The organism is Buttiauxella cochleicola (assembly GCF_021282405.1).
Taxonomy (GTDB): domain Bacteria; phylum Pseudomonadota; class Gammaproteobacteria; order Enterobacterales; family Enterobacteriaceae; genus Buttiauxella; species Buttiauxella massiliensis.
This window is the reverse complement of sequence record NZ_JAJSOU010000009.1, coordinates 1-204,796: the sequence shown is the minus strand read 5'-3', so window position 1 is coordinate 204,796 and position 204,796 is coordinate 1. Positions and strand designations below refer to the sequence as shown.

At 50.4% G+C, this 204,796-nt stretch carries 171 protein-coding genes, 1 tRNA gene, 1 rRNA gene, 1 pseudogene and 1 riboswitch; of the genes and pseudogenes, 79 read left to right on the top strand and 95 right to left on the bottom strand.

Annotated elements, in window-relative coordinates:
- Positions 1 to 140 precede the first annotated feature (140 nt).
- Both LVQ79_RS14170 and LVQ79_RS14165 read left to right on the top strand, forming a co-directional pair.
- Positions 141 to 326, top strand: a pseudogene (locus LVQ79_RS14170) (serine hydrolase); the annotation flags it as partial.
- 100 nt (positions 327 to 426) lie between these two features.
- On the top strand, positions 427 to 960 hold the full coding sequence (locus tag LVQ79_RS14165) for a lipocalin family protein (protein WP_232865458.1): 534 nt from the start codon (positions 427 to 429) through the stop codon (positions 958 to 960).
- On the opposite strand, the gene sugE is transcribed toward LVQ79_RS14165, so the two are convergent.
- Positions 957 to 1,274, bottom strand: a complete 318-nt coding sequence (gene sugE / locus LVQ79_RS14160) for a quaternary ammonium compound efflux SMR transporter SugE (RefSeq protein WP_134186238.1) — start codon at positions 1,272 to 1,274, stop codon at positions 957 to 959. The genes LVQ79_RS14165 and sugE overlap by 4 nt on opposite strands.
- A gap of 302 nt (positions 1,275 to 1,576) precedes the next feature.
- Here sugE and LVQ79_RS14155 point away from each other — a divergent pair, with 302 nt between their 5' ends.
- Positions 1,577 to 2,161, top strand: coding sequence for a response regulator transcription factor (locus LVQ79_RS14155; protein WP_232865457.1), 585 nt, complete (start codon positions 1,577 to 1,579; stop codon positions 2,159 to 2,161).
- 47 nt (positions 2,162 to 2,208) lie between these two features.
- Here the strand turns inward: LVQ79_RS14155 and ecnB are convergent, their stop codons facing one another.
- From ecnB to efp, 3 genes are all read right to left on the bottom strand, one after another.
- A complete protein-coding gene (ecnB, locus tag LVQ79_RS14150; protein WP_034461127.1) occupies positions 2,209 to 2,355 on the bottom strand; it encodes a lipoprotein toxin entericidin B in 147 nt (48 codons plus the stop codon).
- Positions 2,356 to 2,457: 102 nt separating this feature from the next.
- Positions 2,458 to 2,592, bottom strand: coding sequence for an entericidin A/B family lipoprotein (locus tag LVQ79_RS14145; RefSeq protein WP_064515608.1), 135 nt, complete (start codon positions 2,590 to 2,592; stop codon positions 2,458 to 2,460).
- Positions 2,593 to 2,651: 59 nt separating this feature from the next.
- Complete coding sequence (gene efp / locus LVQ79_RS14140) at positions 2,652 to 3,218, bottom strand: elongation factor P (RefSeq protein ID WP_064515606.1); 567 nt, start codon at positions 3,216 to 3,218, stop codon at positions 2,652 to 2,654.
- 40 nt (positions 3,219 to 3,258) lie between these two features.
- Here efp and epmB point away from each other — a divergent pair, with 40 nt between their 5' ends.
- Positions 3,259 to 4,287 carry an EF-P beta-lysylation protein EpmB gene (gene epmB, locus LVQ79_RS14135; protein ID WP_232865456.1) on the top strand — a complete coding sequence of 343 codons (1,029 nt, stop codon included), beginning with the start codon at positions 3,259 to 3,261 and terminating at the stop codon, positions 4,285 to 4,287.
- Between the two features lie 65 nt (positions 4,288 to 4,352).
- On the opposite strand, the gene LVQ79_RS14130 is transcribed toward epmB, so the two are convergent.
- The 4 genes from LVQ79_RS14130 to LVQ79_RS14115 form a co-directional block, all read right to left on the bottom strand.
- Positions 4,353 to 4,706, bottom strand: coding sequence for a DUF4156 domain-containing protein (locus LVQ79_RS14130; RefSeq protein ID WP_151994124.1), 354 nt, complete (start codon positions 4,704 to 4,706; stop codon positions 4,353 to 4,355).
- A gap of 158 nt (positions 4,707 to 4,864) precedes the next feature.
- A complete protein-coding gene (gene groL / locus LVQ79_RS14125) occupies positions 4,865 to 6,508 on the bottom strand; it encodes a chaperonin GroEL (protein WP_151994125.1) in 1,644 nt (547 codons plus the stop codon).
- 48 nt (positions 6,509 to 6,556) lie between these two features.
- The gene (locus tag LVQ79_RS14120) at positions 6,557 to 6,850 is read right to left on the bottom strand and encodes a co-chaperone GroES (protein ID WP_034461121.1); all 294 of its coding nucleotides are present in this window, start codon (positions 6,848 to 6,850) and stop codon (positions 6,557 to 6,559) included.
- Between the two features lie 137 nt (positions 6,851 to 6,987).
- Positions 6,988 to 7,473 carry an FxsA family protein gene (locus LVQ79_RS14115; RefSeq protein WP_064515596.1) on the bottom strand — a complete coding sequence of 162 codons (486 nt, stop codon included), beginning with the start codon at positions 7,471 to 7,473 and terminating at the stop codon, positions 6,988 to 6,990.
- Between the two features lie 372 nt (positions 7,474 to 7,845).
- Between LVQ79_RS14115 and aspA the strand changes: the two genes are divergently transcribed.
- From aspA to LVQ79_RS14085, 6 genes are all read left to right on the top strand, one after another.
- Positions 7,846 to 9,282: an aspartate ammonia-lyase gene (gene aspA, locus LVQ79_RS14110; protein ID WP_232865455.1), complete on the top strand. Its 1,437-nt coding sequence runs from the start codon at positions 7,846 to 7,848 to the stop codon at positions 9,280 to 9,282.
- A gap of 112 nt (positions 9,283 to 9,394) precedes the next feature.
- Positions 9,395 to 10,696: an anaerobic C4-dicarboxylate transporter gene (locus tag LVQ79_RS14105; RefSeq protein WP_232865454.1), complete on the top strand. Its 1,302-nt coding sequence runs from the start codon at positions 9,395 to 9,397 to the stop codon at positions 10,694 to 10,696.
- Positions 10,697 to 10,794: 98 nt separating this feature from the next.
- Positions 10,795 to 11,118, top strand: coding sequence for a divalent cation tolerance protein CutA (gene cutA / locus LVQ79_RS14100; RefSeq protein ID WP_034461116.1), 324 nt, complete (start codon positions 10,795 to 10,797; stop codon positions 11,116 to 11,118).
- Positions 11,094 to 12,806, top strand: coding sequence for a protein-disulfide reductase DsbD (locus LVQ79_RS14095; RefSeq protein WP_232865453.1), 1,713 nt, complete (start codon positions 11,094 to 11,096; stop codon positions 12,804 to 12,806). Before cutA ends, LVQ79_RS14095 begins: the two co-directional genes overlap by 25 nt.
- Before the next feature lie 87 nt (positions 12,807 to 12,893).
- Entirely contained in the window at positions 12,894 to 13,469 is a 576-nt protein-coding gene (locus tag LVQ79_RS14090; protein WP_151994130.1) for a transcriptional regulator, read from the top strand.
- 114 nt (positions 13,470 to 13,583) lie between these two features.
- Positions 13,584 to 13,659: transfer RNA gene (locus LVQ79_RS14085), tRNA-Phe, on the top strand.
- Between the two features lie 119 nt (positions 13,660 to 13,778).
- Here the strand turns inward: LVQ79_RS14085 and LVQ79_RS14080 are convergent.
- From LVQ79_RS14080 to LVQ79_RS14050, 7 genes are all read right to left on the bottom strand, one after another.
- On the bottom strand, positions 13,779 to 16,523 hold the full coding sequence (locus tag LVQ79_RS14080; protein ID WP_232865452.1) for an autotransporter domain-containing protein: 2,745 nt from the start codon (positions 16,521 to 16,523) through the stop codon (positions 13,779 to 13,781).
- Positions 16,524 to 16,831: 308 nt separating this feature from the next.
- Positions 16,832 to 17,290 carry a GNAT family N-acetyltransferase gene (locus LVQ79_RS14075; protein ID WP_232865451.1) on the bottom strand — a complete coding sequence of 153 codons (459 nt, stop codon included), beginning with the start codon at positions 17,288 to 17,290 and terminating at the stop codon, positions 16,832 to 16,834.
- 96 nt (positions 17,291 to 17,386) lie between these two features.
- The gene (locus LVQ79_RS14070; protein ID WP_232865450.1) at positions 17,387 to 18,508 is read right to left on the bottom strand and encodes a DUF4056 domain-containing protein; all 1,122 of its coding nucleotides are present in this window, start codon (positions 18,506 to 18,508) and stop codon (positions 17,387 to 17,389) included.
- Positions 18,508 to 19,641, bottom strand: coding sequence for a BamA/TamA family outer membrane protein (locus LVQ79_RS14065; protein WP_232865449.1), 1,134 nt, complete (start codon positions 19,639 to 19,641; stop codon positions 18,508 to 18,510). Before LVQ79_RS14065 ends, LVQ79_RS14070 begins: the two co-directional genes overlap by 1 nt.
- Positions 19,641 to 20,615, bottom strand: a complete 975-nt coding sequence (locus LVQ79_RS14060; protein ID WP_232865448.1) for a putative outer membrane beta-barrel protein — start codon at positions 20,613 to 20,615, stop codon at positions 19,641 to 19,643. Before LVQ79_RS14060 ends, LVQ79_RS14065 begins: the two co-directional genes overlap by 1 nt.
- Before the next feature lie 47 nt (positions 20,616 to 20,662).
- Positions 20,663 to 21,814, bottom strand: a complete 1,152-nt coding sequence (locus LVQ79_RS14055; protein WP_232865447.1) for a BamA/TamA family outer membrane protein — start codon at positions 21,812 to 21,814, stop codon at positions 20,663 to 20,665.
- On the bottom strand, positions 21,811 to 23,424 hold the full coding sequence (locus LVQ79_RS14050) for a mechanosensitive ion channel family protein (protein ID WP_232865446.1): 1,614 nt from the start codon (positions 23,422 to 23,424) through the stop codon (positions 21,811 to 21,813). The genes LVQ79_RS14055 and LVQ79_RS14050 overlap by 4 nt, the downstream gene beginning before the upstream one ends.
- Before the next feature lie 224 nt (positions 23,425 to 23,648).
- Between LVQ79_RS14050 and LVQ79_RS14045 the strand changes: the two genes are divergently transcribed.
- The 10 genes from LVQ79_RS14045 (at position 23,649) to LVQ79_RS14000 (ending at position 34,896) form a co-directional block, all read left to right on the top strand.
- Complete coding sequence (locus LVQ79_RS14045) at positions 23,649 to 24,743, top strand: GGDEF domain-containing protein (protein WP_232865445.1); 1,095 nt, start codon at positions 23,649 to 23,651, stop codon at positions 24,741 to 24,743.
- Between the two features lie 369 nt (positions 24,744 to 25,112).
- Positions 25,113 to 26,702, top strand: coding sequence for an arylsulfatase (locus tag LVQ79_RS14040; RefSeq protein ID WP_232865444.1), 1,590 nt, complete (start codon positions 25,113 to 25,115; stop codon positions 26,700 to 26,702).
- A 47-nt stretch (positions 26,703 to 26,749) separates the two neighbouring features.
- Entirely contained in the window at positions 26,750 to 28,045 is a 1,296-nt protein-coding gene (locus LVQ79_RS14035; protein WP_232865443.1) for an anaerobic sulfatase maturase, read from the top strand.
- Positions 28,042 to 29,040, top strand: a complete 999-nt coding sequence (locus tag LVQ79_RS14030; protein WP_232865442.1) for an AAA family ATPase — start codon at positions 28,042 to 28,044, stop codon at positions 29,038 to 29,040. Before LVQ79_RS14035 ends, LVQ79_RS14030 begins: the two co-directional genes overlap by 4 nt.
- Positions 29,040 to 29,945 (top strand): DUF58 domain-containing protein, encoded by a 906-nt coding sequence (locus LVQ79_RS14025; RefSeq protein ID WP_232865441.1) that lies wholly within the window; start codon positions 29,040 to 29,042, stop codon positions 29,943 to 29,945. Before LVQ79_RS14030 ends, LVQ79_RS14025 begins: the two co-directional genes overlap by 1 nt.
- On the top strand, positions 29,946 to 30,386 hold the full coding sequence (locus LVQ79_RS14020) for a DUF4381 domain-containing protein (protein WP_232865440.1): 441 nt from the start codon (positions 29,946 to 29,948) through the stop codon (positions 30,384 to 30,386).
- Positions 30,379 to 31,356: a vWA domain-containing protein gene (locus LVQ79_RS14015; protein WP_232865439.1), complete on the top strand. Its 978-nt coding sequence runs from the start codon at positions 30,379 to 30,381 to the stop codon at positions 31,354 to 31,356. The genes LVQ79_RS14020 and LVQ79_RS14015 overlap by 8 nt, the downstream gene beginning before the upstream one ends.
- Positions 31,353 to 32,876 (top strand): vWA domain-containing protein, encoded by a 1,524-nt coding sequence (locus tag LVQ79_RS14010; protein ID WP_232865438.1) that lies wholly within the window; start codon positions 31,353 to 31,355, stop codon positions 32,874 to 32,876. The genes LVQ79_RS14015 and LVQ79_RS14010 overlap by 4 nt, the downstream gene beginning before the upstream one ends.
- Positions 32,873 to 33,889: an oxygen tolerance domain protein gene (locus tag LVQ79_RS14005; protein WP_232865437.1), complete on the top strand. Its 1,017-nt coding sequence runs from the start codon at positions 32,873 to 32,875 to the stop codon at positions 33,887 to 33,889. Before LVQ79_RS14010 ends, LVQ79_RS14005 begins: the two co-directional genes overlap by 4 nt.
- Entirely contained in the window at positions 33,886 to 34,896 is a 1,011-nt protein-coding gene (locus tag LVQ79_RS14000) for an HAD family hydrolase (RefSeq protein ID WP_232865436.1), read from the top strand. The genes LVQ79_RS14005 and LVQ79_RS14000 overlap by 4 nt, the downstream gene beginning before the upstream one ends.
- A 50-nt stretch (positions 34,897 to 34,946) precedes the next feature.
- On the opposite strand, the gene LVQ79_RS13995 is transcribed toward LVQ79_RS14000, so the two are convergent.
- The 6 genes from LVQ79_RS13995 to LVQ79_RS13970 all read right to left on the bottom strand — a co-directional run bounded on the left by LVQ79_RS13995 (position 34,947) and on the right by LVQ79_RS13970 (position 40,543).
- On the bottom strand, positions 34,947 to 35,468 hold the full coding sequence (locus LVQ79_RS13995) for a GNAT family N-acetyltransferase (RefSeq protein ID WP_232865435.1): 522 nt from the start codon (positions 35,466 to 35,468) through the stop codon (positions 34,947 to 34,949).
- A gap of 3 nt (positions 35,469 to 35,471) precedes the next feature.
- Entirely contained in the window at positions 35,472 to 35,741 is a 270-nt protein-coding gene (locus tag LVQ79_RS13990) for a type II toxin-antitoxin system TacA family antitoxin (protein ID WP_151994147.1), read from the bottom strand.
- Positions 35,742 to 35,925: 184 nt separating this feature from the next.
- A complete protein-coding gene (gene cspE / locus LVQ79_RS13985; protein ID WP_034461105.1) occupies positions 35,926 to 36,138 on the bottom strand; it encodes a transcription antiterminator/RNA stability regulator CspE in 213 nt (70 codons plus the stop codon).
- Positions 36,139 to 36,446: 308 nt separating this feature from the next.
- Positions 36,447 to 37,283: a shikimate dehydrogenase family protein gene (locus tag LVQ79_RS13980; RefSeq protein ID WP_232865434.1), complete on the bottom strand. Its 837-nt coding sequence runs from the start codon at positions 37,281 to 37,283 to the stop codon at positions 36,447 to 36,449.
- A gap of 2 nt (positions 37,284 to 37,285) precedes the next feature.
- Positions 37,286 to 38,602, bottom strand: coding sequence for an MFS transporter (locus LVQ79_RS13975; RefSeq protein WP_151994149.1), 1,317 nt, complete (start codon positions 38,600 to 38,602; stop codon positions 37,286 to 37,288).
- Positions 38,603 to 38,677: 75 nt separating this feature from the next.
- Positions 38,678 to 40,543 (bottom strand): bifunctional sugar phosphate isomerase/epimerase/4-hydroxyphenylpyruvate dioxygenase family protein, encoded by a 1,866-nt coding sequence (locus LVQ79_RS13970; RefSeq protein ID WP_232865433.1) that lies wholly within the window; start codon positions 40,541 to 40,543, stop codon positions 38,678 to 38,680.
- 193 nt (positions 40,544 to 40,736) lie between these two features.
- Between LVQ79_RS13970 and yghU the strand changes: the two genes are divergently transcribed.
- On the top strand, positions 40,737 to 41,603 hold the full coding sequence (gene yghU / locus LVQ79_RS13965; protein ID WP_232865432.1) for a glutathione-dependent disulfide-bond oxidoreductase: 867 nt from the start codon (positions 40,737 to 40,739) through the stop codon (positions 41,601 to 41,603).
- A 148-nt stretch (positions 41,604 to 41,751) separates the two neighbouring features.
- On the top strand, positions 41,752 to 42,144 hold the full coding sequence (locus tag LVQ79_RS13960) for a KPN_03583 family lipoprotein (RefSeq protein WP_232865431.1): 393 nt from the start codon (positions 41,752 to 41,754) through the stop codon (positions 42,142 to 42,144).
- Positions 42,145 to 42,246: 102 nt separating this feature from the next.
- On the opposite strand, the gene LVQ79_RS13955 is transcribed toward LVQ79_RS13960, so the two are convergent.
- A complete protein-coding gene (locus LVQ79_RS13955) occupies positions 42,247 to 42,648 on the bottom strand; it encodes a Spy/CpxP family protein refolding chaperone (protein WP_232865430.1) in 402 nt (133 codons plus the stop codon).
- Positions 42,649 to 42,972: 324 nt separating this feature from the next.
- On the opposite strand from LVQ79_RS13955, the gene LVQ79_RS13950 reads away from it, so the two are divergent.
- A complete protein-coding gene (locus LVQ79_RS13950) occupies positions 42,973 to 43,356 on the top strand; it encodes a hypothetical protein (RefSeq protein ID WP_232865429.1) in 384 nt (127 codons plus the stop codon).
- Positions 43,357 to 43,696: 340 nt separating this feature from the next.
- Here the strand turns inward: LVQ79_RS13950 and LVQ79_RS13945 are convergent, their stop codons facing one another.
- Both LVQ79_RS13945 and LVQ79_RS13940 read right to left on the bottom strand, forming a co-directional pair.
- A complete protein-coding gene (locus LVQ79_RS13945) occupies positions 43,697 to 44,239 on the bottom strand; it encodes a YfaZ family outer membrane protein (RefSeq protein WP_232865428.1) in 543 nt (180 codons plus the stop codon).
- Between the two features lie 178 nt (positions 44,240 to 44,417).
- Entirely contained in the window at positions 44,418 to 45,047 is a 630-nt protein-coding gene (locus LVQ79_RS13940; RefSeq protein ID WP_232865427.1) for a helix-turn-helix domain-containing protein, read from the bottom strand.
- A 323-nt stretch (positions 45,048 to 45,370) separates the two neighbouring features.
- Between LVQ79_RS13940 and LVQ79_RS13935 the strand changes: the two genes are divergently transcribed.
- From LVQ79_RS13935 to LVQ79_RS13920, 4 genes are all read left to right on the top strand, one after another.
- Positions 45,371 to 45,700, top strand: coding sequence for a DUF3302 domain-containing protein (locus LVQ79_RS13935; protein WP_232865426.1), 330 nt, complete (start codon positions 45,371 to 45,373; stop codon positions 45,698 to 45,700).
- A gap of 16 nt (positions 45,701 to 45,716) precedes the next feature.
- On the top strand, positions 45,717 to 46,856 hold the full coding sequence (locus LVQ79_RS13930; protein ID WP_232865425.1) for an HlyD family secretion protein: 1,140 nt from the start codon (positions 45,717 to 45,719) through the stop codon (positions 46,854 to 46,856).
- A 26-nt stretch (positions 46,857 to 46,882) separates the two neighbouring features.
- Positions 46,883 to 47,794, top strand: a complete 912-nt coding sequence (locus LVQ79_RS13925; RefSeq protein ID WP_232865424.1) for a DMT family transporter — start codon at positions 46,883 to 46,885, stop codon at positions 47,792 to 47,794.
- Positions 47,795 to 47,872: 78 nt separating this feature from the next.
- The gene (locus tag LVQ79_RS13920; RefSeq protein ID WP_232865423.1) at positions 47,873 to 48,838 is read left to right on the top strand and encodes a GGDEF domain-containing protein; all 966 of its coding nucleotides are present in this window, start codon (positions 47,873 to 47,875) and stop codon (positions 48,836 to 48,838) included.
- On the opposite strand, the gene yghX is transcribed toward LVQ79_RS13920, so the two are convergent.
- From yghX to LVQ79_RS13890, 6 genes are all read right to left on the bottom strand, one after another.
- Complete coding sequence (yghX, locus tag LVQ79_RS13915; protein WP_232865422.1) at positions 48,835 to 49,722, bottom strand: YghX family hydrolase; 888 nt, start codon at positions 49,720 to 49,722, stop codon at positions 48,835 to 48,837. The genes LVQ79_RS13920 and yghX overlap by 4 nt on opposite strands.
- 65 nt (positions 49,723 to 49,787) lie before the next feature.
- Positions 49,788 to 50,675, bottom strand: a complete 888-nt coding sequence (locus LVQ79_RS13910; RefSeq protein WP_232865463.1) for a DMT family transporter — start codon at positions 50,673 to 50,675, stop codon at positions 49,788 to 49,790.
- A 162-nt stretch (positions 50,676 to 50,837) separates the two neighbouring features.
- The gene (gene gadC / locus LVQ79_RS13905; RefSeq protein ID WP_232865421.1) at positions 50,838 to 52,358 is read right to left on the bottom strand and encodes a glutamate/gamma-aminobutyrate antiporter; all 1,521 of its coding nucleotides are present in this window, start codon (positions 52,356 to 52,358) and stop codon (positions 50,838 to 50,840) included.
- Positions 52,359 to 52,422: 64 nt separating this feature from the next.
- Positions 52,423 to 53,814 carry a glutamate decarboxylase gene (gene gad, locus LVQ79_RS13900; protein ID WP_370639854.1) on the bottom strand — a complete coding sequence of 464 codons (1,392 nt, stop codon included), beginning with the start codon at positions 53,812 to 53,814 and terminating at the stop codon, positions 52,423 to 52,425.
- A gap of 45 nt (positions 53,815 to 53,859) precedes the next feature.
- Positions 53,860 to 54,162 carry an acid-activated periplasmic chaperone HdeB gene (gene hdeB / locus LVQ79_RS13895; protein ID WP_064515517.1) on the bottom strand — a complete coding sequence of 101 codons (303 nt, stop codon included), beginning with the start codon at positions 54,160 to 54,162 and terminating at the stop codon, positions 53,860 to 53,862.
- A 15-nt stretch (positions 54,163 to 54,177) separates the two neighbouring features.
- The gene (locus LVQ79_RS13890) at positions 54,178 to 54,780 is read right to left on the bottom strand and encodes an HdeD family acid-resistance protein (protein ID WP_232865419.1); all 603 of its coding nucleotides are present in this window, start codon (positions 54,778 to 54,780) and stop codon (positions 54,178 to 54,180) included.
- Between the two features lie 231 nt (positions 54,781 to 55,011).
- Between LVQ79_RS13890 and LVQ79_RS13885 the strand changes: the two genes are divergently transcribed.
- Positions 55,012 to 55,644 carry a YfdX family protein gene (locus LVQ79_RS13885; RefSeq protein WP_370639852.1) on the top strand — a complete coding sequence of 211 codons (633 nt, stop codon included), beginning with the start codon at positions 55,012 to 55,014 and terminating at the stop codon, positions 55,642 to 55,644.
- 63 nt (positions 55,645 to 55,707) lie between these two features.
- Here LVQ79_RS13885 and LVQ79_RS13880 read toward each other — a convergent pair whose 3' ends face one another.
- From LVQ79_RS13880 to LVQ79_RS13850, 7 genes are all read right to left on the bottom strand, one after another.
- Positions 55,708 to 58,917 carry an ATP-binding protein gene (locus LVQ79_RS13880; protein ID WP_370639853.1) on the bottom strand — a complete coding sequence of 1,070 codons (3,210 nt, stop codon included), beginning with the start codon at positions 58,915 to 58,917 and terminating at the stop codon, positions 55,708 to 55,710.
- A 37-nt stretch (positions 58,918 to 58,954) separates the two neighbouring features.
- A complete protein-coding gene (gene evgA / locus LVQ79_RS13875) occupies positions 58,955 to 59,569 on the bottom strand; it encodes an acid-sensing system DNA-binding response regulator EvgA (RefSeq protein WP_232865416.1) in 615 nt (204 codons plus the stop codon).
- A 535-nt stretch (positions 59,570 to 60,104) separates the two neighbouring features.
- Positions 60,105 to 61,430, bottom strand: a complete 1,326-nt coding sequence (locus LVQ79_RS13870; RefSeq protein WP_064515507.1) for a PTS sugar transporter subunit IIC — start codon at positions 61,428 to 61,430, stop codon at positions 60,105 to 60,107.
- Complete coding sequence (locus tag LVQ79_RS13865; RefSeq protein ID WP_232865415.1) at positions 61,430 to 62,821, bottom strand: glycoside hydrolase family 1 protein; 1,392 nt, start codon at positions 62,819 to 62,821, stop codon at positions 61,430 to 61,432. Before LVQ79_RS13865 ends, LVQ79_RS13870 begins: the two co-directional genes overlap by 1 nt.
- A 9-nt stretch (positions 62,822 to 62,830) precedes the next feature.
- Positions 62,831 to 63,145, bottom strand: coding sequence for a PTS sugar transporter subunit IIB (locus LVQ79_RS13860; RefSeq protein ID WP_232865414.1), 315 nt, complete (start codon positions 63,143 to 63,145; stop codon positions 62,831 to 62,833).
- 332 nt (positions 63,146 to 63,477) lie between these two features.
- The gene (locus tag LVQ79_RS13855; RefSeq protein ID WP_232865413.1) at positions 63,478 to 64,371 is read right to left on the bottom strand and encodes a diguanylate cyclase regulator RdcB family protein; all 894 of its coding nucleotides are present in this window, start codon (positions 64,369 to 64,371) and stop codon (positions 63,478 to 63,480) included.
- Entirely contained in the window at positions 64,368 to 66,734 is a 2,367-nt protein-coding gene (locus LVQ79_RS13850; RefSeq protein ID WP_232865412.1) for a dynamin family protein, read from the bottom strand. Before LVQ79_RS13850 ends, LVQ79_RS13855 begins: the two co-directional genes overlap by 4 nt.
- Before the next feature lie 383 nt (positions 66,735 to 67,117).
- On the opposite strand from LVQ79_RS13850, the gene LVQ79_RS13845 reads away from it, so the two are divergent.
- Positions 67,118 to 67,453: a zinc ribbon domain-containing protein YjdM gene (locus tag LVQ79_RS13845; protein WP_034457014.1), complete on the top strand. Its 336-nt coding sequence runs from the start codon at positions 67,118 to 67,120 to the stop codon at positions 67,451 to 67,453.
- Positions 67,454 to 67,735: 282 nt separating this feature from the next.
- A complete protein-coding gene (yjdN, locus tag LVQ79_RS13840) occupies positions 67,736 to 68,173 on the top strand; it encodes a VOC family metalloprotein YjdN (protein WP_151994171.1) in 438 nt (145 codons plus the stop codon).
- 54 nt (positions 68,174 to 68,227) lie between these two features.
- Here the strand turns inward: yjdN and LVQ79_RS13835 are convergent, their stop codons facing one another.
- Positions 68,228 to 69,442, bottom strand: coding sequence for a phospholipase effector Tle1 domain-containing protein (locus LVQ79_RS13835; RefSeq protein ID WP_232865411.1), 1,215 nt, complete (start codon positions 69,440 to 69,442; stop codon positions 68,228 to 68,230).
- 191 nt (positions 69,443 to 69,633) lie between these two features.
- Here LVQ79_RS13835 and phnC point away from each other — a divergent pair, with 191 nt between their 5' ends.
- Genes phnC through phnP form a run of 14 tightly spaced genes read left to right on the top strand, consistent with a single transcriptional unit; the run spans position 69,634 to position 80,365 of the window.
- Positions 69,634 to 70,416 (top strand): phosphonate ABC transporter ATP-binding protein, encoded by a 783-nt coding sequence (gene phnC / locus LVQ79_RS13830; RefSeq protein ID WP_232865462.1) that lies wholly within the window; start codon positions 69,634 to 69,636, stop codon positions 70,414 to 70,416.
- A 34-nt stretch (positions 70,417 to 70,450) separates the two neighbouring features.
- Positions 70,451 to 71,467, top strand: coding sequence for a phosphonate ABC transporter substrate-binding protein (phnD, locus tag LVQ79_RS13825; RefSeq protein WP_151994173.1), 1,017 nt, complete (start codon positions 70,451 to 70,453; stop codon positions 71,465 to 71,467).
- Positions 71,468 to 71,526: 59 nt separating this feature from the next.
- A complete protein-coding gene (gene phnE, locus LVQ79_RS13820) occupies positions 71,527 to 72,309 on the top strand; it encodes a phosphonate ABC transporter, permease protein PhnE (RefSeq protein ID WP_232865410.1) in 783 nt (260 codons plus the stop codon).
- Positions 72,310 to 72,325: 16 nt separating this feature from the next.
- Positions 72,326 to 73,051 carry a phosphonate metabolism transcriptional regulator PhnF gene (gene phnF / locus LVQ79_RS13815; protein ID WP_232865409.1) on the top strand — a complete coding sequence of 242 codons (726 nt, stop codon included), beginning with the start codon at positions 72,326 to 72,328 and terminating at the stop codon, positions 73,049 to 73,051.
- The gene (phnG, locus tag LVQ79_RS13810) at positions 73,052 to 73,513 is read left to right on the top strand and encodes a phosphonate C-P lyase system protein PhnG (RefSeq protein ID WP_232865408.1); all 462 of its coding nucleotides are present in this window, start codon (positions 73,052 to 73,054) and stop codon (positions 73,511 to 73,513) included.
- Complete coding sequence (gene phnH / locus LVQ79_RS13805) at positions 73,510 to 74,094, top strand: phosphonate C-P lyase system protein PhnH (protein ID WP_232865407.1); 585 nt, start codon at positions 73,510 to 73,512, stop codon at positions 74,092 to 74,094. The genes phnG and phnH overlap by 4 nt, the downstream gene beginning before the upstream one ends.
- Positions 74,094 to 75,158 (top strand): carbon-phosphorus lyase complex subunit, encoded by a 1,065-nt coding sequence (locus LVQ79_RS13800; RefSeq protein WP_232865406.1) that lies wholly within the window; start codon positions 74,094 to 74,096, stop codon positions 75,156 to 75,158. The genes phnH and LVQ79_RS13800 overlap by 1 nt, the downstream gene beginning before the upstream one ends.
- The gene (locus LVQ79_RS13795; protein WP_232865405.1) at positions 75,151 to 75,999 is read left to right on the top strand and encodes an alpha-D-ribose 1-methylphosphonate 5-phosphate C-P-lyase PhnJ; all 849 of its coding nucleotides are present in this window, start codon (positions 75,151 to 75,153) and stop codon (positions 75,997 to 75,999) included. Before LVQ79_RS13800 ends, LVQ79_RS13795 begins: the two co-directional genes overlap by 8 nt.
- Positions 75,996 to 76,754, top strand: coding sequence for a phosphonate C-P lyase system protein PhnK (gene phnK, locus LVQ79_RS13790; protein ID WP_120064682.1), 759 nt, complete (start codon positions 75,996 to 75,998; stop codon positions 76,752 to 76,754). Before LVQ79_RS13795 ends, phnK begins: the two co-directional genes overlap by 4 nt.
- A 9-nt stretch (positions 76,755 to 76,763) precedes the next feature.
- Positions 76,764 to 77,465: a phosphonate C-P lyase system protein PhnL gene (phnL, locus tag LVQ79_RS13785; protein ID WP_232865404.1), complete on the top strand. Its 702-nt coding sequence runs from the start codon at positions 76,764 to 76,766 to the stop codon at positions 77,463 to 77,465.
- Positions 77,455 to 78,591: an alpha-D-ribose 1-methylphosphonate 5-triphosphate diphosphatase gene (gene phnM, locus LVQ79_RS13780; RefSeq protein ID WP_232865403.1), complete on the top strand. Its 1,137-nt coding sequence runs from the start codon at positions 77,455 to 77,457 to the stop codon at positions 78,589 to 78,591. Before phnL ends, phnM begins: the two co-directional genes overlap by 11 nt.
- Complete coding sequence (gene phnN, locus LVQ79_RS13775) at positions 78,591 to 79,178, top strand: ribose 1,5-bisphosphokinase (RefSeq protein WP_370639851.1); 588 nt, start codon at positions 78,591 to 78,593, stop codon at positions 79,176 to 79,178. Before phnM ends, phnN begins: the two co-directional genes overlap by 1 nt.
- Positions 79,171 to 79,629 carry an aminoalkylphosphonate N-acetyltransferase gene (phnO, locus tag LVQ79_RS13770; protein WP_232865402.1) on the top strand — a complete coding sequence of 153 codons (459 nt, stop codon included), beginning with the start codon at positions 79,171 to 79,173 and terminating at the stop codon, positions 79,627 to 79,629. Before phnN ends, phnO begins: the two co-directional genes overlap by 8 nt.
- The gene (gene phnP, locus LVQ79_RS13765; RefSeq protein WP_232865401.1) at positions 79,607 to 80,365 is read left to right on the top strand and encodes a phosphonate metabolism protein PhnP; all 759 of its coding nucleotides are present in this window, start codon (positions 79,607 to 79,609) and stop codon (positions 80,363 to 80,365) included. Before phnO ends, phnP begins: the two co-directional genes overlap by 23 nt.
- Here the strand turns inward: phnP and LVQ79_RS13760 are convergent.
- Complete coding sequence (locus tag LVQ79_RS13760) at positions 80,349 to 80,960, bottom strand: hypothetical protein (RefSeq protein WP_232865400.1); 612 nt, start codon at positions 80,958 to 80,960, stop codon at positions 80,349 to 80,351. The genes phnP and LVQ79_RS13760 overlap by 17 nt on opposite strands.
- A 236-nt stretch (positions 80,961 to 81,196) precedes the next feature.
- Positions 81,197 to 81,538: a DDRRRQL repeat protein YjdP gene (gene yjdP, locus LVQ79_RS13755; protein WP_151994187.1), complete on the bottom strand. Its 342-nt coding sequence runs from the start codon at positions 81,536 to 81,538 to the stop codon at positions 81,197 to 81,199.
- A 424-nt stretch (positions 81,539 to 81,962) separates the two neighbouring features.
- Here yjdP and LVQ79_RS13750 point away from each other — a divergent pair, with 424 nt between their 5' ends.
- From LVQ79_RS13750 to LVQ79_RS13725, 6 genes are all read left to right on the top strand, one after another.
- Positions 81,963 to 83,741, top strand: a complete 1,779-nt coding sequence (locus LVQ79_RS13750; protein ID WP_232865399.1) for a sodium:solute symporter family protein — start codon at positions 81,963 to 81,965, stop codon at positions 83,739 to 83,741.
- 477 nt (positions 83,742 to 84,218) lie between these two features.
- Positions 84,219 to 96,950 carry a cadherin-like domain-containing protein gene (locus tag LVQ79_RS13745; protein ID WP_232865398.1) on the top strand — a complete coding sequence of 4,244 codons (12,732 nt, stop codon included), beginning with the start codon at positions 84,219 to 84,221 and terminating at the stop codon, positions 96,948 to 96,950.
- A 36-nt stretch (positions 96,951 to 96,986) separates the two neighbouring features.
- Complete coding sequence (locus LVQ79_RS13740) at positions 96,987 to 98,894, top strand: TolC family protein (protein WP_232865397.1); 1,908 nt, start codon at positions 96,987 to 96,989, stop codon at positions 98,892 to 98,894.
- An 8-nt stretch (positions 98,895 to 98,902) separates the two neighbouring features.
- Complete coding sequence (locus LVQ79_RS13735) at positions 98,903 to 99,730, top strand: efflux RND transporter periplasmic adaptor subunit (protein WP_232865396.1); 828 nt, start codon at positions 98,903 to 98,905, stop codon at positions 99,728 to 99,730.
- Positions 99,730 to 101,079 carry an efflux RND transporter periplasmic adaptor subunit gene (locus tag LVQ79_RS13730; protein ID WP_232865460.1) on the top strand — a complete coding sequence of 450 codons (1,350 nt, stop codon included), beginning with the start codon at positions 99,730 to 99,732 and terminating at the stop codon, positions 101,077 to 101,079. The genes LVQ79_RS13735 and LVQ79_RS13730 overlap by 1 nt, the downstream gene beginning before the upstream one ends.
- Positions 101,073 to 103,184: a site-2 protease family protein gene (locus LVQ79_RS13725; protein ID WP_232865395.1), complete on the top strand. Its 2,112-nt coding sequence runs from the start codon at positions 101,073 to 101,075 to the stop codon at positions 103,182 to 103,184. The genes LVQ79_RS13730 and LVQ79_RS13725 overlap by 7 nt, the downstream gene beginning before the upstream one ends.
- 235 nt (positions 103,185 to 103,419) lie before the next feature.
- Here LVQ79_RS13725 and LVQ79_RS13720 read toward each other — a convergent pair whose 3' ends face one another.
- On the bottom strand, positions 103,420 to 105,984 hold the full coding sequence (locus LVQ79_RS13720; protein ID WP_232865394.1) for an ATP-binding protein: 2,565 nt from the start codon (positions 105,982 to 105,984) through the stop codon (positions 103,420 to 103,422).
- A gap of 151 nt (positions 105,985 to 106,135) precedes the next feature.
- Between LVQ79_RS13720 and LVQ79_RS13715 the strand changes: the two genes are divergently transcribed.
- The 10 genes from LVQ79_RS13715 to LVQ79_RS13670 all read left to right on the top strand — a co-directional run bounded on the left by LVQ79_RS13715 (position 106,136) and on the right by LVQ79_RS13670 (position 115,758).
- Positions 106,136 to 107,662 (top strand): sugar ABC transporter ATP-binding protein, encoded by a 1,527-nt coding sequence (locus LVQ79_RS13715; RefSeq protein ID WP_232865393.1) that lies wholly within the window; start codon positions 106,136 to 106,138, stop codon positions 107,660 to 107,662.
- The gene (locus LVQ79_RS13710; protein ID WP_370639850.1) at positions 107,652 to 108,674 is read left to right on the top strand and encodes an ABC transporter permease subunit; all 1,023 of its coding nucleotides are present in this window, start codon (positions 107,652 to 107,654) and stop codon (positions 108,672 to 108,674) included. The genes LVQ79_RS13715 and LVQ79_RS13710 overlap by 11 nt, the downstream gene beginning before the upstream one ends.
- Positions 108,675 to 108,707: 33 nt before the next feature.
- Entirely contained in the window at positions 108,708 to 109,640 is a 933-nt protein-coding gene (locus LVQ79_RS13705; RefSeq protein WP_232865392.1) for an ABC transporter substrate-binding protein, read from the top strand.
- Between the two features lie 188 nt (positions 109,641 to 109,828).
- Positions 109,829 to 110,512 carry a D-lyxose/D-mannose isomerase gene (locus LVQ79_RS13700; protein ID WP_232865391.1) on the top strand — a complete coding sequence of 228 codons (684 nt, stop codon included), beginning with the start codon at positions 109,829 to 109,831 and terminating at the stop codon, positions 110,510 to 110,512.
- A gap of 37 nt (positions 110,513 to 110,549) precedes the next feature.
- A complete protein-coding gene (locus LVQ79_RS13695) occupies positions 110,550 to 111,410 on the top strand; it encodes a ketose 1,6-bisphosphate aldolase (RefSeq protein WP_232865390.1) in 861 nt (286 codons plus the stop codon).
- 155 nt (positions 111,411 to 111,565) lie between these two features.
- Positions 111,566 to 112,576, top strand: a complete 1,011-nt coding sequence (locus LVQ79_RS13690; protein ID WP_232865389.1) for a carbohydrate kinase family protein — start codon at positions 111,566 to 111,568, stop codon at positions 112,574 to 112,576.
- A gap of 150 nt (positions 112,577 to 112,726) precedes the next feature.
- Positions 112,727 to 113,455, top strand: coding sequence for a fimbrial biogenesis chaperone (locus tag LVQ79_RS13685; RefSeq protein WP_232865388.1), 729 nt, complete (start codon positions 112,727 to 112,729; stop codon positions 113,453 to 113,455).
- A gap of 38 nt (positions 113,456 to 113,493) precedes the next feature.
- Positions 113,494 to 114,495: a fimbrial protein gene (locus LVQ79_RS13680; protein WP_232865387.1), complete on the top strand. Its 1,002-nt coding sequence runs from the start codon at positions 113,494 to 113,496 to the stop codon at positions 114,493 to 114,495.
- Positions 114,488 to 114,649, top strand: coding sequence for a fimbrial biogenesis chaperone (locus LVQ79_RS13675; RefSeq protein ID WP_232865386.1), 162 nt, complete (start codon positions 114,488 to 114,490; stop codon positions 114,647 to 114,649). The genes LVQ79_RS13680 and LVQ79_RS13675 overlap by 8 nt, the downstream gene beginning before the upstream one ends.
- A 290-nt stretch (positions 114,650 to 114,939) precedes the next feature.
- Entirely contained in the window at positions 114,940 to 115,758 is an 819-nt protein-coding gene (locus LVQ79_RS13670) for a fimbrial protein (protein WP_232865385.1), read from the top strand.
- Between the two features lie 934 nt (positions 115,759 to 116,692).
- Here LVQ79_RS13670 and LVQ79_RS13665 read toward each other — a convergent pair.
- Entirely contained in the window at positions 116,693 to 117,427 is a 735-nt protein-coding gene (locus LVQ79_RS13665; RefSeq protein WP_232865384.1) for a response regulator transcription factor, read from the bottom strand.
- A gap of 270 nt (positions 117,428 to 117,697) precedes the next feature.
- Here LVQ79_RS13665 and fdhF point away from each other — a divergent pair, with 270 nt between their 5' ends.
- The 4 genes from fdhF (at position 117,698) to actP (ending at position 124,149) form a co-directional block, all read left to right on the top strand.
- Positions 117,698 to 119,845: a formate dehydrogenase subunit alpha gene (fdhF, locus tag LVQ79_RS13660; protein WP_232865383.1), complete on the top strand. Its 2,148-nt coding sequence runs from the start codon at positions 117,698 to 117,700 to the stop codon at positions 119,843 to 119,845.
- A 208-nt stretch (positions 119,846 to 120,053) separates the two neighbouring features.
- Positions 120,054 to 122,012: an acetate--CoA ligase gene (gene acs / locus LVQ79_RS13655; RefSeq protein WP_232865382.1), complete on the top strand. Its 1,959-nt coding sequence runs from the start codon at positions 120,054 to 120,056 to the stop codon at positions 122,010 to 122,012.
- Between the two features lie 167 nt (positions 122,013 to 122,179).
- Positions 122,180 to 122,494: a DUF485 domain-containing protein gene (locus LVQ79_RS13650; RefSeq protein WP_232865381.1), complete on the top strand. Its 315-nt coding sequence runs from the start codon at positions 122,180 to 122,182 to the stop codon at positions 122,492 to 122,494.
- A complete protein-coding gene (gene actP / locus LVQ79_RS13645) occupies positions 122,491 to 124,149 on the top strand; it encodes a cation/acetate symporter ActP (protein ID WP_232865380.1) in 1,659 nt (552 codons plus the stop codon). Before LVQ79_RS13650 ends, actP begins: the two co-directional genes overlap by 4 nt.
- Positions 124,150 to 124,382: 233 nt before the next feature.
- Here the strand turns inward: actP and LVQ79_RS13640 are convergent, their stop codons facing one another.
- The gene (locus LVQ79_RS13640; RefSeq protein ID WP_232865379.1) at positions 124,383 to 125,939 is read right to left on the bottom strand and encodes a hypothetical protein; all 1,557 of its coding nucleotides are present in this window, start codon (positions 125,937 to 125,939) and stop codon (positions 124,383 to 124,385) included.
- Positions 125,940 to 125,999: 60 nt separating this feature from the next.
- On the opposite strand from LVQ79_RS13640, the gene LVQ79_RS13635 reads away from it, so the two are divergent.
- Positions 126,000 to 127,295, top strand: coding sequence for a Gfo/Idh/MocA family protein (locus LVQ79_RS13635; RefSeq protein WP_232865378.1), 1,296 nt, complete (start codon positions 126,000 to 126,002; stop codon positions 127,293 to 127,295).
- Between the two features lie 30 nt (positions 127,296 to 127,325).
- Here LVQ79_RS13635 and LVQ79_RS13630 read toward each other — a convergent pair whose 3' ends face one another.
- On the bottom strand, positions 127,326 to 128,015 hold the full coding sequence (locus tag LVQ79_RS13630; protein ID WP_232865377.1) for an LrgB family protein: 690 nt from the start codon (positions 128,013 to 128,015) through the stop codon (positions 127,326 to 127,328).
- Positions 128,008 to 128,433, bottom strand: coding sequence for a CidA/LrgA family protein (locus LVQ79_RS13625; RefSeq protein ID WP_232865376.1), 426 nt, complete (start codon positions 128,431 to 128,433; stop codon positions 128,008 to 128,010). Before LVQ79_RS13625 ends, LVQ79_RS13630 begins: the two co-directional genes overlap by 8 nt.
- A 103-nt stretch (positions 128,434 to 128,536) precedes the next feature.
- Here LVQ79_RS13625 and LVQ79_RS13620 point away from each other — a divergent pair, with 103 nt between their 5' ends.
- Positions 128,537 to 129,427, top strand: a complete 891-nt coding sequence (locus tag LVQ79_RS13620; protein ID WP_232865375.1) for a LysR family transcriptional regulator — start codon at positions 128,537 to 128,539, stop codon at positions 129,425 to 129,427.
- Between the two features lie 48 nt (positions 129,428 to 129,475).
- Here LVQ79_RS13620 and LVQ79_RS13615 read toward each other — a convergent pair whose 3' ends face one another.
- From LVQ79_RS13615 to soxR, 4 genes are all read right to left on the bottom strand, one after another.
- Entirely contained in the window at positions 129,476 to 131,122 is a 1,647-nt protein-coding gene (locus tag LVQ79_RS13615; protein WP_232865374.1) for a Na+/H+ antiporter, read from the bottom strand.
- Between the two features lie 394 nt (positions 131,123 to 131,516).
- Positions 131,517 to 132,866 carry an NCS2 family permease gene (locus LVQ79_RS13610; protein ID WP_232865373.1) on the bottom strand — a complete coding sequence of 450 codons (1,350 nt, stop codon included), beginning with the start codon at positions 132,864 to 132,866 and terminating at the stop codon, positions 131,517 to 131,519.
- A 367-nt stretch (positions 132,867 to 133,233) separates the two neighbouring features.
- Positions 133,234 to 133,896 (bottom strand): glutathione S-transferase family protein, encoded by a 663-nt coding sequence (locus LVQ79_RS13605; RefSeq protein WP_232865372.1) that lies wholly within the window; start codon positions 133,894 to 133,896, stop codon positions 133,234 to 133,236.
- 284 nt (positions 133,897 to 134,180) lie between these two features.
- Entirely contained in the window at positions 134,181 to 134,639 is a 459-nt protein-coding gene (soxR, locus tag LVQ79_RS13600; RefSeq protein ID WP_120066667.1) for a redox-sensitive transcriptional activator SoxR, read from the bottom strand.
- 86 nt (positions 134,640 to 134,725) lie between these two features.
- On the opposite strand from soxR, the gene soxS reads away from it, so the two are divergent.
- Positions 134,726 to 135,049 (top strand): superoxide response transcriptional regulator SoxS, encoded by a 324-nt coding sequence (gene soxS, locus LVQ79_RS13595; RefSeq protein WP_232865371.1) that lies wholly within the window; start codon positions 134,726 to 134,728, stop codon positions 135,047 to 135,049.
- Between the two features lie 236 nt (positions 135,050 to 135,285).
- Complete coding sequence (locus LVQ79_RS13590) at positions 135,286 to 135,567, top strand: YjcB family protein (protein ID WP_232865370.1); 282 nt, start codon at positions 135,286 to 135,288, stop codon at positions 135,565 to 135,567.
- A gap of 56 nt (positions 135,568 to 135,623) precedes the next feature.
- On the opposite strand, the gene LVQ79_RS13585 is transcribed toward LVQ79_RS13590, so the two are convergent.
- The 11 genes from LVQ79_RS13585 to ssb1 form a co-directional block, all read right to left on the bottom strand.
- The gene (locus LVQ79_RS13585; RefSeq protein WP_232865369.1) at positions 135,624 to 136,649 is read right to left on the bottom strand and encodes a LacI family DNA-binding transcriptional regulator; all 1,026 of its coding nucleotides are present in this window, start codon (positions 136,647 to 136,649) and stop codon (positions 135,624 to 135,626) included.
- 12 nt (positions 136,650 to 136,661) lie between these two features.
- Complete coding sequence (locus LVQ79_RS13580; RefSeq protein ID WP_232865368.1) at positions 136,662 to 138,179, bottom strand: tripartite tricarboxylate transporter permease; 1,518 nt, start codon at positions 138,177 to 138,179, stop codon at positions 136,662 to 136,664.
- A 9-nt stretch (positions 138,180 to 138,188) separates the two neighbouring features.
- Positions 138,189 to 138,650: a tripartite tricarboxylate transporter TctB family protein gene (locus LVQ79_RS13575; protein ID WP_232865367.1), complete on the bottom strand. Its 462-nt coding sequence runs from the start codon at positions 138,648 to 138,650 to the stop codon at positions 138,189 to 138,191.
- A 51-nt stretch (positions 138,651 to 138,701) separates the two neighbouring features.
- On the bottom strand, positions 138,702 to 139,673 hold the full coding sequence (locus tag LVQ79_RS13570; RefSeq protein ID WP_232865366.1) for a tripartite tricarboxylate transporter substrate binding protein: 972 nt from the start codon (positions 139,671 to 139,673) through the stop codon (positions 138,702 to 138,704).
- Between the two features lie 17 nt (positions 139,674 to 139,690).
- A complete protein-coding gene (locus LVQ79_RS13565) occupies positions 139,691 to 140,740 on the bottom strand; it encodes a sialidase family protein (protein ID WP_232865365.1) in 1,050 nt (349 codons plus the stop codon).
- An 11-nt stretch (positions 140,741 to 140,751) separates the two neighbouring features.
- Positions 140,752 to 141,678, bottom strand: coding sequence for a dihydrodipicolinate synthase family protein (locus LVQ79_RS13560; protein ID WP_232865364.1), 927 nt, complete (start codon positions 141,676 to 141,678; stop codon positions 140,752 to 140,754).
- Positions 141,679 to 141,690: 12 nt separating this feature from the next.
- Positions 141,691 to 143,337, bottom strand: a complete 1,647-nt coding sequence (locus tag LVQ79_RS13555) for a signal transduction protein (protein ID WP_232865363.1) — start codon at positions 143,335 to 143,337, stop codon at positions 141,691 to 141,693.
- 21 nt (positions 143,338 to 143,358) lie between these two features.
- Positions 143,359 to 144,954, bottom strand: coding sequence for an FGGY-family carbohydrate kinase (locus LVQ79_RS13550; RefSeq protein ID WP_232865362.1), 1,596 nt, complete (start codon positions 144,952 to 144,954; stop codon positions 143,359 to 143,361).
- 264 nt (positions 144,955 to 145,218) lie between these two features.
- On the bottom strand, positions 145,219 to 145,995 hold the full coding sequence (locus tag LVQ79_RS13545; protein WP_232865361.1) for an ABC transporter substrate-binding protein: 777 nt from the start codon (positions 145,993 to 145,995) through the stop codon (positions 145,219 to 145,221).
- 14 nt (positions 145,996 to 146,009) lie between these two features.
- Positions 146,010 to 147,188 (bottom strand): M20 aminoacylase family protein, encoded by a 1,179-nt coding sequence (locus LVQ79_RS13540; RefSeq protein ID WP_232865360.1) that lies wholly within the window; start codon positions 147,186 to 147,188, stop codon positions 146,010 to 146,012.
- 193 nt (positions 147,189 to 147,381) lie between these two features.
- A complete protein-coding gene (gene ssb1, locus LVQ79_RS13535) occupies positions 147,382 to 147,921 on the bottom strand; it encodes a single-stranded DNA-binding protein SSB1 (protein WP_232865359.1) in 540 nt (179 codons plus the stop codon).
- Between the two features lie 228 nt (positions 147,922 to 148,149).
- Here ssb1 and uvrA point away from each other — a divergent pair, with 228 nt between their 5' ends.
- Complete coding sequence (gene uvrA / locus LVQ79_RS13530) at positions 148,150 to 150,975, top strand: excinuclease ABC subunit UvrA (protein WP_232865358.1); 2,826 nt, start codon at positions 148,150 to 148,152, stop codon at positions 150,973 to 150,975.
- A gap of 5 nt (positions 150,976 to 150,980) precedes the next feature.
- Here uvrA and LVQ79_RS13525 read toward each other — a convergent pair whose 3' ends face one another.
- From LVQ79_RS13525 to dnaB, 5 genes are all read right to left on the bottom strand, one after another.
- Positions 150,981 to 151,334 (bottom strand): MmcQ/YjbR family DNA-binding protein, encoded by a 354-nt coding sequence (locus tag LVQ79_RS13525; protein WP_232865357.1) that lies wholly within the window; start codon positions 151,332 to 151,334, stop codon positions 150,981 to 150,983.
- A 352-nt stretch (positions 151,335 to 151,686) separates the two neighbouring features.
- Positions 151,687 to 152,400, bottom strand: coding sequence for an acid phosphatase AphA (gene aphA, locus LVQ79_RS13520; RefSeq protein ID WP_232865356.1), 714 nt, complete (start codon positions 152,398 to 152,400; stop codon positions 151,687 to 151,689).
- 170 nt (positions 152,401 to 152,570) lie between these two features.
- The gene (gene tyrB, locus LVQ79_RS13515) at positions 152,571 to 153,764 is read right to left on the bottom strand and encodes an aromatic amino acid transaminase (RefSeq protein ID WP_232865355.1); all 1,194 of its coding nucleotides are present in this window, start codon (positions 153,762 to 153,764) and stop codon (positions 152,571 to 152,573) included.
- A gap of 580 nt (positions 153,765 to 154,344) precedes the next feature.
- Positions 154,345 to 155,424 carry an alanine racemase gene (gene alr, locus LVQ79_RS13510; RefSeq protein WP_232865354.1) on the bottom strand — a complete coding sequence of 360 codons (1,080 nt, stop codon included), beginning with the start codon at positions 155,422 to 155,424 and terminating at the stop codon, positions 154,345 to 154,347.
- A 164-nt stretch (positions 155,425 to 155,588) separates the two neighbouring features.
- A complete protein-coding gene (gene dnaB, locus LVQ79_RS13505) occupies positions 155,589 to 156,995 on the bottom strand; it encodes a replicative DNA helicase (RefSeq protein ID WP_034492420.1) in 1,407 nt (468 codons plus the stop codon).
- A 78-nt stretch (positions 156,996 to 157,073) separates the two neighbouring features.
- Between dnaB and LVQ79_RS13500 the strand changes: the two genes are divergently transcribed.
- Positions 157,074 to 158,057: a quinone oxidoreductase gene (locus LVQ79_RS13500; RefSeq protein WP_232865353.1), complete on the top strand. Its 984-nt coding sequence runs from the start codon at positions 157,074 to 157,076 to the stop codon at positions 158,055 to 158,057.
- 213 nt (positions 158,058 to 158,270) lie between these two features.
- On the opposite strand, the gene dusA is transcribed toward LVQ79_RS13500, so the two are convergent.
- The 3 genes from dusA to LVQ79_RS13485 all read right to left on the bottom strand — a co-directional run bounded on the left by dusA (position 158,271) and on the right by LVQ79_RS13485 (position 161,346).
- Entirely contained in the window at positions 158,271 to 159,269 is a 999-nt protein-coding gene (gene dusA / locus LVQ79_RS13495; RefSeq protein WP_232865352.1) for a tRNA dihydrouridine(20/20a) synthase DusA, read from the bottom strand.
- A gap of 94 nt (positions 159,270 to 159,363) precedes the next feature.
- Entirely contained in the window at positions 159,364 to 160,671 is a 1,308-nt protein-coding gene (locus LVQ79_RS13490) for a conjugal transfer protein TraF (protein ID WP_232865351.1), read from the bottom strand.
- A gap of 171 nt (positions 160,672 to 160,842) precedes the next feature.
- A complete protein-coding gene (locus LVQ79_RS13485) occupies positions 160,843 to 161,346 on the bottom strand; it encodes a cupin domain-containing protein (RefSeq protein ID WP_232865350.1) in 504 nt (167 codons plus the stop codon).
- 105 nt (positions 161,347 to 161,451) lie between these two features.
- Here LVQ79_RS13485 and zur point away from each other — a divergent pair, with 105 nt between their 5' ends.
- Positions 161,452 to 161,967 carry a zinc uptake transcriptional repressor Zur gene (gene zur / locus LVQ79_RS13480; RefSeq protein WP_151994223.1) on the top strand — a complete coding sequence of 172 codons (516 nt, stop codon included), beginning with the start codon at positions 161,452 to 161,454 and terminating at the stop codon, positions 161,965 to 161,967.
- Between the two features lie 87 nt (positions 161,968 to 162,054).
- Here zur and LVQ79_RS13475 read toward each other — a convergent pair whose 3' ends face one another.
- The 4 genes from LVQ79_RS13475 to LVQ79_RS13460 form a co-directional block, all read right to left on the bottom strand.
- Positions 162,055 to 162,264: a CsbD family protein gene (locus tag LVQ79_RS13475; RefSeq protein WP_034492637.1), complete on the bottom strand. Its 210-nt coding sequence runs from the start codon at positions 162,262 to 162,264 to the stop codon at positions 162,055 to 162,057.
- Between the two features lie 157 nt (positions 162,265 to 162,421).
- A complete protein-coding gene (gene dinF, locus LVQ79_RS13470) occupies positions 162,422 to 163,753 on the bottom strand; it encodes an MATE family efflux transporter DinF (protein WP_232865349.1) in 1,332 nt (443 codons plus the stop codon).
- Positions 163,754 to 163,827: 74 nt separating this feature from the next.
- Positions 163,828 to 164,436: a transcriptional repressor LexA gene (gene lexA / locus LVQ79_RS13465; RefSeq protein ID WP_064515371.1), complete on the bottom strand. Its 609-nt coding sequence runs from the start codon at positions 164,434 to 164,436 to the stop codon at positions 163,828 to 163,830.
- 108 nt (positions 164,437 to 164,544) lie between these two features.
- Positions 164,545 to 164,913, bottom strand: coding sequence for a diacylglycerol kinase (locus LVQ79_RS13460; RefSeq protein ID WP_064515369.1), 369 nt, complete (start codon positions 164,911 to 164,913; stop codon positions 164,545 to 164,547).
- A gap of 126 nt (positions 164,914 to 165,039) precedes the next feature.
- Here LVQ79_RS13460 and plsB point away from each other — a divergent pair, with 126 nt between their 5' ends.
- Entirely contained in the window at positions 165,040 to 167,469 is a 2,430-nt protein-coding gene (gene plsB, locus LVQ79_RS13455) for a glycerol-3-phosphate 1-O-acyltransferase PlsB (protein ID WP_232865348.1), read from the top strand.
- A 172-nt stretch (positions 167,470 to 167,641) separates the two neighbouring features.
- Here the strand turns inward: plsB and ubiA are convergent, their stop codons facing one another.
- The 5 genes from ubiA to malK form a co-directional block, all read right to left on the bottom strand.
- Positions 167,642 to 168,514 carry a 4-hydroxybenzoate octaprenyltransferase gene (ubiA, locus tag LVQ79_RS13450; protein WP_064515365.1) on the bottom strand — a complete coding sequence of 291 codons (873 nt, stop codon included), beginning with the start codon at positions 168,512 to 168,514 and terminating at the stop codon, positions 167,642 to 167,644.
- On the bottom strand, positions 168,514 to 169,023 hold the full coding sequence (ubiC, locus tag LVQ79_RS13445) for a chorismate lyase (RefSeq protein WP_232865347.1): 510 nt from the start codon (positions 169,021 to 169,023) through the stop codon (positions 168,514 to 168,516). The genes ubiA and ubiC overlap by 1 nt, the downstream gene beginning before the upstream one ends.
- A gap of 299 nt (positions 169,024 to 169,322) precedes the next feature.
- Positions 169,323 to 170,276, bottom strand: coding sequence for a maltose operon protein MalM (malM, locus tag LVQ79_RS13440; RefSeq protein WP_232865346.1), 954 nt, complete (start codon positions 170,274 to 170,276; stop codon positions 169,323 to 169,325).
- A gap of 147 nt (positions 170,277 to 170,423) precedes the next feature.
- A complete protein-coding gene (locus LVQ79_RS13435; RefSeq protein WP_232865345.1) occupies positions 170,424 to 171,740 on the bottom strand; it encodes a maltoporin in 1,317 nt (438 codons plus the stop codon).
- A gap of 45 nt (positions 171,741 to 171,785) precedes the next feature.
- Positions 171,786 to 172,895: a maltose/maltodextrin ABC transporter ATP-binding protein MalK gene (gene malK, locus LVQ79_RS13430; protein ID WP_064515357.1), complete on the bottom strand. Its 1,110-nt coding sequence runs from the start codon at positions 172,893 to 172,895 to the stop codon at positions 171,786 to 171,788.
- Positions 172,896 to 173,288: 393 nt separating this feature from the next.
- Between malK and malE the strand changes: the two genes are divergently transcribed.
- The 3 genes from malE (at position 173,289) to malG (ending at position 177,118) form a co-directional block, all read left to right on the top strand.
- Entirely contained in the window at positions 173,289 to 174,479 is a 1,191-nt protein-coding gene (gene malE, locus LVQ79_RS13425; protein WP_232865344.1) for a maltose/maltodextrin ABC transporter substrate-binding protein MalE, read from the top strand.
- 191 nt (positions 174,480 to 174,670) lie between these two features.
- Positions 174,671 to 176,215 carry a maltose ABC transporter permease MalF gene (gene malF, locus LVQ79_RS13420; RefSeq protein WP_232865343.1) on the top strand — a complete coding sequence of 515 codons (1,545 nt, stop codon included), beginning with the start codon at positions 174,671 to 174,673 and terminating at the stop codon, positions 176,213 to 176,215.
- Between the two features lie 12 nt (positions 176,216 to 176,227).
- Positions 176,228 to 177,118: a maltose ABC transporter permease MalG gene (malG, locus tag LVQ79_RS13415; RefSeq protein ID WP_134186071.1), complete on the top strand. Its 891-nt coding sequence runs from the start codon at positions 176,228 to 176,230 to the stop codon at positions 177,116 to 177,118.
- Positions 177,119 to 177,212: 94 nt separating this feature from the next.
- Here malG and psiE read toward each other — a convergent pair whose 3' ends face one another.
- The 8 genes from psiE to pgi all read right to left on the bottom strand — a co-directional run bounded on the left by psiE (position 177,213) and on the right by pgi (position 185,590).
- Complete coding sequence (psiE, locus tag LVQ79_RS13410) at positions 177,213 to 177,620, bottom strand: phosphate-starvation-inducible protein PsiE (RefSeq protein ID WP_134186069.1); 408 nt, start codon at positions 177,618 to 177,620, stop codon at positions 177,213 to 177,215.
- Positions 177,621 to 177,858: 238 nt separating this feature from the next.
- On the bottom strand, positions 177,859 to 179,955 hold the full coding sequence (locus LVQ79_RS13405) for a YjbH domain-containing protein (protein ID WP_232865342.1): 2,097 nt from the start codon (positions 179,953 to 179,955) through the stop codon (positions 177,859 to 177,861).
- Positions 179,955 to 180,677 carry a capsule biosynthesis GfcC D2 domain-containing protein gene (locus tag LVQ79_RS13400; RefSeq protein ID WP_232865341.1) on the bottom strand — a complete coding sequence of 241 codons (723 nt, stop codon included), beginning with the start codon at positions 180,675 to 180,677 and terminating at the stop codon, positions 179,955 to 179,957. The genes LVQ79_RS13405 and LVQ79_RS13400 overlap by 1 nt, the downstream gene beginning before the upstream one ends.
- Positions 180,674 to 181,312, bottom strand: coding sequence for a YjbF family lipoprotein (locus tag LVQ79_RS13395; protein WP_232865340.1), 639 nt, complete (start codon positions 181,310 to 181,312; stop codon positions 180,674 to 180,676). The genes LVQ79_RS13400 and LVQ79_RS13395 overlap by 4 nt, the downstream gene beginning before the upstream one ends.
- 62 nt (positions 181,313 to 181,374) lie before the next feature.
- Complete coding sequence (gene yjbE, locus LVQ79_RS13390; protein ID WP_064515341.1) at positions 181,375 to 181,620, bottom strand: exopolysaccharide production protein YjbE; 246 nt, start codon at positions 181,618 to 181,620, stop codon at positions 181,375 to 181,377.
- A 495-nt stretch (positions 181,621 to 182,115) separates the two neighbouring features.
- Positions 182,116 to 182,595: an Hcp family type VI secretion system effector gene (locus LVQ79_RS13385; RefSeq protein ID WP_232865339.1), complete on the bottom strand. Its 480-nt coding sequence runs from the start codon at positions 182,593 to 182,595 to the stop codon at positions 182,116 to 182,118.
- Positions 182,596 to 182,999: 404 nt separating this feature from the next.
- Positions 183,000 to 183,713: a hypothetical protein gene (locus LVQ79_RS13380; RefSeq protein WP_232865338.1), complete on the bottom strand. Its 714-nt coding sequence runs from the start codon at positions 183,711 to 183,713 to the stop codon at positions 183,000 to 183,002.
- A gap of 227 nt (positions 183,714 to 183,940) precedes the next feature.
- Positions 183,941 to 185,590, bottom strand: a complete 1,650-nt coding sequence (gene pgi / locus LVQ79_RS13375) for a glucose-6-phosphate isomerase (RefSeq protein ID WP_232865337.1) — start codon at positions 185,588 to 185,590, stop codon at positions 183,941 to 183,943.
- Positions 185,591 to 185,801: 211 nt separating this feature from the next.
- On the opposite strand from pgi, the gene LVQ79_RS13370 reads away from it, so the two are divergent.
- Positions 185,802 to 187,607: a cation:proton antiporter gene (locus tag LVQ79_RS13370; protein ID WP_232865336.1), complete on the top strand. Its 1,806-nt coding sequence runs from the start codon at positions 185,802 to 185,804 to the stop codon at positions 187,605 to 187,607.
- A gap of 51 nt (positions 187,608 to 187,658) precedes the next feature.
- Positions 187,659 to 187,875, top strand: a riboswitch (Lysine riboswitch).
- 119 nt (positions 187,876 to 187,994) lie between these two features.
- Complete coding sequence (gene lysC / locus LVQ79_RS13365) at positions 187,995 to 189,350, top strand: lysine-sensitive aspartokinase 3 (RefSeq protein WP_232865335.1); 1,356 nt, start codon at positions 187,995 to 187,997, stop codon at positions 189,348 to 189,350.
- Positions 189,351 to 189,395: 45 nt separating this feature from the next.
- Here lysC and LVQ79_RS13360 read toward each other — a convergent pair whose 3' ends face one another.
- Positions 189,396 to 189,734, bottom strand: coding sequence for a helix-turn-helix domain-containing protein (locus LVQ79_RS13360; protein ID WP_232865334.1), 339 nt, complete (start codon positions 189,732 to 189,734; stop codon positions 189,396 to 189,398).
- Positions 189,731 to 190,090: a type II toxin-antitoxin system RelE/ParE family toxin gene (locus LVQ79_RS13355; protein WP_232865333.1), complete on the bottom strand. Its 360-nt coding sequence runs from the start codon at positions 190,088 to 190,090 to the stop codon at positions 189,731 to 189,733. The genes LVQ79_RS13360 and LVQ79_RS13355 overlap by 4 nt, the downstream gene beginning before the upstream one ends.
- 235 nt (positions 190,091 to 190,325) lie before the next feature.
- On the opposite strand from LVQ79_RS13355, the gene LVQ79_RS13350 reads away from it, so the two are divergent.
- Positions 190,326 to 190,598, top strand: a complete 273-nt coding sequence (locus tag LVQ79_RS13350; RefSeq protein ID WP_064515331.1) for a YjbD family protein — start codon at positions 190,326 to 190,328, stop codon at positions 190,596 to 190,598.
- Between the two features lies 1 nt (position 190,599).
- Here LVQ79_RS13350 and rluF read toward each other — a convergent pair whose 3' ends face one another.
- The 3 genes from rluF to metH all read right to left on the bottom strand — a co-directional run bounded on the left by rluF (position 190,600) and on the right by metH (position 197,171).
- The gene (gene rluF / locus LVQ79_RS13345; RefSeq protein ID WP_064515328.1) at positions 190,600 to 191,478 is read right to left on the bottom strand and encodes a 23S rRNA pseudouridine(2604) synthase RluF; all 879 of its coding nucleotides are present in this window, start codon (positions 191,476 to 191,478) and stop codon (positions 190,600 to 190,602) included.
- Between the two features lie 144 nt (positions 191,479 to 191,622).
- A complete protein-coding gene (locus tag LVQ79_RS13340; RefSeq protein WP_151994241.1) occupies positions 191,623 to 193,251 on the bottom strand; it encodes a Na/Pi cotransporter family protein in 1,629 nt (542 codons plus the stop codon).
- 236 nt (positions 193,252 to 193,487) lie between these two features.
- A complete protein-coding gene (metH, locus tag LVQ79_RS13335; protein WP_232865332.1) occupies positions 193,488 to 197,171 on the bottom strand; it encodes a methionine synthase in 3,684 nt (1,227 codons plus the stop codon).
- A 184-nt stretch (positions 197,172 to 197,355) separates the two neighbouring features.
- Here metH and iclR point away from each other — a divergent pair, with 184 nt between their 5' ends.
- Positions 197,356 to 198,189 carry a glyoxylate bypass operon transcriptional repressor IclR gene (iclR, locus tag LVQ79_RS13330; protein ID WP_151994243.1) on the top strand — a complete coding sequence of 278 codons (834 nt, stop codon included), beginning with the start codon at positions 197,356 to 197,358 and terminating at the stop codon, positions 198,187 to 198,189.
- On the opposite strand, the gene aceK is transcribed toward iclR, so the two are convergent.
- From aceK to rrf, 5 genes are all read right to left on the bottom strand, one after another.
- Positions 198,186 to 199,928: a bifunctional isocitrate dehydrogenase kinase/phosphatase gene (gene aceK / locus LVQ79_RS13325; protein WP_232865331.1), complete on the bottom strand. Its 1,743-nt coding sequence runs from the start codon at positions 199,926 to 199,928 to the stop codon at positions 198,186 to 198,188. The genes iclR and aceK overlap by 4 nt on opposite strands.
- A 59-nt stretch (positions 199,929 to 199,987) precedes the next feature.
- The gene (gene aceA, locus LVQ79_RS13320) at positions 199,988 to 201,298 is read right to left on the bottom strand and encodes an isocitrate lyase (protein ID WP_232865330.1); all 1,311 of its coding nucleotides are present in this window, start codon (positions 201,296 to 201,298) and stop codon (positions 199,988 to 199,990) included.
- Positions 201,299 to 201,329: 31 nt separating this feature from the next.
- Positions 201,330 to 202,928, bottom strand: a complete 1,599-nt coding sequence (gene aceB, locus LVQ79_RS13315; RefSeq protein WP_232865329.1) for a malate synthase A — start codon at positions 202,926 to 202,928, stop codon at positions 201,330 to 201,332.
- A gap of 259 nt (positions 202,929 to 203,187) precedes the next feature.
- Complete coding sequence (gene metA / locus LVQ79_RS13310; RefSeq protein WP_034457009.1) at positions 203,188 to 204,117, bottom strand: homoserine O-acetyltransferase MetA; 930 nt, start codon at positions 204,115 to 204,117, stop codon at positions 203,188 to 203,190.
- A gap of 401 nt (positions 204,118 to 204,518) precedes the next feature.
- Positions 204,519 to 204,634: ribosomal RNA gene (gene rrf / locus LVQ79_RS13305) — 5S ribosomal RNA — on the bottom strand.
- Between the last annotated feature and the right edge of the window lie 162 nt (positions 204,635 to 204,796).

Genomic DNA, 204,796 nt, shown 5'->3' with positions numbered 1-204,796 from the left:
CAAAGAAATGGAGTATGCCGATCCAAAACTGGCGGCTGGCGATGAGTCGTTTTATTATCGAGTTCGGTGACCGCCTGAGCGATCACCTTTAATACGTTGGCAGTTACACAGAATTATTTACAGGGTCAACGGCGACAGCCATCGAACCGCCTGCGCCTGTTGTTAAGGCATCCTGGGTTCACAAAACAGGCTCAACCGGGGGCTTTGGGACTTATGTAGCGTTTATTCCCGAGCAACAACTTGGCATCGTGATGATGGCAAATAAAAGCTACCCAAATCCTGAGCGGGTTAAAGCCGGGTACAAAATCCTCGCAGCATTACAGTAATGCATACCGGCCTGCTCAGCAGGCCTTTTTATTTCTGCCCGCATACCGCTTTTTTGCTGCTGCCTTCTACACTTAGCTAAAACAGCAGAAGGAATTAGCTATGCGCATCTGGCCGATTATCACCACTCTTGCAGTTGCGTTTCTCGTTGTTGCCTGTAGCTCTCCAACCCCTCCACCAGGAACCACGGTGGTCAATAATTTTGAAGCAAAACGCTATCTCGGCAAGTGGTATGAAATTGCCCGTCTTGACCACAAATTTGAAAGCGGGCTAGAGCAAGTGACTGCTACATATAGCACCATGGATGACGGTGGAATTCGTGTGATAAACAGAGGATTTAATCCCGACAGGCAGATGTGGCAGCAAAGTGTCGGCAAAGCTTACTTCACTGGAAACCCAAGTCGCGCAGCACTAAAAGTCTCATTCTTTGGGCCGTTTTACGGTGGGTATAATGTGATAGCCATTGATAAAGATTACCGGCACGCACTGGTGTGCGGGCCGGATAAAGACTATCTGTGGATATTGTCACGCACCCCGACAATCAGCAGTGAAGTGAAGCAACAGATGCTTAATATCGCGACACAACAGGGCTTCCCGGTCGAGAAGTTACTGTGGATTAAACAACCCACCAATTAATGAGTGCTAATTTTCAGGCCAATAATCCCGACGACAATCAAAGCCAGGCTCGCAATGCGGGCCAGGTTTGCTGATTCGCCTAACAGCAAGATACCTGTGGTGGCAGCACCTACGGCACCAATTCCTGTCCAGACGGCGTAAGCCGTACCGGTCGGCAACGTTTTCATTGACCAGGACAGCAGCGCGATGCTGACAACCATGGCAACTACGGTGATAACGCTTGGCCACAGGCGGGTGAAACCATGGGTATATTTCAGGCCCACAGCCCACACAACTTCTAATAAACCGGCGATAACAAGAATAAACCAGGCCATATACAGCTCCATTATTGGGGCCGTCCCCGGAAATCAAGAAGCGCGAATGGGTCGTCCCATAAGGCTGGTGAGGGCACTATTTTAACGATCGGCCGCAGACAAAAAAGTCCAACAGGACTTTCTTATCATAAAAACCAGTAAAGTTTTGTTTCCACATCTGGCGGGAGTTTTGACATTAAGCCGAGAAATGAACGCAATTTAACCCGTAAATCCACAATTCATTTCAGGTGCTTTTTTCATATTATAATGTTTTATTCGGCATTCAGAAAAGTCTGTAATAGTGAGTCACGCGAACGGTAATTATGCATAAGATATTGTTAATTGACCGCTGCCATTATACCCGGCAGGGATTCAAATATTGGCTTAGTCAAAACCCTGCTTTTTCTATTTCTGAAACTGATAATTTACTTGTAGCGCGCGAGAAAATAATACAATGGCGACCTAATCTTGTTATTACCGATTTCACCAGTTTCGCCAGCTCTCTACATAATATCCAACAGCTCTCATCTATTTATTCTGCCTGTGGTACATCAATTCGATTAATGTTACTTAACAGTATCCGTCACGAAAAGATCGAAGAGTACTGTCTGGCTCAGGGCTCACGCTCGCTACATAGTAAATCCGTTCCACTAGCGGAGCTTTACGACACTATTCAGAAGCAACTTAGTGCCCGCCCACCTTTTCATCCGGTACGGCAGTATGCATCTCCTCTTCTTACATTGCGTGAGGAGCGTATATTAAAGTTGTGGACCGATGAGGCCAATAATGATTATATCGCCAGAATAATGGGGATTAGTACCAAGACGGTTTATACCTATAAGCGGAATATCCGTATGAAGTTAGGGATTAATAATCGCTATTCATTGTTTATAGAGCAACAACATTAACGAAAGGAATTACGGTACGGCAATGATACCGTACCGTCGGTGATACTTTAATTCTGCGCTTTTGTTGCAGCACCTGAAATGGCCTGGCCGCCATCCTGAATATCTTCACCCACGCCTTTGGTGGTATTACACGCGGTAAGTAACGACGAAAGCACTATGAGAGAAAAGAACGCTGCAATAGTTTTCTTAATCATGACCGTTTCCTTTTTTGACCATATTGTTTGTGTATAGCAGTTAAAGCATAGACAAAAATTGGCAAGCTGAAGGAAAAAGCGGATTTTTAGGAGTGTTGGTAATTACTTGTTTGCTGCACGTTCGATGGAGCCGCCAAGGTGCTTGAGATCTTCACCAAAGCCGCGGGTGGTATTACAACCGGCGAGAAACGAGGTTAACAACGTGATGAAAAGTAAATGCTTAATCAAACGGTTCATCTTCCCTGCCTTTTGTAAGTGGCGACGAAGTGCTAAACCCCGTCGCCAATCTTCACGTATTACTTAACGCGAGAAACGTATTCGCCAGAGCGGGTGTCAACTTTGATCACTTCGCCAGTCTGAACGAACAAAGGTACTTTAACCACAGCACCAGTAGACAGTTTTGCAGGCTTACCACCGGTACCAGCAGTATCACCTTTCAGACCTGGATCGGTTTCAACGATTTCCAGCTCTACAAAGTTTGGTGGTTGTACGGCGATTGGACGGCCGTTCCACAGGGTGACGATACATTCGGCCTGATCCAGCATCCACTTAGCATTTTCGCCAATGGCTTTTTCATCAGCTGCCAGCTGCTCGAAAGTTTCGTTGTTCATGAAGTGGTAGAACTCACCGTCGTTGTACAGGTAAGTCAGGTTCATATCGATAACGTCTGCGCCTTCAGCGGAGTCGGTAGATTTGAAAGTTTTTTCTACGCGGGTGCCAGTCAACAGGCGGCGCATTTTAACGCGAGCAAAGGCTTGGCCTTTACCTGGTTTCACGAACTCACTGGATTCAACCGCGTAAGGTTCGCCTTCAAACATGATTTTAAGACCGGCACGAAAATCGTTGCTAGAATAAGTCGCCATAAGGCCCTCTGAAATTGTTAATTGGTAGCTTAGCCAAAAAATGGCACACATTGTAACCCTAAATCCCCCTCGCAGAGAAGATTGGTTAACGCAACTTGGCGATGTTATAACCGATCCTGACGAACTGCTGCATATTTTAGAGCTGAACGCTGACAAAGAGTTGTTAGCGGGGCGTGATGCACGCCGACTTTTTGCCTTGCGCGTGCCGCGAGCTTTTGTCGCGCGCATGGAAAAAGGCAATCCGAACGACCCACTATTACACCAGGTGTTAACTTCGAAAGAAGAGTTTATTGCCGCTCCCGGCTTTAGCACTGATCCGCTCGAAGAGCAGCACAGCGTGGTTCCGGGGCTGCTGCATAAATACAGTAACCGGGCGCTGTTGTTGGTTAAAGGTGGCTGTGCGGTCAACTGCCGCTACTGTTTCCGCCGCCATTTCCCCTACTCCGACAACCAGGGGAACAAGCGTAACTGGCAGGCCGCCATTTCATATATCAGCGATCACCCTGAACTCGATGAGATCATTTTTTCTGGCGGCGATCCGCTTATGGCAAAAGATCATGAACTGGATTGGTTGATCGGCGAACTGGAAGCAATCCCGCATATTAAACGTCTACGTATTCACAGCCGTTTGCCGATTGTCATCCCGGCACGTATTACCGAAACGTTAGTAGCACGTCTTGCGCGCTCACGGTTGCAGGTGATTCTGGTAAACCATATCAACCATGCCAATGAGATTGATGAAGAGTTCAGAGCGGCTATGGTGGGCTTACGCCAGGCCGGCGTCACATTGCTTAACCAAAGTGTCCTGCTGCGCGATGTGAACGATAACGCGCAGACGCTCGCAAACCTGAGTAATGCACTGTTCGATGCGGGCGTAATGCCCTATTACCTGCATGTGCTCGATAAAGTGCAAGGTGCGGCGCATTTCATGGTGAGTGATGATGAAGCCAGAATGATTATGCGTGAGTTGCTGACGTTGATTTCCGGCTATATGGTGCCGAAGCTTGCGCGTGAGATTGGCGGTGAGCCGAGTAAAACACCATTGGATTTGCAGTTACGGCAAAGTTAATTCAGAAATGAATTTTGTAGGTCGGGTAAGCGCAACACCACACGACCTACAAAATTAAACTTAGATCAGTTCGGGCACTTATAAACCTGACCAGTCATTTTGCTGGCAGTCGGAGCAAAGCTCGACAACAAGTTTTGCGTCGGGCTGCTCACGCCATACAGCACGTTACCACCCATCGCCGCTGCGTTATTACGCAGAGCATTAGCCGCGCCGCGCATAGAACCACCTTCATCACCATGTTGGCCTGACAACCAGTTACTTTGCTCGCCGGTTGCGGTGCCAATCAGCTGGCATTCAGTGCCTGGCTTCTCTTCAACGAAACGAACGCTCTGGCCATTAGTGCTTAAATCATTGCTGGTGCTACATCCTGCCAGCAGCAGCGCTGCCACAGCTATTCCTGCTGAAACTTTAATGCGCATGTTCTTCCCCGTTATCAATGCCGTCTTGAATAGTAGCGGGCAGTCATCGCCCGGTGAGATCTTATACCAGAGTGCGACCAAAAAGAAAAAACCCTCAGACATTTCTGCCTGAGGGTTTTCTTAACACGGTGTTACTTCACACCAGGTGTTGGGGCAAATTACATCATGCCGCCCATGCCACCCATACCACCCATACCTGCGCCGCCCATGTCTGGACCGTCAGATTTTGGCATATCGGTAATCATGCACTCGGTGGTGATCATCAGGCCAGCCACAGAAGCTGCGTACTGCAGAGCAGAACGAGTTACTTTGGTTGGATCCAGGATACCCATGTCGATCATGTTGCCGTATTCTTCAGTTGCTGCGTTGTAACCGTAGTTACCGTCGCCCGCTTTCACGTTGTTAGCAACAACAGATGGCTCTTCGCCGCAGTTCAGAACGATCTGACGCAGTGGGGATTCCATTGCGCGCAGCGCAACTTTGATACCCACGTTCTGGTCTTCGTTCTGGCCACGCAGTTCAGACAGTTTAGAAGCTACGCGAATCAGCGCAACACCACCACCGGCAACCACACCTTCTTCAACCGCAGCACGGGTAGCGTGCAGGGCATCTTCAACGCGTGCTTTCTTCTCTTTCATTTCAACTTCGGTAGCAGCACCGACTTTGATTACTGCAACGCCGCCAGCCAGTTTAGCTACGCGCTCTTGCAGTTTTTCACGGTCGTAATCAGAAGTTGCTTCTTCGATTTGCTTACGAATCTGAGTCACACGGCCCTGGATTGCGTCTTCTTCACCATTACCATCGATGATAGTCGTGGTGTCTTTGTTGATAACGATACGTTTAGCAGTACCCAGATCTTCCAGAGTCGCTTTTTCCAGCTCCATACCGATCTCTTCAGAGATTACGGTACCGCCAGTCAGAGTTGCGATATCTTGCAGCATTGCTTTACGACGGTCGCCAAAGCCAGGTGCTTTAACAGCAGCAACTTTCACGATGCCACGCATGGTGTTAACCACCAGGGTCGCCAACGCTTCGCCTTCAACATCTTCAGCAATGATCAGCAGTGGTTTGCCTGCTTTCGCAACGGCTTCCAGAACTGGCAGCATTTCACGGATGTTGGAGATTTTTTTGTCAGCCAGCAGGATGAACGGGCTTTCCAGTTCGATAGAACCAGTTTCAGGCTTGTTGATGAAGTACGGAGACAGGTAGCCACGGTCAAACTGCATACCTTCTACAACGTCCAGCTCGTCTTGCAGGCCAGTGCCTTCTTCAACGGTGATAACGCCTTCTTTGCCTACTTTCTCCATTGCTTCAGCAATCAGAGTACCAACAGTTTCGTCGGAGTTAGCAGAGATAGTACCAACCTGAGCGATTGCTTTAGAGTCAGAGCAAGGAACAGACAGCGCTTTCAGCTCTTCAACAGCGGCGATAACAGCTTTATCGATACCGCGTTTCAGGTCCATTGGGTTCATGCCCGCAGCAACAGCTTTCAGGCCTTCAGTGATGATGGACTGAGCCAGCACGGTTGCAGTGGTAGTACCGTCGCCCGCAGCGTCGTTCGCTTTAGAGGCAACTTCTTTAACCATCTGCGCACCCATGTTTTCGAACTTGTCTTCCAGTTCGATTTCACGCGCTACAGAAACACCATCTTTAGTGATAGTCGGTGCACCGAAAGATTTATCCAGAACAACGTTACGGCCTTTAGGACCGAGGGTAACTTTCACTGCATCTGCCAGTACGTTAACGCCACGCAGCATTTTCACACGAGCGTCATTACCGAATTTTACGTCTTTAGCTGCCATTCTTAACTTTCCTTAAATTCGTTTATGTTCGTTCAGTTATTGCGCGTATTACGCTTCAACAATTGCCAGGATGTCGCTTTCTGCCATGATCAACACTTCTTCATTGTCGATCTTCTCAGATTTCACGCCGTAGCCATCGTTGAAAATTACGATATCGCCGACTTTAACGTCCAGCGGTTGTACGTTACCGTTTTCCAGGATGCGGCCTTTACCGACAGCGATGATTTCGCCACGAGTTGATTTGCCTGCTGCGCTGCCAGTCAGAACGATGCCGCCCGCAGATTTAGATTCAACTTCTTTACGCTTGACGATAACGCGGTCATGTAATGGACGAATGCTCATGTGATAGCTCTCCTTTGAGAAAGTCATTATCAATTGTTTAGGTAACGCCGGCCCAAAATGGGTTATCGGCTGGTGACCTGAGAGATGGGGATGAGCCTTCCCCCCTTCAAGGGGGAAAACAAAAAAATTTTCGATTTTTAACGATTATGACGATCGTCGTTATCGCGATCATCTAGCTGTTTGGGAGCATCATCTTTACGTTGATACTCGCCGTCGAACGTTGAACCACCGCCGGTGCCCGCGCTAAAACCACCACCTGGTGTACGTGAGAAACGTAGATGTGGCATCAGTTTCAGCGTCAGATGCTTCTGTACTGGTGGCAGTAACAGCAGCAAGCCCAGGAAGTCGGTGAAGAAGCCTGGCAACAACAACAGCAAGCCTGCGATGATGAGCGAAACGCTTTTAATCATCTCAACCGCCGGGCTTTCACCCGCTGCCATTTTCTGCTGCATCAGCATGAAGTTTTTAAAACCCTGGTTGCGAACCAGCGACATACCAATTACTGAAGTGAATATCACCAGCACGAGCGTCAGGAAGACACCCATGACGTGGGCGACCTGAATAAACAATGAAATCTCTATGTATACATAGAGAAAGACGGCAATTAACGGTATCCAGCGCACCGTACACTCCTGTAGTTGGAAAAGCCCGTAGTAAAACCTGAGCAATTGTAGCAAGCGCCATCAAGCACTTGCGAAAATAGGTTAGCAATTATGCACAGTCAAAGAGATGGCGACGCCATAGTCAAAAATCAATCTAAGCGCCCTATTATTTTTTTGGAAGTTTTCAACAATTGATCAACATCACATATTAATAATTGTTATGTGAGCAGACCTTTTAATAAGTGATCCAGATTACTGCTTTTCGCTATCATCAGCATATCATCACGGCACGCAGACCGAATATGGACATAATCGTCGGTCTATTCATCGCACAACCGTAGATCCTGTGTGTGCAATGATCAATCAATGGCAGCTTTAATTAAGAAGGTTCACATGTTAAATAACATTCGTATCGAAGAAGATTTGTTGGGTACCAGGGAAGTGCCAGCGGATGCCTATTATGGTGTTCATACTCTGAGAGCGATTGAAAACTTCTACATAAGCAACAGCAAAATCAGTGATATACCTGAATTTGTGCGCGGCATGGTCATGGTTAAGAAAGCAGCGGCAATGGCGAACAAGGAGTTGCAAACCATTCCGAAAAGCATCGCAAACACCATTATCCAGGCCTGTGATGAAGTGCTGAATAACGGCAAGTGCATGGACCAATTCCCGGTGGACGTTTACCAGGGCGGTGCCGGTACTTCCGTCAACATGAATACCAACGAAGTGCTCGCCAACATTGGGCTTGAGCTGATGGGCCACCAGAAAGGTGAGTACCAGTTCCTGAACCCGAATGACCACGTAAACAAATGCCAATCCACCAATGATGCCTACCCGACAGGTTTCCGAATCGCGGTGTACGCTTCTATTGTGAAACTGATTGATGCTATCAACCAGTTAGGCGATGGCTTCCAACGCAAAGCGGTTGAGTTCGAGAATGTCCTGAAAATGGGTCGTACTCAGCTACAAGACGCCGTACCAATGACGCTGGGCCAGGAATTCCACGCATTCAACGTGTTGTTGAATGAAGAAACCCGCAACTTGCTGCGTACCGCAGAACTGCTGCTGGAAGTGAACCTCGGTGCGACCGCCATCGGTACTCGCCTGAACACCCCTGATGGTTATCAACAACTGGCGGTCCAGAAACTGGCTGAAGTCAGCAACCTGCCATGCGTACCAGCTGAAGACCTGATTGAAGCGACTTCCGACTGCGGCGCATACGTCATGGTTCACAGCTCGCTCAAACGCCTGGCGGTGAAAATGTCGAAGATCTGTAACGACCTTCGCCTGCTCTCTTCCGGCCCACGTTCTGGCCTGAACGAAATCAACCTGCCAGAATTGCAGGCTGGTTCCTCCATCATGCCTGCCAAAGTAAACCCGGTAATTCCAGAAGTCGTGAACCAGGTCTGCTTCAAAGTGATTGGCAACGACATCACGGTAACTATGGCTTCCGAAGCCGGTCAGCTGCAGCTGAACGTAATGGAACCTGTCATTGGCCAGGCGATGTTCGAGTCCATTCATATCCTGACCAATGCTTGCTACAACCTGCTGGAAAAATGCATCAACGGCATCACTGCTAATAAAGAAGTGTGTGAAAGCTACGTCTACAACTCAATTGGTATCGTGACTTATCTGAACCCATTCATTGGCCACCACAATGGTGACATCGTTGGGAAGATTTGTGCCGAAACCGGTAAGAGCGTGCGTGAAGTCGTTCTGGAGCGCGGCCTGTTAACCGAAGCCGAGTTGGATGATATTTTCTCTATCAACAACCTGATGCACCCGGTTTATAAAGCGAAGCGTTATACCGATGAAAGCGAACAGTAACCTTTCCGGTCCTTAACAAAAGGCACGTCCATTGGACGTGCCTTTTTCATTTGTATCACCAACAAAAACACAACAAATAATTATCAATTAATCAAACACAAGGACGGAAATCATGTTTGGAGCAGAACTCGTTATCGTGCTTTTAGCGATATATCTTGGGGCCAGACTCGGCGGCATAGGGATTGGCTTTGCTGGCGGTTTTGGTGTGCTGGTTTTAACGCTTGTTTTTCAGGTAAAACCGGGCTCTATCCCATTTGATGTAATCGAAATCATCATGGCAGTTATTGCCGCGATTGCCGCCATGCAGGTAGCAGGCGGAATGGACTATCTGGTCAGCCTTGCAGAAAAACTGCTGCGTCGCCATCCGAAATACATCACCTTCCTCGCTCCGCTCGTGACATGGTTTATGACTATTCTTGCGGGAACGGGTCATACTGCATTTTCCACGCTTCCGGTGATTACCGAAGTGGCGAAAGAACAAGGCATTCGCCCATCGCGCCCATTGTCTATCGCCGTTGTGGCCTCACAAATTGCGATTACTGCCTCGCCAATTTCTGCGGCTGTAGTGTTCTTCTCCGGCATTCTTGAGCCAATGGGCATCAGCTACCTGACTCTACTGAGCATCTGTATTCCGGTTACGCTGGTAGCCGTTATGCTGACAGCGATTGTGTGTAACTTCCTGGGCAGTGAACTGAAAGATGACCCGGTTTATCAGGAACGTCTGGCTAAAGGCGAAGTAAAACTGCGTGGGGCCAGCGTGTTTGAATTAAAACCTCATGCAAAACGCTCGGTGCTACTGTTCCTTATCGGTATCGTTGCCGTCATGCTGTACGCCACCGCCATCAGCGACACCGTTGGCCTGATTCAAAACCCTATCCTGCCGCGTAACGAAGCGATTGTGGTGTTTATGCTGACCATCGCTACGCTTATCTCCTTCACCTGTAAAATTGATACAGGCGAAATCCTCAATGCCAGCACGTTCAAATCGGGCATGAGTGCTTGTATCTGCGTACTGGGTGTAGCCTGGTTGGGTGATACCTTCGTTAAAAACCATATCCAGGATATTCAGGCCGTTGCGGGTGACTTACTGCAAAGCTATCCGTGGTTACTGGCTGTAGTGCTGTTCTTCGCAGCCACTCTGCTTTACTCCCAGGCGGCAACTACTAAAGCCCTGATGCCAGCGGCATTAATGCTTGGTGTTAGCCCACTGACCGCCATCGCCTCTTTCGCCGCTGTTTCAGCGCTGTTCGTGCTGCCAACTTACCCAACCTTACTGGCTGCGGTAGAGATGGATGACACTGGCTCAACGCGTATTGGTAAATACGTGTTTAACCACGCGTTCTTAATTCCTGGTGTTATCGCTATTACGCTGTGCGTGATCCTCGGCTTCATTGTCGGCGGCATGGTTCTGTAAATCTTTTAAAACACGGGTCGCACTGCGGCCCGTTTAACGCCCCCACTCACTCCCACATGCTATAGTCAACCGCGAATCCACCAGATACGAGGTTAGCTATGCCGACTACCCAGGCTGTTGTCATCCTTTGTACTGCCCCAGATGAAGCCACCGCTCAGGAACTTGCCGCCCTCGTGCTGGCGGAGAAACTGGCGGCCTGCGTCACCTTATTACCCGGTGCGACATCGCTCTATTACTGGGAAGGAAAAATGGAACAGGAGTATGAGGTGCAGATGCTGCTCAAAAGCGACATCGAGCATCAGGAGGCGCTGTTGGCTTGCCTGAAATCGCATCACCCATATCAAACCCCTGAATTACTGGTTCTGCCAGTTACCCACGGAGATAGTGAATACCTCTCATGGCTCTACGCATCTTTGCGCTAATTTTTGCGCTATTCAGCTCACACGCTTTTGCAGGTCTTTTCGACAACCAAAGCAAATCTCAGTTTGTGCCGGTCGACCAGGCTTTTGCATTCGATTTTCAGCAATCTGACCACCAGCTCAACCTGAACTGGCAGATAAAACCCGGCTACTACCTTTATCGCCAGCAGATAAAACTCAACCCTGCGCAAGCCGAACTTGCGCCGCTGGAGTTGCCAAAAGGTACCTGGCATGAAGACGAGTTTTACGGCAAAACTGAGATCTATACCCAGCAGCTTAATCTACCGATAACAATTCAGAAGGCGACCAAAGGAGCAACTGTTAGCGTGACGTATCAGGGCTGCGCCGAAGCAGGCTTCTGTTACCCACCTGAGACGCGCGTGGTGCCGCTGAGTGAAGTTCTCCCAGCAGCAAATTCATCTGCACCCGTGGCTGTTGCGCCAAAGCCACCAGCAGACGCTACAGATACTAAAACCACCCAACTGCCGTTCTCTGCACTTTGGGCATTCCTAATCGGTATCGGTATCGCCTTCACGCCTTGCGTGCTGCCGATGTACCCATTGATTTCCGGCATTGTGCTCGGCGGTAAACAGCGTTTATCCACTGCTCGTGCCCTGCTGCTGACCTTTGTCTATGTGCAAGGAATGGCGCTGACCTATACCGCGCTGGGCCTTGTAGTTGCGGCGGCTGGACTGCAATTCCAGGCAGCCCTCCAGCACCCTTACGTGCTTATCGGCCTGTCAGCGCTGTTTGTGCTGCTCGCGGCTTCTATGTTTGGGCTATTCACCCTGCAACTGCCATCATCGCTGCAAACGCGCCTTACATTGATGAGCAATCGCCAGCAAGGCGGTTCCGCGGGTGGTGTGTTTGCGATGGGTGCATTAGCCGGGCTGATTTGCTCGCCTTGTACTACCGCACCGCTGAGCGCTATTCTGCTGTACATCGCCCAGAGCGGGAACATGTGGCTCGGAGGCGGCACGTTGTATCTCTACGCGTTAGGCATGGGCCTACCGTTGATGCTCATCACCGTATTCGGCAACCGTCTGCTTCCCAAAAGTGGCCCGTGGATGGAAACCGTCAAAATCGCATTTGGTTTTGTGATCCTCGCACTGCCGGTTTTCCTGTTGGAACGCATACTGGGAGATAGTTGGGGTATTCGGTTATGGGGTTTGCTCGGCGTGGCGTTCTTCGGCTGGGCATTTATTACCAGCCTGCAAGCAACTAAATCATGGATGCGCGTGGTGCAGATAATCCTGCTCGGCGCGGCACTGGTTTGTGCTCGCCCTCTGCAAGACTGGGCATTCGGTAATACAGTAACCGCCAGCCAGGCACATCTCAATTTCACCAAAATTGCTAACGTTGAGCAGCTCGATGCCGCACTTGCCAGTGCAAAAGGCAAACCCGTAATGCTCGATTTGTACGCCGACTGGTGTGTGGCTTGCAAAGAGTTTGAGAAATACACCTTTAGCGATGCGCAGGTACAGCAACAGTTGGGAAATACCGTTTTACTCCAGGCTGATGTTACCGCCAACAACGCGCAAGATGTGGCGCTGTTAAAGCATCTCCAGGTTTTAGGGCTACCAACGATTTTGTTCTTTGATACACAAGGGCACGAGTTGCCAGAAGCACGTGTGACCGGTTTTATGAATGCTGACACCTTCCGTACGCATTTGCAGAAACTGACGCCGTAAACAACACTCATTGTGGGAAGTACACTAAATAATTCAGCTTGCATCGAGGCAGCTTGAAGTATGACGGGTACAACGGAGGAGATAACCGTGCAACGCGAAACAGTACTAGAGCACGCCTTACACGTACTTGAACGTGAAGGAATTGCCAGCACCACCCTGGATATGGTCGCCGCTGAGGCAGACTATCCGGTTACAGAGATCAGCAATTTCTGGCCAAACAGTGAGGCATTACTTTATGACGCCCTGCGTTATTTGAGTCAGCAAATTGATGTCTGGCGCCGTCAGCTCGCGCTTAATGAAGAGATGTCACTCGAGCAAAAACTGTTAAAGCGCTATGAAGCGTTGACCGAATGCGTCAACAACCATCGCTATCCAGGATGCCTGTTTATTGCTGCCTGCACCTTTTACCCGGATGCATCGCACCCGATTCACCAACTGGCCGATCAGCAGAAAAAAGCCGCCTGGGAATTCACTCATGAAATGCTAATGCAGCTGGAAGTGGATGACCCAACGATGGTGGCGCATCAAATGGAACTGGTGCTGGAAGGCTGCCTGAGCCGTTTATTGGTGAAACGCAGCCAGGCCGATATCGAAACGGCCCGTCGACTGGCCGAAGATATTCTGCGATTTGCCCAGTGCCGACAAGGTGGCGCATTGACCTGATGAATTGTTTTCTCGCCATTTTGCATGAAAAGAAAGCACTTAAACGCATTTAGCCCCTTTTTTATGACAAAGCCGTTGACGCCTGGCGGCCTTTACGGTTTAATGCGCCCCGTTGCCCGGATAGCTCAGTCGGTAGAGCAGGGGATTGAAAATCCCCGTGTCCTTGGTTCGATTCCGAGTCCGGGCACCACATTTAGAAGAACCCGCCTATGGCGGGTTTTTTGCTTTTCGAGATTCGGACTCTTCATCGAACTGCGTTCAATAATTCTATTGCTCGTCGCTTCCCTGCGACTCGCCCTGATATAACAATTACCAGAAGTACTTCACACCCGCGCTGGCAGAAAAGGCCTGGTCATTCGCCGTGCTACTCTGCGTCCCGGCAAAAAGCTGCACGCTATCCAAAAGAACGTAATCAATATCTAAGCCGTAATCGAAGCTATTTCGGTCAAACTCTGGCGAGTTAAGCGAAATCTCCTGCCCGCTCATATTGGTCGTCAGTCTCATATCGCTGATATCGCGCGCCACAATCTTGCTGGCCTGCGCCCATGCTGACAAATGCAGTTCATTGCTCACCATATAATTAAAGCGAGAGCCCAGCGCCACGCTGCTCTGGCACCCTTTCATGCCGCTAACACTCACACCCTGTGGGTTTCCTTCATCGATACTATCGGTATGAGAACGATCGTATTCAAAGCCGAGATAAGGCGTGATATCGGCTTCATGCGGTAAATGAAATGCGTAGCCTGATTCAAAGTAGAGGCTCGCGCTGCTCATATCCGTATTCGACTTCTGGCTACTTTGCGTGCCATTGCCGATAACCGGACGCTTAATGTCAGCATCGCCACGCTGGTAACTTGCCAGACCGTTCAGATAGAACGCTCCATCGTTGAACTGCCCATACGCGCCAATACCATTCTGGCTCCCATCAAGACTCCCACCGTTTCTGTCCAGCCTGGCAGTGATATTATTTTTATTAACGAAACCACCCAGCAGCAAGGCATTACTCACACGACCATCCATCCCCACAGAGGTGTTATTAGTGGTGCTGCTCACCTGGTTCCATCCATCAGGCTGATACTTGTTTTTCATATAATCATAAGAAGTCCACACGCCAGGGGTAACTTTACCCATGCCATACATGGCACTTAAACGATTCACGACAGTTTGCGTAAGGCGGTTTTGCTCCGCCAGCAATACGGAAGGCAGCTCGGAATAAATAACACCAGAATGGCTATCCACAATGCGCTGAACACCATCTCCTGAACGAGTAGATTGTAAGCCCGCGGAATAATCCAATAATTGCTGCTCGTCTACCGTCAGTACTTCACCGTTGTGCTGCTTTAATGCAATGTCATTAGCAGCAGCAAAAATGCTGTCTACCGCTTTGGCCCCCGCCATTGACAGAGAATCGCCATTACTGACGGTATTTTGTGCAGAGACTTGTTCCACATCGAGATTGACGTGGTCAGGCGTGTAATCAACATGATCAATCTTCAGGAACTTGCTGCCCTTGACCTGGCTAAATTGCCCCTGAATATTTTGCGCATGCAGAATGTCGTACGTTCCGTTAACCACGTAATTCTGATTAACCACGTTGACCGTGCCATCCAGCGCCGCGTTACCGCTAATATCAAGCTGATTATCAATGTAGGCATTAAGTATGCCGCTATGGCTCTGTGAATAATTGCCTTTCACTTTCAGTGAGCCATTAGATAAATCTATCGTCCCATTGTTATAAGTCGAACTCACTGAACCAGAACCGGTTAACGTACCGCCGGGAGAAATATTCACCGAGCCACGATGAATACTGCCACTAACCCACAGTGTGCCCTGATTTACAGTCGTATTTCCGCTATAGCTGTCATCGCCCGCCAGTTCCAGAATGCCGTTACCGTTTTTAACCAGACCAGCATCTCCTGATATATCGTTACTGAAGATGTAATGCGAATCGGGTACTTGAGCATTAAAATCGCCAAAGAGAGAAGAAAACAGCATTGGGCCATCTTCTGCACGCGGCGCATTTAACTCACCCCAACCATAGGTCGCGTTATAAGGTGCTCCCTGTGGTGAACCATCAGGCAGATAGTTTGCGGTCGTTAATATTGTTTGCTTTACCTGCTTTGCGGTCATCCAGGGATATTTGTGCCATACATTTGCCGCCGCTGCCGTAACTTGAGGTGCAGCACCTGAAGTACCGTAGAAATTGACATAACCGTTGTTATTCTCGCTGAGCAGTGGCCCAATAACATAATCGCCAGCAAGACACCAGGCTGCTGCCCTTCCGCATGCATTACTGCCTTTAATTACGCCGTTTTCATCATATCCGCTATAGAGCTGCTTATTACTATCAATACCCACTACCGTGATTAACCCATTTTCTATTGAGCCATCAATCAACGGGGTGAAATTTTCTGAGGATGGATTATTAAGGAGATCATTGCCGGCAGAGAAAACGATTAAGCCATTACTATTTACCAGATATTTTAATACCGCGGCAATAGGTGAATTCGCATCATAAGAATTATAACTCCCCCATGAAGCATTAAATAAATTGACTCCGTAATGCTCATGCAGATCCATAATGGCAGCAAGTTGATCATCAATCATTGAATGGCCAAGAGGGTCATCGGTCGTTTTCGCTTCATAAAGCTGAACGTTCTGGCTACCCACATAGGTCCCACCACTCCCCGTACTGGCAAGGATTTGAGAAACATAGCTCCCATGTCCCGAAGTATCCATATCAGCCAGTGCCAGCGATGCCGTAATATCCTCGGGAGTAAATGCGCCTGAGCCAAGGTTCTTCCCCTGCCCGACATAATGCAAAATAATAGCAACCTTACCGGTAATATTATTGAGATTTTTATTAATGCCTGAATCTAATACCCCAACTTTGACTTTATTATTATTTGCTCCTGGAGTTTGCACATCGGGTTTTATAGCTGGAGTATTTATTGTTTGAGGAGAGCCCGAGCCGCTACCACCACCGCCTCCACCACATGCCGTTAACAAAAGAGGAATAAATAGCGCGATCTTTCTTAACTTTAATATATTCATTGTCCCAGCGATGTCTATTTTTGGATATTTATTATGAACTTCATGAGGGTAATAAACATTACTGAATAGTTGTGTGAAAATCAAACATATTATTAAATGACAACTCACTCAATAATTAATATAAATGGATAAATTGAATGCTCATATTTTTAGGGAAAATAAAGCAAAATAAGATGAAGAAGGGATTATGCAAATACATTAAAGGGAACATCGCAAAATTCGATGTTCCACAAAGATGCATGGTTTTAAAATAGTGGCCCAGGCCAAAAGAAACAATCTTACTTTTGGGTAGCTTTACGTTAAACCCGCTACAAAACCAACGTCATAAAGCGGCTATTTGGGTCGAGTTGATAATCAGCAAACGGCTCACAATCGACAAAGCCATGCTTAAGATAAAGCTGATGGCAAGCAGCAAAGCCCGGCTGACTTCCGGTTTCTAAACTCAGACGCTGGTATCCACGGTCACGCGCAACTTGCAAAATGTGCAGCAAAAACTGGTTTGCCACACCACGGCGTAAAAAGTCCGTCGCGGTACGCATTGATTTCAACTCACCATGCCCATCATCGAGCATTTTCAATGCACCAATTCCGGCTAATTGCTCCCCTTCCCACGCAGACCAAAATGTCACTGCCGGGTCGCGGAGTTTTTGCACATCCAGCGCGTGGCTGCTTTCGGGTGGTGACTGTTCCAGCATGCCGGAAATATGATAGGCCACTAATGTCTGCACCGCCGGATGCGAAAGATCGTCAATTTTGATTGTGAACATGCGAGATTTCCAAATGTTGGGTAGAGAGCAAGTAACATATTTGCAACATCAAAACGAACAATCGCCTGTTCGTCCAATAACGATTACTTATAGCTCTTACTTCTTCATCTGCTGTAACTGAATCTGATCGGCATATTTGGCTTGTTCTGCCAGCGCTGGAAACTGTGCCGGAAGATAAAAACTCTCCGGTACTCTAAGCCCACGCATGTCGCTGCCGGTGTGGATTTGTAATTCTCCAAGCTGACTTATCGTCACCCCGGCAACTGCCGCAGGCATCACTAAGCGGTAAGGCTTCGCCTTTTCAAATGGGACTGGAGTCGGGTAACGGTTCTCGCTGAGATCATAGTTACGGTTGAGCACCAAAAATTTATCCGGCACCCGGCGCTTGCTGTTCCACCAGTCGCCGTCCACTTCGCGGAATTTTCTTTCTGATTCTGTTTTGCTGACCGCGCCAAGTTGTACCAATGCCTTGTGCAACGCCTTGTCTATCGCATGATCGTAAGACTCAATTGACCTGGCGTGTCCGTGCAAAATCACGTTTATCGCCAGCCGCGCGCCCAATAAATTGGAATAGAGATCTTCGGGTGAAAAAGCAGAGATCTCCTCGGAAAATCCCGGAACCGACTGGAATCCATACCACTGGGCAATCTCATGCCATTGCGCTAACTGAAACGCGAGATGCCCCGCAAGCCAGGCGGCAATCGTATAGCGTTCAACCATGGACGCGGGTGGATTGAACGCATGAAGCTGAATGCGTCGGACCCCCAATTCTTCGCTATAGAACAACCGCCAGTCCTGGCCAAGCCGCGAGTAGATCTGCGTGAAAAGATAGAAGGTGTTATCAGCAGTATCACGTACATGGGCGATATCAATAAAACCCCCACGGCGAGTGTAAATGAGGCCACTTTTCTCCTCACTCAAACCAACAATATTTTTGACCGCTCCCAACGCGCTATCGTTATAACGATGATGACCAAGGGTAGTAAGCGTCAGAATATTACCAATCTGGTAGACCGGAATGGGTACACCAACGGCTCGCACTTGCAGGTCATATCCAAAGGCACAGCAAGGTCGTAAAGACTCAGGAGCCGTGAGCTCTTGTGTTATCGGCCATACTCGCCTCGCCTTCTCAATGGGCAAGATATCTGCTGATTTCGGTGATGCGCCAAAACTCAGGGATGCCACACCGAGCAGCAGAGAAAAAATCCAGCGCTGCATTAAAATGCCTCCGCAACTTGAAAGTAAAACCCGGCACTCTCTTTGCCAAACCCCAGGTCGAGGCGAATATTCATATCAGGCTTAACCTCGAAGCGGTAACCCGCCCCGACCGTAGGTAACAGCGGGTTGTCTGAAAGATTATGTGGGCTATCACCCAATGCGCCCGCACCAACCCACAACACATAACCGTGCCGCCAGTTAAGCTTTTTACGGTATTCCAGTTGCGTGCTGACCACGTCTTTATCGCGATAACGCCCCTGGTAATAGCCACGCATCCGATTATCGTCCCCGGCCTGCGACAAGCGATCCCATGGCACATCGCCACGTGCAAAACGCCCCCAAAGATCGAACGCCAACACATCCTGATTGTTTAGCGGAAGGTAATAATTATATTGCAGCTGCAAAACGGTGAAGTGGTTATCCGAGCCAAGGGCAGGATCAAAAAGACTGTATTCGGCACTAAAGAACTGCCCATGTTGCGGCCGGGTTATCACATCCCGAGAATCGTAGTTGATAGTCGCCGTGATCCCTGAACTTAGAGAATTTCCATTTACGTTGTAGCGGGAGAAGTTATCACCGGGATGTTGATCATCAATATTTTCAGCGTCATACGTTGAAAAATCCCAACCTAAACCGGCATATAGATCATCAACCACCTGGCGCATGATCTGCGGTTGAAGGCTAATCGATTGTTGCGTGTATTTCTGCTCATCACCCTGCGCCGCATCGTACCCGATACCCCAAAAACCGGTCGGGATCTTCGCAAGCGATCCATCAATAAACAGCCGCCATTCATCCCCCGCAAAGAAGGTGTAATTCTTCATGCCAAGCCCTAACGCACCGCTAGTACTCACAAAACCGGTAAACGACACCGACGAGTTTTGCGTGACATGATCGTTGGGATCAACGCGATACACTCCCGCGATGGCAGTCCCCAGACCAAGTTTCAACTCAGGGGTATAAAACGGCCCCGGCAACACGCTCCAGTCAATGCCTTTACTGGGGTCATACTGATTATCAGCCCCCAGCTTTCCCAGAAAACCGTCAATCTCCTCGCGCGTCATGGCAACCGCGTCCGTCGGTATATTCATCAGGCTTAATAAGCCCAAAAATAGCGCGCCACGTTTCTTCATTAGAATCGATATTCGCCTGCGATGAAGAAGCTATTACGCTCGTTAAAACCAATCTCCGTCAGCACGTTAAAGTTTTGCGTAAGTTCATATTGCGCACCAATCAACGTGTTCCATGGCGAAGTGAGATGCTGTTTAACGTCAAAGCGTCCATCGTCATCTTTATTTACTGAATTGATAAGCGGCTGAAGTTCGGCAGGCATATGCAAGTCAGATAGATTGCCTTTGAACTCCTGCTGGACGTCCTGATACATCGCCCCGACCCACACGCTTAAATGCGATGGCCCGGAAATTTGCGGCATATCGAAACGATACCCAACACGTGGCGATACGGTCAGGGCTGAGATTTTGCCATCCAGAATATCGAAATTGGTACGCGTGTAGTTGGTGTCCACCAGCGTAAACCAGTTTTTATACCCACCCGCAAGCGTAATGCCGGTGCCATAAGTAACGCCTTCAAAATCGAGAGTGAAATCGATGTTCTGTAAATCACCGCTCTGATTGAGGCTGTGCACCGACGAGGCAATAATCCGGTCAATGCCGGTATAACGCGACGGATCGGCATCCACCGATACGTTCGAAACCGACGAGCCTTTGGTGTAACCCATCAGCCCATAAATATTTAAAAACGGGAACACCCACATATCGAGGCGCAGGTTTTCAGTTTTACTGCGCTCGCGCGTATGGCCGACATCAATGGCAAACATATCGCTGGGAATGGGGTGCGCGCCAAGCTTCAACCCTGAGAAAGTAATGCTATCAACGTCGACATTCTGGCGAATATTCATATAGCTGAGATTCACACCAAACGGCAGCGGAATAGAATATCCGCGCGCACGCGCTTCATCTCCCCAGATGGGAAACGTGCTGCTGTCTGTCGCAGTGTCCGTCGTCGCACCAAACGCCGCACCGGATAAAAACAGTAGCGGCAGCGCAATTACTCGGCACTGCTGCACACTCCTTTGGATTTTCTTCATGGCGTTCTCTTTGATATTTGCATGGTCAGTCAGGCGGCAAATTCCCTCTATAGCCCCGCCCCCACATTGAAATAAACAGCTTGTTCGCTGTCGCTAAAGGCGACATCAATCCCGGTGTGCAATCCAAACTTGCGCGCAATCAGGTAGCGAAACCCACCGCCATACGCCACTTCGGTTTTATTAAACAGATCGTCGGCCTCTTTGCTGGCGCTTCCTGCCCCCACAAAACCCTGCAACACCCAGCGCGGCGTCATTTGCCATTCAAGCTGGGTTTGCGCAGTGCTGACATAATCTCCCTGATAGCGATACTGCGAGATGCCTCGCAATTTGATATAGGGCCGTGCCATCGGTGGCAAATGCCGGTCATGGTTTGAAAGTGACTGATAATTCCCGGCCAGCACCAGCGTGAAATCGGTGCCAAGCGGTTGGAAATATTTGCCGTCGAGCGTCAACATGTCGTAGCGGTAATCACCACCGAGGAAGCTGCTATAAAACTGGTATTCCGCCGTGGCTGACAGCCCGTTGTGCGGGTAGAAAAAGTTATCGGTGGTGTCATATTCCATGACCAACCCAAGCGCTGAAGAAGCGCTCTCCTCACCCAAAACACGCTGCAATGCGCGGCTAATAACCGGGTTATCCGCAGAGATTTTGGTATCTGCGTAAAACTGTGAAGCGCCGATAAAGAATGGCGTATCAGCTACTCGGAACTGCAATTTTTGCATACCGCCGTAGCCTTTGGTTTGCGTACTGATGCCCTTTCCTCGAGAGAATCCTGCAACGTCACCTGAATAAATATCAAGATTTACATCGGCATAACCGAGTGCGACCAAATAACGGATGCTGTCATTGTTCCAGGTATGGCGATGACCACCGCCAACAAACCAGGTGCCATTTTGCGTCGCGCCCCCACCGAAAGCCGTGACTGCAGGCGGGATAGTTTTTCCACCGGGATGGTTTTTCCCGGCTTCACTGTCCGGCGTATCATGCAAGAAAAGGCCAAACAGTCCGCCGCCGTAACCTACCGCAGGCTCGGTTATCACCACCGGGACCGGCAAAAAGCCGTAACGGTTGTCACTAAGGTATTCGCTCATATCCAGCATACCGTCCACCTCATCAATCAGCCCGCTGGCACTGGCGACCAATGGCTGTGACAAGCCCACGCCAAGAAGCAGTGCTAACGAATAGCCAGACCTTTTCACGAAGGCTTCTCAGGCTGGGTGGCAGGCGCAGCAAACCAGTTATCACGCGCCACCATCACCGCACCTTCCGGCTGGTTAACAAAATTCGGCGACATAATCTGCACGTTGAATTCGTTAAACACATCCTGAATATGGCTGTGCAATTCGCTCTTCACGCCAGCCAATGATTCACCCACGCGTAATTTGACCTGTAATTCGTATGCGATGTACCAGTCCATCAAATTGAGCTGGCGAACCAGCGGTGGTGTACTGGGATCAATGCCTTGTGTACGTTTAGCAGCCAGCTCCAGCATGGCGTGAACCTGCCGCCAGGGCGTGTCGTAACCGATAGTGACGTTGGTTGTCAGATTGACGCCAGAACCTGGATTCTGAGCGCTGAGGTTAGTGATTTTCCCACTCACGACCACCGCATTCGGCACCGTGACGATGTAGTTTTCACGTGTGAGGATTTTGGTTGCCAGCATACCGACTTCATTCACCAGCCCTTCGTTATCGCCAATACGAATGACATCGCCTTTGCGCAGCGCACGGGAATAGGTCAGCACCAGGCCACTCATGGCGTGGTTCATCACCCCTGCCGAGCCGAGCGTTAGCATCAAACCGAAGAACACACTGATGCCTTTAAAAGCTAGCGAGTTCGCACCTGGCAAGAACGGGTAAGCGGCTGAAAGTGCGAACAGCCAAACCATCACGGAAATGAGTTTGCGTGTGGCTCCGACCGTTTCCGGATGCAAACCAGGCACCGTCAATTTGCCGCTTTCAACACGTGCTAAGAGTATTTTCAGTAACTTGAGGATAAATGCGGTTAGTAAAAAGATAATCAAAACAATTAATAAACCGGGGAAGGCCGAAACTATCGATAAGGCAATTTTCTGAATAACACCAATCGACCAGTCACCTAACGATTCCCCCCAGACTCGCGTCCACGGGTAAAGCAGGAAGATCCAACTCAACCAGACATAAAATGCGGCGATTCCCAATAAAATCATAAGCAAGCCGTAAAGATAGCCTTCCACGGCCCCCACTAACTCGCGCCATTTAGCCGGGATTAAGCCCTTTCTCTGACTGGCTCTCCCTTCAAAGTAGCGTTTGACTCTTTTCCACGACTTGAATGCGCCGTAGAACAGCACACCTAAAGCGAAGGTGGCCGCCACGGTTTTTACCGTCGCGATGGCAAGATAGGAGGAAGAATATTGATCTTTGAGTGACGTTCTTTGTTCATCAAGACGCACTAATACACGTTGAGCAGCCTGGTCGAGTGTTAAGTCATCGCCCTCATCCAGATCGCCTTCGGTCAGTAACATCAACACCTTGCCATTAATCGTGAATAGCCGCCCCTGCTGGTTATAGCGTTTTACCGGAGTGATTTGCACCGGCTGGCTGATGTCGTCTTCATGTAACGAACGTAAAGTCTGGCGGATACGCAATACGCGTTCCTCAGGAGTGGTCAGGCCAAACTTTGCCTGCAACATGACAATCGGTTGATGAAAGATATAAACCGTGCGTGCTTTATCTTGCTCGGAAGGTAGTTGCCGTGGTTCAGCCGCTTGCAGCGCGCAAGAGGCGTACAGAGTTGTCCATGCCAAAAAAATCAGCAGCGCCCTAATCATATTCATCACCCGGAAAGGAAAGAATTTTGTTTTATTATTCAATCACACGAGATTAATCGCACTCGTCTAATATCTGCTTTGAGCATAGACCAGCATTAAGCATATTCAAGATAAATGGAGAGATGTTAACGAGTTACCAGATGTGGACTTCAATAGGTGGTATCACTAATGCATGCACGGTATTATTAAATGGATTTGTTAAATTTATTAAAGGAGCTGTACCTGTGGACATTAATCACAGCACTGGCGAAAACGTCATTACCAGTACCAAAGGCTACATGTGGTTTTTGTCACTAAATATCATTTTCTGCGCCTGGTTATTCTTACGCGATACCCACCACAATGGTCTGGAATCCCTCCCATTAGTATTACAAATTCTCTGTGGTTGTATCATGTCACTTTCATTAATAAACCTGATTGTGACCATCAATATAAAGAAGAACATTAATGAGGGTTTTTATCACAAAATCCTTCCCGCCATTGTGCTGGTTTTTGGATTGTTGTGGGCGGTATTATTCTTCAACTTTACGCTCTACTACCAAAGCCCGCTCATCACATTAATGATGACCATCATGGTGTTATTACCCGCCACGATAACGTTCTTCATCTCTGGCCGACTGCTATTTCTCTTTTCTACACCGCTGGTGCTTTCACTCCTGTATGTTGAAATTTTCTTAAAACATAACTTCAGCCTGCCACAATTTATCGGTGCCATCATCATGCTGCTGGTTATCTACTCCGCGCGCTACATTTTGCTCGAGTGGTATCAGCGCGTTCAACGCAGTGAATATGAAAAAAATATCCTGATTAAAAAACTGGTACAGCAGGCGCACTATGACGCTTTAACCGGGCTATTTAACCGCCTGAGCCTGACTCGCTTCTTTGAAGAATGCGTAAGCTCACTTTCCGGGAATAAAAAAAAGCTGTTCATGATTGTTATGGATATTGATTTTTTCAAGCAATACAACGATGTATACGGCCATGTTGCAGGCGATAAATGCCTGATAAAAGTCTCACAATGCATTGAGAAATCACTAAGAAAAGAGAGCGATAGTGCGTTTCGTTTCGGAGGTGAAGAGTTTGTTGTACTGACGGTGTGTGATGATATTTCTCAGGTCAAAGCAATAAGCCACAGGATTCAGCAAAATATTGCTCATGCCCACATTCTTCATAAGGGTTCAGACGTCTCTTCAGTGCTCACCATCAGCCAGGGTATTGCACAATGGCAAGAGGGAATGGCACTGGAAGCACTAGTAGAACAGGCAGATCAGCAGCTTTATAACGCTAAGAAAAATGGCAGAAACCGCGTTTGCTATTAAATGTTAATAATCACAAGAAAAAATCAAATTTAATCATGTGATATATCTTAACTTTGCCAATTATAATCCACCGGGAAAAGGGAAACCCTCCCGGTCATTTCTTTTAATCCCCTCACAAATCTCATTCAACTTTAGGCTCTGACGTTTAATATTAAACTAATTTGTTAAGAATCCCTTTAGTCCCAAATGGTACTGTATATATCTTCATTTATTAAGTATCAATCAGTTAGATAACCCCTCTTATTTTTCAACTTAATAATAGTTGCAACACTCTTAATTATGAATTTTTCATGGTAATTCATTATGTAATAGCAAGTTTCAACCCTTGACTATACTCATTCAGTCCCCTAAATGAACGGAGTCCCAAAGATGCTTAACAACGTCCCTTTCAAAAGGACAATGATTGCCAGCATGCTTACTTTGATGTCTGGCGCAGTGTCCTCTGTTAATGCCGCTCCTGCTACCGCCTCGCCCGAAAATGCACCGAAACAAGACGCCTCAAAACCTAACATCGTGGTTATTTTCGGTGATGATATTGGTTACTGGAATATCAGTTCCTATAACCAGGGAATGATGGGTTATAAAACACCGAACATCGACAGCATTGCTAATGAAGGTGCCAAATTCACCTCCTATTATGCAGAGCAAAGCTCCACAGCAGGGCGTTCTTCGTTCATTACCGGGCAAATGCCATTCCGTACCGGGATGAGTAAAGTCGGTATGCCTGGCGCGCCACAGGGTCTGAGCAAAGATGACCCGACCATTGCCAACATCCTTAAACAACTCGGTTATGCCACCGGTCAGTTTGGTAAAAACCACCTTGGTGACCGCGATGAATTCCTGCCAACTGCACATGGTTTCGATGAATTCCTCGGTAACCTCTACCACCTGAATGCTGAAGAAGAACCCGAAAACCCGGACTACCCGAAAGATCCTGAATTCCGTAAAGAATTTGGCCCACGCGGCGTCATTAAGAGCACCGCCGACGGCAAAATTGAAGATACCGGCCCTCTTACCGTCAAGCGTATGGGCACAGTCGATGAAGAGACTCTCGCAGCCAACAACGACTTTATGGAGCGCCAGACCAAAGCCGGTAAGCCATTCTTTACCTGGTTTAACACCACGCGCATGCACAACAAAACACACCTGAAAGATGCCAGTATCGGCGTAACGGGTCTTGGGACGTATGCAGACGGCATGGTTGAGCATGACAAGATGGTCGGCGAGGTACTGCAGAAGATTAAAGATCTCGGTATCGAAGACAACACCATCATTCTCTACACCACCGATAACGGCCCGATGACGGCAACCTGGCCTGACGCAGGTATCACGCCATTCCGTGGCGAGAAAAATACCGGTTGGGAAGGCGGCTTCCGTGTACCGGCAATGATCAAATGGCCGGGGCATATCAAACCGGGCACCTTGATTAACGATATCTTCGGCAGTAATGACTGGTTCCCAACACTGGTCGCGGCGGCTGGCGTCCCGGATATCAAAGAGCAACTACTGCAAGGCTACAAAACACCGTCAATCACCTACAAAGTCCACCTTGACGGCTATAACCAACTCGACTTCCTACAAGGCAAAGGCGAAGACCCTCGCAAAGAGTTCTTCTACTGGAGCGATGACGGCGACTTGCTGGCCATTCGTTACGGCCGCTGGAAAGCACACTTCATGATTCAGGAACACACCGGGCTTGATCTGTGGCGTTATCCGTTCACGAAACTACGTGCGCCAATGATCTTCGACCTGGAAGTGGATCCGTTAGAAAAAGCTTCTGACGGTATGGGTTATCAGAGCTGGTTCTATGACCGCATGTTCCTGATGGGCGGCGCTCAGAAATACGTGAAAGAGATGCTGGCGACCTTTAAAGACTACCCACCGCGCCAGAAACCGGGTTCCTTCACGGTTTCCGATGCAGCGGCGATGATTGAACAAGGCTCCAACGCGAATAATTAAATCAGTCAACCGGGTGGGAAACTGCCCGGTTTTTTTAGGGGATAGCCATGAAATACAGCACTACATTGCCGGTTAAAGCATTACCGTCTGCTGAAAAATACGATGGCAAAGGCCCTGAATACAAACGCCGATTTCACGTCATGGCGAAACCGAGCGGCTCCACCTGCAACCTCGACTGCACCTACTGTTTTTACCTGAGTAAAGAAGATCTGCTGCATCAAGACCGCCACACTGGCATGAGCGACGAAGTACTGGAAAACTTCATTCGCCAGTACATTGACGGGCAAGATGGCGAACAAGTGGTTTTCTCCTGGCAAGGTGGCGAACCCACGTTGATGGGTCTCGAGTTTTTTGAAAAAGTCGTCAAATTCCAGAAGCAGTATCAAAAGCCCGGCCAGCGCGTCGAAAACGACCTCCAAACCAATGGCGTGCTGATTAATGACAAATGGGCTGAATTCCTCAAAGAACACCGTTTTCTGGTTGGCCTGTCGATCGACGGCCCACGAGAATTGCACGACCGCTATCGCGTCACGCGCAGCGGCAAACCGACTTTCGACAAAGTGATGAAAGGCGTTGAAGCGCTCAAAAAATACAAAGTCCCTTTCAATGCACTCGTCACTGTAAACCGCACCAATGCTCGTTTCCCGCTAGAAGTTTACCGCTTTGTCACCCGCGAACTGGGTGCTACCTACGTGCAGTTCAATCCGTGCGTTGAACCTGTTGATTTCAAAGTCACCGCGCCGCAATTCTGGCGCGATGAAACCATCCCGATTACAGGCTCGCGTCGTGCAAAACCAGGCGACCTGGATTCCATCGTCACCGACTGGTCCGTTGACCCGGACGACTGGGGCACCTTCCTGAAAACCGTGTTTGAAGAGTGGGTAAACAACGATTTAGGCCGCGTGCAGGTCAACCTGTTCGAAACCGCCGTCGCCCAAACCATGGGCATGCCCGCGCAAATTTGTACCGCTTCTGAATTTTGCGGCAAAGGTCTGGCAATCGAAAAAAATGGCGATATCTACTCCTGCGACCACTACGTTTATCCCGAATACCAGATAGGCAATATCGAAAATACCAAGCTCGCCCACCTGGCCTTTTCCGAGCGGCAGAAAGCCTTTGGCATGGGTAAAAAAGAGACCCTGCCGGAATACTGTAAGCAGTGCCCGTACCTGAAATTGTGCTGGGGCGAGTGCCCGAAAAACCGACTTGTCCGCACGCCGGACGGCGAGCAAGGGCTGAACTATCTTTGCCCCGGAATCAAAGCTTTCTTCAATTACGCCGAGCCGATTCTTGTTGGGCTTGCCACTCTTTTGAAACGCGACTTTGCAGGATTACGCAAATGACTAACAGAGAGAAACTGCTTGAGCTTGAGCAGCGCATGAACGAACAAGTTCTTGGGCAAGAATCGCTGGTACGCATGTTGATTGTCGCCCTGCTGTGTGACGGGCACGTGCTGCTCGAAGGCTTGCCGGGACTTGCAAAAACACGTGCGGTGCGTGAACTCGCTAAGCACGTTGAAGGCGAATTCCGCCGCATTCAGTTCACGCCGGATTTGCTGCCGTCGGACATCACCGGCAGCGAGATTTACCAGCAAAACGCCACGCGGGAAGAAGACCAGTTCCGTTTTCGCCCAGGCCCGGTGTTCGGCAACATTATTCTCGCCGATGAAATCAACCGTGCTTCGGCTCGCGTGCAGTCAGCACTGCTTGAAGCGATGGAAGAGCGCCATGTCACCGTGGCCGGGAAAACCTGGCCGCTACCGGGCATTTTCATGGTGCTGGCAACGCAAAACCCGGTCGACCAGGAAGGCACCTGGCCTTTACCAGAAGCCCAGCTTGACCGCTTCCTGATGAAAGTCCTGGTGGATTACCCATCCAAAGCGAACGAACAAAAAGTGATGCAACTGGTGCGCACAGAGCAACAGCAAAAGTACCAGGCAGGATCGGTTGATACTGGGGAAAAACCGCCGGAAACTCTGATGTTATCGCAACAGGATATTGCTACCTGCTGGCAGGAAATCTCTGCGGTTTACGTCGCCCCAACTATTGAAAACTACATCGTGAACCTGGTGGATATGACCCGTCATCCACAAGGTGTTAGCGATACTCTCGCCAGTTACATTACTTTTGGCGTCAGCCCGCGCGGCACACTGGCACTTGACCGTTGCGGTCGGGCGCTGGCCTGGCTTGAAGGCCGCGATGCGGTATTGCCGGAAGATATTCAACATGTCGCACCTGCGGTGTTGCGCCACCGCCTGATGTTGAGCTACCAGGCCAACGCCGATAACTGCTCGCCAGATGATGTGATTCGGATGTTGCTTGATGCAGTGGTGGCGTGATGGACAGCGCATTGCAGGTGGACAGAAAAACCCTGATGGCACTGGCAGGCGAAGCACGGCTGTTATCAAACCCGCCGGGGCAAATCCCACCGGGGGCGCTTGCAGGTGAACGCGTATCACGCCAACAGGGGCGTGGGCTTAATTTTGACAGCCTCAGGCGCTATCAACCCGGTGATGATGTGCGGTTGATCGACTGGCAAGCTACAGCGCGCCTGCGATCGCCATGGATCAGGCTTTACAACGAAGAGCGCGAGCGCCCGGTTTTCTTGATAGTCGACCAACGCCTGGATATGTTTTTTGCCACTCGTGGGCAAACCAAATCCGTCACCGCCGCCAAAATTGCTGGCCTGCTGGCATGGCGCAGTTGGCATGATGGCGATCGTCTGGGTAGCGCGATTTTCAGCGATACCCAATACAGCCTGCAAAAATGCCGCTCTCCGAAGAGCAATCTCCCTGCTGTACTTGATGATGTGCTGCAATACAACCAACAGTTACCCGAACGCTATCCCGATGAAATGCCTGCCTCTGTCACGTTGACTCACGTACTACAACACGCAATTCAGCTGATCCCCAGCGGATCGTGGGTGGCTGTCATCAGCGATTTCCACGATCTGGATGCGCCGAGTGAGGCATTACTTGCAGCCCTGAGACGACGCTGCGAGATAAGCGCCTTTGTGATCCTCGACGATCTCCATCTTAAACTGCCCGCGCAAGGTGATTTGGCCGCCAGTTATCAGGGGCGTGAAGCTGCATTCTCCCTTTCACCCAGCTTAAAAGATGAGATTGCGCAGAGCATAACTTCCAGACTTTCCGGCCTGCAAAACCGGCTCACACGACTTGGGATCCGCGTAAATCAGATAGTGGTGGCGCAGGATCTTCTCAAGCAGCTACAAAAGGGAGTCTGAATGCTGGAGAAAGGATTTAGCGTGCCGGAGCTGTTAAACCCGGCGCTTCCAAAAAGTTTCTCCTGGTTCCCGCTGCCGCCAGGCTGGTTTGTTCTCGGCGGCGTATTGCTTATCGCGCTGATGATATTTGGGTTATTTCGCCTCGCACGCTGGCGGCGCAATGTGTGGCGTCGTGAAGCACTGGCGGCATTACAACAACCCCACAGCGCCGATAGCTGGCTGGAACTGATCAAACGCATTCTGCTGATGCACCAGCCGCGCAGCCAAATTAGCCACACGCTTTCCCCAGAACAACTCTTGCAACAGGTGGAAATCGACGCCGATTTGCGCCAGCAACTGAGTGCCAAATATTGCCAGCCGGATAACCAACTCGACGCAAGCCAGACTGCACGCCTGCAAACTCAATTGAAAAACTGGCTGGAGAAACTGCCGTATGTCTGAGTTTCTGAGCCGCATAGATTTCGCCTGGCCGTGGGCCTGGTTATTGATTTTCTTGCCATTGATTGGCCGCTATTTTTTGCCACAAGACCGCGAAGTGAAAGAGCATGTTCGCGTGCCATTTTTGCCAGAATTAATTGATGAACTAAAGCTCAATAGCCAGCCGGTGCGCAGCAGCAAATTTGCAGGCTTGATGTTCTGGCTGGTGTGGATTTTGTTGCTCGCCGCCCTATCGCGCCCAGAATACCTGACGCCACCACAGCATATTCAAAAACCGATGCGCGATGTGGTGCTAATTCTTGATGTCTCCGGTTCGATGGGCAAAAACGACGTGCAGGGCGGGATCACACGTTTACAGGCGGTTCAGGAATCGGTGCGTAAATTCGTCGCGGCGCGTAAAACTGACCGCATCGGGCTGGTGATTTTTGCCAGTTCGGCCTGGCCGTTTGCGCCAGTCAGCGAAGATAAACAGGCGCTACAAACCCGTATCAACCAATTGGCTCCCGGCATGATTGGCCAGCAAACCGCGATTGGTGACGCATTAGGCGTGGGTGTGAAACTGCTCGACAGCACCACCAACAAAGACGCCAGCAAACTGGCTATTTTGCTCACCGATGGCAACGACACCGCCTCGCAATTAGCCCCACCGCTTGCCGCGCAACTGGCCGCAACACATCATGTTCAGGTGCATACCATTGCTTTTGGCGACCTCAACAGCACCGGCGATGACAAAGTCGACCTCCCGCTAATGCAGGAAATTGCACGCATTACCGGAGGCAAATCCTGGACTGCCGCAGGCTCCGGCGCGGCGCTCGATAGCGTCTGGAAGGAAATCGACGCCATCACGCCGGTGCAGGTGAAATCCATCGGCTGGTCGTGGCATATTCCGCTGTTTCAGTGGCCGCTAATGCTCGCGCTGGTATTGCTGATTTTGCTCGCTATCGGTCGTTTTGTTCGGGGGAAAACAGCATGAGTGATTTCCATTTTGTTTATCCCTGGCGGCTACTCGGCCTGCTGATTTGTGCTCTGTTGTGGTTTATCAGCACCGGGCAGCGCAGCGCCTGGCACAAGATTATGGACAAGCCTTTCGCTAAGGCGCTGATTATCGGGCGGCAGAAACGACTCACTCAGGTTTTACCATGGCTGTGCGCATTAGGCGTTATCGGGCTGGCAGGCCCAACATGGCAACGCGAATTGCCTGCGGCTTTAACGCAGCAAAGCAATATGATGGTGGTTCTGCAACAAGATCCGGCAATGTACGCGCAGGATCTCGCACCCAGCCGCCACCAGCGGATGCAAAGCAAAATCATGGATTTAATGAACCGCTCTACCGGCACGCATTTCGGCCTGGTGGTGTACAACAGCCATGCATATTTAACGACCCCGCTCACTTCAGACCCATCGTTTTACGCGCTGTTTTTGCATGCCCAAAGCCCGAATTTACTGCCAGAAGGTGAAGGATCGGGACTGAAGCAGGCCATCGCCCTTGCGCTGAAAAGCTTGCCGGCAACACCGAATATGCCGCGCAATATTTTGCTGGTCGCCGACACCGTTTCAGCGCAGGACGCGGCCTGGCTTGCACAACTTAAAGCGCCGATTCAAATCTGGGTTCCAGGCACCGCTCGCGGCGGCGAACTACCGGAAAGCTACGCCCAGCGCGGCATTGATACCCGACTTAACGTCGAACGTTTCAGTCAGATTCGCGACGGAGGTATTCCCGTAACGCTTGTGACCAGTGACGACAGCGATTTATCCGTCATCACCAGTCATATCCAGCAATCGGTTAGTGCGCAAAACAATGCACGCGGTGATTTGCACTGGAAAAATAGCGGCTATCTGCTGGTTATCCCGATGCTGATTTTGTTGTTGCTTGGGCGGCGTCAGTTGATTTGCTGGCTCATTGTATTGGTGCCACTGCTCTATCTGCCGCAAAGCCAGGCCGCATGGCAGGATGCGTGGATTAGCCCGGATATGCAGGGGCAGGTAGCTTTCAAAAATGGTGATTACAAAAAAGCGGCTGAACGCTTCCAGGACCCACTCTGGCAAGGCATTGCTTACTACCGGGCGGAGGATTTTGTCGCTGCCACTTCGGCATTTCACCAGGCACCACAAACCGCTGAAACCCTGTTATGGACGGGTAATAGCTATGCCCAGCAAAAGCAGTGGCAACAGGCAATCAACAGCTATGACCGCGTGTTAAGCCTGCGACCAGACTGGAAAATGGCGCAACAAAACCGAGCTGCAATCGCCAAAATCATTATGGAATTGCGGCAAAAAGAGCGCGATCGCCAGGCGGCCCAAGGCAAAGAGCAAGACTACAAACCCGATGAGATTAAGCATGATTTGAAGAAAGATCAGGGCGTGAATCAAAAGGATATTCAACCGGTTGAAAGCAGCAGCCCGCAGGTTAACCAATGGTTTGAAAACCTCGAAGTTTCCCCGTCCGGCCTGCTGGAAAATCTCTACCGCGCCAATACGGAGGAGACACCATGAGAGCCTTGTTGATTCTGCTTTTGCTGGCGGTACTTCCAGCCCGTGCAGCAATGGACATCACACGTGAACTCGAGGTGCCGCAACATGTTGTGCCGGGACAGCCGGTACGTATCGCTATTACTTTCTGGACAGATAGCTGGTTTAACCCGCCGCCGGAGTGGCCTGATTTTATAATCGAAAACGGCTCGTTAATGAGCACACCGCTACCAAACCAGCTGTTAAGCCGCCAGAAAAATGGCATCAGTTGGAGCGGGATTCGCCTGGAAAAACAGGTCACGGCATGGGATCAAGGCGTGCTGAGTCTACCTGCGGTAGAAATTACGCTGACATCACCAAACCAGCCGCCGGTAACGGTGCAATTGCCAGAGTTGAAAAAAGAGGTGGTCTGGCCGAAAGGCGTTGAGCAGCCAGACCGTTTCTTACCTGCCAGCAACTTAACGTTAAGCCAAAAAATCACTCAGTATCACGCCAGTAAAGACACCACTCTGCACGCCGGAGATGTTGTGGAACGCATTGTCACGGTGAAAGCTAACGGAATTGTGGCGACGCAAATCCCGCAATTGCTGTACGCCATTCCAGGTACAGAAACCCAGCGCCTGACGCCTGTAAACACGATGCTGAAATCTGGGCGCGGCGAAATCGAAGGCGCACAGCGTGAAGAGACATTGCGTTATCTACCCTCACAGGCAGGAACCATCACGCTACCCCCCATTAAATTGCGTTGGTGGGATACCGCCAATCAGCAATGGCAAGTCGCGCAACTACCCGGTTCAACGATGACAGTCGCACAAGCACGCGCGGCCGGTAGCGAATCGGCACTACGCGGCACGACAGGCCAGGATAAATGGCAAACCGTGCTGGTTATCAGCGCCATTGCCTTCCTTTTGCTACTCATCTGGTTTACGCGACGCCTGCTCATGCGCTGCCTGAAATACCTGCATCATGCCTGGCGACGCTTCTGGAGCCCGGTTCAACTGCCCGAACTGACTCCCACCAAAAGGGGTGAACGATGAAAAATAAATTATTACTCAGCGCTCTGATCTTCAGCGCTATTGGCACAGCACAGGCCGCCGACCCGCTCTCCGCCTGGAACGATACCGCCGCAAAACAAGCTATTGAGCAGTGGGTGCAAAACGCAACCAACAAAGATCGCTCGACCTTTATTCCACCTGAGAAACGCTACGTTGTGTTTGATAACGACGGTACTTTGTGGCCTGAAGCACCTCTGACCTTCCAGCTACAGTTTGCAATTGATGAAGTGAAACGCCTTGCTCCACAGCATCCTGAATGGAAGAGCGACCCAATTGTAAGTGCTGTGCTGAACAACGATTTGCAAAGCGTTGCCGCCGCAGGTGAAAAAGGATTGATGCAACTGCTCGAGATAACGCACAGCAATATCACCACGGATGAATTCGACCAACGCGTCAGTAACTGGGTAGCCAGTCATCGTGATAACCGTTTTGGCTGCCATTACGACCAGATGGGCTACCAACCAATGCGTCAGTTGCTCGACTACCTGCGCGACAATGGTTTTAAAACGTGGATTATTTCCGGCGGCGGCATCGATTTTATGCGTGTCGTGGCGCAGAGGATGTACGGTATCCCGCCAGAACAAGTGGTGGGATCATTCTCACTGAGTGAGTTTTCGCTAACGGACAACGGCACGCAACTGCGTAAAACCATGAAAGGCGCGTTTAACGACGATGCTGCCGCCAAGCCGGTCGCCATTCATCTATTTATGGGCCAACGCCCGGTTGCAGCATTTGGTAACAGTGACGGCGATTTGGCGATGATGCAGTACACCGCAGCAAACCCGGACTACAAAACTTTCGGCTTACTGGTTCACCATACGGATGCACAACGTGAATATGCGTACGACAGTCATCCACCAGCGAGCGGAAAACTGGTTGAAGGGTTAACGGTGGCGAAGGAAAAAGGTTGGACGGTAGTGGATATGAAGCAGGACTGGAGAACGGTGTTTAACCCGAAATCCTGTGTTCCGGAATCGCCAAAACAGTAAATCATAGGGTGGATAAGCATGAACGCCATCCACCTTAAAATGAAGTCTTCTTATTCTGCGAACAACTGTTCGATGGACTTAGTGGGGTAGAAAAGCGAATTCGCATTGTCGCCTACCAATGCAGTAAATCCGAGTTTGAGATAAAACTGCATCGCCCCCGCGTTAATGGCATCCACAAACATTCCGTGAATCCCCACCGCCTGTGATGCAAGCCAGATCGTTTTCATCGCGTGCGTGACAAGCGTTGTGCCCCACTCTTGCCCACGAAGATCTTTATGAACCGCCAGGCGCCCTAACGTGACGCTGGGAACATTGGCATAAGGGACTTGCCGCTTCTGTGTATTCGACGGAAGTGTCGCCTTTTCAAAGCAGCTGCCCGACAACGTATAGTAGCCGAACACTTTCGATTTCTGCTCTTTAGCAACAAGCAAGTAGCCGCGTAAGATACGGCCACTATGTTGACGTGCAAGATGATCGGTTAGAAAAGTATTCAACGATTCTTCACCGCAATCGAAGCCGGAAAAATCGTATTCAGCATCCTGCGAAAAAATCTCAATCATCATGTCAGCCACGCATTACTCCATATTTTGTAAGCGTTTAGCGGCACTTTTAAGCCTGGCGTTCGGTGCAGGCGGATTGCTGAGAGCCTCCATCACCAAATCCCACGATTCTTCATTAAGAACCAGACGGCGATGTTGCTCAATGACTTGTGCAGCACGTTCAGAAGCGCTGGCTACCATAAACTGAGTGATAGTCTGGTTGGACATTGCCGCAGCTTCTTCGATTAAGCTCTTGTCGTCGTCAGTTAATCTGAGATCGATGCGCTGTTTTTTTAATGCTGACATAGTGCGCTCCATAACTGCTCGCGTTGGCATAGGAAATTATGTACGGTGTTTTTCCGTACGCTGACTATAGAGTGGAATGAATAAATTTTCAACAAGTGATCCGGTGGGGAACCGTATCGGACAGAAACGAAAAAACCCGCCGAAGCGGGTTTTTAAATTCTTTAGAGCTTAGTTAACGCTAACCTTACAGGCTAGTTACGTTACCAGCTGCTGGGCCTTTAGCGCCGTTCTCGATGGTGAAGGAAACTTTCTGGCCTTCATCAAGAGATTTGTAACCGTCGTTCTGGATTGCAGAGAAGTGAACGAACAGGTCTTTAGAACCGTCGTCTGGAGTGATGAAGCCGAAACCTTTATCAGCGTTGAACCATTTTACCAGACCAGTCATTTTGTTAGACATGTGTATTACCTTTTGAATTGAGTGTGCCTTACGGCGATTTGGTATGCTTTACAGATTTTATGAAGCGGTAGAGGAGCACACGACAAAGGGTATCCAGGGATGACTCTTGAAGGACTGCTTTACTAGGTTGCTTTAAAGGTCTGTACGTCAAACCGATGGGGCGTATTAACTCATGCTTAGGCGATGAATGACAAGGATTATTTTAGCCGTCCACAGCTCTATAGCTAAATTACGTCTCATTTACCGTTTCGTTTAGGGGGTGCGAATGGCATCCTTTCGCCCCCATCTACCACTACCTTAACCAGTTGTTAGTAATCAATTTTAGCTACGCGACGCAGTGCTTCTGGCGTCACTTCTGGCAGGCCAAAAAACTCCATATATGCAGGAATCATCTCAAACAACATATCTGTTCCAGGTTGTATCTGGCAGTCTCTTTTCATGGCTGCCTGCAAAAATGGCGTGATTTCGCTCTTCATTACCACCTCTCCCACGAAGGTTCCTGGCGTTATCGCGCTAACGTCCACCGGTAATTCGTCACCGGTATTCATACCCAGCGGCGTTGCGTTAACAACAATGGAAAACTCTTTCGGGTTGCGCAACCCGGTAAGCACCTTAAGAGACGGATAGTGGCTACGTAAACGTTTTGCCAGCTCTTCGCAGCTTTCAGTCCGGCTATCAAACAGCGCCAACGTATCAACCCCGGCAGCCGCCAGAGACGCTGCAATAGCGGAACCCACGCCACCGCTACCCACGACTAACGCACGCGCTCCACCCACCTGAATACCTTTGCGCAACACGCCACGCACGAAACCGTCGCCATCAAACATATCGCCACGCAATGAGCCGTCCGCCTCAAGGCGAATGGCATTACACGCCCCGGCAATTTGCGCCGTTGGGCTCATAGTGTGAACTAGCTCACAAGTTGAAACTTTATGCGGCATCGTCACCAACGCGCCAATAATATTGGTCATGCGAAAGAGAGAAGGAATCAACTGCACATAGTCTTCTGCCCTCACCCCCATCGGCACCACTTTGATATCTATGCCTTGCTCATCAAACCAGGGGTTGTAAATCATCGGTGCTTTGAAAGTGGTTGTCGGGTAGCCCAGGTGGGCGATTAAACGAGTATTGCCACTGATATCCATAATTAGTCCGCCAGCTCAATACGTTTGATATCGCCAAGAATAAAGACGTAAGCGAATACGCCCAGCAACGCGGCACCGCCGATGTACACCAGCGCGTAGAAAAAGTTGCCGGTCGCCGCAACGATAAAACCAACAATCAGTGGCGTGATAATAGAGGCCAGGTTTGAGCAGAAGTTAAATAACCCGCCTGTCAGACCCGCTAAATTTTTCGGGGCCATATCGGATATCAGCGTCCAGCCGAGTCCCACCATGCCTTGCCCAAAGAACGCTACCGACATCACCGTAATCACCAGCGCATCGGTTGGCATCCAGTTAGCCGAAATAATCAGACTGGCCATCAACAACCCAGAAATGATTGGCAATTTACGGGCGATATTCACCGAACCGGTACGTTTGAGGATTTGGTCGGAGACCCAGCCACCAAACATCACACCCACTGCGGCGGCAAGGAACGGCAAAATGGCGAAGAAGCCCACTTTCAGCCATGGCATATGGCGTTCGGTAGCAAGGTAGGTTGGGAACCAGGTCAGGAAGAACACCAGCGTCGTGTTCCCGGCAAACTGGCCAATGCCCGCACCGAGGATTTGGCGGCATTTAATAAGCCTTGCGACATTCGCCCAGCTAAAGTTCATCTTCGGTTCAGGCTCGGCCTCTTTGAGATCGTGACCGATGTATTCAAGCTCAAGACTGTTGGCAGTTTTGGACTCGTGCGGTTCGTGATAAAAGCGCCACCACACCAGCACAAACAAAATGCCCACGACGCCAACGGTGATAAACAACGCGCGCCAGCCGAAGGTTTCCATAATAAAGAACAGCAACGGCGCAAACGCAGCAAGGCCAATGTATTCCCCAACGGTATAAACCGCCGTAGCGCGTGCACGTTCATGCTGCGGGAACCATTTCCCCACCACGCGACTGTTCACCGGGAAGCATGGTGCTTCACTAATCCCTAAACCTAAGCGGCATAGCAGCAGCGTTTTCAGGCCAACGGTTAAACCGTGGAACAGGGTAAATGCCGACCAGAAAAACAGCGCCAGCGCATAGGTGACTTTATTGCCAAAGCGGTCAAGGAAGATGCCGCCTGGGATTTGCATTGCCGCGTAAGTCCAGGCAAACGCCGAGAACACAATCCCCATCGTTGCTGCACCGATGCCAAGATCGGCACTCAGTTGCGGTGCTGCAATACCAAGCACGGTACGGTCGAGATAGTTAATCATGGTTCCGATAGCCAGAAGGGTCAGGATAACCATTCGGGTACGGGTTCTTTTTACAACACCAGTTTTCTGGGCAGCGATGTCGCCCTGGCCATAACTCGCCATGGTTTTTACCTCGGTTATTTGTAGGTTACAGGTGTCTTATTGAACCTTAAGGTTCATTTATTGTTGTAAATCGCATTAACGCATTTGCATAGCGGCCAACCGCACGGCGGCGTTGGTTGCACCGTACTGTTGATAATCTCCCCGCCGTTCAACTAATTCAAAGAAGAAACGGTCCGGGCGGAAAGGTGGTGTATAGGCATGCAAAAACTCATGCTGACGCGCATCTCGTTCATAAAGAATATCCAGGCGATCAAGACCTTGCAGCAATGGGTTATTTGCCCCGTACCGCGCCAGCAAATCGTCATAATAGTTTGCCGGAATGGGCAGCAATTTCAGCCCTTGTGATTGCAGTCCTTCTACCGTCGCGAGCAAATCATCACAGGAAAACGCGGCGTGTTGCAGGCCCGTGCCCTGATAACTGGCAACCGAACGGGCAATTTGCGTATCAAGGCTGTGCGACATATTCAGCGGCAAGCGGATCGACTGACAAGGGCTGTGCATCACCTGGCTTCTGACCAGGCCATACGGATCTGGCACGCTCAGTTCGTTATCCAGTTCAAATCCGAACACCGCGCGGAAAAACATAATCCAGTTATCACGACTGCCTTCTACCAGCCCTAACGCCAGATGATCAATCCCAAGTAAGCTGCCCTGGTTGGCGGTTTCTGAAAGGTTGAAATCGGTTTGATAAATATCGCTTTCACCCTGCTCTGGTGCCTCAATCAGATAAATCAGGCTACCGTCAGGCGCACACACTGCCGCCAGTGCACGCTCATCTGGCCCATGCTTTTCATGCCAGATCGGGTAACCGTAATCCTGCGCCCGTTGCACTACATTTTCCGCCCCTTTCACGCGCCACGCCATCGCGCACAGCGAAACACCGTGGCGACGATGAAACTCATCGGCCCAGCTATGCGACTGATGGTTGAGAATCACATTCACCCCACCGTTACGCCACAGTGAAACATCCTTAGAACGGTGCTCACCAGCTTGTGCAAAACCCAGTGGTTGCAGTGCTTCGCCCAATGCCTGTGCGTCTTTTGCATCGGTGGCAAATTCTAAAAACTCGATACCCTGGTAACTGGCCTGGGTTGCGCTATGGAACAGTTGCGCATCAATTTGCGGATTAGTATTCCAGGTCTGCTCTTCCAGCCAAAGCAGCGAGCGATAACCATCTTTGGCGGTTGGTGCATTTGGCGTAGCGCGGAAACTGTCGTTGAAAATCTCCAGCGACCATGGGCCACGGTAGCCCTTTTCCGTCAGCAAGCGGGTAAATTCAACCACCGGCAATTCACCCTGGCCTGGGAAGCAGCGGAAATGGCGGCTCCACTCAAGCACATCCATTTTCATCAACGGCGCGTCGGCCAGTTGCAGGAAGGTAATTTTATCGACCGGAATGTCATCGAGATTAATCAGTTGGTCACCCAACGAAAGCACATGGAAGCTGTCGAGAACCAGTCCCAACGCCGGGCTGTTGACCTGTTTTACACGCTCCCATGCCTGGCGATAACGGTTCACATGGGTGCCCCAGGCCAGCGCTTCATAGCCAACGGTTATTTCATTACGTTGGGCTAACTCAGCCAAATGCGCCAGGTCACTGACCTGCAAATCAAGATTCGGCGAACAATCGGGTGCCACGTTGCTACACAGCAGCATGGTGTTGCACCCCAGCTCGTGCATCAGGGCAAACTTACGCCGCGCACGTTCCAGATTGCTGGCAAACTGCGGGCGCGACGCGCCTTCGAAATCGCGGAACGGCTGAAACAATGTAATAGTCAGCCCGAGATCGGCCGCCATTTTTCGCACATCGGCAGGCGTGCCTGGGTAATAAAGAAGATCATTTTCAAAGATTTCTACACCGTCAAAACCAGCAGCCGAAATTGCGGCCAGTTTTTCAGGCAACGTGCCAGAGATAGATACGGTTGCAATTGAACGCTGCATGATGGCTCCTGGTCTGTCGGGATAAGTCGGTTAATGTTGTATCATTTGGTTCATATTGCAAATTTATAGTTAATTTATTGTTACACCAGATCACACCTCAGAAAGTTAAAAAAAATAGCGGGCGATTACCGAACAAAACAAAGTGGGGTTACACTTTTCAATCTCTCACTGGCAATCAAAAGGCAGACACAACATGTCAGATAATAACTATCAGCCGCCAAAAGTTTGGACTTGGCAAAAAGGCGAAGGCGGCACCTTTGCTAACATCAACCGTCCGATAGCGGGCCCAACTCACGAACGCACGCTACCAATCGGCAAGCATCCATTGCAGCTTTATTCACTTGGCACACCGAACGGGCAGAAGGTGACTATTCTGCTTGAGGAGCTTCTGGCTCTGGGTGTAAGCGAAGCTGAATACGATGCGCATCTGATTCGTATCGGTGAAGGGGATCAATTCTCCAGCGGCTTTGTAGACGTGAACCCGAATTCAAAAATCCCGGCACTCATGGACCATTCGGTAACACCACCGATTCGCGTGTTTGAATCCGGCGCAATCTTGCTCTACCTGGCGGAGAAATTCGGCCATTTCCTGCCTAAAGATCTCGCCGCACGCACTGAAACCTTGAACTGGCTGTTCTGGTTACAGGGCTCAGCGCCATATCTGGGCGGTGGCTTCGGTCATTTCTATAATTACGCACCAATGAAAATTGAGTACGCAATTAACCGTTTTGCTATGGAAACTAAGCGCCAGTTAGACGTGCTCGACAGGCAGCTGGCGACACATCGTTTTATTTCAGGTGATGAATATACGATTGCAGATATCGCCATTTGGCCGTGGTACGGCAGCCTGGCAAAAGGCGGGCTGTATAGCGCGGCTGAATTCCTCGACCTCGCTTCGTACAAAAACTTCGTACGCTGGGCCGATGAAGTCGCAAGCCGCCCGGCGGTTAAGCGTGGGCGCATTGTTAACCGCACCTTCGGTGAGCCGTCTGAGCAGTTGCATGAACGCCACGATGCGTCGGACTTTGAATTACGTACCGAAGATAAGCTGGCGAAGTAGACACAGTTGTACTCAACCACGCCCTGCAAGTTTTCAGTATGCAGGGCGTAAAAATTTAAAATTAAACAAACTATGGGTGGTTTAAGCCTAACCGTTGCAGGTAAGTTGCCGTCTGAATTATTCAGTGAGCAAACTGCAAGGAAATATCGTGTTAAAAAAATTCGTACTCGTATTCACTTTCGTTATTGCCGGATGTGCCAATCCAGGTGATGAGACGGTTGACGCCCTAAATACCCTCGAATTCCATCCCGGCACGATGTCTCCAGCTATTAATAGCAGTCCGGAAGAATTGCAAACTTTGCATACTTCTAATAAGGAGGTGATTACCCGTCTCACCACAGAAATAAAAGCGGCACGGGTCGATAACCTCAGAAGTGTAGATGTTTTTGATAATCGCTATGGTATTGATGATGTTTTTCAGGCGCTGACTCGGCTCGAACAATTTGATGAGCTGAATAACACTTATCTAAAAGATCAAAACAAAGATGGATTAGTGCAGATTGGCAAAGCCTTAAAACCAATAAAAGAGAAAACATCCTGAGCCAACTAAAATTGGTGGATGTCGCTTACGCTAGTCCACCTACCAACGACTTACTGAAACTCGGATAAGCGGTGCTCCATCCGACTCTCGTTCACTCAATAATCAGTAAAGTTGCTTCTCAATCAGCATTTGCTGTAACTGCTTTTTTTGTTCCGTGGTTAATACCTGGCTGACATTAAACAGGTACTTTGCTCGCTGGTAGCGCACCTTACTCTGAATATCACCGATAGCATTAAGTTGTTTCTTCGCTGCGCTATCATCCCAGACGCCAGAATGGAACATATCAACAATCGCATCTTGTGTTAAAGCATCGGTATTAATTTTGGCGATCTCTTTTTGCGTATCTTCACGCAATGCTTTTACCTTCTGCGTTTGCTCTGGTGAGAAATTTAATTGCTTCGCCAATGAATCCTGCGGCAGCGTTTCTGTAGCAGAAGATGCAACAGCCATTCCTGAAAAAGCCAGTGCCGTAATCAATGTGGCAATTTTAAATACTTTCTTCATTCTATACCCTTAAACATAGTGTGTATTAATAGCATCTGAACGCCCACATTATTAACGCAGTAACAACATCATTAGAAATCATTAGTTATTTATTTTTAAACAAACCAATTAATTGTATTTAAAAGTTTATTATTATAATAAAGGTTATACGTCACATGGAGTACCTAATGCTTATCACACAAATTATAACTTTGTTCTTATTCGTATTTTTGCAATGGGTTATTGTCAAACGTACCGGACTGAAACCCTGGGTTTCACTTTTATTACTACTTCCGCTAATCAATTTGTTCGTATACTTTTATATCGCAACTGCACGCTGGCCAAATGAAAAAAACCAAAAATGTCCAGATTGAATCAAGTGAACAACTACATCGCAAAGAAAAACAGAACCGTCAAGGTTGGCTGGCAGGGTTATTTTCATTACTGTACACTATATTTGCGGTGATATTTAATGAATACAGTAATTATGTTGAATTGAAATACCTACAAACTCCTGTTGAGTTTTTAGTTATTGCACTACTCACCTATCTTATTTTTATCAAGAGCAAGATTGGCGCAGTGCTTATGGTTATTTATTTCGCCACACACAAGATAATACTATTACTTTCTGGGCTTTATTTCTCAGTAAGTAACATCATTATCGATGTTGTTTTGTTTTACTGCTATCTTACTGCGGCCCGCGAAATTAATTTCCCATACAAAACCTAATAAAAAGCCACACTATGTTGCCATAGTGTGGCTGCTGAGCACTAACTATTTGATTATTACTTACATAGCCTACATCCTTATTGGCTATAAACAGCATAGAACCATTTTCCTCAGTACTCAATTATCTTTTTATTTAAAAATAAATGCTGCATTATGGATAAAAAAATACCCGCCGGACAGGCGGGCACATTGTATTGGCGCAATAAAGCACACAAACAACATTAAAAAATATCTAATCACTCGGGATTGATAATATCAATGAGACTTGATGCATCAACAAAATAATTTTAATGCGCGATTTGTTATCGGGCAATTGTCTTCGCATATAAAAATAAATTGATCAGAAGTTGAAATTAACCGCAGCGTAGCCCCCATCGGCTAAGATGTTATCGCTATGACCATCTTTTCCCTGCATACCCACATAGCGATATCCACCTTCAACTGACAGCGTTGGGTTAACTTTCCAGCGAATGCCTGCGTTCGCTTCCCCATACTGGTCAACCCCACTGGAGAGTGAATCAGGCGAATAATATGCATCACCAAACAGACTAAAATGATCACCAAGTGGAAGTTGCGCGCCACCGCCAACGGCTACGGCATAACCTTCATCACCATCACTCGGATTGAGGTACAGTGTTTTCCCACCCAATGTCACCAAAACAGACCCAAGCGGTATATTCCAGCCCATTCCCAGACTGGCAATATCACCATCATTATCGTTGTGCGCCCAATTACCATTGAAGGTAAAACCCGGTTCGTTTGCACCAAAACTCATTCCAAGATTAGTCCAGTCGGCACCAGCCTCACCGTGAAATGCCACCGCATTGGCATTCGTTACTGCAAAGGTGTTGAATACGATTAACGCAATAAGAGTCTTTTTCATCATAATCCTTGAAATCACTGCAGAGAGATAACTCTATGGTTTTGATATTTCAGGGACGGATGGTATTCAGACTCCCAGGGAGAGGGAATTTGATTTTTGTTTAATTTTAAATAAAAGAAGATTGGGCGAAAATTATTTCGCCAGTACTTTTAGTTATTAGCCAGAATGTAAACCTGCCTCAGAATTTCTCCGGCAAGTTGATCACCGCCAGTAAATACCCACCACGCTTAATATTGATGTACCCGCCGTTTTTTAGCGCAAACATTACATTCAAAATACTGCTGCGCGATAAGTGAGTTCTTTCCTGAATGTAATCAAGAATGGAAGTTCTCAACCGCGAATCTTCAGGCAGGCGGTTCATTTCAATAAGATGGCCTCGAATGATGGAATAGGTGCGTTGCTGCACCACCACAGAATCGCGATAGAAAAGATGGGTAGTATAATAAGCGAGTATCACCGCAATATCTTTCCACATCCCTTCCTGAGTAATGATTTCATGAGCAAGGCTGGCATCAAGACGCAGCATGGTGCATTCAGTTTCTACACGCAAAATATGGCTGCGTAATGGCTGGATGCTTTCTGCAATACCAAACAGATTCTGGCCAGAGACCGTAGCGATAACCAGGCCATCAGCCGCCCGCAAGACAGAGATCTCGCCTTGCTTGAAGATATAAAATTGCGGGATCTCTTTATATTCCCAGTTTATCCGTTTACGGGGAATCACCTCCATCGGTGTTCCGTGGGGTTCGAGGATGGCAATCAGACGCTGGATAGCGGATTCCGGGCGGGTTGGAGGAGAGATAGTCATTATTTTTCCTGAAATTGCTCACTGTATGCACAGGTTCCTTGAAGTATATACCACGCCAACGATCTGGCTGGGTGCGCTACATTGCGGTGTTTGGCTTATAGATACAACCGTGTTTATTAAAACTAAAACAATATTCAGCAACATTCTTACAACTATTTCCATGATGCAAAGAATTGTAATTTCCAGGTTTTCCTCTTGCACACTATTATGGCTTTGTGCAATTGAATATTTATCCTCTATTTATTTTTAAACAAAATAAAAGTGGAGCGATACTCACCTTATCTTTAGTGTCTCCAGACATTTTCTCACGGGGGCACCCATCTATGTTTCTCGATTACTTTGCCTTAGGCGCACTTATTTTCGTGGCACTGACGCTCTTTTATGGCGTTATTGTTGTACACGACATCCCCTATGAAATAGCAGTACATCGTAATCATCCCCATCAAGATGCTATTCATGCAGCAGGATGGGTAAGCCTATTTACTTTGCATGTTTTATGGCCGTTCCTGTGGATCTGGGCGATGTTATATCGTGAAGACAGAGGCTGGGGGTTTGCCGTCAAAAATAATGAAATGGAAATGCTACGTGAAAGGTTACTCCGGCTGGAGTCCCTGCATGAGAAAAACCAAAGCAAGTCATCAGTAACCGACTAATTGAGCAGGATTCATTGTGGATTTATTACTCATTCTTACATATACCGCCATTTGCTTCGGTATATTTAAATTCTTTAAAATTCCGTTAAATAAATGGAGTGTGCCTACCGCTGTGTTGGGTGGCATTATTCTTATTGGCTCGTTGTTATTATTAATGAATTATAACCATCCATACACCGAACGAGCCCAGATGGTTACCGTTACGTTACCCATCATCCCCGAAGTGCAAGGCGTCGTGGTAGAAGTGACCGCCAATGCCAATCAGAAGATGAAAAAAGGGGATTTCCTATTTCGGGTTGACCCCACTGCCTATGAAGCCAAAGTCGAAGCAATAAAAGGTGAGATAGAAAGCGCTCAGCAAAATGTAGAGATGCTCAAAGCACGCCTTGCTTCCGAAAACGCCGATATCGCACAGGCAAAAGCAGAGCGCGATTTAGCCTTGAAAGATGCCGACCGTTACCGCAACGGCAGCCGGGACAAACTGAAAAGCCCGTTTACCGATCAAGAAGTTGTTCGCGCACAGCAGACGTATCTGGCCGCGCAAGCACAGTGGCGCTCTTCCCTCTCGAAGAGAGATCAAACAGCGGCACAGCTTGATGCCATGATAAACGGTGAAAACGCCACGGTTTACCGGCTGAAAGCAAACCTCAAAGAAGCAGAGTACTTCCTTGCAAAAACCGTGATTCGCGCGCCGAGCGATGGCTACGCGACACAGCTTTTGCTGAAACCCGGTATGTTCGTGCGCCCGTTGCCGCTGCGCCCGGTGATGGTGTTCGTTCCGGATCAAAAAACCAGTGTTTATGCCGTATTCCGCCAAAACTCCGCCCTACGCTTAGTCGCAGGCGACCAGGCCGAAGTGGTATTTAATGGCCTGCCCGGCAGTGTCGTGCAAGGCACTGTAAAGCAAATCCTCCCCGCGATCGCTAACAGCAGCTATCAGGCGCAAGGCCATCTACAAGGCTTGAGCCTTGACCCGAAACTCGACGGTATCTATGCGGAAATTGAGCTGAAAAACGTTGCCGATGTTCAAAGGCTACCCGCAGGAACCATGGGCCAGGTCGCAGTGTATTCCGGTTATTTCGAGCACGTTTCCATTATTCGCAAAATCCTGCTGCGCATGACCAGTTGGATGCACTATCTCTATATTGATCATTAGTTTAAGGTAAGAAAGGGAGCCGCCCCATGCAGAAAACAAAAATGTTTATTCTCTTCGCCATCGTTATTCTGACGTGGGGAACAACCTGGCTTGCCATGAAGTTTGCGTTGGTCAGCATGCCGCCGATATTTGCCACCGGGCTGCGCTTTTTAAGTGCAGCACCCCTGCTGCTATGGCTGCTGCACATTACGCGCTCATCATTGTTATTTCCGCCTGGGCACCGGTTCTTCCAGTTCTGCGTGTTCCTATTTTGTTTCTGCCTGCCCTTCACGCTGGTGATTTACGGCGAACAGTACGTTAACGCCAGCACTGCGGCGATAATCTTCGCCGGAATGCCCGTCGCCGTGCTTCTGATTTCTATTGTGGTACTCAATGCCCCTACCAGCCTGTTGCAGCTAATTGGCGCAATGCTGGCTATGCTTTCCCTGTTTTGTCTTTTGCAGGAAGAGTCCAGAAACAGTCTCAGTAATAACTGGAAAGGCGCATTTGCTGTCGTAGCGGCCGTCACCATGCATGCTTTTATGTATGTGCAATGCAAGAAGCGCAGTTGCCAGGTTTCGCTTTTCACATTTAACGCCCTGCCTTGCCTGGCTGCTGGTTTACTGCTCACATTGACTGGCGCGGTAGTGGAAAGGCCGGAAATTGAAAACATCACCTGGTTGTCTTTTTCTTCGATTCTTTACCTGGGCGTCGTGGCTAGCGTATTCGGGATCTTGTGTTATTTCTCGCTGCAAAAACGCATTTCGACTTTTAACACCTCTTTGGTATTTATCTGCTTTCCCGTTATCGCGGTCATCCTGGAATGTGTGGTGATGGGCAGCGTATTTTCTCAAACATCGTGGATTCTGCTCGCGGGAATGTTATGCGGCGTGTTGCTGTCCGTCATTCCAGTAGAGAGAGAAAAAATGGCTACAACAGCAAAACGTTTGTGTAATTAGCACGATTTTTTCATCGCCATATTTACAAGTAATTAATAGCTGTTAAGAATGTATATTATTTACTCATAACTGTGGTCAATGTCAGAAGAGATACTCAGGCAGCAGATTCAGAACCTTAAAAAACACAATGCCCGACTCAAAAGAATTGCACACGACTCTCGCAATAAGCTCAGTGCAGCACTGGACGGGACAGGCTTATGTTTATGGCAGCTCGATGTGCCAAGCGGAAAGTTGGTTATTTTCAACCGTCGTTGGGGTTCCATGCTGGGCTTTCAGCCCAAAGAACTTAGCGCTCATTTTGATGTGTGGCGTGAGCACCTGCATCCTGAAGATAAAGAGATGGTGCTGTCCGCGTTTTATAACCACCTCGAAGGTAAAGCGCCATTTTATGAAGCACTGCATCGCATGCAGGCGAAAAATGGCACCATCACATGGGTGCTGGATCGGGGCCGAGTGACCCAATGGAGTGATGATGGGAAACCGCTGAAAGTGACCGGCACCCACATTGATATGACCAAAGAAAAGCAGTACGAGCAGCAACTAGCAAAACTCGCCAATCACGACCCCCTCACAGGCCTTGCCAACCGCCACGCGCTACAGGCGCAGTTTGATCTGTTAAAAAAACTTGGCCCACTTTCGATAGCATTTATCGATCTCGATGACTTCAAAAACGTTAACGATACGCTGGGCCACCGCAGCGGTGATGAAGTGCTGTTGCAACTCAGTCAGCGCCTGCACGAATCCTGCCCGCCAGAGGTCACCATTGGTCGCATTGGGGGGGATGAATTTATCCTGTTATTGCCCTGGTCGCTGGAACATCCCGAGGTAAACCACATCGCCAGGTGCTGCCTGGATGCCGCCATCACCCCGTTCGAATTAGGTAATGGCGCCGCTAAAGTAGGAGCATCTATTGGGGTGAATGAATCCTGGGCGGATGACACTTTTAATAATGCAGTTATTCGCGCCGATGAATCGATGTACTTGATTAAACGCACCGGCAAAAATGGCATCGCCTTGGGTGCCAGGATTATTATTCAGTCTTAAACCAGGTATTTGCGGAACCAATCAATGGTTCTCGTCCATGCAAGATCTGCCGCGGCTTTGTCGTAACGCGGTGTCGAATCGTTGTGGAACCCGTGATTCACGCCGGGGTAGATGTAACCTTGGTAGACTTTATTATTGGCTTTCAGAGCCGCTTCATAAGCGGGCCATCCCTCATTTATGCGCGAATCGAGCTCGCCATAATGCAGCAATAAAGGTGCTTTGATACGCGGTACATCTTCAGTTTTTGGCTGGCGACCATAGAACGGTACGGCGGCTGCTAATTCCGGGTAAGCGACCGCGGCGGCATTGGCCACTCCTCCTCCGTAACAAAAACCGGTGATACCGACTTTTCCTGTGACCGTATCGTGATGCATCAAAAATTCTATCGCGGCAAAGAAATCATTCATCAGTTTGGTCGGGTCGACTTGGGATTGTAGCTCGCGGCCTTTTTCATCATTGCCAGGATAGCCGCCAACCGAACTTAATCCATCAGGAGCTAATGCAATAAAACCCGCTTTGGCAACGCGCCGCGCCACATCTTCGATGTAGGGATTAAGCCCACGGTTTTCATGCACCACGACCACCCCCGGTACTTTGCCCACGGCTTTTGACGGGCGCACCATGTAGGCCCGCACTTTGCCGTGGCCCTGCGGACTTGGGTATTCGATATATTCAGCGACAATATCTGGGTCGGTAAACTCCACTTGCGTCGCAAAGGCATAATTTGGGGTCAGCAATGTACCGAGTGCCACAGCCGAAAGGCCACCAACAACAAATTTCCCCGCCAGATCGAGAAACTCGCGTTTGCTGATTTTGCCATGTACATAAAAATCGAAGTATTCGAGTAATTCAGGAGGGAAATCTTTTGCGGTAAGTCTGGTCATTTGCAGGCCCTTTATCGATAAAAGATAGATAAATAATGGCCTGCATTTAATGATTTTGCCTGGTTCTAATTTAAACGGGATTTCACCACGTTAACCCGCCAAATCCCGAAGCACACCAGCACAAGCGCCAGCGCATAACGCCACTCAAGAATGCTCTCTTGCAGGAAGATTGCCGACAATACCGCACCGGATACCGGGATCAGGAAGTTAAATGGTGCAATCATGCCCACACGGTTATGTTTGAGCAGCAGGCTCCACAGTGCAAACGCCACGGATGATAACAACGCCAGGTAACCCAGAATGGCCACCGACTCCCAACCATGAAACGCAAGCGTACCGCCGCAGGCATAGCCGCCAGCCGTGAGCACAAGGCCACCAATAGCCAGTTGCCAGCCGGTCATAATCGTCGCATCCATAGTTTGCGAAATACGCTTACCGTACAACGACGCGGCAGAAAGAATAAACGCCGCCAGCACCACGAAACCATCGCCCAACAGGCTGAAGCTAAAGTCCATCAACTGGCTGTTGAAGTTCACCACCATCACACCGGCAAAACCGAGCACGCAACCCACGACTTTGTTGATGCTGAGTTTGTCGTTTTGGTAGATAAAATGCGCCAGTAACACGCTAAAGAAAGTACCGGTGGCATTCATAATTGAGCCTTTAACACCGGTGGTGTAAGCAAGGCCAATATAGAAGAAAATGTATTGAATTGCGGTTTGCGTGACGCCCAATACGGCCAGCTGGGAATACTGCTGGCGCGACAACCGTGCAATCGGCTTACCCTGTAAAAACGCAAATGCCAGCAACAACAAACCAGCAATTACAAAGCGGTATCCGGCAAAGACAATTTTGCCCGGCAGGTCGTCCGTCGCTATCTGAAATATTTCATAGCCGTTTTTAATTGCCGGGTAAGCACTACCCCATAACAGGCAACAAAAAGCGGCCCCCATCCATGCGATTTTCTTATTAGTAAACCGTGAAACGTTATTACTCACGCCTCTTCCCTTAACCAAAATTAAACTGTCGTTTCAGAATCGACCATTATCCTTCAATAAAGAAAAATAGCGATAGCGCCATCCACACTTTGCGCGGTGGATGGCACGACGTTTAATTTAAGGTTTAGGAAGATGCGAAGGACGCGCTTTCGGATGTACGGCAAAGTGCCCTTCTGGCGCATTATCGACTTTCACATGAACCAGATCCGGAGCGTGACTTTTAATGGTTTTATCGCGGAACAGATAGACGTTAAACGGCAGAATAAACACCAGTACAAAGCAGACAATCAGCAGACCGCCATACACATCGTGGGCGTGGGCACCGGGTAGAGAACTTGGCGGAATAAATGACACAATAAACGCCAGCACCGACACCACCAACCCTGAACAGGCGATAGCCAGTTTCACTGGTTTCCCACCCGGAACCTGGAAGGCACGTTTTCTGTCACGCTGCTTACGCACCAGTTGGATATACCCCAGGAACAACATCAGATAACTGCACAGATAGATAACTACGGTGAGTGACAGAGCCACGAGGAATGACATATTGCTACCGCCGCCAGTATTGGTCAGGACAATCAGCGCAATGGAAGTGATGATCAACTGAGAGATCACCAGTGCTACAGGTACGCCGTTTTTATTCACTTTGGCAAAACGCGCAGGCAGCAGACCTTGTCGTGCTGTGACTAACATGCCGCGAGAAGGACCGACAATCCACGAAGCAATCTCTGCTAACACACCCAACATCAGCAATGCCGCAATGACGCGCACCGCCCATTCAAAACCTGGGCCGTAATAACCAATCAACGAACTAAATGCCTGCATCACCCCAGCGGAGAGGTTGATTTCATCATGCGGAATAACCGCCGCGACCGACAGACCACCAATCGAGCTAAGTACAATGGCGGCAATCACCAACAGAATCATCGCCAATGGGTAATCACGCGCCGGGTTGGTCATCTCATTGACGTGAGTCGCTGAGGCTTCAACGCCCATATAACTGAGCACAAACGCCACAAACACCACTAATGTGCCAATTTGTGAAAAATCAGGGAAGAAAGTCGCAGCCGACATTTCAATTGCCAGCGGCTGGCCGTTATAAAGCCAGGCCACAGCCAGCCCCACCAACACGATTGCCGGGAATAAAATCCCAAAGAAGAAACCCGCTTTAGCAATACGCGCGGTGTAGCGTGTACCTTTAAATTGTGTCAGAGCCAGGCCCCATAAAATAATCAGGGCTGCGATGGTTTTCACTAACGGATCGGTATTTAGCGCAGGCCAGTTAAGGATGTATGAGAGCGCGCCGAGCACAAAATAGAGCATCGGAATAAAACCGATGGCGATTTGCAAATAACTAAAGGAAATCGCCGCAAACCCCCAGCGTTCACCAAGTGTATTGGAAACCCAGGCAAATAAACCGCCCTCCTCCCAGCCTTCAACGGTTGCCATTTCAGCAGCGCACAAACCAACGGGAATAAACCAGAAAACCCCGCCCATCAGCAGGAAGAAAATCAGGCTAAAACCGGAAGTGGCAAACGTTGGATATTCATAAACTGCCATCACCATTGAGGCAGTAATCGCGAAAAAACCAAGCAAAGTCAGTGACCTTGCTGGGGAATTTGTCGTTGTGGTGGACATAAGTCTCTCCGCATCCGCAAGCAGATGCCTGCGGATGTTTTTGGTTAATAGATAAGAAAGTGTCTTATGCGTGATTGAAGCCACCCGCTTCTTCGGCAGTCAGCGAATGCGTAACCGGATTTTTCTCCAACGCCTGAAGAGTGCGTTTCAGATCGGCAATCAGCAATTCAGCCAGGTCGGTACTCATTCCGTGACGAACCAGGATGCGTTGCACCACTAAGTCTTCACGATGTGTTGGCATGGAATAAGCCGGCACCTGCCAGCCACGGCTACGTAGGCGGTCAGCCAGGTCATACAGAGTGTATCCATCATTCTGATGGTCGGCTTTCAGCGCCCAGGTTAGCGCCGGGATACCGTTCAGGTGGTTGCCGTCAAAAATAATCTCGAATGGGCCAATCGCGGCAATTTCTCGAGCCAGATACTGCGCAGTCTCGTAACAGGCCATGTGAATTTTGCGATAGCCTTCGCGGCCCAGGCGCAAGAAATTGTAATACTGCGCGACAATTTGCCCACCAGGACGCGAGAAGTTCAGCGCAAAGGTCGGCATATTGCCGCCGAGGTAGTTAACGTTAAAGATAAGCTCCTCTGGCAGGTCCTGCTTTTCACGCCATACCACCCAACCGGCACCAAGTGGCGCAAGACCAAATTTGTGGCCAGATGCGTTAATGGATTTCACACGCGGTAGACGGAAGTCCCAATCGATTTCCGGCGCGCAGAACGGAGCAAGGAAACCACCGCTTGCGGCATCCACGTGTATTGGAATATCCAGCCCGGTTTTCTCGAATAAATCATCGAGCGCATCGTGAATTTCTTTCACTGGCTCGTACTGGCAGGTGAAGGTAATACCCAAAGTCGGCACCACACCGATGGTGTTCTCATCGACATATTTCAGTGCTTCTTCAGCCGTCATCATCAGGCGATTACCTTCAAGTGGCACTTCGCGCAGCTCAACATCAAAGTAGCGGGCGAATTTGTGCCAGCAGATTTGTACCGGGCCACACACCATGTTTGGTTTATCAGTAGATTTCCCGGCCAGTTCACGGCGTTTGCGCCAGCGCCATTTCAGCGCCAGTCCGCCAAGCATCGCGGCTTCAGAAGAACCGATGGTTGAGCAACCGAGCGTATCGGTGGCTGCTGGAGAATGCCAAAGGTCGGCGAGCATATTCACGCAGCGCTGTTCCAGTTCAGCGGTTTGTGGGTACTCGTCCTTATCAATCATGTTCTTATCGATGGAGAGATCCATTAACTGGCGAATCTCATCATCCACCCAGGTCTGGCAGAAGGTCGCCAGATTCTGGCGTGAATTGCCATCAAGCATCAGTTCGTCATGAATGGCATGAAAAACATTACGTGGATTGCTTTCTTGAACCGGGAATTCGTTTTTTGGCAGTGAAGTGGATAATTCTACAGATGCATAAACATCGTCATTTTCATTTTCAGCGGGTTGAATGAGCATAGTCATAATTAATCCTTTTTCGTATCAGATAAATTTATTATTCAGTTACTTTAGGGCTGGAGTTATTTCACCCAGTTTGGCATGCGGTGTTTTTTGACATTGCTTGAATATTTTCGGCACCGCTACGGTTTCGACTTCATGCCAGTGAACATAATCGCCACCTTTAAAATCGGTATTTCTATTGACTACCCAAAAGGCGATTGGCGTCATGGATTTCGGATTCATATCCATAAACTCCTGACAAGTCATATTTTGTGGCGTCGTTTCTTGCTCTGCAAAAGCAGAATTAATAGAAGTAGAAAGAGCCGCAGCAGCAATAATTATCGAGATACTTACTTTAATATTCATAAATTATTCCAGTGGTTATTTTGAATCTTTTGACGCCAGTCGTTTAGGTTGTGCCAGCGCCAATTTCTTACGCAAAGAGATAAAACTCCCGGCGCTGAAGATCATCTCCAGGCCAATAAAAGCAGTGGTGAATAGATAAGATTGCTCAGGGGTCATGCCCAGCCAGATGGCGGCAATCAGCAAGTCAAAAATACCGATAAAAATGTTCCAGACAGCCCCGGACCGGCCGCGCATGGTAAAGCCAGAAACGATGCGTGAAACGCCACCGATAATGAACAGACAACAAAATATTATCGATAGAGAGTTCATCCCAACCATGGGATTGGCGACGAAGCTGTAACCCAACAACAACCAGGCGAGAGCGAAAATCGCACTGACAAATTTTGATTTCCAGTGCTGTTGGCGAAAGACAACCAGGCAGTAAAGAGTATAAAAGCCGCAAACCATAAACATCATGCCAATGATATAACTGAGATACAGTCCTGACATAAATGGATAGATAAGACAGCAAGCACCACATATAAGCAGCAGCACCGCCATGACCAGAGCATGTTTTTTATAATAAAGACGAGAAGCTTCGCTCAGCGCCTTCATTCTATATTGGTTAAAGATGAACATATTATCTCCGCCGTAATTTCAATGGTTGAAATGGTAGTACCCACCTGGCTGCGGAGTAAATAAGAGTGAAGAGTCATTGTTATACGCTGAGTCTGACATCTGTCTGCGTCTTCTGACATATGTCAGACTCAGCTTGCATTATTCATTCGGCGCTCTGATTTTCATTGTGACACTTATTTTTTATTCTGGTGGCGTTTGGTGATGAACACCTATTTTATTAAGGAGAAGATAATGAAAAAATTAATTCTGGCAGGTCTGTTGGCAACCATGATGAGTTCTACACCTGTATTAGCAGCAGCGACTGCAACCCCAACACAGACCGCTGCGGCAACCGCACAAATCCAAAAAGAAGCGGCTGATGTAATGCAAGTTGCGGTTCAGGGTGCCAATGCAATGCGTGATATTCAGTTTGCACGCCTGGCGCTATTCCACGGTGAACCCGCCAGCGCGAAGAAATTGACCGACGACGCAGCAACTTTGCTCAAAGATGACGGCGCTGACTGGAAGAAGTTTGTCAAAACCGACGCCAAAGCGAAAATGATCGACGATCAATACGTGATCATTAACGCAACCGTAGCGCTGTCTGAAGACTACATTGCGACCCCAGCAAAAGAGACCGCCATCAAATCTGCTAATGAAAAACTGGCAAAAGGCGACCAGAAAGGTGCGATGGATACCTTACGTCTGGCAGGTATTGGCGTGATGGAAAATCAGTATCTGATGCCACTGAACCAGACCCGTAAAGCGGTTGCTCAGGCCAAAAAACTGCTGGCAGATGGTAAATACTACGAGGCGAATTTGGTACTGAAAGGTGCTGAAGACGGTATCGTGGTTGATAGCGAAATGTTCGCTGCCAGCAACTAATCTGCGTTTGTATTGAGAGTGCACGCGGGGAATGGTCGGGCATAACTGTCCGACCATTCAATCTCAGTGGCTCATCAAGCTCTCTATCTCCACCTCGATTTCCCGCATAACTGTCGCAATTTCCTCTAACGCCTCCCACCGCTCCTCAAGGGGTAGCGAATCATGGCGACGTGACTCAAAGGGTTCACAAAGTTTCTGCAAAGCAGTGATTTCCAGTATTTGCGCTGAGCCATGCAGACGATGTAGCGCATGCAAAAACATCTGCGGTTCATCTTCTTCTATTGAACGCACAGCAGCCTGCAAATCATTTGCCGAAGCTTCGCGGAAGGTATCCAGAATTTCATTCATCAACTTCCGATCCCCCCCAGTATTCGCGGTCAAAATACTGAGTTTCAAATGCCGGGTAACGCAAGGCATTGAACGGCCAATATCAAGTTTGCTGAGCTCATGGGTCAGCGTTTGAATCGATACCGGCTTAAACAGGCACTGATTCATCCCACTTTCCAGACACTGTTCGCGTGACTGAGGCAAGGCACTGGCAGTAAGCCCCCAGATTTGCAGCCGCTGATTTTGACGACGTAACGACGCAGCCAGTTCAAGGCCATCTTTTTTTGGCATATTCACGTCAGTTATCAACAAGTCGTACTGCTTGCTGAGGATTTTGGCTTCTGCCTCCTCACCATCACAAGCTTCATCAACATTGAAACCAATGGTATTTAACTGCCGTTTGAGTAGCAGGCGATTAGTTGGGTTATCGTCTGCAATCAGAATCGACAAGCGCGGCAATGGCGACAGTGCCGCAGGTGTATCGCGCGTTGGCGTTAGCGATTGTTGAGCAGTTTCAACCGCAAGCGTGATCGTAAAAGTGGTACCCAGCGACTGGCGGCTGTTCATTTCAAGCGTACCTCCCATCAGCGTGACCAATTCTTTACAGATAACCAATCCCAAACCGGAACCCGTCTGTTCGCGTCCCTGACGTGCCTGAACGTAGCGGTGAAATAACGTTTCCTGCTCTTCCGGGCTAATCCCGCAACCGGTATCACTTACCGTAATCACTAACGTGCCGTGTTTATCCATTTCGGGGATCAGGCGAGCAGACACCTGAATATGCCCTTGTTCAGTAAACTTCAGCGCATTACCGACCAAATTGGTGAGGATTTGCCGCAAAGCCTGCGGATCGACCAGCACCCGATCATCGGCTGCCAAATGGCTAACGCAGCGCAGCGTAATACCCTTTTGCCGTGCCAGCGCATCAAACGAGTGACATTGCAGGTCGATAAGCTGAGTTAAATCAGTCCACTGTGGGGCAATTTGATATTTACCTGACTCAATTTTATCGACATCAAGGATCTTACCAATCAACCCCAGCAGCGATTGCGCCGTCGCCCCGGCAAGCGCTATCGCCTCTTTGCGTTGGCTGGAGCTGAGATCCGAACTCGACAGCAATTCTAAGAAACCCACAATAGAACTGACGGGCGTGCGTAACTCATGGCTCATACTCGCAAGGAAACGACTTTTCGCTTTAGTGGCCTGAATCGCTTTATCTTTTTCAGCCTCCAGTTCGTGAGATAGTGCCTCTTTAAGATGCAGCTGCTCTTCGAGTTGGCGCTGTGATTGCTTTCTTTTACGCACTTCACGCGAAAGCGATAGCCCCCATCCCAGGCTGATGGCGATAAGCATCAGCGCGAAGAGAACCAACTGATAGAACTGTTTGCTGTAAAGGCTCCAGGTATCAATCTGCACGCTGGAAATCTTCGACCACTTCTCCGTCATTTGCAGAATTTCGCGCGGAGGAATGGCTTGCAGCGCTTTGCCTAAAATAGACTTCAGTTCTGGCTCATCACGTGCCATCGCAAAACTAAGAGCCGCGCTGGGCATACCTGGCAGCCGGGTATAGTGCATATTTTGCGGATAATAATGGTCAATCATATAACGAGCGGAAAGCTCGGTGGTTATCGCCGCATCAACCTCCCCCTCCTCGACCATTTTCATCGCCACTTTGACATTATCCGTTTCAACCCACGTCGCCTGCGGGAAACGAAGCTTGAGGTCGTGCGTCAAAATATGCCCCGCTGCCACGGCGATACGCCGGGGTTTTGCCAGCATTACGTTGGCATTTTCTCGGTGTGCGGTAACCAGTACGAAAGAGACATTCATCAACGGATCGCTAAACGAGATAAATTTCTGTGGCTGATTACTGAGGGTGGCGGCTGGGATCATATCCCACTGACCCGGCACCATTTTTTCAGCCATTTCTCTATTGGAATTAACGATAACTGGCTGAAACTCAAGGCCGGTTTGCAGTTGGACGATATTGAGCAAATCCGCCATGATGCCGCGCAGCTCGCCGTCATGATCGATAAGCGTAAACGGCGGGTAGTTTGGATTCACCAACACGCGGATTTTAGGGTGCTTTTTAAGCCAACTCTTTTCCTCGCTGCTGAACGGTATCGGGGTATTCAGGTAAGAAAGGTTGCCGCGATTTAGCCAGTTCTGCATGACCCGCATATGGGTTTCATTGCTAATTGCGCTAATAAAACTTTCCAGGACGTTTCGCAACAGCGGCTGATTCTGGCGGGTGACAAAATAGTTATATTGTTCCTGCTTGTTAAAGTAGTGCGTGATAACCAGCGATTGTGAGAAATATTTCGAGATGCAATTACCGGTGGTGACATTATTACCAATAAAATATTGGTTAAGACCTGACATCACGGACGACAGCGCCTGATAGTCGCTATCGTAAAAGGTGATTTTTGCGTTAGGAAAAGCCACCTTAATCACATCGAGAAATGAACAATCACGCACGCAAGCAAGGGTGACTTTTTTATTTGTTGCCAGCGGCAGTAAGGTGTTTTTGAGGGAGGTGACCAGTGTTGGCCAGGTCTTGATCAACGCTGAGGTTCGCAGCAAGTCGCTCCCCACTTCCTCGCGCTGAGATAACTGAGTGAGCAGAGTATCCACTTCGTTTCGGGAGAGCGCTGCCAGGGCTTCTTTTTCGCTATCGTACTGTTTGATAGCGACTTTAACATTCAGGTTTTTTTGTAATAGCGCGAGATAATCAGCATTAACACCCTGATAATGTTCTCCACCACTTTCATAATCTATCGGGGATACTTCCGGCAGCCATGTGCCGACTGTCAGAGTATTATTCCGTGCCAGCCAGCGCGACTCATCGGCACTTAAACGAATATCCAGTGCCGATGGTTGATAATTACTTTTCAGCTCAATTAACTGAGAAGCACCGTAGGCTGAAAAAATGTTCAAGAAAAACATTGCTGCCAGATAAACATATAATAGAAACCGCATATTATTACCCTATTTTATTTCTTTGCGCATAATCATAAAGTTCCATTAATGAGGAACAATCTAACTTTTCCATTAAGCGACTTTTATAGGTGCTGACAGTTTTATTACTGATATTCATTTTGCTGGCAATGGTCGTGTAATCAATACCATTGAGAATATAGCGTAATACTTTCATTTCCTGAGTAGATAACGTATCCAGCTTGTCCTGTTCTGTCCTCGCGGCACCGCTGAAGCGCTCGAGTGAGAATGGGAAATAGCTGTAGCCATTTTTTGCAGCCTCGATAGCCGCGAGGATATTATTCATGCCCTCTTTTTTGCTAACAAAGCCGTTAGCGCCACATTCAGCACTGCGTTTACCGTAGAACAATTCATTCTTAGCAGAGATGATAATAATGATGCCCACGTAGTGCCGTTTACGTAGCTGTTCCAGCACTTCAATGCCGCTGATGCAGGGAATATCTACATCGATAATTAATAGTTCAGGCTTGAGTTTCTCGACGGTTTGTACCGCATACTCACCACTGTCGAGCTCAGTGGTGACCGTAATACCGTTGGTATCGAGCAAATTTCGAATAGCTATGCGAGCCAATGGGTGATCGTCAACGATTATCGCGTTCATTGCGTTAAAACATCCTGGTGTAGAAAAGAATAGCGAGGCTGGTAATATTATTACGTTTAGAGGTAAATCTGAGTTAGATTAAATTATAACTTTCCCGACCAAGTGTTCTAAAATATTTACACCATGAGTAAAAAACCAACAGAAAATCAATTTTATTGATTTAATCTACCTTTTTTAATAAATAGGTTAATCCTAATTCATACCCTAAAAAATTCGTTTTGCAGGAAGGCGGCAACGCAGTGAATCCTCAGGAATTTACTCAAGTAAGTGACTGGGGTGAGCGAGGAAAGCCAACGCACATGCAATTTGAAGTATGACGGGTATAGATGATGTCGATCATATTTTGATTACATGCGTAGGAATAGGATTTCAATTATTCAGGCAAGGTCTTAAATAAAAGTGTTAATTATTTCAATATTATCCCCCCATCCTTTCCCATTGGGAGAGGATGGGGGCGGTACTTAAAGATTAGTTACGGCTGTCCATTACACCGTGAGCTCTTTAGCCCGCTTTCACAGAAAATGAGCAGGGTGTTTTAGGCATTCGCCAGCTGTTTCGCCTTCTCTTCTTCTTCGCGCTGTTGCTGCTCGGTTTCCAGCATCTTCTTCTCGTAAACCTTGAAGAATGGATAGTAGATAGCCAGTGAAATAAAGAAGCAGACGAACACCAGCCCACAGGCGACCAGATTCCAGTTTGAGGTGATCAATGCCCCTAACGGAGCAGGGATGGTGAATGGTGGTTTCACCATCATGCGCGGAATAATTCCGGTGATGGTAAACAGATACACCACTATGGTATTTGCCATCGGCGCAAGAATAAAGGGAACAGCCAGAATCGGGTTCATCACAATTGGCGCGCCGAAAATCATCGGTTCGTTGATGTTAAACAGCCCCGGAATAAAGGAGAGTTTCCCCAACGATTTCAGATAAGCAGCTTTAGAACGGATAAACAGCACAACTAGCGCAAGCGTCGAGCCAGTTCCGCCCATCTGCGCATACCACTGGAAGAACTGCTCGGTGAAAATATTTGGCAACTCGTAAGCACTGGTTCCCGCCTGGAACATCTCCATATTCTGCACAATCGCCTGATCCCAAAGCGGGCGAATCAGTGGCCCCATTACCGCATGGCCATGAATACCGAATACCCAGAACAGATCGATAAAGAACTGCGTAACAATGCCGCCAAACAGATTCGTACCGGTCATAAACCCTTTGAGCGGCATGATGATGTAACTGATGATGGCGTTAATATCGATATTCAAAAAGTGACGCGGGATCCAGAAGATCAACACTACCGCGAGTGTCGGAAACAGTGCTGAAAACGAACTCGCCACCACTGGCGGCACGCCCTCTGGCATTTTGATTTCAATATTTCTGACTTTAATAAAGCGGTAAATCTCGATAGCGATCAGTGATGAAATAATCGCGCCAAACAGCCCCTGAGAACTTAGCGACGTAATGGGAATATAACGCCCGGAGACCGCGTCTCCGGCAACGGTAATGCCTTCTTTGATATTGACGGGCACAATCATCAGCAAGGTCGCCAGCATCGCCAACAGCCCGCTGGTAATATCGTTGAGCTTGTAACTTTTACCGAGGAACGAACCGATAGTAAAAGCGGCATACAGCGACATTAATCCCACGGTAAAACGGAACGGCACATCCAGCATATCGCGATACGGCGCGATGAAATCCATATAACCTTTAATCGGGATGTTGAGCAAAATAACGAAGAATGACCCGACAATAGTCAGCGGTAAAATTGAGATAAGACCATTACGGATTGCCTGCATATGCCGCTGGTTGCCAATCGCATTTGCCACCGGCAGCATTTTTTCAGCCAGTCGTTCAAAGTAAGACATTATTTCGCCCCCTCGAATCCGTTGTTTTCAATCACAGCCTTGAACCACAGGCCTGATTTTTTAAGCGAACGCTGCTGAGTCTCTAAATCCAGACGATAAAAACCGTAGCGATTTTTATAAGCGTTTTGCCATGACCAACAGTCGATAAACGTCCACATGTGATAACCCAGACAATTGCTGCCATCCACCATCGCCTGATGCAAATAACTCAGATGCTCTTTGAGAAATTCAATCCGGTAATCATCTTGTACCTGACCATTCACCATGAACTGTTCTTCGTCAGAAATACCTATCCCGTTTTCCGAGACAAACCATGGCAAATTGCCGTAACGGTCTTTAACCACCATCGCGATGTCATAAAGTGCCGCAGGATAAATCTCAATACCACGCGAGGTATTCATCCTGCGCCCCGGCATAATATATTCTTCAAAAAACCGTTCTGGCATAAAACCATGCGGTTCTTCAAGCAGGGTTTCACGCGCTTTAACACGGCGCGGGCGATAATAATTTATCCCCAGTAAATCGATACGCGTGTTGGCAATAAGCTCACAATCACCAGGCTGAATGACCGGCAATTGATCGTATTCCTTCAAAATGGCAATCAATTCATCCGGGTAGCGCCCAAGCAAAATCGGCTCGTTAATACTGCGGGTATAAAACAGATCGGCCATTTCTGCGGCGTGTAAGTCCTCCGGCGCATCGCTGCGTGGATAAACCGGAATAACATCCATAATGATGCCAATCTGCCCGGCAATATTGAGCTCACGCCAGGCGGCAACCGCTTTGCAATGCGCCAACACGATATGATGCAACACCTGTGCGGCGCGGCGGAAACTGGTCACGTAAGGATAATGGCGAGGATGTAAATAGCCCGCTTCAGCAGGAATTAACGGTTCGTTAAAGGTGAACCAGTAGCGCACCCGGTCGCCAAAAAGTTCGTAACAAATCCGCGCGTAGCGGGCAAACGCATCTACAACCTCACGGTTTTCAAAGCCGCCTTTTTCCTGAAGTGCCATTGGCATATCAAAGTGATAAAGGTTAATAAACGGCTCGATGCCCTGAGCATTGAGCTCATCAATCACTGCGTTATAAAAATCGACTGCCTGAGGATTAATTTCCCCATCACCATCAGGAATAAGGCGTGACCAGGAAATTGAGGTTCGAAAGGAATTCAGACCAATATCTTTGGCGCGTTGAATGTCTTCCCGATAGTTCTGGTAAAAAGTTGAGGTATCGTCAGCCGTTACGCCACCGAAGAAGCGTTCGTTAAAATTATGTGAGGCGTAATCCCAAATATTTTCGCCTTTGCCATCTCCGGCCTGATGCCCTTCGGATTGTGTTGCGCTGGTTGCTGTACCCCACCAGAAATTCTCAGGAAAACGATATTTCATGACCCATCCTTATTGTGCATTTTTTAATAAAGACAGGGCCTGATCCAGCACCTTATCGCCCTGCATTGAGCCGTACAGCATCATATCAATCGCCGCCACTGGCACGCCGTGTGGCGCGGCTGCGCTGGATATACTCTGTAGCTGGAATTTCACCTGTGGCCCAAGCAAAATGACATCAGCGTCCGTGATGATTTGGTCAAAATCAGACACCGGCACCGCCGTAATTTCTACTTCAATATTTCGGCTGGCAGCGGACTGTTTCATTCTTTCCACTAACATACTGGTGGACATTCCAGCAGCGCAGCATAAAAAGATCTTTTTCATCACATCTCCCTGGTGTAATAAGCACGATTACCCGCAGCATGCGGCAAAATATATTCTGAGGAGTGTGGGAAAAAGCAGCAAGTGAGGCGCAACACAGAATTGGTTTTATTGTCTGGTACTTTTGCGGTGTTTAATGACTCAAGGTATAAATTAGTGATTACAAACAGAAAGATAGCACTGTTACTTTTCAGAAAATCATTGAAATTTAATATCTAAATTTGCGACGTAATAAGAAAAACTTCTACGTTTAGATATATTTCAAAACCGGTGTAAATGCTGCTTTTAAAGCATATTGTTTTCATCAGCAGCCTCACACCGGAATATTAAGATCTTTATTTGGCAAATCCACCATCAATAAACACTTCATCCACCATTGCACTTCCCAGCCGCATTGCAGAACAAATACGTGGCATACCGAGTGAAACACCCTGGTGTGTTTGGGTAGTTGCAAAACTCACGGGCTGATGCTCACTGTCACAATCGTCGCCAAGCCACGCCAGAGCTTCTTTGCTTTCCATCATTCCAGCCGTTGAAGGAAACATCAGCCACTCATAGTAGTAATGGCGCGTGCGGGCTGAAGCATTCACATCGCTGGCGAGTTGGCTGATTGCCAGCGCGCGAGCTTGCTCAATTAATTCTGTGGCCTGCGATAAACGGCCAAAGCGCAGCGCGTCACCAAACGCGCCCCAGTGCAGCTCCTGCAACGCGACATAGCAGCGACCAGCGGGAGAAAAGGTAAAATAATGCCCAGCCTGCCAGCGTGCAAAAACTTGCTCGCAATGTACGAAGCCCAGGTGAGTGAGGTCGGTGCCCTGTAATTGTGTTTCCAGATTACCGACACGCTGCGCCAGTTGCTGCTGAACCTGAATGAGCTGCTTGCGGGCTTCTGAAGTGTCATTGGTCACCCGTGCCGAAGTTAACGCCATGGCACAGATGCTTTCATATACTTTCTCAATTGCGAGGTGCTTCTTCGCCACCCGTTGGCAAAGATGCCCAAGCATCGCCAGCATCACTTCAGGTTTTTCAAGCAGAGCCTCATCCACTGCCCACTTCTGCAACTGGCTCTGGCCAATAAACTCCCCGGTCAGCCTCTGGTAATACGCTTTGCTTTGCTGAGAACGCCACGGTTCACGAGAGATACCGCTGTTTCTGGCAAAATCGACGACAAATTTCTCTGCAACACACTCCAAAGCGCGAGTTTGAGTTCCTGGTAATACACTGCTCATTGCTGTTCTACCGTAAAAAGCGTCTGAATATCATCCCGCAACAGGCGGGTGTCCTCATGGATGTAACGTGTGATTCTTACGCACTGCTGAAGCTGTTGGCGCAAAGCGGTCACCGCTTCTTCATTTTGCTGGCGCACCACCAGGCTTTGTTGCAGGTTAAGACGTATCGCTTCCAGTGCCTGGGAAAAATCAACAAAGAACGCCGCCATTCCTTCAGTCACAGACATTTCAATTTGCGCGGCCATATTCTGATTAAGCTGCAACAGGAAATCGCTGACGTGTTGACACAGTTTGCGTTGTACATCAGCTAAAGAAATGACGTAGCGACTTTGCATCACGGTATATCCTTCCCAGCCCCAATCCTCGCTATTAAGCCAGCGCGCAACCGTTCCGCGCATCCCGGCCTGGCGTCGCAGTTGGGAGACAGGAATATCCTGCTCTTCAATGAGTTCATTAAATGCCTGATTAGCATTGAAGTTTAATAAGCCAACATGAAATACCGGCAGACTGATATTGGTTCTAAATCCTGCTTGCGCTAACCCTTGTGCAACGCGAGCCTCTATCGGTTTTAGGGTGTTACGCAGCGTATCTGCCAGTTCAACTTCCAGATAACTAAAAAGATGGGTTAACTCTTCAGTCATCTTTTCCTGCGCGGCGGTCAGGATGATTTCGCATGAAGCGCGGATCCTGTGCAGCGCAATCTGTGCCGATTCTTCATCGTCAAAACTGAGCGTTTCATTGCGCGCATCAAAGTCATTACCGCGTTGAGTCCCAAACGACAAAGCCTGCCGCTGGAGCTTTTCAGGCACTTTTCCATGCTGAAAATAGTTCTGAATATTGTCATTAATCTGCTGTTCATAACGGCGAATAAAATCACTCATCGCTTCAACAGCCAGCTTAGTATTGCTCTGCGCAACGACGTTTGCGGCTTTCTGACTGGAAGCTGCAAGAGTCATATCATCTTCAAGGGCTGCGATATTCTGCTGCAGTTGCTGGCTGGCAATATGCAGGCCCTGGCAGCGGAAATTCAGGTAATCCTCCGCACCCTGCGTGTAATTCAGTAATTTCTGGCAGGCAGAACGCAGTGCGTACATTGAAGCATTGGCATGTGCAGCATGAAGCACCGTGTGAATGGGCTCAGCAAACTGCGAGTCCTCCCACAACAGCTCAGCCGCCTGGCGCAAAGCACCCGCATCGGCCAAATCCTCACTTTGCCAGCGGCGGCCTAGTGCAATATCAGCAAAATCCTGCACCCAACGCTGCTCATTCGGGTCCGGTAACTTGCCGTGCAATGCCAATTCATGGCGCGCTCGATTAGCCAGATATCCCCACATCGATGACACAGGGAAGACATGGTGAGGCTCAATCGTTCCTTTCATAAGCGTGCCAGAAATTAACGCTTTAACCTGTTCTGCATCGTCACCATTTCTGTCTTTCTGGTCGAATTTATTCACCAGCGCATAGAGCGGGACAGATGACCCGGTGCCCAATATCGCTTTACGTACATCTTCGTCGGAAACGGATTTTAATTGGGTGTAATCCAATACCGCCAACACAGCAGAAGCCTGCGACAGCTGCTCCTGAAGCATTTTTTGTAGATGCGGCTGCCCGGCTTCGTTTGGCCCCGGAGTATCCAGTAATGTCAGTTGCCCATAGGCTTTATCCATTCCTGCTAAATGGACAAACTCCACTTCAATAACAGGAACATGCTCAATTGCGGCATAGGCCTTAAATGGAAAAGCTACATCCAGTGCTTTCGATAAACGCACTAAATCATTAAGGCTTTTCAGGCAATGGAAAATAGGTTGGGCACCAAGATAATGCTTAGCGAAAGATTCCCCTTGGGAAATACGGGTTAATAATCCCGTCATATCCCGATCAATTTCCAGGTGCTTTGACAGCGTTTCACGATCGGTTTGTTGCAAACGAATTTGCAATGTATTCATAAGCTGTTCGATGGGTTGAACATAGGGAAAATGCAGCACGGGTTCACGCTGGCCCGGGGTGTGACGAATGAGTGTCGGTAATGCTGTCATAGGGCGATTACGGTTAGGTAATACCTCAGTCCCAATAATGGCATTAATGGTGGTCGATTTTCCCGCTTTTACTGTTCCGACAATCGCTAATACCATTTCATGCTGAGTTATTTTGCGTAACTCATTTTGCAGCATAGCCTGCTGCGCCTGGATGCTGCGTGGGCTAAATTTTGCAGGGACGGCCCCTCCAGCTTGGGACTGCCCAAAATAATTAACGTCATGCTGTGTAGTAAAAGAAACTGTTTTTAGTGTATTCAGATTTTGCAGGGCGAGTTGTAATAACCGCTCTGCTTCCTGACTTAACTCAAATATTGCTTGTGTGTGCATAAAAAATCCTTACTTAAATCAAATTATCCGGATTTTTAAAAACCTTTATATTTTTTGTGCCTATTCAGTACCGGAAATTATAATTACGCGCGGAAATCATTTATTCGACAATATTATAATCAGGCTTATTTTTTCATAGCGTGAGTTTCTGGTTAAATAACCAGAAAGAAAGACCATAGCGTATTTTTATAAACTTATTCTGTATTTTCATCGCGAATTTGGCAATTGATTAACGTTTTAAAATAGCATTTTCTTATTACGATATTCTGGCTGGCACAAGGCATAGCGGCAATCGTCCTCACAAAAGTAGGGTTTTAATGTATAATCACGCCACTTTTGGCGGGAAACCGCAATTTTTAAATCTTATTTTTGAGGATATGACGATGACACTCCCTCATTGCCCTAAATGCAATTCCGAGTACACCTACGAAGACAACGGTATGTTTATCTGCCCAGAATGTGCACATGAATGGAATGATGCCGAACCTGCTGCAGACAACGATCAACTGGTTGTTAAAGATGCCAACGGCAACCTGTTAGTTGACGGTGATAACGTCACTGTAATTAAAGATCTGAAGGTTAAAGGCAGCTCTTCAATGTTGAAGATTGGTACTAAAGTTAAAGGTATCCGTCTGGTTGAAGGCGACCATAACATCGATTGTAAAATTGATGGTTTTGGACAAATGAAGTTGAAGTCTGAGTTCGTTAAGAAGAACTAGGTTCGTTCCCCCTGCCCCTGAGGGGCGGTTCCTGCAAAGCCAGAGAAGGTTCCGTTCACTAAACGTTCAGTGTTCCCTGTACTTACCGAAACGGTGAACGTGCCAAGGAGAGGGCGTTCTCTCCTTGGCACGTTCACCGTTCACAGATTCATGTGGGATCGCATAACGTACAGGTGAACGGAAACTCACCGAACCAGGCATAAGATACCCCTTTCCCCGCCTGGCTTGCCCAGACTCCCCCAACTAAACTTATTCTGCACTCCGCATTATGAGGAACGAACAATGTCTATCGGACCCTACATCTTTTTTGACGGCACCTGCGAAGAAGCAATAGCGTTCTACAAACAAGCCGTCGGTGCTGAGTTACTGTTTAAAATGACTTTTGGCGAAATGCCAAAAGACGAGAATCAGTCGGCTGAAGGATGCAGCAGCGGTTTTAACTGGCCGGACGATAAAATCATGCATGCCAATGTGCGCATTGGCGGTGGCGAAGTGATGATGAGCGACGGCAATATGTGTGCCGATAAAGTGAAACACACGGGCTATGCGCTGAGCCTTACCACCACAGATGTCGCAGAAGGCCAACGCTGGTTTGATAATCTCAGTGCAGGTGGCGATGTCACCATGCCGTGGGGGGAAACGTTCTGGGCAAAAGGTTTCGGCATGCTTACCGATAAATACGGTATTCCGTGGATGGTGAATGTCGAAAAACCAATGTAACCAAGCTCTGGGAAACTACCGTCAGCTCCATAACAGACGGTAGTTTTCCATTCGTTAACGTGCAATCGCCCAGTTAATGGGGATTGCACCCTCGCCGCGTAGATAATCCTGCAAAGGCTGCGGGCTATATGATTCGCTTAGCCATTCACCATTGATTGCCGACTGTTGAAGTAGCGTTGTGCCACAACTAAGACGCTCAATCACCGACTGGTGGACCATCGTTGATGAGGTAACCGGCGGCGGAAGTTGCCGGGGCATAATGCGCAAATAACGCGTAGGTGGATACCAGTCACAATGCAGCGGCCCAAGTGGGTCAGCCACCACTTCACTGGGTGCCAGATTTACGCCCAAATCGTCGAGAGCATCATGCATCCAAAGGTACGCGCCGTTCGACAAGCTGCGGTCTTCGTCCGTGCCAATATAGCCCCCACCAACATCATGATGAATACCGGGAAACATCACCTGCAAAATACGATCGCGGTTATCCCACAGCACCGGCGCTAAATCGAGACGCTGCTCATCAATGGCGATGGCCTGAAGCCCGTATTTAACCCGTGAATGCAGCTCTGTATTGTTAAAACGAAAAACGTTGTAACGTTTGTCATTGAAATACTTCGGAATCCCCATCTGCCCAACGGTTTCCCACACGGCAACCGCCTCTACGGACAGCGGGCGCGAAATGCAGGTTGGGTCCACACTGTCACAGAAAAATCCCGGCAACTCACGCACCACACTTCCCAAAAGGCTGGGGCTCATATCCGGAGCATGAGCAAGATATTGCGCCCATACGGATGAAGCAAAACGCCACGCTTCATCTTTATTGCGAGCGCTTAAATTCAGTTTTTCACGATTTAATAAACCACGGTCGATAATCATCTGCGCCAGCACTCGCGCGGTATAAGCACCGTGGCTAAATCCAACCAGATAGATACGATCGCCCATCTGCCAGTGCCGACTTATAAAGGTATACCCGCGAATGATCGGCACGATCAACTCGGCGCCAAATGCGCCGCCGAGGCGTTTCACCAGACCATTATGCGGATCGCCCTTCCCATAAATGTACTTGGCAACTTGAACGATCCCGCCACTGCTATTGGTAAGGATCTTTTCTTGCTCATTGGCTAACAACAAACTCTGCTTATCAACATTCCCTTTCAGATCAACAAACAATTGATAAACGTTACTCGCTGCGGCTTCGTCATCCGCTTGATTTTCTACACCGGGAGCGGTCCATGTGCCATCGGCACAAAAAATAATGTTTTTGCTCATCGCTGCTTTCCCAACACCAAAGGGTACCTGTAAGCAAAGACAAAAACGAAGCGTGAAACAATACGACAAATAGTTGATTAGCCTGATGACTTCCAGGCTGGAACTCACTCTTCATCATACCGAAACTTATCCTTAACAAAATCGTCACATTTCATCGGCACCATGAGGCAACTTTTTAAGGAGCCTGAATGATGCAAACAATTATTCGCGTCAACAAATTGAGCAAAACCTTCAACCAGCATCAGGCATTAAATGCTGTTGATTTGGAAGTTAATGAAGGTGAGATGGTCGCTCTGCTGGGGCCGTCTGGTTCAGGCAAATCCACCCTTTTACGCCACCTGAGCGGGCTGATTACTTCTGATAAATCAGCCGATTGCCACGTCGAATTACTGGGCCGCACCGTGCAAAAAGCGGGCCGACTGGCAAGCGACATCCGGCAGAGTCGTGCTCACACCGGCTACATCTTCCAGCAGTTCAACCTGGTGAACCGCCTGACGGTTCTCGAAAACGTGCTGATTGGCGCACTCGGTGCCACGCCGTTCTGGCGCACCTGTTTTAACTGGTTTTCCCGTGAACAAAAGCAGCGTGCATTGCAGGCGCTGACCCGCGTCGGCATGGCGCAAATGGCGTATCAACGCGTCTCCACCCTGTCCGGTGGGCAACAACAGCGCGTGGCGATTGCCCGTGCGCTGATGCAACAAGCAAAAGTGATTCTCGCCGATGAGCCTATTGCCTCACTCGACCCGGAATCAGCACGCATTGTGATGGAAACGCTGCACGACATTAACCGCCTGGACGGCATCACCGTTGTGGTGACGCTGCATCAGGTGGACTACGCCCTGCGCTATTGCGAACGCATTGTCGCTCTGCGCCAGGGTCATGTGTTTTACGACGGAAGTAGCTCTGAGTTCGACAACGAACGTCTGGGCAATCTTTACCGCAGCATGAATCGCGTTGACGCGGTTGCTGCTTAACAACTTTGTTATCTCTTTCAAGGAACAGTCAGCCATGAGCTACAAAAAAGTTGCCGCCCTCGCCTTTACCAGCCTGCTAAGCGTCAGCACTCTGTTCAGCACCGCTCATGCGGATGAACAAGAAAAGTCCCTGAACTTCGGCATCATCTCGACTGAATCACAACAAAACCTGAAACCGCAGTGGGACCCGTTCCTGAAAGATATGGAGAAGAAACTTGGCGTGAAAGTGAATGCTTTCTTCGCACCAGATTACGCCGGGATTATCCAGGGGATGCGCTTTAACAAGGTGGATATCGCCTGGTACGGCAACCTTTCGGCCATGGAAGCAGTAGACCGCGCTAACGGCCAGGTGTTTGCTCAGACGGTAGCGGCAGATGGCAGCCCGGGTTACTGGAGCGTGCTGATTGTTAACAAAGACAGCCCAATCAACAACCTGCAAGACATGCTGGCAAAACGCAAAGAACTGACGTTCGGCAACGGTGACCCTAACTCAACGTCCGGTTATTTAGTCCCTGGGTACTACGTTTTCGCCAAAAACAATGCGGCACCGAACGAATTCAAACGTTCTGTGAACGCCAACCACGAGACTAACGCGCTGGCGGTGGCCAACAAGCAAGTGGATGTGGCGACCAACAACACTGAAAACCTCGATCGTTTGAAGCAAACCGCGCCCGAGAAATTCAAAGATCTGAAAGTCATCTGGAAATCCCCGTTGATCCCAGGCGATCCGATCGTGTGGCGTAAAAACCTTTCCGAAGCCACCAAAGACAAAATCTACGACTTCTTTATGACTTACGGCAAAACGCCGGAAGAAGCAGCAGTGCTCAAAGGCCTGACCTGGGCGCCGTTCCGCCCATCCAGCGACCTGCAACTGGTCCCGATTCGCCAGCTCGCTCTGTTCAAACAGATGCAAGGCGTGAAGGACAATAAAGGGTTAGCCGAGCCTGAGAAAGCGACCAAAGTCACTGCGCTGCAAAACCAGCTGAGTGATTTGGATCGCCTCACCGCCGCGCTTTCTGCGATGAGCAACGTGAATAAAGCGGTTCAGTAAAAACAACCCTAACCCTCTCCCCCAGGGAGAGGGTTAAAGCCCCAAACACGGAGCACCCCATGCAACAAACCATTCAAGTCGCCACACCCAAACGTAGCTGGTTCTCGCTACTGGCCTGGGCGATTTTGTTAGCGGTACTCGTTGCCTCCTGGCAAGGCGCGGAAATGGCTCCGCTCACGCTGTTCCGCGATGCGGGCAACATGGCCACCTTCGCCGCCGACTTCTTCCCACCTGATTTCAGCCAATGGCAGCAATATCTGGGCGAAATGGGCGTCACGCTGCAAATAGCCGTCTGGGGCACAGCACTATCCATCGTGCTTTCCATCCCTTGCGGCCTGATGTGCGCCGACAACCTGGTGCCATGGTGGGTTTACCAGCCAATGCGCCGCCTGATGGACGCCTGCCGCGCCATCAACGAAATGGTCTTTGCGATGTTGTTCGTGGTCGCCGTCGGCCTTGGCCCGTTCGCTGGCGTATTAGCGTTGTTCATCCACACCACCGGCGTGCTTTCCAAACTGCTTTCCGAAGCGGTGGAAGCCATCGAACCCGGCCCGGTAGAAGGGATTCGCGCCACCGGTGCCAACAAACTTGAAGAGATTATCTACGGCGTGCTGCCGCAGGTGATGCCGCTGCTTATCTCCTACTCGCTGTATCGCTTTGAGTCGAACGTGCGTTCGGCAACGGTGGTCGGCATGGTCGGCGCAGGCGGGATTGGTGTGACGCTGTGGGAAGCGATTCGTGGATTCCAGTTCCAGCAAACCTGCGCGCTGATGGTCATTATCATCGTCACAGTAAGTCTGCTGGACTTTATGTCGCAACGGTTACGTAAGCATTTCATTTAACGAGGCTTTGTTGAAAATGCACTTATCCAGACATCCGACCAGTTACCCGACGCGTTACCAGGAAATTGCCGCCCTGCTTGAAGTAGAGCTGCGTAACCACTACCGCTGTGGCGACTATCTGCCAGCCGAAAGCCAACTGGCCGCACGCTACGAAGTGAATCGCCACACGTTGCGTCGCGCCATCGATCAACTCGTCGAAAAAGGCTGGGTGCAGCGCCGCCAGGGAATTGGCGTGTTAGTGCTGATGCGCCCATTCGATTACCCGTTAAATTCTCAAGCACGCTTTAGCCAGAACCTGCTCGATCAGGGAAGCCACCCCACCAGCGAGCGCTTACTCGCGGTACTGCGCCCGGCTTCAAGCCATGTTGCTGATGCGCTGGGTGTAACCGAGGGCGATGACATTATTCACCTGCGCACACTAAGACGCGTTAACGGTATCGCGGTGTGCCTTATCGACCACTACTTTGCCGACCTCGCCTGGTGGCCCGTGATGCAACAGTTTAATAGCGGTTCGCTGCACGACGTGATTCAGGACCAGCTCGGTATCAACCTCAAACGCACCCAAACACGTATCAGCGCGCGCCGCGCTCAGGCCAAAGAAAGTCGCCTGTTGGAGATCCCAAATATGGCTCCGCTGCTATGTGTTCGCACTCTCAACCACCGTGAAGGTCACGCAATGCCTGCGGAATACTCCGTCAGCCTGACGCGTGCCGACATGATTGAATTCACCATGGAGCACTAAATGGACGCAACGCATTTTGATACCGCACAGCGCCAGCAGTGGATGGCCGTGCTCGCTCACAGCCTGCCTCAAGAACTGGCAGCACTTTGGGCAGAACAAAAACTCAATCCCGAATATCAGGTAATACGTCAGCCAGAAACAGGCCTGGTACAAATTCAGGCGCGAATGGGCGCCACCGGGCAACGTTTTTTTGCCGGTGACACCACGCTGACCCGTGCGGTCGTGCAACTCGCCAACGGGACTTACGGTTACAGCTACATATCAGGGCGCGATAAAACCCACGCCGAACGTTGTGCCGTGATCGACGCGCTGATGCAGGAACAAGTTCAGTTCCGGACATTGCAAGAAACCTTAATTGCTCCACTGGCCGCCAACCGTGAACAACGCCTGGCCGCCCGTCGCACCCAAATTAACAGCAGCCGAGTCGACTTCTTCACTCTGGTTCGCGGAGATAACGCATGACCCTGATGACCGCTTTTAACCTGCCTGTGCAGGATGCACAACAGAGCTTCCGTCGCCTGCTCAAAGCGATGAGCGAGCCGGGCGTTATCGTGGCGCTCCATTCACTGCAACATGGCTGGAAACCACTGAACATTGCTTCCACCAGCGTGCTGCTGACCCTTGCCGATAACGACACGCCGGTGTGGATTAGTGACGCTCTGAGCAACGACGTGACATTGCAAAACGTCCGTTTTCATACCAACACGCCAATTTCGCAGGCACCAGAACACGCACAATTCGCCGTTGCCGACAGCACGATAACCGCCGATCAGCTTAACGCGCTGGCACAGGGAACCGACGTAGCTCCCGACACCAGCGCGACACTGATTTTGCAAGTGCCGAGCCTGAGCGGCGGCCGCATGTTGCGCTTAACCGGCGCGGGCATCCGCGAAGAACGCATGATCGCCCCGCAACTTCCGGACTGCGTTATCCACGAACTCACCGAGCGCCCGCATCCGTTCCCGCTGGGCATCGACCTGATCCTGACCTGTGGCGAGCGCCTGCTGGCGATCCCTCGCACCACTCATGTGGAGGTGTGCTGATGTACGTCGCCGTTAAAGGGGGCGAAAAGGCAATTGCCGCCGCCCATGAATTGCAGGAACACAACCGCCGTGGCGACCAAAATCTCGCGGAACTAAGCGTCGCGCAAATCGAGCAGCAGCTTGGCCTGGCGGTCGACCGCGTGATGACCGAAGGCGGCATTGCCGACCGTGAACTCGCCGCCCTCGCCATCAAGCAGGCCAGCGGAGACATGGTTGAAGCCATCTTCCTGCTGCGCGCTTATCGCACCACGCTACCGCGTCTGGCGGTGAGCGAGCCGCTGAACACCGCTGAAATGCGTATCGAACGCCGCATTTCAGCCGTCTACAAAGACGTACCCGGCGGGCAGTTACTCGGCCCGACTTACGATTACACCCATCGCCTGCTGGATTTCACCTTGCTGGCAAACGGCGAAGCGCCGCAGTTGAAAACCGCTGACGAGCATGCCGAACCCACGCCGCACGTGTTCAGCCTGCTGGCAAAACAGGGGCTGGCAAAAGCGGAAGAAGATAACGGCGAAAAACCTGACGACATCACCCGCCAGCCGCCGGTTTACCCATGCTCGCGTTCATCACGCCTGCAACAGCTGGTGCGCGGCGATGAAGGCTATTTACTGGCCCTCGCCTACTCCACGCAACGCGGTTACGGGCGCAACCACCCGTTCGCCGCAGAAATTCGTAGTGGCTACGTGGATATCGAAATCGTGCCGGAAGAGCTGGGTTTTGCGGTGAACGTCGGTGAACTGCTGCTAACCGAGTGTGAAATGGTGAACGGCTTTGTCGCCCCCGCGGATGAAGACCCGCACTTTACCCGTGGTTACGGGCTGGTGTTCGGCATGAGCGAACGCAAAGCGATGGCGATGGCGCTGGTTGACCGCGCGCTGCAAGCCCCGGACTACGACGAAACAGTAACAGGCCCGGCCCAGGACGAAGAGTTCGTACTGGCCCACGCTGATAACGTTGAAGCAGCCGGGTTTGTCTCGCACCTGAAACTGCCGCACTACGTCGATTTCCAGGCCGAACTGGAACTGCTTAAACGTCTGCAAAAGGAACGTCATCGTGACTAAGGCACTCTCGGGCTACAACTTTGCTTATCTGGATGAACAAACCAAGCGCACCCTGCGCCGCGCGATTCTGAAAGCGGTAGCAATCCCAGGTTATCAGGTGCCGTTTGGCGGGCGTGAAATGCCGATGCCTTATGGCTGGGGGACAGGCGGCATCCAGATCACCGCAAGCGTGATTGGCGAAAACGACGTGCTGAAAGTCATCGACCAGGGGGCGGACGACACCACTAACGCGGTGTCGATTCGCAACTTCTTCAAGCGCGTCACCGACGTGGCGACCACCGAATCCACCGCCGATGCAACGCTGATTCAGACGCGCCACCGCATCCCGGAAACGCCGCTCACCGAAGATCAGATCCTGATTTACCAGGTGCCGATCCCTGAGCCGCTGCGTTTTATCGAACCACGCGAAACCGAAACCCGCACCATGCACGCGCTGGAAGAGTACGGCGTGATGCAGGTGAAACTGTACGAAGACATCGCCCGTTTCGGCCACATCGCCACCACTTACGCCTATCCGGTGAAAGTGAACGAACGCTACGTGATGGACCCGTCGCCAATCCCGAAATTCGATAACCCGAAAATGGACATGATGCCTGCGCTGCAACTGTTCGGTGCCGGGCGTGAAAAACGCATTTACGCGGTGCCCCCGTATACCCGCGTCGAAAGCCTCGATTTTGACGACCATCCGTTTACCGTCCAGGAGTGGGAAGAACCGTGCGCGATTTGCGGCTCGCACCACAGCTACCTCGACGAAGTGGTGCTCGACGATGCGGGCAGCCGCATGTTCGTCTGCTCCGATACCGATTTCTGCCGCCAGAACAGCGAGGCCGCAAGCAAATGACTCAACCGTTACTTTCCGTCAATAACCTGACGCACCTTTATGCCCCCGGCAAAGGCTTCAGCGACGTGTCATTCGAGCTTTATCCAGGCGAAGTGCTGGGAATTGTCGGTGAATCTGGCTCCGGCAAAACCACGCTGCTGAAATCCATTTCCGCCCGCCTGGCGCCGCAAAATGGCGAAGTGGTGTATCTCGACTCGTCGCTGTACGACATGAGCGAAGGCGAGCGCCGCCGCCTGCTGCGCACCGAATGGGGCGTGGTTCATCAACACGCGATGGACGGCCTGCGCCGCCACGTTTCGGCAGGTGGCAACATCGGCGAACGCTTAATGGCAACCGGTGCGCGTCACTACGGTGATATCCGTGCCACCGCCGAGCGCTGGCTGGAAGAGGTGGAAATCCCGGCCTCGCGCATCGACGACCTGCCAACCACATTTTCCGGCGGCATGCAGCAACGCCTGCAAATCGCCCGCAACCTGGTGACGCACCCGAAACTGGTGTTTATGGATGAACCGACCGGCGGGCTGGATGTTTCCGTGCAGGCGCGTTTGCTCGACCTGCTGCGCGGCCTGGTGCGCGAGCTGAACCTGGCGGTGATTATCGTCACCCATGATTTGGGCGTGGCGCGTTTGCTGGCTGACCGCCTGCTGGTGATGAAGCAAGGCCAGGTGGTGGAAAGCGGCCTGACCGACCGCGTGCTGGACGACCCGCACCACCCGTATACCCAGTTGCTTGTTTCCTCCGTCCTTCAGAATTAGGTGAACACGATGACCAGATTACGGGTTGAAAACCTGAGCAAAACCTTTGTGTTACACCATCAGCACGGTATCCGTTTGCCGGTACTGGCCAATGCCTCGTTGGAAGTCGTATCCGGCGAATGCGTGGTGCTGCACGGCCATTCTGGTAGTGGGAAATCCACCCTTTTGCGCTCTTTGTACGCCAATTATTTGCCGGACGAAGGGCATATCTGGGTCAAACATAACGACGAATGGCTCGACATTGTACAGGCTCCGGCGCGTGACGTTTTAGCCGTGCGCCGCCAGACCATCGGCTGGGTCAGCCAGTTTTTGCGCGTTATCCCACGTATTTCAGCACTTGAAGTGGTGATGCAACCGCTGCTGGATTTAGGTGTATCCCGTGACGTCTGTGAAGACAAAGCGTCAATGTTACTGACTCGCCTGAATGTCCCGGAACGCCTGTGGAACCTGGCTCCATCAACGTTTTCCGGTGGCGAGCAACAGCGCGTAAACATCGCCCGTGGCTTTATCGTCGATTACCCAATTCTGCTGCTTGATGAACCCACCGCCTCGCTGGATGCGAAAAACAGTGCCGCCGTGGTGGATTTAATTCTGGAAGCCAAAGCACGTGGAGCGGCAGTCGTCGGCATCTTCCACGACGAAGCGGTACGCAATCAGGTAGCAGACAGACTGCACTCTATGGCAACCATCGAGGCCAAAAATGATCATTAATAACGTCAAACTGGTGCTGGAAAATGAAGTGGTTAATGGCTCACTGGAAGTCGCCGACGGGGTGATTCGTAATTTTGCCGATAGCCAAAGTCAGTTGCCGCAAGCGCACGATGGCGAAGGCGGTTGGTTGCTTCCGGGGCTTATCGAGCTGCATACCGACAACCTCGACAAATTCTTCACCCCACGCCCGAAAGTCGACTGGCCAGCCCATTCCGCGATGAGCAGCCACGACGCATTAATGGTGGCGAGCGGCATCACCACGGTGCTGGACGCCGTAGCGCTGGGCGACGTGCGCGACGGCGGCGACCGCCTGGAAAACCTCGAGAAGATGATTAACGCGGTGATGGACAGCCAGGCGCGTGGCGTTAACCGCGCCGAGCACCGCCTGCACCTGCGCTGCGAACTGCCGCACCACACCACGCTGCCACTGTTCCAGCAGCTAATCGAACGCAGCGGCGTGTCGCTGGTGTCATTAATGGACCACTCACCAGGCCAGCGCCAGTTCGCAAACATGGTGAAATATCGTGAATATTACCAGGGAAAATATTCGCTCAGCGATGCGGAGATGAACAGCTACGAGGCGGACCAACTTGCGCTTGCTGAACGCTGGTCGCAGCCCAATCGCCTGGCGATTGCCGCTGAATGTCGTGCACGCAATATCGCGCTCGCCAGTCATGATGACGCGACTGCGGCGCACGTGGTGGAATCCCACGAGTTGGGCAGCGTAATCGCTGAATTCCCGACTACGCTTGAAGCCGCGCTAGCCTCACGCCAGCATGGTTTAAGCGTGCTGATGGGCGCGCCAAACATTGTGCGAGGCGGCTCGCATTCCGGCAATGTGGCGGCGCATGAACTCGCACAAGTCGGCCTGCTGGATATCCTCTCGTCCGACTATTACCCGGCGAGTTTGCTGGACGCTGCGTTTCGCGTCGCCCAGGACGAGTCGAACAGCTTCACCCTGCCACAAGCGGTGGCACTGGTGACACGCAACCCAGCCAAAGCATTGAATCTCAATGACCGCGGCGTTCTCGCAGAAGGCAAACGTGCCGATATGGTGCTTGCGCATCTTCACGGCGACCATGTCCACGTCGGCCATGTCTGGCGTCAGGGAATACGGGTGTTCTGATGAGCAAAATAGTCTGGTTGATGGGGCCGTCAGGCTCCGGGAAAGACAGCCTGCTGACGGCACTGCGCCAGCAGGAGAATAATCAACTACTGGTAGCGCACCGCTACATTACCCGCGCCGCTGACGCCGGGTGCGAAAACCATATTGCCTTGAGTGAAAAGGAGTTCGCTCAGCGCCAGCAACAGGGGCTATTCGCGCTGTGCTGGCAGGCGCATCAACAAAGTTACGGCGTGGGAATCGAGCTGGATATCTGGCTCGATTCCGGGTTCGACGTGGTGGTGAACGGCTCGCGCCAGCATCTGGCGCAGGCGCGCGCGCGTTACGCCGAAGCGCTAGTGCCGATTTGCCTGCATGTTTCGACGGACGTTTTGCGCAAGCGCCTCGAACAACGCGGGCGTGAAACTGCGCAGCAGATCGAACAACGCCTGCAACGTGCGGCCTTTTATGCCCCGGATTTGGACGACTGTTTAATACTTAACAACGATGGCAGTCTGGCGGAGTCTGTCTTATCGTTTATGCGTCTGGTGAATGGCCAGCGCAATGCCAATATCGTCCATTTTCGTCCCAAGGAACCGCGCCATGTTTGAACTTCGCCCCGCCACTCTTGCCGATATTGATACTGTTTACGCTCTGATCTGCGAATTAAAACAGGCAGAATTTAACCGCCAGGCGTTTAACGTCGGGTTTGCGGCAAATCTTGAAGATCACAATTTATGCTACCAACTTGCACTACTTAACGGCGAGGTTGTCGGCATGATCAGTCTGCATATGCAGTTTCATCTGCATCATGTGAATTGGGTCGGTGAAATTCAGGAACTGGTGGTGATGCCCGCTGCTCGCGGCCACGGTGTGGGTAGCAAACTGTTAGCCTGGGCTGAAGAGCAGGCGCGGATTGCCGGAGCGGAACTCACTGAGCTTTCCACCAGCGCCAAACGCCTCGACGCCCACCGTTTCTACCAGCGCGAAGGGTATCAAAATACCCATTTCCGCTTTACTAAACCGGTGGAGATAAATCGTGACTCTGACGCTAACCCTTAGCGGAACGGGGGGCGCACAACTCGTCCCCGCCTTTGGCTGTTTTTGCGCGGCCTGCGAGCGCGCTCGCACTAATCCGCAATTTCGCCGCAAGCCGTGCAGCGCGGTGATGAAGTTTAACGACGCAGTGACACTGTTGGACGCAGGCATTCCCGATTTAATGGACAGCTGGCAACCGGGGGAATTTAAGCAGTTTTTACTCACCCATTACCATATGGACCACGTGCAGGGATTATTCCCACTGCGCTGGGGCGTGGGCGAAAAAATCCCGGTGTACGGCCCCGCCGATGAACAAGGCTGCGACGACCTGTTTAAACACCCCGGCATTCTGGATTTCAGCCACCAGCTTGAGCCGTTTGTCTGGTTTACCTTGCAGGCGCTACGCGTGACCCCCCTGCCTCTCAACCATTCAAAACTGACGCTGGGCTATTTTTTTGAAACCCCGCACAGCCGCGTGGCGTGGTTAAGCGATACCGCAGGTCTGCCCGATAAAACGCTGAAGTTTCTGGCGAACAATAAACCGGATGTGATCGTGATTGATTGCAGCCATGAGCCGCGTCCTGAAACACCGAAAAACCATTGCGATTTGAATACCGTTATCGAGCTTAATAAACAGATTGGCTGCCCACGCGTTGTCCTTACGCATATCAGCCACCAGTTTGATTGTTGGCTGATGGAGAATGCGTTGCCGAAAGGGTTCGAGGCGGGGTTTGATGGAATGGTTATTCGGGTGGATTAGGCGATTTAATCTTGCTAATCACTAATAGCCGATGCTGATGAATTTCAGGGTCGGTTCCCCAGGCGTACGGTGACCATTTGCTGACGAATTCGGCTTCACTCGTAATGCGTTGTAATTCGTCATCTTCTTTAGTGCCATCCCAAATCATGACTTCGTATTCAGGGTCGGCAATGGCTTCGGAAATGCGGTATTCCCAAAAACGACGACCATCAGCAGTTTGCTCATTATCAGAAACCACAATCTCATACGATTCCAATAACCAGGCAAATATCCGTTTTGCTAATCCCTGTAACGCATCCTGGTGCTCAGCACTAAATGTGCGCCATACCATGACCTGCGTACAGTGCTGTTTGCCTGGCACCACAAATTTCCCGGTAACAATTTTTACCGCATAGGCGGTGATGTCGTCTTTTAGCAGGCGACACTGTTTACCGTCGAGCGACATCACCAGACGGTATCCCGCTGGTGGAACGTAGCCGGGTAAGCTAAAAGGTTCAACCCCTTTGGCGAGGAACGCCAGGGTGTGTTCCCGGTTACGATCTGGGGCGTTGAGCTTTCTGTTGAAATCCGCGTCGCTTATCAATCTCGGTGCCATTTGTTGTGAAATCCTTATCCTAAGTATGCTTATTTTTCCCTTTAAAGCCAGCTTAAAAAAACCACGTTTTTCCTGATATTACGGGTACTTGTAGTAACAAATCTTAAGCTTGATAAGAAAATTAACACACTAAATGAATAAAACTTCACCACTTTTTTGTTTGCTTTTAGTTTTCAGAAGACAACTCGCAAAACGCAAATTTAATGTGCTTTTTATCACTCACCGATTTTCAAAACTTACCGAAAATCATCATCCAAACGGCGTTCATCCTCTTCAAGCTGGCGGCGCTGTTGATCCAACTGACGTTGCTGGTCGTCAAGCTGGCGTCGGCGATCTTCGAGTTGACGGTGACGGTCTTCATACTGGCGGCGATCGTCATCATTTCGACGCTGGCTTTCGTCCCAACGGCGGTCGTCGTTGTCATCACTACGGCTGTCATTCGGTTTGTAGGCATCGTTAATCGCCTGCGAAATAGACCCCACAATGGAGTTATCGAACAGGCCATCCAACGCATCGGCGTGGGCAATGGTTGTCATGGTCAGGGTGCCGAGCAGTAGCACGGTGGAGTATCGATTCATAAGCCCATCTCATGAAAATAGAATTTAGGAACGATAAAAAAAATGCCAGACCCCTGACAGCAGAGAATTCCCAATTTTCGCCTTAATTATATTTATAAGTAATATTTACCTTTAACCCAACCCAGATTTTTCATGCCTTATTTTGGTGCAAAAAAATCAAAAAAAATAACCACGCCTCACCCTGAGTAATGATTCGAAAATCTCGAGCAATGCGGTTTAACTTAGCCAAAAATCAGCAATTTAGATTGGAATCACACAGTTTAGAAAAAACAATCGCTCGGAAATACCTCATTTTCACAGCCACAAAAAATTCAAAAACATGATCGCCATCGGTTATTTTAAATAAATAATGAAACGTTATTTCAACTTATATGGATGGCGTGTTTTAATCTTTCCAATTCAAACTAACTCATAGGGAACTACAATGTCTTACGATTACATTGTAATAGCGGGTTATTTCTTATTAATGGTAGCTATTAGCCTACTGTTCAAAAAAATGGCCAATAACAGTACCAGCGACTACTTCCGCGGAGGCGGCAAGATGTTGTGGTGGATGGTTGGGGCAACCGCGTTTATGACGCAGTTTTCTGCCTGGACGTTCACCGGTGCGGCTGGCAAAGCCTTTACCGATGGTTTCGCAGTTCTTGCCGTGTTTGTCGGCAACATGTTTGCTTATCTTCTGGCGTGGGCATACTTCGCTCGCCGCTTCCGTCAAATGCGTGTGGACACCCCAACTGAAGCAGTACGTCGCCGTTTTGGCCCGGTCAACGAGCAGTTCTTTACCTGGGTCATTATCCCACTAAGCGTGATTAACGCAGGCGTGTGGTTAAACGGTCTTGGCGTGTTCGCATCCGCCGTCTTTAACGCTGATATCATCACCACTATCTGGATTACCGGCCTTGCAGTTCTGGCTATTTCCATGCTGAGTGGCGCATGGGGTGTGGTAGCGTCCGACTTTATTCAAACGCTGGTTATTGCAGTTATTTCAGTCGCTTGCGCAGTAGTTGCCCTATGGGCAGTCGGTGGTCCGGCGAACATCGTGACTGAGTTCCCATCCGGCTTCTTTACTGGCCCGGATATGAACTACCCGCTGTTGATGGTTGGCACCTTCCTGTTCTTTGTGGTGAAACAGCTGCAAAGTATTAATAACATGCAGGAATCCTACCGCTTCCTGAATGCTAAAGACTCCAAAAATGCCAGCAAAGCGGCTCTAATGGCGCTGCTGATGATGCTGATTGGCGCGGTAATTTGGTTCATTCCACCATGGGCAACGGCGATTCTGTACCCGAATGCCGGGGCGCAATACCCTGAGCTGGGTGCTAAAGCACGTGATGCGGTTTACCTGGTGTTTGCTCGTGAAGCCATGCCGCTGGGTACTGTAGGGCTGCTGATGGCGGGTCTGTTCGCGGCAACCATGTCTTCCATGGATTCTGCATTAAACCGTAACTCCGGCATCTTCGTACGTAGCTTCTACGCAACGATTGTGCGTAAAGGTAAAGCAACAGATAAAGAGCAACTGCGTGCGGGTCAAGTTGCCTGCCTGGTTAACGGCTTGCTGGTTATCTTCATGGCGCAGTTCTTTAACTCTCTCAAGCACCTCAGCCTGTTCGACCTGATGATGCAAGTAGCAACACTGCTGCAATCACCGATTCTGGTTCCATTGTTCTTCGGTATGCTGATTCGCAAAACCCCTTCATGGGCACCATGGGCGACCGTAATCTTCGGCCTGGGCGTATCCTGGATGGTGGTTGATGTGTTCACGCCACAGTATGTAATGTCCTGGTTCGGCGTTGAGAAACTGACGGGTCGTGAAGTAAGTGAACTGAAAACAATCATTCCAATCGTTGCACACCTGGTGCTGACCGGTGGCTTCTTCTGCCTGAGCGCGCTGTTCTATAAGCCGCAAGCAGATACAAACGTCGAAGCGACTAATGCGTTCTTTAAAGATGTCGAAACCGAGTGTGTTGAAGACGACGCGCAGGACATCGTTGACCGCATGCAGCGTAACAAGCTGGGCGACCTGACTATCTACATGGCGATTGGCTTGTCGGCGATGGTGCTGATTCCAAATCCAATGTGGGGCCGCTTGTTGTTCCTGGCCTGTGCCGCAGCGGTGTTTGCTGTCGGGTATGCGTTAAAACGCAGTGCGAAGATCGATAAAGCAGCTGTGGTTCTCAAGCCAGCAATGCAAAATAATCGATAAAACTATCCACTAAACTCAAAAGCCACCGAATTTCGGTGGCTTTTTTATTTCCCGAACAACTCGAATTGTTAACATAGTTTCGTAACCAACTATTTCTTTTATAATAGTACACATAAGCAATGCGAAAGAATTGTTCGTTATTTAACCCAACCCCATTTCATCAATTAAGCCAGTCGATTAAAAAAGACCGAACCCTATCATTGATTAAGAAGCATCTCAGCCACGAAAATTTAAAGAAAATAATAACCGAACGGTTATTTATTACCTTACCTTGCAATAATTCAGCCATTTCTGCTGCCATTATTTTTTCGGCACCTCCGCGCACACTTCTACAAAAAACCCGCAAAGAGCACTAAGAATAATCTCAGATACATTCGTAAATATTATGTAATAAGGTGATCTAATACATTCATACTATGTAAATCAGATGTATCATTACCGTTAATGCTACCGAAGCCGCTAACAGAGTGATGCGCTATGTCCAGACAAAGAAACGACAATCCTACCCGTCCACGCCATCATCGTTTCGCCCTGGAACCACGGCAGTTGTTCGATGGCGCAGCCGTCACTGAGGCTGCTCATCATGCGGATAATCCGCTTGATACCCAGCACCACGAAAACACACCTGACGCCTCCAAAGCGGTCTTTGTCCCACCAGCATCGGTACCTGCACCCGCATCAATAACGGCACCGGCTCCTGCAGATGCGACTGCACCACATGAAGTTTATGTCGTCGATAGTCACGTCCAGAATTGGCAATCGCTGGTCAGCCAATTGCCAGAAGGCAGCCGCGTGCTGGTGCTGGACTCTCAGCACTCCGGGCTTGAGCAGATTAATGAAGCGCTAAAGAACGATAAAAATATCACTGCGATTCATATCATCAGCCATGGTGCCAGCGACGAGATAACACTCGGTAGCGACAAACTTAATGACAAAACGATTGCTCAATATCAGCAGCAATTAGAAACCCTTGGCGAAAAACTCACCACAGATGGCGATATCTTGCTGTATGGCTGTAACGTCACGGCAAAAGACACCATCCTGATTACCCGTATGGCGGACTACACCCATGCGGATATTGCGGCTTCAAATGATGAAACGGGTAGCGCGACAAAAGCGGCTGACTGGACACTTGAATCCCGTACTGGCGTTATCGAAACACGTTCGCTGGAGTTGGCTTACGATGGCGTACTGCAAGCCCCTGAACTCACTACCACGAAACCGGACATGGTGGTTTCTGAGCCAAGCTCACTGCGCCCTGGTGCCGAAACCGGCAGCTTTAGTGGCATAACGATTAATGCCAGTGATGAAAATGTTGCGATCAGCGTGACGTTGACCAACGATGCTGTAGGCAATTTGGTTAATGGTGCTCAATCAGGGAAGACACTGGAGTTCGTTGGCTCAGTTGCAAATGCGCAAGCCTGGTTAAACTCACTTAAATTTACTGCAAGTGATACTGAGCTTGGCAAACAGTCAGCTTCCACGGATGTGCAGTTTTACATCTTAAGCCTGTCCGGTAACGACAGCCTCGTCACACATATTACGGTAACCCCTTCCAACGATCCGGTGACGATTGTAGACAGCACCTTAACTGTGCCTGAACGTGGTACGGGCACCGTGATTACGGAAACCACGCTAGCGGCTATCGATCCTGATGTGCAGATAGGTGCGCAAAGTGCATCGCAAATTGTCTACAGCGTAACGGCAATACCGCAATACGGTTACCTGACGCTCAATGGCACGCGTCTGGGCGTCGGCTCGGTATTTACTCAGCAGGATGTGCGCGATAACAAGCTGGTGTATGTCCACACCGCAACGGGTACTGCGCAAAATACCGCTGATAGTTTTTCTGCCAAAGTGAACGACGGTGCCACGCCAATTAACCTTTCCGATACAGTCACTGTCACCCTTCAGATTGCGCCAGAAAACCAACTGCCAACCATATCCGGTGGTGGCATTGTCTTTGAAGGCCAGCCTGCAAACGCGGTGAATACCGGGAATGTTGGGCAATATATCGTTGCCACCAGTGGCGGCGACACGCAGGACACGGTGCTTACTCTAACCATTACTTCACTGCCAGCGTTCGGCACTCTTTATTTTAAGGGTTCGCCAGTAGTTCTGAATCAGCAGATTAGCTATGCCGAACGTGATCAATTGACCTATGAAAACGACGGTGCAGAAGGCAATACGCAGGACAATTTTGGCGTACGTGTTACTGACCAGGGTGGCGGCACAGGAATTCCTGCCAGCAGCGATGCAGTGATTGCACTGACGATTCAACCGGTTGATGACGACCCGTACCTCAATCCAGATTCGACATTGCATGCGCAAGTCACAACAGGCCCGAATAACGTGGTGCTGCAACCAGAAATGCTGGCAGCACTCGATAGCGACTCGTCGGCAGATCGCGTGAGTTTTATCGTTGATACTCGAGGGTTAACACACGGTTATCTGACCTTGAATGGTCTGCTGATGAAAAGCGGCGACACCTTTACGATGGAAGATGTCGCCGAAGGTCGGGTTGTTTATACGCAATACATTGCTTCCCGTACCGGCGGGATAGACGTGTTTAATTTCCGGGTCATCGACCACTCCACTGCATTGCGCTGGAACCCCGATGGTACAACGTTCACGCGCCAGGGCGGGATATGGGATGGCGAGACGGCTAACGACCAGCTTACCCATATGCAATTCACCATCGACCTGGCTACCACTGATAACCCCAACAACCCTGACCCTGGTGGCCTGCCGATATTAAATGTCCCGGCAGAGACTACAAACTCAGGGTATATCGGCACCGATGTGCAAAACCCTGGCAACCCGTCGCATGGCGTGCTGAACGAGGGCGGGACATTAACGCTGTCCGGTACCGGGAAAATCACCGAAAACACGCCTGGCATGAGTTATGTCGTGCAGGGCGCGACGCCTGAGCAAATCGTTTACACCTTCCTCGGCAGCGCCAGCGGGCAAACTGGCCTGACTATCCTAAAAAGTGATGGTCAGGGTGGTTATCGAGTTATCAACGCGTTCGGCACGTTTACGCAGGCTGATTTGAATAAGGGGTTAATCAGCGTTCGCCACGACGGCGGCGAAAACTTCATGTTCGACGGCAGTTTCTCGGTTTCGGCAGGCCAGGTGGCACTAGATTCACGAGGCAACCCGGTTGCGGTTACCTGGAACCCGACGCTGGTCGTGTTCGTCACCCCGATTAACGATGCCCCGGTGATTTCAGGTTCTTCAAACACCGTTTTAGCGGAAGGTGAAACAAAAGTTATTACCAGCTCGCAGCTACAGTTGAGCGACCCGGATGATGTAAACAGTGGCTCATCGTGGGAAGGGTCGGCTTTGCGACCTGATGGCACCAGCAATAACTACGCTTACAACAACGATGTCAGCGGAGCAGGCGCACTCAAATTTGGCTTCCTGACGCTGCCTGCTGGCGGTGCGCTGCAATATTATAATGGCACCAGTTGGGTCACCATCACCAACGCGGATATCGGCACATTGCAGCTAGATGCCAGCATTTTGAAAGGTGATGGCACCAGCGGTCTGCGTTTTGTAAGCAACGGTTCTGAAGTCCGTAGCACCAGCTTTACCACTTATGCAGTGGATCGCTGGGGTTTGCAGTCGGCCAACAACGCCACCGTGGGCATTACCATCACCAACGTCAACGATGGCCCAAAAATCCCGCAGACGCCTGACACCCCGGATATCGTAGTACCTCCAGATTCGCCAAACCTTGTGGGCGGCGTTGAAGGCCGGCCTCCGGCTAACAACCCGGCGACCGTGGTTGAAGGCGGCTATGTTCAAATCAATAGTTCGCAGCTTCAGGCTTATGACCCGGACAGCACCGCCGAGCAGGTGCAATATACCGTCACTACAACGCCGACTCATGGCCGCCTCGCGTACTCAACCGATGGTGTTAACTTTAGCGTCCTGGGTAACGGTTCAACGTTCACGCAGGCTGATATTAACAACGGTCGAATCTATTATCTGAATAACGGTGATGAAATCACCGGCAATGGTCAGAACGCCGATGGCTTCAACTTCACGCTTTCAGATGGTGATAAAGAGCAGGCCAATAACCACTTTGCCATTAATATTACGCCGACGAACGACAAGCCCACCGTCACCGCACCTTCCGGTCCTATTGATATCGGTCTTTCGCATGCGGTGAATGGTTTTACTATTGCCGACCCGGATATTACTGGCACGAACAGCTCGGTGAACATCCTCCAGACCACCGTGCGTTTGCTGCACAGTGATGGCAGCGCTTTCACTCAGGCCGAATATAACGGCATCAGGCTTTCCGCTAATGCCGCAAGCGGCGCAACGATCACCGGTGGAACGAACGGTTATCTGGTTCTGACAGGCACCGTCGCGCAAATCAACAGCGCGCTTGGCGGCTTAACCGTGCTGTTCCCGAACGACCGCAATGCCATCTACCAGGTACAAGTGATTGCCGATGACCGCTTGCGTACCGCAGATGGCCAACTAACCGGGCAAGCGAACGGCGGCCCAGTTAACCAACCGGCTAACCCGGCATTTGGCACATCACCAGGCACTGTCGATAGCCAAAATTACAACTGGTATGCGGATGGGGTTCCGGCAGCAAACGGCAATATCACTGCCAACCAGGTGGTAATTTTCGCCTCGGAAGTCAACGATCCAGGCCACCTGGTTGTCGGTAATCCCAATAAATCCACCTATGAAGATCAACCGACGTTTATCGGCGGTGATTTTGTCATTACTGATGTTGAGTCCACGGCCTTTGGCAAACCGGTAACCGTGACGTTAACCGTCCCACAAGGGCAACTGGGGATTGGCGGCTTAACTGATGACAGCAGCACGGTTATAAACGGTGTGACGATTCAGGGCGATAACTCTGGCCGACTCATTCTTACCGGCACCGCCAACGCTATTCAGGCATTGCTTAATGACTCGGTAAATGGGCTCACTTATCAAAGTGCTGCTAATGCTAACCACGACCAAAATGGCGCGGCAGCAGGCGATGTGACGCTCAATGTGCATCTGGATACGTCAACGGCGACCGTCGGCGACACCTCGGGCGTACCGCCTGCCGATGTGCAAATCGCAATAACCATTATCCCGGTGAATGACCCGCCGACCATCACCGCGCCGTCGGGCAGCGTGTTGCTCGACAACAACGCACCTGGTGGCAACAGCGTGGGCGGTTTTGTGATTGGTGACCCGGATATCACCGACGCAGGCGGCATTGCGGCGGGTGAAAACGATATTGTTCAGGTCACGGTGCGAATCACCGACGCGAACGGCAACCCATTGTCGGTTTCGCAGTATCGCGACCAGCAAAACTCTGCCATCACAATTTCTTCGCTCAATACCACGACCGGTGTGTTTGTGCAGAACGCCAGCCAGGATGGTGTTAACCCACCATCCAACGGGCAAAACGCACCGTTGGTGATTACAGGAACCCTCGCGCAAATCAACGCTTACCTCGCGCAATTGCAGGTCAGTATGCGCGGTGTAATCCTTGATGATGCAGACCAGTATTTCCGCGTCGAAGTGATTGTTGACGACCGGGTGCGTAGTGCGAACGGTAACCTGATTGGCGGTGCCAACGGGGGTAATAACGTTGCCGCAAATGGTGTAGGAACCACACTTCCTCCAAACACGGTTATCAGCCCTTACGCGGCGATTCCTGGCGGGCTTGAGCAAAACGTCGCATCAACTTACCGCGTCGTATTCCAGAGTAGTATCAACGACCCGGCGCAAATCACACTGGGAGGCAACCCGGCGCTGACGACTAATGAAAACAGCGCCACCGTCACGCTACCGCCGATTACCATCAGTGATTCGGATGCGGGCAGCGAGACCATGACGGTGACCGTGAAATTGCCCAATGGCTTTGTTTTTGTTACACCAACCGGCAGCGGCGGCACTGTTACGGGTGCTGGTACCGATACACTGACCTTTACCGGCTCTTATGCCCAGGTAAATACGTACCTGGCGGGTCTGAGAGTTACGCTGCCCGATGCACCAGGCAGTGCAAACCGCTCTGACTGGAACGGGAATTTCGGCGTGACCGTCACGGTCAACGATGGCGGCAACTCCGGCTCGCGCCCTGACACGCTACCCGGCAGCGCGACCAACCCGCAACAAGACCCAGGACAAGTTTCTTACGAGGATGGTGTGGGCGGCACTTCATCGGCGCTCATTACCACGCGCGTATTCACCTTTACGGTCAATCCGGTTAACGACGCACCAGTGGTTGTCGGTACCCCATCGGTAACCATCCCGACTCTTGAAGAGGATACGCTCAGCGGTTCAGTTGGGGGCAAAACTGTAGGTTCACTGTTTACAGGTTTCTTTAATGACTCTCGTGACACCATTGATAACAGCGCGAATGGTGGAAATGGTGGCAGTAGCGCCGATTCGTTTTATGGCGTAGCCATCACTAACCACACCACCAATGCCGCACAAGGCGAATGGCAATATTCTCTTGATGGCACTACCTGGCTGGCGGTTGGTAACCGCAGTGACGCGAACGCGCTGGTACTCACGGCCAACTCATCGCTGCGCTTTGTCCCAGCTCCAGACTATTTTGGTACTCCGTCAACGCTTGGCGTGCGCCTGGTCGAAACCAACAATAATGGCGATGTTTCCACTACGCCTGCGGTTCCGGCCAATGGTGCGGTGACCAATATCAGCGGCGCTGGTGGGCACGGCGGTACGTCAATTTACAGTGAAGCCCTCGTCACGCTTAGCACTATGGTCAGCAACATTAATGACCGACCAACGCTTGGCGATAAAACAGTTTCCATCGCTGAAGATACCAACGGTGCGCAAACCATCGGGAATATATTCCAGTCGGTTTATGGTGATGCCACCGATAACCAGACTGCAATTGCAGGCGGCGGCAACGCCAGCGGCCCACTGGGTTATATCGCGATTTATGGCGACACCACTGACCCAACTAAGGGCCACTGGGAATACTTCAATGGCACAACGTGGGCTGCAATCCCATCTGATGTCACTGCAAACAATGCATTTGTACTGGCAAGCGACACGCAGATGCGATTTGTACCCCTGGCAGATTACAACGGGCCTGTGACCGGGGGCTTGCAGTTACGCGCCTCAGATACCACTGACACAGCATTAGCGGGTGTGACTAACGGGCGGGTGAATTTCTTCGACTTCGCCAAAGACAACGACCCAACTTCGCACTGGTCGAATACCGCCACGCTTTCGGTCAACATCACGGCGGTAGCTGATGCTCGTGATGACACCTTCTCCACCCACTCCAACGTGCCGTTGGTGATGCCGGGAAGCGATCTGCTGCTAAACGATACATTCGGTAATACGGATAAAGTCGTTACGCAAGTCACTCAGCCGACAAACGGCACCCTGTCGTATATTAATGGCGTACTGACCTACACGCCGAACACTGGTTTTGTGGGAACCGACAGTTATACCTATACCGTCGTAAGTGGTGGTGTGGAGGAAACCGCGAAGGTGACTATTAACGTCACCAACCTGGCGCCAGTTGTGGGCAACGAAATCCAGACCATTGATGAAGACACCCCTGCTACAGGCAACGTCTTAACCAACGACCGCGATCCCGATGGCGACGCGCTCACGGTGAAAACCTTCACTATTGATGGGATAACGTACGATGCGGGTGACACCGCAACACTTGCTAATAACCATGGCACGCTGACCATGAATGCCGACGGAACTTACACCTACAAGCCTGGCGGAGACTGGCATGGTGATATCGTCGTAAGCTATGTGGTTACCGATGGTAATAGCAATGGCAATACCACCGGGCAGTTGGGTGTGCATGTGGCCTCGGTTGATGACGCCCGCGATAATATCGAAATCGAACATACCGGTACCGTTATCACCACCGATGTGATGGCAAACGACACGTTCGTCAACCCGGACAAAACCGTCACAAGCTTTACCCAGCCTGAAAACGGTGTGGTGACTTTGGGGGAAGACAATAAGCTGATTTACACCCCGAACCCCGGTTTTATTGGTAGTGACAAATACACCTACACCGTGACCAGCGGCGGCATAGAAGAAGTTGCAAACGTGTTTATCTTTATGACTAACACGCCGCCAACCGCCAGCAACCAGTTTGCTGTGACAGACGAAGATACACCGGTTAGCGGAGATGTCTTGCGTTTGATTATTGACCCGGACGGTGACCCGCTGCATGTCGTCGACTTCCAGATTGAAGGCTCGCCTACGAACCATCCGGCAGGTGCAACAGTGACGATTGACGGCAGTGGGACTTTCGTTCTCAATGCCAACGGCAGCTATACCTTTACGCCTGTTAAAGACTGGAACGGTATCATCCCGACCATCACGTTTAACGTTTCCGATAACACCGGTGGCTCACCAACACAAAGCTCGCTGGATATCACCGTTCGGCCAATCGATGATATCGCCAACGATTCTGTCTCCACCCATGCGGGCAAACCGATAACCATCGATCCGTTTATCAATGACAATTTTAGCAACTCTGACAAAAAGATAACCGGCGTTACCGCACCTGCACACGGCACGGTAACCATCAGCCCAGACGGCAAAACAGTGATCTACACGCCGAACGCCGGTTATGTCGGTAACGATGTATTTGATTACACCGTGACCAGTGGCGGCATTGAAGAAACCGCCACGATTACCGTCACCATGAATAATTTCGTGCCTACATTACGCAGCACGGCAGGCAGCACACTCGAAGACACACAGCTGGATGGCAATCTGCTCACCACGGCAAGAGATGCCGACGTAGGTGACACTATTACGGTTACCGATTTCACTATTGACGGCACGACGTATACGGTAGGAATCCCGGCAGTTCCGGTAGTGATTGCAGGGAAAGGGACGCTGACCATCAACAGCAACGGCGCTTACAGCTTTGAACCGGTGGCGGACTGGAATGGCATCGTGCCGCCCATTTCCTTCACCATCAGCGATGGCAACAATGGAGGCCAGGCGACCAGTACTCTGGTGATTCAAGTGCGGTCAGTGGTGGATATTGCCCCAGATACCGCGACGACTCACGCGGATAACTTTGTCGCCATTAACGTGCTGGGTAACGACACCTTCAGCAACGATACGCAAATCGTCACCGCTATTCGCGACAACACCACGCTTGGGCAAGTGTTTGTGCTGTCTGATAACACGATTCGCTACTCCCCACCGCCAGGATTTGTGGGCAGAGATACATTTACGTATACCGTTACCAGCGGCGGCATTACCGAAACCAGCACCGTAACGGTCATCGTCACCAACGCCGCACCAGTCACCACTGATATGAACCTGTCTATGGATGAAGATGGCGCGCAGATTAGCGGCAGGCTGACGGTTTCCGACCCGGACTCCGACGTGGTGCGCGTGACCTCGTTCCAGGTAGATGGCATGAACGGTGTGTTCGCAATTAACCGATTCGGAACTGGCACCGCCGTGATTCCGGGTGTCGGCACCTTTACGCTCTCTTATGATCGCAGTTATACCTTCACACCTATCGCTGACTGGAATGGCAACGTCCCGCAGATAACCTACGTAGTAACCGACGACAACGGCGACACCCAGGTTTCCGGCAAGGTGAATATTATCGTGAACCCTGTCGTGGATATCGCTGATGACAACATCTCGCTTCAGGCGGGAACGTCTTCTTCGGACAATCTGCTCACTAACGACAGTTTCGAGAATAGCGATAAAGTTATTACTGAGGTCACTCAGGGAACCCACGGCACCGTCACCATCGGCAGCAATGGCATTGTGACCTACACGCCACAGCCTGATTATGTCGGAACAGATTCCTACACCTACACCGTCACCAGCGGCGGCAGAACGGAGATCGCTACCGTAAACGTGACGGTAACGAACACCGTGCCAGTAGCGGCACCCGACGCGCAGACCAATGTGGAAGACACTACGCTTGTCGGGAACGTGTTAAGTAACGATACCGACAGTAACGCCACCGACACGCTTAGCGTCACAAGCTTTACCTTACCGGGTGAAACGGTGCCGCATCTGGCTGGCGAAACCGTCACCATTACCGGAATCGGCACGCTTACACTCAATGCTGACGGCAGCTATAAATTTGTACCGGTGGCTGACTGGAACGGGGCAGTACCCGTGGTGACCTACAACATCAGCGACGGTCATATCGGCGGCACCGCCAGCAGCACGCTGACCCTTGTGTTGACCGAAGTCGCGGACATTGTTGACGATTCAAGCTCCACCCATGCTGGCGTGCCCGTCACCATCGACGTTCTGGCTAACGATAATTTCGAAAATGGCGGCAAACAGATTACGGCCACCAGCAACGGCGCATTTGGCACCACCACCATCGTTAACGGCAAGGTGGTTTACACCCCTGTGGCCGGTTATGTTGGCCGCGACAGCTTTACCTATACGGTGACAAGCGGTGGCATAAACGAAACAGCTACCGTAGTCGTGGATATGACCAACACGCCACCTGTGGCGAACCCGGACACCAGCACCACGCCTGAAGACAGCACCGCCTTCGGCAATGTGCTGGCCAACGACACCGATGCGGATGATGCAGATAAAAATGCCCTCACCGTGACCGGATTTACCGTCAACGGCACACTGTATACACCAGGCACTGCGCTCACTCTCACCGGGATGGGTGTATTGACCATGCAGGCCGATGGCCGCTGGAATTTCGTGCCGGTTGCAGACTGGAACGGCACCTTACCGGTGGTGACTTACCAAATCAGCGACGGCAATACTGGCGGGGTTTCCAGCGCCTTGTTAAGCATTACCATTACCCCAGTACAAGACGCCTTTAACGATAAAGTCTCCGTACACGGCAACAGCTCGGTGACTACCGATGTGTTCGCCAACGACACCTTCACCAACGGCGATAAAATTATCCAGACCGTGACTCAAGGCAGCCACGGTACGGTGACTATCGAAAACGGCAAAATCACCTACAAGCCAAACGTGGGTTATGTCGGAACAGACAGCTACACCTACACGGTGCTGAGCGGTGGAATTCAGGAAACCGCCACGGTCAGCGTCACCGTGGAAAACACCCTGCCGATTACACGGCCAGATGTTAATGTCACGCCGGAAGATAATGTCGTCACCGGTAATGTACTGCTGAACGATTCCGATCCTGACGGTGATCCGCTGACCATCACGCAATTCAATGTCGATGGGCAGACCGCTCCGGCAGGGTATCCGGTGATTATCGCAGGCGTGGGTGAGTTCACGTTGCGCGCCGATGGCAGCTACACGCTGACCCCGGTCGCAGACTGGAACGGCAGAGTGCCGACTATCACCTACACGGTTAACGATGCGCTGATCGGCGGGAACGCCACCAGCACGCTGAATATTATTGTTTCACCAGTGGTCGATATTAACGCCGATAGTGCCACCACCCATGCGGGCAACTCGGTAACGACCGATGTGCTGGCTAACGATAGCTTCAGCAATCCGGATGCCACTATCACCGCGGTCACCAACGGGACAAATGGCACTGCCACGTTGCAAAATGGCCAGATTATCTACACCCCACGCAGCGGTTTTGTCGGCACGGATACCTACACCTACACCGTGACTAGCGGCGGAGTCACAGAAACCTCAACCGTGACTGTTTTTGTCACCAACGACGCGCCAGTGGTTAACCCGGAAGGGGTTATCACTCCACAAGGTGAGCCTGTCTCTGGGAATGTGTTAACCAACGATCGCGACCCGAACGGCGACCCAATTTATCTTTCTGGTTTCCAGGTTGGCGGCAACAGTTACAGCGCGGGCGAAACGGCCGTGCTGGCGGGCGTTGGTAGCCTGACGGTTCTGCGAGATGGTAGCTATCGCTTTACTCCACTTGCCAGCTGGCGCGGCTTCGTGCCTCCGGTGACTTACACGGTGAGCGATGGCAACGAAGGCGGCGAAACCAATGGTAGGTTGCGCATTCTGGTTGCACCGTCGGTGGAAATTTCGGTGCATGAAGATGGCCTGACACCGCTTGATCCTGGTGCTCAGGAGGTTAACGGTACGCTAGATATTCTGTCGCTCGACAAGCTGCAAACGCTGACCTTCCAGGGGCGCGTCATCACCGCAGAACAGCTTTTGCGCCTGAACCCTCTGTCGCCAATTACTATCGAAACCGTGACGGGCACCATCAAGCTACTGGCTTACTACAGCAGTGCAGACGGTGTTGCGCGGCTCGATTACAACTTCACCTTGCGTGAAGCGGTGTCGCAACCGGGGCTTGTCAGTACACACAACGACTACGCAGTCCAGGTGAACGGCACCACCATCGGGCAACTACGCATTACCGTCTTCAACGACAACCCGAGCGCCACCGATGACAGCGCGGAAATCTTACAGGACCAGAACCAGAATTCGGCCAGCGGTAACCTGTTTAACGATGACCGCATAGGTGCAGATGGCGCGGCGAGCAATGGCCCTGTCACGGGCGTCGTGTCAGAAAACACCGGTAATGCAGGCACCATTGGCGGCTCAAGCGGCGGCCAATACGGCACGCTCACCCTCGATAGCCAGGGCAACTGGCGCTATGAAGTGAACAGTAGCGACCCTCGTGTGGCGGCACTTGAAGCGAACGCAACACTCACTGAGGTGTTTGTTTACACCATCACCGACAGCGATGGCGGTGTCAGCGAAGCACGTCTCACCATTTTGATTCACGGCGTCACGGCGATGCCAAACGTCGACGAGCGTAATGGCGACCAGATTTTTGGCCGTGAGGAAGAAGAAACACTGCCCGCCTACAGCCAAAGTTACGAACCGGGCTTGTTTATTCTGCCGCTCGTCTATGATTTACAAAGTGATGCAGTTGGTCTGCAAACCCGACTTAACAGCCAGTTTGCGGCCTATGGTTATGGGATAGAGCATGCGAATGCGCCAGTTATGCAGCAGGCAGTTCTGTTCTCCCGCTGGTACAGCGACACGCGTGAGCAGCGCACTTTACCTGGCTTAGAAAATAACGCCCTTGGGCAAAATTCGCTTGGGAACTCATTTGGCCCGTTTGGTATTGGACAAGCCGATGAGCGTAGCTCATTTGCTCAAACGTCGGTCACGCAGGAAGCGACGCAGGTTGAACAACCGACCGTTATCGCATCGGGAGCACAACCTTTATCCATGCAGCTTGCTGCCCTGGAAAAACAAACTTTGGCGTCTGGAAAGCACATTACAGTCCCGACAATCACTCGCCGGTAAAGGCTAAAGCAACTGTTTAAGATGGAAATAACAACAATGAACGCATACGTGGTGGCTGAAGTGAAAAAACGTGGCGTGCCGTTAATCAAACCTGTTGCTGGGTTGATTGCGGTACTGATTTTGGCTGGCTGTGGCACCATTAAACCGGAACCGTTAACTCAGGATGAGATAACCGCGCGAGTGAATCGTGACCGGGCAGAAATGTACCGTGGGCAAGAATCCCTAAGCGGCCCGATGACGTTGTCCGATGCCATGGCGAGAGCGTTGAAATATAACCTCGACTACCGTCTGAAAATGATGGAAACGGCGTTGTCGCGCAGTTTGTTGGATGTCTCGCAACAAGACATGCTGCCAAAGCTGATGGCAGATGCGGGCTATCGCTGGCGTGATAACGATTCAGGCGGTACCAGTATCGGTATCGATGACGGGCTCGTCAGCTTGCGCCCTTCTACATCAGAAGAGCGCGAACATTATCTTTCCAGCGCGACATTCTCCTGGGATCTTCTCGACTTCGGTATGAGTTATTACCGTGCCAAACAACAGGCCGATGAAGTCAATATTGCGGAAGAACGCCGCCGTAAAGTGCTGCAAAACATTGTCCAGGAAGTACGTGATGCCTACTGGCGTGCATTAGGCGCACAACGTTTGCTCGACGAAACCCAACCGCTGGCCGAGCAAATTGCCCAGGCGCTGGATAAAACCCGTGAAGCAGAACAGGCTGGTATCTTGCCGCCAATTGAAGGGCTGGAATATCAGCGCGCCCTGCTCGATGCCATGACCTTGCTGAACCAAAAACGCCAGCAAATGGAATTGGCAAAAAGCGAGCTGACCGCGCTTATCAACCTGCCGCCGGGAACACCGCTAGTGTTGCAAGACACACCAACACCGCTGGCACCGCCTCCGACCAACATCGATAAGCTTGAGCAAATGGCACTGGAGCGTCGCCCGGAACTGCGTGAGGAAGATTACAAAACCCGTATCGACAGCTATGAAACCAAGCGCCAAATCGCCTCGTTATTCCCGAGCCTGAATCTGTTCGCTGGGTTGAATTACGACTCCAACCAATATCTCTACAACAACAACTGGATTGAAGGCGGCGTCGGTGTCTCGATGAACCTGTTTAAGCTGCTGAGTATTCCGGCAATCAGTACCGCCAACGATGCTCGCGCACAAACCGATGATGCACGCCGTATGGCGCTGAGCATGGCGGTTCTGACGCAAGTTCGTGTCGCTACCGAACGCTACAAGCTCGCCTCTTATGACTTCCAGATTGCCGAACAATCGGCGCAAGTCGACCAGCGTCTGGCGAGTATTTCTCGCGCAGGTTCTGATAACTCACTGACCAGTGACCTGGAAACATTGCGTACTCAGGCACGCTCGATTGTTTCACGCTTCCAGGAAGCTTCATCGTATGCCGAAGCACAGGCCGCCTATGGCCGAGTGCTGAACTCTGTGGGTATCGATTTACTGCCAGATCAGGTTAATCAAACCGATGTTGCCAGCTTATCGCGACAAATTGCCACCAGCTTGCGCCAACAAGAGAGCAGCGTATTTGCTCGTACTGCCGGTATTGTCGTGGAAAAACACCCGATATCTGTGCAGATCACGCGCCTGCCATCTGGCGTTTCACGCTCCACCGTTTCGCAATCAGTTGGCCGGGTGATTGAAGCCAACCACCTGTCTCTTGAGCCGTCACCGAAAAGCCTCACGCTACAAATGGGCTTCAACATTGGTGCGAGCAACGGCACACGTAAAGGTGTGTGGACTATGCGGGTGCTGGATGCCGACGGTTCTGAAGTGCTGACTCGCCAGTACACAAGCTATCTGCCAAACGAAACCAGTACGCGTTCCATCAGCGCGCTTGCCGAAGCAGCTACATTATCTATTACTACTGATTTACAAAGACTTGCAGGGGCAACCCCTGTTCTGACTGCGACGCCATGAGGCTGTGTATGAATAACAATAAAAAGAGCACATCTGCTCTACTACTCTCGCTAGCCTGTTTTTCTGTGCCAGCCTTTGCCGCCAATCCTGTTTTTGCGGCTCCTGCTGAGGTAAAAACACCTGCCGCGCAAGGCAGTACCACGGTGCGCTTCCTGGTACTCGCCAACCGCGAAAGCCCACTTTCAAGCGTGGTGCCTGGGCGAATGGCGAAAATCAATGTGCAACTGGGCGACCCCGTTACCCAGGGCAAAGTGCTGGCGAGCATGGATTGTAGCGATTTAGTGGCGCGTAAAAACGCCGCCGAAGCGGAGTTTCACGCCGCTCAACTGCGCTATGAAGCCAAAGCAAAACTGCAGGGATTACAATCAGCTGCTGCACTTGAAGTGGGTTTAGCCGCCTCTGAAGTCAACCGTACCAAAGGTCAGGTCGGCATTTTTGACGCCCAACTGGCGCAGTGTCGCTTTGTGGCACCGTTCAATGGTCGTGTAGCCAAAATCTACGTCAAAGAAGGCCAGGGGATTGGTGCTGGTGCGCCTGTGATTGACCTGGTCGGCAGCGGCACGTTGCGCGCGCGTTTAAACGTGCCTTCAAACTGGGTCGCATGGTTGAAAATTGGTTCGCAGCTTAATGCCTCCGTGGGTGAAACCGGCAAGCAATACCCGCTCACCGTGACGAATATCAGCGGCAAAGTCGATGCGGTTAGCCAGACTATCGAAATTGAAACTCGCTTCCCGGAAAAAACCGATGACGTGTTGCCAGGTATGAGCGGGCAAGCCGTTGCTATCTGCCCACCTGATGAAAACCGTTGCCTGAAAAGCGGAGCTGCAAATTCGTGATGTCCAGTACAGCCTTCTACCAGCTAGCAGCCCGGGTAGAAGCGATAAGCAACTCCGCCGAGTTAGGCTTCGCTATATGTAACGAAACACGCCAACTGGTGGATTACCGCCAGGCGGCGCTGTTGTCTCTCACCTCATCCAACCGCGCAAAACTGGTCGCTCATTCAGGGCTTAGTGATACCGACAATAATACCCCGTATGCCTTATGGCTTTCTGACGTAGCAAAAGAGATTGCGCCGCATTGCCGGGCACTACCGCCAGAAGCTCGCGTGCTGGCACTTTCACCCGCGCAACTCAGCGAAACCCTCGCCCCGCAGTGGGATGAATGGTTGCCCGCTAATGTCTGGGTGTTGCCATTAACCGGTGCCGACGGAGAGATTCACGCGCTATGGTTTTTGGGCCGTGACGACCCGTGGCCAACAACGCTCGCACCAACATCCCCGGAGTTTACCCTGCTGCAACTCAGCGGGTTGTACGGTTATGCATGGTGGGCTTTAACGGCACAACCATCGCGTTTCAGGCAATTCTGGCAGCGCAATACCGGGCGTCGTCTCGGTTATATCGTGCTGGCGGTGTTACTGGTGCTATGTATTCCGGTGCGTGAATACACACTGGTGCCTGCCGAAATTATCTCGCTACACAGTGAAGTAATTGCCGCCCCTGATTCCGGTGTGATTAAACGCATGGTCGTGCTACCAAACAGCGAGGTGGTGAAAGGCCAGGTGCTGGCAACGCTCGATGACACCACGTTGCATAACCGCCTGGCGGTGGCACAGGCAGAGTTGGAAACCACTGAAACCACGCTACATCAGGCTTCACAACAGGCGATTGAAGACCAACAGGCCAAGTCAGAACTGGCAATGGCCGAAGGCAAATGGCGCGAGAAAAAAGTTGAAGTTGAATCGATAACCCGCGACCTCGAAAAGCTGACCATTCGTGCTCCTGATAACGGCGTATTTGTCTATTCTGACCCGGACGACTGGGCTGGTCGCCCGGTGCAAACCGGTGAGCGAATTGGCTTGCTGGCAGACCCAGATAATCTCGGCGTTCGCGCCTGGGCCCCGGTAAGTGAGTCCACTAACCTTAAGCATGGCGCACCGATGAAAATCTTTTTGAAAGTCGCCCCTCTTGATTCACTGGACGCAAAACTGGGATACGCGGGTTATCAAACGGTGGAAGCACCAAACGGTGTTGCCAGTTATATGCTGCGCGGCACGCTGGAAGGTAAACCTGCTGTTGCGCGTATTGGCTTGCAGGGAACGGCACGCGTAACGGGTGATTGGGCAATGCTCGGTTACTTGTTACTACGTCGCCCTATTGCCACGTTACGTGCCGGGAGCGGATGGTGATACCCGGTGCTGCAACGGCCCCAGCCTGGCCTGCACTACGTGATGAACTGCGACTTAACAGCGCTGGTACCAACCGCGACGGTTCTCCGGCGTGGCATCTGGCTGATCCCGTGCGTAACCTGTTTTTTCGCCTTGGCTGGCTAGAAATCGAAATCCTCAAGCGCTGGCAACTGGCGGATGCCGGGAAAATAGCGCAGGCGATTAATCAGCAAACTACGCTGAATGTCGATGAAGAAGATATCAAAGCTTTTGTGCTGTTTTTACAACAACAACAGTTGCTACGTAGCGCCCGCTATCGCCCGGCATCCTCTGCCTGGAAGTGGTTGTTACATAGCTATTTGTTTATCCGCATTCCGCTGGTTCACCCGGAAAAAGCCCTGCGTAAAGCACTGCCGTGGTTAAAGCCGCTGTTTAGCAAAACCTTCCTGTGGTTAACGCTGTTTGTCGCGATTACCGGCATTGTGCTCGCCGCTCGCCAGTGGGACACCGTGGTTGCGACCTTGCATAACTCGGTGAACTGGCATGGCGCGGTGGCCTTCGCTATCGCTCTGGTGTTTTCCAAATGCTGGCATGAAATGGGCCACGCACTCACCGCCACTAAGCACGGTGTGCGGGTTGGCCACATGGGGGTTGCGCTGCTGGTGATGTTGCCTATGGCCTACACCGACACCGGTGAAAGCTGGAAGCTCATCCGTTCGCGCGACCGTTTAAAAATTGCCGTCGCCGGAATTGCCTCAGAATTAATTCTGGCTGCATGGGCCACTTTGCTGTGGTCATTTGCACCTGAAGGCAGCGTCAAAAACGCGTTATTTTTCCTCGCGACCACCGCCTGGATTATGACTGTCGTGGTTAACGCCAGCCCGTTTATGCGTTTTGACGGTTATTACATTCTGAGCGACATGCTCGATTTTCCAGGGCTGCATGAACGCGCTGGAAACTGGGCAAAGCGTGCGATGCGCTGGCATCTATTTGGTATCAACGATCCCAAACCCGACAACGTCACCCCGGCCTTTGCCCGCTTTCTGACGGTATTTGCCTTCGCCACCTGGATTTATCGCCTGCTGCTGTTTATCGGTATTGCGGTCGTTATCTATCACGCCTTTTTTAAGGCGTTGGGTGTGATTCTGTTTTTGATAGAGATTGTGACTTTTGTGGTGCAACCGATGATCCGAGAAATCAAACACTGTTGGGCGCGGCGTGCTGAAAGCCAGCCTTTCCAGCGCCGAAGATTGCTGCTGATTGCTATCGCCGCGCTGCTGGTTATTTTTGTGCCGTGGTCGAATAAAGTGAATCTGCCTGGGGTGATTGAAGCCGGTTTTGTACAGCCGATTTATACGCCGTACGGTGCACGCCTCGAGAAGATTCTTGTCACCGATGGGCAGGAAGTGAAAGCCGGGCAACCGCTGTTCGAGCTAATTGCACCACTGCCAGAAACCTCGCAGCGAAAAGCTGAGGAGATGCGCCGTGCATGGGAGTTCAGCGCGCGCGGTGCGTTAGGGCTTGATAAAGATGGCCCGGCAAAACAGGTTCTGGCAGAGCAAATGGCGCGCCAGTACTCGCTCCAGCAAAGTGCTGGCAATAATGAATTGCTGCGTCTGAGACTGGTTGCAGCCTCCAGTGGCCGTATTGAAGATAGCGATATTTCGCTGCAACCCGGTAGCTGGATTTCCCCAGCCACACACATTGCCACGCTGGTGAATGCCGATCGCTGGCGGGTCAAAGCGCTGGTAGGTGAAGAAGATTTGGGGCGCTTACGCGTAGGGGCTCAGGCAAAAATTTATCAAAATGATGAGTGGCAGCCGCTTATCGGGCGCGTGGTTTCTATCGACCACAATGCCGTCACTCGTCTGCCATCTTTGTTGCTGGCTAAAGATCACGGCGGCCCGGTGCAATTAAACCCAACCGCGCAGGCAAAAGATTTGCGTCCACAGGGCGTTTGGTATCGCGTATCCATTGAAGGTGACGGGAAAGCGGCGGCGGCGGTTAACCGGGAAAATCTCGCGGATATTTCTGTTGAGAGTAAACGCCAGAGTCTCGCGCATCGCTGGTTTAATAGCGTGTCATTGATGCTGATTCAGCAGACGGGCATGGGGAAAGATGGGTAAAGTCTGGTGGGATAGGCTTCAAAGTCAGCCCCTCTTTGCAGAGGGGCTAAGTCCTTGCTACAGGATGATCAATGAGGTGCATATCAATTGATGAGGCGGCTAAGTTGCATTCCTAAACCCACCCACTTCCTCCTGGGATACTGGAAGGGGTCTTTCTATTAATGTCTGTTTCAGGACCCGGAGTCAATTGTTTGACGATGACCTTTTCATTGATTTGCAAACCTGACACAAAATTTTATTGATGCCGTGCTCGCCGTAAAGCCTGGGCCAGTTTTTGCTGATTAAACGGTTTACGCAGCAGTTCGACTTGCGGCAATTGCTGCCCGCTGCGGCGTAAATCCTGTCCACTGATTAATAGGCATGTGACGTGTGGATAATGTTGCTGGGCATGCTGTACCACATCAGCGCCACTCATTGGCCCTGGTAGCATTAAATCACTGATTAAAATCTGAATATCTGGCACATCTTTCAGCAATTGTATTGCCTGCTGGCTATCACTGGTTTCTAACGTCAAATACCCCAGCTGATGCAACTGCTCGCACAACGTCTGGCGCACATCGTGTTCATCTTCCAGCACCAGAACCAATTGGTCTTCATCAGAGTTCACTGCCAGCGGTTCGGGTAACGTTTCACTCACCGCCTGCGCTGGTGCGCGCGGCAATTGTAAACGCACCAACGTTCCCTGCCCCGGCGCACTTTCAATTTGCACACGCCCGCCGGACTGGCGCACAAAACCATACACCATTGATAAACCCAACCCACTGCCGCTACCCGTCTGCTTGGTGGTGAAGAACGGTTCAAATACTTGAGCTTTTACTTCTGCCGACATGCCATGTCCGCTGTCGATAACTTCCAGTGCCACCATATCCTGCTTACGCCCGCTCGAGCGCACCACGCGCTGGTTCCAGGTGCGGATTTTGATAGTGCCGCTTTGCCCTTCCATCGCGTCACGAGCATTCATCACCAGGTTAATAATCGCGTTCTCCAGCTGGTTAACGTCAATCCATGCGGGCCACGCCGGGTGCTGCGCTTCTATTTCAAGAGTGAGTGCCGCGGGCAAAGAATGGCGAATCAGCGGGTCGAGGTTTTCCAGCAGGTTTTTCATCGACACCGCATGCGGGTGCAGCGATTGTTTACGGGAAAACGCCAGTAAACGTTGAGTCAGTTGCGCCCCACGTTCGGCGGCTTTTAAGGCACGTTGAATACGTATGGCATCCGGGGAGTCTGAAGATGTCAGCTCAAGGCTGCCAATAATCACCGCCAGCAGATTATTAAAATCATGTGCCAGGCCGCCGGTTAACTGCCCCACCGCTTTCATTTTTTGGCTGTGAACCAGCGCCTCTTCCAGTGCTTTACGCTCACTACGTTCAAGCACCACGTTCACCATGCCGCGCCCAGGCACCGGGCTAAAACGCAGCTCGATGGTGCGGTTATCCGCAAGCCGCAGCTCCTGCGGTTTGGGTAGTGGGCGTAAAAGGTTTTCAAGGATATGTTCCTGAAGCGGTGTGACCTGTTTGAGCAGACTCATATAATGCTGCCCACGTTGCAGGCGTTCCGGTGCCAACCCCAGCAACAACGGGTATTGCGGGTTCCACACCACCAGAATTCCGTCGTTATCAAACAATGCAAAACCATCGCGCATCGCGTGGAAGGTGGTTTCCAGTTGAGTACTTTTTTCTTTCAGTAATTTCGATGTGTGTTCCAGCGATGCGGTGTTTCTCGCAAAAACGTTAAACGCTCGCGCCAGTTCGCCCAGCTCATCGCGCCGCTGTAAGGCTGGCACGCTAACATCGCGCTCGCCCCGCGCCAGGCGCGTCATCGCATGGGAGATTGCCGTCAAATTCGAGCCAAGATTGCGGTAAATATACCAACCCGCAAATCCGGTAATCACTATCGCCAGCAAGGCAAACAGGCCGATAAAGGCAATCATCGATTGCAGCTCTTTATGGCTTTGATCGGTGCGACTAAGGGACTCTTGCGCCACTTTTTGCACGTACTGGTTAATGTCCTGGTTCAAAAAAGCCACCAGCGCTTTGATGTGGTACATGTACCAGGAAATACCTAAATCGCTGTTTTCAAGCTGTTCGGAAAGTGGTAGCAACTGCTGCAAATGGGTGGTGAACTCCTGCAATATCCCATCAATTAATGGTGAATCATCATGCGTAGGAAGCTGCGCCATCACTTCAGTAAGCTGTACAACGGTGGCTTTCGGGGAAGGCGTCTGGATAGCAATCAGAATCAGCCTGTCCATTTCGGTTAACAGCCGCGCTTCCGGAGTCGCCCGCCCGTCACGAGCATTAATATCCTGAATATGATGCAAGTAACTTTGGTTTTGATACAACGCACTAAGCAGCGCGTTGCGCTCCAGATGGCGGCGATGACCCAACTCCAACATCCGTGTGACGCTGCTTTCCAGTTCATTGCTGCGCTCGGTAATGCGCTTCACCAATTCCTGTTCCCGGCTGGCGAGTGGTGCATGCGCCAGGTGGTTAAGCGAGTTCTGGAGTGCCTGCTGTGTTTGCTGCAAACGCTGCGCTTCGCTCTGATATTCCAGCGCGCCAACCACCTGCGTGAGGCGCACCGCTGCTGTCGCCACATTCGCGGTATCCCGCGCCAACTCCATGCTGCCGGACATATCACTTAGCGTTTGCCCCTGCACCTGCTCCTGCAAACGGCTGGCATGATTAAAGCCGAGAATTGCCACGCCGCACACCATCAACGTCACCGCCACCACCAGCAGGTTAAAGGAGAGCAGGCGGCCACGGGCGCTGGTGAGAAAGGGCGTGCGGGGTGCAGGCATGGCTTGGCTCCATTCAGGTTTGTTTCAATGAGTTAAGCAGTCATATGAATTCTTCACCAACATGACAAATATGAATGGGTTCTGACATCTTCCATTTACCTGCGCGTGATTGACTGGCAGCAATCGAAACCTTACCTGCAGGAGTCGCGCCATGAGTAGCGTTCCCATTCTGGAGATGCGCAATATTGCCAAGTCATTCGGCAAGTTTTATGCGTTGAAAGGTGTCGACTTAACCGTGTTTCCTGGCGAAATACACGCCTTGATGGGGGAAAACGGCGCGGGAAAAAGCACGCTGATGAAAATCCTCGCTGGTGCCTATATCGCCACCAGCGGCGAGATTTTAATTAACGGTGAACCGTACAGCATCAAGGGGCCAAAAGACGCACTCAACGCGGGCATCACGCTGATTTACCAGGAGATGCAACTGGCCCCGAATCTGACCGTTGCCGAAAATATTTTCCTTGGCAGCGAGTTGTCTCGCGGTGGTCTGGTCAAGCGCAAAGAGATGGTGATGCAGGCTCAGACGGTTATTGACCGCCTCGGCGCGCAGTTTAAGGCCAGCGATTTGGTTTCGCGCCTGACCATCGCCGAGCAGCAGCAGGTAGAAATCGCTCGTGCGCTACACCGCAACAGCCGCATTTTAGTGATGGATGAACCCACTGCAGCGCTCTCTTCACGTGAAACTCACCGCCTGTTCGAGCTGATTATGCGGCTACGCGATGAGGGCATGGCGATTATCTATATCAGTCACCGCATGGCGGAAGTGTATGAGCTTTCTGACCGCGTGAGCGTGCTGCGCGACGGGCAATACGTCGGCAGCCTGACGCGTGAACATCTTAACGCCAACGAGCTGGTACGCATGATGGTTGGCCGCCCGCTAAGCGATCTATTCAATAAAGAGCGCGACATTCCACAGGGTGCCGTGCGCCTGAACGTTCATCATCTGACGGACGGCGCAAAAGTGCAGCCAGTCAGCCTGCAGGTGAAATCCGGCGAGATAGTCGGCCTTGCGGGGCTAGTCGGTGCCGGGCGCTCTGAACTCGCACAGCTGATTTTTGGCGTGCGTAAATCCACCGGCGGCACGATTGAAATCGACGGCAAGTCCGTGAAGATTCACTCCCCTCGTGAAGCGATTAGCCACGGTATCGGTTTCCTGACCGAGAACCGCAAAGAGCAAGGCTTGTTCCTCGAACTGGCAGCGCAAGACAACATCACCATGGCAACACTTGAGCGCGACGCGCACTACGGCTGGCTGGATCGCAAAAAAGCCCAGACCATTTCTGACGACGCCATCAGCTTGCTCAATATCCGCGTGCCGCATGCACAAGTGCGCGCAGGGGGCTTGTCCGGCGGCAACCAGCAAAAACTTTTGATCTCACGCTGGGTGGCGATCGGGCCACGCATTTTGATCCTCGATGAGCCAACCCGTGGTGTGGATGTCGGCGCGAAAAGTGAGATCTACCGGATCATGAGCCAGATGGCAAAACAGGGCGTGGCGATCCTGATGATCTCCAGCGAATTGCCCGAAGTGGTCGGCATGAGCGACCGGGTGTATGTGATGCGCGAAGGCAGCATTGCCGGGGAGTTGCACGCCGCTGATATCACGCAAGAGAACATTATGACGCTGGCAACCGGCGTTGAAGATGCCCACAAAAAGGTGGTTCAACATGGCAACTAATCAACCTAAAGAAACGCCGTTGGCGCACACAACTCCCCGGCAAGTCGCCAAATCTGCCTCGCTGAAAAAAGCGCTGTTTGGTGATTTGATGCAAACCGTCGGGATTTTGCCGATATTGATCCTGATCGTCGCCGTTTTTGGGTTTATCACGCCTAACTTTTTTACTGAATCTAACCTGCTGAATATCGCCCGCCAGTCGTCGATCAACATCGTGCTCGCCGCCGGGATGACGTTCATTATTTTGACCGGTGGGATCGACCTTTCCGTGGGCTCGATTCTGGGCACCACGGCGGTGACCGCAATGGTGGTTTCGCTAATGCCGGGTTGGGAATCGCTGTCGATCCCTGCTGCGCTGATGATGGGCACCGGGTTGGGCTTGTTTAACGGCATGCTTGTCGCCTGGGCCGGGCTACCGCCGTTTATCGTCACGCTCGGCACTTATACCGCGCTGCGCGGAGCGGCCTATTTGTTGGCCGATGGCACCACGGTGATTAACTCCAATATCAATTTTGAATGGATAGGCAATTCGTATCTTGGCCCGATTCCGTGGCTGGTCGTGATAGCGCTGGCGGTGATTGTTGTCTGCTGGTTCATTCTGCGACGCACCACGCTCGGTGTTCATATCTACGCGGTCGGCGGCAATATGCAGGCCGCACGCCTGACAGGCATCAAAGTGTGGCTGGTGTTGCTGTTCGTGTATGGCATGAGCGGGCTGCTTTCCGGGCTTGGTGGCGTGATGAGTGCTTCGCGACTCTACAGCGCCAACGGCAACCTTGGGATGGGTTATGAGCTGGACGCCATCGCCGCGGTGATTCTCGGCGGCACCAGTTTTGTCGGCGGGATCGGCACGATTACCGGCACGCTGGTCGGCGCGTTAATAATCGCCACATTAAACAATGGCATGACGCTGATGGGCGTCTCGTATTTCTGGCAACTGGTGATCAAGGGTGCGGTGATCATCATTGCGGTGCTGATCGACAAATACCGTACCCGTCACCATCAAAGTGCATAACAACAAAACTCTACCCTATGTGAGGAAAACACCATGCGTTTAAAGCTACTAGCTGCTGCACTCATGATTGCCGCTGTTCCTTTTGTTCAGGCAAAAGAGCTGAAATCCATCGGGGTGACGGTGGGCGACCTCGCCAACCCATTCTTCGTACAGATTACCAAAGGTGCCGAGCTTGAAGCCCGTAAACTTGCCGGTGATAACGTGAAAGTGACGCTGGTTTCCAGCGGTTACGATCTCGGCCAGCAGGTGTCGCAAATCGATAACTTTATTGCCGCGAAAGTGGACATGATCATTCTGAACGCGGCGGACTCTAAAGGGATCGGCCCGGCAGTGAAACGTGCGAAAGATGCCGGGATCGTGGTAGTTGCGGTTGACGTGGCAGCGGAAGGTGCAGATGCAACGATCACCTCGAACAACACTCAGGCGGGTGAAATGGCCTGTAAGTACATTGCGGATCGCCTGAAAAACAAAGGCAATGTGGTGATCATCAACGGACCTCCAGTTTCTGCGGTGCAGAACCGTGTCGAAGGCTGCCAGACCGAATTTAAAAAGCATCCGGATATCAAGGTCCTTTCTTCTAACCAGAATGCCAAAGGCAGCCGCGAAGGTGGCCTTGAGGTGATGACGTCTTTGCTTGCTGCAAACCCGAAGATCGACGGCGTGTTTGCGATCAACGATCCGACAGCGATCGGTGCCGATCTGGCAGCAAAACAAGCCCAGCGTAACGAGTTCTTTATCGTTGGCGTGGATGGCAGCCCGGATGCCGAAGAAGCCCTGAAACGCGGCGGGAATACGCTGTTTGTGGCAACGCCTGCCCAAGACCCGCAGGTGATGGCGGCAAAAGCGGTGGAGATTGGCTACGACATTCTGCAAGGCAAACCTGCACCTAAAGAGCCGGTGCTGATCCCGGTAACCATGATCGATAAAAACAATATCGGCACGTATAAGGGTTGGACGGTGAAATAACCGATTTTCCAAACTCGTAGGTGAATAATCCTTCGGGTTATGGAATGCATATTTACCCTAAATAATTCGAGTTGCAGGTAGGCGGCAAGCGAGCTTATCCCCAGGAGCTTACATAAGTAAGTGACTGGGGTAAGTGAGCGTAGCCAACACCCCTGCAACTTGAAGTATGACGGGTAAAAGGAGGGAAAATGAAACGCTCCGAAGTAAACCAAATCCTCTCCCAGACACGCCATTTCTTTATGCAGCACGACGTTCATCTACCCCCTTTCGCCTCTTTTGAGCTGGCGAAATGGCAGCAGGTGGATAAACAAATCTGGCAGGAAGTATTTGATTTGAAACTCGGTTGGGATGTGACGGCCTTCGGCGGCAATGATTTTCTGGCTCAGGGGCTGACGCTATTCACGCTGCGTAATGGCTCGCCCGACGGCACACCGTATGCCAAATGCTATGCCGAAAAAATCATGCACGTCCGCGAAGGGCAGCTCACGCCGATGCATTTTCACTGGCGCAAACGCGAAGACATTATCAATCGCGGCGGCGGTAATTTAATTGTCGAGTTGTGGAATTCTGACCAGTTCGAACAGACCGAAGAGAGTGATGTCACGGTGAGCATTGATGGCTGCTGCCAGACACACGCGGCGGGCAGCCAACTGCGTCTCTCACCCGGCGAGAGCATTTGTCTGGTGCCCGGTATTTACCACAGTTTTTGGGGCGAGCCAGGGTATGGCGACGTGCTGGTTGGGGAAGTGTCGATGGTCAATGACGACGATCGCGACAACCGTTTCCTCAAACCGCTTGAGCGCTTTAATTCCATCGTTGAAGACGCACCTGCGCGGCAGTTGCTGTGCAACGAATATCGCCAGCACTTTTAATTTCCAACCCTATTTTCCAACACCAGGGGAAACTATTATGGCTTTGATATCACTCGCACATGGACTGGCTCATGCACGCGCCAATGGCTACGCATTAGGGGCTTTTAACGTTCTCGACAGCCACTTTCTGCGCGCCTTGTTTGCCGCGGCAAGGCAGGAAAACTCACCGTTTATCATCAATATTGCCGAAGTCCATTTTAAGTATGTCTCGCTGGATTCTCTGGTCGAAGCGGTCAAATTCGAAGCGGCTCGCCACGATATTCCGGTGGTGCTCAATCTCGATCACGGCCTGCACTTTGAAGCGGTAGTTCGCGCTTTACGCCTCGGTTTTAGCTCAGTCATGTTCGATGGTTCTACACTTGAATATGAAGAGAACATTCGCCAGACCCGCGAAGTGGTGAAGATGTGCCACGCTGTAGGTGTCTCGGTTGAAGCTGAATTGGGGGCCGTGGGCGGTGATGAAGGCGGCGCATTGTATGGCGAAGCCGATAGCAACAAGTTTACCGACCCGGCAGTGGCACGCGATTTTGTCGACAGCACCGGTATCGACACGCTGGCCGTCGCCATCGGTAACGCGCACGGAAAATACAAAGGCGAACCGAAACTCGATTTCGACCGCCTGGCCGCGATTCGTAGCCAAACGGGCATACCACTGGTGCTACATGGCGGTTCCGGCATTAGTGACGAAGATTTCAGAAAAGCGATCACGCTTGGTATCCACAAAATTAATTTCTATACCGGCATGTCACAGGCCGCGTTGGGTGCCATTGAGCAGCGCATGAATCAACGTCACGCCATTTATGACGAATTCGCCGAGTTATTGCTGGGCATTGAAGAGGCGATTACGGATGTCGTCGCACAACAGATGCGGATTTTTGGCAGTTCGGACAAGGCGTGAGCCTATCCCAGTAGGCGTAATTGTTGCAGATCGTTTGGGCTCGGACTGCGCGGAAAAACCGCAGCGTACACGTAGTACGTGAGGATTTTGAGCACAGCCCAGGACCAAACGAACAAATAAGATAGCCTAATGGGTTAGGCTCTTAAGGAAAGGTTATGACAGAGCGCAGCGGGATTATTGCCGCCGGAAATATGTTGGTCGACCATGTGCATCAAATTGTGCAGTGGCCACAGCGTGGTTGGCTTGCAGAAATCGTTCACAGTGAACGATCGACCGGCGGTGCGCCGTTAAACGTATTGCTGACTTTAGCCAAAATGCATGTCGGGCTGCCGCTTCAGGCAGTAGGCCTGGTGGGTGACGACCACGACGGCGATTACATTATGGCAATGTTGGATCAGTATCATGTCAATCGCCAGCATGTGCACCGTACTACTTTTGCGCCAACATCAATGTCTCAGGTGATGACTGACCCGAGCGGGCAGCGCACGTTTTTCCACTCGCCAGGTGCTAATCGCCTGCTCGACTTACCCGCCTTTGACCGTCTTGAGTCGTCATTCAAAATCTTCCATCTCGGTTATTTATTGCTGCTCGATAGCCTGGATATGGAGGATGCAGAATACGGCACGCGCAGCGCACGTTTGCTGGCGCAGATGGCGCAACAGGGATATGAAACCTCACTTGATTTAGTCTCCCGCCAGGGCGACCCTCGCTATCGTCCTATGGTGCTCCCTGCCCTGCGTTGGCTGGATTACCTGGTGATCAATGAACTCGAAGCCGGTGAATTTAGTGGGTTGGAAATCCGCCGTTCGAATGGCGATCCGCATATCGAAAATATCGCCCAGGCAGCGGCTTTGCTGCTGGATTCGGGCGTTCGGCAACGAGTGGTAATCCACTGTCCAGAAGGTGCCTGGGGCGTTGAACCAGGCATGGAAGGCGTGTGGGTGCCGTCATTCAGATTAACTCAAACGGAAATTATCGGCAGCGTCGGTGCGGGTGATGCTTTCTGTGCCGGAATATTATATGGCTGCCATGAAAAATGGTCGCTGGTCGATAGCCTGAAATTAGCTCACGCCTGCGCGCGTGCAAATTTATTATGTGCAAATGCAATTGATGGCGCTAAGCCCTTGGCAGAATTACAGAGTTTTATCAATGAATACAAAATATAAATCAAATAAATAAAATACATTCAACCAATTAATAATTAAGATTATACCTCAAATACAGTCAAGTACTCTCTATCACGGGTTGAATTGTTGACCGCTTAAATTATCCTCCATAGGATGGTTGGCTATGGATGAATTTCCGGGAAGAAAGTTATGAATATTTATTCTATTGGCTTATTTGGTTTATTACTATTTATCAGTTCTGCTCATGCTGGCATTCTTATCAACAGTACGCGGGTTATCTACCCGGCAGACTCTCCTGAAGTCACACTCGGCATGACAAATAATGCCACCACACCCCGTTTAATCCAGTCCTGGATTGATGACGGCGATTCCAATGCCTCCCCAGAAACGGTGTCAGTCCCTTTTGTGGTCACCCCCCCCATTTTTCGCATAAATCCCGGCCAGGGGCAGTCGCTGCGAATTGTCTTCACCGGCGGTAACGTCCCAAAAGATCGCGAATCGGTATTCTGGCTTAACATATTAGAAATACAGCCAAAACCAAATGTAAATAAAGACACGATAGACAGTTATTTGAAATTTTCCGTGCGCTCCCGCTTAAAGATTTTTTTCCGCCCGAAGGGGTTAACTGGCTCACCGGACGGAGCGCCCGCCACCCTGACCTGGCGTTTAATCCAGAATGGAAGCGGCTTTAACCTCGAATGTATAAACCCCTCTGCATATAACGTCTCCATCAGCAATGTCAGGTTCAAAAATGAAGCTGAAAATGCTGAGGTTAACAATAACGGTATGTGCCCGGCTAAAGGGAAAAAGCTTTTTCCTGTTAATAAACCTGTAGCGTCTGCGGCATCAAAAATAGTGTTTATCACAATTGACGATTTAGGTGGTTTTAAAACAAATGAAGCTGATTACCGGCGTTGATATTTCCTATGCCTGCGGTTTTTATTGAGATAATAAAAATGAATAAAAAGCAGTTAGCCACACTTATGATTTTTTTTGTGATGTTTTCATTAAGTTCATTGAGCTGGGCGGGTTGTAGTAGTTCAACTTCTAACTACACGATAACGAGCCCGAAACAAACCATCACCGTTGCACGCAATAAAGCGCTCGGCCCGATAGGTACCGTAATGTCTATCAGTAATGGGCCTGGCGTGGTCATAACATGTACAGGAGGAGCAACAAACACCTATCTGAAATTTGGTACGTTATTAGAGCCTTCAAATACTCCCGGGGTTTACAAAACGAATGTGCCCGGAATCGGCATCAAAGTATGGGATGATTTTCAAGGGACTCTCGTAGTAAGCAATGATCTTCAAAAATGGTACAACGTCTCTACTGGCAGCGGTTATGGTGGGACAGCCTGGCTTACTGGCATAAAAATGCAGTACTACATCATTGGCCCTGTTGAAACGGGTACGGTTTCATTTCCGAGTAATATTATCGTTGAAGCCTGGGCAAATACGACAGCGAGTGCTAGTACTGTCGGCGCGGCCCGATATAACATATTGAACTGGAGTGGAACTGCCGATGTTACAGCAGCCGCCTGTGAAACCCCGAATATCGATGTCAATCTTGGCACTATCGATAGAGGTATATTTATACGCAGCGCTACCAGTCCAACCAAGTCTTTTGATTTTAAAATTAATAACTGTGGGACCGGCATTGCTACAGTGAGTTACTTATTTAAGCCTGCACCAGGGGTGAATATAGTCGGTACCGGGAATAACCAATACCTTACTCTGGATAGCAGTTCCACAGCCAAAGGGCTTGGCATTCAAGTATTGTACGAAAATGGCAACAACGTGCCCTTTAACACTAAAACTGCTCTCACAGGCTATAGCACTAGCGGTGGTAGCTACACAATTCCTATGAAAGCGCGCTATATCCGCACACGCGACGTTGGAGATGTAGAAGTCGGTACTGCGAGCTCTACGGCAGAGTTTGAGATGTGGTATGAATAGCTTTATGGCGGCATCTTTCCCTATTATGCTTGAATTACTGGTTCTCAGTTCAGCGCAGGTGGGTGTTTTTATCCACAGTACTCGGCTGTTCTACCCGGTTGAGAACTCTGAGACCTCGCTCGGTGTGACAAATAATGCCACCACACCGCAGTAGCATCCACAGCATCAAAAATAGAATTTATCACAATTGACGATTTGGGTGGTTTTAAAACAAATGAAGCTGATTACCGCCGTTGATATTTAATATCCCTATTTTTTATTGAGATGATAAAAATGAATAAAAAGCAGTTAGCCACACTAATAATGTTTTGGGGACTGTCTTCATTAAGCTCAATAAGTTGGGCGGGTTGTAGTAGTTCAACTTCTAGCTACACGGTGACAAGCCCAAAACAAACCTTCAAGATGCCGCGAGATATAACAACACGAGGCCCAATAGGTTCCGTGATGTCTATTTCTGCAGGATCCTCAGTGCACGTGATCTGCACAGGAGGAGCAGCAAACACCTATCTGAAATTTGGCGCGCCACTAGAGCCTTCAGATATTCCTGACGTTTACAAAACGAATGTGCCCGGAATTGGTATCAAAGTATGGGATGATTTTAAGGGGACCGTCGTAGTAGGTAATGACCTTACGAAATGGTATTACCCTGGGTCTGATAATTATAATGGGAATGCATTTATTACTAATATAAAAATGCAGTACTATATCATTGGTCCCATTCAAACAGGCACGTATACAATACCTGTTACCGTTGAAGCCTGGATGAATACAACAGCAAGCACCGCTGGTGGCGCCAGATATAATGTATTGAACTGGAATGGATCTGCCGACATTACAGCATATGCCTGTGAAACGCCGAATTTCCCGGTCAATCTTGGCACTCACGATAGAGGTATATTTATAAAGAATGCTACCAGTCCAACCAAGTCTTTTGATTTCAAGATTAATAACTGCCCTAGCGGCATTACCAAAGTGAGTTACTTGTTTAAGCCTGCACCCGGTGTGAGCCTCGTCGGTACCGGGAATAACCAATACCTTACTCTGGACAGCAGTTCCACAGCTAAAGGTCTAGGTATTCAGGTAATGTACGACAATGGCAACAATGTAACCTTTAACACGAAAACTGCTCTCACAGGCTATAGCACTAGCGGTGGCAACTACACAATTCCGATGAAAGCGTGCTATATCCGCACACGCGACGTTGGAGATGTCGAAGTAGGTACAGCGAGCACCACCGTGGAGTTTGAGATGTGGTATGAATAGCCTTATAGCGGCATCTTTCCCTATTATGTTGCAGTAACAGTAACGAATAAGCGGTCTTTGCGTGGGGGGGATTTGCCTCTTACTCCGTTGTTGCTTACACCATGTGTATACAAATGTAATCACAACGAGGGCCGCATATATGGCAACTCTGAACATCCGCATCGATGACGATTTAAAAGCGCGTTCTGGTGCACAGCTTACCGGTGCAGGTCGCACCGCCCGCGAACGAATGCTCCCCACAGACAAATAACCTGCTATCGCGGGCTTTTTCATTGGAGCATGTAATAAGACGTTATGGTCAATGTCAGGCGTTCAGGAGCCGTAAACGATAAAAGCCCTGACTGTAGTAGTCAGGGCTTTTAAGGTACTGCTAACTTAGGATTTAACATTAAGATACTTAGTGGATTTTTACTGCTATTTGGTACTACTTTAAATGCACAAGTTCTTACAGATAATATCGGGTTTCGATCATTCCCCCCTACGTTATCGGTTTAAAACAAGATCAAGGAAAACTTATTTGACCTCGTACATTCCCCATTTCGCGATATATACTTTTGATGCGTGGCTTTACGTCTTTCGCGATATTTAAACCATTGCAGTTCAATGCTTTCGCGAACCCATAACACATGAAAAACAAAGCCTTACATCATCGCGATTTTTACTTACACTTCATGTTTCATTGACGTATTTAATACTTTTAAACCTAACGGCAATATATCTATCACACCGCCGTTAAACTCTAATTTACGTTTTTTTCCTGCTATGTCAACACTGTTTTTTATTACATGTTTATGTAGTCAGTATTTCTGAAAGCGGGCTTTGAGAATGAGGGTGTTGTCGGGCAGCAGAGACAAAAAAAGCCCCTGAAGGGGCTGAATGGTGCCGAGCGTGAGGGAGCGTAGCCAAAAAGAGGCGGCTTGAACTATGACGGGTATTAAGCCGCATTATGCTCCGCCTGAATAACATCGGCCGAAAATACATATCCCACACCGCGTATAGTCCGGATTAATGCCGGTTGATGCGGGTTCGGCTCTATTTTTTTACGGAGCCGCATAATCAGCACATCTATAGTTCTGTCGAAGACTTCGAGGCTTTCGCTGTGGGTCAGTTCTAACAACCTTTCACGCGACAATACTCTGCGTGAATTCTGCATCAACGCCAGCAGTAAGCCGTATTCCCCTTGGGTGAGATCAACCTGCTCCGATTGTGCGTTAAAGAGCTGGCAGCGCTCGGTATCCAGTCGCCAGCCGTTGAAATGCAGACCGCAGGTTTTGGTGGTTGTCGTTTCTAACGCCAGCGCGCCAGAGCGGCGCAGCACCGCTTTGACTCGCGCCACAACAACACGTGAATTAAACGGCTTGGCGATGTAATCATCGGCCCCCATTTCCAGCCCGACGACCACATCAGACTCACTCCCCAGGCCCGTCAGCATCACCACTGGCAGGTCCGGACGTTGGCGCTGAATTTGTTGCAACACTAGCAGCCCATTAATGTCAGGCAAAATCATATCCAGCAATACCAGCGCAATTTCTGGAAACTGGGCAACAACTTTCAGCGCTTCATTCCCTGTGTGGCAAACCCTCACGTCAAAAACGTGCTCATTAAGTACCTCTCGCAGCACGTCACAGATTGCCTGGTCATCATCCACCAGCAAAATTGCAGGTTTCATGGTTGTACTCCGCGATGGATGCATTGGGAAATTATAAGTGTGGGTGATTGTTGAAGGAGTGGCGCGAAAAACACAAATGCCCATGCTGAAAATTCAACCAGTGTCACAATCCCTCCCCTGCTCGACACGTCACTTTTGACGATGACCTGTTTTTCGTCAGCGTTTTGTTGCTTTTATCACCGTAAGATACCCGTAATACCCCCTGTTTCTATATGGCATAGATAATGCATATAGACCTCCAAGTAAGTAATAATGACTGGAGCAACACTGATGAAAAAAGTCGTCACGGTTTGCCCCTATTGTGCCTCGGGTTGCAAAATCAACCTCGTGGTCGATAACGGCAAAGTCGTCAAGGCGGAAGCGGCTCAAGGTAAAACCAACCAGGGCGATCTTTGCCTGAAGGGTTACTACGGCTGGGATTTTATTAACGATACTAAAATCCTCACTCCGCGCCTCAAATCACCGATGATTCGTCGCCAGAAAGGCGGCAAACTTGAAAACGTTTCCTGGGATGAAGCACTGAACTACGTCAGTACTCGCCTGAGCGAAATCAAAGCGAAGCACGGCTCTGATGCCATCATGACTACGGGTTCTTCCCGCGGTACAGGCAACGAAACTAACTATGTAATGCAGAAATTTGCGCGCGCCGTTATTGGTACCAATAACGTCGATTGCTGCGCACGCGTTTGACACGGCCCTTCGGTTGCAGGTCTGCACCAATCGGTCGGTAACGGCGCTATGAGCAACTCAATCGTCGAGATTGAGGATACCGATTTAGTGTTTGTGTTCGGGTATAACCCGGCAGATTCACACCCTATCGTTGCTAACCGCGTAATTCGCGCCAAGCAAAAAGGGGCGCAAATCATTGTTGTCGATCCGCGTAAAATTGAAACCGCGCGCATCGCCGATATGCATTTGCAGTTAAAAAATGGTTCTAACATCGCCCTGCTTAACGCAATCGGGCATGTGATTATCGAAGAAAACCTGTATGACCAGTCATTCGTGGCTTCTCGTACTGAAGGTTTCGACGAGTATCGCAAAATTGTTGCTGGCTACACGCCTGAATCTGTTGAAGAAATTACTGGCGTTACTGCGGCAGAAATTCGCAGTGCAGCACGCATGTACGCGAATGCGAAAACTGCCACGATTCTGTGGGGCATGGGTGTAACCCAGTTCTATCAGGGCGTGGAAACTGTTCGCTCGCTGACAAGCCTTGCGCTGATGACCGGCAACCTGGGTAAACCGAACGTTGGTGTTAACCCGGTTCGTGGTCAGAACAACGTTCAGGGTGCCTGCGATATGGGCGCGCTGCCGGATACTTATCCTGGCTACCAGTACGTTAAAGATGAAGCGAGTCGCGAGAAGTTCGCCAAAGCATGGGGCGTGCCTTCACTGCCAGCTCATACGGGCTATCGCATCAGTGAGATCCCTCACCGTGTCGCACATGGCGAAGTTCGTGCCGCTTACATTATGGGTGAAGATCCGCTGCAAACGGATGCCGAGCTTTCGGCTGTTCGTCAGGCGTTTGCCGATATGGAACTGGTGATTGTACAAGACATCTTCATGACCAAAACCGCGGCTGCGGCCGATGTGATTTTGCCATCCACCTCCTGGGGTGAACATGAAGGCGTTTATACCGCCGCTGACCGTGGCTTCCAGCGCTTCTTTAAAGCAGTTGAGCCGAAGTGGGACCTGAAAACGGACTGGCAGATTATCAGTGAAATCGCCACCCGTATGGGTTACCCAATGAGCTACAACAACACCCAGGAAATCTGGGATGAGTTGCGCGGCCTTTGCCCAGATTTCTACGGGGCAACGTACGAGAAAATGGGCGAGCTGGGTTATATCCAGTGGCCTTGCCGCGATGTTGCTGAAAGCGATCAGGGAACCTCGTTCCTGTATGACGGCAAGTTTGACCGCGAAAACGGCCTGGGTGAGTTCTTTACCTGTGACTGGGCACCGCCAATCGACAAAATCACCGAAGAGTACCCGATGGTGCTTTCAACGGTGCGCGAAGTCGGCCACTACTCTTGCCGTTCGATGACCGGCAACTGTGCGGCACTGGCAGCCCTTGCGGATGAACCTGGTTATGCGCAAATCCATATCGATGATGCCGCTCGTTTGGGTATCGAAGATGAAGCGCTAATCTGGGTGAATTCACGTAAAGGTCGAGTCATCACACGTGCGAATGTAAGCGAGCGTCCTAATAAAGGTGCCGTTTATATGACTTACCAGTGGTGGATTGGTGCCTGTAACGAGTTGGTGACTGAAAACCTCAGCCCGATTACTAAAACGCCGGAGTATAAATACTGCGCCGTACGTGTCGAGCCGATCGCCGATCAGAAAGCTGCCGAGCAGTATGTGATTGACGAGTACAACAAGCTAAAAGCCAGCTTGCGCGAAAGCGCGGCAGGTTAATCTTCCCAAAGAAATAAGCCTAAGAGCTGCCAATTGGCAGCTCTTTTTTTTGCCTTTTGCCCCTCTCCTCACAGGATTTATTGATTAGATTTTCAACAATTTAATTAATGCGTGATCTGTCGCCCAAAAAGTAAACAAAGCTTCCAATGGCCCCTACGATTAACGTTTATGTGACATATTATTAACATCCTAAAAGGAGAAAAAAAGCATGAGCCAAATACATAAACACGCCATTCCCGCAAATATTGCGGACAACTGCCTGATAAACCCGGAGCAATACCAATCCATGTACCAACACTCGGTACATGACCCCGACGCATTTTGGGGTGAGCAAGGCAAGATCCTTGATTGGATCAAGCCTTACCAAAAGGTGAAAAACACCTCTTTCGCACCCGGAAACGTCTCAATCAAATGGTATGAAGACGGCACGCTAAACCTGGCCGCTAACTGCCTGGACCGACACCTGAAAGATCGTGGCGATCAGACAGCGATCATCTGGGAAGGCGACGACGCCACCCAGAGTAAAACCATTACTTACCGTGAACTGCATCGTGAAGTGTGCCGTTTCGCCAATACCCTGGTGGAACTAGGTATCAAGAAAGGCGATGTGGTGGCGATTTATATGCCGATGGTGCCGGAAGCCGCCGTGGCGATGCTGGCCTGCGCGCGCATTGGTGCAGTGCATTCGGTGATTTTCGGTGGTTTCTCACCTGAAGCCGTGGCCGGGCGCATTATCGATTCCAGCTCCAAACTGGTGATCACCGCCGATGAAGGCGTTCGTGCCGGGCGCTCGATTCCGCTGAAGAAAAACGTCGATGACGCGCTGAAAAACCCAGGCGTCAAAACTGTCGAACACGTTGTGGTTCTGAAACGTACCGGCGGCAATATCGAATGGCATGAAGGTCGCGACCTGTGGTGGAACGAGCTGGTTGAGAAAGCCAGCGCGCACCACCAGCCAGTGGAAGTGAATGCCGAAGATCCGCTGTTTATCCTTTACACCTCCGGTTCAACCGGCAAGCCAAAAGGTGTACTGCACACCACCGGCGGTTACCTGGTTTACGCCGCAACCACCTTTAAATACGTATTTGATTACCATCCGGGCGACGTGTACTGGTGCACCGCCGATGTGGGCTGGGTCACCGGCCACAGCTATTTGCTTTATGGCCCGCTGGCGTGTGGTGCAATCACGCTGATGTTTGAAGGCGTGCCAAACTGGCCAGCGCCAAACCGCATGGCGCAAGTCGTTGATAAGCATAAAGTGAATATTCTCTATACCGCACCAACTGCCATTCGCGCTTTGATGGCGGAAGGCGATAAAGCTGTCGAAAACACTGACCGTTCGTCGCTGCGTATTCTGGGCTCTGTCGGCGAGCCGATTAACCCGGAAGCGTGGGAATGGTACTGGAAGAAAATCGGTAACGAGAAATGCCCGGTGGTAGATACCTGGTGGCAGACCGAAACCGGCGGCTTCATGATTACCCCAATCCCTGGTGCGACCGAGCTGAAAGCCGGTTCTGCCACGCGCCCATTCTTCGGCGTGCAACCAGCCCTGGTAGATAACGAAGGTAATCCACAACAAGGCGAAACAGAAGGCAACCTGGTGATCACCGATTCATGGCCAGGCCAGGCGCGTACGCTGTTTGGCGACCATGAGCGCTTCGAGCAGACCTATTTCTCGACCTTCAAAAATATGTACTTCAGTGGTGACGGCGCGCGTCGCGACGAAGACGGTTACTACTGGATCACCGGGCGCGTGGACGACGTATTGAACGTTTCCGGTCACCGCCTGGGCACCGCAGAAATCGAGTCCGCACTGGTGTCACATCCAAAAGTCGCCGAAGCAGCCGTTGTCGGCATTCCGCATAACATTAAAGGCCAGGCGATTTATGCGTATGTAACGCTAAATCACGGTGAAGAGCCGACGCCGGAGCTGTATACCGAAGTGCGCAACTGGGTGCGTAAAGAGATTGGCCCGCTTGCTACCCCGGATATTTTGCACTGGACAGATTCACTACCGAAAACCCGTTCCGGCAAAATTATGCGCCGCATTTTGCGCAAAATTGCCGCCGGCGATACCAGTAACTTTGGTGATACTTCAACGCTTGCCGATCCGGGCGTTGTTGAGAAGTTACTGGAAGAAAAACAATCAATTACCATGCCTTCGTAACATTCTTGATGTGCTCTGCCCTCTCACTTTCTGTTGTAGGGCGGATAAGTGCAACGTCATCCGCCACCGTTTTTAAGGTGGATGACGCTTCGCTTATCCCCCCTACGCCGTTTCAGCCGGTATGAGGGAATTATAAAAAAACCAACCATACCTGTGGAGACTGTGTGATGAATGAATCCATTTATCAACGGATAGAAGACAGTGCGCATTTCAGGGAGTTAGTCGCTAAACGGCAACGGTTTGCCACCATTTTGTCCATCATCATGCTGGTGATTTATATCAGCTTTATCCTGCTAATTGCCTTCGCGCCAGGCTGGCTGGGTACGCCTTTACACGCAGGCACAACCGTGACGCGCGGCATTCCTATTGGTGTTGGCGTGATACTGATTTCCTTCTTCCTGACAGGCATTTATGTCTGGCGGGCGAACGGCGAATTTGACCGCCTGAATAACGCTGTGCTGCGCGAAGTGAAGGTATCATGAAACGTCTTCTCGGCCTTGCTGCCGCACCGCTGCTAAGCCTGCCAGCCTCCGCGTTTGCTGCGGATGCGATTACGGGGGCGGTACAACGCCAGCCCACGAACTGGCAGGCAATTATCATGTTCGTGATTTTTGTCGCCTTTACGTTGGGTATTACCTATTGGGCGTCAAAACGAACCCGCACGCGTAGCGATTACTACACCGCGGGCGGCAATATCACTGGCTTCCAGAATGGCCTGGCGATTGCGGGCGACTATATGTCCGCCGCGTCGTTCCTCGGTATTTCGGCGCTGGTATTCACCTCGGGTTACGACGGCCTGATTTATTCGCTAGGCTTTTTAGTCGGCTGGCCAATTATCCTGTTCCTGATTGCAGAACGCCTGAGAAACCTCGGCAAATATACCTTTGCTGATGTGGCTTCGTATCGTCTGAAACAAGGACCGATTCGCATTCTGTCGGCCTGCGGCTCTCTGGTGGTAGTGGCACTTTACCTGATTGCCCAGATGGTGGGCGCGGGCAAACTTATCCAGCTGCTATTTGGCCTGAACTACCACGTTGCGGTGGTGCTGGTTGGCGTGTTGATGGTGATGTACGTATTGTTCGGCGGCATGCTGGCGACTACGTGGGTGCAAATCATCAAAGCCGTGTTGTTGCTGTTCGGCGCAAGTTTCATGGCCTTTATGGTGATGAAACACGTCGGCTTTAGCTTCAACAACCTGTTCGCTGAAGCGATTGCGGTGCACCCGAAAGGAGTGGCGATTATGAGCCCAGGCGGGCTGGTGAAAGACCCGATATCGGCGCTGTCGCTGGGGTTAGGTTTGATGTTTGGTACCGCCGGTTTGCCACATATATTGATGCGCTTCTTCACTGTGAGCGATGCCCGCGAAGCGCGTAAAAGCGTGCTGTATGCCACCGGTTTCATGGGGTATTTCTACATCCTGACCTTTATCATCGGCTTTGGCGCAATCATGTTGGTGGGTGCAAACCCAGCCTTTAAAGATGCTGCTGGCGCACTGATTGGCGGTAACAACATGGCAGCGGTTCACCTGGCTGATGCTGTGGGTGGTAGCTTGTTCTTAGGCTTTATCTCGGCAGTTGCCTTCGCCACCATTCTTGCGGTGGTTGCCGGTTTAACGCTTGCGGGTGCATCTGCAGTTTCCCATGACCTCTACGCTAACGTGTTCCGTAAAGGGGCATCTGAGCGTGATGAGCTGAGAGTGTCGAAAATCACCGTTGTGATACTGGGCGTGGTGGCAATCGGCCTTGGGATTTTGTTCGAGAACCAAAACATCGCCTTCATGGTTGGCCTTGCGTTCTCCATTGCGGCGAGCTGTAACTTCCCAATTATTCTGCTCTCCATGTACTGGTCAAAACTGACCACACGCGGCGCGATGATTGGCGGCTGGCTCGGCTTGCTGACAGCGGTTATCCTGATGATCCTTGGCCCAACCGTTTGGGTTCAGGTTCTTGGACACGCAACGGCAATCTTCCCGTATGAATACCCAGCGCTGTTCTCGATTCTGGTGGCGTTCGTGGGGATTTGGGTGTTCTCAGCAACCGATAACAGCCCGGAAGGCAATCTCGAACGTGAGAAATTCCGTGCTCAGTTCATCCGTTCCCAGACCGGGATTGGCATTGAACAAGGCCGTGCACACTGATTAGCGTTATCCGTTCCCGGCTCGTTCGAGTCGGGAAATTTCTTCTCCGTTTCATCTCACACTTTCCCCTGCGCTACGTGCCGCTACTCACAGTTTATTGCTCGCAACACGTGATAAGCATCACAGAGAACTTCTCCATTTTGGGAGGCTTCTCGCGAATTCAGCCATTGTTTGCTTCAGCCACGTCGCACTCACATCTTCTTGCACGACAACCCTCATCCACCTTCTTATGATTATCCCAACAAGCTACCTGCAAATCCGCGTAGCCGTTCGGCATTCAACAACAACGAGACGTAGTGCGGACTCCCAGGCGGTGGCGAATCAGCCCAGCGCTCAAGCGTATCGGCAAAACGCAGTAATGTTTCCCGGTGCGAAACCGCAGTTTTTACCACCTGAGCTGTATCGCCATAGTGTTCACTGATTTGCAGGCTGCTGACGGCAAATGCCACCTGCGAGAACAACTGGCCGTACATTTCAGCATTGCGCCAGGCCGCTTCGAGGCACTCCAGTGTGTCGTTGTGGCAAGTGATGCGCAGCTCGCGCAGTTGATGCAAGGCCGAGGTTGCAAGGAAATGGGCACTCTCTTTTTCAAGCCCGATCAGCTGGCGTTGTTCAGCACCAAGTAGAGGATCGTCAGTCGGGAATAACGGTTGAAAAGCCTGAGCCCAGTTAGCGCTGCGAATATCCGTATGCAGGAGTTGCTGGGCCTGAGCGTAGCTTTCCGGGATCTGGCTTTGGTAGTGCATCCGACGGCCCAGAAGATTCGGCGTTTTGCAAAGCCAGTCGTAGCTCGATGCGTACAGCGCACTAAATCGCTGGCGGTCGGACTTGCTGCGAAAGCCGAGTTTTTGCTGCTCAATCCAGGTGTCGATGGTGTTTGCCGGTTGAGCCTGGTTAGCATGGCTCAAACCAATAAGATTTATGGCGTTGGCAGAATCCATCGTCAGGCCATCTGGCAGCCACTGCCACGAAACTCGCGAGGTGATGGTTTCAATATTGTGGTCAACGAGGCTGGTTGCCCAACTCAGACGCCCCTGGATCTCATCAGCCAGGAAACACGGCAGGATCGTCCAGCCGTAACCGGTGCCCCAAAGATCGTATTCGATCCACTTTTTATGGCCGGTGAGCGAGACAATATGTGGATGGTTGGCAAAGCCGGGATGGTAATCCAGTTCGGTGGCTTTAATGGACGCGCGAACATCATCCGGCAGGCCCGAGAGTACACGGGAAAGCTGCTGGCGAGGCCAACTGGTATCAATGAAATCACGCAGGATGAGTTTTTTACCCTGGGCACGTAACAGGCTCCAGACTTGATGCAGACTTTGCTGCCAGCCCTCAGTCTGAAACTGCGGCGTGGTCAGGCTTAATATCAGGCCGCCAAGGTGCGGTAATAACGGCAGTAATTGGGACAAAATCGACGAATAAAACTGCTGCCAGAAATCGGGCGTGCTGCGCTCATCAAACGAAAACTCCGGAAATTTACGCCTGATGATGTCATCGGTGGGAGCGGCTTCGCCTTGTAGCCAGAAGCTGAGATTATTTTCCTGCAAATAAACGCTGACTTTTTTTAAATATTGCAGGGCATTTTTTTGTTGGTGAATAAGGTTTTCAACGTCATGCCGGTAACTAAGTGGTGACGGAATGGCAAGTAACGAAAGTAATTCCTGCTGATGAAGAATAATGCCCGTAAAACCATGCTCTTTGGCAGCATTAACACAGGAAATAAACCACGGCCAGTGCCAAATAAACGGGCTGTTTAACTCCATTAATTGATGCGGAACCAATTTCATCTGAATTACCGGAAATAACGAATTTATCAAAAATACCATGACTTCATGAATGAGGACATTATGAAAAAATATGCATTAGTGGGCACTGGCGGACGCGCTGGTTTATATATCGAAGCCATCAGCGGTAAATGGAAAGAGAATTCGCAACTGGTGGCATTTTGCGACACCAACCAGACGCGCATGAATTACGCCAATAAACTGTTGAGCAATGCAGGTGCAGCGCAGGTATCAACCTGGAAAGCGGCGGATTTTGAAACCATGATCCGCGAGACGCGCCCGGATATTATCATCGTCACCACTATGGACCGCACCCATGACGATTACATCGTGCGTGCACTGCATGCCGGTTGTGATGTGATTACCGAAAAACCGATGACGATTGATGAGCAACGCGCTTTGCGCATTCTCGACGCCATCGAAGAAACGGGTCGCCAGGTGCGCGTGGCATTTAACTATCGTTACGCACCGCATCACAGCAAAATCCGCGAGTTGCTGATGGAAGAAACCATCGGCGAGGTGTTTTCAGTGCATTTCGAATGGCTGCTGAACACCGAGCATGGCGCAGATTATTTCCGCCGCTGGCACCGCGAAAAACGCAACAGCGGCGGCCTGCTGGTGCACAAATCGACCCACCATTTTGACCTGATGAACTTCTGGCTGGGCAGTTATCCGGAACGTGTTTATGCCGAAGGCGGTTTGCGTTTTTATGGCAAAGAGAATGCGGAAAAACGCGGAGTGGCACAGTTTTATCCTCGAGCTCATGGCTTTGCTGCGGCGAAAGATGACCCGTTTGCGCTGCATATGGGAGAAAACGAACAGCTCAAAGCGCTGTATCTGGATGCGGAGCATGAAGATAACTACTACCGCGACCAGAGTGTTTTCAGCGATGGAATCAACATCGAAGACACGTTATCCGTGCTGGTGAAGTACCAAAACCAGGTACAGATGACCTATTCGCTTAATGCGTTTTTGCCGTGGGAAGGGCTGAATGTGGTGTTCAACGGCAGCCGCGGGCGGCTTGAGATGAAACTGGTGGAAATGTCTTATGTGAATGCGGGTGGCGACCGTGAAAACGAAGGCAGTCTGGAAAGCTGCGATATCACCGTGTTCCCGATGTTCGCCGCACCTTACAAAGCCGACTTCAGTATTGGCGCGGGCGGCCACGGCGGTGGCGACAACGCGATGTTGGCCGATTTGTTTGGCGAGCCGAGCAACGACCCGTTAAAGCGCGCCGCCGATCACCGCGCGGGGGCGATGTCGATTTTGACCGGTATCGCCGGGAATATTTCAATGCAGCAACAGCGCCCGGTTTGGTTTAAAGAGTTTGAGTTGGTTTCAAGACTGAAAAGTAAGTAAGCGCTTACTGGGTGGATTAGCCAGCCAGTATTAAAACATCAACCAGCTTAGCAACGGCGCGATCAGCACCATCACCACACCGGAAAACATCATCACTAAACTGGCGACCACACCTTCCTGCGGGCCAAGTTCGTAGGAACGTGCGGTGCCAGCGCCGTGAGAAGCGGCACCAAAACCCGCGCCTTTTGCCATTCCTTCACGAATGGCGAGGCGCAAAAACAGCACGTCGCCCACCGCCATACCAAACACGCCTGTCACTACCACAAATAACGCCACCAACTCCGGCTGCCCGCCGAGTGGTTTGGCTGCGGCTAATGCAAAGGGTGTGGTAATCGAACGTACCGCCAGGCTACGTTGAATTTCATCGGGCAAAGTAAATAAACGCGCCAGCCAAACCGAACTGGTTACCGCAACAACAGTGGCGGTGATAACCCCCGCCGAAAGCGACATCCAGTGGCGTTTAATCACATTTAGATTGTCATAAACCGGCACTGCAAAGGCGATAGTCGCCGGGCCAAGCAGCCACAATAACCAGTGCGCTTCGCCCATATAATTTTGATAGGAGATATGACCAAAAACTAACATCGCCACCAACAATACCGGCGTTAAAATCAACGGCATCAGAGGCAATTTTCGAAAGCGACGATAGAGTTTTTTATTGGCAAAATAGAGCCCAAGGGTAATAACCAGGCACAGCAAACTCAGCTGAAAGTTACTCACCACGAGCCTGCCTGCGAGCATTTCGCGCCAGCTCATAACGATAAACTTTATCCACCACCAGCGCAGTAGCACCCAGTACCAGTGAAGTGCTGATGGCAATCACGATGAAGATACGCCAGCCATCTACCATCAGTAATTCGGCATAGTTCACCACCGCGACCACGGCGGGCACAAAGAACAGCAGCATTTCAGCTAATAACCAGCGGGAACCCGCACGAACCCACTTTAGCGGTACCACTCGGCAGACGATCAATGCCAGCAATAGCACCATTCCCACGAGATTTGCAGGGAGCGGTAAATGCCACCAGTCAACCAACTGTTGGGCGAGAATGAACAATCCTGCGTAAAGCGCAACTTGCACCGGCACCTGAATACGGCGGAAAAGAACAGGCGTAAAACCACGTAACGCCAGGGCCATGAGATTGGCACTCCAAAGAAATGTGAGCTTGTAATTATAGTTAGCTCACTTCAACGATAGAAATGAATTAAAATCATCACAGGTATAGTCAACAGGAATAATTATGGACATCAGGACGCTACGTTATTTTGTTGAAGTGGTTCGCCAGCAAAGTTTTACCCGTGCGGCCCAAAAGATGTTCGTCACCCAGCCGACCATAAGCAAGATGCTGCGTAACCTCGAAGATGAGCTGGGTTGTACTCTGCTTATTCGTGATGGCCGCAAACTATTACTGACTGATACCGGGGAGGTGGTTTATCAACGAGGATTAACCATTTTGGCGGAATTTCGCCAGTTGGAAGCCGAACTTGGTGATATCAACCATCTCAACAAAGGCGTGTTGCGCCTTGGTATTCCACCGATGGTCGGCACCATGATGGCAGGGCCAATTAGCCTATATCGCCAGCGCTATCCAGGTGTTGAATTAAAGATTTCAGAGTTTGGCGGTTTAACGGTGCAGCAGGCTGTTCTTAATGGCGAGCTGGATTTAGCCATGACCGCGTTGCCTTTTGAAGATGAGCACCACACTTTCTGCTCGTTACCTTTGCTGCATAATCCGCTGTGTGTGCTGGTTCCGCGCTCCGGCCCATGGACCACACGAGAAAGTATCGACCCCATAGAGCTTGCCGGACATCCTCTGCTTATCTACAACGAGGATTTCGCGTTAAGCCGCCAGTTAATTCAGCTCTTCCAGGAGCATGGGTTTACTCCGCGGATTGCGGTACGTAGCGGTCAGTGGGATTTTCTGGCCGCGATGGTGCAGGCCGGTGTAGGGATTGCGATTCTACCGGAGATTATTTGCCAAAAACTGGATAAAAATACGCTGATGTGGCTGCCATTAAACAGCGATTTAACGTGGCAACTGGCAATGATTTGGCGCGATGGGGTTTATATTTCGCAAAGTGCGCAGGCATGGATTGCCTGCTGTAAGGAGTTTTGGCCGGTCAGTTCATAGCGCCCTCACTCCAATCCTCTCCCCCTGCAGAGGGAGAGGAATAGTCGATTACTGCTGTTCGACCAACAACGCTTCCAGCAAATCCAAATCGTGCAGCAGCTTCATCAACGTCTCGTTGCTGATTTTCTGCGTGGCGCGTAAATGGTAAAGCTCGGCACGCTCGGAGCGAAGTGCAGCCAGGCGGAACCGGCGCTCAAGGTTCTCTTCAAGCTCACTACTTTCTACATCGTTACGCCCGTCAGCCCGGCGGCGTAGGTTCCCGATAACCCGCGAACTGACCTCTTTTAACAGCTGATCGTCGATGTTTTCGTTCACGTCGGCGTGCAGGCGCTCTTCCATTTTCTCGATGGCGACAATCGCCACTTCTGCCGTGGCAGCGCGGGCAATACGTTCTTCCTGGCGCGCCATGGATTTGTCGGGAACTTCCACGTTACGCAATAAAATCGGCAGCATAATGACCCCGGTAAAGAGCGAGAACAGAATCACGCCGGTGGCAAGGAAGATAAGCTCATAACGCGCCGGGAAAGGCGTTCCATCACCTAACAGCAACGGAATGGACAACACACCGGCAAGGGTAATCGCCCCGCGCACGCCAGCAAACGATGCAATACACAGCTCGCGCATGGTGTAAGAGCCGAACTCCAGCGGGCGCTTTTTCATAAAGCGTAAACTGATGCGTTTCATCGCCCACAGCCACAAGAAACGCACGCCAATCAGGGCGAAATAGATAAGCCCGACGTCGACAAACAGCATCCATAATTCGACGTTCGGATCGGCGTTTGCCGCCGCAATCGACGTTTTCATGATGCTGGGTAATTGCAGGCCTAACAGCAAGAACACCATGCCGTTAAACACAAATTCGAGCATCGCCCACACGCTGTTTGCACGCAGGCGCATTGCCAGTGGCGCGCTGCGTAATACGCCAGAACGGGTGATCGTCATACCCGCAGCAACGGCTGCAAGGATGCCGGACACGCCGATGTGTTCGGCAATCAGGTAAGAAGCAAATGGCAACAGCAGAAGCAGCAGGATTTGCGTGGCGGGTTCGTCACCGCTCCAGCGGCTCATCAGACGCAGCGATTTGCCGTACAACCAGCTGACTGCAATTCCCGCCAACAGCCCGCCTATCGCCACTTTGAAGAACTCGAGCGTGGCACCGCCGACAGTAAACACCATGGTGCCCACCGCCACTGCGACTGCCATTTTCAGCGATACCAGGCCAGAGGCGTCGTTCATCAACGCTTCACCCTGCAAAATCCCCATGATTTTCTTTGGAATTCGCCCTTCTCCGACAATACCCGAAAGCGCCACGGCGTCGGTCGGCGAGAGTACAGCTGCCAGTGCAAAAGCCGGAATCAACGGTATTCCTGGCACCAGGAAGTAAATCAGGAAACCAATGCCGACAACGGTGACCAGCACCAGAACCAACGCAAGGCCGATGATTTCCCGCCCGTGATTGAGGAATTCGTGAGTCGGCGTTTTCCAACCATCCGCAAATAGCAGCGGCGGAATAAACAGCACCAGGAACAGTTCCGGGTTGAAGTCGACATGCAAACCAAAGTGCGGCCAGGCGAGTACGGCACCGATTGCAATTTGCATTAACGGAAGCGGGATCTGGAATGGCAGCATGCGTGTAGCTACCCCAGAAAGAGAAACCACAAGGGTCATGATGAGAATGGTAAAGAAGATTTCCATACTGTCCTTAGTCGAGGTGTTTTGTGAAACCCTTTTTGCAGGATGTTGTGTTACCCAATAGTAAAACAACTTTTTATACCCGAAGGAAACAGGAAATAACTTGAAGTGGTTTTGGGAGGATTACTCAGAGTTTTTACTCTAAATAATTCGAGTTGCAGGTAGGCGGCAAAGGAGCGAATCCCCAGGAGCTTACTAAAGTAAGTGACTGGGGTTCGCGAGTGCAGCCAACAATCCTGCAGCTCGAAGTATGACGAGTATTCAGAGTTTTTACTCTAAATAACTCGAGTTGCAGGTAGGCGGCAAAGGAGCGAATCCCCAGGAGCTTACTAAAGTAAGTGACTGGGGTTCGCGAGTGCAGCCAACAACCCTGCAGCTCGAAGTATGACGAGTAAAATTAAATTGCCCAGCCGCCTGCATAGAACGCGACTAAAGCTATTGCGATAACCACGGTTCCGATGTTCAGCTTGCGCCACTCACCAGAGACGATACGGCCAATCACCAGAGTTGCGAAACCAATCATGATGCCGGTAACGATGTTACAGGTCAGCACGATAAATACCGCAGTAATCAGGCCCGCCATGGCATCAACAAAATCTTCAAAATCGATTTTGCCCACGTTGCTCAGCATCAGCAAACCAACATACATCAGCGCCGGAGCGGTTGCGTATGCTGGAACCAGATAAGAGAGCGGAGAGAGGAACAGAATCAGCAGGAACAGCACACCAACGGTGATTGCTGTCAGGCCGGTTTTACCGCCTGCAGCAGTACCTGCCGCAGATTCAATGTAAACCGCAGCAGGAGCCGCACCCACCAGGCCTGAGAACACGGAGCTCAGGGAGTCGGTAGTTAGCGCTTTGCCGCCATCGATGATTTGACCGTCTTTATCCAGCAGATTTGCCTGGCCCGCAACGGCGCGGATAGTGCCGGTTGCATCGAATACCGCAGTCATTACCAACGCCAGAACGCTTGGCAACACCACTGGGTTCAACGCACCCATGATATCCAGGCTACCGATCAGCGAGTTGCCCGCTTCATCTTTCAGCGAAGGCATAGCGAAAATGCCAGAGAAATGAACGCTTGGGTCAAAAATCAGGCCGAAAACAGAAATACCGATGATGGTCAGCAGAATGCCGCCAGGGACTTTCAGTTTTTCCAGACCGATGATCACCGCAAGGCCAATCAGCGACATAATAACCGGGAAGCTATCGAAATGACCGAGCGCAACTGGCAAGCCATCAAGTGGGTTTTTAATTACCAGGCCGACACCGTTTGCGGCAATCAGCAGCAGGAACAGGCCGATACCGATACCAGTACCATGCGCAACACCCATCGGTAAGTTACGCAAAATCCAGCTACGAATACCGGTTGCAGAGATGATGGTGAACAACACACCCATCAGGAACACGGCGCCTAAAGCAACCGGAACGCTGATGTGTTGGCCGAGCACCAGGCTGAATGCAGTAAACGCAGTCAGTGAAATGGCACAACCGATTGCCAGCGGCAGGTTCGCCCAAAGGCCCATGACAAGAGAGCCAACACCGGCTACCAGGCAAGTTGCCACAAAGACCGCCGCAGGCGGGAAACCTGCTTTACCGAGCATGCCCGGTACGACGATCACGGAGTACACCATCGCGAGGAAGGTGGTTAAACCCGCTACAACTTCCTGACGAACGGTGCTGCCACGTGCAGATATTTTGAACCAGGCGTCAATGCCGCCGGTTGCACGCGGAGAATGATTAGACATAGTGAAAAATCCCCTGAGATTTTTATGATTACGTTGGTATGCGTGGTGGACAATCCACTGCCAGTTAAACGTTTTAAATCGAATTTATCCCTGTGCTGCGTTTATGACAAAAAAGGGCGTCACAAAAAAAGCAAACGTTTAACTCCACGCATACAAACTGGGTGTCAAAATTAAGGCAAACGATTATCCGGCCTTCTTACATGGATTTTCAACCGAACTTTGCCGCTTTTTGCCGAAAAATGCGTTAGCCGGTTAAAATATCGCCACCTCGTGCGCAAACGTTATCGTCGATGCGCAATTTAGCAACAATGATGCAAGATACGGGGAATGCATTTTCCTGGCTCATAGGATTTTTCGATACCTGTACTTAAGGTATTTCGAACGGGCCGCCCTGCTGAATGGCTCTCTGCCAGGCCGGACGGATTTGGATTTGGTTATACCAGTTTTGTAAATTCGGCAGATCGTTTATACCGCCGCGAGATAGTAAAGCGATAACAGGGAAACTCATCTGAATATCTGCAGCACTTAGCGCTTGCCCGGCAAACCACGGCGTTTGTTGCAGGCAATCTTCGAGGTAACGCGCATGCGTCAAAATCTGTTTATTGAGATACGCTTTTTGCACACCCTGCCCTAATAAATTTCCCACCGGACGCAGTAACCACGGCACCGGCGCTTTGCCCAGGCTGCCAAATACCAGTTTCATCATTAATAACGGCATCAACGATCCTTCGGCGTAATGCAGCCAGAAGCGATAACGCAGTTTGTCCTCGCAGGAAATCGGTTTGAGGCGACTTTCGGGATCGTAGGTTTCTTGCAAATATTCGATGATGGCCCCAGATTCCGCGATGATGTTGCCGTTATCTTCCACCACCGGCGATTTCCCCAGCGGGTGCACGGCTTTTAACGAGTCGGGCGCAAGCATGGTCGGTTCGCGTTGGTAGCGCACAATTTGGTACGGCACCTGAAGCTCTTCAAGCATCCATAAAATACGCTGCGAGCGGGAGTTATTAAGGTGATGAACGATAAGCATGAGGTAACCTTCTGTTTAGCAAGATGCGTTAACTATAGGAAACGTTGAGAAGTCTGCAGTATTAGAATTGTTCAAAAAACATGCTGTTTTGCCTTGAAACCTGACTGAGCCTGGCTACACTTAAGTTGTCAGCGCAATCCGGAACCTCCTGAGAATGTGTGATTGAGGGACGCTGATGTCGGGGGAAACCCTCCTTGCGAAAAGCGGGATAGATTGAAAGACAAAGACCGGGTAATAAACTAAAGCGCCGAAGTTGGGCGCTTTAGTTTTGCCTGCTATTGAGGTTAATCATCTTCCAGTAAACGAGCGCCCGTACCCTCTTCACCGAGTTTATCGCCTGGGTTTCGCAGCGGGCAGTCAGCACCCGATAAACAACCGCAACCAATGCAGCCATCTAGTTCATCACGCAGCGCGGTCAGCATATTGATGCGCCGATCCAGCTCTTCGCGCCATTGCGACGACATCTTTTTCCAGTCGTTTTTATTGATTTTGTGGCCGTCGGGCAACACGCCAAACTCTTCGCCAATGGTCGAAAGCGGAATGCCGATTCGCTGTGCGATTTTAATAATGGCGACGTTTCGCAGCACATCACGCGTGTAACGACGCTGGTTTCCGCTGTTTCTTCTGCTTTTAATAAGCCCCTTGCTCTCATAGAAATGCAAAGCCGAAACGGCCACGCCGCTACGCTTCGCCACTTCGCCAGGACTGAGTAAGGGTTTAAAGCGCGGTAATTTCTTTTCCATAATGCTCTTTACCTCAAGTTAACTTGAGGAATTATACTCGCTGCCAACAAAACCTGCTAACGAACTAACAGGCTTGAGGATGGCTTATGGCACACCAGGACATTATTCAAACTTTGACTGAATGGATTGACGATCACATTGATCAACCGCTGAACATTGATGTTGTGGCAAAAAAATCAGGCTATTCAAAATGGTATCTTCAGCGGATGTTCCGCACCGTGAAGCGCCAGACGTTAGGTGAATACATTCGCCAGCGCCGTTTGTTGATGGCGGCCAAAGAGTTGCGTAGCACCCAGCGACCAATTTTTGATATCGCGATGGACTACGGTTACGTTTCCCAGCAGACATTTTCCCGCGTTTTCCGCCGTGAGTTTGACCGTACACCCACTGATTATCGTCACCACGCCTGACGAGACGTGCCGCAATATTGTTACCTGAACACGCAAAGATGGGTCAGAAAATGCGCCATACAACTGGCGATTAAAAGAACAAATGTGATATAGTTCACAAATCCTGTGAGACAGGATTTTTATTACATTTTCTGCACCCTATTCATTCCCCTGACGGTCCCGAGCTGTAATTGTTGCGCTTTATGTCGCGCATAACCGTTGAGCGTAATGAGTTATGTGATTAAGGAACAATTTTCATGGCGGCAATTACTACCAGCGTTTTATTGATGCGCTGGCCTTTAGTCAGTGCAGTGCTGATGTTTTTAGCCAGCACGTTGAATATCCAGTTTCGCAAATCCGATTACACGTTTTTTGCCATCGTCAGCAGCATGCTGGGGATTGCGTCTGCTTTGTGGTTTGCGACCGGTTTATTAGGGTTAGAACTGGCTGATTTCCCGGTTATCTGGGCATCGTTTAAAGACATCATGATTGAGATCTCAAGCCATGCGCCGCCTGAGTGGCCAATGGTAATGACCTGATTGCCAGGATTAGAATTGATAACGGCCTCATTGCGAGGCCGTTTTTGTTTTACTGGTTAGCTTTTGCCGTCGCGGGCATTCACCGTACTTTGCCTGAATATAAGCTCAGCTTTGGCTCTGCTACCTGGCGGTTCATCGTGGTTGGCGATTTTTTCCAGCATGAGTTGGCAGGCTTCCTGCGCAAGCCGTTTCTCATTTTGCCGCATCGACCAAATGTTATTGGCGAGGAAACTCAGCATAATATTGTCATCAAAAGTGCCAATATTAATTTCATGAGGAATATAGCCATACCACTCACGCAACACCCCCAATGCCCCTTGCAAAATCGGCAACGATGAAGCAATGAAATGTTGCGGCCAGGAATGATGGGTGTCGATGTAGTCCGTCATCATTTTTTCCCCATCGCTCAACTGGTTGTGCCCAGCGCTGCTGATATGCGCGGGTGTCCACTCGATGCCATGCTGTTCCATTGCTAAACGATACCCGGTCAAACGGTCAATTATCGAAGGAGAATCTGGATCGCCTACAAAGAATTGAATCGGTGCATGAATATGGTTCAACATTGCGTCAGTCAGCCTAAAACCGCTATCAACGTTATCCGTCACCACGCAGCATGTACCTTCTACCCCAAAATCCCGGTCAAGAAACACCATCGGCTTCAGACAGTTTTTCAGGTAATGCGCCTGACTTACCGCATTCGTCGATACAACAAAAATCCCATCAACATTGCGATTTTCCAACGATTTTACCAAAAGATTTTCATACGCAGCATCGTTGTTGGTACAACTTATCATCAACTGATAACCCTGTTCGCGACAGCGAGCCTCCAGTAATTCAGCCAGTACGGAAAAGAAGGGGTTCGACAAGCGCGGTATCACCAGTCCAAAGGTGTCAGTCTTATTCAGTTTCAAACTACGCGCCGCAAGATTGATGGTATAGCTATGTTTTTTAACGTAGCTATTGACCCTTTCCTGGGTCTTTTCGCTAATGCGATATTTCTGCGCATTACCGTTCAACACAGCACGTACCGTTGTGATGGAGACACCAAGATCCACGGCGATTTGCTCAATTGTCTTTGCCAATCTAATCCTTCCTTAGCTGGAGCTGGTTTGTTTACGCCATAATGCTTTCAAACGCGGACCAAAAATCGGTAGCAACAGTGTCAGTATCGCGATACCTAAGAACACTGCACAGACCGGGCGCGTCAGAAATATCATCGGGTCACCTTCGGAGATAACTAACGTGCGGCGGAAATTCGATTCTGCCATTGGCCCAAGAATAATACCGATGACGATCGGAGACATCGAAAAGTCCAGTTTGATGAGAATGTAAGCGGCAAGACCTGCCCCCATCATCACAAACACATCGGTCATATCATGGTTTACGGAATATGCGCCAACCGAACACAGCACAAAGATAATCGGCACCAACACGCGGCGCGGCACACTCATCACTTTGGCAAACAGGCGCATACCCATAAAGCCCATAATACCCATGAAGATATTCGCGGCGAATAACCCAATAAAAATAGAGTTTACTTCAACTGGATGCTCCGTAAATAACTGTGGCCCAAGTGCCAAGCCCTGTACCATAAATGCCCCCATGATAATTGCAGTTGCGCCATCTCCTGGGATCCCAAGTGTCATCAATGGCACCATTGCACCACCTGCTACAGAGTTTGCACCTGCTTCAGGGGCTGAAACACCTTCAGGTGAACCGTGGCCAAATTCTTCTGGATGTTTTGACCAACGTTTGGCTTCGTTGTAGGCAATAAACGAGGCAATATCGCCACCAGTTCCTGGAATTGCTCCGATACCAGTGCCAATGACAGATGAACGAATATAAGTTGGCATCACACGTTTAATGTCAGACCAGGTCGGAAAAATACGGTCAATTTTGCTTTTGGTCTGGCGCACAATACCCGCAATGCGCTCACGGTGATCTTCCTCAAGGCTTAATAATCCTTGAGAGAATGCAAACAAACCGACCAACACAGGAATAAATGAAATCCCGCCCATTAAATAGATTGAGTCAAAAGTGAATCGCATTCCGCTGGTCATTGGGTCAAGCCCAATGGTGGCAATAAATAAGCCCAGAACACCGCCAATAAGCCCCTTAATAACGGACTGCGAAGAAACACTAGTAATAATGCTGATACCAAATATCGCTAATGCAAAATACTCAGCAGAAGAAAAACCGGTCGCAACTTTCGCCAACAATGGCGCGATTAAAACCAGCGCAATGGTGCTGAACACACCACCAAACATTGAAGCAAGGGTCGATAAACCCAGTGCACGCCCTGCTTCACCCTTCTTCGCCATCGGGTAGCCATCAAGTACAGTGGCTGCCGAAGCAGGTGTGCCTGGCGTGCTGATTAAAATGGCCGTAATCGAGCCACCGTAAACTGCACCGCAATACACACCCAGTAACATCAGGATGCCGGTCATCCCCTGGAATGAATAGGTTAGCGGCAGCAACAGCGCAATTCCCATATTCACCGTTAATCCGGGCAGCGCACCAATAATAATCCCCGCCAGAACACCCAGCAAAATCATGCCGGTAGTCTCTAAGCTGAAGACAATCATCAGGGCATCAAGAATTTCGTTCATCATGACCTCTTATTACTCGGAGAAGATGGATTCCGGCAGCGGTGAATTAAAGACAATCTCAAATGAAACATAAATACACAGGACAATTAACGCAGTCGTAATTACAATAAACAATGGGCGTCTCTCACCCATCACCCACATGATGGCGGGAATCAAAACCAGCGACGAAGCAATAAATCCGGCGTAACAAAGTGCAATCGCGTAAATCACCATAAGGATGGTGACACCATAGGCTTTACGAACCGGAAAAGATGAGAGATCGGCCTTCTGGCTATTGTCTCCAGCACCTTGAAAATAAGTACTGATGCACTGGATAATTCCCAAGCCAATAAATAGCCAGGCCAGACAATAAGGCCAGAAGCGCTCACCTAGCATTCCGTTTTCATCAAACATCGGCATATTGCGCGAAAGGAAGATAATTGCTATCCCCAGTACCAGTGAGAACATCCCAACAAAAATATTCTGCGTACGCATTGTTGTTTCTCCCTCCTGCCGTAAAACGGCAGGAGTCTCTATGTTGGTTGATTACTTTTTCTTAGTCTCAGCAATCAATTCGCCGTACATCTGGTCATCTTCCTTCATCATGTTATAGGCGTCGTCACCAGTAATAACGACTGGCATGATGCCTTGTTTTTTCAATGCTTCCTGATAAGCCGGTGTTTTCACAACTTCAGTGAAGGCATCCACCAGCTGTTTCTTAATGTTGTCGTCAACTTTTGCGGTAGTCGCCAGAACCGCCCAGGCGCGCATTTTGACGTTAACATCCAGATTCAGAGCTTCTTTAAAGGTCGGGACATCTGGGAATAATGGGAAACGTTTTTCATCCATGACGCCTAGCACTTTTAAAATACCGGCATCGACCTGAGATTTAACTGAACCAGGTGTCGTTAATACCGCATCAATATGTTCGCCAACTAGGGCGGCGATTGAAGGGCCGGTACCTTCGTTATAAGGAACACGATTAAACTTAGTGCCAGTGATTTTCTCGATATTTATCGTTGCCAGGTCATAAATAGCCCCCATGCCAGAGTTACCCACTTTAATTTTTCCAGGGTTTGCTTTAGCGGCATCAATAAACTCTTGCAGAGTGTTATACGGTGATTTGGCATTAACGACGACGGCAACCGGATCGGCAATAGTGGTAGCTATCGGCGTGAAATCTTTATAAGTCACTGGAGATTTCCCCTGGTGCGGGAACATGGCTAATTCAACGGTAGTCATCACCAGCTTATATCCATCCGGGCGGGCTTTTGCCACTTCAAGCAAACCGGTAATACCATTACCCGCAGGTTTATTTACCGGAACCATCATGGTGCCAGATGGCATTTTGTCGCGAGCAAATTCAATTACAGTACGAGCAGAAGTATCAGTGCCACCACCTGGATTCTTTGGAATAACAACATCAATATTCTTTTTTGGATAGGTAAGAGTTTGTTCAGCATGTACCGCCCCAAAAGGCAGCAGCATCAATAAGGCACATAACAGGTTCTTCTTCATAGGGTACTCCGCTGTTTTTATTTATTGTGGGTAATGACTTGGTAAACGATGTTTGTTCGATTAAATGTCCACGTCAGATGTAAAACGTCCCCTTCGGCAATAATGGCTGGGTAGGAAAATTCACCTTTGCTGTGTTCCAAAGCCCAGGGCTGCGACCACGTAGCACCATTATCTTGTGATCCCAACAAGGCAATCGGATAACGGCGCCCCCAGTTTCCTTCAACAGGATTACACGCTAGGACCAGAGTACCGCAGTCCAGACGAGCCACATCAATTCCACTGTTATTATTGGGAAGCGACGTGGCATAAGCAGCGCACCAGCTTCGGCCATAATCAAAAGAATCAGTACGATAGATCTTTCCACGCGTACTGCGTAGCAACGCGTGAATATTTCCCGGTTGCGATTCCCACAACGTGGGCTGAATCACACCATCCCAGGCGAACACTTGCTGCAAGTCGCATTCCCACAGTGCATCGTCTTTAAGACCTTGCCAGATATTTTCCTCTTGGCCATGAACAGGTTGCTGATGTTCAAAAGGAATGTCGACTTTGAACCAGGATTCTCCACGGTCAGAAGAAATATCGACAAAGGCATCCCAGTGCCGCTCGTTTTCTGTAGAACCCGGAGCTAACCACTCACCGTTGCTCATCACCAGAAGTTTGTTTTTTACGGGACCACGCGGCATTGGATCGCCATTGATTAAGGCACGTGGTTCGCTCCAGCTAAGGCCTCCATCGTGAGAAACCGCAACACGCGTGGCCCAAGTGTGCACATCCGGCCCGACTTTATAAAATAGCCACACCGTCCCTTGCTGGTAATGCAGCACGGGATTCCAGTGCGCCATCCCCTCTTCAGCCATGATGCGCTGCGCGGGTTGCCATTCATTATTTTGCGCACGTGCGAGCCAAATTGCGGTATTACCACAGCCCTCTTTACTCCCTGCAAAAAATGCCACCAGAACACTTTGCTGTTCGGGCAATATCACCAGCGTCGAAGCATGACATTGGGCAAAATCCGTTTGTGATTCAGGCAACAAGAACTGGCGACTTTTTTGGGTGAAGGACATCCACTCTCTCCTTAAATCGCCAGTGTTTTCTTAATATCTCGCCCCAATTGCACCATGCTATCGATCGCCTGCGGGAAGAAGGTTTCACTGTAACCTTGGCTGGTGCGAACCCGACAAATATGGGTCGAGAAATTACCAATTTGTTGCTGGAAAGATTTGGCACACACCGGGTAATCCAGGTTTTCAGCCAGCGCCGCAGTAGAAAGGTAATCTGCCAGTCGACGCGCTTTGTCCGGCTGGCTTTGCCAGTTTTCATATAGCCAGACATACAACTCAGGATGGAAGTTAGCCATCACGCCGCTGTATGCCTGGCATCCTGCCTGCAGTGAAGCCAGTAACGTTTGGCTATTCGCATTGGCCAAATGCAGACGACTGCCTTTGGTCAACTCCAGGCGGCGCGTAATTATCGGCAGGCTACAACAGGTGTCTTTGATGAAGGTATAACGGCCACTTTGCGCACACCATGCGACTGTTTCTTCACTTAACAGTCGTTTGTACGGGAAGGGACATTCGTAAATACCCAGATCCACATGTTTAGGCACATCTGCGGTCAGGCGCTGTAAATTTTCCAGTGCCAGCGCATCGCTTTCACCAGCCAGAGCCAGCCGGTTACTGATGAGGATCACCGCATCTACACCGGTATCAGACATTTTAATAAGCTGTTCACGCTGGTGGTTGAATGCATTCGCGGTATGTCCGGATGCCACAACCGGCACTCGCCCATCCACACATTTCACGACAAATCGCACCAATTCGAGGGATTCTTCATCGCTGAGGAAAAACATTTCACTCGACTGACAGTCTGCAAATAAACCATGCACACCTGCCGACAGATACCACTCGATTAAGCGTTCAAGCGACGACCAGTCGATCTCTTTTTGTTCGGTAAATGGCGTTAACATCACCGGCCAAATACCACGGTATTTTTGTTCGTTCATCAACTCGCCCTCTTACAACATCCGAATCGCGTCACCGGCAATCTGCACCCTAATTCCTTGGGTCAGCGACTGGGCAACAAAGGCCTGCAATACCGTTTGCAGTTCATTTTCTGGCACATAGGCCACTGTCAGGTGATTACTTTGGTGGCCCGCCATCAGGTCATCACGTCCAACACCATCAAGTACCGCATTGAGCAGTGGCCATTCGTAGCAAGTAGCGCGACGGCGGCGTTCAAACTCATCAGTTGGTAATTCCACGGCATGCCCGGTACCGATATGCATGATGACATCACACCCTTCGTAATGCGCTCGCGCCCAAATAAAGCGCCCGGCCTTGCCCTGCCCGCTGATGGTTGATCCACCATAAGGGAAGTACATCGCTGGCTGACGGTAACCCGTAGCACCGGCAATACCGCCTTTCAGATGTTCAAACGGTACGGCGCCCGAGATTTCAAGATCCCAATAGAAAGTGCCCTGATATTCACTGCCCCAGCGGATGTCATGCAACGTGGTTTCGGCAGGCAGAGAGAATGAAGTTAATAAGCGCCATAACATGGTTTGCGGGATAGCGGTGCCCATGTCCACTTCGTTGATACATGGAATAGGTTGCCCGGCACAGATGATGTTGCCCTGCTCGTCCGGGATCGGGAATCGTTCAGTAGAGCCAATTGCGCCTTCTGCAAAATCAGAGGCAGCACAGCTATCTTTCAATCCTTGCTGATACTGGACACCCACCGCAGACAGACCAAAACGCTGCACAAATCGCGCCATGGCAATCATCATTGCGCACTGTTCTTTAACCTGCTCGCGGGTCAGTTCTTCACGGTCATTTTCGCCAAACTGGAATTTCATGCCACGTTCCTGATACCAGTTGAGGCACTCTTCACGCAGTTCATCAGGCACTTTTGCCATCTCAACCAATAATGCCGACTGAGATAACGATTCGATTGGCATACCGATATTCACCATCGCTTGCTGCGGAAATACGCCGTTAATCATCCCCATGCAGAAAGTGTCAAAAAGGCCAAGAATCTCTTTGTTTTTCAGAATGAATTCACCGGCTTTACGCCCCATATCCCCCGCAGATGTCGCCATTACCGAATGTGTTGGTGCGACATCTTTCAGGTAACGGGTCGGATGCTGCAATGAACCGTAGCGCAGCCAGGTTTTCAGGCCGTTAAGGAACAAATCGTCATCAAAATTTTCTGACCACAGACGCGAGTAGGATTTGCCAAGGCTGGTTAGAGAGCCCGCCAGGCACAACATGCCAACTAATCCAGGCCAAGTACCATCGAAATTTGCCAGTAGTAAAACTGGGCCTTTGTGATGTACCAGCGAAGGGGCGACGTGATGCGAATATTGCCAGGCAGTCAATAAAACAATCACTGGTGCATTTTCATCAATCTGAGCAAATAAATCGCTGCCCTGGCGTTGGCTGCTGATAAATCCATGACCACGTTCTTCATCAATCGGATGAGCACGTATCATGCTATAGCCCAGAGAACTCAAAGCATCCTGCAATTTCGCTTCGTATTTTTGCTGCACCGGCCAGCAGGCAAGATTCGCTGATTCGCGTAAATCAGCATTGGTCACCATCAGGATTTCATTTTTACCCGCGGTTATTTTTTGAGGCACAGAAGGTAGAGTTTGCGTAATCACGTTCTTATTCCTTTTATGTAATTAATTAGCCCCGAGGTATTGCTGCATAACAGCCTGATAGCGCTGCTGGTCCTGATACATTTGCAGATACACCTGATATTTCGCGTCGTGGAATGCACGGTGTGCATGGTCCGGTTTAATAGTCTTATCGAGTCTGACCATTGCCCTGGCCGCGCTTGAAAAACTGTCAAATACCTTGCAGGCAACAGCACCGTTGAGTGCAGCTCCCAGCGTGACGGCATCTTCTTCTTCAACCAGATAGATAGAGCGCCCGGTGGCGTTAGCATATTCACGTAACCAGAGCGGATTTTTGCTCGCCCCACCGCATAACGTTATGGAGTCAATTCGCTGCCCGTGTTGTTCCATGGTTTCGATAATGTGACGAGTGCCATAAGCGATAGCTTGCAACGTGGCGAGATACAGCCGGGCCAGAGCTTGCTGACCCTTTTCAAGCGTTATCCCGGCGACCATTCCTTTAGCGCTGGCATCTGATCGCGGTGAACGGTTGCCATGGTGATCCGCCAGAATATGCAGTTGGCGTGTAGGGTATTGTTCGGTTTTTTCTAGTTCCGCAACCCAGTGGTTGAGGATTTGATATACGCTACAACCCAGTGCAGCAGCTTCATTTTTCAACCCAGGCCACGCATCGCTTTGCATCAACGTCCAGTCAACCAGTGCACCAGCAGCACTTTGCCCACCCTCGTTCAGCCACCAGCCTGGGTACATTGCCGCAAAGTAAGGCCCCCAGACGCCAGGGACAGATTTGGCTTCCTGGCTTACAATCATGTGGCAATTCGACGTCCCGCTAATTAGTGCAAGATTGGCTTCAGGCGCGGTAGCTACCAATGCCAGGCCGCCAGCATGAGCATCGATTAAACCGCTAGCGACAATCACATTGCTGGTTAGACCCAACTGGATTGCTGAGTCTGAGCACAGTGCGCCAACGGGTTGCCCAATTTGAATAATCTGTGGTGGAATTTTGTTAACTAAATCAGTTAATTCAATAGATTCCAGCAAACTTTGGCTAAATCGTTCTTCATGCGCGAGATAATTCCATTTACAGGTCAGCGTGCAGACACCTGCAGCATCTACACCTGTTGCACGCCAAACGAGGTAATCGGCCAAATCAAAAAAGCGCCAGGTAGATGCGTAACGCTCTGGATAGTGCTGTTTCAGCCAGAGAATTTTAGGTAATTCCATCTCAATGCTGACTTGCCCGCCAACGTATTGCAGCGCTGAATCATTCGTCTCATTGATACACTGAGTTTCAACGCCTGCCCGGTGATCCATCCACATCACAATGTCATGATCGGCATCCCCTTCCTCGCCAACCGCCACTGACTGGCCGCGATCGCCTACCGCCACAAGAGAACAAGTCGCATCGAATCCAATAGATGCCACTTGCTGGGGTTGCACGCCCGCAAGACCTATCGCTTCACGCACCGTTGTGCACACTTGTTGCCAGATATCACTGGAGGATTGTTCGACCCGATTGGGCGGATAATGAAACTGCTGGATAGGGCGTACTGAAAATGCCAAGCGGGTTCCATCCATAGTGAAAATACCTGCTCTGACACTTGCAGAACCAACATCAACGCCAACAAATAATTTAGTCATTTTTCTGCTCTCATCGGCTACTGCGTCGAGAAAGCATATTGGTTTAGTGAATAAGTAAACACAACTCGCCGCTGTCTATTTTGTGATCAGCCCGACAAGGCGTGGCTTGCTTCAAATGAAGATCAAAGGTTAACTATTTGTTTTTGAAAGGTTTAATTGAGAGTGATTTTTGTACTATTTTTAGGGCGGGGGCTGAAAAAATCCAGAGAGTAAAACGGGCCGGAATGATTTCATTCTGGCCCGTTTTACGTCTAACAACAGGAATTACGTCCCGGAATAAATGTCGAAACTAAAGTATTTCGAAGCGAGCTTTTTATAAGTGCCATCCGCAATAATCTGGCTTATCGCTCCATTGAGCGCTTCACGTAATTCGGTATCATCCTTTCGCAAACCAATTGCAGCACCGGCACCGAATAGTTCAGGGTCCTGCAACGCTCCGCCTATCATGGCAAAATCTTTACCCTGCGGTTTATTCAGGAAACTGTATTCCGCCATTACACCAGATAGCACAGCACCATCAATACGCCCGGATTCTAAATCCTGCACCACCAAATCAGCCCCCTGATAAGCAACGACATTTACGCCAGAATTACGCCAGTTTTTATTGGCATAAGCTTCTTGAGCAGATCCTTGCTCAACACCAATCGTTTTACCTTTTAACTGTTCAAGCTCAGGTTTGATGTTGGTATTTTTATGTGCGACCAGAAATACTGGGCCGTTATAAATTTTATCGGTAAAGGCGACCTGCTCTTTTCGTTTTTCCGTCATATACATCCCGGAAAGAATGGCATCAAACTTTCTGGCTTGCAGCGCAGGAATAATCGCATCGAAATTATTCTCTACCCACACGCATTTCGCCTGAAGTTTCTCGCAAATAGCATTCCCTAAATCAATATCAAAGCCGACTACCTTGCCATTAGCGTCTTTTGATTCAAAAGGGGCAAATGTCGGGTCCACACCAAAACGAATTTCTTTAATATTATTTGCCAATGCCGAAGTTGTCGCCAGCAGAGCAATTAATGGCAGAATGTATTTTTTCATATTAGCTCCAGCAGTTAACGACAATAAGTTTGGACTAAGCGGGAAAAGAACGAGGCGCCGGTAGAAATAATGTCATCATTAAAGTCATACCCTGGGTTATGCACCATACAGCCACCCTTATCGCCCTTCTCTCCATTCCCTAACAGGAAATAACTACCCGGACGCTCTTGCAGCATAAAAGCAAAATCTTCGCTGCCGGTCGAAGGGAGAACTTTATCGAGCACCGCATCTTTACCAAAGAACTCAACGGCCAGCTCCCGGGCAAACGCCGTTTGCTCATCATCATTAATCAGCACTGGATAGGAGTCGTAAACTTCCACTTCACAACTTGCACCAAAACTTTGAGCAGTAAAATCTGCTAACTCTTCAATCCGTTTAATCAGCAGATCGCGGATCTCCGGCTTCATCGCGCGCACGGTTAATTCCATCACCGCAGTATCTGGAATAACGTTGGAAGCAATGCCCGACTGGAATGTTCCCACGGTAACAATCGCGGTTTCACCCGGAGTGACATTACGAGAAACAATGGTTTGCAACGCGGTAATTAACGCAGCCCCAGTGACGATTGGGTCGACAGTACGATGTGGATAAGCACCGTGGCCGCCATAACCTTTGATGGTAATTTTTACCGTATCCGCCGAGGCCATGAAATTGCCGGAATAGAACCCGAGCTTCCCTGTTGGCAAGCCAGGCATATTGTGGAGGGCAAAAACTCGGTCACAAGGGAAGCGGTCGAATAACCCGTCTTTAATCATTAAATCTGCACCGCCAATCGCTTCTTCGGCTGGCTGGAAAATAAGATGCACAGTGCCATTAAACTCACAGGCATTTGAGGCAATATATTTCGCTGCAGCTAATAAGATGGTGGTGTGGCCATCATGCCCGCAGGCATGCATTTTGCCAGGCACTGTACTGGCCCAGGGTAAATTGGTTTCTTCAAAAATAGGTAATGCATCCATATCAGCACGCAGGCCAATAGATTTATTCGAATCCCCTTTTTTCAAAGAACCCACAACACCAGTAGTGCCAATTCCTCGAGTGACTTTATATCCCCAGGATTCAAGTTGCTTTGCTACTAAATCACTGGTTTTAAACTCTTCCAGACTTAATTCTGGGTTTGCATGCAGATAATGACGTATTGCAATCATCTCATCTTCTGATGCTTTTATTTCTGGAATAACGAAATCCGTCATGCTGCGCTCCGGTGGAGTTATAAGTGTTTGTGTTTGCATAAACAACTTAGCTGGATAACGTTTTAATGCAAGCAGGAATACTTATGACGCGGAGTGAAACATTCAAAATATTAATAGATAATTTTGATGTAAGTGTTAAAAAGAAAAACCCCGCGAACGGGGTTTTTAATAATTCTAAATGCCAGAACCAATATTAGAATGGAATATCGTCATCGAAATCCATTGGTGGTTCATTGTTAGATGGTGCTGGAGCGCTCTGCTGCGGGCGAGATTGTTGCGCGCCGCCGCTGAACTGGTTACCACCTTGCTGCGGTTGCTGAGGCTGACCCCAACCACCTTGTTGTTGGCCTGGAGCACCGCCGCCGGCAGGAGCACCACCTGCTGCACGTCCACCCAGCATTTGCATGGTGCCGCCAACGTTAACCACGACTTCGGTAGTGTACTTTTCAACACCAGCCTGGTCAGTCCATTTACGAGTTTGCAATGCACCTTCGATATAAACCTGGGAGCCTTTACGCAGGTATTCGCCTGCTACTTCTGCCAGTTTGCCAAACAGCACTACACGGTGCCATTCAGTTTTTTCTTTGGTTTCGCCGGTTTGCTTATCGCGCCAGGACTCTGACGTGGCCAGAGTAATGTTGGCAACTGCGCCACCATTTGGCATGTAGCGTACTTCCGGGTCTTGACCCAGATTCCCGACGAGAATCACCTTGTTTACGCCTCTGCTGGCCATGATCGTGTCTCCTGAAACGTTTAATAAGTAGTGTAAACCCTCGATTCTACCACGCCACCCCTAATCTTTATAGCTGCGGGATGCATTCCAGAATCTCGGTAGGATATACATTATTGCATTAAAGCACTGGATATCCATTCAGGTTTTATTGTGTCATAATTAGCCGTTTGTGATCGTCGGCGGCCTCCAGTGCGGCCTGGCAAAGAGCGTTTAAACCGGGAAAGGTGAATGGATAAGATCGAAGTTCGGGGCGCCCGCACCCACAATCTCAAAAATATTAACCTCGACATTCCACGCGACAAGCTGATTGTCGTGACTGGGCTTTCGGGTTCTGGCAAATCCTCACTGGCTTTCGACACCTTATACGCCGAGGGGCAACGTCGTTACGTTGAGTCTCTCTCCGCCTATGCGCGTCAGTTCCTGTCGTTGATGGAAAAGCCTGATGTCGACCACATTGAAGGCTTGTCGCCTGCGATTTCTATCGAGCAGAAATCTACCTCGCACAACCCGCGTTCCACCGTCGGCACTATCACTGAAATTCATGACTACCTGCGCCTGCTATATGCCCGCGTAGGTGAGCCGCGTTGCCCGGATCACAATGTTACTCTTGCGGCGCAAACCGTGAGTCAGATGGTCGATAACGTTTTAGCTCAGCCTGAAGGCAGGCGCCTGATGCTGCTTGCGCCAATCATTAAAGATAGAAAAGGCGAGCACAGCAAAACGCTGGAAAACCTGGCAAGCCAGGGTTATATCCGCGCAAGGATCGACGGCGAAGTGTGCGATCTATCCGATCCACCAAAACTTGAGCTGCAAAAGAAACACACCATCGAAGTGGTGGTTGACCGTTTTAAAGTTCGTGAGGATTTAGCGCAACGTCTGGCCGAATCATTTGAGACAGCGTTGGATTTATCTGGCGGTTCTGCTGTTGTCGCCGATATGGATGACGAAAAAGCTGAAGAATTGCTGTTCTCGGCAAACTTTGCCTGCCCAATTTGCGGCTATAGCATGCGTGAGCTGGAACCTCGTCTGTTCTCGTTCAACAACCCGGCCGGTGCCTGCCCAACCTGTGACGGGCTTGGCGTGCAGCAATATTTCGACCCGGATCGTGTTGTGCAAAACGGTGAGCTTTCCCTTGCTGGCGGCGCAATTCGTGGCTGGGATCGCCGTAACTTCTATTACTTCACGATGATGCGTTCGCTTGCGGAGCATTATAAATTCGATATCGAAACGCCGTGGAACGAACTGACAGCCAGCGTGAAAAGCGTGGTGCTTAACGGCTCCGGTAAAGAAAGCATTGAGTTCAAATATATAAACGACCGTGGCGACACCTCGGTGCGCCGCCATCCGTTCGAAGGCGTTCTGCATAATATGGAGCGTCGCTACAAAGAGACTGAATCTTCTGCAGTGCGTGAAGAACTGGCGAAATTTATCAGCAACCGTTCATGCGCAAGCTGTGAAGGTACACGCCTGCGTCGTGAAGCACGCCATGTGTTTGTCGAAAACACGCCGTTGCCTACTATCTCTGATATGAGCATCGGCCATGCGATGGAATTCTTCCAGAACATGAAACTCAGCGGCCAGCGGGCGCAAATTGCTGAGAAAGTGCTGAAAGAGATTGGCGACCGCCTGAAATTCCTGGTGAACGTCGGTCTGAATTATCTGTCGCTATCACGTTCAGCTGAAACGCTGTCCGGTGGTGAAGCGCAACGTATTCGTCTGGCAAGCCAGATTGGTGCGGGTCTTGTCGGCGTGATGTATGTGCTCGATGAACCCTCTATCGGCCTGCACCAGCGTGATAACGAACGCCTACTGGAAACTTTGATTCACCTGCGCGATCTCGGTAACACCGTGATTGTGGTTGAGCACGATGAAGATGCTATCCGCGCCGCAGACCATATTATCGATATCGGCCCTGGTGCCGGTGTTCACGGTGGCCAGGTGGTTGCTGAAGGCACCATGCAGGACATCATGGATGTGCCTGAATCCCTGACCGGACAGTTCCTTAGCGGGAAACGTGGAATTGTGGTGCCGAAAAACCGCGTGCCTGCCGATCCGGAGAAAGTACTTAAATTGGTTGGTGCGAAAGGCAACAACCTGAAAGATGTGACACTGACGCTACCGGTAGGTTTGTTTACCTGTGTGACCGGGGTTTCCGGTTCCGGGAAATCAACGCTGATTAACGACACCTTGTTCCCGATTGCTCAAACTCAATTGAATGGTGCAACGCTTGCAGAACCTTCGCCATACCGCGAAGTTCACGGTCTGGAGCATTTCGACAAAGTTATTGATATCGACCAAAGCCCAATTGGCCGTACGCCTCGTTCAAACCCTGCGACTTACACCGGCGTGTTTACGCCTGTGCGTGAGCTGTTTGCAGGTGTGCCAGAATCACGTGCGCGAGGTTATACGCCGGGTCGTTTCAGCTTTAACGTGCGTGGTGGGCGTTGCGAAGCCTGTCAGGGCGACGGCGTGATCAAAGTCGAAATGCACTTCTTGCCGGACATTTACGTGCCGTGCGACCAGTGCAAAGGCAAACGCTACAACCGCGAAACGCTGGAAGTTAAGTACAAAGGCAAGAGCATCCACGAAGTGCTGGATATGACCATTGAAGATGCTCGTGAGTTCTTTGATGCCGTACCTGCGCTGGCGCGTAAGCTGCAAACGTTAATCGACGTGGGTCTGTCTTACATTCGTCTTGGGCAGTCAGCAACGACGTTGTCAGGCGGTGAAGCACAACGTGTGAAACTGGCGCGTGAGCTTTCTAAGCGCGGCACCGGGCAAACGTTGTATATCCTCGATGAACCGACGACTGGCCTGCACTTTGCAGATATTCAGCAATTGTTGGAAGTTCTGCATCAGTTGCGCGACCAGGGCAACACCATTGTGGTTATCGAGCATAATCTGGACGTGATTAAAACCGCAGACTGGATTGTTGACCTTGGCCCAGAAGGCGGTAGCGGCGGGGGCGAAATTCTCGTTTCCGGTACGCCTGAAACCGTGGCGGAATGCGAGGCATCACATACCGCTCGTTTCCTTAAGCCTTTGCTGAAATAGTCGAATCAGTCAGAAAGCTGCTGCCTGGTTTGCTGAGGCAGCAGCGATAATGCCTGCTGATAAGAGGCATCAACCAGATAGTAAATCTGTGAATCCAGAAGCGAGCCATCCAGATAAAGCGTGCTCCAGTGCGCTTTGTTCAAATGCGCGCTAGGATGCACATCACTATGTTGTTCACGTAACAAGTCGGCAAGTGCCGGGCTCGCCTTTAACGACACTGCCGGGCGTGCTTCCACGTCATGCACCATCGCATACATCACATCCGCCACCTTTATTTGTGTGGCCTTCCAGTCGCTATGAACCGTTTGTTCCGCTCCGGGTTTGTTCATGCAGTACTGCAATAGCTCCGAATTGGTCATTTTATTCCCCTTGAGAGACTCCCGTGAAAACGATGTGCTGGCCAGTTTAAGTCGCTGGCACCTCTAAGTGTGCGAGCAACTAGCCAAAAGGTAAAACTCAACGGGGAAATTTTGATGAAAAAAACGGCGATGGGATTGGTATTGCGTCATTAAAACCGATTTTACCCTAAATAATTCGAGTTGCAGGACAAAAGGCTTTAGCCTTTTGAGCAGCGCTTGCGCTGACCTCGACAGAGGCGAGGCTTTGCCGAGTAACGCGGCAAGTGAACTCACCCCAGGAGCTTACTAAAGTAAGTGACTGGGGTGAGTAAGCGCAACCAACACACCTGCAGCTTGAAGTATGACGGGTAAATTAATATTCAGAGTTAACAATCACTTCTTCGCCAAATGCCCCTGCTTTTGGCAATGGCTGATAGCTGGAGTTTGAAGCGCGTAGCAGGCGAATACCTCTCGCACCTACGTCCTGAGCAGCAGTAATATCGCCGTCTGAGTCACCGTAGAACACTTTGATTTTCTTATCTTTCAGCCACTGCGTCTTCGTATTTTGCCCAGGTTTATCACCAGCAAAAATAACCGGGTTAACGCTGGCTTGCGGGATCAGGAAATCATTTTGTAGCGTTTGGGTCACGGTTTCTGTTTTGGTCTGGCTGCGGCCTGTCACAAAGTAGATGCTGTCGCCGCGTTTGAGGTGCATGGCGATAAGATTTTTCGCCACTTCTTTTGGCATACTGAACTCATCCCAGCCGTTGTTCATTTTTTCCCAGAAAGCAGGGTTTTTCAGGTAATCCTGTTTCCCTGGAGAAAACTCTTTTTGCCCGCGATAGAAGCCAGGGCTTGAGAAAAGCACCGTGTCGTCAATATCGAAACCAACCGCTATCGGGGCACGCCCCAACAGGCTATTTTCAATTTGAGCAACGGAAACCCAGTGAACAGGAACTTGCTGAGCCAGTTGTGCAACAGTCACACCAGGGTTGAGCTGAGCAGGTACAGATTCCTTAGCAACAACAGACTGATTCAATCCCAATAACAAACAAACGGCACTTAATGCCATAGTTAGCTTACGCATCATTTTCCCTTTAATTATGATTAGTGAGGGTGATAAAGCAGAACAGATGGTCAAAAATCAATTCGACCATACCGATGCGAAAGCGCCAGAGGAAGGAATTTTTCAAGATTTATCATAGAAAAAGGCGATGATCACACATCGCCTTTTTAAGATTAAAAGTAAGTGAGTACTTACATTACAGCTGCAAACGCCTGTGCCACACGCTGTACGTTATTGCTGTTAAGTCCTGCGACACACATCCGCCCGCTGGCGATCAGATACACGCCAAACTCATCACGCAGGCGGTCAACCTGTTCCGAGCTCAGGCCGGTATAGCTGAACATGCCACGTTGTTGCAGCAGATAGTCGAAGTTGCGATCTGGCATTTCCGCTTTCAGCACGGAAACCAAAGCCTGGCGCATATCAAGAATACGGCGACGCATGGTTTCTACTTCAGCCAGCCAGTTGGCTTTCAGTTGTTCGTCGTTCAACACCAACGCCACCACCTGCGCACCAAAGTTTGGCGGGCTGGAGTAGTTACGGCGTACGGTCGCTTTTAGCTGACCCAGTACACGGCTTGCAGTTTCCGCGTTTTCACAGACAACAGAAAGGCCGCCGACACGCTCGCCATACAGCGAGAAAATCTTCGAGAACGAGTTGCTGACCAACGCTGGCAACCCGGCGCTGGCAATTGCACGAATCGCGTAAGCATCTTGTTCCATGCCTGCACCAAAGCCCTGATAAGCGATATCAAGGAAAGGAATCAGCTCGCGAGCTTTAAGGATTTCGACGACTGCATCCCACTGGGAATCGGTCAGGTCAGAACCTGTCGGGTTATGACAGCACGGATGCAGCAGTACGATACTTTGTGCAGGTAGGGTATTCAGGGTTTCCAGCAATGCTTCGAAGCGCACACCATTGGTCTCGGTATCGAACCACGGGTAGGTATTCACTTCAAAACCCGCACCGCCAAAGATAGCGACATGATTTTCCCAGGTCGGATCGCTGACCCACACCTGGGAATTTGGGAAATAAGTTTTCAGGAAATCCGCACCCACTTTCAACGCACCGGAGCCACCAAGTGTTTGAATAGTGGCGATACGGCCTTCCAGCAACGCCGGGTGGTTTTCACCAAACAGCAGCGGAGCAATCGCGCTGCGGTAGCTGTTCAGACCTTCCATTGGCAGGTAAATAGATGCGCCATGCGGCGTAGCATTCAGGCGTTCTTCAGCTTGAGCCACGGCCTGCAACTGCGGGATGATCCCATCTTCGTTGTAATAGAGGCCAATGCTGAGGTTGACCTTGTCGCTACGCGGATCAACTTTGAAACGTTCCATAAGGGAAAGGATTGGGTCGCCAGCATAGGCGTCAACTTTTTGAAACACGGTGAGGTTCTCCTGGTTTACAGTGTCGCGGACAACCAATGTAAACCGGAAGTTGGGGCGAGATCGAGGGGTTTATGCTTAGAAACACCCCTCTCCCTGAGGGCGGTCTCTTATACACAACTCACTCAGGCAATCTTGTCAGGGTGAGATCTTTAAGCCTCGTTGATTTTCCGTTCACCCGTGCGTTCAGTTATCTCTTTCATTCCCGAAAACGGTGAACGTATCAAGGAGAGAACGCCCTCTCCTTGATAATCCTGGCGCCCGGTCATTAAATTGCCGCTGCGCGGTAAACCCCAGCTTATCCCCAACATCAGGGTCGTTCGCGACTCGCTCCCGGCGGATCGCTCTCTTTCGCTGCTCCCGGCAGCTCAACCCTGATTTATGGGGAACACTGGGGGCAATTTATACCGGGTACAAGGTCAAAACCCGCTCGGTGCTGTCTTTGGGTTTTGACGTTGACCTTTGGTTCCGGCTTCAATCGCTATATGAAACACGGAACACCGGGTGAACGGAACTGTCTCCCAACTTAAAACGATGAGACTAAGAGACAGCCCCGAGGGTGAGGGGGAAAGCCAGAAAACTAGTCCAGATACTCCATAGCAACCCTTGACGTCAGGCGCGTGATAAGTTCGTAAGCACTCACTTTTGTGATTTCAGCAATACGTTCAACCGGCAGGCTATCGCCCCACATCACCACGCTATCACCCACTTTGTCTGCTGACTGCGGGCCAAGATCGACACAAATCATGTCCATCGCCACACGCCCGACAATTGGCACTTCACGACCATTCACCAGCACAGGGGTGCCAGAAGGCGCTGCGCGCGGGTAGCCATCTCCATAACCAATAGCAACCACACCCAGACGAGTATCGCGCTCGGCAATCCATGTACCGCCGTAACCGACCGCTTCACCGGCTTTGTGCGCACGCACCGCAATCAGACTGGAAGTCAGTGACATCACCGGCTGACAACCAAAATCTGTGCCGCACGATTGTTGCTCCAACGGAGAAACGCCGTACAAGATAATGCCTGGGCGAACCCAATCCATATGCGAGGCTGGCCACAACAGGATGCCACCAGATGCGCCAATAGAACGCTCTCCAGGCTTGCCCGCGGTAAACGAATTGAAAATATCGAGCTGGCGCAGTGTGGCGTCAGATTCTGGTTCATCTGCACGGGCAAAATGGCTGACGATATTCACCGGCTGGCTGACATTTTTGCAGCGGGAGAGACGCTGATAAAACGCCTCTGCTTCTTCAGGCAAGATACCCAACCGATGCATGCCGGTATCCAGTTTCATCCACACGGTAATCGGATGGCTTAACTCAGCCTGTTCCAGTGCTTCAAGCTGTTCGATGCAGTGGATGGCAGTCTGGAAATTTTGCTCGGCAATGGTCGCAAGGTCGCTTGCATTAAAGAAGCCTTCCAGCAGCAGAATGGGCTGAGTGATCCCACCCGCACGCAAGCGAACACCTTCCTCAAGACGGGCCACGCCGAAGGCATCAGCATCGGTCAGTGTTTGGGCTGTCTCCAGCAGACCATGCCCATATGCGTTTGCTTTCACAACCGCCACCATACGGCTGGCTGGAGCCAGTTCGCGCAGGCGTTGCAGATTATGTCGCAGAGCGCGGCGGTTAATTTTTACGGTTGCCGCTTGCATGTTCGTTCCTTGCTAAAAATTAAATATGGGATACCACAAATCCTCAAAATCATTCGTTTCACAACAAGGCGGCAAGAGAACTCGTCCCGATGAGCTTACTAAAGTAAGTGATTCGGGCGAGTGAACGCAGCCAACACAGTTGTGGCACGAAGGATGAAGAGGATTTAGTCTTCGTCGTACTGAGGGCCTGCATAGTTATCGAAACGCGAGAACTGCCCGTTAAACGTCAGGCGCACGGTGCCGATTGGGCCGTTACGCTGCTTACCGAGGATGATTTGCGCGATGCCTTTCTCGTCACTGTTGTCGTTATAAACTTCGTCACGATAGATAAACATAATCAAGTCGGCATCCTGCTCGATGGAGCCGGATTCACGTAAGTCGGAGTTCACCGGGCGTTTATCGGCACGTTGTTCCAAAGAACGGTTCAACTGCGAGAGCGCCACTACTGGCACCTGTAGCTCTTTTGCCAGCGCTTTTAGTGAGCGCGAAATCTCGGCAATTTCCAGCGTACGGTTGTCGGACAGCGACGGCACACGCATCAATTGCAGGTAGTCGATCATGATAAGGCTCAGGCCACCATGTTCGCGGTAGATACGGCGCGCGCGGGAGCGCACTTCCGTTGGCGTCAGGCCTGAGGAGTCATCAATGTACATGTTGCGTTTTTCAAGCAAGATGCCCATGGTGCTGGAAATTCGCGCCCAGTCTTCATCATCAAGCTGGCCGGTACGGATTTTGGTTTGGTCGACGCGTGACAGCGACGCAAGCATACGCATCATGATTTGTTCGCCGGGCATCTCGAGGCTGAAAATCAGCACCGGTTTTTCCTGCAACATCGCGGCGTTTTCGCACAAGTTCATCGCAAAGGTGGTTTTACCCATCGACGGACGCGCCGCCACAATGATCAGATCCGATTTTTGCAGACCCGCTGTTTTCTTGTTCAAGTCCTGGTAGCCGGTGTCGACGCCCGTTACGCCATCATGTGGCGTCTGGTACAGCGTTTCGATACGCGAGACTGTCGCTTCGAGGATTTGGTCGATACTTTTCGGGCCTTCGTCTTTATTCGCACGGCTCTCAGCAATCTGGAACACACGGGATTCGGCGAGGTCGAGCAAATCTTCACTGGTTCGCCCTTGAGGGTCGTAACCGGCATCGGCGATTTCATTCGCCACAGAAATCATTTCACGCACTACGGCACGTTCGCGCACGATATCAGCATAGGCACTAATGTTCGCAGCACTTGGCGTATTTTTTGATAATTCGGCCAGATAGGCGAAACCACCGACACTTTCCAGGTTGCCCTGAAGTTCCAGAGATTCAGAAAGCGTGATCAGGTCGATTGGCTTGCTCATTTCGAGCAAACGCTGCATTTCGGTGAAGATCATGCGGTGTGGACGGCTGAAAAAATCGTTAGCCACGACGCGCTCGGAAACGTTATCCCAGCGTTCGTTGTCCAGCATTAAACCGCCCAACACCGACTGCTCCGCTTCCAGAGAATGTGGCGGCATTTTCAGCCCTTCCATCTGACGATCGCGGGGTTCTTTCGGTTTGTTGAAGGGTTTATTTCCTGCCATAGTGAGGGCGTTACCAAAATCAGATAAGAGAGACGAGAGTTTACTCTATCTCCCTCCGAGGAAACAGAAGGAGTTCTCATGGCAACACGCATTGAATTTAGTCAGCACGGCGGACCAGAAGTCTTAAAAGTTGTTAAATTCACCCCAACCGCACCCGCAGAAAACGAAGTCCAGGTTGAGAACAAAGCGATTGGTATCAACTACATCGACACCTATATTCGCAGCGGTTTATACCCACCTCCGATGCTACCAAGCGGCCTCGGCACTGAAGCTGCGGGCGTAGTCAGTAAAATTGGCAGCGCGGTAACACATATTAAAGTTGGCGATCGTGTGGTCTATGCACAGTCAGGACTTGGCGCTTACAGCAGTGTTCATAACGTACCGGCAGATAAAGTAGCAAAACTCCCGGACGCTATCTCTTTCGAACAAGCTGCTGCTTCCTTCCTTAAAGGGCTGACGGTCTATTATCTGCTGCGTAAAACCTACGATATTAAAGCCAACGAAGTTTTCTTGTTCCATGCCGCAGCCGGCGGCGTGGGGCTGATTGCCTGCCAGTGGGCAAAAGCGCTGGGTGCCAAATTAATTGGCACTGTCGGTTCTGCGCAAAAAGCAGAAAGCGCCAAAAAAGCCGGAGCCTGGCAAACCATTAACTATCGCGAAGAGAATCTTGTCGAACGCGTGAAAGAGATAACCGGCGGCAAGAAAGTGGCGGTGGTTTATGACTCGGTCGGGAAAGATACTTGGGAATCGTCGCTCGATTGCCTGCAACGGCAAGGTTTGATGGTGAGTTTTGGGAACTCTTCCGGCCCGGTGACGGGCGTGAATCTGGGGATCCTGAACCAGAAAGGCTCGCTGTATGTTACGCGTCCGTCACTAAATGGTTACGTCACCACGCGTGAAGAGCTGGAAGAAGCGTGCAACGAGCTGTTCTCGTTGATTGCCAGCGGCGTGATAAAAGTGGATGTGGCGGATAGCCAGAAGTTTGCCCTGAGCGATGCTGCACTGGCTCATGCAACACTTGAGAGCCGCAGCACGCAAGGTTCTAGTTTGCTGATTCCATAAAAGAATTTGGGCCTCCCGAGGGAAGCCCATTCTTTTTTGTTCGCTCTGTATGTAGGGTACAGCGCGATGAATTCGTTTTTTTGCAACCCGGTAATAATGTCAGGTTTGGTAAATAATTGATATCCCACAGCCCGCGAACTTAGCCAGAAAGATGCGAGGTTGTGATCAACTCCGCAATACCTGAGCAATTCACACGGTTATTGCTGCTAAAATTTAGCGCTTATCCGCAACCAACGACAAAGCATGTTCCACAACGTCGATTCCTGCACCGGCTTTATGGGCATTTTCACTCAGATAACGACGCCATTGGCGCGCACCCGGAATACCCTGGAAAAGTCCCAACATATGGCGAGTGACATGGCCTAAATAAGTGCCGTTTGCCAGTTCACGCTCAATGTACGGATACATGGCACGAACCGCTGCAACGGTGTCGATTTCCGGCGAATCAATACCAAAAATCTCCCGGTCAACCGCCGTCAGCAGGCCAGGGTTTTGATAGGCTTCGCGCCCCACCATTACGCCGTCCATATGTTCCAGATGCGTTTTAGCTTCTTCCAGCGTTTTAATTCCACCGTTAATCGCCATCGTCAGATGCGGGAAATCACGCTTTAACTGATAAACACGCGGGTAATCCAGCGGTGGAATTTCACGGTTTTCTTTCGGGCTTAAACCAGAAAGCCAGGCTTTACGGGCGTGGATGATAAACATCTCGCATTCACCCTTCCCGGCTACCGTGCCAATAAAATCGCAGAGAAATTCGTAGCTATCCTGGTCGTCAATGCCGATACGCGTTTTGACAGTAACCGGAATAGAAACCACATCACGCATCGCTTTAATACAATCGGCAACGCGCTGCGCGTCCGCCATTAAACACGCGCCAAACATGCCATTTTGCACACGATCTGACGGGCAACCCACGTTCAGGTTAATTTCATCGTAGCCGCGCTCTTGCGCCAGTTTCGCGCAAATAGCCAATGCAGCCGGATCGCTACCGCCTAATTGCAGCGCGATAGGATGCTCGTCTTCGCTGTACGCCAGATAGTCCCCTTTGCCATGAATAATTGCACCGGTTGTCACCATTTCGGTGTACAGCAGTGTCTGGCTAGATAACTGACGCAAAAAATAACGGCAGTGGCGATCGGTCCAGTCAAGCATCGGCGCAATAGAGAAACGATGTGGCTGGAAAGGAGTCTGGCTGATTTGTGAGGACATAGGCACTGGCGTTTACGGGCTACGGTTAAAAAAGGGTCGCTACTATAGCATAAAGCAGCGTCGGGACACCCGCTCGTCCCGACTGCTATTTTTATCAGAAGGTAACGCTAAGCTGCGCTCCGGCCCCCCATGTCTGGTCTTCGCCGTATAGCCCCATTAAATCAACATGAACACGATTAAATGGCGCAAAACCAACACCGCCGGTAAAGACGTTGCTGTCGTTTGATTTGACGTCGGCACGATAACCCGCACGCACGGCAAGCCATGGCAGCGGCGTAATTTCTGCACCGACGCCAACGTACTGCGAGTCTTCTTCGCTTTTGAAGCCTTTGGTTTCGGTGAGATCACCATCGGCGCTAAGGGTGATGAGATCGTTATGCCAGGCTACACCAGCCGTCACCAATGGACGAATCTGGTACGTGTCTTTGTAGTTAGTTGTCTCACCGGTTCTGCCATTGGTGATCAGAATATCTTTGGTATCAATGTCACGCGAAATCAGGTTCTGACCGCTCAGACCAACCGTCCAGTTTTCGCCGAAATCGGCCGCCAGGCCCGCATCCACATTGAAACCGGTATCATCATTGCGATAGCGGCTGCTATTCCAGTCACTGCTATCGTAGTTATAAATCGAGGTGGTGTAGTTATAGAGCCAGGTTTTTTGCAACTTCGGTGTGACGCCAAAAGAAACCGGCACTCCACCGAGATCAAACTCCTTCGCAAGCGCCACGCCATAGTCAGAGACAATAGCCGCACGGCCAGAAGCAGTAGAATTCAGATTGCTGGTGATAACATCGGAGCCATTAATAGCGGCATCAAACGCAACGCCCCCGGCCACTGCCCGAGAACCGGCGATGCTATTGAGATAATCGATATCTTGCTGATCGATGGAAGAACTAACATGCGCACGCGCATAGGCTTTTGCGACAAAAGCCACTGAAAGCACGTCGTTTGGAATACTGACTGCGATACTGGCACCCGCCTTCGCGTTTGCCGTTTTTCCTTTCAGATCATTCAGCTCACCAGCCAGATCGCCCGCAGCACTCTGAAACTGGCTGAGCGAACCATTTGGATTTAAAAGGATATCCTGCAGGGTGAGATCGTCGATAACGTTTTTGTATTGATCAACCTTATCGCTAATGTCATCAATCTGATCCTGCAGATTATCTTTATCCGTAATTTGCGCACTCACAGACGGTAGAATAACCGTCACTGTGTCGTCCTGCTTAGCCTTAGCCAGCAACGCGGGGTTCGTAAGCACCCCACTTCCGTAGCTCGCGGAAGCGACACCAGTACCACCCATTGCATCACTTCGTGCTTCAGACCATGTGCCCGCCGCATAAGCGTGATTTGCCATAAATAAAGATGCGGCGCTAAACGCCGCCAAAGTTTTCATTTTTTTCATTCACCACACGTCCGTCTGTTGATCAGATGTAATAACTGCCCCTGCCAGTTATGACTGAACAGAGGCGGACTATTGCTGTGAATAAAAGGCTGAAAAGTGGGCTGTTTCGCCCATCGGAATCCCGTTTCTATCCTTCAGGATTATGAGTTCAAAATTTCCATGCAAACTTATTTATAGTTTACCGTTCGGTTTTCGTGAAGGCTGACCGTCATGTGGGCCGAAAAATTGGGGGGGATGATCAATCCATCGATCCTGTCGCTGTGCGGCATAGCCTGGGTTTAGCGGGTAATAAATTCGATTCTCAGCTTTATTTGCCTCCCCCACAATTAGCAGTCGGACTTCATGCTCTGTGTTGTTGATAAAGGTATGGCAGGTACCTGTTCCAGCGGGGAAACCAACGCTATCGCCAGGTTCAAGTGGGTAAAGGTGCCCATTAATCCACACTTGTGGATGCCCTTCGAGCACATAAGCAAACTCTTCTTCGCTGCTTTCAGCATGAGGATAAGATGTGCGGCGACCTGGTAGCAGGCGCTCATGATGAATTCCCAGGCGATTAAGACCCAGCTTGCGGGCCAGTGGCGCGCCAATAGAAAACCGCTCTGCGCTGTCTGGATAAGTCGAATCATCGTCACCTTCTATTTCCTTCCAGTGGCGAATGCAATCAGGTTTATTCATAACAAACTCCGGGATAGTCATCTCAAAAGGTTGTGGCTAAGCGCACCACTCGGCGTTTTTTGCGCGTTGTGATAAAGTGTAGGGCTAATCTACAGGGGAATACTGATGGACATCACGACTTCACAAAACGTGTTAGCGCAGGCTGAAAAACTATGCGAGCAGCGTAATGTGCGCCTGACACCACAACGTCTTGAAGTATTGCGTTTGCTGACTCAGCAAGCAGGCGCTATCAGTGCTTATGATTTGCTGGATTTATTGCGTGCCAGCGAACCGCAAGCTAAACCCCCGACAGTGTATCGTGCGCTCGATTTTCTGCTCGAACAAGGTTTTGTACACCGTGTAGAGTCCACCAACAGCTATGTGTTGTGCAATCTTATCGATCAGCCAACTCACTCATCTGCGATGTTTATTTGTGATCGATGTGGTGCGGTGAAGGAGCGTAGTGCGGAAGGTGTGGAAGATATCATGCACCAACTGGCGGCCCAGTTAGGGTTTGCTCTGCATCATAACGTTATTGAGGCGCATGGTTTATGCAGCGCGTGTGCAGAAGTTGAAGCTTGTAGCCACCCGGATGCTTGCGGGCATGACCACTCCATTCAGAGTAAAAAGAAGTCACGTTAGATTGGTTGGATTTGAGTTGAATGGAACGGTACATCCATGTACCTGGGCAGGGTAGCCTTGAGAACTAACACATCTAAGGGAAACTAATTACCAACGGTATTTGTTGCGAGTTTCCCAATCAACGACTTCTTCCTCTGCCTTATCCTTTTCGTACCCATAACGCTCTTGAATTTTACCGACAAGCTGATCGCGTTTGCCTTCGATGACAGTCATATCATCGTCAGTCAGTTTGCCCCATTTCTCTTTTACTGTGCCTTTAAACTGTTTCCAGTTACCGCCGATTTCGTCTTTATTCATAATAATATCCTCATCGTTCGGGGAAGAACTGCTAAAAAATTACCAACGTCCAATGTGCTGCCATTTGGCCAACACCACTCTATCTGCTGGACGTGATAATAATTGTAGTCAAGGATATGGTGGTACGGAGAAAACTAAGAATCTTTAACCATACGGCTTAACTTTGTACGTTGTTAAACCAGCTATTTTGCTGCCAGTGACGACGCCAAATCCAACCTAACGCCAGCCCCCGCAGAGCAAGGAATACCGCCACAGAAAGCCATAACCCGTGGTTGCCTAAATACGGAACCGTGAAGAGCGTTAGCCCGAAACCAACAGCGGCAACCGCCATGCTATTACGCATCTCAGCTCCCCTTGTCGCGCCAATAAACATCCCATCCAGCAAGTAGCACCAGACACCGACTACGGGTAATACAATCTGCCAGTGGAGATAGCGATCGGCCTGTAGCTGTAATTGGGGAATGGACGTCAGAAGAGAAACAATTTGCTCGCCAAATAGGGCATACACCACGGCAAACATGAGCGCGACTAAACCCGCCTGGCGACAGGCAGCACCCCAAACCTCGAGTAGTTGGCCGCGATTCTTTGCGCCATAAGCTTGCCCGGAATGGGCTTCAACGGCATAGGCAAAACCATCAAGCGCATAAGCGGTAAACGTCAGAAGCGTCATTAATACCGCATTGACGGCGACAATTTCGCTACCTAAGCGCGCACCAAAGATGGTCACTGATGCAAAGCACACTTGCAGTAATAACGAGCGCAACATGATGTCCCGATTGAGCGCCAGTAAGCGCCGAACATTGCCACGCCAGGACTGCTTAATCATCTCAAAGCTGATACCACGCATGCCCATAACCTTCTTCACCATCAGCAATCCGATGAAAAATGTCGCGTATTCAGCAGTGACAGTCGCAAGTGCCGCCCCTTGAACATCAAGGTGCAACCCCATAACCAGCCACACATCCAGTACGATATTCAGAACATTGCCGACTACCAGCAAGATAACCGGAGCTCGTGCGTATTGAACCCCTAACAACCATCCTAGTAGAACCAGGTTGGCAAGCGAGGCTGGCGCACTTAGCCAGCGGATTTCAAGAAAGCGTTGTGCTTGTACGAGCACATCCTGATTGCCACCAACAATTTGTAAAGCGAGTGAAATGAGGGGATCGCGCAGTAAGACAATTGCCACCCCTGCCCCAAGTGCCAGCAATAGTGGTTGCACCAGTGCACGAGCTAACGCTGAGGGATTATTGGCGCCAAAAGCCTGAGCAGTTAAGCCTGTGGTACTCATTCGTAAAAACAGCAGCAACATAAACAGGAAGCTGGTTGCTGTCGCACCAATGGCAACACCGCCCAAGTAAACAGGACTATCCAGATGACCAATCACAGCCGTATCGACAAGGCCAAGCAGCGGAACAGTAATGTTGGAGAAAATCATGGGTAAAGCGAGGCGCCAGAGCGCACGATCCGCTGTGGAGAATAATTGCATGACCTCTCCTGAAGGAGATCAAAGAGAATTAAGGCAGTGATGCGCATTCTAAATGCGCATCACCTAAAGAGATTTTACAGCCAGTCGCCGTTGCGAATAACCCCAACAGCCAGCCCTTCAATTGAGAAGTTATGCTCGCGCAGGTCTACCACGATCGGTTCAAACTCACTGTTTTCTGGCAGCAGATGAACTGTATTGCCCTGTTGTTTTAAGCGCTTAACGGTAACTTCATCATCGATACGCGCGACAACAACCTGGCCATTACGCACATCCTGAGTTTTATGAACCGCAAGCAGGTCGCCATCCATAATGCCGATGTCTTTCATTGACATACCGCTGACGCGCAGCAAGAAGTCGGCATTTGGTTTGAACAGTGAAGGATCAACCTGGTAATGGCCTTCGATATGTTGCTGTGCCAGGAGTGGCTCACCTGCAGCAACACGCCCAACCAGTGGAATACCAGTCACTTCTTCCACCAACAGGCGGATACCACGGGATGCACCAGAAACAATTTCAAGCACACCTTTACGGGCAAGTGCTTTTAAATGCTCTTCAGCGGCGTTCGGAGAACGGAACCCCAGACGTTGAGCAATCTCGGCACGAGTCGGTGGCATGCCGGTCTGGCTGATATGATCCCGAATAAGATCAAACACCTCTTGCTGCCTGGTAGTTAACGCTTTCATTCCGCCCCCTGGGTGTTTATACAGTTATGCTGTGAGTATATACAGTCAAAGGTCAATTTGGAACCACAAATTAAGCAAAAAACCAGGCACTTAACTATTCTGGAAAGATCACCGCAAATGCGACCAAAGCAGCGTGACCCAGGTAATTACTGCGAGGATAATTGAAATTAATACAGCGGCCGAGCCCATATCTTTGGCGCGTCCTGAAAGCTCGTGATAATCAGTGCCAACACGGTCGACAAGTGCCTCAATAGCGCTATTGAGGATCTCGACAATCATGACCAGCACGACTGAGCCGATAAGTAGAATGCGGGTAATGGGATCGACATCTAACCAACATGCGATGGCAATGGCGATAACAGCAGAAACGCCTTCCTGGCGGAAAGCTGCTTCGTTGATCCAGGCTGCTTTGAGCCCTTTCCATGAGTAGCCTGCGGCTTTGATGATACGGGTAAGTCCAGTGGTACTGCTCGCCATTTTAGGAAACCTTTTCAAATTATTTGCATCAATGCTTGTCAAAATTATAACGCCACAGAAATCTGGGTGAGATTCTGATATTCTTGCGGCGAATTTGCATCATTAACCTGAGGCTTTACATCGTTTATGTCAGGCTGGCCAAGAATCTACTACAAATTACTTAATTTACCATTAGGCGTTCTGGTAAAGAGCAAGTCCATTCCGGCAGATCCACAGGCCGAACTGGGCTTAGATCCCACACGCCCAATAATGTACGTTCTGCCTTATAACTCAAAGGCGGACTTATTAACCCTGCGCGCGCAATGCCTCGCGCACAACTTGCCCGACCCTCTCGAGCCGTTAGAGATCGACGGTGCGGTATTGCCGCGCTATGTCTTTATCCATGGCGGCCCGCGTGTGTTCACTTATTACACGCCAAAAGAAGAGTCGATCAAGCTGTTCCATGATTATCTCGACTTGCACCGCAGCAATCCAAATCTGGATGTGCAGATGGTGCCGGTATCGGTGATGTTTGGCCGCTCTCCGGGTCGCGAAAAAGGCGAAGTTAACCCGCCACTGAAGATGCTTAACGGCATTCAGAAATTCTTCGCAGTCTCCTGGCTTGGGCGCGACAGCTTTGTGCGGTTCTCTGCACCTGTTTCGCTGCGCCAGATGGCAACCGATCACGGTACAGACAAAAAAATCGCCCAAAAACTGGCACGCGTGGCGCGTATGCACTTTGCTCGCCAGCGCTTAGCGACTGTTGGCCCGCGTCTGCCGGTACGTCAGGATCTGTTCAATAAGCTTTTGGCTTCAAAAGCTATTGCCCGTGCAGTAGAAGATGAAGCGCGCAGCAAGAAAATCTCCCATGAAAAAGCGCAGCAAAATGCTGTTGCCTTGATGGAAGAGATTGCGGCGAACTTCTCTTATGAAGCCGTTCGTTTGACCGACCGCGTATTAGGTCTGACGTGGAACCGTTTGTACCAGGGCATTAACGTTCACAATGCTGAACGCGTTCGCCAACTGGCTCATGACGGCCATGAGATTGTCTATGTGCCCTGCCACCGCAGCCACATGGACTACATGCTTCTGTCTTACGTGCTCTATCACCAGGGGCTGGTTCCTCCGCACATTGCAGCGGGTATCAACCTGAATTTCTGGCCAGCCGGCCCGATTTTCCGCCGCCTGGGCGCGTTCTTTATTCGCCGTACCTTTAAGGGCAGCAAACTCTACTCCACCGTGTTCCGTGAATATCTTGGCGAGCTGTTCAGCCGTGGCTATTCCGTTGAATACTTTGTGGAAGGTGGCCGTTCTCGTACCGGCCGTTTGCTAGACCCGAAAACCGGCACGCTGTCGATGACCATTCAGGCCATGCTGCGCGGCGGTACACGTCCAATTACATTGGTGCCGATTTACATTGGCTACGAGCATGTAATGGAAGTGGGGACTTACGCGAAAGAACTGCGCGGTGCGACTAAAGAAAAAGAAAGCTTCATGCAGATGGTACGTGGGCTGAGCAAGCTGCGTAACCTCGGCCAGGGCTATGTTAACTTCGGCGAACCAATGCCGTTGATGACATTCCTCAACCAGCGAGTGCCTGAGTGGCGTGATTCAATCGACCCGATTGAGGCCATCCGCCCGGCATGGTTAACGCCAACGGTTAATGAAATTGCTGCCGAACTGATGGTGCGTATTAACAATGCAGGCGCGGCAAACGCCATGAACCTGTGCTGTACCGCGCTCCTGGCATCGCGCCAGCGTTCACTGACGCGCGAACAACTGACCGAACAGCTCAACTGTTACCTGAGCCTGTTGCGTAATGTGCCGTATTCACCGGACGCTACCGCACCAGACCAGCCAGCAGAAGCGCTTATCGAACACGCGCTGCAGATGAATAAGTTTGAAGTAGAGAAAGATACGATTGGTGACATCATCATTCTGCCGCGTGAGCAGGCAGTGCTGATGACTTACTACCGTAACAACATCCTGCATATGCTGGTGTTACCTTCTCTGCTGGCTGCAATTATCACGCAGCATCGCCACATTTCCCGCAGCGAGCTTCTGCGTCAGGTTGAGCTGCTCTACCCGATGCTGAAGTCTGAGTTGTTCCTGCGTTGGGAAAAAGCTGAACTTGCCAGTGAAATGGATGCGCTGCTTAATGAACTGGTTCGTCAGGATCTGATTACCCTTACGGGTGAAGAAGTGGTGATTAACCCGGCACGCTCACGCACTATGCAGCTTCTGGCGGCAGGTGTTCGTGAAACGCTGCAACGTTACGCGATTACTTTCTGGCTGCTGAGTGCAAATCCATCGATTAACCGTGGGACGCTGGAGCGCGAAAGCCGCACCGTTGCCCAACGTTTGTCGGTGTTGCATGGCATTAATGCACCGGAGTTCTTCGATAAAGCTGTATTCACCTCGCTGGTATTAACCTTGCGTGATGAAGGCTATATCAGCGACACCGGAGATGCAGAACCCGCCGAAACGATGAAGGTCTACCAGATGCTGGCAGAGCTGATCATGCCGGATGTGCGTTTGACGATTGAAAGTGCGACGTCGCAGGCTGCGACCGAGTAAAAAATCTGGCGGATAAACGAAGTGTCATCCGCCATTTAGTTTCTTATACCCGAGCTACTTCGAGATGCAGGTAGGCGGCAATCGAACGAATCCCGATGAGCTTACTCAAGTAAGTGATTCGGGTGAATGAGAGCAGCCAACAACCCTGCAACTTGAAGGGCGATGGGTATAATTAGAAGTGTAGGTAACTCAACACCAACCCTATAAACAGCACCAGGCCAACATAGTTATTGTTGAGGAAAGCTTTAAAACACGCATCACGGTCACGATTCGCCGTCAGCCGTTGCTGATGGACAAAGAGCATCCCCGCCAGCGCAATAGACCAGTAGAACGCCCCACCTAATCCGTTTAACCAGCCAATCACCGCCAACAACACCATCACTGTAAACTGCAAAATACCGATAATCAGATTGTCATAACGGCCAAATAAGATGGCTGTGGATTTAATGCCGATTTTCAGATCGTCATCGCGGTCAACCATTGCGTACTGCGTGTCATAAGCCACAGCCCAGCAAATATTGGTTAAAAACATCAGCCAACAGCTAAGTGGAACAGACTCGCTCACTGCGGCAAATGCCATCGGGATTGACCAGCCAAATGCAGCCCCTAGCACCACTTGCGGCAAATGAGTGTAGCGCTTCATAAACGGGTAAACCCAGGCAAGCGCTAACCCCGCCACCGATAATAAAATCGTCATGGTATTAAGCGTCAGTACCAGTAAAAACGAAAGCACTACCAGTACCGCAAATAAGATACGCGCTTCTTTCTCGCTTACAGCCCCGCTCGGCAATGGCCTGTGCGCCGTGCGTTTCACGTGACCATCAAATTTGCGGTCAGCGTAGTCATTTACCACGCAACCCGCAGCGCGCATCATCCAGACTCCGGCTATAAACACGCATAAAATGGTTAGCGGAGGCACTCCCGGTGTCGCAAGCCACAGCGCCCATAGGGTGGGCCATAACAACAAAAGCGAGCCAATTGGCTTATCAAGTCGCATCAGACGTTGATACGCCTGCCATTTACCCTGTTTCAGACTCCACTCCATTATTTTTCCTCTCGATACAACGGAGAAGCAGGAAGGAATAACTCGGTTAGCACCAGCGGCTTTCCAGCTAATCTCAGGCGGGAACGACGCCCCCACTGCTCCGAACTGCGGCCAATCTCAATAAAATCCCGTGTCAGGGAAGATGAACTAAACAGGTAGCGTCCAAGCGGCGTGGTTCCGAGCCTTTGTAAAGCAAGCTCTGGTCCTTCAAGGGTTGATTCAGGGACCACTGTACGCCCCAAAAGCCAGGGCACATCGTCACCGCAAAGCACAACTTCGCGCAACCAATAACGGCTGGACTCAGGCAACATATTAGCTTCAGGAAGAACGACATGCGATTCGAAAAAACCTTCACGCACAATGCGGGCAGTAACCCTGGAACAATACTGCTCAAAGCGTTTGGTCATTGAGTCTTCAAGCAACAGCCAGTCAAGGAGTGATGCACTCAACCCTTCTGGAATCGCAGCTTCAAAACGTAAGGCGCGCAATGGCGAAAGCGCGTCAGACATGGGAATTTCTCCGAAACAAAACCGAAAATCATTGTAACGCAGAATAGGTATAGCGGGGCAGGGAAAAGCTCACAAGCGTTTAACAATGCCGGGAACAATGCCGGGGAACAATGCTAACCCTTCTAAATCATTCGAGTTGAATCAAGGCGGCAAAAGAGAAAATCCCTCTGAGCTTACTAAAGTAAGTGATGAGGGTTTTTGAGCGCAGCCAACGCAGAGTCAGCTTGAAGGATGACGAAGGAAAAAAGGTGCGCCCGGAGGCGCACCAAACTTCAAACATCAGCACTGCGGGGAAACCATCACCCCTTGCCTTTTACACTGCTGATAAAGGTTTTACGGGCGCTAGTCGATCCCAGGCGTTCAGCTTCATCCAGCAGTTTCAAGGCTTTATCAACATCGCCTTTCGCTACTGCATCTTTGATAGCCTGGTTGAAGTAGCTCTCTGTATCGCTAAGCACGGGTTCTTTTTTCGCGGCAGGAGCCGGAGCGGCTACAGGCGCAGTAGCTGTTGCTGCAACAGGTGCGGCATAAGCGGTAGCAGGCGCTGCGGTGTTACCCACAGTCACAGGGTCTGGACCAGATGAACCAAAGAGTGGCCCCACTAAAATGCTTGAACCAGAAGAGGTTTTTACCCGCAATTTCAGCGTTCCCGTCGTGCCATGGCTCGCAATTGGGTCTGGAATATCTGGGATCGCGTTGCCATTGCCCTTGGCATAGGCTTTGGCCGGATCAATCATCTTCGTGGTTTGTTGTGCATCTTTACTGGTGGTGAAGACCAATAAATAGAGTTTTTGCTGCCCCAATGCTGGCGTTAATTTAAACGTCCCTTCCAGGCGGTTATCAGACATCACGCCTGGTTCCTGGTAGGCAAAGAAACTGCTTGGGAAGTATGCAGCCGGGCGCAGGTTTTGATCCAAAACCAGTACGTTTGGCGCGAAGACCGTATCTTTTTCAACGACGCTGGTAAGGGTAATAGTCAGTTCACCAATACCCGCCGGAACGCTGTAAGCCGCTACCGGACCAATAATGTCAGCGACACCCAGAGACTGTCCGCCAGTCGCAAGGTTTGTGGTATGCAGTTTGTTTTGGGTAACCGGCGTCCAGACAAGATTTTGTAATGCAGATTCAGGAATTGACGGCGCGGCAGAAACATCCTGCGGAACGATATTGATATCTGCCAGACTGATTCCGGGAACGCTGGCGAGCAACCCTGCAGAAAGGCAGAGTGCGAGGAGACTTTTTTTCATTTTCATTTTTATAGACCTCGAATGGGAAATCGGTGGAAAGTTGGCCAGGCAATAGCGCTTTCCATCGAAACAAGCATTGGCATAGAGGGTAATCATGATGGGGAGTTCAGTGGCGAACTCCCCATCATTTCTTCACTTCAGGTTAATGCTGTATTACCACCAGATTTCCATCTGGGCACCGAAGGTGAATTCGTCGTCATCGCCACGGCTGGTAGAGAAGTTGCCGTTACCGGTAGAGTCAGAGATAGCAAAGCGAGTGTTGTCGCCGTTGGCATCTTTCGCGTAACCCCATTTCTCATCCCATTTGGCGTAAGTTGCGAACAGACGCAGTGCCGGACGTGACCAGATGCTGTCGCCTGCCTGCCATTGTTGTGCCAGGGTGATTTTGTACTGACCGTTACGGTCGCCAGTTTCCTGGGATTTCACGTTGTCGTAGCCAACTTCCAGCAAGGTACTCATGATTGGCGTCCATTTGTACATTGGGCGCACACCTACGGTGTACCATTCAGTACCCTGGTTATCATCCATATCCAGGTTCTGGTACATCGCAACGTACATCAGGTCCCATTGGTCAGCCAGAGTGATCGCGCCGTGGTCGAGAACACGAATCATGCTGCCGTCGTTGTTTACGCTACCGCCCTGCGCCTGGCCTTTGCCCTGCGAAGTCATAGAGTCAGTTGCATACTGCACAACGAATTTGTTGAAGCCTTTCATCATACTTTGCGTATGTTCAAGGGTCCCCATCCAACCATCTTTCGACGCACCTGGTTGCAGGTAGTAGTCGTCAGGAATGTTGGTGTGACCGTAGTCAACACCCAGTTCCAGTGTGCCGCCAGGGTTAGTTTCAATACCAGCCCAACGCACGTCAAATACGTCGTTTGGAACTTTGTTGTTGTAAGTACGTTCGCCGGTTACCGGGTCGCGATCGCCGAACGCTGAAGAACCGCCTGACTCAGAAGAACGAGTTGCTGCGAAGGAAAGTTTACCTGCACCTACGTCAATGTTTTCCAGACCTGCACCAGGACCAGAAATATCCCAGTAGTAGAAGTCGATCATGTGAACGTCGTGACGTTGGTAGAAACGCTTACCAGCCCACATGTTTGCGCCAGGCAACGAGTCGATCAGGTTTTTACCCTGCACGTTGAATTCGCGAATCGCCGGGGTGTTGGTGTCTTCCCAGTCATTCAACTGCGGAGAGTTATAGGCAATGTTGGAGTCGAAATAGAAGCTCTTATCGCCTTCTTTCCAGACTTCCTGACCTAATTTAATTTCCGCGTACGTTTCGCACTCGTTACCCAGACGATATTTAGACTGAGCACCAGTTGCCTGGAAACATTCTTGCGGGCCGCCGCTACCGGTCCAGCCGATACCAGAACGGGCATAACCGTGGAAATCCACAGCCAGAGCCTGAACAGACATAACGCCTGCTGCTACGGCGACTGCCAGTGGGAGTTTGCGCAGAGTAATCATCGTTCTATCTCCTGAGATCATTGCTTTTCTTTTTTATGGGAATGCTTAAACACCTGGCTCTTGATGCAACCGACGACATGCGGTGCCATCTTCTCGGAACAGATGGCAACGCTCTGGCGGCAAGCCAATAGCGAATGTGGCACCCTCTTTTACCAACACCACGTCATTCTGGCGGTACACCAGGTTCTGACGGATGGCGGGGATTTGGATATGAATCTGAGTTTCATGACCAAGCTGTTCAACAACCTGTACTTCGCCTTCGAGAGTGACGTCAGCGATGTCGCTTGGCAGTAGGTGTTCCGGGCGAATACCAAGGGACATGTTGGCACCGACCTGAACTTCTTTGCTTTCCACCGGCAGCCAGACTTGCTGGCGGTTCGGTAATTCAACCTGCACCTGATCAATGGCAGTAGCGGTGACTTTTACTGGCAGGAAGTTCATTTTTGGCGAGCCAATAAAACCCGCAACAAAACGATCCGCCGGGTAGTGATATAGCTCGAGTGGTTTACCCACCTGCGCGACGCGGCCTGCGTCCAGCACCACAATTTTGTCGGCAAGCGTCATCGCTTCAACCTGGTCGTGGGTGACGTAAATCATGGTGCGACCAAGGCGCTTATGCAGTCGGGAAATCTCAATACGCATCTGCACACGCAGTGCCGCATCAAGGTTTGAAAGAGGTTCATCAAGCAGGAATACACGCGGTTCAGCCACCAGCGTACGGCCAATAGCTACGCGCTGACGCTGTCCACCAGAAAGTGCTTTCGGGCGACGTTCTAATAAATGTCCCAGTTGTAAAGTTTCTGAAACCTGGGTGACACGCTGATTGATATCGCTTTTCTTGGCACCAGCAAGCTTCAGGCCGAAGGACATGTTTTCAGCAACGGAGAGATGGGGATAAAGAGCATAAGACTGGAATACCATGCCGACGCCACGCTCAGCGGGAGGGATGTCGTTCATGCGAGTATCACCAATGAATAAATCACCGCTGGTGATCGTTTCCAGACCCGCAATCATGCGTAACAGTGTGGATTTACCGCAGCCTGACGGTCCAACAAAAACCACGAACTCACCTTCTTGAATGTCGAGGTTGATATCTTTCGATACCACCACATCACCCCAGGCTTTCGTTACGTTCCGTAGCTGTACGCTTGCCATGTACTTCTCCCTTCATTCCGTCACTCTGCTAAACGGCAGGTGATTCAAGATGTGTCGGACTATGAATGATCTATACATTTCGTGAATCCTCCACCCTGCTGTTTTTAATGGGGGAGGAGGCGGGAGGATGAGAAGCGAGTTTCTGCAACCGGTTACAGCAGGCGCGACAGTTTTTCGTGATCGTGGTTTCAAATTTCTGGGTGGTTTTGTGTGCTCTGGTACACATAACTGTCAGTTATGGAATGCAGATCACAGATACCAGGGTGGGGGCGTAGGGCTAAGGAGGATGAGAAGCACTTGCCATCTGCGCAAACTGGCATCCGTAACGCCACTACCTTGACCTTGATGTATCCACGCGCATAGCAAACCACCATTCAAAGGATGGGAATAAATATGAAAATTAAAACTGGCGCCCGCATCCTCGCTCTGTCTGCCCTGACAACGATGATGTTTTCCGCCTCTGCACTGGCAAAAATAGAAGAAGGCAAACTGGTCATCTGGATTAATGGTGACAAAGGCTATAACGGCCTTGCTGAAGTGGGTAAGAAGTTTGAGAAAGACACCGGTATTAAAGTCACCATCGAACACCCGGACAAACTGGAAGAAAAATTCCCACAAGTTGCGGCAACTGGCGATGGCCCGGACATCATCTTCTGGGCACACGACCGTTTCGGTGGTTATGCGCAATCTGGCCTGCTGGCCGAAATCACTCCAGATAAAGCTTTCCAGGACAAACTCTATCCGTTTACCTGGGACGCGGTTCGTTACAACGGCAAAATCATCGCTTACCCAGTTGCGGTTGAAGCACTCTCTCTGATTTACAACAAAGACCTCGTACCTAATCCGCCGAAAACCTGGGAAGAGATCCCAGCACTCGATAAGCAGCTGAAAGCGAAAGGTAAGAGTGCGTTGATGTTCAACCTGCAAGAACCGTACTTCACCTGGCCGCTTATCGCTGCTGACGGTGGTTATGCGTTCAAACTCGAAAACGGCAAATACGACGTGAAAGATGTGGGCGTGGATAGTGCAGGTGCGAAAGCTGGCCTGAGCTTCCTGGTCAACATGATTAAAAATAAAGAGATGAACGCGGATACCGATTACTCCATCGCAGAAGCTGCCTTTAACAAAGGCGAAACCGCGATGACTATCAACGGCCCGTGGGCATGGTCCAACATTGATAAGAGCAAAATCAATTACGGCGTAACGCTGTTGCCAACCTTCAAAGGCAAAGCATCTAAACCGTTCGTTGGTGTGCTCAGTGCCGGTATCAACGCCGCCAGCCCTAACAAAGAACTGGCGAAAGAGTTCCTGGAAAACTACCTGCTGACCGATCAGGGCCTGGCTGACGTTAACAAAGACAAGCCATTGGGTGCCGTTGCACTGAAATCCTACCAGGATCAACTGGCGAAAGACCCACGTATCGCCGCCACTATGGATAACGCCCAGAAAGGCGAAATCATGCCGAACGTGCCGCAAATGTCTGCGTTCTGGTATGCCGTTCGCACCGCCGTCATCAACGCAGTTAGCGGTCGTCAGACTGTTGATGAAGCGTTGAAAGATGCTCAGGGACGTATTACTAAGTAAGTATCTGGTCAATTCCCTCTCTGAAAAGAGAGGGAAAATAATAATATGATTAGATACCCAAAATAATTCGAGTTGCACCGAGGCGGCAAGAGAATGAGTCCTAATGAGCTTAGTAAACTAAGTGATTTGGGCGAGTTCTCACAGCCAACAAAGAGGCAACTGGAAGTATGAAGGGTATAGAGGAAGACCCCATGGATGTAGTTAAAAAGAACCACTGGTGGCAAAGCGATGCACTGAAATGGTCAGTCATCGGCCTGATGGGACTGCTGGTTGGTTATCTTGTCGTATTAATGTACGCCCAGGGGGAGTACCTGTTCGCCATTATGACGCTGATTTTAAGCTCACTTGGCTTATACATTTATGCAAATCGTAAGGCTTACGCCTGGCGCTATGTTTACCCGGGCCTTGCTGGCATGGGGCTGTTTGTTCTGTTCCCACTGGTTTGTACCATCGCCATTGCTTTCACCAACTACAGCAGCACCAACCAACTGACTCAAGAACGCGCACAGCAGGTGCTGATGGACCGCCAATATCAGGCGGGAAAAACCTTTAACTTTGGCCTTTACCCGGCGGGCGATGAATGGCAACTCGCGCTGACTGACGGCGAGTCAGGCAAGAATTTTATCTCTGATACCTTTAAGTTTGGTGGTGTTCAACACCTGAAACTGAAAGACGCCGATGCTCTTCCTGCGGGTGAGAAAGCGAATCTGCGCGTGATTACGCAAAACCGTGCGGCGCTGACGCAAATCACGGCTGAAATGCCTGATGAAAGCACGCTGACCATGAGCTCCCTGCGCCAGTTCTCCGGCACACGCCCGCTTTACACTGAAGGTGAAAAGGGTGAACTGACCAATAACCAAAGCGGCGTGAAGTACCGCCCGAATAACAGCATTGGTTTCTACCAGTCTGTAAATGCCGACGGTAACTGGGGCAATGAGCAGTTAAGCCCAGGCTACACCGTGACTATCGGCTGGAAGAACTTCCTGCGTGTATTCCACGATGAAGGGATTCAAAAGCCTTTCATGGCCATCTTCGTCTGGACTGTAATTTTCTCAATCCTTACCGTGATTCTGACCGTTGCAGTAGGCATGATTCTGGCGTGTGTCGTGCAGTGGGAATCGCTGAAAGGCAAAGCAATTTACCGCGTGATGCTGATACTGCCCTACGCGGTGCCATCGTTTATTTCTATCCTGATTTTCAAAGGCTTGTTCAACCAAAGTTTCGGTGAAATCAACATGATGTTGAGTTCACTGTTTGGTATCAAACCGGCCTGGTTTAGCGACCCGACCACTGCGCGTTCAATGATAATTATCGTGAATACCTGGCTCGGTTATCCGTACATGATGATTCTGTGCATGGGCTTGCTGAAAGCGATTCCGGACGACCTATACGAAGCCTCTGCAATGGATGGTGCTGGCCCGTTCCAGAACTTCTTTAAGATTACTCTGCCTCTGCTGATTAAGCCGCTGACACCGCTGATGATCGCAAGCTTTGCCTTTAACTTTAACAACTTCGTGCTGATTCAACTGTTAACCAACGGTGGTCCGGATCGCCTTGGAACCACCACGCCTGCGGGCTACACGGACTTGCTGGTGAGCTACACCTACCGCATCGCCTTTGAAGGCGGCGGCGGTCAGGACTTTGGTTTAGCTGCGGCTATCGCCACGCTTATCTTCATTCTGGTTGGCGCACTCGCGATTGTTAACCTGAAAGCCACCCGCATGAAGTTTGATTAAGGAGCAACAAACATGGCTATGGTTCAACCCAAATCTCAAAAGCTGCGTTTATTTACCACGCACCTTTTATTACTACTGTTTATCGCCGCGATCATGTTCCCGCTGCTGATGGTTATTGCGATTTCACTGCGTCCGGGTAACTTCGCGACAGGCAGCCTGATCCCGGATCAAATCTCCTGGGAACACTGGAAATTAGCGCTCGGTTTCAGCGTACAACATGCCGATGGCAGCGTAACGCCACCGCCGTTCCCGGTGCTGTTATGGTTGTGGAACTCGATCAAAATCGCGGCGATTACTGCGCTGGGTATCGTGACGCTTTCCACCACTTGTGCCTACGCTTTTGCCCGTATGCGCTTCCCTGGCAAAGCCACACTGCTGAAAGGGATGCTGATTTTCCAGATGTTCCCGGCGGTGCTGTCACTGGTGGCGTTGTACGCCTTGTTTGACCGCCTCGGCCAGTACATTCCGTTTATCGGTTTGAATACACATGGTGGGGTGATCTTCGCCTATCTTGGCGGTATCGCACTGCATGTGTGGACGATTAAGGGCTATTTCGAAACGATTGATAATTCGCTGGAAGAAGCGGCAGCACTGGACGGCGCAACCCCATGGCAAGCCTTCCGCCTGGTGTTACTGCCACTTTCCGTACCGATTCTGGCGGTGGTGTTTATTCTGTCGTTTATCGCCGCAATTACCGAAGTGCCAGTGGCGTCGTTGCTGTTGCGCGATGTTAACAGCTACACCCTGGCAGTAGGTATGCAGCAATATCTCAACCCACAAAACTACCTGTGGGGCGACTTTGCCGCAGCAGCCGTGCTCTCTGCAATCCCGATTACTGTCGTGTTCTTACTGGCGCAACGCTGGCTGGTGAGCGGCCTGACGGCTGGAGGGGTGAAAGGTTAAGATTTCCTGTTGTTATTGCTCTACCTGATGTAATGCCACTGTACCCCTCATTTGACCTTGGATTTACTTATGGCGGCCCTTAGGCCGCCTTTTTTTATTCTCGTTTTAAGCGATTGCTATTACACAGCCACAACGTAATCACCAGCACCAGGATTGCTCCGGAGTAAATCAGCACATCGCGCGGATCTTTATGGTCAATGATGATGAGGCGCACAATGGCGGTGATGCCGATATAGATAAAGTAGCGCAGCGGAAAGTGATAACCCGACTGAAAGTATTTAACGATCAACGCGATAAATTCGAAGTACAGGAAGTAAACCACCAGCCCTTCAATCAGCTGGTACTTGCTGGCTTGATCGGTGGGTGCAAACAACGATGTGGCTAAATGCAGCGTTTCTTTACCCAGGAAGATGATGAGGATTAAGCCAAGCGCAAGCAACGCCAGATTGAGGACCATTTGCATAACTTTAGCGATGAGCTCAACGCCGGGGGTGGTTGTCATAGGAACGCCTCGTGTTCTGGTATAGAGGTGTTGTTATACGTTAAAAATGTGATCTTGATCTCAATTATTTACTTATATAACCGTTCGCTGCCGGAGGATGGTCCTTATGGCAGATTGGTGACGGTTCCGTTCACCAGGTATTCAGTGATAAATGAAATTACCGAAGCGGTGAAAGGAAAACCTCCGATCACCCATCCTCGTAATTATTGGAACCCCATCAGGTTCCAATAAACCCTCGTTACCTGAAATTAATATCCCGATCGCTCGTCATCCCATACAACTCAAACTTGCGTCCCACCATCTGCCCACCGTCACGCGTCAGCGGTGTCCAGCTCACTTGCGCCCGGCTGCGGGTTGGTGAAGACGAGAAGATATCCAGCGGCACATTGACGTAGAAACCTTTGGTGAAGTCCCCTTCCCCGTACTCTTCTTTCGACACGTTGGTAATGGTCGCATAAGTGCCGACAACCACGCCGCTGTCGAAGCGTTTGGAGATCTCCAACGTGCCACCCTTATCTTTCGCCAGATATTGGCCGATGCTGAGTTTAACCAGCACGTCATCAGCAAACGGTGGCGTCCAGTAACCGGTAAGGTGGCCGGTTGGCGCGCTGTAATCGGTGAACTTCATCATGTCCTGCGCACTACGCCAGTCACGCTGTTTGACGTAGTTGGCGTTGGCACCAATCGCCCAGTTGCTGTCGACCGGGCGGTACAACACTTCCGCGCCCACCCCGCCATACATGGTTTCGAGATAGCCGCCGTACACCTGCCCATACCAACTATTACCTAAATACTGGAAGTAGTTAGCTTGCAGGTTGTTGACGTAAATATCGTTCTCAACGTAGTCACGGACGTGGGTACGCACGCGCGGCAGTGTCGAGTCGTTCGGTGGATTGGTGTAGTTAAATTTGTCGTAGTTATTGGCGATGTTGGCAAAGAGGCTACCCGTGGTCAGCAAGTGATCCGTCACCCACCAGTCAGCGGTTCCCATCACGCCAACCTGATACATGTAGAAGCTTTCTGGGCCGCCCACGGACTGGTTCAGCACCGGGTTAATCGAGAAATTCACCTTCGATTTATCGATGTAATAACCCTGTTCGGTTTTCTCCGGAATGACCGGCTCAACACGTTTTTGCACCAGCGGTGTTTCGTGTCCAAGCGGCTCACCTTCCAGATGGTTTTTCAGGCTGGCGACATCCGTTTGGGTCGTCACCTGCGGCATATTCAGGCGGGTTTCAGTCACGCGGATGGTGCGAATATTCTCCGGCAGGTCATTCATGATAATGCGGTTAGCACGCTCGATGCCTTCACGGGAGTCGCGGTATTTCACCTGCTCACCCGTGACATATAGGGTGTCGCCTTTCACCTGAATATTCGGGTTTGCCAGGCCTGCATTGTATTTAAGAAGCGTCAGCTGATTTGCGACAACCGTCGGCTGTAAAATTTCATCTTGCGGCTGCGGCTGGTATTGCGGGCGGCGATTATCGTTATAGCCCGGGCGCAAGTCGTTAAAGTTAGTTCGCAGCGTGACACCAAACATAAAGGTATTGCCACGCTCGTAGCTGACGTTAACGTCGGCCCAATCGGTGACACGATAAATAGCGCCGATGTTAAAGCTGCTACGTTGCTCGAGTTTTCCGGCAAAATCCTGAGTGTAATTGTTACCTTCGTATTCCGCTTTCAGGCGCAGCGGCTGCCACGGAGTCTGGTATTCGACACCACCGAACAGTGACGCCGGGCCGTGGAACATGCCGCTAAAGTTGAATGAACCCGCCTGGTTGTAGCTGTTATCGCGATAGCAGAAGCCATCGCTCACTTCACAAAACGGGTTTTTCACATTGCCGCTGGTGCCCATGTAGCCCCAGCCCATGCCGAGGCTAAAATCGAACGGTCCCCAGGCTTTGCTCGCCACAACATATTCGCTATCGAACAAACCGGTGCCGCCTAAATCACGCACACCCACCGACACCTGCGGCAGGTAATAGCCTTCTTCCCAAAGGCGAACTTTCATGTCGAAGGCTTTATCTTTGTAAGTCTGGTTACCCGAGAACGCCTCGACGCTGCTGTACTCTCTGGTGCGCACGTCGGTGTAGCGCAAAGTCGTTTCCAGCCACGGGAAAAGCTGCACCGAGGCAGAGTAGAAGCGGTACTGATCGTTATCGCGATAGTTAAGGCTAAACTCGCCTTCTCGTGCCATGCGTGCAGTCGGTGTTTGCAGCAAACCCACACCGCCAAAATCCGATTGCGACGGGCCTACTGGGTCTGGAAAGGTTTCTGCCTGGCAGGCAGTAGATACGGCCAGCGCGAGCAGGCTGTAGAGATATTTTTTGTTCATCAATCCGGTCTCCGATGAGTCAGAGAGTTAAGGATTTGCTGATTCAAGTCGTTGAAATCAGAATTAAATAGTCGCTCTTTAAAGCCGACAAACAGGATGCTGCCCGGCGTGAGTTCAACATGGCGGTTATTCCAGTAGGCCACTGGCGCTTTTTGGGTTTTGCCGTCCGGGTAAATCACCCATGCGAAACTGCGGTCGGCTCCGCTGAGTTTGTCGACACCATCGAGATATTCGTCGGCACTGCGCCCGGCAACGAAAGGTTTCACACCCGGTGAACTCACCAGCCCCATCAGCGTGATTGTGGAGGGCTGTGGCCCGGCCCACAGGCTGTAATCGCCTTGCAGCGGAACATTGGCGCGAGGGTGAACACGCACCCAGTCGGGGTCGAGATCGACAAACTGCCGCCCGGTAACGTGAATGGCCTGCATCTGTTGGCGCATGCCGTTGATGGCTGCGGCATCGTCACCGTCTTCTTCGGCGGCGAAACCCGATAAAGCGGTTAACAATTTCTGGTGCTCTTGTTCTGCAACCGCTGTTGCCTGCCGTTCGCTAATTACCGCGCCTGGCCACCAGGCCCGCGCAAGTGAGGGCTGCGAGACTAAATCACCGAGGCGTTCTACGTTGGTGAGTTGCTGATTGCCGGGGTAAATAGTCACATTTCCAGCGGCGTAAGAAAGCGTGCTGCTTAGCGCTAAAAACAACATGGATGCTGTTAATTTCATTCTTTGGCCGCCTTCAACAAAATCGTAGTGACAGGCCAATAATCCGGGCCAATATATTGTTTTGACTGACGTATATGACCTTCGCTGTCTATCCAGAAGCGGTTATGCCAGGTTTTGCCATCGGCGGTGATTTCTTCATCGAGAACACGAACGGGCGTGGTGCTTTCAGCAACTTTTAGCGTGTCGGTGCCGTCCCAGGTAAAGGTTGAATGCGCTGTCGCCATTCGCGCCTGCTGATGCTCAGTCCAGGCAATTTGCCGTGTCCAACTCGCGCCATCGGTTATCTGATTTGCATGTACCAGCGGGTCGTTTGGCGTATTAGTCACTTGCTGGAGGTTGTCGCCAAGACCGGTGGTTTTTACGATGCGGCCCTGTTCGGTGACGATCATCGCCCGGTCTTGCGTTACCCATTTTTGCTGGCCGTTTTCGTCATATGCCAGAACGACAAATATTTGTGGGCCGTTATTGATGCTCATGTACTGGCTGGCGTAGCGCATATTCTGAATATCGTCATGGGTAAGCTGTACGCCATCACTGCCGACAATACTGTGCCAGAGCGATGAGCCAAGACCTTTAGTGGTGGCAGAGCAAGCCTGAAGTAACAGGCAAACAAGAAGAATTACGAGTCGCTGCACGAGGTTTCCCCGGAGTCGAAATAACCACACCGAAGTGTGGTTAGGATTAAATCACCCGGGATTTATCGGGTGCTGGTCGTTGTGGTTGTTGTGGTCCCAGTATTGGAACCATCACCGCCACCGGTTGCAGCAAGTGCTACACCCACTGCTGACCCGACAGTGCTGGCACTGGCCGCAGTAGAACTCCCTGCGGACTCGTAAGTAGCTTGTGCACCAGCGGCTTCACCTACAGCAACCGGATCTGCACTCGCCGCACCAGCTGCTGCCAGCGTGAATATGGCTAAAGCGCCATAAAGAACTTTCTTCATAACAATTTCCCTTCATTGAATGAATGGAGATTTGCCCAAAAGGAATTTCAGGCGCTTTCGAGTATACACAACAAGTAATAGCGTTAGTCCGCAGAGGGAAATATGAGAGGCGCTTTAAGATAAATGGAAACATAACAATAATAAGATGATAAAAATTACATTTAAACCATTAAAAACAATTATTTAAAATATATATCACTATAAATTTAATCTAATTAATCCGAAAGTAAACCTCCTTAATTATCGGGATATAGGCGATTTTAGGATTAACCTCAGCAGGGTGATTTGGGAATATTAAGCGGCAAGGGGAATAATCTTATTTAAATAACTAGGCCGGCTATAAGACTAATACCATTCGGGTAGTATTTGATAAAAAGAAGTGCTTAACGGGAGAACAGACGAAGCACAAAGTTGCAGGACTTCATCTGATAATGGAGATACTGTTTGTATCTCCAAATCACTTAAGTGAACAGGGCTACCCAAGCGGTAGCATTTTTAATAGGTAGCACGGCTATTCCACTGGTCGGTATAGATGATATTCCCGTCGCAGTGCTTCCATGTGATCTTCTCATAGTGCACCAGTACGGTTTCCAGATGCGTGCCAGTAGACGCGCCAGGATACAGGTCGGGCGTAATGGACGTGATTTTCACGTTTTCCAGAATGATGTTGAAATATTCCCGTTCCATGCCCGCATCATTGATATTGTACATTTTTATCGTGCCGGATTTGAGCACGTCACCCCGGGTTAATGCCCGATACAACAGCGGCGTAACCCTATCAAACTCCTTTTGAAACTGGATAGGTGCGTGAATGCGCGTGCCCGTCAGTCGCCCTGTATTGTGGTCGGTAGGGATGTTGACGTTATGAGTGAGCGATTTCATTTCAATAGCCCCCTGACGACCAACCACCAGCGAGCCACCAACCATCGGCGATCCATTTTCATCTGTTAACCACAAGTAAGCCGGGTTAGACATATAAACTCCTTTTATTTGTTTTTAAAACGGGATTTGATTTTTTTTACTTTGCCAGGGTAGTCAGGGAATATCCACAGTAAAACAATAAACGTGATGAATGTAAGTGAAATGTAATATTCCGGGAAGAAATATAGCCATATCATACCGCAGCCTATTACCAGCACCGGGAATATTACGCCGTCTAAAAAAATATTATTTCGTGTTTAAACATCTTAGCTCCTTTGCCCAACTACTTGTATTTCTCATACTTTGATGAAAGGCGAGTGAATACGACAATTAAAATTATAACCGAGACAAATGTTAGACCTATCCAGTATTCAGGAATCAGATAGAACCAAAGGAAAGCGGCGGCAATGATTGTCAGCGGGAATAATATAACCTCAAGAAATAGCGCGATTATGCTTTTAAACATCGTAGCTCTCTCGAATGAAGTCGCTAAGTTCATCAAGAGTTTCAAACGATCTCGACATTAACTTTTTAATCATTGCTGAAATAACAGGCTCAGCAAAGTAATAAAGCATTTCAAGTTTTGCCTGATAGAGCACCCAATAATACTCTGGATACATGGCTTTCAGATGACGTGCAGCGAGAGCGCTTTTTTGTTGTAGCCCGTAGAACTGGAGTGCAAAAACCGTTTTGGGTATTTGCAAGGAAAGCCTTTCGGCGACAACCTTTGACATAAAGCCCGATTGTGAGATGGCTAAGGACGCGGCCTGTGAGAAGGCAGTCCGTGTAACCTTGGCGGCAGGTATTGAAGCTGCCACCCCTGCGATGTTCCTGATTATCCTACGCGCGGAGCCTTCACTATTACCTTCTTCAACGTCCTTACAGACTAGCTGGAAATAGAGAAACAGCATGTGAGCAATGACATCACGGTATCTAAATATAGATTCAATAGAATATATAGTTCTAATTTCTTCTGCTTTTAACTCCTGACAAACATCATTGTATTGTGGAATAAAACATGATGAATACCAGCTTGCTCTCTCAATCCCTGAATATATATCAGACGCGACACCCCGCGCCGTGTGCATGACGCCACCAATAGCATTTTGTGTACTCAGTGCTAAATGGCGGTCACTTGCATATTTCATCCGTAAATAATCAGATGCAGTCATACTGATTTATCTCCTGTTAGTGGTGTTATAAGACTACCCCCTATCAGGAATATGGACAATCTGGGCTATTGTTTTCAGATATTTTATGGAACAAAAATCCCCATGCATGGATAAAACTGTTCACTAATTAGATTTGGAGATACAAAAAGTATCTCCATTATTAGATGAAGCCCTAAAATTCTGGGTCTCATCTATTCTCCCGTTATTATAAAATGCTTAAACGGGTATTATGCGCGCCAGGACTTATAACGGTTAATTAAACCGTTCGTAGAACTGTCATGAGTGCTGATTTCAGCCGCATCACCCAGCTCTGGCAGAATACGGTTAGCCAGTTGCTTACCTAATTCCACGCCCCACTGATCGAAGGTGAAGATGTTAAGAATTGCACCCTGAGTGAAGATCTTGTGCTCATACAGCGCAATCAGTGCACCCAGGCTGAACGGAGTGATTTCACGCAGCAGGATGGAGTTGGTTGGACGGTTACCTTCGAACACTTTGAACGGCACAACGTGATCCAGTGTTTTAGGATCCAGACCCTGAGCTGCATATTCCTGCTCAACCACTTCGCGAGCTTTACCAAATGCCAGTGCTTCTGTCTGAGCAAAGAAGTTAGACAGCAGTTTTGGATGGTGGTCAGAAAGCGGGTTGTGGCTGGTCGCTGGTGCGATGAAGTCACAAGGAACCATTTTGGTGCCCTGGTGAATCAGCTGGTAGAACGCGTGCTGGCCGTTAGTGCCAGGCTCGCCCCAGATAATTGGGCCAGTCTGGTAATCCACAGCATTGCCGTTACGGTCAACATACTTACCGTTGGATTCCATGTTGCCCTGCTGGAAGTAAGCCGCAAAACGGTGCATGTACTGGTCGTATGGCAGAATTGCTTCGGTTTCAGCGCCGAAGAAATTGTTGTACCAGATACCGATCAGCGCCAGCAGCACTGGCAGGTTCTGTTCTGCCGGGGTGTTAGCAAAATGCTGGTCCATCGCGTGTGCGCCAGACAGCAGTTCTACGAAGTTTTCGTAACCCACAGACAGGATGATGGACAAGCCAATTGCGGACCACAGGGAATAACGGCCGCCGACCCAATCCCAGAACTCAAACATGTTGGCGGTGTCGATACCGAACTCGCCGACGGCTTTCGCGTTGGTAGACAGCGCTGCGAAGTGTTTCGCGACGTGTTTGTTATCACCAGCAGTTGCCAGGAACCAGTCGCGCGCGCTGTGGGCGTTGGTCATGGTTTCTTGTGTGGTGAAGGTTTTAGAAGCAACCAGGAACAGCGTGGTTTCCGGGTCAACGCTCTTCAGCACTTCGGCAATGTGAGTGCCATCAACGTTAGATACAAAGTGCATATTGAGATGGTTTTTGTACGGACGCAGTGCTTCGGTCACCATGAATGGGCCGAGGTCTGAACCGCCAATACCGATGTTCACAATGTCAGTAATCGCTTTGCCGGTGTAGCCTTTCCAGTTACCGCTGATGATGCTCTCAGAGAAGGTTTTCATCTTCTCAAGCACAGCGTTCACCTCTGGCATTACATCTTTGCCATCAACAATGATTGGCGTGTTGCTGCGGTTACGCAATGCAACGTGCAGCACGGCGCGATCTTCAGTGCGGTTAATCTTCTCGCCAGAGAACATGGATTTAATTGCGCCTTGCAAATCCGTCTCTTTTGCCAACGCTTGCAGCTTGGTCAGGGTTTCTTCGGTGATGCGGTTTTTGGAGTAATCCACCAGCATTAAATCGTCGAAAGTGGCGGAGAATTTACCAAAGCGGTCAGCATCCTGAGCAAACAGCTCAGCGATTGTGACGTCTTTCATTTCGTCAAAATGCGCCTGTAAAGCCTGCCATGCAGCGGTCTGCGTTGGGTTGATATTTTTCATAGCGTTACCCTTTTGATTTGAGAACTGTGACTGCGGTCAATTGTATATCCACAAAACAGGATTTGTGATGATTTTTCTACCATTGCACCGGGAATACCGTTTCAGATTATGTGGCCGCGAAAAAGTTGCCGGGTGGGACTCAGCCCTCGGTGACCCCGTCTACACTGAGAAAAACAGTATGGCTTCGTAAACCAGGTAAGGTAAAAATTTTATGGAACTGTCCGTACCTCTTTTGTTGGTGGTTATCACGATCAGTTCGCTGGTAGCGCAATGGCTGGCGTGGGCAATTCGGCTTCCGGCCATCCTGCCTTTGCTGTTATTCGGTTTGATTCTTGGCCCGTTTACTCACGTGCTCAACCCTGATCAATTGTTTGGCGAACTGCTGTTTCCTATTGTCTCCTTGTCGGTCGCCATTATTTTGTTCGAGGGTGCCCTGACACTGCGTTTTGATGAGATTCGTGGATTAGGCGGTGTGGTGCGCAATCTTGTGAGCATCGGAATGCTGGCGACCTTTGCGGTGATCAGCCTCGCCTGTTGGGGGCTACTGGGCTTAGACCCTGCGTTAGCCGCACTGGTGGGCGCCGTTACGGTTGTTACCGGCCCGACAGTTATCGCACCGCTAATGCGCGTGGTGCGTCCCAATGCCGCGATTAATCAGGTGCTGCGTTGGGAAGGGATTGTTATCGACCCGGTCGGTGCGATCTTCACATTATTAGTTTTCGAATTTATTACGCTGCGCCAGGAAGCGGGCTCGAACCTGCACCTGGTGATTATCTTCGCGCAAACAGTGGTGGTCGGGTTAGCCTGCGGCGGGCTATTTGGTTGGTTACTGGGTACGGCTTTAAAACGCGTCTGGTTTCCGAGTTATCTACAAAACTTTGCGGTACTGGCGGTGGTCCTGCTGACCTTTGGGCTATCAAACACGCTAGCCGATGAGTCAGGTTTATTGGCCGTTACGGTACTGGGCATCTGGCTTGCGAATATGCGTGATGTGGATGTCAGCGATATCGTCGCCTTCAAAGAAGAACTCTCCGCAATTCTTATCTCAGCACTATTTATTATTCTGGCAGCACGCCTCGATATTCATGGCGTGCTGGCGATGGGTTGGCCGCTGGTTGCTTTGCTGCTGGTGATTCAGTTTGTCGCCCGCCCATTATGTATTGCAATTTCTACCCTCGGTTCGTCGTTAACCCTGCGCGAAAAGCTGCTGTTAAGTTGGATTTCTCCGCGCGGCATTGTCGCGGCGGCAGTGAGTTCGTTATTCGCGCTGACGCTACAAAAAAGCGGTTACGAGGGCGCGGATAAACTGGTGAGCGTGGTGTTCGCCATTATTATTGGCACCGTAGTTTTGCAAAGCCTGACCAGTGGACCGCTTGCCAGGTGGTTAGGTGTACAACAACGTAAACCACGTGGTGTGCTGATTATTGGGGCGAATACTGTCGCACGAACGCTCGCCCACGCGCTGGTGAAACAAAATATACCTGTCATTCTCACCGACAATAGCTGGGAATATTACCGCCTGGCACGCATGGAAGGGTTACCGGCCTATTACGGCAATGCCTGGTCGGAACATGCGGAAAACTTTCTCGATTTAAGCAATACCGCCCAGGTGCTGGCACTTTCTCCAAACCGCCATCAAAACGCGCTGGCGGTGTATCACTTCAGCCATATTTTTGGCAACGATAAGGTTTTCGCTATTCGTTCCGGTTCCGCTTTGAAAGGACGAGGCAGCAACGAAAGCGCACGCTTTCGCCGCCATGAGAAACTTTTTCCTGAAGATGTCACCTGGAGTAGTTTGAGCAGTCTGTTAGCCAAAGGGGCGACCATAAAAGCGACACGTCTGAATGAAAATTTTGGCTGGATGGAATATCTGGAGAAAAATCGCGGAGTTGTGCCACTTTTTGCTCGTCTGGAAGAAGGAAAAACTGTTGCGATAAACGGTAAAACGACGCCAACACTGCCCTGCACGTTGATTGCACTGGTCCAGACAGATAAATCTCCGGCTTCCAGGCGTTGACATCTGGCGCATAAAATTTTATTTCTATACGGCTACTTGCTCACTTGTGAGTAAGCCAGAAGAGGCGCGCCGCCCAGGTATCGTGTTTGAGGAGCCAATCCGCAGACGACACAGGAGGGGGAGCGGCGCCGAGGTAGTGTGCGTATGGCAGCGTGCATTATCGGCCACGGGGGCTGAATCCCTTGGGCTGTCACCAGGAGCACTAGTGCTTCATATTCCCCAATTTCGCAAAGGAATTGGGGAAACAAGGTGGGGCGCTTCTGGGTGAATCGTAGTTCAAGTTTACTTTTCTACGTCCTCCCCCTATCCCGCTCTTCCCTTGTGCCAAGGCTGATTAATTTTTTTGCCATTCCCATGGCTGTTTCTTTGACACGAGGCTGTACCGTAATGTCCTATCCACAAACCGTTATTGCCAAATTTGGCGGCACAAGCGTAGCTGATTACGACGCAATGAACCGCAGCGCCGACGTGGTGCTGGCTGATGAAAAAGTTCGCGTTGTTGTTCTTTCAGCATCTGCGGGTATCACCAATTTGCTGGTTGCGTTGGCAAGCGGCCTGGAAGCAACAGAGCGTTTTGTTAAGCTCGATGCGATTCGCAAAATTCAATATGACATTGTTGAGCGCCTGGCAAATCCGCAAATCATCCGCGAAGAAGTTGAGCGCCTGCTTGAAAACATCACCACACTCGCTGAAGCGGCATCCCTTGCTACTTCAACCGCGTTAACTGATGAGTTGGTTAGCCACGGTGAATTGATGTCTACGCTGCTGTTCGTGGAGATCCTACGCGAACGCAAAGTCGATGCCCAATGGTTCGATATCCGCAAAATCATGCGCACCAATGACCGCTTTGGCCGTGCTGAACCAGATGTCGCTACATTAGCAGAACTGGCAAACCAACAGCTTCAGCCACGCCTGGCTCAATCTCTGGTCATCACTCAAGGTTTTATTGGTAGTGAAGCGAAAGGCCGCACCACCACGCTTGGACGTGGCGGCAGCGACTATACAGCGGCTTTGTTGGGTGAAGCACTGCATGCCAGCCGCGTTGATATCTGGACTGACGTGCCGGGGATTTACACCACCGACCCACGTGTAGTGCCAGCCGCAAAACGCATCGACAAAATTGCTTTTGAAGAAGCAGCTGAAATGGCAACATTCGGCGCAAAAGTACTGCATCCAGCGACATTAATGCCAGCGGTGCGTAGCGATATTCCGGTGTTTGTCGGCTCCAGCAAAGACCCAAAAGCAGGTGGTACCCTGGTTTGTAACAAAACAGAAAATCCACCTCTGTTCCGTGCTCTGGCATTACGTCGTAAACAAACCCTGGTGACGCTCAATAGCCTGAGCATGCTGCACTCCCATGGTTTCCTGGCGGAAGTGTTCAACATTCTGGCGCAACATAATGTTTCTGTTGATTTGATTACCACTTCAGAAGTTAGCATTGCGCTAACGCTCGATACCACGGGTTCAACTTCCAATAGTGATAGCCCGCTGACCACGTCGCTGCTGACCGAGCTTTCCTCACTGTGCCGCGTAGAAGTGGAAGAAAACCTCGCCCTGATTGCCATCATCGGTAACAAACTTTCCCAAGCCTGCGGCGTGGGCAAAGAGGTGTTTGGCGTTCTCGACCCCTTCAACATTCGCATGATTTGCTATGGCGCATCCAGCTACAACCTGTGCTTCCTGGTGCCTGGCGACGACGCTGAAAAAGTAGTGCAGAAACTTCATCACAATCTGTTTGAATAAAACGAAGTGGTAAACAAATGGCCCGGGAAACCGGGCTTTTTGCTTTTAACCTACAGAAACACTGACTGGCTTGCCGATACGGCTGAGCATGTTAACTAATGCATCAATGGTAAATTTACTGGTTTTCTTGTTCACGACATCCGACACGCGAGGACGAGAAATATGCAACACCGCCGCCACTTCTGCCTGCTTGAGTTGATGCGCCTCGATCCACTGAGCTATCTCTTCCATCAGCTGCTCTTTAATGGCTTTGGCATTCGCAATTTCATTTGTTGAGTCAGAATACAGTTGTTCCGCCTCTTCGGAGGAAAAACCAAGGTCGAGAAAAATGTTCGTTCCCGCAGGCGTTATATGGCGAATACGAGTATCGATTTTTGTAGTCATTCAGGACCCCTTCGGTAGTGGCATACCGCTTTATATCGGGCGCTTGTAACTTCTTTATCGGGCCCGGTCATTTTCTGTGTTTTCTTCTTAAAACAATGTAATACGTATATGGCCTCGTCGAATTTTGCAACATACATGACGCGGAAAATACCGGTATCTTCGCGCAATCTTAGCTCGCATACCCCAGCCCCAAGCTCAGAAATTATCTTCCAGTTTTCGGGAGGTAAATCGTTTTGCACTCTGTGGAGCTGATAACCTGCATCTCTCTTTGCCGTAGCTGGAAACGTAAGAAAGTCTGAATAAGATGTTCCAATCCAAACGATCTCTTTTTCTTGAACGCCAGATTGCCTGACCATTTGACATTCCATTGTATAAAATTTTATACCAAATTCGAGATTAGAAAAACATAATCCTTACCTGCAGATAAGCTGCCTTTTTTAATTCAGGGAGTAAAAGAAGAAGTGTTTAACTACGAATGAGGTTCGCAAAATATCCTGGGGCGGCTGCAAATTGCATGCAGAAAGCTGATTTTTACTGAGCCTGGGAGCAGTTTGCTTTACACTGGAGGCCACTTCTTAAGAGGCCGCAATAATGTCCACATCAAGACTGACACAACAAGACATGACCGAAGCCGAGCAGCGCGAATTGAAAACGCGGCTTGACCGCGCACGCATCGCCCATGGTCGCCCCCTGACAAACTCAGAAATCAACCACGTTAAAAAAACTTATATTGACCAACTGATAGCAGCACGTGAACAGGAGGCCAAAAAAGTCCGCCAGATTAAAAAGCAAAAAGCGGCAAAACCAGATACATCTGCAACTTATTCCTGGTCTGCAAACAGCCATTCACGTGGGAAGCGCTAATTTAGCGCCCCTTCTTCTTGCGCCCTGGCTGAGCAAAACGTTTACGTGAAGCTAGCTCTGCCGGGGTTTTAGCAGCACTCTTCGGCCCGCTAACGACAGGTTTTTTCACCGCAACCGCCTTCGGTTTAGCTTTTGCTTTGGCCGCCGGTTTCGCTTCAGAAGACGAATTCTCAATCAGCTTAAATAATTCAACTAACTCATCGTCAGTCAAATCACGCCACTCACCCAATGGCAGCCCTTTCATGCTGACATTCATGATGCGAGTACGTTCAAGCTTCGTCACGTCATAACCAAAGTGTTCGCACATACGGCGAATCTGGCGGTTGAGCCCTTGCACCAGCGTGATACGAAACACAAAGGGAGCTTCTTTCTTCACTTTGCATTTCTTGGTTACAGTTCCTAGCATCGGAACGCCCGCTCCCATACCGCGAATGAACTCATCGGTGACTGGTTTGTTTACCGTAACGACATATTCTTTTTCGTGGTCATTCCCGGCACGCAGGATTTTATTCACCAGATCGCCATGATTGGTGAGGAAAATCAGACCCTGAGAGTCTTTATCTAAGCGCCCAATCGGGAAAACGCGTTTGCTATGGTTAACGAAATCGACAATGTTGTCTTTCTCACCATCTTCGGTGGTACTTACAATGCCCACCGGCTTATTGAGTGCGATAAGTACCAGGTCGTCTTCGTCACGGGGTTCGATTAATTGACCGTTGACCTTCACCACATCTCCGGCAAATACCTGATCGCCAATCGCGGCGCGTTTGCCGTTAATAAAAACATTTCCCTGTTCGATGTAACGATCGGCGTCGCGGCGGGAGCAGATACCGCTCTCGCTAATGTATTTGTTCAGACGTATAGATGAGTTGGTCAGCATGGTTCCTCCGTAAAACCCGGAATATACATTACATGAAGGGCGATGCGAACAGACTCGGGCAACAAACGCGAAGTTCATTGCCCGCAAAGGGGGTTATTTGGCAGGCATCGCCGCAATTACGGCTAATTGAAAGTGCCTTTTCGATCAGTACTCGTCCCTTTCGTCATCATCAGGCTGTTCAAGTACGCTGTATGCGACCGCACAGAACAGTGAGTTCAGGCGCTTCATATCACCAAGCAAACCGAGGTGTAGTGAGCTGGTTTCAATGCTCTGCACGTTTTGCTGATGCAGGCGGTCAACGTGCGCGTGTGAGAATCGGCGGTTAAGAATACGGAAGCGATGTTTATTACGGCGCAAACGGCGCGCACTGTTCACGTCGGCTGAGAAAAATACCGACAGGCTGAGCTTCAGGTTGCTGGTTAACTGTTGGAGCAGAATATCCAGTTCTTTCAGGCCATCTGGCGAGAATGCCCGACGAGTGGCCAGCGATTTATCCGCGACTTCACTCCCCATGCGCTCAAGAATATCTGCCGCCTGTTCCAGGTTTAGCGACATTTCAATAATCTCTGCCCAGCGGCGGGATTCGACTTCGGCCAGTTCCTCTTTTTGCATTTGCGCCATATACAGTTTGATTGCGGTATAGAGCACATCCACATCATCGGCGAGCTTACGCAGTTCCTTCTCCTGGCGCGGCTCTCCGTGCATCACTTTGCTCCAGGTTTCCAACATTTGCTCCAGCACATCACCCATACGCAAGGTTTCACGCGCTGCGTTGGATAGGCCTAGTGCTGGGGTATCCAGAGCCGTTACATCAAGATGTTTCGGCTTCATACGCGCATCAACTTCAGGAGTCTCACTAATTACGTTACGGCAAAAACGTGCCATTACACCGGCAAATGGCACCATTGCAAGGCAGCGAATCAGGTTGTAGAACACGTGGAAGTAGATAACCAGTTCAGATTCAGGCTGGGAGAGTTTTTGCATCGCATCAGCAAGAATATGTACGAATGGCAGCACAATCACGCCGCCCACCAGCTTGAACAACAAACTGCCGAGTGCAACACGGCGGGCAGCAGCGTTAGCGGTGCTGTTATTGATCATCGCTAACAGGCCAGAGCCGAGGTTGGCACCAATCACCAGACAAAGCGCGACATCAAACGAAATAATTCCCGCGGAAGTCAGCGTGGCGGTCAGCAAAACTGCAGCAAGGCTTGAATAACTGATGATGGCGAACATTGCACCAATCAACGCATCGAGCATGATATCGCCGGTTAACGAGGCGAAAATGACCTGCACGCCGGATGCCTGAGTAATTGGCGTCACCGCAGCAACAATCAACTCCAGCGCCAGCAAAATCAACCCGAGGCCAATGCCCACGCGGCCAAGTTGTCCGGCGCGCGTTTGTTTGCGGCTGAGGAAGAAAATAACGCCAATGAAGATGAGTAGCGGAGAAAGCCACGAAAGATCAAAGGTCAGGATTCGCGCCATCAGCGCGGTACCCACATCCGCGCCCAGCACAATCACCAGCGCAGGGGTAAGCGCCACCAGATCCTGTGCCACAAAAGAGGTGACCAACATTGTGGTGGCGTTGCTGCTTTGCACCAGTGCGGTTACGCCAATACCTGCGCAAAAGGCGAACGGTTTTTTTTCAACACTGCGGCTAAGTACGCTACGGAGATTTGCACCGTAAACGCGCATGATGCCGGTACGCACAATGTGCGTGCCCCATACCAGTAGCGCCACCGCAGAAAGTAGATGCAGTAATGTCAGCACTCATTCTCCCAGTCAATTGACGTTAAGAAATTCCTTCTCTTTCCAGTATATAACGCCTGGCAAGATTTAAACGTTTCGGGATGTAAGAAGGGGAAAAGGAAGGAATTCAGTGATCGACCGTCGGCGTAGCAGCCAGTTTGAACTCGGGCAGCGCACAGCCCCTCACGTACACGTAGTACCTGAGGGGGCGAGTACTGCCCAGGTTCAAAATGGCAAGTAAACCAGGTCGAAGCGGATTAGTCCGCGTCGTAACCGAGGTTAGGCGCTAACCAGCGTTCAACATCGGTGACAGACATCCCTTTACGGCGCGCATAATCTTCCACCTGGTCACGCTGAATCTGCGCCACGGCGTAGTATTTGCTGTCAGGATGGCTGAAGTACCAGCCGGAAACAGACGCACCTGGCCACATGGCGTAGGATTCGGTGAGTTTCATCCCCACCACATTCTCTACATCCAGCAGTTCCCAGATAGTCGCTTTTTCAGTGTGTTCCGGGCAGGCCGGGTAACCCGGTGCCGGGCGAATCCCTTGGTAGTTTTCGCGGATAAGCTCTTCGTTGCTGAGGTTCTCCGTTGGCGCGTAGCCCCAGTAAACCTTGCGCACACGCTCATGCAAATATTCCGCAAAAGCCTCAGCCAGACGGTCGGACAACGCTTTCACCATGATTTTATTGTAATCATCATGCTGCGCTTCGTAGCCTTCTGCTAACGCGTCTTCTTCCATGCCACCGGTGACCGCAAACGCACCGATGTAATCTTCTTTACCACTATGCTTTGGTGCGACAAAGTCAGCCAGACAGTAGTTGGCAAAACCGACTTTCTCGGTCTGTTGGCGCAAATGGTGTGCGACAGTTTGCACATGGGTGCGGGATTCATCACGATAGATTTCGATGTCATCATCCACACGGTTTGCCGGGAACAGGCCGACGACACCACGTGGGGTCAGCAGTTTTTCGTTATGCAGTTTGTCGAGCATGTCGTTGGCATCTTTAAACAGGCGTTTCGCCTCTTCACCCACCACTTCATCCTCGAGGATGCGCGGATATTTCCCGGCCAGCGACCAGGTCATAAAGAACGGCGTCCAGTCGATGTAGTTACGCAGCGTTTCGATGCTTGCCGTGACTTCCTGCACACCAGGGCGATGCGGGACTGGCGGCGTATAGCTTGCCCAATCAAATGCGAGATCGTTTTCACGGGCAGCAGCAAGTGACACTGGCGGCGTGCGTGGTTTTTTACGCGCGTGTTGGGTACGAACAGTGACATATTCTTTGCGCGTGCGTTCCACAAACTCGTCGTGCTGAGTCGGAGAGAGCAGTGCTGCCACGACACCTACGGTACGTGAGGCATTCTGCACATAAACCGTTGGCCCACTGTAATTCTGCTCGATTTTCACCGCCGTGTGCGCTTTGGAAGTTGTCGCACCACCAATCAGCAGCGGCAGCGTAAAGCCCTGGCGCTCCATCTCTTTGGCAACGTTGACCATTTCATCCAGCGACGGGGTAATCAAACCTGACAGACCGATAATATCGGCCCCCACTTCACGAGCGGTTTTCAAAATCTTCTCGGTTGGCACCATTACGCCAAGGTCGATGATTTCGTAGTTGTTACATTGCAGCACCACACCCACGATATTTTTGCCGATGTCATGAACATCGCCTTTCACCGTGGCGAGCACGATTTTACCGTTGGTAGATCCTTTCTCTTTGCTGGCTTCAATGTACGGTTCGAGGTACGCCACCGCCTGTTTCATCACGCGTGCCGATTTCACCACCTGCGGCAGGAACATTTTCCCTTCGCCGAACAGGTCGCCGACCACGTTCATGCCGTCCATCAGCGGGCCTTCAATGACCTGAATCGGGCGTTCAGACTGCTGACGGGCTTCTTCTGTATCGAGTTCAATAAACTCAGTGATACCTTTCACCAGCGAGTATTCAAGACGCTTTTTCACATCCCAGCTACGCCATTCGGCTTGCTGTGCGGCCGCACCGTCGTCACTTTTGCTACCGCGATATTTCTCGGCCAGATCCAGCAAACGTTCGGTGCTGTCGTCGCGACGGTTAAGAATTACGTCTTCTACCGCATCGCGTAATTCTTGGGAGAGATCGTCATATATCGCCAGTTGCCCGGCGTTAACAATCCCCATATCCATGCCGTTGCGAATGGCGTAGTAGAGGAATACCGCGTGGATCGCTTCGCGCACCGGGTCGTTACCACGGAAGGAGAACGACACATTCGATACGCCGCCTGAAATCATCGCATGAGGCAATTCGCGCTTGATGTCGGCACACGCACCGATGAAGTCCTGTGCGTAGTTGTTGTGTTCTTCAATCCCGGTCGCAACTGCAAAGATATTCGGGTCGAAAATAATGTCTTCCGGAGGGAAGCCGACTTCTTCGGTCAGAATTTTGTAGGCGCGGCGGCAAATTTCAATTTTGCGCTCGCGGGTATCCGCCTGGCCGACTTCGTCAAACGCCATGACCACCATCGCGGCACCGTAACGGCGCACCAGTTTGGCGTGATGGATAAACGGCTCAACGCCCTCTTTCATGGAGATGGAGTTAACAATGCCTTTGCCCTGAATACACTTCAGCCCTTTTTCGATGACGTCCCATTTTGAAGAGTCAATCATGATGGGCACGCGGGCAATATCTGGCTCACCGGCAATCAGGTTGAGGAAACGCACCATCGCCGCTTCGGCGTCGAGCATCCCTTCATCCATGTTGATGTCGATGATTTGCGCGCCGCTTTCAACCTGCTGAAGTGCTACTTCCAACGCTTCGTTATATTTTTCTTCTTTGATCAGGCGCTTAAACTTGGCAGAACCGGTGACGTTGGTACGTTCACCCACGTTGACAAACAGGCTATCGGCGCCAATGTTCAGCGGCTCAAGGCCCGCCAGACGGCATGCCACTGGCAGGTCTGGTATTTTACGTGGGGCAACGCCTTCCACGGCTTTGCTCATCGCCGCAATGTGTGCAGGCGTGGTGCCGCAGCAACCGCCGATAATGTTCAGGAAACCGGCCTGTGCCCATTCGCCAATCTGACGCGCCATCTCAAAAGCATCGAGATCATATTCACCGAAGGCATTCGGCAGGCCTGCGTTCGGGTGCGCGGTAACGTAGCAATCAGCGATGCGTGAAAGCTCAGCGACGTACTGGCGCAGTTCGTCAGGTCCCAGCGCACAGTTCAGGCCGAAGGTCAGCGCATCAGCATGGCGTAATGAGTTATAGAAGGCCTCAGTAGTCTGACCGGAAAGGGTACGGCCTGAAGCGTCGGTGATGGTGCCGGAAATCATGATCGGTAGATCAACACCCAGCGCTTCAAATTCGGTTTTAACCGCAAAAATAGCGGCTTTGGCATTCAGGGTATCGAACACCGTCTCAATCATGATGAGGTCAGATCCACCTTCCACCAGCGCACGTGTAGATTCACGGTAGGCTTCCACCAGCAGATCAAAGGTCACATTACGGAATGCCGGATCGTTCACATCAGGTGAAATAGATGCAGTACGGTTAGTTGGGCCTAACACACCTGCCACGTAGCGAGGTTTTTCTGGTGTGCGTGCTGTCCATTCATCAGCACAGGCACGGGCGAGCTTCGCCGCCTCAAAGTTGATTTCTGCCGACAGGGATTCCATTTGGTAATCCGCCATCGCGATGGTTGTTGAGTTGAAGGTGTTGGTTTCGACAATGTCGGCACCCGCTTCAAAATAGGCGTAGTGAATAGCGGCAATGATTTCTGGCTTGCTCAGCACCAACAAGTCGTTGTTCCCTTTCAGGTCACAAGGCCAGTCCGCAAAGCGCTCTCCGCGAAAATCGCTTTCATCAAGACGGTAGCTCTGGATCATGGTTCCCATACCACCATCCAGTACCAAAATGCGTTGTTGCAACTGCTGATGCAGTTTTTCTAATTTATTGCTCACTCTAACTCCCACCTGTTTACCCAAGCCTGTCAGCCCACAAGGCATACTGTCATAACTTGTAATAGTCGCAAAGCAATGGAACATGAGACATGTTCACCTGACTGATCCGATGAGTCCAATGCTGGTTGCATTATCGCCAAATAAAACGAAAATGATTTCCACGATACGAAAACAGGAGTCAGTTATGGTTGCTGCCGTTCCCGCTAAACGTGGAAAAAAACCGCGCGCTGCCACTGTGGCCGCACCACAACCCACCGGACAGGTTCAGTCGCTTACTCGCGGCCTGAAATTGCTTGAATGGATTGCTGAATCACACGGTAGTGTTGCCCTTACCGAGCTGGCACAACAGGCTGGTTTACCTAACTCCACGACTCATCGTCTACTGACCACCATGCAACAACTTGGCTTTGTGCGCCAGATCGGCGATCTCGGACACTGGACGATTGGCGCGCATGCGTTTGTGGTGGGTAGTAGCTTCCTGCAAAGTCGTAATCTGTTGGCCATTGTTCACCCGATGCTGCGTAAGCTGATGGAAGACTCCGGCGAAACGGTGAATCTTGCGGTGCTCGACCATAGCGATCATCAGGCGATTATTATCGACCAAGTGCAATGCGCCCAGCTTATGCGGATGTCAGCCCCAATCGGCGGCAAATTACCCATGCATGCATCGGGTGCAGGAAAGGTGTTTCTCGCGAATTTGAGTGACGACCAGGTCGCAACTCTGCTGCATCGTAAAGGGTTGCATAGCTATACCCCTGCCACACTGACCTCCCCACTGCATCTGAAAGAAGATTTGGCGCAAACGCGTAAGCGTGGATATTCATTTGATGATGAAGAACATGCGCTGGGGCTGCGTTGCGTGGCGGCGTGTATCTATGACGAACATCATGAAGCCTTTGCGGCGATTTCCATCTCCGGCCCAATATCACGCGTGACAGATGACCGCGTTACCGAGTTGGGCGCGTTAGTAATTAAAGCGGCGAAAGAGATTACTCAGGCATACGGCGGCGGGCGCTAACCCGCCTGCTTTAAATCGCCAAAACGAAGAATAAATCTTTGGCGTTTACGATAAGCAAAGACATCTTCTACGTGGCCATTGCGGATACGTTCCTGCAACGCACGCCAATAATCAGCTCGGAACAAGTCGCTGTGCATTTCATCGAATATCTGGCGAATACGCGGGGCAGCGCATAAGTAGTGACGAAACTCTTCCGGGAACACGTCGCCCAGTGCCACGCTGTACCACGGCTCGGCAGAGAGTTCGTCCTCAGGGTAACGCGGCGGCGGTACGTTGCGAAAATTCACTTCGGTCATATAGCAAATTTCATCGTAATCGTAGAACACCACGCGCCCGTGCCGGGTTACGCCAAAGTTTTTAAACAGCATGTCGCCTGGGAAGATATTGGCGGCGGCAAGTTGGCGGATGGCGTTACCGTATTCTTCCACTGCGTCGCGTAATTGCTGCCCTTCCACCTGCTCAAGCCATAAATTTAGCGGCACCATTCGGCGTTCAATATAAAGATGGCTGATGGCGATCCGGTCACCGAGGTCGGTCAGTTTTTCAGGCACTTCCTGCTGTAATAACGCCATCAATGGCTGGCTAATCTGATGTTTAGACAGCACAAAATTCTCAAACTCCTGGGTATCGGCCATACGCCCGACACGATCGTGCTCTTTGACCAGCTGATAGCATTCGCGCACACGTTCAGCAGTGACCTCTTTTTGCGGCGCGAACTTGTCTTTAATCACTTTGAATACCCGGTCAAAGCCAGGCAACGTAAACACCAGCATCACCATGCCACGAATACCTGGCGCTTCAATAAACTGCTCATCAGTGGCAGAGATATATGTCAGATATTCGCGGTAGCTTTCGGTTTTACCGTGTTTCTGGCAGCCAATTGCCATATACAGTTCGGCAGTCGTTTTACCTGGCAACAACTCACGCAACCACTCCACCAGAGCCGCAGGTTGTGGCGCATAAACCATAAAATAGGAACGGGCGAAACCGAAGACAATGCTTGCTTCGGCGGCGCTGGTTAAACAAGTATCAACGACCAGATAGCCGTCATCAGTGCGATGAATTGGCAATAAAAACGGTACCTTACCGTTCGGCAAGACCAACTTACCCACAAGCCAGGCGGCTTTATTGCGATAAAACAACTCATTGGCGACTTCAAGGGAAGCATGCTGCAAAGCCTCAGAGCCAAAGGTTTCGGTCAGATGCGCGATGATGTAACCCGCGTCTCGCGCCAAATCTTGCCACGGCAAACGCAAAGGCAAATCTCTTAGCAAGGAACGCAAAAGTGGCTGCCACCCTAAAGCCGGAGTAAAGGACTTTGATAGCGGACGAGGGATCTCACGAAAGCGCTTTTCTTCCTGAGAACTAAAGATAAAAAGCCGCTCGGGAGATAACGAGCGGTGATCGAACAGTCGACAATAAACAGAATTGAAAAAGCTTTCGGCAATTTCAAAACGAGGGTAATCGGGTAACAATTGTGTGTACTGCGCTTTGACACGCAGTAAAAACTCGTCGTCAGTATTGTGACTGCCAGTGATGCAACGCAGTTGCTCCACCACCAGGCCAACGTGGTGATCGTAGAGATGGATACGGCTTTTCATAGCCTGCTGAACTGCATGCCAGTCTGCTTGCTCAAAACGCTGCTGGGCTCCCGCGGTCACTTCAAGAAAGCGGCCATACTGTGCGTCAAAACCTTGCAGGATGGTGTGGGCAATTAACAGTTCCAGCCGTCGCGTCATAGGTTACCTCACAGCATAAAAACGGCGGATGACGCGCTGCTTATCCGCCCTACGAAAACTTAGAACTGATCTTCTTCCGTTGAACCGGTTAACGCTGTAACCGAAGAAGCGCCACCCTGGATAATCGTCGTCACGTTGTCGAAATAACCGGTGCCCACTTCCTGCTGATGGGAAACGAAGGTGTAGCCTTCAGGTGCTGCGGCAAATTCTGGCTGCTGCACTTTTTCCACGTAATGGCGCATCCCTTCACCCTGTGCATAAGCGTGTGCCAGGTCGAACATGTTGAACCACATGCTGTGAATGCCCGCCAGTGTAATAAATTGGTATTTGTAGCCCATTGCTGACAGCTCCTCCTGGAACGAAGCGATGGTTTTGTCGTCGAGGTTTTTCTTCCAGTTAAACGATGGCGAGCAGTTATAGGCCAGCAATTTGCCAGGGAAGCGTGCATGAATAGCTTCAGCAAAGCGGCGAGCCTGTTCAAGGTCTGGTTTGGAGGTTTCACACCACACCAAATCGGCGTATGGCGCGTAAGCCAGCCCACGACTGATTGCCTGCTCAATACCTGCATGGGTGCGGTAGAAACCCTCTTGCGTGCGCTCGCCGGTAATGAATTCGCGGTCGTATTCGTCGCAATCAGAGGTAATCAAATCTGCCGCATCAGCGTCAGTACGAGCGATAACCAGTGTTGGGACACCCATTACGTCAGCCGCAAGACGTGCCGCAACCAGTTTCTGAATCGCTTCTTGAGTAGGAACCAATACCTTGCCGCCCATATGGCCGCATTTCTTAACCGATGCGAGCTGATCTTCAAAGTGAACGGCTGCCGCACCGGCCTGAATCATCGACTTCATCAGCTCAAAAGCATTCAGTACGCCGCCAAACCCAGCTTCAGCATCGGCCACGATCGGCAGGTAGTAATCGACATACCGCGGATCACCTTCTTCAATGTTCGATGCCCACTGGATCTGATCGGCGCGACGGAACGTGTTGTTGATCCGATCAACCACCGCAGGTACTGAGTTTGCTGGATACAGCGATTGATCCGGGTACATGCTGGATGCAAGGTTGGCATCCGCCGCCACCTGCCAGCCAGAAAGATAGATAGCTTCGATACCTGCTTTCGCCTGTTGCAAAGCCTGCCCACCAGTTAATGCACCGAGGCTATTGATGTAACCCTTTTTCGATTCGCCATGCAGCAGACGCCACATTCTCGCTGCGCCATTTTGCGCCAGGGTACATTCCGGGTTTACCGAACCGCGCAGTTTAACGACTTCTTCTGCAGTGTACGGACGTTTGATGCCTTCCCAGCGTGGTTGCGTCCAATCTTGTTGTAATTGTTGGATTTGTTGGTTGCGTGAGGTTTTAGTCATGGCAGATGCTCCATATTATTATTGAGTAAAATTAAGCAAGCAGGCGGTAGCCCGGCAGCGTCAGGAAGTCGATAAGCGTATCGGAAGTGGTGATCTGCTCCATCAGGCGGGCCGCTTCATCAAAGCGCCCCTGGCTGAAACGCTTGTCACCCAACTCTTCTTGAATAACGAACATCTCCTCGGCAAGCATTTGGCGGAACAGTGCCTTAGTGACCGTCTCACCGTTACTCAACGTTTTTTGATGGTGAATCCACTGCCAGATAGAAGTTCGTGAAATTTCCGCAGTCGCGGCATCTTCCATCAGACCGTAGATCGGCACGCAACCATTGCCTGAGATCCACGCTTCTATGTACTGCACAGCAACACGAATGTTGGCGCGCATACCTGCTTCGGTGCGTTCACCAGGACATGCTTCCAGCAGTTGTGCCGCAGTAATTGGCGCATCTTCTTCACGCAGAACATGCAGCTGGTTTTTGTCTTCCCCCAGCGCTTTGCTAAAGACCTCCATCACAGTGTCGGCAAGACCCGGATGCGCAATCCATGTGCCGTCATGGCCGTTGGTCGCTTCCATCTGCTTATCCGCTTTGACTTTGTTGAGTACCCACTCATTGCGTTGGCTGTCTTTACTTGGAATGAATGCCGCCATACCGCCCATAGCGAAAGCACCGCGACGATGACAAGTTTTGATAAGCAGACGGGAGTAAGCGTTCAGGAAAGGCTTATCCATCGTGACGGACTGGCGATCGGGAAGAATGCGGTCCGGATGATTTTTCAACGTCTTGATGTAACTGAAAATGTAATCCCAGCGGCCGCAGTTCAACCCAACGATATGATCGCGCAGCGCATGCAGGATCTCATCCATCTGGAATACCGCCGGCAACGTTTCGATCAGCAATGTTGCTTTGATAGTGCCGCGCGGTAGAGAGAAATGATCCTCAGTAAAGCTGAAGACTTCGCTCCACCAGGCCGCTTCCTGCCAGGATTGGGTTTTTGGCAGATAGAAATATGGGCCGCTTCCTTTAGCCAGTAGAGAATCTACGTTGTGGAAGAAGTAGAGTGCGAAGTCAAACAGGCTACCAGGGATAGGTTCATCGCGCCAGGTGACATGTTTTTCCGGTAAGTGCAGGCCACGAACACGGCACACCAGTACCGCCGGATCAGGCTTCAACTGATAAATTTTACCTGCTTCGTTTGTCCAGCTAATGGTGCCGTTTATTGCATCACGCAGGTTGATTTGGCCATCGATAACTTTGTTCCAGCTTGGTGCCAGTGAGTCTTCAAAGTCGGCCATGAACACTTTGACGTTAGCATTTAAAGCGTTGATCACCATCTTGCGTTCAACCGGACCGGTGATCTCGACACGTCTGTCGAGTAAATCGGCTGGGATGCCACGAATAGTCCATTCAGATTCACGAATGGAACTGGTTTCCGAAATAAAATCCGGAAGCTTTCCAGCATCAATTTCCGCTTGCTGTACGGTGCGTGCCGCCAGCAGCTTATTACGCTGCGGTGTAAAGCGGGTGACGAGTTCACTGAGAAACTCTACTGCATCAGGCGTCAGTATCTGTCGCTCTGGTTCACCAAACGGTTGGCTAAAGGCCAACTCTGCGCTAACTGTCTGTTGTGTCATTGGATCTCTCCCCTCATTTCATCCCGTCAATAACGCCAATTCTATCTGGTACGTCCAGTGTCTGGTTTTCACTCAACAGAGTTAAGACTACTTCATGATTTTCTAAAATCAAAAACTATTTCCATTTTTGATTTTAAAATCATTTATCACATTGATATTTATGAATTTAAAAATTAGTCATTGAGGGAAGTGGTTTTTAGAAAACAAAAAAGGCACCTAAAGGTGCCTTGATCGTAGAGGTGAAGGGGTGCTGAAACGCTTAATCGAGCGTTGGGTTCATATGACGCAGATCGAACGGTGTGATCTGATAAACGTAGTAGTTCAGCCAGTTTGTGAACAGTAAATTTCCGTGACTACGCCAGGTTGCATGTGGCTTCTTCTGCGGGTCATTACCCGGGAAATAGTTATAAGGCACATCGGGATTCAGACCTGCTTCTACGTCGCGGAAATACTCACCAGAAAGCGTGTGCGAATCATATTCTGGATGGCCAGTCACAAATGCAATGCGCTTGTCTTTACTGCCAAAAAGATAAGCATCCCCTTCTTCTGACTCGGCCAGAACTTCGAGATCGGTGTAGTCACGAATCAACGATGCAGGGAAATCGGCGTAACGCGAGTGTGGTGCCAGGAAAGTGTCATCAAAGCCGCGAGTTAACAGTGCGTGTGGGTAAGTGAGGTTATGCTCATATACGCCAGACAATTTCTCTTTACGCGTTTGCTTAGGAATACCATAGAGAATATTAAGTGCCGCCTGTACAGCCCAACAGACAAATAGCGTTGAGGTGACGTGATCTTTAGCCCAATGAATTACTTGTTCGATCTGCGGCCAGTAAGCCACATCGTTAAACTCAACCAGACCCAATGGCGCACCGGTAACGATAAGCCCATCAAAATTTTCATCCTGAATATCGTCGAAATTACAGTAGAAGTTATTGAGGTGCTCAGTTGGTGTATTACGGGATTCACGCGAATCAATGCGCAACAGCTGAACGTCAACCTGTAGAGGAGAGTTAGAAAGCAGACGTAAAAACTGGTTCTCCGTCTCAATCTTTTTTGGCATCAGATTAAGTATGAGTACCTTTAGCGGACGGATCTCCTGATTGCTTGCGCGCGATGTAGTCATAACAAAGACATTCTCATCCCGCAGGAAATTGACAGCTGGTAACTCATCCTGCACCCGAATCGGCATAACCTTATATCCTCACAACATACGTTTAAACGTTTAGACATCCAGATAGCTGAAGATAACTCGCCGACTGTCAAATGTCGAGTATTCATAAGATAGTTGAAAATGTTTCACTTAAGCACAGATTTTATAGGCAGGGGAATAGACTGGTTAATGGCCGGTGTTGCAGTAGATTATATGGATGGGGTTGGCTTGCTGAGAGGGGAATATGAAGGGTGATTGCATAAATCGCAGACAGCAAAAAGCCCTGAACATCAGTACAGGGCTTGTATTCGTATCATCCTGATACTCACCCCTGCGGGGCCGTCGCAAGCGACGTGCAACATTGCTCCCGACAATGTTGTCCACTTAGCAAGCACAAAAAAGCCCCATGCTTTCGCATGAGGCTTGTTTGTTTATTTGGAGCCTGGCAGTTCCCTACTCTCGCATGGGGAGACCCCACACTACCATCGGCGCTACGGCGTTTCACTTCTGAGTTCGGCATGGGGTCAGGTGGGACCACCGCGCTAGTGCCGCCAGGCATATTCTGTTTCATCAACCGTCATGCTTTCACATAACCATCGACTTAAAATCTCGGTTCAAGCTGAAAATCAATATCGTAGTCTCTCAACCAAAACACCTTCGGTGTTGTAAGGTTAAGCCTCACGGATCATTAGTACTGGTTAGCTCAACGTATCGCTAC

Excerpts from the sequence above, each read along its gene's own strand:
- LVQ79_RS13920 (WP_232865423.1), top strand. The coding sequence starts at position 47,873 with ATGTCAGAAGAGATACTCAGGCAGCAGATTCAGAACCTTAAAAAACAC.
- LVQ79_RS13940 (WP_232865427.1), bottom strand. The coding sequence starts at position 45,047 with ATGACTATCTCTCCTCCAACCCGCCCGGAATCCGCTATCCAGCGTCTG.
- LVQ79_RS13880 (WP_370639853.1), bottom strand. The coding sequence starts at position 58,917 with ATGTTTTTCTTGAACATTTTTTCAGCCTACGGTGCTTCTCAGTTAATT.
- LVQ79_RS13355 (WP_232865333.1), bottom strand. The coding sequence starts at position 190,090 with ATGGTCAGGCAATCTGGCGTTCAAGAAAAAGAGATCGTTTGGATTGGA.
- dusA (WP_232865352.1), bottom strand. The coding sequence starts at position 159,269 with ATGTCCTCACAAATCAGCCAGACTCCTTTCCAGCCACATCGTTTCTCT.
- LVQ79_RS13405 (WP_232865342.1), bottom strand. The coding sequence starts at position 179,955 with ATGAACAAAAAATATCTCTACAGCCTGCTCGCGCTGGCCGTATCTACT.
- LVQ79_RS14030 (WP_232865442.1), top strand. The coding sequence starts at position 28,042 with ATGACTAACAGAGAGAAACTGCTTGAGCTTGAGCAGCGCATGAACGAA.
- phnE (WP_232865410.1), top strand. The coding sequence starts at position 71,527 with ATGCAACAAACCATTCAAGTCGCCACACCCAAACGTAGCTGGTTCTCG.
- LVQ79_RS14060 (WP_232865448.1), bottom strand. The coding sequence starts at position 20,615 with ATGAAGAAAATCCAAAGGAGTGTGCAGCAGTGCCGAGTAATTGCGCTG.
- efp (WP_064515606.1), bottom strand. The coding sequence starts at position 3,218 with ATGGCGACTTATTCTAGCAACGATTTTCGTGCCGGTCTTAAAATCATG.
- aspA (WP_232865455.1), top strand. The coding sequence starts at position 7,846 with ATGTTAAATAACATTCGTATCGAAGAAGATTTGTTGGGTACCAGGGAA.
- LVQ79_RS13885 (WP_370639852.1), top strand. The coding sequence starts at position 55,012 with ATGAAAAAATTAATTCTGGCAGGTCTGTTGGCAACCATGATGAGTTCT.
- LVQ79_RS13950 (WP_232865429.1), top strand. The coding sequence starts at position 42,973 with ATGAAAAAAACCAAAAATGTCCAGATTGAATCAAGTGAACAACTACAT.
- LVQ79_RS13970 (WP_232865433.1), bottom strand. The coding sequence starts at position 40,543 with ATGCAGCGTTCAATTGCAACCGTATCTATCTCTGGCACGTTGCCTGAA.
- LVQ79_RS14020 (WP_232865440.1), top strand. The coding sequence starts at position 29,946 with ATGCTGGAGAAAGGATTTAGCGTGCCGGAGCTGTTAAACCCGGCGCTT.
- LVQ79_RS14005 (WP_232865437.1), top strand. The coding sequence starts at position 32,873 with ATGAGAGCCTTGTTGATTCTGCTTTTGCTGGCGGTACTTCCAGCCCGT.
- LVQ79_RS13370 (WP_232865336.1), top strand. The coding sequence starts at position 185,802 with ATGGAACTGTCCGTACCTCTTTTGTTGGTGGTTATCACGATCAGTTCG.
- yjdP (WP_151994187.1), bottom strand. The coding sequence starts at position 81,538 with ATGAATCGATACTCCACCGTGCTACTGCTCGGCACCCTGACCATGACA.
- LVQ79_RS13635 (WP_232865378.1), top strand. The coding sequence starts at position 126,000 with ATGAAAAAATATGCATTAGTGGGCACTGGCGGACGCGCTGGTTTATAT.
- yghX (WP_232865422.1), bottom strand. The coding sequence starts at position 49,722 with ATGACCAGACTTACCGCAAAAGATTTCCCTCCTGAATTACTCGAATAC.
- ecnB (WP_034461127.1), bottom strand. The coding sequence starts at position 2,355 with ATGATTAAGAAAACTATTGCAGCGTTCTTTTCTCTCATAGTGCTTTCG.
- plsB (WP_232865348.1), top strand. The coding sequence starts at position 165,040 with ATGTCAGGCTGGCCAAGAATCTACTACAAATTACTTAATTTACCATTA.
- LVQ79_RS13870 (WP_064515507.1), bottom strand. The coding sequence starts at position 61,430 with ATGTCTTACTTTGAACGACTGGCTGAAAAAATGCTGCCGGTGGCAAAT.
- LVQ79_RS13380 (WP_232865338.1), bottom strand. The coding sequence starts at position 183,713 with ATGACTGCATCTGATTATTTACGGATGAAATATGCAAGTGACCGCCAT.
- actP (WP_232865380.1), top strand. The coding sequence starts at position 122,491 with ATGAAACGTCTTCTCGGCCTTGCTGCCGCACCGCTGCTAAGCCTGCCA.
- uvrA (WP_232865358.1), top strand. The coding sequence starts at position 148,150 with ATGGATAAGATCGAAGTTCGGGGCGCCCGCACCCACAATCTCAAAAAT.
- LVQ79_RS14145 (WP_064515608.1), bottom strand. The coding sequence starts at position 2,592 with ATGAACCGTTTGATTAAGCATTTACTTTTCATCACGTTGTTAACCTCG.
- LVQ79_RS14075 (WP_232865451.1), bottom strand. The coding sequence starts at position 17,290 with ATGTTCACAATCAAAATTGACGATCTTTCGCATCCGGCGGTGCAGACA.
- aceA (WP_232865330.1), bottom strand. The coding sequence starts at position 201,298 with ATGACTAAAACCTCACGCAACCAACAAATCCAACAATTACAACAAGAT.
- LVQ79_RS13800 (WP_232865406.1), top strand. The coding sequence starts at position 74,094 with ATGTACGTCGCCGTTAAAGGGGGCGAAAAGGCAATTGCCGCCGCCCAT.
- cspE (WP_034461105.1), bottom strand. The coding sequence starts at position 36,138 with ATGTCTAACAAAATGACTGGTCTGGTAAAATGGTTCAACGCTGATAAA.
- malM (WP_232865346.1), bottom strand. The coding sequence starts at position 170,276 with ATGAAAATGAAAAAAAGTCTCCTCGCACTCTGCCTTTCTGCAGGGTTG.
- LVQ79_RS13935 (WP_232865426.1), top strand. The coding sequence starts at position 45,371 with ATGTTTCTCGATTACTTTGCCTTAGGCGCACTTATTTTCGTGGCACTG.
- LVQ79_RS13710 (WP_370639850.1), top strand. The coding sequence starts at position 107,652 with ATGGCAACTAATCAACCTAAAGAAACGCCGTTGGCGCACACAACTCCC.
- groL (WP_151994125.1), bottom strand. The coding sequence starts at position 6,508 with ATGGCAGCTAAAGACGTAAAATTCGGTAATGACGCTCGTGTGAAAATG.
- acs (WP_232865382.1), top strand. The coding sequence starts at position 120,054 with ATGAGCCAAATACATAAACACGCCATTCCCGCAAATATTGCGGACAAC.
- phnN (WP_370639851.1), top strand. The coding sequence starts at position 78,591 with ATGAGCAAAATAGTCTGGTTGATGGGGCCGTCAGGCTCCGGGAAAGAC.
- LVQ79_RS14050 (WP_232865446.1), bottom strand. The coding sequence starts at position 23,424 with ATGATTAGGGCGCTGCTGATTTTTTTGGCATGGACAACTCTGTACGCC.
- phnK (WP_120064682.1), top strand. The coding sequence starts at position 75,996 with ATGACTCAACCGTTACTTTCCGTCAATAACCTGACGCACCTTTATGCC.
- LVQ79_RS14010 (WP_232865438.1), top strand. The coding sequence starts at position 31,353 with ATGAGTGATTTCCATTTTGTTTATCCCTGGCGGCTACTCGGCCTGCTG.
- phnO (WP_232865402.1), top strand. The coding sequence starts at position 79,171 with ATGTTTGAACTTCGCCCCGCCACTCTTGCCGATATTGATACTGTTTAC.
- LVQ79_RS13605 (WP_232865372.1), bottom strand. The coding sequence starts at position 133,896 with ATGCTTATCGTTCATCACCTTAATAACTCCCGCTCGCAGCGTATTTTA.
- LVQ79_RS13385 (WP_232865339.1), bottom strand. The coding sequence starts at position 182,595 with ATGTCTAACCCGGCTTACTTGTGGTTAACAGATGAAAATGGATCGCCG.
- LVQ79_RS13590 (WP_232865370.1), top strand. The coding sequence starts at position 135,286 with ATGGCGGCAATTACTACCAGCGTTTTATTGATGCGCTGGCCTTTAGTC.
- LVQ79_RS13740 (WP_232865397.1), top strand. The coding sequence starts at position 96,987 with ATGAACGCATACGTGGTGGCTGAAGTGAAAAAACGTGGCGTGCCGTTA.
- LVQ79_RS13855 (WP_232865413.1), bottom strand. The coding sequence starts at position 64,371 with ATGAGCAGTGTATTACCAGGAACTCAAACTCGCGCTTTGGAGTGTGTT.
- LVQ79_RS13860 (WP_232865414.1), bottom strand. The coding sequence starts at position 63,145 with ATGAAAAAGATCTTTTTATGCTGCGCTGCTGGAATGTCCACCAGTATG.
- LVQ79_RS13955 (WP_232865430.1), bottom strand. The coding sequence starts at position 42,648 with ATGAAGAAAGTATTTAAAATTGCCACATTGATTACGGCACTGGCTTTT.
- LVQ79_RS13575 (WP_232865367.1), bottom strand. The coding sequence starts at position 138,650 with ATGCGTACGCAGAATATTTTTGTTGGGATGTTCTCACTGGTACTGGGG.
- LVQ79_RS13760 (WP_232865400.1), bottom strand. The coding sequence starts at position 80,960 with ATGGCACCGAGATTGATAAGCGACGCGGATTTCAACAGAAAGCTCAAC.
- phnF (WP_232865409.1), top strand. The coding sequence starts at position 72,326 with ATGCACTTATCCAGACATCCGACCAGTTACCCGACGCGTTACCAGGAA.
- LVQ79_RS13670 (WP_232865385.1), top strand. The coding sequence starts at position 114,940 with ATGTCTATTTCTGCAGGATCCTCAGTGCACGTGATCTGCACAGGAGGA.
- LVQ79_RS13680 (WP_232865387.1), top strand. The coding sequence starts at position 113,494 with ATGAATAAAAAGCAGTTAGCCACACTTATGATTTTTTTTGTGATGTTT.
- LVQ79_RS13525 (WP_232865357.1), bottom strand. The coding sequence starts at position 151,334 with ATGACCAATTCGGAGCTATTGCAGTACTGCATGAACAAACCCGGAGCG.
- dinF (WP_232865349.1), bottom strand. The coding sequence starts at position 163,753 with ATGCAATTATTCTCCACAGCGGATCGTGCGCTCTGGCGCCTCGCTTTA.
- LVQ79_RS13845 (WP_034457014.1), top strand. The coding sequence starts at position 67,118 with ATGACACTCCCTCATTGCCCTAAATGCAATTCCGAGTACACCTACGAA.
- LVQ79_RS13980 (WP_232865434.1), bottom strand. The coding sequence starts at position 37,283 with ATGGATATCAGTGGCAATACTCGTTTAATCGCCCACCTGGGCTACCCG.
- ssb1 (WP_232865359.1), bottom strand. The coding sequence starts at position 147,921 with ATGGCCAGCAGAGGCGTAAACAAGGTGATTCTCGTCGGGAATCTGGGT.
- LVQ79_RS13850 (WP_232865412.1), bottom strand. The coding sequence starts at position 66,734 with ATGCACACACAAGCAATATTTGAGTTAAGTCAGGAAGCAGAGCGGTTA.
- phnG (WP_232865408.1), top strand. The coding sequence starts at position 73,052 with ATGGACGCAACGCATTTTGATACCGCACAGCGCCAGCAGTGGATGGCC.
- LVQ79_RS14105 (WP_232865454.1), top strand. The coding sequence starts at position 9,395 with ATGTTTGGAGCAGAACTCGTTATCGTGCTTTTAGCGATATATCTTGGG.
- hdeB (WP_064515517.1), bottom strand. The coding sequence starts at position 54,162 with ATGAATATTAAAGTAAGTATCTCGATAATTATTGCTGCTGCGGCTCTT.
- LVQ79_RS13540 (WP_232865360.1), bottom strand. The coding sequence starts at position 147,188 with ATGACGGATTTCGTTATTCCAGAAATAAAAGCATCAGAAGATGAGATG.
- metA (WP_034457009.1), bottom strand. The coding sequence starts at position 204,117 with ATGCCGATTCGGGTGCAGGATGAGTTACCAGCTGTCAATTTCCTGCGG.
- LVQ79_RS13665 (WP_232865384.1), bottom strand. The coding sequence starts at position 117,427 with ATGAAACCTGCAATTTTGCTGGTGGATGATGACCAGGCAATCTGTGAC.
- LVQ79_RS13925 (WP_232865424.1), top strand. The coding sequence starts at position 46,883 with ATGCAGAAAACAAAAATGTTTATTCTCTTCGCCATCGTTATTCTGACG.
- iclR (WP_151994243.1), top strand. The coding sequence starts at position 197,356 with ATGGTTGCTGCCGTTCCCGCTAAACGTGGAAAAAAACCGCGCGCTGCC.
- malK (WP_064515357.1), bottom strand. The coding sequence starts at position 172,895 with ATGGCAAGCGTACAGCTACGGAACGTAACGAAAGCCTGGGGTGATGTG.
- LVQ79_RS13730 (WP_232865460.1), top strand. The coding sequence starts at position 99,730 with ATGTCCAGTACAGCCTTCTACCAGCTAGCAGCCCGGGTAGAAGCGATA.
- LVQ79_RS13615 (WP_232865374.1), bottom strand. The coding sequence starts at position 131,122 with ATGGAAATCTTCTTTACCATTCTCATCATGACCCTTGTGGTTTCTCTT.
- LVQ79_RS13610 (WP_232865373.1), bottom strand. The coding sequence starts at position 132,866 with ATGTCTAATCATTCTCCGCGTGCAACCGGCGGCATTGACGCCTGGTTC.
- LVQ79_RS14130 (WP_151994124.1), bottom strand. The coding sequence starts at position 4,706 with ATGCGCATTAAAGTTTCAGCAGGAATAGCTGTGGCAGCGCTGCTGCTG.
- LVQ79_RS13690 (WP_232865389.1), top strand. The coding sequence starts at position 111,566 with ATGACAGAGCGCAGCGGGATTATTGCCGCCGGAAATATGTTGGTCGAC.
- lexA (WP_064515371.1), bottom strand. The coding sequence starts at position 164,436 with ATGAAAGCGTTAACTACCAGGCAGCAAGAGGTGTTTGATCTTATTCGG.
- LVQ79_RS14155 (WP_232865457.1), top strand. The coding sequence starts at position 1,577 with ATGCATAAGATATTGTTAATTGACCGCTGCCATTATACCCGGCAGGGA.
- LVQ79_RS13745 (WP_232865398.1), top strand. The coding sequence starts at position 84,219 with ATGTCCAGACAAAGAAACGACAATCCTACCCGTCCACGCCATCATCGT.
- phnC (WP_232865462.1), top strand. The coding sequence starts at position 69,634 with ATGCAAACAATTATTCGCGTCAACAAATTGAGCAAAACCTTCAACCAG.
- LVQ79_RS13750 (WP_232865399.1), top strand. The coding sequence starts at position 81,963 with ATGTCTTACGATTACATTGTAATAGCGGGTTATTTCTTATTAATGGTA.
- psiE (WP_134186069.1), bottom strand. The coding sequence starts at position 177,620 with ATGACAACCACCCCCGGCGTTGAGCTCATCGCTAAAGTTATGCAAATG.
- malG (WP_134186071.1), top strand. The coding sequence starts at position 176,228 with ATGGCTATGGTTCAACCCAAATCTCAAAAGCTGCGTTTATTTACCACG.
- gadC (WP_232865421.1), bottom strand. The coding sequence starts at position 52,358 with ATGTCCACCACAACGACAAATTCCCCAGCAAGGTCACTGACTTTGCTT.
- LVQ79_RS13725 (WP_232865395.1), top strand. The coding sequence starts at position 101,073 with ATGGTGATACCCGGTGCTGCAACGGCCCCAGCCTGGCCTGCACTACGT.
- LVQ79_RS14120 (WP_034461121.1), bottom strand. The coding sequence starts at position 6,850 with ATGAGCATTCGTCCATTACATGACCGCGTTATCGTCAAGCGTAAAGAA.
- cutA (WP_034461116.1), top strand. The coding sequence starts at position 10,795 with ATGCCGACTACCCAGGCTGTTGTCATCCTTTGTACTGCCCCAGATGAA.
- LVQ79_RS13570 (WP_232865366.1), bottom strand. The coding sequence starts at position 139,673 with ATGAAGAAGAACCTGTTATGTGCCTTATTGATGCTGCTGCCTTTTGGG.
- evgA (WP_232865416.1), bottom strand. The coding sequence starts at position 59,569 with ATGAACGCGATAATCGTTGACGATCACCCATTGGCTCGCATAGCTATT.
- LVQ79_RS13500 (WP_232865353.1), top strand. The coding sequence starts at position 157,074 with ATGGCAACACGCATTGAATTTAGTCAGCACGGCGGACCAGAAGTCTTA.
- gad (WP_370639854.1), bottom strand. The coding sequence starts at position 53,814 with ATGCTCATTCAACCCGCTGAAAATGAAAATGACGATGTTTATGCATCT.
- LVQ79_RS13620 (WP_232865375.1), top strand. The coding sequence starts at position 128,537 with ATGGACATCAGGACGCTACGTTATTTTGTTGAAGTGGTTCGCCAGCAA.
- LVQ79_RS13945 (WP_232865428.1), bottom strand. The coding sequence starts at position 44,239 with ATGAAAAAGACTCTTATTGCGTTAATCGTATTCAACACCTTTGCAGTA.
- LVQ79_RS14035 (WP_232865443.1), top strand. The coding sequence starts at position 26,750 with ATGAAATACAGCACTACATTGCCGGTTAAAGCATTACCGTCTGCTGAA.
- aceB (WP_232865329.1), bottom strand. The coding sequence starts at position 202,928 with ATGACACAACAGACAGTTAGCGCAGAGTTGGCCTTTAGCCAACCGTTT.
- LVQ79_RS13675 (WP_232865386.1), top strand. The coding sequence starts at position 114,488 with ATGAATAGCTTTATGGCGGCATCTTTCCCTATTATGCTTGAATTACTG.
- LVQ79_RS14065 (WP_232865449.1), bottom strand. The coding sequence starts at position 19,641 with ATGAAGAAACGTGGCGCGCTATTTTTGGGCTTATTAAGCCTGATGAAT.
- LVQ79_RS13975 (WP_151994149.1), bottom strand. The coding sequence starts at position 38,602 with ATGGCGAGTTATGGCCAGGGCGACATCGCTGCCCAGAAAACTGGTGTT.
- LVQ79_RS13835 (WP_232865411.1), bottom strand. The coding sequence starts at position 69,442 with ATGAGCAAAAACATTATTTTTTGTGCCGATGGCACATGGACCGCTCCC.
- LVQ79_RS13435 (WP_232865345.1), bottom strand. The coding sequence starts at position 171,740 with ATGATTACTCTGCGCAAACTCCCACTGGCAGTCGCCGTAGCAGCAGGC.
- LVQ79_RS13695 (WP_232865390.1), top strand. The coding sequence starts at position 110,550 with ATGGCTTTGATATCACTCGCACATGGACTGGCTCATGCACGCGCCAAT.
- LVQ79_RS13700 (WP_232865391.1), top strand. The coding sequence starts at position 109,829 with ATGAAACGCTCCGAAGTAAACCAAATCCTCTCCCAGACACGCCATTTC.
- LVQ79_RS14025 (WP_232865441.1), top strand. The coding sequence starts at position 29,040 with ATGGACAGCGCATTGCAGGTGGACAGAAAAACCCTGATGGCACTGGCA.
- LVQ79_RS13625 (WP_232865376.1), bottom strand. The coding sequence starts at position 128,433 with ATGGCCCTGGCGTTACGTGGTTTTACGCCTGTTCTTTTCCGCCGTATT.
- LVQ79_RS14095 (WP_232865453.1), top strand. The coding sequence starts at position 11,094 with ATGGCTCTACGCATCTTTGCGCTAATTTTTGCGCTATTCAGCTCACAC.
- aphA (WP_232865356.1), bottom strand. The coding sequence starts at position 152,400 with ATGCGTAAGCTAACTATGGCATTAAGTGCCGTTTGTTTGTTATTGGGA.
- LVQ79_RS14040 (WP_232865444.1), top strand. The coding sequence starts at position 25,113 with ATGCTTAACAACGTCCCTTTCAAAAGGACAATGATTGCCAGCATGCTT.
- LVQ79_RS13990 (WP_151994147.1), bottom strand. The coding sequence starts at position 35,741 with ATGTCAGCATTAAAAAAACAGCGCATCGATCTCAGATTAACTGACGAC.
- yjbE (WP_064515341.1), bottom strand. The coding sequence starts at position 181,620 with ATGAAGAAAGTTCTTTATGGCGCTTTAGCCATATTCACGCTGGCAGCA.
- soxS (WP_232865371.1), top strand. The coding sequence starts at position 134,726 with ATGGCACACCAGGACATTATTCAAACTTTGACTGAATGGATTGACGAT.
- ubiA (WP_064515365.1), bottom strand. The coding sequence starts at position 168,514 with ATGGAGTGGAGTCTGAAACAGGGTAAATGGCAGGCGTATCAACGTCTG.
- sugE (WP_134186238.1), bottom strand. The coding sequence starts at position 1,274 with ATGGCCTGGTTTATTCTTGTTATCGCCGGTTTATTAGAAGTTGTGTGG.
- zur (WP_151994223.1), top strand. The coding sequence starts at position 161,452 with ATGGACATCACGACTTCACAAAACGTGTTAGCGCAGGCTGAAAAACTA.
- LVQ79_RS14165 (WP_232865458.1), top strand. The coding sequence starts at position 427 with ATGCGCATCTGGCCGATTATCACCACTCTTGCAGTTGCGTTTCTCGTT.
- LVQ79_RS14000 (WP_232865436.1), top strand. The coding sequence starts at position 33,886 with ATGAAAAATAAATTATTACTCAGCGCTCTGATCTTCAGCGCTATTGGC.
- yghU (WP_232865432.1), top strand. The coding sequence starts at position 40,737 with ATGTCAGATAATAACTATCAGCCGCCAAAAGTTTGGACTTGGCAAAAA.
- phnH (WP_232865407.1), top strand. The coding sequence starts at position 73,510 with ATGACCCTGATGACCGCTTTTAACCTGCCTGTGCAGGATGCACAACAG.
- aceK (WP_232865331.1), bottom strand. The coding sequence starts at position 199,928 with ATGACGCGACGGCTGGAACTGTTAATTGCCCACACCATCCTGCAAGGT.
- LVQ79_RS13560 (WP_232865364.1), bottom strand. The coding sequence starts at position 141,678 with ATGAACGAACAAAAATACCGTGGTATTTGGCCGGTGATGTTAACGCCA.
- LVQ79_RS14070 (WP_232865450.1), bottom strand. The coding sequence starts at position 18,508 with ATGCAGCGCTGGATTTTTTCTCTGCTGCTCGGTGTGGCATCCCTGAGT.
- LVQ79_RS13720 (WP_232865394.1), bottom strand. The coding sequence starts at position 105,984 with ATGCCTGCACCCCGCACGCCCTTTCTCACCAGCGCCCGTGGCCGCCTG.
- LVQ79_RS13580 (WP_232865368.1), bottom strand. The coding sequence starts at position 138,179 with ATGATGAACGAAATTCTTGATGCCCTGATGATTGTCTTCAGCTTAGAG.
- malF (WP_232865343.1), top strand. The coding sequence starts at position 174,671 with ATGGATGTAGTTAAAAAGAACCACTGGTGGCAAAGCGATGCACTGAAA.
- LVQ79_RS13865 (WP_232865415.1), bottom strand. The coding sequence starts at position 62,821 with ATGAAATATCGTTTTCCTGAGAATTTCTGGTGGGGTACAGCAACCAGC.
- yjdN (WP_151994171.1), top strand. The coding sequence starts at position 67,736 with ATGTCTATCGGACCCTACATCTTTTTTGACGGCACCTGCGAAGAAGCA.
- LVQ79_RS13650 (WP_232865381.1), top strand. The coding sequence starts at position 122,180 with ATGAATGAATCCATTTATCAACGGATAGAAGACAGTGCGCATTTCAGG.
- pgi (WP_232865337.1), bottom strand. The coding sequence starts at position 185,590 with ATGAAAAATATCAACCCAACGCAGACCGCTGCATGGCAGGCTTTACAG.
- LVQ79_RS13550 (WP_232865362.1), bottom strand. The coding sequence starts at position 144,954 with ATGACTAAATTATTTGTTGGCGTTGATGTTGGTTCTGCAAGTGTCAGA.
- LVQ79_RS13490 (WP_232865351.1), bottom strand. The coding sequence starts at position 160,671 with ATGAAAAAAATGAAAACTTTGGCGGCGTTTAGCGCCGCATCTTTATTT.
- LVQ79_RS13485 (WP_232865350.1), bottom strand. The coding sequence starts at position 161,346 with ATGAATAAACCTGATTGCATTCGCCACTGGAAGGAAATAGAAGGTGAC.
- phnM (WP_232865403.1), top strand. The coding sequence starts at position 77,455 with ATGATCATTAATAACGTCAAACTGGTGCTGGAAAATGAAGTGGTTAAT.
- LVQ79_RS14080 (WP_232865452.1), bottom strand. The coding sequence starts at position 16,523 with ATGAATATATTAAAGTTAAGAAAGATCGCGCTATTTATTCCTCTTTTG.
- LVQ79_RS13910 (WP_232865463.1), bottom strand. The coding sequence starts at position 50,675 with ATGGGGGCCGCTTTTTGTTGCCTGTTATGGGGTAGTGCTTACCCGGCA.
- phnL (WP_232865404.1), top strand. The coding sequence starts at position 76,764 with ATGACCAGATTACGGGTTGAAAACCTGAGCAAAACCTTTGTGTTACAC.
- LVQ79_RS13705 (WP_232865392.1), top strand. The coding sequence starts at position 108,708 with ATGCGTTTAAAGCTACTAGCTGCTGCACTCATGATTGCCGCTGTTCCT.
- LVQ79_RS13360 (WP_232865334.1), bottom strand. The coding sequence starts at position 189,734 with ATGACTACAAAAATCGATACTCGTATTCGCCATATAACGCCTGCGGGA.
- ubiC (WP_232865347.1), bottom strand. The coding sequence starts at position 169,023 with ATGTCTGACGCGCTTTCGCCATTGCGCGCCTTACGTTTTGAAGCTGCG.
- malE (WP_232865344.1), top strand. The coding sequence starts at position 173,289 with ATGAAAATTAAAACTGGCGCCCGCATCCTCGCTCTGTCTGCCCTGACA.
- LVQ79_RS13890 (WP_232865419.1), bottom strand. The coding sequence starts at position 54,780 with ATGTTCATCTTTAACCAATATAGAATGAAGGCGCTGAGCGAAGCTTCT.
- LVQ79_RS13735 (WP_232865396.1), top strand. The coding sequence starts at position 98,903 with ATGAATAACAATAAAAAGAGCACATCTGCTCTACTACTCTCGCTAGCC.
- phnD (WP_151994173.1), top strand. The coding sequence starts at position 70,451 with ATGAGCTACAAAAAAGTTGCCGCCCTCGCCTTTACCAGCCTGCTAAGC.
- soxR (WP_120066667.1), bottom strand. The coding sequence starts at position 134,639 with ATGGAAAAGAAATTACCGCGCTTTAAACCCTTACTCAGTCCTGGCGAA.
- LVQ79_RS13460 (WP_064515369.1), bottom strand. The coding sequence starts at position 164,913 with ATGGCGAGCAGTACCACTGGACTTACCCGTATCATCAAAGCCGCAGGC.
- LVQ79_RS13475 (WP_034492637.1), bottom strand. The coding sequence starts at position 162,264 with ATGAATAAAGACGAAATCGGCGGTAACTGGAAACAGTTTAAAGGCACA.
- lysC (WP_232865335.1), top strand. The coding sequence starts at position 187,995 with ATGTCCTATCCACAAACCGTTATTGCCAAATTTGGCGGCACAAGCGTA.
- LVQ79_RS13715 (WP_232865393.1), top strand. The coding sequence starts at position 106,136 with ATGAGTAGCGTTCCCATTCTGGAGATGCGCAATATTGCCAAGTCATTC.
- rluF (WP_064515328.1), bottom strand. The coding sequence starts at position 191,478 with ATGCTGACCAACTCATCTATACGTCTGAACAAATACATTAGCGAGAGC.
- LVQ79_RS14015 (WP_232865439.1), top strand. The coding sequence starts at position 30,379 with ATGTCTGAGTTTCTGAGCCGCATAGATTTCGCCTGGCCGTGGGCCTGG.
- alr (WP_232865354.1), bottom strand. The coding sequence starts at position 155,424 with ATGCAAGCGGCAACCGTAAAAATTAACCGCCGCGCTCTGCGACATAAT.
- LVQ79_RS13400 (WP_232865341.1), bottom strand. The coding sequence starts at position 180,677 with ATGAAATTAACAGCATCCATGTTGTTTTTAGCGCTAAGCAGCACGCTT.
- LVQ79_RS13685 (WP_232865388.1), top strand. The coding sequence starts at position 112,727 with ATGAATATTTATTCTATTGGCTTATTTGGTTTATTACTATTTATCAGT.
- LVQ79_RS13350 (WP_064515331.1), top strand. The coding sequence starts at position 190,326 with ATGTCCACATCAAGACTGACACAACAAGACATGACCGAAGCCGAGCAG.
- LVQ79_RS13640 (WP_232865379.1), bottom strand. The coding sequence starts at position 125,939 with ATGAAATTGGTTCCGCATCAATTAATGGAGTTAAACAGCCCGTTTATT.
- LVQ79_RS13565 (WP_232865365.1), bottom strand. The coding sequence starts at position 140,740 with ATGTCCTTCACCCAAAAAAGTCGCCAGTTCTTGTTGCCTGAATCACAA.
- LVQ79_RS13545 (WP_232865361.1), bottom strand. The coding sequence starts at position 145,995 with ATGAAAAAATACATTCTGCCATTAATTGCTCTGCTGGCGACAACTTCG.
- dnaB (WP_034492420.1), bottom strand. The coding sequence starts at position 156,995 with ATGGCAGGAAATAAACCCTTCAACAAACCGAAAGAACCCCGCGATCGT.
- epmB (WP_232865456.1), top strand. The coding sequence starts at position 3,259 with ATGGCACACATTGTAACCCTAAATCCCCCTCGCAGAGAAGATTGGTTA.